221 protein-coding genes, 3 tRNA genes and 2 pseudogenes (2 of these 226 running past the window's edge) are annotated in these 227,269 nt (G+C 60.5%); 98 read left to right on the top strand and 128 right to left on the bottom strand.

Features of this window, described 5'->3' with window-relative positions; genetic code table 11:
- The 4 genes from metX to K5E80_RS12475 all read left to right on the top strand — a co-directional run.
- Nucleotides 1-618, top strand: the 3' portion of a protein-coding gene (gene metX, locus K5E80_RS12490) for a homoserine O-succinyltransferase MetX (RefSeq protein ID WP_220636465.1). Its footprint begins 516 nt before the window's first position; only the last 618 of its 1,134 coding nucleotides appear in the window; its start codon lies off the left edge, out of view; the stop codon is at nt 616-618.
- A 184-nt stretch (nt 619-802) separates the two neighbouring features.
- On the top strand, nt 803-1,393 hold the full coding sequence (gene metW, locus K5E80_RS12485) for a methionine biosynthesis protein MetW (protein WP_220636464.1): 591 nt from the start codon (nt 803-805) through the stop codon (nt 1,391-1,393).
- A 249-nt stretch (nt 1,394-1,642) separates the two neighbouring features.
- On the top strand, nt 1,643-2,857 hold the full coding sequence (locus K5E80_RS12480) for an AmpG family muropeptide MFS transporter (RefSeq protein WP_220636463.1): 1,215 nt from the start codon (nt 1,643-1,645) through the stop codon (nt 2,855-2,857).
- A gap of 103 nt (nt 2,858-2,960) precedes the next feature.
- Nucleotides 2,961-3,164 (top strand): hypothetical protein, encoded by a 204-nt coding sequence (locus K5E80_RS12475; protein ID WP_220636462.1) that lies wholly within the window; start codon nt 2,961-2,963, stop codon nt 3,162-3,164.
- A 59-nt stretch (nt 3,165-3,223) separates the two neighbouring features.
- Here K5E80_RS12475 and K5E80_RS12470 read toward each other — a convergent pair whose 3' ends face one another.
- The 6 genes from K5E80_RS12470 to K5E80_RS12445 all read right to left on the bottom strand — a co-directional run bounded on the left by K5E80_RS12470 (nt 3,224) and on the right by K5E80_RS12445 (nt 7,561).
- The gene (locus tag K5E80_RS12470; RefSeq protein ID WP_220636461.1) at nt 3,224-3,724 is read right to left on the bottom strand and encodes a C40 family peptidase; all 501 of its coding nucleotides are present in this window, start codon (nt 3,722-3,724) and stop codon (nt 3,224-3,226) included.
- A gap of 114 nt (nt 3,725-3,838) precedes the next feature.
- Nucleotides 3,839-4,153: a YqjK-like family protein gene (locus K5E80_RS12465; protein WP_220636460.1), complete on the bottom strand. Its 315-nt coding sequence runs from the start codon at nt 4,151-4,153 to the stop codon at nt 3,839-3,841.
- Nucleotides 4,150-4,536, bottom strand: coding sequence for a phage holin family protein (locus tag K5E80_RS12460; RefSeq protein ID WP_220636459.1), 387 nt, complete (start codon nt 4,534-4,536; stop codon nt 4,150-4,152). The genes K5E80_RS12465 and K5E80_RS12460 overlap by 4 nt, the downstream gene beginning before the upstream one ends.
- 8 nt (nt 4,537-4,544) lie before the next feature.
- Nucleotides 4,545-4,856, bottom strand: coding sequence for an ElaB/YgaM/YqjD family protein (locus K5E80_RS12455; protein WP_220636458.1), 312 nt, complete (start codon nt 4,854-4,856; stop codon nt 4,545-4,547).
- 186 nt (nt 4,857-5,042) lie between these two features.
- The gene (locus K5E80_RS12450; RefSeq protein WP_220636457.1) at nt 5,043-6,719 is read right to left on the bottom strand and encodes an MBL fold metallo-hydrolase; all 1,677 of its coding nucleotides are present in this window, start codon (nt 6,717-6,719) and stop codon (nt 5,043-5,045) included.
- Nucleotides 6,720-6,766: 47 nt separating this feature from the next.
- Nucleotides 6,767-7,561, bottom strand: coding sequence for an exodeoxyribonuclease III (locus K5E80_RS12445; RefSeq protein ID WP_220636456.1), 795 nt, complete (start codon nt 7,559-7,561; stop codon nt 6,767-6,769).
- Nucleotides 7,562-7,718: 157 nt separating this feature from the next.
- Here K5E80_RS12445 and pyrE point away from each other — a divergent pair, with 157 nt between their 5' ends.
- Nucleotides 7,719-8,372 (top strand): orotate phosphoribosyltransferase, encoded by a 654-nt coding sequence (gene pyrE / locus K5E80_RS12440; RefSeq protein ID WP_220636455.1) that lies wholly within the window; start codon nt 7,719-7,721, stop codon nt 8,370-8,372.
- A gap of 14 nt (nt 8,373-8,386) precedes the next feature.
- A complete protein-coding gene (locus tag K5E80_RS12435; protein ID WP_220636454.1) occupies nt 8,387-9,022 on the top strand; it encodes a hypothetical protein in 636 nt (211 codons plus the stop codon).
- On the opposite strand, the gene K5E80_RS12430 is transcribed toward K5E80_RS12435, so the two are convergent.
- The 3 genes from K5E80_RS12430 to K5E80_RS12420 all read right to left on the bottom strand — a co-directional run bounded on the left by K5E80_RS12430 (nt 8,971) and on the right by K5E80_RS12420 (nt 12,810).
- Nucleotides 8,971-9,318: a hypothetical protein gene (locus tag K5E80_RS12430; protein ID WP_220636453.1), complete on the bottom strand. Its 348-nt coding sequence runs from the start codon at nt 9,316-9,318 to the stop codon at nt 8,971-8,973. The two genes, K5E80_RS12435 and K5E80_RS12430, sit on opposite strands and share 52 nt — an antisense overlap.
- 337 nt (nt 9,319-9,655) lie before the next feature.
- Nucleotides 9,656-12,127: an ABC transporter permease gene (locus K5E80_RS12425; protein WP_220636452.1), complete on the bottom strand. Its 2,472-nt coding sequence runs from the start codon at nt 12,125-12,127 to the stop codon at nt 9,656-9,658.
- A gap of 8 nt (nt 12,128-12,135) precedes the next feature.
- Entirely contained in the window at nt 12,136-12,810 is a 675-nt protein-coding gene (locus tag K5E80_RS12420) for an ABC transporter ATP-binding protein (RefSeq protein WP_220636451.1), read from the bottom strand.
- A gap of 28 nt (nt 12,811-12,838) precedes the next feature.
- Here K5E80_RS12420 and K5E80_RS12415 point away from each other — a divergent pair, with 28 nt between their 5' ends.
- On the top strand, nt 12,839-13,468 hold the full coding sequence (locus K5E80_RS12415; protein ID WP_220636450.1) for an arylesterase: 630 nt from the start codon (nt 12,839-12,841) through the stop codon (nt 13,466-13,468).
- A gap of 24 nt (nt 13,469-13,492) precedes the next feature.
- Here the strand turns inward: K5E80_RS12415 and K5E80_RS12410 are convergent, their stop codons facing one another.
- The 7 genes from K5E80_RS12410 to K5E80_RS12380 form a co-directional block, all read right to left on the bottom strand.
- Complete coding sequence (locus K5E80_RS12410) at nt 13,493-13,822, bottom strand: DUF190 domain-containing protein (RefSeq protein WP_220636449.1); 330 nt, start codon at nt 13,820-13,822, stop codon at nt 13,493-13,495.
- A 43-nt stretch (nt 13,823-13,865) separates the two neighbouring features.
- On the bottom strand, nt 13,866-14,339 hold the full coding sequence (locus tag K5E80_RS12405) for a YbhB/YbcL family Raf kinase inhibitor-like protein (RefSeq protein ID WP_220636448.1): 474 nt from the start codon (nt 14,337-14,339) through the stop codon (nt 13,866-13,868).
- A 127-nt stretch (nt 14,340-14,466) separates the two neighbouring features.
- The gene (locus K5E80_RS12400; RefSeq protein WP_220636447.1) at nt 14,467-17,472 is read right to left on the bottom strand and encodes a DUF748 domain-containing protein; all 3,006 of its coding nucleotides are present in this window, start codon (nt 17,470-17,472) and stop codon (nt 14,467-14,469) included.
- Between the two features lie 185 nt (nt 17,473-17,657).
- Nucleotides 17,658-18,716 (bottom strand): OmpA family protein, encoded by a 1,059-nt coding sequence (locus tag K5E80_RS12395; protein ID WP_220636446.1) that lies wholly within the window; start codon nt 18,714-18,716, stop codon nt 17,658-17,660.
- Between the two features lie 769 nt (nt 18,717-19,485).
- Nucleotides 19,486-20,256, bottom strand: a complete 771-nt coding sequence (locus K5E80_RS12390; RefSeq protein WP_246590974.1) for a DUF4197 domain-containing protein — start codon at nt 20,254-20,256, stop codon at nt 19,486-19,488.
- Nucleotides 20,257-20,310: 54 nt separating this feature from the next.
- A complete protein-coding gene (locus K5E80_RS12385) occupies nt 20,311-21,147 on the bottom strand; it encodes a mechanosensitive ion channel family protein (protein ID WP_220636445.1) in 837 nt (278 codons plus the stop codon).
- Between the two features lie 62 nt (nt 21,148-21,209).
- Nucleotides 21,210-22,001, bottom strand: a complete 792-nt coding sequence (locus K5E80_RS12380) for a dienelactone hydrolase family protein (protein ID WP_220636444.1) — start codon at nt 21,999-22,001, stop codon at nt 21,210-21,212.
- 475 nt (nt 22,002-22,476) lie between these two features.
- Here K5E80_RS12380 and K5E80_RS12375 point away from each other — a divergent pair, with 475 nt between their 5' ends.
- From K5E80_RS12375 to K5E80_RS12365, 3 genes are all read left to right on the top strand, one after another.
- Nucleotides 22,477-23,076: a hypothetical protein gene (locus tag K5E80_RS12375; protein WP_220636443.1), complete on the top strand. Its 600-nt coding sequence runs from the start codon at nt 22,477-22,479 to the stop codon at nt 23,074-23,076.
- 338 nt (nt 23,077-23,414) lie between these two features.
- A complete protein-coding gene (locus tag K5E80_RS12370) occupies nt 23,415-23,852 on the top strand; it encodes a CBS domain-containing protein (RefSeq protein WP_220636442.1) in 438 nt (145 codons plus the stop codon).
- Between the two features lie 333 nt (nt 23,853-24,185).
- On the top strand, nt 24,186-26,837 hold the full coding sequence (locus K5E80_RS12365) for a DUF349 domain-containing protein (RefSeq protein ID WP_220636441.1): 2,652 nt from the start codon (nt 24,186-24,188) through the stop codon (nt 26,835-26,837).
- An 18-nt stretch (nt 26,838-26,855) separates the two neighbouring features.
- Here K5E80_RS12365 and K5E80_RS12360 read toward each other — a convergent pair whose 3' ends face one another.
- A complete protein-coding gene (locus K5E80_RS12360; protein ID WP_220636440.1) occupies nt 26,856-29,165 on the bottom strand; it encodes a Tex family protein in 2,310 nt (769 codons plus the stop codon).
- A 199-nt stretch (nt 29,166-29,364) separates the two neighbouring features.
- Nucleotides 29,365-30,264, bottom strand: coding sequence for a recombination-associated protein RdgC (locus K5E80_RS12355; protein ID WP_220636439.1), 900 nt, complete (start codon nt 30,262-30,264; stop codon nt 29,365-29,367).
- A gap of 150 nt (nt 30,265-30,414) precedes the next feature.
- Between K5E80_RS12355 and K5E80_RS12350 the strand changes: the two genes are divergently transcribed.
- Nucleotides 30,415-33,696: a DEAD/DEAH box helicase gene (locus K5E80_RS12350; protein WP_220636438.1), complete on the top strand. Its 3,282-nt coding sequence runs from the start codon at nt 30,415-30,417 to the stop codon at nt 33,694-33,696.
- A gap of 165 nt (nt 33,697-33,861) precedes the next feature.
- Entirely contained in the window at nt 33,862-34,077 is a 216-nt protein-coding gene (locus K5E80_RS12345) for a hypothetical protein (RefSeq protein ID WP_220636437.1), read from the top strand.
- Nucleotides 34,078-34,199: 122 nt separating this feature from the next.
- Here the strand turns inward: K5E80_RS12345 and K5E80_RS12340 are convergent, their stop codons facing one another.
- The 6 genes from K5E80_RS12340 to K5E80_RS12315 all read right to left on the bottom strand — a co-directional run bounded on the left by K5E80_RS12340 (nt 34,200) and on the right by K5E80_RS12315 (nt 39,080).
- Nucleotides 34,200-34,883 carry a peroxiredoxin gene (locus K5E80_RS12340; RefSeq protein ID WP_220636436.1) on the bottom strand — a complete coding sequence of 228 codons (684 nt, stop codon included), beginning with the start codon at nt 34,881-34,883 and terminating at the stop codon, nt 34,200-34,202.
- Nucleotides 34,884-34,895: 12 nt separating this feature from the next.
- Nucleotides 34,896-35,312, bottom strand: a complete 417-nt coding sequence (locus K5E80_RS12335; RefSeq protein ID WP_220636435.1) for an acyl-CoA thioesterase — start codon at nt 35,310-35,312, stop codon at nt 34,896-34,898.
- A gap of 76 nt (nt 35,313-35,388) precedes the next feature.
- Nucleotides 35,389-36,033, bottom strand: a complete 645-nt coding sequence (gene maiA, locus K5E80_RS12330) for a maleylacetoacetate isomerase (protein WP_220636434.1) — start codon at nt 36,031-36,033, stop codon at nt 35,389-35,391.
- A gap of 15 nt (nt 36,034-36,048) precedes the next feature.
- On the bottom strand, nt 36,049-37,242 hold the full coding sequence (locus K5E80_RS12325; RefSeq protein WP_220636433.1) for a 3-hydroxybenzoate 6-monooxygenase: 1,194 nt from the start codon (nt 37,240-37,242) through the stop codon (nt 36,049-36,051).
- Nucleotides 37,243-37,306: 64 nt separating this feature from the next.
- On the bottom strand, nt 37,307-38,017 hold the full coding sequence (locus tag K5E80_RS12320; RefSeq protein WP_220636432.1) for a fumarylacetoacetate hydrolase family protein: 711 nt from the start codon (nt 38,015-38,017) through the stop codon (nt 37,307-37,309).
- 25 nt (nt 38,018-38,042) lie between these two features.
- A complete protein-coding gene (locus tag K5E80_RS12315) occupies nt 38,043-39,080 on the bottom strand; it encodes a cupin domain-containing protein (RefSeq protein ID WP_220636431.1) in 1,038 nt (345 codons plus the stop codon).
- Nucleotides 39,081-39,241: 161 nt separating this feature from the next.
- Between K5E80_RS12315 and K5E80_RS12310 the strand changes: the two genes are divergently transcribed.
- The 3 genes and pseudogenes from K5E80_RS12310 (at nt 39,242) to K5E80_RS16785 (ending at nt 43,477) form a co-directional block, all read left to right on the top strand.
- On the top strand, nt 39,242-40,165 hold the full coding sequence (locus K5E80_RS12310) for a LysR family transcriptional regulator (RefSeq protein ID WP_220636430.1): 924 nt from the start codon (nt 39,242-39,244) through the stop codon (nt 40,163-40,165).
- Nucleotides 40,166-40,732: 567 nt separating this feature from the next.
- Nucleotides 40,733-42,508, top strand: a pseudogene (locus K5E80_RS16790) (DNA methyltransferase); the annotation flags it as partial.
- Nucleotides 42,503-43,477, top strand: a complete 975-nt coding sequence (locus tag K5E80_RS16785; RefSeq protein ID WP_343213263.1) for a type IIL restriction-modification enzyme MmeI — start codon at nt 42,503-42,505, stop codon at nt 43,475-43,477. The pseudogene K5E80_RS16790 and the gene K5E80_RS16785, both read left to right, overlap by 6 nt.
- Nucleotides 43,478-43,729: 252 nt before the next feature.
- Here the strand turns inward: K5E80_RS16785 and K5E80_RS12300 are convergent.
- The 4 genes from K5E80_RS12300 to folD all read right to left on the bottom strand — a co-directional run bounded on the left by K5E80_RS12300 (nt 43,730) and on the right by folD (nt 46,325).
- Nucleotides 43,730-43,805, bottom strand: a tRNA-Ala gene (locus tag K5E80_RS12300).
- A gap of 98 nt (nt 43,806-43,903) precedes the next feature.
- Nucleotides 43,904-44,971, bottom strand: a complete 1,068-nt coding sequence (locus K5E80_RS12295; RefSeq protein ID WP_220636429.1) for an L-threonylcarbamoyladenylate synthase — start codon at nt 44,969-44,971, stop codon at nt 43,904-43,906.
- Between the two features lie 11 nt (nt 44,972-44,982).
- Nucleotides 44,983-45,477, bottom strand: a complete 495-nt coding sequence (purE, locus tag K5E80_RS12290) for a 5-(carboxyamino)imidazole ribonucleotide mutase (protein ID WP_220636428.1) — start codon at nt 45,475-45,477, stop codon at nt 44,983-44,985.
- Complete coding sequence (folD, locus tag K5E80_RS12285; protein ID WP_220636427.1) at nt 45,474-46,325, bottom strand: bifunctional methylenetetrahydrofolate dehydrogenase/methenyltetrahydrofolate cyclohydrolase FolD; 852 nt, start codon at nt 46,323-46,325, stop codon at nt 45,474-45,476. The genes purE and folD overlap by 4 nt, the downstream gene beginning before the upstream one ends.
- 162 nt (nt 46,326-46,487) lie before the next feature.
- Between folD and aceE the strand changes: the two genes are divergently transcribed.
- From aceE to lpdA, 3 genes are read left to right on the top strand one after another with little or no spacing between them, the layout of a single operon-like run.
- Nucleotides 46,488-49,178 (top strand): pyruvate dehydrogenase (acetyl-transferring), homodimeric type, encoded by a 2,691-nt coding sequence (aceE, locus tag K5E80_RS12280; RefSeq protein WP_220636426.1) that lies wholly within the window; start codon nt 46,488-46,490, stop codon nt 49,176-49,178.
- 1 nt (nt 49,179) lies between these two features.
- Entirely contained in the window at nt 49,180-50,574 is a 1,395-nt protein-coding gene (locus K5E80_RS12275; RefSeq protein ID WP_220636425.1) for a dihydrolipoyllysine-residue acetyltransferase, read from the top strand.
- Nucleotides 50,571-52,322, top strand: a complete 1,752-nt coding sequence (gene lpdA / locus K5E80_RS12270; RefSeq protein ID WP_220636424.1) for a dihydrolipoyl dehydrogenase — start codon at nt 50,571-50,573, stop codon at nt 52,320-52,322. The genes K5E80_RS12275 and lpdA overlap by 4 nt, the downstream gene beginning before the upstream one ends.
- Nucleotides 52,323-52,405: 83 nt before the next feature.
- Here lpdA and K5E80_RS12265 read toward each other — a convergent pair whose 3' ends face one another.
- Nucleotides 52,406-54,352, bottom strand: a complete 1,947-nt coding sequence (locus tag K5E80_RS12265; RefSeq protein ID WP_220636423.1) for a diguanylate cyclase domain-containing protein — start codon at nt 54,350-54,352, stop codon at nt 52,406-52,408.
- Nucleotides 54,349-55,344, bottom strand: a complete 996-nt coding sequence (locus tag K5E80_RS12260; RefSeq protein WP_220636422.1) for an ABC transporter substrate-binding protein — start codon at nt 55,342-55,344, stop codon at nt 54,349-54,351. The genes K5E80_RS12265 and K5E80_RS12260 overlap by 4 nt, the downstream gene beginning before the upstream one ends.
- A gap of 254 nt (nt 55,345-55,598) precedes the next feature.
- Between K5E80_RS12260 and rpiA the strand changes: the two genes are divergently transcribed.
- Nucleotides 55,599-56,276, top strand: a complete 678-nt coding sequence (gene rpiA, locus K5E80_RS12255) for a ribose-5-phosphate isomerase RpiA (protein ID WP_220636421.1) — start codon at nt 55,599-55,601, stop codon at nt 56,274-56,276.
- A 43-nt stretch (nt 56,277-56,319) separates the two neighbouring features.
- Here rpiA and fba read toward each other — a convergent pair whose 3' ends face one another.
- The 7 genes from fba to K5E80_RS12220 form a co-directional block, all read right to left on the bottom strand.
- Nucleotides 56,320-57,384 carry a class II fructose-bisphosphate aldolase gene (fba, locus tag K5E80_RS12250; RefSeq protein WP_220636420.1) on the bottom strand — a complete coding sequence of 355 codons (1,065 nt, stop codon included), beginning with the start codon at nt 57,382-57,384 and terminating at the stop codon, nt 56,320-56,322.
- Nucleotides 57,385-57,409: 25 nt separating this feature from the next.
- Nucleotides 57,410-58,846 carry a pyruvate kinase gene (gene pyk, locus K5E80_RS12245; RefSeq protein WP_220636419.1) on the bottom strand — a complete coding sequence of 479 codons (1,437 nt, stop codon included), beginning with the start codon at nt 58,844-58,846 and terminating at the stop codon, nt 57,410-57,412.
- Nucleotides 58,847-58,853: 7 nt separating this feature from the next.
- Nucleotides 58,854-60,035 (bottom strand): phosphoglycerate kinase, encoded by a 1,182-nt coding sequence (locus K5E80_RS12240; protein WP_220636418.1) that lies wholly within the window; start codon nt 60,033-60,035, stop codon nt 58,854-58,856.
- 91 nt (nt 60,036-60,126) lie between these two features.
- The gene (gene gap / locus K5E80_RS12235) at nt 60,127-61,122 is read right to left on the bottom strand and encodes a type I glyceraldehyde-3-phosphate dehydrogenase (RefSeq protein ID WP_220636417.1); all 996 of its coding nucleotides are present in this window, start codon (nt 61,120-61,122) and stop codon (nt 60,127-60,129) included.
- Between the two features lie 29 nt (nt 61,123-61,151).
- On the bottom strand, nt 61,152-63,173 hold the full coding sequence (tkt, locus tag K5E80_RS12230) for a transketolase (protein ID WP_220636416.1): 2,022 nt from the start codon (nt 63,171-63,173) through the stop codon (nt 61,152-61,154).
- A 262-nt stretch (nt 63,174-63,435) separates the two neighbouring features.
- A complete protein-coding gene (locus K5E80_RS12225) occupies nt 63,436-64,902 on the bottom strand; it encodes a glyceraldehyde-3-phosphate dehydrogenase (RefSeq protein ID WP_220636415.1) in 1,467 nt (488 codons plus the stop codon).
- A 72-nt stretch (nt 64,903-64,974) separates the two neighbouring features.
- Nucleotides 64,975-65,133, bottom strand: a complete 159-nt coding sequence (locus tag K5E80_RS12220; protein WP_220636414.1) for a hypothetical protein — start codon at nt 65,131-65,133, stop codon at nt 64,975-64,977.
- Nucleotides 65,134-65,548: 415 nt separating this feature from the next.
- Between K5E80_RS12220 and K5E80_RS12215 the strand changes: the two genes are divergently transcribed.
- From K5E80_RS12215 to K5E80_RS12185, 7 genes are all read left to right on the top strand, one after another.
- Nucleotides 65,549-66,277: a 16S rRNA (uracil(1498)-N(3))-methyltransferase gene (locus K5E80_RS12215; protein WP_220636413.1), complete on the top strand. Its 729-nt coding sequence runs from the start codon at nt 65,549-65,551 to the stop codon at nt 66,275-66,277.
- A 249-nt stretch (nt 66,278-66,526) separates the two neighbouring features.
- The gene (gene pap, locus K5E80_RS12210) at nt 66,527-68,011 is read left to right on the top strand and encodes a polyphosphate:AMP phosphotransferase (protein ID WP_220636412.1); all 1,485 of its coding nucleotides are present in this window, start codon (nt 66,527-66,529) and stop codon (nt 68,009-68,011) included.
- A 35-nt stretch (nt 68,012-68,046) separates the two neighbouring features.
- Nucleotides 68,047-69,387 carry an amino-acid N-acetyltransferase gene (argA, locus tag K5E80_RS12205; RefSeq protein WP_220636411.1) on the top strand — a complete coding sequence of 447 codons (1,341 nt, stop codon included), beginning with the start codon at nt 68,047-68,049 and terminating at the stop codon, nt 69,385-69,387.
- 215 nt (nt 69,388-69,602) lie between these two features.
- Entirely contained in the window at nt 69,603-69,875 is a 273-nt protein-coding gene (locus K5E80_RS12200; RefSeq protein ID WP_220636410.1) for an oxidative damage protection protein, read from the top strand.
- A 26-nt stretch (nt 69,876-69,901) separates the two neighbouring features.
- Entirely contained in the window at nt 69,902-70,297 is a 396-nt protein-coding gene (locus K5E80_RS12195; RefSeq protein WP_220636409.1) for an MAPEG family protein, read from the top strand.
- A 138-nt stretch (nt 70,298-70,435) separates the two neighbouring features.
- Nucleotides 70,436-71,329, top strand: coding sequence for a phosphoribosylaminoimidazolesuccinocarboxamide synthase (locus K5E80_RS12190; protein ID WP_220636408.1), 894 nt, complete (start codon nt 70,436-70,438; stop codon nt 71,327-71,329).
- 94 nt (nt 71,330-71,423) lie between these two features.
- Complete coding sequence (locus K5E80_RS12185; protein ID WP_220636407.1) at nt 71,424-73,466, top strand: M3 family metallopeptidase; 2,043 nt, start codon at nt 71,424-71,426, stop codon at nt 73,464-73,466.
- Between the two features lie 380 nt (nt 73,467-73,846).
- Here K5E80_RS12185 and K5E80_RS12180 read toward each other — a convergent pair whose 3' ends face one another.
- From K5E80_RS12180 to K5E80_RS12115, 14 genes are all read right to left on the bottom strand, one after another.
- Nucleotides 73,847-74,686, bottom strand: coding sequence for a hypothetical protein (locus K5E80_RS12180; protein WP_220636406.1), 840 nt, complete (start codon nt 74,684-74,686; stop codon nt 73,847-73,849).
- A 24-nt stretch (nt 74,687-74,710) separates the two neighbouring features.
- Complete coding sequence (locus K5E80_RS12175) at nt 74,711-74,977, bottom strand: TolC family protein (RefSeq protein WP_220637385.1); 267 nt, start codon at nt 74,975-74,977, stop codon at nt 74,711-74,713.
- Nucleotides 74,978-75,088: 111 nt separating this feature from the next.
- Nucleotides 75,089-76,291, bottom strand: a complete 1,203-nt coding sequence (locus K5E80_RS12170) for an MFS transporter (protein WP_220636405.1) — start codon at nt 76,289-76,291, stop codon at nt 75,089-75,091.
- A gap of 219 nt (nt 76,292-76,510) precedes the next feature.
- The gene (locus tag K5E80_RS16780; RefSeq protein WP_246590971.1) at nt 76,511-77,041 is read right to left on the bottom strand and encodes a type II toxin-antitoxin system HicA family toxin; all 531 of its coding nucleotides are present in this window, start codon (nt 77,039-77,041) and stop codon (nt 76,511-76,513) included.
- A gap of 249 nt (nt 77,042-77,290) precedes the next feature.
- Nucleotides 77,291-78,046, bottom strand: coding sequence for a cell division protein ZapD (gene zapD, locus K5E80_RS12160; protein WP_220636404.1), 756 nt, complete (start codon nt 78,044-78,046; stop codon nt 77,291-77,293).
- Nucleotides 78,047-78,098: 52 nt separating this feature from the next.
- Nucleotides 78,099-78,740, bottom strand: coding sequence for a dephospho-CoA kinase (gene coaE, locus K5E80_RS12155; protein WP_220636403.1), 642 nt, complete (start codon nt 78,738-78,740; stop codon nt 78,099-78,101).
- Nucleotides 78,737-79,375: an SPOR domain-containing protein gene (locus K5E80_RS12150; RefSeq protein ID WP_220636402.1), complete on the bottom strand. Its 639-nt coding sequence runs from the start codon at nt 79,373-79,375 to the stop codon at nt 78,737-78,739. Before K5E80_RS12150 ends, coaE begins: the two co-directional genes overlap by 4 nt.
- A gap of 38 nt (nt 79,376-79,413) precedes the next feature.
- Nucleotides 79,414-80,151 (bottom strand): type III pantothenate kinase, encoded by a 738-nt coding sequence (locus K5E80_RS12145; protein ID WP_220636401.1) that lies wholly within the window; start codon nt 80,149-80,151, stop codon nt 79,414-79,416.
- Nucleotides 80,148-80,933 (bottom strand): biotin--[acetyl-CoA-carboxylase] ligase, encoded by a 786-nt coding sequence (locus K5E80_RS12140; protein WP_220636400.1) that lies wholly within the window; start codon nt 80,931-80,933, stop codon nt 80,148-80,150. Before K5E80_RS12140 ends, K5E80_RS12145 begins: the two co-directional genes overlap by 4 nt.
- Before the next feature lie 29 nt (nt 80,934-80,962).
- Nucleotides 80,963-82,375, bottom strand: coding sequence for a nitrogen regulation protein NR(I) (gene ntrC / locus K5E80_RS12135; RefSeq protein ID WP_220636399.1), 1,413 nt, complete (start codon nt 82,373-82,375; stop codon nt 80,963-80,965).
- Nucleotides 82,372-83,460 (bottom strand): nitrogen regulation protein NR(II), encoded by a 1,089-nt coding sequence (gene glnL, locus K5E80_RS12130; RefSeq protein ID WP_220636398.1) that lies wholly within the window; start codon nt 83,458-83,460, stop codon nt 82,372-82,374. The genes ntrC and glnL overlap by 4 nt, the downstream gene beginning before the upstream one ends.
- A gap of 50 nt (nt 83,461-83,510) precedes the next feature.
- Complete coding sequence (locus tag K5E80_RS12125) at nt 83,511-83,930, bottom strand: hypothetical protein (protein ID WP_220636397.1); 420 nt, start codon at nt 83,928-83,930, stop codon at nt 83,511-83,513.
- A 287-nt stretch (nt 83,931-84,217) separates the two neighbouring features.
- The gene (gene glnA, locus K5E80_RS12120) at nt 84,218-85,630 is read right to left on the bottom strand and encodes a type I glutamate--ammonia ligase (protein ID WP_220636396.1); all 1,413 of its coding nucleotides are present in this window, start codon (nt 85,628-85,630) and stop codon (nt 84,218-84,220) included.
- Nucleotides 85,631-85,806: 176 nt separating this feature from the next.
- Nucleotides 85,807-86,988 (bottom strand): cation diffusion facilitator family transporter, encoded by a 1,182-nt coding sequence (locus K5E80_RS12115; RefSeq protein WP_220636395.1) that lies wholly within the window; start codon nt 86,986-86,988, stop codon nt 85,807-85,809.
- A 64-nt stretch (nt 86,989-87,052) separates the two neighbouring features.
- On the opposite strand from K5E80_RS12115, the gene K5E80_RS12110 reads away from it, so the two are divergent.
- From K5E80_RS12110 to clsB, 4 genes are all read left to right on the top strand, one after another.
- Complete coding sequence (locus tag K5E80_RS12110; RefSeq protein ID WP_220636394.1) at nt 87,053-87,508, top strand: rhodanese-like domain-containing protein; 456 nt, start codon at nt 87,053-87,055, stop codon at nt 87,506-87,508.
- 89 nt (nt 87,509-87,597) lie between these two features.
- Nucleotides 87,598-88,695 carry a quinolinate synthase NadA gene (gene nadA, locus K5E80_RS12105; protein ID WP_220636393.1) on the top strand — a complete coding sequence of 366 codons (1,098 nt, stop codon included), beginning with the start codon at nt 87,598-87,600 and terminating at the stop codon, nt 88,693-88,695.
- Nucleotides 88,692-89,456, top strand: coding sequence for an endonuclease/exonuclease/phosphatase family protein (locus K5E80_RS12100; protein WP_343213247.1), 765 nt, complete (start codon nt 88,692-88,694; stop codon nt 89,454-89,456). Before nadA ends, K5E80_RS12100 begins: the two co-directional genes overlap by 4 nt.
- Nucleotides 89,453-90,622, top strand: coding sequence for a cardiolipin synthase ClsB (clsB, locus tag K5E80_RS12095; RefSeq protein ID WP_220636392.1), 1,170 nt, complete (start codon nt 89,453-89,455; stop codon nt 90,620-90,622). The genes K5E80_RS12100 and clsB overlap by 4 nt, the downstream gene beginning before the upstream one ends.
- On the opposite strand, the gene gluQRS is transcribed toward clsB, so the two are convergent.
- From gluQRS to K5E80_RS12015, 17 genes are all read right to left on the bottom strand, one after another.
- On the bottom strand, nt 90,610-91,533 hold the full coding sequence (gene gluQRS, locus K5E80_RS12090) for a tRNA glutamyl-Q(34) synthetase GluQRS (RefSeq protein WP_220636391.1): 924 nt from the start codon (nt 91,531-91,533) through the stop codon (nt 90,610-90,612). The two genes, clsB and gluQRS, sit on opposite strands and share 13 nt — an antisense overlap.
- Nucleotides 91,534-91,557: 24 nt before the next feature.
- Nucleotides 91,558-91,788 (bottom strand): 3'-5' exonuclease, encoded by a 231-nt coding sequence (locus K5E80_RS16775; RefSeq protein ID WP_246590970.1) that lies wholly within the window; start codon nt 91,786-91,788, stop codon nt 91,558-91,560.
- On the bottom strand, nt 91,746-92,273 hold the full coding sequence (locus K5E80_RS16770; RefSeq protein WP_246590969.1) for a hypothetical protein: 528 nt from the start codon (nt 92,271-92,273) through the stop codon (nt 91,746-91,748). Before K5E80_RS16770 ends, K5E80_RS16775 begins: the two co-directional genes overlap by 43 nt.
- Complete coding sequence (locus K5E80_RS12080) at nt 92,270-92,614, bottom strand: nucleotide pyrophosphohydrolase (RefSeq protein WP_220636389.1); 345 nt, start codon at nt 92,612-92,614, stop codon at nt 92,270-92,272. Before K5E80_RS12080 ends, K5E80_RS16770 begins: the two co-directional genes overlap by 4 nt.
- A gap of 11 nt (nt 92,615-92,625) precedes the next feature.
- Nucleotides 92,626-93,549, bottom strand: a complete 924-nt coding sequence (locus K5E80_RS12075) for an HNH endonuclease (protein ID WP_220636388.1) — start codon at nt 93,547-93,549, stop codon at nt 92,626-92,628.
- Nucleotide 93,550: 1 nt separating this feature from the next.
- Nucleotides 93,551-93,871, bottom strand: coding sequence for a hypothetical protein (locus K5E80_RS12070; RefSeq protein WP_220636387.1), 321 nt, complete (start codon nt 93,869-93,871; stop codon nt 93,551-93,553).
- A gap of 21 nt (nt 93,872-93,892) precedes the next feature.
- Complete coding sequence (locus K5E80_RS12065; RefSeq protein ID WP_220636386.1) at nt 93,893-94,447, bottom strand: ORF6N domain-containing protein; 555 nt, start codon at nt 94,445-94,447, stop codon at nt 93,893-93,895.
- A 202-nt stretch (nt 94,448-94,649) separates the two neighbouring features.
- Nucleotides 94,650-94,994 (bottom strand): hypothetical protein, encoded by a 345-nt coding sequence (locus K5E80_RS12060; protein WP_220636385.1) that lies wholly within the window; start codon nt 94,992-94,994, stop codon nt 94,650-94,652.
- A gap of 216 nt (nt 94,995-95,210) precedes the next feature.
- On the bottom strand, nt 95,211-96,218 hold the full coding sequence (locus K5E80_RS12055; protein ID WP_220636384.1) for a Fic family protein: 1,008 nt from the start codon (nt 96,216-96,218) through the stop codon (nt 95,211-95,213).
- A 129-nt stretch (nt 96,219-96,347) separates the two neighbouring features.
- On the bottom strand, nt 96,348-97,442 hold the full coding sequence (gene ychF / locus K5E80_RS12050; protein ID WP_220636383.1) for a redox-regulated ATPase YchF: 1,095 nt from the start codon (nt 97,440-97,442) through the stop codon (nt 96,348-96,350).
- A gap of 110 nt (nt 97,443-97,552) precedes the next feature.
- Nucleotides 97,553-98,146: an aminoacyl-tRNA hydrolase gene (gene pth / locus K5E80_RS12045; RefSeq protein ID WP_246590968.1), complete on the bottom strand. Its 594-nt coding sequence runs from the start codon at nt 98,144-98,146 to the stop codon at nt 97,553-97,555.
- A 1-nt stretch (nt 98,147) separates the two neighbouring features.
- Nucleotides 98,148-98,837 carry a 50S ribosomal protein L25/general stress protein Ctc gene (locus K5E80_RS12040; protein WP_220636381.1) on the bottom strand — a complete coding sequence of 230 codons (690 nt, stop codon included), beginning with the start codon at nt 98,835-98,837 and terminating at the stop codon, nt 98,148-98,150.
- Between the two features lie 57 nt (nt 98,838-98,894).
- Nucleotides 98,895-99,845 carry a ribose-phosphate pyrophosphokinase gene (locus K5E80_RS12035; protein ID WP_220636380.1) on the bottom strand — a complete coding sequence of 317 codons (951 nt, stop codon included), beginning with the start codon at nt 99,843-99,845 and terminating at the stop codon, nt 98,895-98,897.
- A 113-nt stretch (nt 99,846-99,958) separates the two neighbouring features.
- A tRNA-Gln gene (locus K5E80_RS12030) sits at nt 99,959-100,035 on the bottom strand.
- Between the two features lie 191 nt (nt 100,036-100,226).
- Entirely contained in the window at nt 100,227-101,081 is an 855-nt protein-coding gene (gene ispE / locus K5E80_RS12025) for a 4-(cytidine 5'-diphospho)-2-C-methyl-D-erythritol kinase (RefSeq protein ID WP_220636379.1), read from the bottom strand.
- Nucleotides 101,066-101,626, bottom strand: coding sequence for a lipoprotein insertase outer membrane protein LolB (gene lolB, locus K5E80_RS12020; RefSeq protein ID WP_220636378.1), 561 nt, complete (start codon nt 101,624-101,626; stop codon nt 101,066-101,068). The genes ispE and lolB overlap by 16 nt, the downstream gene beginning before the upstream one ends.
- A 2-nt stretch (nt 101,627-101,628) precedes the next feature.
- Nucleotides 101,629-103,326, bottom strand: a complete 1,698-nt coding sequence (locus K5E80_RS12015) for a tetratricopeptide repeat protein (protein ID WP_220636377.1) — start codon at nt 103,324-103,326, stop codon at nt 101,629-101,631.
- A gap of 62 nt (nt 103,327-103,388) precedes the next feature.
- On the opposite strand from K5E80_RS12015, the gene mutM reads away from it, so the two are divergent.
- Complete coding sequence (mutM, locus tag K5E80_RS12010; RefSeq protein ID WP_220636376.1) at nt 103,389-104,213, top strand: bifunctional DNA-formamidopyrimidine glycosylase/DNA-(apurinic or apyrimidinic site) lyase; 825 nt, start codon at nt 103,389-103,391, stop codon at nt 104,211-104,213.
- 94 nt (nt 104,214-104,307) lie between these two features.
- Here mutM and K5E80_RS12005 read toward each other — a convergent pair whose 3' ends face one another.
- The 8 genes from K5E80_RS12005 to K5E80_RS11970 all read right to left on the bottom strand — a co-directional run bounded on the left by K5E80_RS12005 (nt 104,308) and on the right by K5E80_RS11970 (nt 111,119).
- Nucleotides 104,308-105,336, bottom strand: a complete 1,029-nt coding sequence (locus K5E80_RS12005) for a zinc-binding dehydrogenase (RefSeq protein WP_220636375.1) — start codon at nt 105,334-105,336, stop codon at nt 104,308-104,310.
- Nucleotides 105,333-105,734 carry a RidA family protein gene (locus K5E80_RS12000; RefSeq protein ID WP_220636374.1) on the bottom strand — a complete coding sequence of 134 codons (402 nt, stop codon included), beginning with the start codon at nt 105,732-105,734 and terminating at the stop codon, nt 105,333-105,335. The genes K5E80_RS12005 and K5E80_RS12000 overlap by 4 nt, the downstream gene beginning before the upstream one ends.
- Nucleotides 105,735-106,348: 614 nt before the next feature.
- Complete coding sequence (locus K5E80_RS11995; RefSeq protein ID WP_220636373.1) at nt 106,349-106,537, bottom strand: hypothetical protein; 189 nt, start codon at nt 106,535-106,537, stop codon at nt 106,349-106,351.
- A gap of 629 nt (nt 106,538-107,166) precedes the next feature.
- A complete protein-coding gene (locus tag K5E80_RS11990) occupies nt 107,167-107,415 on the bottom strand; it encodes a YfhL family 4Fe-4S dicluster ferredoxin (protein ID WP_220636372.1) in 249 nt (82 codons plus the stop codon).
- 22 nt (nt 107,416-107,437) lie between these two features.
- A complete protein-coding gene (coaD, locus tag K5E80_RS11985) occupies nt 107,438-107,923 on the bottom strand; it encodes a pantetheine-phosphate adenylyltransferase (RefSeq protein WP_220636371.1) in 486 nt (161 codons plus the stop codon).
- Nucleotides 107,920-108,453, bottom strand: coding sequence for a 16S rRNA (guanine(966)-N(2))-methyltransferase RsmD (rsmD, locus tag K5E80_RS11980; RefSeq protein WP_220636370.1), 534 nt, complete (start codon nt 108,451-108,453; stop codon nt 107,920-107,922). Before rsmD ends, coaD begins: the two co-directional genes overlap by 4 nt.
- Nucleotides 108,454-108,467: 14 nt before the next feature.
- Complete coding sequence (locus K5E80_RS11975; protein ID WP_220636369.1) at nt 108,468-109,766, bottom strand: M16 family metallopeptidase; 1,299 nt, start codon at nt 109,764-109,766, stop codon at nt 108,468-108,470.
- A 12-nt stretch (nt 109,767-109,778) separates the two neighbouring features.
- Nucleotides 109,779-111,119, bottom strand: a complete 1,341-nt coding sequence (locus K5E80_RS11970) for a M16 family metallopeptidase (RefSeq protein ID WP_246590967.1) — start codon at nt 111,117-111,119, stop codon at nt 109,779-109,781.
- Nucleotides 111,120-111,243: 124 nt separating this feature from the next.
- Here K5E80_RS11970 and ftsY point away from each other — a divergent pair, with 124 nt between their 5' ends.
- From ftsY to rpoH, 4 genes are all read left to right on the top strand, one after another.
- Complete coding sequence (gene ftsY / locus K5E80_RS11965) at nt 111,244-112,191, top strand: signal recognition particle-docking protein FtsY (RefSeq protein ID WP_220636367.1); 948 nt, start codon at nt 111,244-111,246, stop codon at nt 112,189-112,191.
- Nucleotides 112,188-112,841 carry a cell division ATP-binding protein FtsE gene (locus K5E80_RS11960; protein WP_220636366.1) on the top strand — a complete coding sequence of 218 codons (654 nt, stop codon included), beginning with the start codon at nt 112,188-112,190 and terminating at the stop codon, nt 112,839-112,841. The genes ftsY and K5E80_RS11960 overlap by 4 nt, the downstream gene beginning before the upstream one ends.
- Complete coding sequence (gene ftsX, locus K5E80_RS11955) at nt 112,838-113,746, top strand: permease-like cell division protein FtsX (RefSeq protein ID WP_220636365.1); 909 nt, start codon at nt 112,838-112,840, stop codon at nt 113,744-113,746. Before K5E80_RS11960 ends, ftsX begins: the two co-directional genes overlap by 4 nt.
- Before the next feature lie 118 nt (nt 113,747-113,864).
- Nucleotides 113,865-114,737: an RNA polymerase sigma factor RpoH gene (gene rpoH / locus K5E80_RS11950; protein ID WP_220636364.1), complete on the top strand. Its 873-nt coding sequence runs from the start codon at nt 113,865-113,867 to the stop codon at nt 114,735-114,737.
- Between the two features lie 62 nt (nt 114,738-114,799).
- Here the strand turns inward: rpoH and K5E80_RS11945 are convergent, their stop codons facing one another.
- Complete coding sequence (locus K5E80_RS11945) at nt 114,800-114,982, bottom strand: CopG family transcriptional regulator (RefSeq protein WP_220636363.1); 183 nt, start codon at nt 114,980-114,982, stop codon at nt 114,800-114,802.
- Nucleotides 114,983-115,126: 144 nt separating this feature from the next.
- On the opposite strand from K5E80_RS11945, the gene hyfB (K5E80_RS11940) reads away from it, so the two are divergent.
- The 6 genes from hyfB (K5E80_RS11940) to K5E80_RS11915 all read left to right on the top strand — a co-directional run bounded on the left by hyfB (K5E80_RS11940) (nt 115,127) and on the right by K5E80_RS11915 (nt 122,465).
- Entirely contained in the window at nt 115,127-117,151 is a 2,025-nt protein-coding gene (gene hyfB / locus K5E80_RS11940; protein WP_246590966.1) for a hydrogenase 4 subunit B, read from the top strand.
- Nucleotides 117,148-118,095: a respiratory chain complex I subunit 1 family protein gene (locus tag K5E80_RS11935; RefSeq protein WP_220636362.1), complete on the top strand. Its 948-nt coding sequence runs from the start codon at nt 117,148-117,150 to the stop codon at nt 118,093-118,095. The genes hyfB (K5E80_RS11940) and K5E80_RS11935 overlap by 4 nt, the downstream gene beginning before the upstream one ends.
- A 2-nt stretch (nt 118,096-118,097) precedes the next feature.
- Nucleotides 118,098-118,757 carry a formate hydrogenlyase gene (locus K5E80_RS11930; RefSeq protein WP_220636361.1) on the top strand — a complete coding sequence of 220 codons (660 nt, stop codon included), beginning with the start codon at nt 118,098-118,100 and terminating at the stop codon, nt 118,755-118,757.
- Between the two features lie 4 nt (nt 118,758-118,761).
- Complete coding sequence (locus K5E80_RS11925; RefSeq protein ID WP_220636360.1) at nt 118,762-120,228, top strand: hydrogenase 4 subunit F; 1,467 nt, start codon at nt 118,762-118,764, stop codon at nt 120,226-120,228.
- A gap of 4 nt (nt 120,229-120,232) precedes the next feature.
- On the top strand, nt 120,233-121,774 hold the full coding sequence (locus K5E80_RS11920) for a hydrogenase large subunit (protein ID WP_220636359.1): 1,542 nt from the start codon (nt 120,233-120,235) through the stop codon (nt 121,772-121,774).
- Nucleotides 121,775-121,952: 178 nt separating this feature from the next.
- On the top strand, nt 121,953-122,465 hold the full coding sequence (locus K5E80_RS11915; RefSeq protein ID WP_220636358.1) for an NADH-quinone oxidoreductase subunit B family protein: 513 nt from the start codon (nt 121,953-121,955) through the stop codon (nt 122,463-122,465).
- An 82-nt stretch (nt 122,466-122,547) separates the two neighbouring features.
- On the opposite strand, the gene K5E80_RS11910 is transcribed toward K5E80_RS11915, so the two are convergent.
- The 7 genes from K5E80_RS11910 to K5E80_RS11880 all read right to left on the bottom strand — a co-directional run bounded on the left by K5E80_RS11910 (nt 122,548) and on the right by K5E80_RS11880 (nt 131,099).
- On the bottom strand, nt 122,548-123,072 hold the full coding sequence (locus K5E80_RS11910) for an NADH-quinone oxidoreductase subunit B family protein (protein WP_220636357.1): 525 nt from the start codon (nt 123,070-123,072) through the stop codon (nt 122,548-122,550).
- 158 nt (nt 123,073-123,230) lie between these two features.
- On the bottom strand, nt 123,231-124,787 hold the full coding sequence (locus tag K5E80_RS11905) for a hydrogenase large subunit (protein WP_220636356.1): 1,557 nt from the start codon (nt 124,785-124,787) through the stop codon (nt 123,231-123,233).
- Between the two features lie 26 nt (nt 124,788-124,813).
- Nucleotides 124,814-126,292 (bottom strand): hydrogenase 4 subunit F, encoded by a 1,479-nt coding sequence (locus K5E80_RS11900; protein ID WP_246590965.1) that lies wholly within the window; start codon nt 126,290-126,292, stop codon nt 124,814-124,816.
- Nucleotides 126,289-127,017, bottom strand: a complete 729-nt coding sequence (locus K5E80_RS11895) for a formate hydrogenlyase (RefSeq protein ID WP_220636355.1) — start codon at nt 127,015-127,017, stop codon at nt 126,289-126,291. The genes K5E80_RS11900 and K5E80_RS11895 overlap by 4 nt, the downstream gene beginning before the upstream one ends.
- Complete coding sequence (locus tag K5E80_RS11890) at nt 127,018-127,974, bottom strand: respiratory chain complex I subunit 1 family protein (RefSeq protein ID WP_246590964.1); 957 nt, start codon at nt 127,972-127,974, stop codon at nt 127,018-127,020.
- Nucleotides 127,959-130,004: a hydrogenase 4 subunit B gene (gene hyfB, locus K5E80_RS11885; protein ID WP_220636354.1), complete on the bottom strand. Its 2,046-nt coding sequence runs from the start codon at nt 130,002-130,004 to the stop codon at nt 127,959-127,961. The genes K5E80_RS11890 and hyfB (K5E80_RS11885) overlap by 16 nt, the downstream gene beginning before the upstream one ends.
- Nucleotides 130,005-130,475: 471 nt before the next feature.
- Complete coding sequence (locus K5E80_RS11880) at nt 130,476-131,099, bottom strand: SCO family protein (RefSeq protein ID WP_220636353.1); 624 nt, start codon at nt 131,097-131,099, stop codon at nt 130,476-130,478.
- A gap of 123 nt (nt 131,100-131,222) precedes the next feature.
- On the opposite strand from K5E80_RS11880, the gene K5E80_RS11875 reads away from it, so the two are divergent.
- Complete coding sequence (locus K5E80_RS11875; protein ID WP_220636352.1) at nt 131,223-131,483, top strand: DUF5062 family protein; 261 nt, start codon at nt 131,223-131,225, stop codon at nt 131,481-131,483.
- Nucleotides 131,484-131,571: 88 nt separating this feature from the next.
- On the opposite strand, the gene K5E80_RS11870 is transcribed toward K5E80_RS11875, so the two are convergent.
- The 6 genes from K5E80_RS11870 to K5E80_RS11845 all read right to left on the bottom strand — a co-directional run bounded on the left by K5E80_RS11870 (nt 131,572) and on the right by K5E80_RS11845 (nt 137,002).
- Nucleotides 131,572-132,171, bottom strand: coding sequence for a CBS domain-containing protein (locus K5E80_RS11870; protein WP_220636351.1), 600 nt, complete (start codon nt 132,169-132,171; stop codon nt 131,572-131,574).
- A gap of 313 nt (nt 132,172-132,484) precedes the next feature.
- Complete coding sequence (locus K5E80_RS11865) at nt 132,485-133,684, bottom strand: acetyl-CoA C-acyltransferase (RefSeq protein ID WP_220636350.1); 1,200 nt, start codon at nt 133,682-133,684, stop codon at nt 132,485-132,487.
- Between the two features lie 20 nt (nt 133,685-133,704).
- Nucleotides 133,705-136,092, bottom strand: coding sequence for a 3-hydroxyacyl-CoA dehydrogenase/enoyl-CoA hydratase family protein (locus K5E80_RS11860; RefSeq protein ID WP_220635629.1), 2,388 nt, complete (start codon nt 136,090-136,092; stop codon nt 133,705-133,707).
- A gap of 35 nt (nt 136,093-136,127) precedes the next feature.
- On the bottom strand, nt 136,128-136,337 hold the full coding sequence (locus K5E80_RS11855; RefSeq protein WP_220636349.1) for a hypothetical protein: 210 nt from the start codon (nt 136,335-136,337) through the stop codon (nt 136,128-136,130).
- A gap of 198 nt (nt 136,338-136,535) precedes the next feature.
- Nucleotides 136,536-136,769, bottom strand: a complete 234-nt coding sequence (locus tag K5E80_RS11850; RefSeq protein ID WP_220636348.1) for a hypothetical protein — start codon at nt 136,767-136,769, stop codon at nt 136,536-136,538.
- A 157-nt stretch (nt 136,770-136,926) separates the two neighbouring features.
- Nucleotides 136,927-137,002: transfer RNA gene (locus tag K5E80_RS11845), tRNA-Arg, on the bottom strand.
- Nucleotides 137,003-137,127: 125 nt separating this feature from the next.
- Between K5E80_RS11845 and K5E80_RS11840 the strand changes: the two genes are divergently transcribed.
- Nucleotides 137,128-137,580 carry a c-type cytochrome gene (locus tag K5E80_RS11840; RefSeq protein WP_220636347.1) on the top strand — a complete coding sequence of 151 codons (453 nt, stop codon included), beginning with the start codon at nt 137,128-137,130 and terminating at the stop codon, nt 137,578-137,580.
- 134 nt (nt 137,581-137,714) lie between these two features.
- On the opposite strand, the gene metK is transcribed toward K5E80_RS11840, so the two are convergent.
- Nucleotides 137,715-138,893 carry a methionine adenosyltransferase gene (metK, locus tag K5E80_RS11835; protein ID WP_220636346.1) on the bottom strand — a complete coding sequence of 393 codons (1,179 nt, stop codon included), beginning with the start codon at nt 138,891-138,893 and terminating at the stop codon, nt 137,715-137,717.
- 356 nt (nt 138,894-139,249) lie between these two features.
- Between metK and K5E80_RS11830 the strand changes: the two genes are divergently transcribed.
- The 5 genes from K5E80_RS11830 (at nt 139,250) to K5E80_RS11810 (ending at nt 143,079) form a co-directional block, all read left to right on the top strand.
- Complete coding sequence (locus K5E80_RS11830) at nt 139,250-140,086, top strand: lysophospholipid acyltransferase family protein (protein ID WP_220636345.1); 837 nt, start codon at nt 139,250-139,252, stop codon at nt 140,084-140,086.
- A complete protein-coding gene (locus K5E80_RS11825; RefSeq protein ID WP_246590962.1) occupies nt 140,083-140,955 on the top strand; it encodes a lysophospholipid acyltransferase family protein in 873 nt (290 codons plus the stop codon). Before K5E80_RS11830 ends, K5E80_RS11825 begins: the two co-directional genes overlap by 4 nt.
- Nucleotides 140,956-140,958: 3 nt before the next feature.
- Nucleotides 140,959-141,414: a CoA-binding protein gene (locus K5E80_RS11820; RefSeq protein WP_343213246.1), complete on the top strand. Its 456-nt coding sequence runs from the start codon at nt 140,959-140,961 to the stop codon at nt 141,412-141,414.
- 160 nt (nt 141,415-141,574) lie between these two features.
- Entirely contained in the window at nt 141,575-142,417 is an 843-nt protein-coding gene (gene dapF, locus K5E80_RS11815) for a diaminopimelate epimerase (RefSeq protein ID WP_220637316.1), read from the top strand.
- A complete protein-coding gene (locus K5E80_RS11810; protein ID WP_220636344.1) occupies nt 142,414-143,079 on the top strand; it encodes a DUF484 family protein in 666 nt (221 codons plus the stop codon). Before dapF ends, K5E80_RS11810 begins: the two co-directional genes overlap by 4 nt.
- Nucleotides 143,080-143,267: 188 nt before the next feature.
- Here K5E80_RS11810 and K5E80_RS11805 read toward each other — a convergent pair whose 3' ends face one another.
- Nucleotides 143,268-143,804 (bottom strand): hypothetical protein, encoded by a 537-nt coding sequence (locus tag K5E80_RS11805; protein WP_220636343.1) that lies wholly within the window; start codon nt 143,802-143,804, stop codon nt 143,268-143,270.
- 122 nt (nt 143,805-143,926) lie between these two features.
- On the bottom strand, nt 143,927-144,271 hold the full coding sequence (locus tag K5E80_RS11800) for a cupin domain-containing protein (RefSeq protein ID WP_220636342.1): 345 nt from the start codon (nt 144,269-144,271) through the stop codon (nt 143,927-143,929).
- Nucleotides 144,272-144,414: 143 nt separating this feature from the next.
- On the opposite strand from K5E80_RS11800, the pseudogene K5E80_RS11795 reads away from it, so the two are divergent.
- Nucleotides 144,415-144,843, top strand: a pseudogene (locus K5E80_RS11795) (IS110 family RNA-guided transposase); the annotation flags it as partial.
- Between the two features lie 81 nt (nt 144,844-144,924).
- Here the strand turns inward: K5E80_RS11795 and K5E80_RS11790 are convergent.
- Entirely contained in the window at nt 144,925-145,722 is a 798-nt protein-coding gene (locus K5E80_RS11790; protein WP_220636341.1) for an arylamine N-acetyltransferase family protein, read from the bottom strand.
- 373 nt (nt 145,723-146,095) lie between these two features.
- Between K5E80_RS11790 and K5E80_RS11785 the strand changes: the two genes are divergently transcribed.
- Nucleotides 146,096-146,254 (top strand): hypothetical protein, encoded by a 159-nt coding sequence (locus K5E80_RS11785; RefSeq protein ID WP_220636340.1) that lies wholly within the window; start codon nt 146,096-146,098, stop codon nt 146,252-146,254.
- Between the two features lie 166 nt (nt 146,255-146,420).
- Here the strand turns inward: K5E80_RS11785 and fusA are convergent, their stop codons facing one another.
- The gene (gene fusA, locus K5E80_RS11780; protein ID WP_220636339.1) at nt 146,421-148,472 is read right to left on the bottom strand and encodes an elongation factor G; all 2,052 of its coding nucleotides are present in this window, start codon (nt 148,470-148,472) and stop codon (nt 146,421-146,423) included.
- Nucleotides 148,473-148,483: 11 nt separating this feature from the next.
- Between fusA and K5E80_RS11775 the strand changes: the two genes are divergently transcribed.
- The 3 genes from K5E80_RS11775 to K5E80_RS16965 all read left to right on the top strand — a co-directional run bounded on the left by K5E80_RS11775 (nt 148,484) and on the right by K5E80_RS16965 (nt 149,743).
- Nucleotides 148,484-149,071 carry a YeeE/YedE family protein gene (locus tag K5E80_RS11775; RefSeq protein WP_220636338.1) on the top strand — a complete coding sequence of 196 codons (588 nt, stop codon included), beginning with the start codon at nt 148,484-148,486 and terminating at the stop codon, nt 149,069-149,071.
- Between the two features lies 1 nt (nt 149,072).
- Nucleotides 149,073-149,543 (top strand): DUF6691 family protein, encoded by a 471-nt coding sequence (locus tag K5E80_RS11770; protein WP_220636337.1) that lies wholly within the window; start codon nt 149,073-149,075, stop codon nt 149,541-149,543.
- A gap of 65 nt (nt 149,544-149,608) precedes the next feature.
- Nucleotides 149,609-149,743, top strand: a complete 135-nt coding sequence (locus K5E80_RS16965) for a hypothetical protein (protein WP_281420251.1) — start codon at nt 149,609-149,611, stop codon at nt 149,741-149,743.
- A gap of 232 nt (nt 149,744-149,975) precedes the next feature.
- Here the strand turns inward: K5E80_RS16965 and K5E80_RS11765 are convergent, their stop codons facing one another.
- The 5 genes from K5E80_RS11765 to dnaA all read right to left on the bottom strand — a co-directional run bounded on the left by K5E80_RS11765 (nt 149,976) and on the right by dnaA (nt 156,492).
- Nucleotides 149,976-150,209 (bottom strand): hypothetical protein, encoded by a 234-nt coding sequence (locus K5E80_RS11765; protein ID WP_220636336.1) that lies wholly within the window; start codon nt 150,207-150,209, stop codon nt 149,976-149,978.
- 189 nt (nt 150,210-150,398) lie between these two features.
- Nucleotides 150,399-151,136, bottom strand: coding sequence for an SDR family NAD(P)-dependent oxidoreductase (locus K5E80_RS11760; protein ID WP_220636335.1), 738 nt, complete (start codon nt 151,134-151,136; stop codon nt 150,399-150,401).
- Nucleotides 151,137-151,154: 18 nt separating this feature from the next.
- Entirely contained in the window at nt 151,155-153,650 is a 2,496-nt protein-coding gene (gyrB, locus tag K5E80_RS11755) for a DNA topoisomerase (ATP-hydrolyzing) subunit B (protein ID WP_220636334.1), read from the bottom strand.
- 134 nt (nt 153,651-153,784) lie between these two features.
- Nucleotides 153,785-154,888: a DNA polymerase III subunit beta gene (dnaN, locus tag K5E80_RS11750; protein ID WP_220636333.1), complete on the bottom strand. Its 1,104-nt coding sequence runs from the start codon at nt 154,886-154,888 to the stop codon at nt 153,785-153,787.
- A gap of 224 nt (nt 154,889-155,112) precedes the next feature.
- Complete coding sequence (dnaA, locus tag K5E80_RS11745; protein ID WP_220636332.1) at nt 155,113-156,492, bottom strand: chromosomal replication initiator protein DnaA; 1,380 nt, start codon at nt 156,490-156,492, stop codon at nt 155,113-155,115.
- 264 nt (nt 156,493-156,756) lie between these two features.
- Between dnaA and rpmH the strand changes: the two genes are divergently transcribed.
- The 18 genes from rpmH (at nt 156,757) to K5E80_RS11655 (ending at nt 172,228) form a co-directional block, all read left to right on the top strand.
- Nucleotides 156,757-156,891, top strand: a complete 135-nt coding sequence (gene rpmH, locus K5E80_RS11740) for a 50S ribosomal protein L34 (RefSeq protein WP_220636331.1) — start codon at nt 156,757-156,759, stop codon at nt 156,889-156,891.
- Nucleotides 156,892-156,914: 23 nt separating this feature from the next.
- The gene (locus K5E80_RS11735; protein WP_220636330.1) at nt 156,915-157,289 is read left to right on the top strand and encodes a ribonuclease P protein component; all 375 of its coding nucleotides are present in this window, start codon (nt 156,915-156,917) and stop codon (nt 157,287-157,289) included.
- Nucleotides 157,286-157,507, top strand: coding sequence for a membrane protein insertion efficiency factor YidD (gene yidD / locus K5E80_RS11730; RefSeq protein ID WP_220636329.1), 222 nt, complete (start codon nt 157,286-157,288; stop codon nt 157,505-157,507). Before K5E80_RS11735 ends, yidD begins: the two co-directional genes overlap by 4 nt.
- Before the next feature lie 20 nt (nt 157,508-157,527).
- Nucleotides 157,528-159,201, top strand: a complete 1,674-nt coding sequence (gene yidC, locus K5E80_RS11725) for a membrane protein insertase YidC (RefSeq protein ID WP_220636328.1) — start codon at nt 157,528-157,530, stop codon at nt 159,199-159,201.
- The gene (gene mnmE / locus K5E80_RS11720; protein ID WP_220636327.1) at nt 159,179-160,528 is read left to right on the top strand and encodes a tRNA uridine-5-carboxymethylaminomethyl(34) synthesis GTPase MnmE; all 1,350 of its coding nucleotides are present in this window, start codon (nt 159,179-159,181) and stop codon (nt 160,526-160,528) included. Before yidC ends, mnmE begins: the two co-directional genes overlap by 23 nt.
- A 133-nt stretch (nt 160,529-160,661) precedes the next feature.
- Nucleotides 160,662-162,545: a tRNA uridine-5-carboxymethylaminomethyl(34) synthesis enzyme MnmG gene (mnmG, locus tag K5E80_RS11715; protein WP_220636326.1), complete on the top strand. Its 1,884-nt coding sequence runs from the start codon at nt 160,662-160,664 to the stop codon at nt 162,543-162,545.
- Nucleotides 162,542-163,168, top strand: a complete 627-nt coding sequence (gene rsmG, locus K5E80_RS11710) for a 16S rRNA (guanine(527)-N(7))-methyltransferase RsmG (RefSeq protein WP_220636325.1) — start codon at nt 162,542-162,544, stop codon at nt 163,166-163,168. Before mnmG ends, rsmG begins: the two co-directional genes overlap by 4 nt.
- A complete protein-coding gene (locus K5E80_RS11705; RefSeq protein WP_220636324.1) occupies nt 163,169-163,936 on the top strand; it encodes a ParA family protein in 768 nt (255 codons plus the stop codon). It begins immediately after the preceding gene.
- 158 nt (nt 163,937-164,094) lie between these two features.
- Complete coding sequence (locus tag K5E80_RS11700) at nt 164,095-164,949, top strand: ParB/RepB/Spo0J family partition protein (RefSeq protein WP_220636323.1); 855 nt, start codon at nt 164,095-164,097, stop codon at nt 164,947-164,949.
- Between the two features lie 132 nt (nt 164,950-165,081).
- Nucleotides 165,082-165,417, top strand: a complete 336-nt coding sequence (locus K5E80_RS11695) for an ATP synthase subunit I (RefSeq protein WP_220636322.1) — start codon at nt 165,082-165,084, stop codon at nt 165,415-165,417.
- Nucleotides 165,418-165,419: 2 nt separating this feature from the next.
- Nucleotides 165,420-166,304: a F0F1 ATP synthase subunit A gene (gene atpB, locus K5E80_RS11690; protein WP_220636321.1), complete on the top strand. Its 885-nt coding sequence runs from the start codon at nt 165,420-165,422 to the stop codon at nt 166,302-166,304.
- A gap of 52 nt (nt 166,305-166,356) precedes the next feature.
- The gene (gene atpE / locus K5E80_RS11685; protein WP_220636320.1) at nt 166,357-166,605 is read left to right on the top strand and encodes a F0F1 ATP synthase subunit C; all 249 of its coding nucleotides are present in this window, start codon (nt 166,357-166,359) and stop codon (nt 166,603-166,605) included.
- 31 nt (nt 166,606-166,636) lie between these two features.
- Nucleotides 166,637-167,107, top strand: a complete 471-nt coding sequence (locus K5E80_RS11680; protein ID WP_220636319.1) for a F0F1 ATP synthase subunit B — start codon at nt 166,637-166,639, stop codon at nt 167,105-167,107.
- 6 nt (nt 167,108-167,113) lie between these two features.
- On the top strand, nt 167,114-167,653 hold the full coding sequence (locus K5E80_RS11675) for a F0F1 ATP synthase subunit delta (RefSeq protein WP_220636318.1): 540 nt from the start codon (nt 167,114-167,116) through the stop codon (nt 167,651-167,653).
- A gap of 163 nt (nt 167,654-167,816) precedes the next feature.
- A complete protein-coding gene (gene atpA / locus K5E80_RS11670; RefSeq protein ID WP_220636317.1) occupies nt 167,817-169,358 on the top strand; it encodes a F0F1 ATP synthase subunit alpha in 1,542 nt (513 codons plus the stop codon).
- A gap of 21 nt (nt 169,359-169,379) precedes the next feature.
- Nucleotides 169,380-170,261, top strand: a complete 882-nt coding sequence (atpG, locus tag K5E80_RS11665) for a F0F1 ATP synthase subunit gamma (RefSeq protein ID WP_220636316.1) — start codon at nt 169,380-169,382, stop codon at nt 170,259-170,261.
- Nucleotides 170,262-170,286: 25 nt separating this feature from the next.
- Nucleotides 170,287-171,705: a F0F1 ATP synthase subunit beta gene (atpD, locus tag K5E80_RS11660; RefSeq protein ID WP_220636315.1), complete on the top strand. Its 1,419-nt coding sequence runs from the start codon at nt 170,287-170,289 to the stop codon at nt 171,703-171,705.
- A gap of 97 nt (nt 171,706-171,802) precedes the next feature.
- Complete coding sequence (locus K5E80_RS11655) at nt 171,803-172,228, top strand: F0F1 ATP synthase subunit epsilon (RefSeq protein WP_220636314.1); 426 nt, start codon at nt 171,803-171,805, stop codon at nt 172,226-172,228.
- Nucleotides 172,229-172,342: 114 nt separating this feature from the next.
- On the opposite strand, the gene K5E80_RS11650 is transcribed toward K5E80_RS11655, so the two are convergent.
- From K5E80_RS11650 to K5E80_RS11595, 12 genes are all read right to left on the bottom strand, one after another.
- Nucleotides 172,343-172,585 (bottom strand): YecH family metal-binding protein, encoded by a 243-nt coding sequence (locus K5E80_RS11650; RefSeq protein WP_220636313.1) that lies wholly within the window; start codon nt 172,583-172,585, stop codon nt 172,343-172,345.
- A 60-nt stretch (nt 172,586-172,645) separates the two neighbouring features.
- On the bottom strand, nt 172,646-173,152 hold the full coding sequence (locus K5E80_RS11645) for a hypothetical protein (protein WP_220636312.1): 507 nt from the start codon (nt 173,150-173,152) through the stop codon (nt 172,646-172,648).
- A gap of 137 nt (nt 173,153-173,289) precedes the next feature.
- Nucleotides 173,290-174,573: a dihydroorotase gene (locus K5E80_RS11640; RefSeq protein WP_220636311.1), complete on the bottom strand. Its 1,284-nt coding sequence runs from the start codon at nt 174,571-174,573 to the stop codon at nt 173,290-173,292.
- Nucleotides 174,574-174,575: 2 nt separating this feature from the next.
- Nucleotides 174,576-175,541, bottom strand: coding sequence for an aspartate carbamoyltransferase catalytic subunit (locus tag K5E80_RS11635; RefSeq protein WP_220636310.1), 966 nt, complete (start codon nt 175,539-175,541; stop codon nt 174,576-174,578).
- Between the two features lie 40 nt (nt 175,542-175,581).
- Nucleotides 175,582-176,055 carry a Holliday junction resolvase RuvX gene (ruvX, locus tag K5E80_RS11630; protein WP_220636309.1) on the bottom strand — a complete coding sequence of 158 codons (474 nt, stop codon included), beginning with the start codon at nt 176,053-176,055 and terminating at the stop codon, nt 175,582-175,584.
- The gene (locus K5E80_RS11625) at nt 176,052-176,612 is read right to left on the bottom strand and encodes a YqgE/AlgH family protein (RefSeq protein WP_220636308.1); all 561 of its coding nucleotides are present in this window, start codon (nt 176,610-176,612) and stop codon (nt 176,052-176,054) included. Before K5E80_RS11625 ends, ruvX begins: the two co-directional genes overlap by 4 nt.
- Nucleotides 176,613-176,866: 254 nt before the next feature.
- Entirely contained in the window at nt 176,867-177,619 is a 753-nt protein-coding gene (locus tag K5E80_RS11620) for an FmdB family zinc ribbon protein (RefSeq protein WP_220636307.1), read from the bottom strand.
- Between the two features lie 9 nt (nt 177,620-177,628).
- The gene (locus K5E80_RS11615) at nt 177,629-178,246 is read right to left on the bottom strand and encodes a DUF374 domain-containing protein (RefSeq protein ID WP_220636306.1); all 618 of its coding nucleotides are present in this window, start codon (nt 178,244-178,246) and stop codon (nt 177,629-177,631) included.
- Between the two features lie 19 nt (nt 178,247-178,265).
- Nucleotides 178,266-182,618: a hybrid sensor histidine kinase/response regulator gene (locus K5E80_RS11610; RefSeq protein WP_220636305.1), complete on the bottom strand. Its 4,353-nt coding sequence runs from the start codon at nt 182,616-182,618 to the stop codon at nt 178,266-178,268.
- Between the two features lie 73 nt (nt 182,619-182,691).
- A complete protein-coding gene (locus K5E80_RS11605; RefSeq protein ID WP_220636304.1) occupies nt 182,692-184,437 on the bottom strand; it encodes a methyl-accepting chemotaxis protein in 1,746 nt (581 codons plus the stop codon).
- Nucleotides 184,438-184,449: 12 nt separating this feature from the next.
- A complete protein-coding gene (locus tag K5E80_RS11600; protein ID WP_220636303.1) occupies nt 184,450-184,956 on the bottom strand; it encodes a chemotaxis protein CheW in 507 nt (168 codons plus the stop codon).
- The gene (locus K5E80_RS11595) at nt 184,953-185,351 is read right to left on the bottom strand and encodes a response regulator (RefSeq protein WP_220636302.1); all 399 of its coding nucleotides are present in this window, start codon (nt 185,349-185,351) and stop codon (nt 184,953-184,955) included. The genes K5E80_RS11600 and K5E80_RS11595 overlap by 4 nt, the downstream gene beginning before the upstream one ends.
- A gap of 114 nt (nt 185,352-185,465) precedes the next feature.
- On the opposite strand from K5E80_RS11595, the gene thiD reads away from it, so the two are divergent.
- The 3 genes from thiD to hemL all read left to right on the top strand — a co-directional run bounded on the left by thiD (nt 185,466) and on the right by hemL (nt 188,523).
- Nucleotides 185,466-186,287 (top strand): bifunctional hydroxymethylpyrimidine kinase/phosphomethylpyrimidine kinase, encoded by an 822-nt coding sequence (gene thiD / locus K5E80_RS11590; protein WP_220636301.1) that lies wholly within the window; start codon nt 185,466-185,468, stop codon nt 186,285-186,287.
- Nucleotides 186,288-186,481: 194 nt separating this feature from the next.
- Complete coding sequence (gene thiE / locus K5E80_RS11585; RefSeq protein WP_220636300.1) at nt 186,482-187,114, top strand: thiamine phosphate synthase; 633 nt, start codon at nt 186,482-186,484, stop codon at nt 187,112-187,114.
- Between the two features lie 131 nt (nt 187,115-187,245).
- Nucleotides 187,246-188,523: a glutamate-1-semialdehyde 2,1-aminomutase gene (gene hemL, locus K5E80_RS11580; protein WP_220636299.1), complete on the top strand. Its 1,278-nt coding sequence runs from the start codon at nt 187,246-187,248 to the stop codon at nt 188,521-188,523.
- On the opposite strand, the gene K5E80_RS11575 is transcribed toward hemL, so the two are convergent.
- A complete protein-coding gene (locus K5E80_RS11575) occupies nt 188,510-189,418 on the bottom strand; it encodes a TIGR01777 family oxidoreductase (protein ID WP_220636298.1) in 909 nt (302 codons plus the stop codon). The two genes, hemL and K5E80_RS11575, sit on opposite strands and share 14 nt — an antisense overlap.
- A 226-nt stretch (nt 189,419-189,644) precedes the next feature.
- On the bottom strand, nt 189,645-190,190 hold the full coding sequence (locus K5E80_RS11570) for a class I SAM-dependent methyltransferase (RefSeq protein ID WP_220636297.1): 546 nt from the start codon (nt 190,188-190,190) through the stop codon (nt 189,645-189,647).
- A gap of 418 nt (nt 190,191-190,608) precedes the next feature.
- On the opposite strand from K5E80_RS11570, the gene K5E80_RS11565 reads away from it, so the two are divergent.
- A complete protein-coding gene (locus tag K5E80_RS11565) occupies nt 190,609-191,574 on the top strand; it encodes a lipid A deacylase LpxR family protein (protein WP_220636296.1) in 966 nt (321 codons plus the stop codon).
- Here K5E80_RS11565 and K5E80_RS11560 read toward each other — a convergent pair.
- The 4 genes from K5E80_RS11560 to K5E80_RS11545 form a co-directional block, all read right to left on the bottom strand.
- On the bottom strand, nt 191,555-191,842 hold the full coding sequence (locus K5E80_RS11560; RefSeq protein WP_246590961.1) for a TMEM175 family protein: 288 nt from the start codon (nt 191,840-191,842) through the stop codon (nt 191,555-191,557). The genes K5E80_RS11565 and K5E80_RS11560 overlap by 20 nt on opposite strands.
- Before the next feature lie 112 nt (nt 191,843-191,954).
- Nucleotides 191,955-192,590 carry a MarC family protein gene (locus K5E80_RS11555; RefSeq protein WP_220636295.1) on the bottom strand — a complete coding sequence of 212 codons (636 nt, stop codon included), beginning with the start codon at nt 192,588-192,590 and terminating at the stop codon, nt 191,955-191,957.
- A 44-nt stretch (nt 192,591-192,634) separates the two neighbouring features.
- The gene (locus tag K5E80_RS11550; protein ID WP_220636294.1) at nt 192,635-195,064 is read right to left on the bottom strand and encodes a Lon protease family protein; all 2,430 of its coding nucleotides are present in this window, start codon (nt 195,062-195,064) and stop codon (nt 192,635-192,637) included.
- 90 nt (nt 195,065-195,154) lie between these two features.
- Nucleotides 195,155-195,553, bottom strand: a complete 399-nt coding sequence (locus K5E80_RS11545; RefSeq protein WP_220636293.1) for a hypothetical protein — start codon at nt 195,551-195,553, stop codon at nt 195,155-195,157.
- A gap of 151 nt (nt 195,554-195,704) precedes the next feature.
- Between K5E80_RS11545 and K5E80_RS11540 the strand changes: the two genes are divergently transcribed.
- The 5 genes from K5E80_RS11540 to K5E80_RS11520 all read left to right on the top strand — a co-directional run bounded on the left by K5E80_RS11540 (nt 195,705) and on the right by K5E80_RS11520 (nt 201,293).
- Nucleotides 195,705-195,950: a CBS domain-containing protein gene (locus K5E80_RS11540; protein ID WP_220636292.1), complete on the top strand. Its 246-nt coding sequence runs from the start codon at nt 195,705-195,707 to the stop codon at nt 195,948-195,950.
- Nucleotides 195,951-196,214: 264 nt separating this feature from the next.
- On the top strand, nt 196,215-196,724 hold the full coding sequence (locus K5E80_RS11535) for a BCAM0308 family protein (protein WP_246590960.1): 510 nt from the start codon (nt 196,215-196,217) through the stop codon (nt 196,722-196,724).
- 142 nt (nt 196,725-196,866) lie between these two features.
- Complete coding sequence (gene dnaK / locus K5E80_RS11530; RefSeq protein WP_220636291.1) at nt 196,867-198,729, top strand: molecular chaperone DnaK; 1,863 nt, start codon at nt 196,867-196,869, stop codon at nt 198,727-198,729.
- A 25-nt stretch (nt 198,730-198,754) separates the two neighbouring features.
- Nucleotides 198,755-199,843, top strand: a complete 1,089-nt coding sequence (locus tag K5E80_RS16765) for a DnaJ C-terminal domain-containing protein (protein ID WP_281420342.1) — start codon at nt 198,755-198,757, stop codon at nt 199,841-199,843.
- A 19-nt stretch (nt 199,844-199,862) separates the two neighbouring features.
- Complete coding sequence (locus K5E80_RS11520) at nt 199,863-201,293, top strand: RtcB family protein (RefSeq protein WP_220636290.1); 1,431 nt, start codon at nt 199,863-199,865, stop codon at nt 201,291-201,293.
- A gap of 321 nt (nt 201,294-201,614) precedes the next feature.
- On the opposite strand, the gene K5E80_RS11515 is transcribed toward K5E80_RS11520, so the two are convergent.
- Complete coding sequence (locus K5E80_RS11515; protein WP_220636289.1) at nt 201,615-202,295, bottom strand: HD-GYP domain-containing protein; 681 nt, start codon at nt 202,293-202,295, stop codon at nt 201,615-201,617.
- Nucleotides 202,296-202,856: 561 nt separating this feature from the next.
- A complete protein-coding gene (locus K5E80_RS17205; RefSeq protein WP_281420244.1) occupies nt 202,857-203,099 on the bottom strand; it encodes a class II glutamine amidotransferase in 243 nt (80 codons plus the stop codon).
- 156 nt (nt 203,100-203,255) lie between these two features.
- Between K5E80_RS17205 and K5E80_RS11505 the strand changes: the two genes are divergently transcribed.
- The 9 genes from K5E80_RS11505 to K5E80_RS11465 all read left to right on the top strand — a co-directional run bounded on the left by K5E80_RS11505 (nt 203,256) and on the right by K5E80_RS11465 (nt 210,693).
- Entirely contained in the window at nt 203,256-203,897 is a 642-nt protein-coding gene (locus K5E80_RS11505; RefSeq protein WP_220636287.1) for a phosphoribosyltransferase, read from the top strand.
- 9 nt (nt 203,898-203,906) lie between these two features.
- Nucleotides 203,907-204,995: an ABC transporter ATP-binding protein gene (locus K5E80_RS11500; RefSeq protein ID WP_220636286.1), complete on the top strand. Its 1,089-nt coding sequence runs from the start codon at nt 203,907-203,909 to the stop codon at nt 204,993-204,995.
- A gap of 4 nt (nt 204,996-204,999) precedes the next feature.
- The gene (locus K5E80_RS11495) at nt 205,000-205,896 is read left to right on the top strand and encodes an ABC transporter permease (RefSeq protein ID WP_246590959.1); all 897 of its coding nucleotides are present in this window, start codon (nt 205,000-205,002) and stop codon (nt 205,894-205,896) included.
- Entirely contained in the window at nt 205,889-206,668 is a 780-nt protein-coding gene (locus K5E80_RS11490; RefSeq protein ID WP_220636284.1) for an ABC transporter permease, read from the top strand. Before K5E80_RS11495 ends, K5E80_RS11490 begins: the two co-directional genes overlap by 8 nt.
- 3 nt (nt 206,669-206,671) lie before the next feature.
- A complete protein-coding gene (locus K5E80_RS11485) occupies nt 206,672-207,751 on the top strand; it encodes an ABC transporter substrate-binding protein (RefSeq protein ID WP_220636283.1) in 1,080 nt (359 codons plus the stop codon).
- 25 nt (nt 207,752-207,776) lie between these two features.
- Entirely contained in the window at nt 207,777-208,376 is a 600-nt protein-coding gene (locus K5E80_RS11480; RefSeq protein ID WP_220636282.1) for an isochorismatase family protein, read from the top strand.
- A gap of 5 nt (nt 208,377-208,381) precedes the next feature.
- The gene (locus K5E80_RS11475) at nt 208,382-209,731 is read left to right on the top strand and encodes a nicotinate phosphoribosyltransferase (RefSeq protein WP_220636281.1); all 1,350 of its coding nucleotides are present in this window, start codon (nt 208,382-208,384) and stop codon (nt 209,729-209,731) included.
- 138 nt (nt 209,732-209,869) lie between these two features.
- Nucleotides 209,870-210,157, top strand: a complete 288-nt coding sequence (locus tag K5E80_RS11470) for a hypothetical protein (RefSeq protein ID WP_220636280.1) — start codon at nt 209,870-209,872, stop codon at nt 210,155-210,157.
- Nucleotides 210,158-210,231: 74 nt separating this feature from the next.
- The gene (locus tag K5E80_RS11465) at nt 210,232-210,693 is read left to right on the top strand and encodes a CBS domain-containing protein (protein ID WP_220636279.1); all 462 of its coding nucleotides are present in this window, start codon (nt 210,232-210,234) and stop codon (nt 210,691-210,693) included.
- 30 nt (nt 210,694-210,723) lie between these two features.
- Here K5E80_RS11465 and K5E80_RS11460 read toward each other — a convergent pair whose 3' ends face one another.
- Complete coding sequence (locus tag K5E80_RS11460) at nt 210,724-211,467, bottom strand: Mut7-C RNAse domain-containing protein (protein ID WP_246590958.1); 744 nt, start codon at nt 211,465-211,467, stop codon at nt 210,724-210,726.
- Between the two features lie 113 nt (nt 211,468-211,580).
- Here K5E80_RS11460 and K5E80_RS11455 point away from each other — a divergent pair, with 113 nt between their 5' ends.
- From K5E80_RS11455 to K5E80_RS11445, 3 genes are all read left to right on the top strand, one after another.
- On the top strand, nt 211,581-212,297 hold the full coding sequence (locus tag K5E80_RS11455; protein WP_220636277.1) for an ATP-binding cassette domain-containing protein: 717 nt from the start codon (nt 211,581-211,583) through the stop codon (nt 212,295-212,297).
- Nucleotides 212,290-213,273, top strand: coding sequence for a SufB/SufD family protein (locus K5E80_RS11450; protein ID WP_246590957.1), 984 nt, complete (start codon nt 212,290-212,292; stop codon nt 213,271-213,273). The genes K5E80_RS11455 and K5E80_RS11450 overlap by 8 nt, the downstream gene beginning before the upstream one ends.
- A 217-nt stretch (nt 213,274-213,490) precedes the next feature.
- On the top strand, nt 213,491-214,807 hold the full coding sequence (locus tag K5E80_RS11445; protein ID WP_220636276.1) for a diguanylate cyclase domain-containing protein: 1,317 nt from the start codon (nt 213,491-213,493) through the stop codon (nt 214,805-214,807).
- 156 nt (nt 214,808-214,963) lie between these two features.
- Here the strand turns inward: K5E80_RS11445 and K5E80_RS11440 are convergent, their stop codons facing one another.
- Together K5E80_RS11440 and K5E80_RS11435 are read right to left on the bottom strand one after the other, a co-directional pair.
- The gene (locus K5E80_RS11440) at nt 214,964-215,326 is read right to left on the bottom strand and encodes a DUF3175 domain-containing protein (RefSeq protein WP_220636275.1); all 363 of its coding nucleotides are present in this window, start codon (nt 215,324-215,326) and stop codon (nt 214,964-214,966) included.
- A complete protein-coding gene (locus tag K5E80_RS11435; protein ID WP_220636274.1) occupies nt 215,316-218,105 on the bottom strand; it encodes an AMP-binding protein in 2,790 nt (929 codons plus the stop codon). The genes K5E80_RS11440 and K5E80_RS11435 overlap by 11 nt, the downstream gene beginning before the upstream one ends.
- Before the next feature lie 396 nt (nt 218,106-218,501).
- Between K5E80_RS11435 and K5E80_RS11430 the strand changes: the two genes are divergently transcribed.
- Complete coding sequence (locus K5E80_RS11430) at nt 218,502-218,642, top strand: hypothetical protein (protein WP_220636273.1); 141 nt, start codon at nt 218,502-218,504, stop codon at nt 218,640-218,642.
- Here K5E80_RS11430 and K5E80_RS11425 read toward each other — a convergent pair.
- The 5 genes from K5E80_RS11425 to K5E80_RS11405 all read right to left on the bottom strand — a co-directional run bounded on the left by K5E80_RS11425 (nt 218,632) and on the right by K5E80_RS11405 (nt 221,934).
- The gene (locus K5E80_RS11425; protein WP_220636272.1) at nt 218,632-219,075 is read right to left on the bottom strand and encodes a universal stress protein; all 444 of its coding nucleotides are present in this window, start codon (nt 219,073-219,075) and stop codon (nt 218,632-218,634) included. The genes K5E80_RS11430 and K5E80_RS11425 overlap by 11 nt on opposite strands.
- An 81-nt stretch (nt 219,076-219,156) precedes the next feature.
- Nucleotides 219,157-219,600: a hypothetical protein gene (locus tag K5E80_RS11420; RefSeq protein WP_220636271.1), complete on the bottom strand. Its 444-nt coding sequence runs from the start codon at nt 219,598-219,600 to the stop codon at nt 219,157-219,159.
- Between the two features lie 54 nt (nt 219,601-219,654).
- A complete protein-coding gene (locus tag K5E80_RS11415; protein ID WP_246590956.1) occupies nt 219,655-220,098 on the bottom strand; it encodes a hypothetical protein in 444 nt (147 codons plus the stop codon).
- Nucleotides 220,099-220,376: 278 nt separating this feature from the next.
- Nucleotides 220,377-221,279 (bottom strand): ribose-phosphate diphosphokinase, encoded by a 903-nt coding sequence (locus tag K5E80_RS11410; RefSeq protein WP_220636269.1) that lies wholly within the window; start codon nt 221,277-221,279, stop codon nt 220,377-220,379.
- Nucleotides 221,272-221,934: a dienelactone hydrolase family protein gene (locus K5E80_RS11405; RefSeq protein WP_220636268.1), complete on the bottom strand. Its 663-nt coding sequence runs from the start codon at nt 221,932-221,934 to the stop codon at nt 221,272-221,274. Before K5E80_RS11405 ends, K5E80_RS11410 begins: the two co-directional genes overlap by 8 nt.
- Before the next feature lie 204 nt (nt 221,935-222,138).
- On the opposite strand from K5E80_RS11405, the gene acsA reads away from it, so the two are divergent.
- The 5 genes from acsA to K5E80_RS11380 form a co-directional block, all read left to right on the top strand.
- Nucleotides 222,139-223,911 carry an acetate--CoA ligase gene (acsA, locus tag K5E80_RS11400; RefSeq protein ID WP_220636267.1) on the top strand — a complete coding sequence of 591 codons (1,773 nt, stop codon included), beginning with the start codon at nt 222,139-222,141 and terminating at the stop codon, nt 223,909-223,911.
- A gap of 115 nt (nt 223,912-224,026) precedes the next feature.
- The gene (gene pdhA, locus K5E80_RS11395; RefSeq protein ID WP_220636266.1) at nt 224,027-225,034 is read left to right on the top strand and encodes a pyruvate dehydrogenase (acetyl-transferring) E1 component subunit alpha; all 1,008 of its coding nucleotides are present in this window, start codon (nt 224,027-224,029) and stop codon (nt 225,032-225,034) included.
- The gene (locus tag K5E80_RS11390) at nt 225,031-226,014 is read left to right on the top strand and encodes an alpha-ketoacid dehydrogenase subunit beta (RefSeq protein WP_246590955.1); all 984 of its coding nucleotides are present in this window, start codon (nt 225,031-225,033) and stop codon (nt 226,012-226,014) included. The genes pdhA and K5E80_RS11390 overlap by 4 nt, the downstream gene beginning before the upstream one ends.
- Entirely contained in the window at nt 226,011-227,198 is a 1,188-nt protein-coding gene (locus K5E80_RS11385) for a dihydrolipoamide acetyltransferase family protein (RefSeq protein WP_220636265.1), read from the top strand. Before K5E80_RS11390 ends, K5E80_RS11385 begins: the two co-directional genes overlap by 4 nt.
- Nucleotides 227,195-227,269: the beginning of an acyl carrier protein gene (locus K5E80_RS11380; RefSeq protein WP_220636264.1), read on the top strand. It continues 168 nt past the right edge of the window; only the first 75 of its 243 coding nucleotides appear in the window; the start codon lies at nt 227,195-227,197; its stop codon lies off the right edge, out of view. The genes K5E80_RS11385 and K5E80_RS11380 overlap by 4 nt, the downstream gene beginning before the upstream one ends.

The following is a 227,269-nucleotide window of genomic DNA, read 5'->3' as shown; positions in this document are numbered from 1 at the left end:
ATTCGTCATGCCCTGGTGATCGCCGCGGCGCCCAGGCTGACGGCGCAGAACATCGCCTTCAATGACGTGGCGCGGCAGGCGATATTGTCCGACCCGGATTTCCATGGCGGCCACTATTACGAGCATGGCGTCAAACCCTGGCGCGGCCTGCGCCTGGCGCGCATGCTCGGCCACATCACCTATCTGTCGGACGACCAGATGGGCGAGCGTTTCGGCCGCGAACTGCGCGGCGGCAGCCTGGGTTTCAGCTACGGCGTCGAGTTCGAGGTCGAGTCCTACCTGCGCTACCAGGGCGACAAGTTCGCCGAGACCTTCGATGCCAATACCTATCTGCTGATGACCAAGGCGCTCGATTACTTCGATCCGGCACGCGAAGGGGCGGGCGACCTGGCCGCCGCGTTGGCGGTGGCACAGGCGAAGTTTCTCGTCGCCTCCTTTTCCACCGACTGGCGCTTCGCGCCGGCGCGCTCGCGTGAAATCGTCGATGCGCTGCTCAAGAACGGGCAGGATGTCTCTTACGCCGAACTGAGTTGCGATTACGGCCACGATTCCTTCCTCATGCCGGACCCGAAGTACCATGCGGTGATCCGCGCTTTTCTCGGGAATGTGAAGATATGAGTGCCGTCCGCCGGGCCGTCCCAAGGACGGTACAGCCATCTCTATGGAACGGGCGCAGCCCGCGAACAATAATCGCCCCCTTCCTTGGGGCGAAGGCAGGAATTCGCCGAGCATTGCTCGGCGCTGCCGAAGCGGGCGAGCTGTGCAAAACGAGCCCTTCGGGGGTTGGGAGGAAGGTACTTCAATGAATGCACCGCTTCGTGCCGACTGGGAAGTCATCGCCGGCTGGGTACAGCCCGGCGAGCGCGTGCTCGACCTTGGCTGCGGCGACGGTTCGCTGCTGCGCCGCCTGATCAAGGAACGCGGCGTGCGCGGCTGGGGCGTCGAGATTGACGATGACAATGTGCTGGCCGCCATCGGCAACGATATCAATGTGATCCAGAGCAATCTCGAAGCCGGCCTGGCCGGCTTCGAGGACGGCGCTTTCGAGCACGTGATCCTGTCGCACACGCTGCAGGCCATGCGCCACACCGAGGCCATCGTGTTCGAGATGTTGCGCGTCGGCCGCGAGGCGGTGGTGAGCTTTCCCAACTTCGGCTACTGGAAGCACCGCCTCGACATTCTCAACGGCCACATGCCGGTGTCGGAAGACCTGCCCTACCAGTGGTACGACACGCCCAACATCCATTTGTGCACCATCGCCGATTTCGACGAGTTCTGCGCCAAGCGTGACATCACGGTGAAGGAACGCAAGGTGTTCGACAACGGCATCGAGATCACCGAGGAGCAGAACTACCTCGGCAGTCTCGCCGTGTATCGCATCACACGGAGATAGGATGCCCAAACCAGCCATATCGGAATCAAAGAGGACGGATTTCGATGGAGGACTTTGATACTTGGCCGGAAAAGCGACAGTAACGTCCGCCCCCTCCCACCCTCCCCCTCACGGGGAAGGCGATTATTCGGCTCGCTACGCTCGACATCACAAGGCACGTCGGCCGCGCCTGACTTGCCAGCGCTCGCTTCCATTTTGTTGCGGCCTCTTGTGACGTCGTCTTCGTTACGCGCATTGTTCTCACGGCGCATGCTGATCTGCGTGCTGACCGGTTTCAGTTCCGGATTGCCGCTCTACCTGCTGCTCAATCTCGTCCCGGCCTGGCTCAAGACAGAAGGCATCGACCTCAAGACAATCGGCCTGTTCGCGCTGATCCAGTTTCCCTACACCTGGAAGTTCCTCTGGTCGCCGCTGCTCGACCGCTATGCGCTGCCCCTATTCGGCCGCCGCCGCGGCTGGATGCTGGCGACTCAGGTATTGCTGCTGGTCACGGTGGCCATGCTCGGCATCTTTTCACCCGCCACGGATCTGCAGCAAATCGCCCTGCTGGCGACGCTGGTCGCCTTCGCCTCGGCAACGCAGGACATCGCGCTCGATGCCTACCGGCGCGAACTGCTACCGGACGAAGAGTTGGGCCTCGGCAACTCGGTGCACGTTAACGCCTACCGCATCGCCGGACTGGTGCCTGGTTCGCTGTCGCTGATCCTCGCCGATCATCTGCCATGGCAAATGGTTTTTGAAGTAACCGCCATGTTCATGTTGCCGGGTATCGCCATGACACTGATGATTCGCGAGCCGGCCCTGGCCATCGCGCCGCGAACGCTGCGCGAGGCAGTGGTGGAGCCGTTCCGTGAGTTCATCGAACGTGCCGGCTGGCGCGATGCGGCGATGATTCTGGCCTTCATCTTCCTCTACAAGCTGGGCGATTCGATGTGTACCGCACTGGCAACGCCTTTCTATCTCGACATGGGTTATTCCAAATCCGAGATCGGGCTGATCGCAAAAAATGCGGGACTGTGGCCGGCTGTGATCGGCGGCCTACTCGGCGGACTGTGGATGGTGCGGATCGGCATCAATCGGGCGTTGTGGCTGTTCGGCCTGGTGCAACTGTTTTCCATCTTCGGCTTCGCCTGGTTGGCGAGCCAGGGACAACAGACTGCCATCGCGGCGCCTCAACTGGGCGCGCTTGCCATCGTGATCGGCATCGAAGCGCTGGGCGTCGGTCTTGGCACGGTGGCTTTCGTCGCCTTCATTGCCCGCACCACGCATCCGCGCCACACGGCGACGCAACTGGCGTTGTTCACCAGCCTCGCGGCCGTGCCGCGTACTTTTCTCAATTCAACCACCGGCTGGTTGGTGGTGGCATTTGGCTGGACCAACTTTTTTTTGCTTTGCGCGCTATTAGCCCTGCCAGGAATGCTGCTATTACTGCATGTAGCACCGTGGCATAAACGCAACACTTGATCTCGTCATGTGAAGTTTTGTTTAAGTTTTTACTCATCGCCTCGATATACTCAATTACGTCCACTTCATTTTTCAATGGGATGAAAAAACAGGGAGAACGGACATGTTGAAGGTGATGAACATGAGCACGGGCAAGATCATCGAAGACGAATTCGGCTCGTTCGAGGACGAGGTGCTGGGTGCCGGCTGGTTGCCGCCGGTGCCTGAGCTGCAGCTTGGTTTGCAGCAAATCAGCCACGACACGAAGAGCGAATCCGATTTCGATGTCGACGCATTTCTGAGCAAGGTCTACCGCAATCAGGCGTAGCCGCTTGCCACATCACGCCGCCAAATACGGAGCGGCGTGGTTCCCCATATCCATAAAATTCAGTTGAAGTAGGTTCGCGCTTCCTCGAAGCGCGCGGCGAACCAGCCGGTTTTCAGGGTATCGATACGCACCTTGCCGTTCTTGCTCGGCGCATGCACGAAGCGCTGATCGCCGATGTAGATGCCGACATGCGAATACGGCCGGTTGGCGGTGTTGAAGAAGACCAGATCGCCTGGCCGCAGTGCCGACACCCCGACAACATGTCCCTTGCGCGCGATGTCGGCGGCCGAGCCGGTGAGCTTTAGACCGACCGCCTTGTCGAAGACGTAGCTGACCATGCCGCTGCAATCGAGGCCAGCTGCGGGATTCTTGCCGCCAAAGCGATAGTCCGTTTCCACCAGTCCCAGTGCGAACACCACGACGTCGTTACCCTGGATGTCGGCGTTCGTCAGCGTAACCGGCTGTGGGGTATTGGCGGGCAGGTTGCCGCACCCGCTCAACAAGGCAGACAGGCAAAGCACGACGGTGGCGGCAGGCCACAGGGTTTGGCGTGGAAGCATGAGTAAATCCTAGTGCCGCCGCGCGGCGACATGAAACGGAGCAGGCAACGTAAACCCGTTCAATTTGCCTTTGCGCATTTTTATCCTCGGGGATGGCGCTGGCGACTGTGCGCATTAACCGGCTTGCGGCGGCCGTTCCTGAGTCGTCACCAACAAGCCAAGCTTGCGCCAGCCTTGCCACGCCAGCCAGGCACGCCGCGCCCAGCGCATGGCAAAACGTGGTTTTGTCACAAAGACCGCAACCAGTACGCCCGCGGAGATTGCCGGATGCTGGCGCACCCAGCGTGCCCCGTTACGAACCGTCTCCGCAAACGTGAAGACCGGCAGCAGTGGCATAAGGCCCCGCACCATTTCGCGCCGCTGTTCGGCACAACGATATTGCAGGCGCTGTTTCTTCAGGGCCAGTTCAAGCCGGCGCTGGCTATTCATGTTTGCTCTTCGCCGCGCAAGGCGGCACGGTCTTTCTTCAATTCTGCCAGCGACGCAGCGAAGAGGCGCTCGCGTTGTCGCACAGTACGGATTGTCAGGAACAACGCGATGCCGCCACCGCCCAGGAAAGCCGCGCTCAGCAAGACGAGAGCCAAAAGGCGGTGATCATCCCAAAGTAAAACGGTAACCGTGATGGCAAGAAAGATTAGCCCAAAGCCCAGCAGTACAAAAGCGGTGGCACCAAACACCAGCGTGCTCAACAGCCGCGTCTTTTCTTCCTCGATCTCGGTGACCAGCAGCTCGACCCGCGTTTGCAGCAGGCCGAGCGCCGTATCGAGCAAGGTTCGCGTCGAATCGAGCAGACTGCGCCGGGGTTCAGACATTCGAGCGATCAGCGGCGGCCAATAAGAATGCCGACCAGAAGCCCGACACCTGCAGCGATACTGACCGATTTCCAGGGATTGTCGTGAACATAGTCATCGGTGGCATTACCGACCTGCTTTGCCTTGTCCACAACGGCATCCTGCGCCTTGGCCAGCGTGACGCGAGCATTGTTCAGTCGGTCCTGCATCTTGCCGCGCAGCTCAGCCACCTTATCTCCAGCCTGTCCGGCTGTGGCACGCAGTAATTCTTCGGCATCGGAAATAACGATCTTCAGATCGGTGGCCAGCTTTTCCTTTGAAATATCGGTAGTGGTGTTCATTTGGGATTCTCCTGATGAGATTTGAATGCTTAGATTACCGCTTCCGAAGGGGTTCCACAATGATGAAAATCACTTGGGGTACCTCTTCCGGCAATTTAGATCGCATTTTGTTCACCCCAAATGGGCATGGCCGAGCCATCCGACGTGTCAAGTGCGGGATTTATAACTGGCAGGAACATGTCCAATTCATTCGATCAGCCGCCAATGCCCATTGTTTTCGAGCGCAACGCCTTCGTTGCCCAGCTTGAGCAAGTGGGCCATCAGCGAGCGTTTCGCAATCGGGTGCTTATAGACGGGGACATCGTCATATACACGATCAAGAAGAGTATCCACATCGGCGGAGGCCAACTCGCCCAGCGCGGCGACAATCTTCTCTTCCCGTGCCATGCGATGCTGGATGGTCTTCTGAATCACCTCGTAGGGATGATCCATCAGATGGCCATGTCCTGGGGCCAGCCATTCAATATCCTCCTGGAGCAGCACCTGCAGCGAAGTCAAGTAAACAGCCATGTCTCCATCACGCGGGCTAATGACGACCGTCGTGCCTTGCATGATATGGTCGCCGGTAAACAGGGTCTTCTCTTCCTCAAGCAGGTAGCACACATGGTTCGATGCGTGACCTGGGGTATGCCCCACCCTCAAGGTGGCGGCTGCGCCAATGTCGAACCTGTCGCCATGCGCGATTATCTGGTCAGGCTGGAATGTGCTGTCCTGCCACTCCGGGTTCTGCGCCAGCCGGCCATGGAGTCGGGCGCCGGTCAGGGACTTGAGCTGCGCCGCAGCCGGGGAGTGATCGCGATGGGTGTGGGTGACGAAAATCCATCGAATCGGCCCCGGGGCGGCGGCGATGATATTTTGCACATGCGCCTCCATGTCCGGACCCGGATCGATGACGGCCCATTCGTTGCGCTTGCCGCCACCCACCAGATAAGTGTTGGTTCCCGGACCGGTCATCATGTTGCCATTGGGCGCCGTGATCCGGATGACGCGCTCCGAAAGGCGGACCGCCCTGCCATGTTCGATCTCGCACGATGTATCGCCACGCCCTTCAGGGTCGAGGCGCGCAACCTCGGCATAGGCCGGATCGTTTGGCAACAGTTTGCAAAGTCCGCTGGCACTGTGCGCGAAGCGCGGCATCGTGACCTGAATGTCTTTCAATCCTAGGGCGTGTTTGCAGCAGGCATCGGTACAGCCAAAGGAGGAAATGGATTCAAGCGTGCGTTGCGTTGCCGTCACCAAATGGAATTCGTCCGGATGGGCCAGCGCCTCGGCCGGGCGCAACCAGCGATGCTGCAATGCTTCGCTTCCGTCGTGCAGTGCCGTCTGTGCCGGAGGAGCAACAACCAGGAAAAAAAACGTATCGAAGCGTTTTGCGATGCCCAGCGGCGTAAGCCAGTGGCTGTACCAAATCAATTTATCGACGGCAAGCCTGAGGTTGAGTTTCCTGCATATCTCACCGAGATCTGTTTCGCCCGTGCGCAGTTTTCGGAGCAATGTTGCCAAATGCACATCGTCGAAACGGTCGAGGTCAACCATATTCCCGTCCGGACCATAGGCCAAGAGAAGTCCGGCTTCCTCGAAACACTCGCGAATCGCCGCAACAAAATACGCTAGGCCGTGCTCTTTCAGGCCGAGGCGACAGCTGGCGGTATTGTCGTCGAGCCCAGCACAGAAAGCGTAAAGGCCGCGATCGTTGTCCTCGACAACGCCGCCGGGAAAAACGTAGGCACCCCGGAAGCGATCCGTCTCGCGTTGCGGCCGCTGCAGCATCAGCACTTCCATGCCGGCCGGTGCATCGCGCACAACAAGCAGCGTGGCAGCGTGGCGCAGAGCTTTTGAGTTGTTACCCGATTTCTGAATCATCTGCAAACCGTGCCATCCTTCAAATTTGATGATAATAATTTCAATGCTTACAAAGCCCAGTTGTAATCGACAATCAGCGGTGCATGGTCGCTGAAGAACCTGTCCTTGTAAACCGAGGCGACACACGCCATAGCGGCAATATCCGACGTGGCAATCTGGTAGTCGATGCGCCAGCCGACATTCTTGGCACGGGCCTGGCCGCGATTCGACCACCAGGTGTAAGCCTCGCCCGTCGTTTCGGGATGCAGGCGGCGATAGACATCGACCCAGCCGACTTCATCGAATACCTGCGTCAGCCATGCACGCTCTTCGGGCAGGAAGCCGGAGTTCTTCAGGTTGCCCTTCCAGTTCTTGAGGTCGATCTCCTGGTGCGCGATGTTCCAGTCGCCGCAGAGAACGATTTCGCGGCCTTCTTCGCGCAATGACTTGAGGATCGGAAAGAACAATTTCATGAAACGGAACTTGGCCTCCTGCCGTTCGGGCGAACTGGAACCGGATGGCAAGTAGAGCGAAATCACGGAAAGCTTTTTTTGTGGCGCATCGAAATCGATGCGCAAATAGCGTCCCTCGGCATCGAACTCGGCGTTGCCGATCCCCTCGCTGACGCGGGCCGGCACATGCCGCGAATAGATGCCGACGCCGCTGTAACCTTTTTTTTCGGCGCAGTGGAACCAGCCTCTATAGCCATCTGGAGCCAGCATCTGCGCGCTCAGATCGGGCAACTGCGCCTTGAGTTCCTGCAGGCAAACGATGTCGGCGCCCGAGGCGGCCAGCCAGTCAAAGACACCCTTGCCGGCGGCGGAACGGATGCCATTGAGATTCAGCGAGACAATTCTGAGCATGCTAAAAAGCCTTCCTCCCAACCTCCTTCCCAAGGAAGGAGGTGACGGTTATTCGCGGGCTTCGTCCGCCCGAAGTCGTGACTGGCTCAGCCTTGTCCCAAGGGGATTTCCTTTGGTCAGGACGGCCCGGCGGCGGAACCTGTAAAATCATCGCCATATGACGAACCCCGATTCTAGCCGCCAGTTCATCGCTTTCGCCTGTGAGCGGAGCGCACTGCGTTTTGGCGAATTCAAGACCAAAGCCGGACGCTTGTCGCCCTATTTTTTCAATGCCGGGCTGTTCAATGATGGAGCCTCGCTCGATCGCCTCTGCGATTTCTATGCGCGGACGATCCTCGCCTCCGGCCTCGAATTCGACATTCTGTTCGGCCCCGCCTACAAGGGCATTCCGCTGGTGGCGGGCATTGCCATTGCATTGGCGCGCCATGGCCGCAATATGCCCTTCTGCTACAACCGCAAGGAAGCCAAGGATCATGGCGAAGGCGGTACGCTGGTCGGCGCGCCCTTGACCGGCCGTGCCCTGATTGTTGACGATGTCATCTCGGCCGGCACGTCTGTGCGTGAATCGGTCGAATTGATCCGTGCCGCGGGCGCAATGCCGGCCGGCGTGGTAATTGCCCTTGACCGCCAGGAAAAGGGCAGCGATGATCTGTCGGCAGTGCAAGAGGTCGAAAGGGGCTACAACATGCCAGTATTGAGCATTGCCACACTGAATGATTTGATCTCCTTCCTGGCCGGCAACAGGGAACTGGAGCGTAATCTGGATGCAATAAGCCGTTATCGCCAACAGTACGGAATACAGGGAGCCTGAAAATGTCGAGGAATATGTCAAACCGCAGCGCTTGTCTTGCCGCTACCACCATGCTCTTGCTGGGCCTCGCCGCACCATCGGCGTATGCCGCGCGAACCTTCTGCTGCACCGACGAGAAAGGACAGCAACGCTGCGGGGACGTATTGCCCGACGCCTGCCGCAGCCGCGCCTACGTCGAGTACAACGAGGCGGGGACTCGCGTGCGCAACGTAGCGGCGCCGCTTACCGAAGCGCAGCAGGCCGCCAAGAATGCCGAGGAAAAGAAGAAACGCGAGATGGCCGAGGCCGCGGAGCAGCAGCGGCGTGCCGATCAGGCCCTGCTCAGCACCTATGCGGATGAAAAGGATCTGGATACGGCACGCGATCGCGCCGTCAACGAGTTGGTACGCTCGATCAAATCCGCCGAGGACAAACTGGCCGACTTGAACAAGGCCAAGGCAAAATTGGCTGCCGACACCGAATTTTTCAAGAACAAGCCGCTGCCAGCCGACCTGAAACAGAAGATTGCGCGCAATCAGACGGCGCTGCAGGAGCAGCAGGCCGCGATTAACCTAAAGAAGAAAGAGATCGAAGAGACCAGGGCCAAGTTCGACGGCTACTACAAACGCCTGCACGAGATGAAGGCAAAAGATAAAGACGTCAAATCCTGAGCAGCGTCTGAATCAAAATAGGTAATCAGGGGAATTGCCGCATTTACTTCAAGTTGTACCAGACACCGCGCCGCTGCCCTGCTGTGGAAGATGGTGGTTCTCCACCAGCGCGCAAAAATGTAGCTTGAGGGCATTGCGGCTGGTCCCGGTAAATTTGACAGCCTCGCCGATGGTAATGCGTCCTGCTCGCTGTAGCGCAGCAGATTGCGGTGTAGTTGCCGGATATGATTCTCGGTCAGGGCGATATCCTGCCACGAGACAAACACCAGTTTCATCACCGCTGCAAAGCTGGCCACCTGTTGCTCATCACTTTGGCGAACGAATCGGTTTGCGGATGGGAGAGCAGGTGTTCCATCTCCCGGTCAGAAAGTTTGCCGCCCTTGATGCGGGTGAAAGCCCCGAAGCTTTCAATGTTGGTCGCGCGATGCAGCACGACAACCGGTCGGGCGCAAGAATCCCCAAGGTTCGCCACATGCCCTTGAACTCATCAATCCCGGCAATCAGGCTCAGGATCTCGGGGCGATGTGAATGGGGTCGGAACGGATCATGGAAACCAACGATATACCCATTTACACTTGGTATAAATGGGTTCTTGACCCGATAACACTCATTTATTACTGTTTCTCCCTTGCTTCAATCCAGCTCGCGAAGCGACTGCATCGGCGGCACGCGCGTGATGTGCCGCGTGGTGAGCCAACCGCTCATGCCGACCAGCAGGGCGCCGGCCAATGGCAGTACCAGCCACAGCCAGGGGTGCAGGCGCAGCGGCAGTTCGAACAGGCGCTGCGCGATCAACGCCATCGCAGTTTCGGCACAGGCGCTGGCGAGCAGGCCGGCGAGCAGGCCGAGGGCGATGAATTCGCTCCACAGTCCCTTGGCCAGCCAAACGCGCTGGGCGCCCAGGGTGCGCATCAATACGGCCTCCTGTTTGCGCGCGTCAAGACTGGCCAGCAGCGTGGCAATCACCACGGCCATGCCGGCGGCAAGCAGAAAGCCGAGCAGCAATTGAATCGCACCGATGATCTGCGCGAAGACGGCTTCGATATTGGCGATAAGTTTGTCGAGGGCAATGACCGTGATGCCGGGGAAGGTTCTGACGAAGCCGGGCAGCGCGCCTGCCAAGGCCGGTGGGACATGAACGCTGGCGATGGCACTGGCGGGCAGGGCATCGAGCTGGCCGGGGGCGAATATGACGAAGAAGTTGGGTTGCAGCGATTCCCACTTCACGCTGCGAATGCTGGTGATGCGCGCGGCGAGCGTCTGGTCGCCGACCCGGAAGCCGAGCTCGTCGCCGAGGACGAGCTTGAGGCGTTCGGCCATGCCGGACTCGACCGAGATTTCGGCGGCATGGCGCTCTCCATGCCAGTGCCCCATCAGCACGATATTGTTGGCGGGCAGCAGGGCGGCCCAGGTGAGGTTGAGTTCGCGCCGCAAGGCGTCGCTGTCGCGCTCTTCCGGCGACAGCGTGGAAGCAATCGGCGCGCCGTTCTTGCTCACCAGCCGGCCGCGTACCATGGGATAAAGCGCGGATGACTTGAGCTGGTGTTGCGACAGATACGCGGCGACAGCTTGCTGCTGGTCTGGCGCGATATTCACCAGGAAATAGTTGGGGGCATCGGCGGGCAGTTGTCGCCGCCAGTCGGCGACAAGATCGCTGCGTACCAGCGCCAGCAGCGCTACCAGGAACAAGGCCAGCGTGAAGGCACCGAGCTGCAGGGTGCTGTCGAAGCGGTGGCGCAGCAGTTGCGCGAGACCGAAGCGCAGCGGGCCGTGCGCCATGCGCTGGACAAAGCGGCCGGCGACCAGTGCCAGGCGGGACAGCAGCGCCAACACCGCGACCAGCGCAATCAGCGCGCCAGCAAAAATGCCAACCAGCTTGGCATCGCCTGCATACCAGACGATCAAGAGCAGCAGTGCCGAGCCGCTGATCGTTGCGGTGATCCAGGCAGCAAGCGACAGCGGCGGCAGATCGCGGCGCAGGACGCGCAGCGGCGGCACGCGGATCAGGCGCATCAGGGCCGGCAGGCTGGCGCCGGCGAGGGCCAAGAGGCCGCTGGCAATGGCAGCTCCGGCCGGCGCAACACCGAGTTCGGGCAAGCGGGTGATGGCCTCGGGCAGGGCCAGGCGTGCCAGCAGCTGCTGCATCAGCGCGCCCAGCGCCACACCAAGTGCGCTGCCCATCAGCCCCAGCGTCAATAGTTGAACGACATAGAGCGTGCGCAGTTGCGCCGTGGTCGCGCCAAAGCAGCGCAGCAGCGCTGCCTGATCGTAATGGCGCAGGGCATGGCGGTGGGCGGCAATGGCGATGGCGACCACTGCCAGCAGCAGGCTGACGAGCGCGGTAAGCTGGATGTAGCTGTCGGTGTTGGCGAAGGCGCCGCGCAGCGTTGTGACGCCCGCGCGCGAACCGATCAGGCGCTGGGTGCCGTCGAGTTTTGGTTTCAATGTGGCGCTGAATGTCGTGAGTGGTTCGGGTTCTCCTGCAAATTGATAGAGATAGGTGACGCGGCTGCCGGGCAGCAGCGCGCGGGTTCGTTCAACTTCATCGGCGCGCAGGAACACGCGCGGGGCGAGGCCGAACACGCCGCCGAGCTGGCCCGGTTCTTCCGCCACCACACCGGCGATGCGGAAAGCGGCTGCGCCGATCCGTACCTCGTCGCCTACCTGCGCGGCGAGCAGCGGCAACAATTGTGGATCGACATATACGGCGCCCGCAGGCGGCTGCGCCGGACGCGGTGCGCTTGCGGCAAGTGGAGCAGACGCGATACGCACCGTGCCGCGCAGGGGATAAGCCGGATCGACCGCGCGCACGGTAGCGAGTTGGAAGGCCTCGCCACGACTGATCATGCTGGTGAATTCGAGCGCGTTGCTGGTTTGCAGCCGGTGCGGCGGCCAGGCATTGATCGGACGCGGGCTGGTGACCAGCAGGTCGGCGCCGAGAAAACTGGCGCCCTGTTCGCTCATGGCGCGCTTGACCCGGTCGCCGAGAAAGCCGGTGGTGCTGACGCTGCCGACACCGATGACCAGTGCCAGCAGCAGCACGCGCCATTCGCCGCTGGCGCGTTCGCGCCGCAGCAGCCACAGGCCCAGGCGCGGCCATTTCATGTGGATATTCATCCGGCAATTCGTCCGGCGACCAGGCGCAGACTGCGCTGGCAGCGCGAGGCTAGCGCAGCGTCGTGGGTGACGAGGATCAGCGTGGTGGCGGCCGCGGCGTTGAGATCAAACAGCATGTCGATGATGCGCGCACCGGTCTCGGCATCGAGGTTGCCGGTGGGTTCGTCGGCGAACACGATCCGCGCATCGGCGGCAAAGGCACGCGCGATGGCAACGCGCTGCTGTTCGCCGCCGGACAACTGGTGCGGGGTATGCGAAGCGCGTTCGGCGAGGCCGACACGATCGAGCCAGTAAGCGGCACGCTCGTTCGCATCGTCGCGGCCGGCCAGTTCCAGCGGCAACAGAATGTTTTCCCGCGCACTGAGTGCAGGCAGCAATTGAAACGACTGAAACACGAAGCCGACGCGGCCGGCGCGCATGCGCGCGCGCGCGTCCTCATCGAGATCATTGAGGCGCTGGCCGAACAGAAAGACTTCTCCCGCGCTGGGCTGGTCGAGTCCCGCCAGCAAAGCCAGCAGCGTGGACTTGCCGGAGCCGGACGCGCCGGTGATGGCGAGCGTTTCGCCGGCTTTGACGGCAAGCTCGATTTGGCTGAGGATGTCGAGCGTGCCGTCGGCGGTGGTGACGCGCTGCGAGAGGGCATGTGCCGTAACAACATCTGTGGACATCATTGAAGTAGGGCCGGATAAAGGTGAGTGGATGAATTATCGCTTGCGGTTGCGTGCTGGGCTGCTATTGTCGCTGTTCTGGCTACCCGTCTGGGCGTTCGCCGGCCAATGTTCCCTGCTGATCGTCGGCGACAGCCTGAGTTCCGGTTTTGGTCTTGCGCCGGGGCAGGGCTGGGTGGATCGGCTCGATGCGCGCCTGAAAAAGGATGCGCCGCAATGGCGCGTGGTCAACGCCAGCGTCAGCGGCGACACCACGCAGAACGGCCTGCAACGCCTGGGGCCGGCCATCAGCCGGCAGCGGCCGCAGGGCGTGCTGATCGAGCTGGGCGGCAACGATGCCATGCGCGGCACCCCGCCCGAAGTCATCAGGAAAAACCTGCAGACGCTGGTGCGCCAGGCCCGGGAGAATGCCGCCTGGGTACTGCTGCTCGAAGCGCCGGTGTTGCCGAATTACGGCAAGGACTATGCCGCTGCGATAGCGAAGCTGTATCGGGAAGTGGCGCGTGCCGAGCATGTCACGCGGGTGCCGTGCTTCGTCTGCGGCGTGGCCGTGCAGCCGGGCATGATGCAGGCCGACGGCATCCACCCCAACGAGAAAGCCCAGGCCGGCATGCTCGATGCCGTGTGGCCCTACCTCAAGCCGAAACTGCGCTGTCCGTAAGCGTGATTTCCCGGCCCGGTCATTTCACGACCCGTTCCCGCCGTTGCCAATGGTTCCAAACTCCACCGCCGTCTTGACGTAGAAGACATGAACGTCTTCGGCCTGCAGACGCTCGAAGAGCCGGAACGATTCATCCTCGGTAACCGCCATCAGCACTTCCTGCGGCTGGTCGGCCAGTTCGAAGAAATGGGCGGAATGAAGGCGGTGGTGGTGGCCGAAACCCTCGCTCCCTGCGATCAGGGTGGCGCCGCGCAAGCCTATTTCCTTGGCGAGATGCACCAGCCAGTCGGCCAGGGGTTTGCCGTGATGTTTATGGTCCTGCTGGGTGAAGAAGGTGATTTGGTAACCGTTCATAAAATTTCCTTATCGAAGTCACCGCCACTGTGCCACGCCATGCCTACTTTTTCTTCTGGTAATGCCCCATCAATTCGCACTGGGCAATGACGTGTCCCTGCATGGCTTTCTCCAGGCTGGCTTTGGTCGCCGGTTGCAGGACCGGAAGAACCACGTCGAGCGCATAAAGCTTGTGGAAGTAGCGATGGCGGCCGATGGGCGGACAGGGACCGCCGTACCCGGTTCGCTTCCAGTCGTTGAGGCCCTCAAGTGTGCCCGGCGGCAACTCGGGCTTCCCCGCGCTTCCTGTTGCGATGCCAGTGGAATGAGGCGCGATGTTGTACAGAACCCAATGCACCCAGGTCATTTTGGGTGCGGCCGGATCGGGCGCGTCAGGATCGTCGACGATGAGCGCCAGGCTTTTTGCCCCTGCCGGCACCTCCGACCAGGTTAACGGCGGCGATTGATCGCTGCCCTCGCAGGTGTACTGTTGCGGAATTTCCGCCAAATGGGCAAATGCACTTGAGCTCAGCTTCATGGTCGTGTTACCTCCTATGGCATGATAGGACATCAGTGCCAAGGCAAGAGCGAACCCGATCCCGCCACGCGGCGTGTTCCTCATGAAAATACACTATTGTTAACCATTCTGACCGCGGCGCGGCTGGCTATTTGCCGACCGCCTTCGCTTCCATTCCCAGCGGAATTTCATTGCCGGTGGCGTCGCTTTTCTCCGGCGTCAGCAAGGTGATGCGCTCCGCCGGCGCGTTCGCTCCCTTCAGTTCCGCCAGCGCCGCTTCGCCGCGCGCCGTGGCCAGCGCTTGCAGGCGCTCGCCGGTGACGGACTCCCTGTCGCGCAATCTCTGGTACAGCATGGCGTGGAAGTCCGTCCCCTTGAGCTGGGCGACTTCGCTTTCCGACAGATCCTGTTTGTCGCGGAACACATTGGTCAGGCGCGACAGCACCTTGCCCGCGCCGCTTTCTTCGAGCTGACCGGGGTTGGCTTTACGAAAGCCCTCCTTCAACGCCGCAAGTTCGCTCTTGCCAACACGCTCGGCATAAAGTGCTTCGAGCGCGGTCTGAACCTTGGCCTGGCCGGTCGAAATGGGGCCGGGGTCATGTTCGTCAACTGACTGGCCGAGCTTCGCGGCTACGGCGCGGCGTAATTGCAAATCCTGCAGCGCAACCCGATCCGCCTCCGACCAGGTGCCATGCAGGGCAAGCGCGAGCCCGGGGCGCTTGCCCAGCGAGGCGGCGAGCTTGACCAGCTTCTCGCGTTCGGGTGGCGCCAGCCGCGCGCGACCGGCCTCGAACGCGATGTTCTCCAGTGTCTCGCCACCACCACCGAACAATGCGCCCAGCGCGCGGAAAGGTGCGGTCGCGACCTTGGTCAGCACGTTGACGATCACTTTCCAGACCAGACCGCCGAAGCTGAACTGCGGATCATCGAGGCTTCCCGACACCGGCAGGCCGAGATCAATACGGCCGTCCGAATCCTGCAACAGCGCGACGGCAAGATCGAGTGGCAGATCCTTGGCTTGCGGACTTTCGACACGTTCGCCCAGGATCAACCGGTCCATGACGACCTTGTTTTCGCCGACGAGTTGGCGCTGCTTGATCTTGTAGTCGAGATCGAGCGAGAGCTTGCCGGATTTGATCTTGCGTCCGGCGAAGGTTGCGGTGTAGGGCGTCAGCCGCGTCATCTCGATATTCCTGAAAATGACCTTGAGGTCCATGTAGTCGGTGGGGTCGGACAGGTTGATCTGACCCGCGGCACGGGCTTGGCCATAGTCGTCGACCTGGCCGTCGAGTTCGATCTGGCCCGGCGCACCGGGCTGCAAGGAAATCCCGTTGATGGTGCCATGCAGGTGGTGTATGCGTGTGCCGAAGGGCAGCGCCAGCGAATAATCGGCGAACTCCATTTCGCTTCTGGCAATGCGCAGGCGATCGATGTCGACACGATAAGGTGGCGGTACGGCGGCGCCCTTTGCGGTGGCTGCGGGTGATGTCGCGGCGACGGGTCGCGGGCGCACCACTCGGGAAAGATTCACCGTCTTGTCCTTGGCGATGATCACCTGGGTATCGAGACCGATCAGGGCGAGGTCGTCTATTTTCAGTGCGGCTGGCGTGACGTCGAGTTTGCGCGCCGTCAGCGATTTCCACGCCATGAAGTCGGTCTTGATCCCCTCCTCGGTCAGGCGCAGATTGTTGACCGCCATGTTGCCGCTGTAACCCGTACCTGCGGGGCCATAGCGGGCGCGCCCGGCGGCGGACAGGGTTCCGCTGGCCAGCGTCAGCGTGGTGGCCGCGCCGAGATAAGGCTGCACCGGTTTGAGCGACAGGTCGGCCAGCTTGATCTGCATGTCGACCGAAGGTTCCGCAACAACCACATTGCCTTGTGCTTCGAATCGCCCTCCTGCGCCGGCATTGAAGGAGGCATGCAGCGGCCAGGGTTGATCGAGCTTGTCGCTGACCTTGTCGATATCGACGGCAATGTCCTGCAGCGCCAGTTGCGCTGCCGGCGACACTTTCTGATCGCGGAAATCCGCGCGCCAGCCGCTCAGCGCAATATGCTCAACCAGGAAGTGCCAGCCCGCTTCGGCGTTCTGCCTGGACGTGGCGTCCTGCTTTGAGGCAGCAGAAGGCGTGGGAGCTTGCGCCGGGGCCGGCAGCAGGTCGAGTACATTCAAACGTCCTGCGGCATCACGCGACAGATTCACACCACCGCCCCTTAACGCGACAGACCCAACCACAATACTGTGTCGGCGCAAATTGAAGCGGCCGCCCTTGAGCGCGATGCTATCGAGGGCAAGCAGCGGCGCCGCATCCTGTTTATTGCGCAATTTGAGTCCGGCGATTTTGGCTTCGATCGGATCGAGCACCAGATCGATCTCTTTGCCGGAGTGGCTGAAGCGGTAGTTGGCCGATAACGCCGCCGTGCCTTCCGGCGGTGCCATGTGCGGCGGCAGCTTGACAAGCGGCGCCAGACGCGCCAGCGACAGCTCGTCAATATCGAAGTGTCCGCTGACCGCCAGCGGATTGAGCGTCATCTCGCCCTGCCACAGGATTTTGGCGCCGAGGTCGGTGCGCGCCACCAGCCGGTATTTGCCTTTGTCATCGGGCAAGGTGGAAAGTTCTTCGAGATGCAGGTCGAGCGGCTCGATGCGGGCCGTAAATTCCGGTTGGATACGGCGGTCCGCCAGTTCGATGTGGCCGTCGGCAATGATCAGGCTGGCGATCTCCAGGCGCGGCAGCGGCTCTGCGGGCTGCGCCGGCGCCTCCTTGCTTTGCAGCGCTTCGAGCAGTGCGCTCCAGTTGAGGCGCTGGCCGGGCAACTCAACGACACTGGCATCGAGCCCATCGAGGCGAATGACATCGAACACCCAGGCGCGGCGAAAAATGCTGGTCGCGGAAAAATCGACCAGCAGTTCCTTAAAGCCCAGCAAGGGCTTGCCATCCGGCTCTGTCAGGTGCAGGTTGTGCAGCTTCAGGCTGAGATTGAAGGGGTTGAATTCAGGCCGATCCATGCTGAGGCGATGACCGGTTTTTTCGGCAATGAATTGCTCGGATTGAGATTGCAGCACACGCGGCAGCAGCAGCCAGCTGCCGAGGAAATAAACCAGCGCCAGAACAACCAGCGCTATGACGGTGAATTTGCGTGAAGGCAAGCGCATAGAATTTTTATCGTCGCGAATCCGTCAGTTACTTCTCATCGCGGTAATGCCGGCCTACTTGCGAAGTGAATCGCGAATCTCGCGCAGCAGGACCACTTCTTCTGGCGTCGGTAGCGCTACTATAACGCCAGCACAGGTACGCCGGCTTCCACGACGGACGCCGGCTTCCCCGTAATGAAAACAAATTACTTGATGCGTTTTTCGTACGTAAACTGCTCGACCTCGATGCGTCGATTGGGCTCCAGGCACTTGATCAGTGCGGTCCGCTTTTTATCTTTACATTGTACGACCGGGTCTGCCTTACCTTTACCCACGGTGATGATACGGTCCGCTTCGACCCCCTTGCCTACCAGATAGGCTTTTACGGCCTCGGCACGGCGCGTCGAGAGCTTGAGGTTGTATTTGTCCGAACCAAGACGGTCCGTGTAGCCTGTGACGGTAACTTTTTCGATCTGCTTGTTGCTGGTCAGCGCTTGGGCTATCTCGTCAAGCTTGGGCTGCGGCTGTGCCAATTTCGCACTGTCAAAGGCAAACAATTCCGTGGCCGAGAGGGTAATCCGTTCTTTCATGGGCGCCGGTGTGGGGGGAGGCGCAGTCACGACAGGTTCCGGCGCAGGTGTCGGCGGAGTATAGGCGGGTGCCGCAGCAATCGGCGCTGCAGCAACCGGCCTCTGGCTGGCGAAGTAATATTTCAAGGAAAAAAGCAGGGAAATGTTGGTCAACTTGGTGTCGCTTGTATCGCTCCTTCCGTTCATGCGAATTGCTTCTTCGCTGAGGCTCCAGTGGTCGGCAAACTTCCATTCGGCGCCCAGGCCCAGGCGCGGACCATTTTCGCTGTATCCGTCTGCGTCGTTCGTACCCTTGATTCGACCATAGCCGAGCTTGAAATACGGCAGAAAATTGCCCATCACGTAACCGATCTTGCCATCTACACCATACGCCTTGTCGCCGAAATCGATCGATCCAACCGTGCTATTTCGGCTCTCGCTTATGGTCTGATCATAGAAGGCGTCCAGACCGAACAGCCAGCGACTGTTACCAATGTCCCAGTTATAACCACCCTCCACTCCGCCAGCAAGTGCGTGTTCGTAGTCAGTAGATACGGAACCGGATGCCCTATCGCTGCCGACTCCTATGCCGGCACCGACGTAAGGCCCGGCAAAATCGCTGGCGATAGAGGGAACGGCATAAGCGCTACAGCCGAGCATTGCAATTGCAATTGCAATCCTATTAAGATTTTTCATTGATCACCTCTTAAAAAAGATTAAATGCATGTATGGAAAATGACAAATTAAAACTGCCGCTCGATATAGATTCATTATTACACTTCAACTCGCAGTCTGACTTGCAAGCATCTACCACACTGCCAGTATATTAATATCTTACTTGAACTACATACAAGATGCAGCATAGACGACAGATCATGTAATGTCGAATGACATTTATCACGAAAAGATTTTTGTTCCATGCATATTCAACAGATTAAGAATCTGGTGCAGCCTGCGCTTTTATGCCTGTCGGTCTGAGACAAAACGAGTAGCTGTTGCGGGCGATTTGAGAGTCTTGAGAATGACTCGTCCGCACATGAATGAAATGCAAATCTTGCAGGCGGATAAATCAAGATAACTCATTCAGAACTTGCGGCGACAGGGCGTTATCCCTGCAATTATCCCGAGAGCCGCACCGATCCGGTGACAGGAACGGCTTACCGTGGCCTGCGGCAATCGGGCTTCACCCGGCCTTTTCCTGTGCCGCGCCGCTCGATGCTTACGCTATCACACACGTACGTGTTCAGGAAACGATGAGCGTCAATAGCCGCCCTGACGCGCATGGTCGCCAGCGTCACCCCCGAGCATGAAAAGGCGCAAAGGCAAATCAAACGCTCCCCCACCCCCATATCCCGCCCCTGGGCGAGGCTACCAGTCGGCTCGCTGCGCTCGATATCACAATGGACACTGTTTCTGCTTTTTACACTATGTAAGGTCGATGCGAAGGCTAAGCTTGCTAACCGGCCTATCTTCCGCCAATTGCGCCAAAGACTTTCTGCAGCAAGGCGCTGCCCGCCTGCATGGGATTGGCGCGCAGCGAACGCTCCTGCTCGCCGATCACTTTATAGAGCCGGTCCAGCGCCTGTTGGGTGACATACTGTTCGACCGTGGCCTGGTTCTTGTCTATGGCGCCAAACTGGGCGGCGGTCCCGGCATACTTGTCATATTGCTGGGCGAGGCCGACACGGTCGGTGGCCTTTTTGACGATGGGGCCGAAGCGTTTGGTCAGCGGCGCTTCGGTCTTCCTGCGAAAGAAATCGGTAGCCGCCGTGTCGCCGCCGGTGAGAATACCCCTAGCGTCTTCGAGCGTCATTTCCCTGACTGATTTGACCAGCAGGGTCTTCGCTTCCGGCACGGCGGCTTCGGCGGCACGATTCATCGACAGGATCAATTCGTCCGCCTGTTTGCCCATGCCCATCGTGCGCATGATCTTCTCGCCTTTTTGCAGTCCCGACGGCAACGGGATTCTGAGCGCGTCATTGCCCATGAAACCGTCCGGCTTGCCGAGCTGAGCCACCGCAGCTTCGGCGCCCCGGGTCAGCGCCTCCTTGATGCCCGAGTTGATCTCCTTGGGTTTGAGTTGGTCCACGCCACCGCCGGCAGACGTCGGCGCGGCGGTTGGCTGGCTGGCGACGCCCTTGTTCAGCGCGTCCTTGAGTGTGCTTTCCAGGTCAAAAGCATGTGCAGCCATGCTGAAGGCCAGGACAGCGACGCCAGTCATTAATCTGTTCATCATGATTTCTCCCTCATTGGATTTGCCATTTATGAATTTCGCCGTGGAGACAGCGCATCACGAAACCCGGGCGCTGCCGTCGAGCATCCTGACTTCACATTGCGGCAGGGCTATGACAATGTTTTGGGCAGAGAACGTCTCCAGTATCGTCTTGTTCACCTCGCTCACCGCCGCAACGTAGTCAGGCACATTGACCCACGGCGCGACGCTGATCGTGACGCTGGATTCAGCGAGCCGTGCCACCCCGAATACTGGCGTCGGATCCCGCAGCACACGTGGATTGGCATGCAGAATTTCCTTTATCACGCTCAAGGCGACATTGACATCGGTTCCATAAGCAACTCCCACCGCAATGTCGAGTTGCCGTATCTGGCCATAATTGTGAAGAATCTCGCCGACAATTTTGCGGTTCGGAATCACCACCTTTGACTGGTCCGTGTGTCCTAGCGTTGTGCTGAAAAGACTGATGTCGAGGACCTCGCCTTCTTCCTTGGCAATGGAAATGTAATCGCCGACATGAAAGGGCCGCGTGAAGATGATGGTCAGGCCGGCGGCGACATTGCCAAGGATCCCCTGCATCGCCAGCGCGATTCCCGCGCCGGCCACGCCGAGGCCGGCAATGAGCGGCAAAAGTTCGATGCCCAGATTTTGCAAAGCCATGATGGCGAAGAGCCCCAGGATCAGGATCTGCGCAATGCGGACCAGTAATGAGCGTACCTGTGCTTCCAGCTTTAATCGCACCAGCAACCGTTCCAGGATGCGGCCCGCCCAGCGTCCGACCAGGTAGCCGGCGACAAGGATGATTATCGCGACCAGCAGCTTCGGCCCGAACCGAACCGTCATATCGAGGGCAGAAGCCTTCACCTGATCGAGTGACTGCAGAGAACTATCCATGGCACATTTCTCCCCGCGGCTACGCCGGCCCACTGCTTGCGTGAAGACAAGCGCATGGAGATCTAAAAGATTTCATTGAAGAAACTTTTCATTTCTTCCCAGGAGCGGCGATCCGCCTCTGCATTGTAGGCAGCGCCTTTGGAATTGTCATTGCCTGCGTCCGGATTGGTGAAGGAATGAACCGCCTTGGAGTATTTCACCAGTTGCCAGTCGACATTTCCACCGCGCATTTCATCCTCGAATGACTTGACCTGCTCGGACGTGACAAACGGATCGTCAGCACCGTGTAGCACCAGCACCTTGGCGCGTATGTTTTTGGCATCCTGCGGGCTGGGCGTGTCGAGTCCTCCGTGGAAACTGACAATGCCTTTTATGTCGGCACCGGAACGCGCCAATTCGAGCACCGTCGTACCGCCAAAGCAGTACCCGATGGCGGCAATCCGTCCCGGATCTGTATTTCCCTGGTGGCGGAGTTCCTCCAGAGCGGCTTTAACCCGCTCCCGCAGCAGATTGCGATCGGTTTTGTAGAGCGTCGCCGTGGCGGCCGCATCCTTCGGATTGTTCGGCCGCACGCCCTTGCCGTATATGTCGGCGGCAAACGCCACGTAGCCGAGCCGCGCCAACTGCTCGGCCCGGTTCTTCACATACGGACCCAGTCCGGTCCATTCGTGCACCACCAGCACGCCAGGTTTGCGCGCCGGGCCTGCTGTATCGTAGGCCAGGAATCCCTGGAGAACGGTATCTCCCTGCCGATATTCAACGATGCGGGTTTTCATTTCCGCCCCGGCCATTGTCGGAAAGAAGAGGACCAATGGAATGAGGCAATAACGAAAATAATCGAGCGGGGTGATCATGGACAACCCTCCTGTTGACTGGAGCAATGGCTCAGCTGCTCAGTTGAATGGCAAGTTGACAGGCTCACCACTGCATTTTTAAGTTAGCACACCCGGCCCTGTTTGCCACCCTGTTTTGCCTGCGAACAGTCACTGCCTGTGAGAATATTTGTCCAGCAACTTATCAACCATTGGCTGTGGATGGGGTTGTGAACAAGAGGTGGAAAAGTCTACCAATAACCATGCCAGCCTTACGGTTGACCAGGTTCTCCACTCCGCCGCTCAATTTGTGGTCAGTACTCGAGTCATGTTAATACCACTATGGGCATCGGCATTGAAATCTACAGTGCGGTTGTATTTTTCATAGCCCCTTCTAAGATGGGCTGTGCTTGCTTATCCGGTCCGGACAGGAGATCAAGGCGCGGGATTTGCGCCGCAGGTTGCCTTAAGCAAGCCGCAGGATTGTTATTCTTTGAAATGAGCAAAGGAGCAAATCATGTCAAAATATGTCAGTGCAATAGGTTTGATAGCCGGTGTCCTGGCTGTCGCATTCTCGCCGACCGCGATCGCCGCCGATATGAAGATGCATGATATGGACGCCAGTGCAGCCGCCCCGACTGCTGCCGACAAGAAGTTGATCAAGAGCGCTATGCAAGCCGCGCCGAAGAAAGTAAGCGAGGGGGCTACCATCGTCGCCATGAACGCGGATGGAACCATGCGGACCCTGCGCGAGGGAACAAATGGATTTACCTGCATGCCGGACAATCCGGCCACCCCTGGCCCCGACCCGATGTGCATGGACAAGGCGGCCATGCAGTGGGCAATGGCATGGATTGGGCATAAAGCACCTGCCGCCGGCATGATCGGCTTCATGTACATGTTGGCGGGAGGAACCGACGCCAGCAATACGGACCCATATGCGACCAAGCCCAGCGCCAATAATCACTGGATCAAGACCGGGCCCCACGTAATGATTGTGGGTGCCGATGCAAGCTTCTATGACATGTATCCAAAGAGCGCGAATCCTGACACCTCGGTACCCTATGTGATGTGGCCAGGGACACCGTATATGCACCTGATGATCCCAATCAGGTAGCCGAAGCGACAACCGATTGGTCAAGTCCCTGAGTTGCAAAAGACGCTGACCAGACCATGATCAGACATACAGTCATGCCCCGCCGGTACGCAGGAGTCAAGTCCGGAATGGGAAACTTTGGCGATCTGACGGTCTATCCACCAAAAACTGTGGATAAACTGTGAGCGACCAGTGGAAAAGTGGTCAAACATACCGCTGGTCGCGAGGTTGATGAAGTTCATTCCATGCTGCTCAATTTGTAGTCAGGATTAAATTTTTTCCTGCCGATTTGCCTTTGCGTTAATCGAAAGTGTGGTCTAGGATAATCACTCCATTCCTATAATAAAGAGGAGACATCCATGCCTACACGTCGTGTCAGTGAGGTTATTCGCAATAAGCCCTTCGTCGCCATATCGTTCCACACCAGCGTTCGCGAAGCCGCGTGCCTGATGGAATCGTATAAAACGAGCGCGGTGATGGTAGTGAACGACAAGAAGATGCTAAGAGGCATCTGTACTGAGCGGGATATCGTGCATGGGCTGGTTGCGAAGGGCCTGGACCCGGATCGAGTCCAGGTGGGGAACATAATGACGGGACACCCGCGTACCATTAGCGCGGACAGGCCCTTTGGCCATGCCTTGCACCTGATGTACGAAGGCGGTTTCCGCCATATGCCGGTGGTCGATATCGCCGGGCGGCCCATAGGCATTCTCTCGGCCCATGACGCTCTGGATTCCGACGCGCTTGAGTTTGGGCGCGAGTTGGAACGGAGGGAAGAAATCACCGTCATTCTCTGACGCCGGACGCCGAAACAAGAGCGTAACCATCCGAAAAGCAGGCCATCAACGTTTCGCCCGACTTAACGACAGCGGGCCGGGATTGGTTTGGCGCTGGCAGCTATTCTTTGGAAGTTGCCGGCGCCCCTGTTCTTCGTCCCCATCATCGCTGATGCGGTGCAGCATGTTTGTTCTAACGCGCATGGCCGTCAGCGCTACCCTTGATGATGAAAATGCGCAAAGGCAAATTGAACGTCTCGGCGGCGCAAAGCGGTGCTTTGCGACTCCATCGCTGATTTTTCATGCTAAGAAATGGCACAATGAGCCATCAAGAACCTCGAATATCGTGTAACCATGTTCAGAAAGCTCATCAGGGCAAAAAAACCTCCCACAGAAGCAGAATCGGCATCCTTACCGGCGCCGATTGCGGAAGCCACATGGGAAACAAGACTACAGACGGCGCTGGGAAACGACTTGGCGTTGCTGGCGCTGGCGAAGGACGCGCCGTCAATCGATATCAAGCTCTCCGCAGTATTGGCGCTGGCGAGTGAAGATGCTTTGCGTCTGGCTGAACAAGAGTTTCGCACCCACGATCGGCGCATCCATCGCGCTGTCAAGGACCGGTATAAGACCGAGGTCGAGCGGCGCGAAACGCGTGCGCGGGCCGGCGAACTGATCCAGTCCGCAGAAACTCTGGTTGAAGAGCCGGCAATTCCGGCCAACCGCCTGGTCGAGCTCGATCATGCCTGGCGCGCACTCGATGCCAGCCTGCTTGAAGATATCCAGAAGACGAGATTTTCCGAGTTGCAACAATGCCTGGCGCAACTGCTGCGCGAACGCAGCGAAGCCAAGCGCTCCGTCAGTCGCTGGATCGCCGATGCCAGGCAGGCGCTGGCGCATTTGGGCATCAACCACGCCAGGCTGGCGAACATCGCCATTCCGCCGCACGAACTGATTACAGCGCTGGCGGCCGCGAGCGCGGCAGCGCGGACAACGCTGGCGGCGCTTCCAGCGTCCGCCAACGTCACGACGGTCGACTCATCCGTCATTGCCACACTCGACCAGGCACTGCGGACTGCCTTGCAGGACTCGGCGCCGATCGAGGCGCGGCTGATGCTGCTCGACGAGTTGCAACGGGGCACACAGCAGCCGGAGCCGCCGCAGGAAGACGGAGAACCCGCCACCCCGGCAGCAATCGTCGCAACACCGCTCCAACGCTGGCAGGCGCTGGCACCCATTGCCGATCCAGGCGTCGAGAAAGCACTCAATGCCCGCTTCGAAGCATGGCAACGCATGTTGCATGACGCGCAGAGGAAACGCCAGACCGACAGTCGCCAGCGCGGCGCCGCAAGCGACAAGGCGGCGCAGCAGGCGCGCCTTGAGGCTTTGATGAAAGCCGTCGGCAGCGCTGAAGAAGCGCTTGCCGCAGGGCGGCTGGCGGCTGCCCTCAAACATATGCCGGCCCTGGATGCCGGGTCTGCAAATGGCGCGACGGCCCCTGCCCTGCAGGCGCGCATCGAAAAACTCCAGGCCGAGATTGCACGGCTCAAGGGCTGGCAACATTGGGGCAGTGAACAAGCGCGCGACGATCTCGTCGCAGAAGCCGAGGCACTCGCTCGTTCCACCATCGTCGTGGACGAATCGAGCCCGGCCAAATTGCCGATCCAACAGATTGAGAAAAGCATCGAGCAGTTGCGCGCGCGCTGGAAGCAGCTGGATCAGATGGGCGGCGCGAACAGCAAGGCGCTATGGCAGCGTTTCGACGGCGCATTGAAAATCGCCTATGTTCCGGTGGCGGCGCACTTCACTCGATTGAACGAGGCAAGGCTGGAAAATCTTGCCAAGCGAGAAAGTCTGCTTGACGCCCTGGATGCGCTGAATATCGTCAGCGACGACAGCGGCGCTGCGCCCGACTGGAAGGAAATTGCCCGGGCGCTCGCCCACTTTCAAATGGAATGGCGCAAGCTCGGACCGCTGCAACATACCGTGCCGCACAAGAGCCAGGCAGCCTTGACGGAGCGCATGAAATCGAGTGTTGCGCGGCTGGAGCAACCCTTGCATGAAGTCCAGCACAGTGCAAAAGCGCAGCGCGAGCAATTCATCGTTCGCGCCAGGGCATTAAGCCAGAACGCACAGGATCGCGACCTGATCGCCAAGGTCCGCGAGCTGCAGACGCAGTGGCAGCAGCATGCCAAATCGCAGCCGCTGCCGCGCGCGGTGGAGAATGCAATGTGGGCAGACTTCAAGGCGGCGATCGGCGCCGTCATGGATCGGCGCGAGGAAGCCCTCAATGCCCGCACTGCCCAATTGGAGGCCAATCGGGCGCAGCGCGAGGCCTTGATCATGCGCCTTCAAGCGGTGGGGCAGGATGAAGCGGAGGCAGAGATCAAGCGCATCCTGGCAGAGGTTGACTCGGAATGGCACCAGGCCGGGGACGTGCCCGGCAATCAGGCGGCCAAGCTGGAGTCCAAGTATCGCGATGCTCGCGACAAAGTGCGGCAATATCTTGCAAACAGCGCTCAGAGAAAATGGAATGTCACGTGCGATGCGCTTGCCGGCAAGCTGGCGCTTTGCGACGAGATTGAGGCGATAACCCCCGCCGCGCCCGCCAACATTCCGGATATCGAAGTGCGTTGGGCCGCCCTGCCCGCCTTGCCGTCACGCTGGGAACAGGCACTGCAAGAACGATTCCAAACTGGCGTCGCGAATGTCGGTGGCGAATCCAAGGCGCCCGGTAATACGCTGAACGATCTGCTGTTACAACTCGAAGCGGCGCTCGACATTCCATCGCCCGCCGCATTCCAGGCGGCAAGACGCTCGCTCAAGCTTCAATTGATGAAAGAGGCGCTGGAAGAAAGGCGGCCAGCCAGTCCGGCCCCGGCAGACATCAATAATTTGACTGCGGCTGTTCTTGCTTGCGCGCATCATGACGCCGAACAGCGTCAGCGCCTCGAAGCCGTTATTGTCATGCTGCGCAAGTCCACACCCGGCAGTTTGGGCCGCTAAGTCCGCCGCCTGGCGGTCCTATCGTTTTAATCTGGCAAATGCCATTGCCATCGCGCCGTTTTGTGGCGCGGCCTCCCGTTTCGGCAGCGTGGCTTTGCTGCCCCGCTGCCGTTCGGGGGCATCCTTCCTGGCCGTGACCTCGTCCGTCAGGCGCAGGGTCAATGCGATGCGCTTGCGTGCGATGTCGACTTCCATCACTTTCACCTTCACCACGTCGCCGGCCTTGACGACGCTGTGCGGGTCCTTGACGAATTTCTCGGCCAGCGCGGAGACGTGCGCGAGACCGTCCTGATGCACGCCGATATCGATGAAGGCGCCGAAGTTGGTGACGTTGGTCACGATGCCTTCGAGCAGCATGCCGGGTTCGAGATCCTTCAGGTCTTCAATACCCTCGCGGAACGCGGCGGCCTTGAACTCGGGGCGCGGATCGCGGCCCGGTTTTTCGAGTTCCTTGAGGACATCCTGCACTGTGAGCAGCCCGAATTTTTCGTCGCTGTATCGGCCTGGATCAAGCGCGCGCACGGTCTTGCCGTCGCCGATGACTTCGCGGATGCCCTTCTTGATGTCGGCGAGGATGCGCTCCACCAGCGGGTAGGACTCGGGGTGCACGGCCGAGGCGTCCAGCGGGTTATCGCCGGCGTTCACGCGCAGGAATCCGGCCGCCTGCTCGAAGGTCTTGTCGCCAAGGCGCGGCACCTGCTGCAAAGCCTTGCGGCTTTTGAAGGCGCCGTGCTGGTCGCGGTAGCTGACGATGTTGGCGGCGAGCGTGGCGTTGAGGCCCGAGATGCGCGTCAGCAGCGGCACCGAGGCGGTGTTCACATCGACCCCGACGGAGTTCACGCAATCCTCGACCACTGCGTCGAGCGATTTGGCCAGCCGGTACTGGTTCACGTCATGCTGGTACTGGCCGACGCCGATGCTCTTGGGATCGATCTTGACCAGTTCCGCCAAGGGGTCTTGCAGGCGGCGGGCGATGGAAACCGCGCCGCGTAATGACACGTCGATGTCCGGAAATTCCTTCGACGCCAATTCGGAAGCCGAGTACACCGAAGCGCCGGCTTCCGATACCACGACCTTGGCGAGCTTGAGTTCTGGATGACGTTTGATTAGATCGGCGGCGAGCTTGTCGGTTTCGCGGCTGGCCGTGCCGTTGCCGATGGCGATGAGTTGCGCGCCGTGCTTTTGCGCCAGGTGGCGCAGCGCGGCGAGCGCGCCTTCCCAATCGCGGCGCGGTTCGTGCGGGTAGATCACCGCCGTATCCACCAGCTTGCCGGTCTGGTCGACGACGGCCACCTTGACGCCGGTGCGCACCCCCGGATCGAGGCCGATGGTAGTGCGCGGGCCGGCCGGCGCGGCGAGCAGCAGGTCGTGCAGGTTGCGGGCAAAAACGCGGATCGCCTCTTCCTCGGCGCGTTCGCGCAACTGGTTCATCAATTCCAGTTCAAGATGCAGCGAGAGCTTGACCATCCAGGCCCAGCGCGCCGAGTCGAGCAGCCACTTGTCGGCGGCGCGGCCTCTGTCGGCGATGCCGAAATGAGTAGCGACCATGGCCTCGCAGGGCGCAGCGCGGGGCGGGTCTTCCAGTTCCGGCGCGGTTTTCAGCGTGAGGCGCAGCACGTCTTCGTTGCGGCCGCGAAACATTGCCAGGGCGCGGTGCGAGGGCATGTCCTTGATTGGCTCGCGGAAGTCGAACCAGTCGCGAAACTTGGCGCCTTCGCTTTCCTTGCCCTCGATCACTCTGGAAACGACCAGAGCATTGGCGAGGAGCGTTTGGCGCAGTCTGTCGAGCAGCGCGGCATCTTCGGAAAAGCGTTCCATCAGAATCTGGCGCGCACCGTCAAGCGCAGCCTTCACATCGGGCACATGCTGCTCGGGAGGCTCCTGCTCCAGGCGTACGTACTTGGCTGCCTCTTCTTCCGGCACCAATGTCGGATCGTCGAACAGGGCGCAGGCCAGCGGCTCCAGCCCTGCCTCGCGCGCGATCTGCGCCTTGGTGCGGCGTTTGGGCTTGTAGGGCAGGTAGAGGTCTTCGAGGCGCTGCTTGGTCTCGGCGTTCTCGATTTCGGTTTTCAGCTCGGGCGTCAGCTTGCCCTGCTCATCGATGGAGGCGAGTACGCCGACGCGGCGCTCTTCGAGTTCGCGCAAATAGGTCAGGCGTTCATCAAGCAGGCGCAACTGAATGTCATCGAGTTCGCCGGTGACTTCCTTGCGATAGCGGGCGATGAAGGGAACCGTGGCGCCTTCGTCGAGCAGTTGCACCGTGGCGGCGACTTGCTGGGGGCGGACGCCGAGTTCGGCGGCGATGCGTTGTTCAATACTGGGGAGCATGGGCGATGTCGGTTGGCTAGTTAGTGCTGCACACAAATAGAGACTTATAAGTCCCTGGTTTGTCGTCTCCGCGCAGGCGGGGACCCAGTGATTTTGCAGTAAAGACGCTGGATTCCCGCCTTCGCGGGAATGACCAAAGGGAATCCCGTGGAATGACGAATGTTTTTATTGAGTGTTCCGTCAAGATTGCAGCCCCTCACTAGTCAGCGGGTTCCAATTCACCGCCCAGGGCAACAAGCAGATCCTGGAACATCAGGCCGAGCTCGCCGGCCATCAAGGCAAAGTCCGTATCGAACTGCTCTTCCGCATCCAGGGCGGATTGCTCGGTGGTTTCTTTCAGGATATCCAGGAAGGCCAGGCGTTTGATCTGGAATTTATCCGTCAGCACGAACGACAGCTTGTCATTCCATGTTACTCCGAGCTTCGTTGCGCTCTTGCCGTTGGCGATATGCTGGCGTATTTCCCTGCCCTCCAGGGCGTGCTTTACATACCGGATGGCGGACTGCGCCAGTGCGGCGGCCCGCAGCTCCAGTTCGTCATCGATGGTAAAGCCGACGGGGGCGTCATCTGAAGCAAGCCATTCGGTCATGGCCGCCATCGGGGATAACCGGGTTTGCAAAGGCCGCAACTGGACTTCCCCTACCAACGGCAGGAATACCTCCAGAAATTCCTCGGCCCTGGCATCCGATCCGGCATCGATCACCAGCCATCCACTGACCGGATCGATCCAGCCCCAGGTCGTGCGCCGACGGGTGAATGCCTTCGGCAACAATTCCAGTGCGACGCGGTCCCGCAGCTCGCGCCGCTCTTTGCGCCCGAGCGTGCGCTCCTGTTCGGCTTCGATGACGGCAGCCCGCTCCTGTGTCTCCTGCCGGATGACTGTCGCCGGCAGCAGTTTTTGTTCAACCCCCAGGGCGACCAGCCATTGGCCATTCACGGCATGGACGAAATCCTCATGTTTCGGATAGACCCAACCCCGACTGATCATGTCGAGGCTACCGCATCGGGTTAATGGCTTTTTGGCCAGCAGGTCATTGAGTTGCCTGGAATCCTTCCAGTTGGACGACAAACGGTAAATACGGAGATTGCGAAACCACATGTTGGACTGAAATCCTGCTCGGGAAAGGGGCGCAAGAATACCTTCATGCTGGCCGGGATGCCAGGGTTTTGCTCTTGTTGGCGTTTCATGCCCCAGTTTCCATGGGAAGGCTTAATACCGCAACGTCTCGCCTCCGAATAAAATCCCTGGATGAATCCAACGGATTGTTTCACCGTCACGGACGTAGCGAACTGGCTTTCTTCTCGCGAAGTGGCAAAAGCGCAAAGTTACCTCGATGCGGTAACCGACCTCGACATTAGTGATAGTCAGATCAACGCCAAGGTGCAAGGAACGGCCGCGAAGCCCTATCGGGTAGCCGTGACGCTGTCGCCTAACGGCCGCAATTTCCCGGCCAGGATTATCTGTACCTGTCCGGTAGGCGGCTATTGCAAGCATGTTGCGGCAGCCTTGCTCAAGACCATCGAAGTGCGTGATCGCGTAGACCGCGTCACGCCCGCCGCATTGGAATGGATCGAGGCATTGCGTCAGATGGCGACAGGGCCGGGCAGCGCCGTCACCAAACCCAAGCAACAACTGTTCTGGTTGATTGCTTACGCCGATGACCTGCGCGAGTTTCGTGTCGGCTGTCTCAAGGGGCGCATCGACGGCAATGGCATGCTGATTGGCAAGCCCGCCCCATGGTACAACTTCGAGCAAGCCTTGTCGCGCCCATTCAGCTTCATTGATGATGACGACGTGGGCATCCTGCGTCTTTTGCTCGCGCAAAATCGCAGCCGGGTGCCATATCGTGGCGATTTATCGATCATGGGCCGGCACGGCGCCGACATTCTTTCCAGAATGGTGGAGACGGGCAGGCTCTACGCCAACGGTTTCGCCATGAGACCGCTCAGGCCGGGCCCCGCGCGGCCGGCCAGCATTTTCTGGCGGCACGATGCGCTTGGCCGCTTCTGCGCCCAAGCCAAGGCCGAGCCGGCCGCAAGCTGGGCCTTGCCGCTGAATCCTCCCTGGTATGTGGACGGCGAACGGCACGAAGTCGGCGAGCTGGTCTTTGATAGCCCATCCGCAGTGATCGCCCGCATTCTTGCCGCGCCGCCATTGAATGAAGCCGAAGCACGACTTGCCACGGATGTATTGGCGGCGACGGCACCCGGCGTGTCGCCGCCCGTTATGGAGGCGGCGCGGACCATCGATGTTGCGCCCATACCGCAACTGAAGTTGAACACCCTGGAGGCGTCCACGCTCCACATGCTGCGCCAATACCCCGCCCATGCCTGGGGCATGGCGCTGGATGTGGCACAAGTCGGCTTTCGCTATGAGGAAACCGTGTTCGATGCCAACGACAAACACGAGATCGTCGTCCTGGCGAGCGGCGAACCCGTGCACATCAAGCGCCAGCCCGGCGCAGAAGCGCAATGGCTGGCGCAATTGAAGGCACTGGGATTTGAGTCCATTCCAAAGAATGCCGTGTCAATATTCCCGCCACAAGACGTGTCCGCCTTCATGGTGCTGCAAAATGAAGCGGCCTGGCCCGCTTTCATGAGCGAAACCCTGCCGCGCCTGCGCGCCGAGGGATGGGAAATCGCAATGCCGGAATACTTTCGCCATCACTTCCTGAACGTGGCGGCGTGGGAAGCGGAGATCACGGAAACGGAAAGCGGCTGGTTCGATATCGACATGGGCATCGTGGTCGAGGACCGGCGCCTGTCTTTGGCGCCGCTGTTGGCCGAGCTGTTCCGCAACGATCCGCGCTGGCTGGATGCGAAACAACTTGAAAAGATCAGCGGCAGCGACGCTGTCGAATTATTCACACCGCAGGGACAGCGCATCCGGGTCAAGGCCGAACGGATCAAGCCCCTGGCGCAAACCCTGATCGATCTGTTTGATGGGGTAACGGGAAAGACGCCAGGGCCGCTGCGGATTTCGCAATTCGATGCGCAGCGGCTCACCGCTTTGGACGCCGGCTGGCGAGTGGAAGGGCTGGAAGCGATCCAGCGCATGATGCAAAAAATCGCCGGGTTGGACTCGGTAAAAGCCATAGCGGCACCCGCAGGTTTTGCGCTGACGCTGCGCCACTATCAACTGGAAGGTCTGGCCTGGCTGCAATACCTGCGCGAACACGATCTGGCCGGCATCCTCGCCGACGATATGGGCTTGGGCAAGACGGCGCAGGCACTGGCCCATCTGCTGCTCGAAAAAGAGGCCGGACGGCTGGATCGCCCGGCCCTGATCGTGTTGCCGACTTCACTGATTTTCAACTGGAAGCTGGAAACGGCCCGCTTCGCACCGGGCCTGTCAGTCCTTTCTTTGCAAGGCAAGGCGCGCCACGAGCGCTTTGCCGACATCGCCCATCACGATCTGGTGCTGACCACCTACCCGCTGCTGTGGCGCGATGCGGAGGAACTGGCCAAACACGAGTATGCATTCCTCATCCTAGACGAAGCGCAGACCGTCAAGAATGCCTCTAGCCAGGGCGCCGCCGTGGTGCGCCAGATCAAGGCTCGCCATCGCCTCTGCCTCACCGGCACACCGCTGGAAAATCACTTGGGCGAACTCTGGTCCCAGTTTGACTTTTTGCTGCCGGGTTTTCTCGGCGACGCCAAGGCCTTCACCAAAACCTGGCGCACGCCTATTGAAAAACAGGGCAACAACCTGCGCGGACAACTGCTGGCGCAACGCATTCGCCCCTTCATCCTGCGCCGCCGCAAGGAAGATGTGGCCAAGGAGTTGCCGGCCAAGACCATCATTCTACGCAGCGTGGAGTTGCAAGCCGGGCAGCGCGACCTTTACGAAACCGTGCGTAGCGCCATGGACAAGCAGGTACGCGACGCAATTGCGGCAAAGGGTTTCGCCCGCAGCCAGATCATCCTGCTCGATGCCCTGCTCAAGTTGCGCCAGGTCTGCTGCGATCCGCGCCTGGTCAAATCCGGAGCGGCGCAAAAGGTCAAGGAACGGGCCAAGCTGGATCAGCTCATGGGTATGCTGCCAGAATTAGTGGACGAAGGCCGCAAGGTACTCGTCTTCTCCCAATTCACCACCATGCTGGCGCTGATCGAGGATGAGCTCAAACAGGCCGGCCTCGACTATGCGCTGCTCACCGGTCAGACACAGGATCGCGAAACGCAAATCCGCCGCTTCCAGGAAGGCACGGTGCCGGTCTTCCTGATCAGCCTCAAGGCGGGCGGCGTCGGCCTCAACCTCACCGCCGCCGACACCGTTATCCACTACGATCCGTGGTGGAACCCGGCGGTGGAAAACCAGGCCACCGACCGCGCCCATCGCCTCGGCCAGACCAAGCCGGTGTTTGTGTACAAGCTGATCGTCGCCGGCAGCATAGAAGAAAAGATCCTCGCCCTGCAGGAAAGAAAAGCGGCGCTGGCAGATAGCGTTCTGTCCAGCGATGGCGCCGGCGAAGTGAAATTCTCCGAAGCGGATATTCAGGCACTGCTGGCGCCCTTGCCGGCATTGAAGTGACCCGGCAGCATAAAAATGGGGCAACCCTGGAACGGCAACAATCTGCCTGTCATTGCCGCGTTACCCGCGGCGCCGTGAAAACGCCAACCCTACAACAAGCTGTTACACAAACCCTGTGCTCCAAACGCGTTCTGAAACGTCTAATCACTCAGAGAGGACGTGATCATGAAAACCATTAAAGCAATGTCTGCATTATCGATGCTGATGATTTTGGGTGGATGCGTTGTCGTACCTGCTGCACCTGGTTATTACCCAAGGTCGCAGGGCTATTACGAATACGAAGCGCCGCCTGTCTATTACGCACCTCCCGCCTATTACTATCCATCTATTGAGTTCGGAATCTATCGCGGTTGGGGCGGCAGGCATGGGGAGAGGCGTTGATCAAATCTCTTGCTGAACGCTACAATTTGGCATCGGCGGAACCTCGTTAATTTCCGTCCTGAACACCTGTATTAACGCGCCTTACGGCGGTTCCACCGACCTCGCCTCATGAAATATCCGGGCTAACGCTTTTTCGCACGAGTCGGCTTGGGACGCGCCTTTGGCAGCTCGGTCTTGGAAAAATACCAATCCACGTATTCATAGCCAGCCTTGGCGCGCGCGTCCGCATCGGCGATAGTCGTCGGCGGTGGTACCACCACCTTCTCGCCCGGCTGCCAGCCTTCGGGCGTGGCAACACAGTACCGGTCTGCGGTCTGCATTGCCGCCAGCATGCGCAGGAACTCATCCACCGAACGGCCATTGCTCATCGGGTAATACACCATCGCCTGTACTTTGGATTCCGGATCAATGAAAAATGCCGCACGCACCGTCGACGTATCACTGGCGCCGGACTGGATCATGCCGTAGTCTTGCGCGACACGCATCGACAGATCCTCGATGATGGGGAAAGGGACGTCGACGTCAAAGTTGTCGCGGATATTGCGGATCCAGGCCAGGTGGGCGAAGTTGCTGTCGATCGACAGCCCCAATAGCTCGCAACCAAGCGCCTTGAATCGGGCATGGGCGCGGGAAAAGGCGACGATCTCGGAGGTGCACACCGGGGTGAAATCCGCCGGGTGGGAGAACAGGATCAGCCATTTGCCGCGATAGTCCTCCAGCTTGCGCGGTCCCTGGGTGGTCTTGACCGAAAAGTCGGGTGCCTGTTCGTTAAGCCGTGGCAGGCTGTTTTTCCAAACGTTTTCCATGCGGTTCTCCTCTCATTCCTCGAAACGTGCGCGAATTTCCATAGGTATCGGGCCAGCCTTCATGCCTTCAGGATTGACTGGATCGCGCAAGGCCCAGACGCGCAACTCGTGTCCCTCTACTACAGTCTGATCAGCGTTGATCACGCGATGTTGCACCTGAAACAGCTTGTTGCGCCACTCGCCGATCCAACTCTCGATGATGATGTGATCGCCAAAACGCGACGGCCCAAGAAACTTCGCCGCCGCGTCCACGATCGGAAACCCCGCTAGCCGATATTGCGCCCACAGTTCCGGCCACGCCAAGCCGCGCTCTCGAAACAGGCGCTCGGTGGCACGGTCGAACCATTCGAAATACCGCGGATAGTAGACAATGCGCGCCGGATCGCAATCGGCGAAATCGACGACGAATTCGAGGCGCGATGGTTTCATGTCTGATGGGCGCGCCAAAACGCGTCGAGGGCGGCGCACATGCAGGAGACAAAGCCCGGGTCGAAGTAATAAAGACTCATTGGGCCTTATAGTCCGGTTGTCGATTGGGCGCTGCATCGGCAAATGCGGGTAATGCCAGACAGTGCTGCTCAGCTTGAAGAATCTCCGGATAGAGAGAGAGGTCGACGCCGAAACGCCGAGCGCTGGCGATCTGTGGAATTAGGTATACATCTGCGAGAGACGGCTGCGACCCGTAGCAAAAACCGCCGCGCGCCCGATCCTGACTCAACAGCCGCTCGGTCGCCTGGAAGCCTTCGTCTATCCAGCGTCGGCACCAGGCATTGACGCGCGTTTCGTCGCAGCCAAACTCCTGGCGCAGGTAGATCAGTACGCGGCGATTGTTGAGCGGGTGGATGTCGCAGCCAACAATTGCCGCCAGTGCCCGCACGCGCGCTCTGGCGTTCGCATCGGCGGGAAGCAGCGCTGGCGTCGGATAACGCTCTTCCAGCCATTCGATGATCGCCGGCGACTGCGTCAGGATTAGGTCATCGTCCACCAGAGCCGGCACCAGGCCCTGCGGATTAAGTTCCTTGAAGGCGGCGCCGAGATGCTCTTCGCTGCGCAGGTCGACCGCGACATAATCGTAGTCGAGGCCCTTCAGGTTTAGCGCAATGCGCAACCGGTGCGAGGTGCCACTGGCAAAGAAGTTGTAAAGCTGCATCGTTGATCTCCAGGCTCAGGCGGCGGCCAGACAGTTGCCGACATTCCATCCGTACAGCCACTCCATCGCATCGTAGAAGCGCTCGGGTGTACGCCCCTTCCACAGGTCGTTGCGTACCAGTCGCTCGACCCCCTTGGCGTGGTAGATACGTCCCATCTCACGCGACGACAGCACGATCCGTGCGGTCCGGGCAACCCGCGACCGCTGGTAGAGATCGAAGGCCTTGATGAAGTCGTTGCTGTTGAGGCGCAGCGCTTCGCCCAGCGTCACGCCATCTTCCAGCGCCATGCAAGCACCTTGTGCCAGGTATTGCAGCGCTGGATGCGCGGCATCGCCGAGCAGTGTCACACGTCCAAAAGACCACTGTGCGATGGGTTCACGATCGGCGGTAGCCCAACGTTTCCAGCTCTTGGGCAGGTCAATCAATCGGCGCGCCCGCGGGCAGGTATCAGTGAAGTAAGACTGCACTTCTTCGTGGCTGCCTTCGGTGACTCCCCACTCCTCCTTGTTACGGCTGTGAAAGGTCACTACGACGTTGTACTGCTCACCGCCACGCAGCGGATAGTGCACCAGATGGTAATTGGGGCCGACCCAGATGCTCGCCGCGTTCCACTGCAGATCGGCCGGGAAATCCTTTTTGTCGACGACTGCCCGATACACCACGTGGCCCGAAACGCGCGGCGGATCGCCGATGTATTGCTGGCGCACCACCGACTTGACGCCGTCGGCACCAATCAGCGCAATGCCCCGATGGATCTTACCGTGCTGGTCATAGACGGTTACGCTCTCAGCGTTTTGCTCGATACGATCCACCCGGGTCGAGGTCAGGATTTCGACACGACCGGTTTCCTGCGCACCCTCCAGCAGAGAATGGTGCACATCGACACGGTGGATCACCGCGTAGGGGTTACCGAAGCGCTTGCGGAACGCCTCGCCGGTCGGGATGCGGCCGACGAGAGTCTCATCCAGGGCATCATGCATCACCATCTCATCGGTAAACACCGAGCGGCTGCGTGCCTTATCGCCGACGCCCAGGGCATCGAAGGCGTGAAATGCGTTGGGGCCGAGCTGGATGCCGGCCCCGATTTCACCAATTTCGGGGGACTGCTCCAGCACTTTGACCGAGAAACCTTGGCGCACCAGCGCCAGCGCGGCGGCTAGGCCGCCAATGCCGCCACCGGCGACGATTACGGGAGCTTGCTGTGTCATGTATTGTCTCCTCATTGGATTGGGATAATTTGTCGTGGCCACTTCCATGACTGGTCCATGAAAATCACTCGGGCTGGCCGATGTTCAATGACACGTCTCCGACACCCTCGATATAGCCGATGATCCTGTCGCCGGATTTGACCGCGCCTACACCTTCTGGCGTACCGCTATAGATCAGATCGCCGGGTTGCAGGTGGTAAAACTTCGAGAGATCGGCAATCAGTTCGGGGATACTCCAAATCAGCTGCGAGAGATCAGCGGACTGGCGTTGCCGTCCATTGACTGCGAGTGTGATCGCGCCGGTGCCAAGCACCCCGGGTTTACCGATCGGGACAATCTCGGAGCACACAGCCGACAGTTCGAAATCCTTGCCGAGATCCCAGGGCCGGCCCTGTTCACGGGCAACCTGTTGCAGGTCGCGACGAGTCATGTCCAGGCCGGCGGCATAACCATAGATCAGGCCAGCGGCATCGGCTTCGGCAACGCGGAACCCGGCTGCGCCAATCGCCACGACGAGTTCCATCTCATATTGATAGTTGCTGGTACCGCAGGGATAGGGTACGGTGGCGCCAGATTCGACCAGGGTTGAAGCTGATTTGGTGAAGTAAAAGGGCCGGGCATTGGTCTTGTCCACCGGCACACCCATTTCGACAGCGTGGGAGTGGTAGTTTCGGCCAACGCAGAATATTCGTGACACAGGATAGCGAGCGTCGTTGCCGCGCACTGCCAGCGAATAGACGGGTGGCGGATTCCACAGGTAGTTGGGCAGATTCATCGTTGTTAAGTCTCCGAATGGTGTATCAATTGCGCACTTCGTAGATACCGAGTTTCTTGTGCAAGGGCGACTCGTCAGCAAGAAAGGCGTAGGCGGGTTGATCAGCAGAGCGGTTCTTCAGCGTCACTGGCAAGTAACCGGGGGCACAACAGGTGTCGGCTTCAGCCAGCACGAAGCGATGGTCCCCGATGACGACCTCGCTGCAACCTTCGATCTGATGCATGACCATAGCCGGCGAGCGGGCGGGGAGTGTTAGCGTTTCGCCGGGGCGCAGCATCAGTGCCGAGAATCCGAGAATGTTCTGGCAGTCGGCGCCAGTCTCCGGGTTGACATAGGCGACCTGAACCGCGTCGATTTTGGGCTGGCTGTCGGCGAGTGCTTGCAGCGCCGCACGGACTTCGGCCCAGGGATAGCGCATCATTGGGCAGGGGCTGTTGGTGCGAGCGAAAACCGGCGAAGGGACAACGCCACCCCGCAGATAGGCACGCTCGCTGGCTTCGTGGGTGACCAACTGCGCCTTGCCTTCGGTGATGTAGGAGGTTTCCAGGTAATAAACCAGCGGTAGGTCCAACACGTCGAGCCAGACCACCGGCTCCTCGCCATCATGGCCGTGTTCGTGCCAAAAGCCGGTCGGCGTCAGGATTAGGTCGCCGCGGTTCATCAGACACTTTTGGCCATCGACCGTAGTGTAAGCACCTTCTCCCTCGACGATCATCCGAACCGCGTTGGGCGTGTGGCGATGAGCCGGGGCCCATTCGCCGGGCAACAGCAACTGCATGCCGAGGTAGATAGAGGAGCTGGCTTGCATCTTCTCCAAGCCGTGACCAGGGTTCGCCAGCACCAGGACGCGTCGCTCGGCCTTTTCGATTGGGGTCAGTTCGCCGGCCTGCATCAACAGGGGGCGCAGTTCGGCGTAAGACCAGCAGATCGGTTGCGTACGGCGCGCCGGTTTGCCGGGGGGCAGCACGGCGCGGAGACTGGGCCACAGGGGAACCAGATTCTGCGCGGTCAGAGCTGCGCGGTAGCTTTCCGGCAGGTCCTCAAGCCGACCAAGTTCTTGCATTTGACCCTCCATTGCATGCCCCAATGCCTATTGTCGAAAATTGGGTTTCGATTAGGCGATCAGTAGTTTCATATCATGTTGGAACTGTATCGATGCGATATCATTCCGTCTATGCAATAAATTAAATATAAAGTATTCGAAATTCGAATAGACAGGTGGCCATGATGACTCCCGACATTCGTCAACTGAGCATCTTTGACGAGATCTACAAGACCCGCAGTGTCAGCCGCACCGCCGACTCACTCGGTCTCGGTCAGCCGGCAGTGAGCATTGCGCTGTCCAAACTGCGCCAGCATTTCGGTGATCCGCTGTTTGTCCGCACCAGCACTGGAATGGACCCGACGCCGCTCGGCGAGGAACTCGTGCAGCCGATTCGCGCTGCGCTCGCTGCGCTCGACACAGCGCTAGGGCATCGCAGTACCTTTGCGCCGGCAGAGTCGGAGCGCTGCTTTCGCATTTGCATGGCCGACATCAGCCAGCTCGTTTTGTTGCCGAAGCTATGGAGCCGGCTACGTGCTACGGCGCCCAACGTACGAATCGAGGTTGTCCCGCTGAAAGATGCCAATACGAGTGCGCAGTTGCTGGAGACTGGTACGGCCGACCTGGCGATCGGCTTCATGCCACATCTGGAGGCGGGTTTCTATCAGCAGGTGCTGTTTCGTCAACATTACGTCGTGCTGGCCAGTGCCGATCATCCGCGCATCCGCAACGGCCTCAGCCGCAAGCGGTTCGAGAGCGAGGATCACGTGGTTTTCACCACTGCCGGCACCGGCCACCAGATGATCGACCAGGAACTTGCCAAGCAAGGCATCCACCGGCGAATCGCGCTGACCATTCCGAATTTCGTCGGTGCCGCCTTCGTCATTGAGCATACTGACCTGTTGATGATCATCCCACGGCGCCTTGCAGAACTTCTGCGCGGACGAGGCGAATTCAGCATCTTCCCATTGCCATTCCAGATGCCCGATTATGCGGTCAAGCAACACTGGCATGAGCGGTATCACCACGATCCTGGCAACCGTTGGTTACGAGGGCTGATATTGGAACTGGTATCGGCAGCAGTCGGAGTGCCCCCACTAAAATGAGCAGTTTGTGAGTTGAGGCGTTAGGGCCACAATGACAATTAATTGGTAGCACGATTGCGTAATGGCTGACTGTCTGCCTCTTAACGGAACTTTTGTTTCCTTAGATGTCTGCAAATTGCCGGGAACAGCAGTTCGCTAATGTCCGGTATCGAGCAAGCAAGATAATCGGTGCGGAGTTCCATCGAACGGCTGTGGCTGAATCCAGCATGGTTACCTGGTGAAGAAGAGGAGGTTGTGTCGGTTTTGCCTTTGGGCGATTCCGACGTCCTGCGCGATGGCGTCCGTACCGACCAACTGCCGACCTTCGCGCTCCGAACAAAGCCGCCATCCGAATGACCGGTGTACTTCGGAACCTGACAGAAGGTCAATTAAAACTCGTCGGCCATTGCTGCCGGTGGCGTCGGGTCACTTTAATGGCCGGTGTCGTGGCGGTCGCCGCCATTGCCAGCGCCCTTTGTTGGAATGTGGTCACTACTCGGCCTTCTGGCATCGAGAACAACAAATGGAAATATACTTGATGAGCCGTGGCCGCGAGGCTACCCACCTTTCGGCTGCTACAATCGCTAAATGCCGCTATCGTGGAACGAGATAAGAGACCGCGCGCTTGCCTTCTCTAAAGAATGGGCGGACGAGTCGTCAGAGGACGCCGAGGCTAAGTCATTTTGGGATGCATTCTTCAATGTCTTCGGCATTACCCGTCGCCGCGTCGCCTCGTTCGAGACGCCGGTCAAAAAAGGTGACGGCAAAGGCGGCTTCATCGATCTGCTTTGGCGCGGCACTCTGCTTGTGGAGCACAAGTCTCGCGGCAAGGACCTCGACCGCGCGGAACACCAGGCGTTTGAGTATTTCTCCGGGCTCAAGGAACGCGACTTGCCACGGTTCGTCGTCGTCTCTGATTTCGCCCGAATGCGGCTCTACGACCTCGAAGAGGACAAAGAGCACGAGTTCCCGCTAAAAGACCTTCATAAGCAGATCCGCCGCTTCGGTTTCATCGCAGGCTATCAGACACGCAGCTTCGGCCAAGAGGATCCAGTCAACGTGCAAGCCGCCGAGAAGCTCGGCAAGCTGCACGACCAACTAAAGGCGTCGGGCTACGAGGGGCATGCCCTTGAAGTCTTCCTTGTCCGTTTGCTCTTCTGTGTATTCGCGGAAGACACCGCGATCTTCGAGCAACGCCAATTCACCGATTGGATAGAGCAGCGGACGGCGGACGACGGCAGCGACCTCGGCCCGCTTCTCGCCCAGCTTTTCCAAGTGCTCGACACGCCGCATGAGAAGCGACACAAGAACCTCGATGAATCTCTGGCCGCGTTCAAGTATGTCAATGGCAAGCTCTTCGCTGAGCAACTGCCGCTGACGAGCTTCGATTCTGCGATGCGCAACACCTTGCTCGAATGTGGAGCCCTGAATTGGAGCCGCATTTCTCCGGCCATATTCGGCTCACTCTTCCAGTCCATTATGGACGAGGAGGCCCGGCGCGAGCTCGGCGCGCACTACACGAACGAGACGAACATCCTCAAGGCCCTGCGGCCCTTGTTCCTCGACGCTCTCCATGAGGAGTTCGAGCGCATCCGCTACAACCCGAAGGCGCTGCCAGCTTTCCATAAGAAGCTGGCGACTACGCGCATCTTCGATCCCGCCTGCGGATGCGGAAACTTCCTTGTGATCGCCTACCGTGAGCTGCGCCTGCTTGAACTTGAATTGCTGCGGACGATAGAGCATCTGCGGCAAACGCAGCATTTGGACTTCGACCTGTCCAGCCTCGTCCAGGTGGACGTTGACCAGCTCTATGGGATAGAGATAGAGGAATTCCCCTCGCAGATTGCCCAAGTTGCCCTTTGGCTTACCGACCACCAGATGAACTTGCGCGTATCCGAGACGTTCGGCAATTACTTTGCTCGCTTACCGCTGAAGAAGGCGCCGAACATCCTCAACAAGAACGCCCTGTCCCTCGACTGGATGAATGTCATCGCCCCGGCTGATTGCTCCTACATAGTCGGCAATCCGCCGTTCGCTGGGAAGCAATAGCAAACCTCGCAACAAAAGGCGGAAGTTGCGCGCGTGTTCGCAGGCGTCAAGGGCAATGGCGTGCTCGACTACGTCTCCTGCTGGCACCGCAAAGCAATCAGCCACATGACCGCGAACCCCGCGATCAGGACGGCGTTTGTGTCCACCAACTCGATCACACAAGGCGAGCAAGTAGGCGTTCTTTGGAGCGAGCTTTACAGGCTCGGCGCCAAGATACATTTCGCGCACCGGACCTTCCAGTGGTCCTCGGAAGCCCGCGGCAAGGCGGCAGTCCATTGCGTCATCATCGGCTTCGCCCTCCATGACGGGGTGGCGAAGACTCTTTTCGATTACGAGACCCTGCAGGGAGAGCCCCACGCGCTCAAAGTCAGCAATATCAACCCATATCTCGTAGAAGGCGACGACAACTTCCTCACGAAGCGCCGCAGCCACTTTAAACCTAGCGTCCCTGCGATCGCTTTTGGCAGCATGCCGAACGATGGGGGGCATCTTCTGCTCGACCCCGAGCAGAAGAAGTCCCTGGTGGCTGAAGAGCGGAAGGCAGAACCATGGCTGCGCCTCATCCTTGGCAGCGAAGAGTTCATCAACGGAATTGAGCGCTGGTGTCTTTGGCTCAATGGAATATCGCCAGCTGAGTTGCGATCCCTTCCCCTTGTCAAAGGCCGTTTAGAGAAGGTCAGGGAGCATCGGGCGGCGAGCCCTAGAGAGGCGACTCAGGCCCTAGCTGCCACGCCGACCTTGTTTGGTGAGATCCGCCAGCCATCGGGAACCTATCTAGCGATTCCCAAGACATCCTCGGAGCGCCGCGCCTATATCCCGATAGGATTTCTGCCGCAGGCCATCATCGCGAATACGGAACTGTTCACGATCGCGGATGCCGGGTTGTTTCACTTCGGCGTTTTGACTTCCCTGATGCATATGGCTTGGGTTCGGGCTGTCTGCGGGCGCCTCAAGAGCGACTACCGTTACTCCGCCGGTATTGTTTACAACAACTTTCCGTGGCCGGAGCCGGACGAGAAGCAAACCGTGGCTGTGGAGAAAGCCGCCCAAGAGGTTCTCAATGCGAGGTCAAGATATCCAGCGTCGACTTTCGCCGATCTATACGACCCCTTGGCGATGCCTCCGGACCTCAGCGCCGCCCATCGATCGCTCGACAAAGCGGTGGACGCAGCCTATGGGAAGAAATCATTCGCAAGCGAAGCAGAACGCGTCGCTTTCTTGTTTAAGCGATACGAGTCGTTGACTTCGCTTTTGTCTGCCGCGGCGAAGAAAAAGAAGAAATAGCGCCTACGGCTGCTGATTGAATCGTTGCTGCCGTTGGCAATAACATATCCCAATGACCGTAGCGGCCGAGTTCCGGACTTATTGCTTGCCAGCGACTCGGCACACTTAGAGTTACTCATTTCGAGCTTGAAAAAGAAAGGGCCGGAAATGTTCCGGCCCTTTGGTTCTATTGCATTCCTACTTATTAGCTACAAGACCCGCTTGGTCATGACCTTTTTTTCTATGTAGTAAGCGGAAACCCGCATGGTTACTTGGTGGAGAAGAGGAGGATCGAACTCCCGACCTTCGCATTGCGAACGCGACGCTCTCCCAGCTGAGCTACTTCCCCGAAAAGAGGCGCGCAGTATAGCAAAACGACCACGGGGTCGCCGCCCGAACTTTTGTCCCCTTCGGCTTTGCTCAGGACAGGCTCGGGGCAAATGACGTTTATTGACCACTCGACCCGAACGCTGCTCGTCCCAGCCGGTCATTGACCGCGGTCCATTCCGACCCCTGCGGTGGCGCTTCGACGAGGATGAGATCGACGCCCGCCTGATCGAGCGTACGCAGATTAAGGTAGAGGTCGTGCGCGTACTGGCCGGCCGCGCTGGATGCTTGCCGCCACAGCAGACGCTCATGCGCGGCGAATGGGTGCACGGAGAGCACGGCGATGCGCCGGCCGGCATGCATACAGCGTTCGACTTCGGCTGCCAGCGTGGCGGCGGGTACAAGACGCATAGGGGTGGCAGGGGCGTAGTGCGCGGCGAGTGAACCGGGGGCACGGGGGGCTGAAGTCGCTGGATTCCCGCCTGCGCGGGAATGACGGTTTTGTTCAGGACGAACGGTTATCCCCTCTCCCGCCGCTTCATGGCACCCTCTCCCGCCAGGTGCGAGGGGAAAACTTCGATGCAGCGCCTGCGCGATCTGTTCCGCGCTGATGATGCCGGGGCGCAGGATGACGGGTTCGTCGCGCGAGAGATCGACGATGGTCGATTCGATGCCGACCGTGCACGGCCCGCCGTCGAGCACCAGCGCCACCGCAGCGCCGAGTTCATCGCGCACATGCTGCGCGCTGGTGGGACTGATGCGGCCGAAGCGATTGGCCGAGGGTGCGGCCAATCCGCTGCCGCCCGCGCCGTTGAACATCGTGAGCAGTTGCAAGGCGAGCGGATGGTTGGGGATGCGCAAACCCACGGTATCCTGGCCGCCGGTAACGAGATCGGGTACGTTGGGCTGGCGCTTGAGAATCAGGGTCAGCGGGCCGGGCCAGAAGGCCTTGGCCAATAGATGCGCCGCGTCCGGGATTTCGCGCGCCCATTGGCCGAGATGCGAGATATCGGCGATATGCACGATGAGCGGGTGGTCGGCGGGGCGGCCCTTCGCGGCAAAAATTTTCGCCAGCGCCACGGGGTTACCGGCATCGGCGCCGAGGCCGTACACCGTCTCGGTCGGGAAGGCGACGAGTTCGCCGGCGCGCAGCAGTTCCACCGCGCGCAGCAATTCAGTCTCGCGCATGGCGGTCGCGATCAGGGCAGGTCGGTCAGTTTTTTCGCCAGCACTTTCTCGGTCTGCGCGCGGCGGAATTTATCCAGCTTTGCTGCGAGTTTGGCATCGCCCAGCGCCAGCATGGCGACGGCGAACAACGCGGCATTGATGGCGCCGGCTTCGCCGATGGCGAAAGTGGCGACGGGAATGCCGGCGGGCATCTGCACCATGGCCAGCAGGGAATCGAGGCCCTGCAAATGCTTGGAGGGCATCGGCACTGCCAGCACCGGCAGTTGGGTTTTCGCGGCCAGCACGCCGGCCAGATGCGCGGCGCCGCCGGCGGCGCCGATCAGCACCTTGAGGCCGCGTTCGGCGGCACCGCTGGCGTAGTCGAGTGCCTCGTCCGGCGTGCGGTGCGCCGAGAGCACCTTGGCTTCGTAAGGAACACCGAACTGCTTGAGGGTCGCGGCGGCGGCACGCAACAGCGGCCAATCGTTATCCGAACCCATGACAATGCCAATGAGGGGGTGGCTCATTTCAGTGTCCTTTCAGCCGATTCGAGGGTATTGGTGAGCAGCATGGTAATGGTCATCGGGCCGACGCCGCCCGGCACCGGCGTGATCAGGCCGGCCACTTCCTTGGCCGATTCGAAATCGACGTCGCCGCAGAGCTTGCCTTCGGGCGTGCGGTTGATGCCGACGTCAATCACGGTGGCGCCGGGCTTGATCATGTCGCCGGTGATCATTCTCGCGCGACCGACCGCGGCGACCAGTATGTCGGCGCGGCGCGTGTGAAAGGCGAGATCCTTCGATTGCGAGTGGCAGACGGTGACGGTGCAGCTCTTGGCCAGCAACAGCATGGCCATCGGCTTGCCGACGATGTTGCTGCGACCGACGATGACGGCTTCGGCGCCTTTCAACACGACTTTCCCGCGCTCGAGCATTTTTATGACGCCGTAGGGGGTGCAGGGAATGAAGCGCGGATTGCCCTGCATCAGCGCGCCGACGTTCTCGGCATGAAAACCGTCGACATCCTTTTCCGGCGCGATGGCTTCGAGCACGACATCGGCATCAAACTGTTTCGGCAGCGGCAACTGCACCAGGATGCCATGCACGGTGGGATCGGCATTGAGTTCGGCGATGCGCGCCAGCACCACGGCCGGATCGACAGCAGCGGGATAGACATCCTTGATCGAACGCAGGCCGGTCTTTTCGCAACCCGCGACCTTGTTGCGCACATAGACGGCCGAGGCGGGATCTTCGCCGACCAGGATCACCGCCAGACAGGGAGTGATGCCGCGCGCCTTGAGTGCCGCCGCGCGCACTGCCAGTTCCTCACGCAACAGGGCGGAGATGGCATTGCCATCGAGAATTCGTGCGGTCATGATAAGTGAATATTTAAAAAAAATTAACCCATGCGGAAAACCATTCCAGGCACAGGGTTAGTTGCCCAATTATCTCGTTTCGCGGGCTGCTCGTCCAGCATTATCGGCAGACCAAGAATAGGTTAAGCTCGGCCCTGCAATAGCCCACAAGGAGATTTGCGAATGGCCGCATTATTTGACCCCGCGTTGCCGTCTACCGATGGTGACGCGGAAGAAACGCGTGAATGGATCGACGCTCTGGAAGCCGTCATTGAACATGAAGGACCCGAGCGCGCGCATTACCTGATCGAGCAACTGATCCAGACCGGCCACCGTGCCGGCATCAACATCGCCTACTCGGCGACTACCGATTACATCAACACCATCCCCGTTGACCAGCAGGCCACGATGCCGGGCGACTACGAGATCGAGCACAGGATCCGCTCCTATGTGCGCTGGAACGCGTTGGCCATGGTGCTGCGCGCGAACCGCAACCATTCGGGGCTGGGCGGGCATATCGCCAGTTTTGCTTCCGCCGCCACGCTGTTCGATGTCGGCTACAACCATTTCTGGCATGCGCCTTCCGCGAATCACGGCGGCGACTTGGTGTTCTTCCAGGGACACTCGTCGCCCGGCGTTTACTCCCGCGCCTTCATGCTCGGCGGCGTTTCCGAAGAACAGTTGGACAACTTCCGCCGCGAAGTGGATGGCAAGGGTCTCTCGTCTTACCCGCATCCGTGGCTGATGCCGTACTTCTGGCAATTCCCCACCGTGTCAATGGGACTGGGGCCGCTGCAGGCTATCTACCAGGCGCGTTTCATGAAGTACCTGCAGGACCGCGGCCTGACGCAAACGGAAGGCCGCAAGGTGTGGGCCTTCATGGGCGACGGGGAAATGGACGAGCCCGAGTCGTTGGGCGCCATCGGCATGGCCGGGCGCGAGAAACTCGACAATTTGATCTTCGTGGTGAACTGCAATCTGCAACGCCTCGACGGCCCGGTGCGCGGCAACGGCAAGATCATCCAGGAACTCGAATCGGATTTTCGCGGTGCCGGCTGGAACGTCATCAAGGTCATCTGGGGCGGCGACTGGGACTCATTGCTGGCGCAGGACAAGAACGGCCTGCTGCGACAGCTCATGATGGAATGCATCGACGGCGACTACCAGAACTTCAAGGCGCGCGACGGCGCTTATGTGCGCGAGCACTTTTTCGGCAGATACCCGGAGCTGGCAAAAATGGTCGCCAACTGGACCGACCAGGACATCAGGCGGCTTAACCGCGGCGGCCACGATCCGCGCAAGGTGTACGCGGCCTATCACGCTGCGGTGAACCACCGCAGCCAACCCACGGTGATTCTGGCCAAGACCATCAAGGGTTATGGCATGGGTGATTCGGGCGAAGCGCAGAACATCACGCATCAGCAGAAAAAAATGGGGCCCGATGCGTTGCGTGGATTCCGCGATCGCTTCAAGTTGCCGATCAAGGATGAAGATATCGAGAAACTGCCCTATCTGAAGTTTGCCGAAGACTCGCCCGAGTTCCGCTACATGAAGGAACGGCGTGAGGCCCTGGGTGGCATTCTCGCCAGGCGCAAGCGCCGCGTCGATCCGTTGCCGGTGCCGCCGCTCAGCGCCTTCGATACCATGCTCAAGGCCTCGGGCGAGGGCCGCGAATTCTCCAGCACCATGGCCTTCGTCCGCATCCTGCAAGTCATGCTGCGCGACAAGGCCATCGGCAAGCGCGTGGTGCCCATCGTGGCGGATGAATCGCGCACTTTCGGCATGGAGGGAATGTTCCGCCAGATCGGCATCTGGAATCAGGAAGGCCAGAAATATGTGCCGCAGGATGCCGACCTGTTGATGTTCTACAGGGAATCGAAAGACGGCCAGATTTTGCAGGAAGGCATCAACGAACCCGGTGCCATGGCCAGCTGGATCGCCGCCGCCACCGCTTATTCGACCCACGGCGTGCAGATGATTCCGGTCTACATCTTCTATTCGATGTTCGGCATGCAGCGCACCATGGATCTGGTGTGGGCGGCCGGCGACCAGCGTTCGCGCGGCTTCCTCATCGGCGGCACCTCGGGCCGCACCACGCTCAACGGCGAAGGCCTGCAGCACGAGGACGGCCACAGCCACGTGCTGGCCGGCGTGGTTCCCAACTGCATTGCCTACGACCCTACCTTCGCTTACGAGGTCGCGGTCATCGTGCAGGACGGCCTGCGCCGCATGGTGGCGGAACAGGAGGATGTGTTCTATTACATCACGGTGATGAACGAGAACTACGAACATCCGGCGCTGCCGGAGGGCGCGGAAGCGGACATTCTCAAGGGCATGTATTCATTCCGCAAGGGCGTCGCGGCCAAGGGGCCCAAGAGTCCACAGGTGCAACTGCTCGGCAGCGGCAGCATTTTCCGCGAGGCCGTTGCCGCCGCCGACCTGCTGAAACAGGATTGGGGCGTCGCGGCTGATCTCTGGTCCTGCCCCAGCTTCACCGAACTGGCGCGCGATGGCCACGACGTGGAACGCTGGAACCGCCTGCATCCCGACAGCAAACAGCGCGTCGCTCATGTCACTCATTGCCTCGCGTCAACGCAGGGTCCGGTGATTGCCGCCACCGATTATGTGCACCTGTTCGCCGACCAGATTCGCGCTTTTGTGCCGCGCCGCTATGTGGTACTCGGTACCGATGGTTTCGGCCGTTCCGATACGCGCGAAAAGCTGCGCCATTTTTTCGAGGTCGACCGTTACTGGATTACGCTCGCCGCACTAAAGGCACTGGTCGAGGAAGGTGCGCTCAAGTCGCAGGTGGTGAAGGAAGCCATCAAGAAATACGGTCTCAACGCCGAGAAGCCGAATCCGGTGGGAGTCTGACATGGGCGCAACCATCGAAATCAAGGTACCGGACATCGGTGACTTCAAGGATGTCCCCGTCATCGACATTCTGGTCAAAGCGGGAGATACGGTCGCCGCCGAGCAATCGCTGATCACGCTGGAATCGGACAAGGCGACCGTCGATGTGCCAACGCCGTTGGCCGGTACGGTGAAGGAGCTAAAAGTGAACCTCGGCGACAAGCTGTCCGAGGGCAGTCTGGTGTTGCTGCTTGAACCAGGCGAGGGGGCCGCTAAAACTCCTGCACCTCCTGCACCAGCGGAGGTTGCTGCTCCGCAAGCCGTCAAGACGCCGCCGCCAAAGCAACCGGTACCGCAGACCGCGCCGGCGGTTGCCGCCCCAGCGGCAATACCTGCGGCGGCAGCCAGTGGCCCAAGCGGCCTCAAGCCCCATGCCAGCCCATCGGTGCGCGCTTTGGCACGCGAACTCGGCGTCAACCTTGCGCTGCTGACCGGCAACGGGCCCAAGGGGCGTATTACTGCCGACGATGTCAAGGGCTATGTCAAGCGCACGCTAAGTTCGGCTGCTGCGGCCGTGCCCGCAACAGCCGGCGGCGGACTTGACCTGTTGCCATGGCCGAAGATCGACTTCAGCAAGTTTGGCCCGGTCGAGGCGCAGCCGCTGTCGCGCATCCAGAAACTTTCCGGCGCCAATCTCGCGCGCAACTGGGTATTGATTCCCCACGTCACGCAGTTCGATGCCGCTGACATCACCGAACTCGAAGCGTTTCGCATGGAATCGAACAAGCTCACAAGTCAATCGCCGGGCCGCCCCAGGATTGACTTGGCCCCCACGGGGGGCGGCTCAGACCAAAAATCTGAGCCGGGGGCACAGCCAACCGAGGCCGGCGGCGCGAAGCTGACCATGCTCGCCTTCCTGATCAAGGCCAGCGTGCTGATGCTGAAGCAGTTTCCCAATTTCAATGCCTCGCTTGACGGCGACACCCTGGTATTGAAGCGCTATTACCACATCGGCTTCGCCGCCGACACGCCGCAGGGACTGGTGGTGCCGGTGATCCGCGACGCCGACCGGAAGAGCGTGTTCGAGATCGCGGGGGAAGCCGCCGCGCTGGCGAAGAAGGCACGCGACGGCAAACTGAGTGGAGCCGAGATGCAGGGTGGCTGCTTCAGCATATCGAGCCTCGGCGGCATCGGCGGCACCAGCTTCACGCCTATCATCAACGCGCCCGAAGTGGCGATTCTCGGTGTCTCGAAAAGCGAAATGCAGCCACGCTGGAATGGCAGGGAGTTCGTGCCGCGCCTGATGCTGCCGCTCTCGCTATCCTATGACCACCGCGTTATTGACGGCGCCGCTGCCGCGCGCTTTTGCAAAAAACTGGCCGCATTGCTGGCCGAAACCGGAAAGCTGCTGGCATGAGCACGACAGAAGTCAAGGTACCCCACATCGGCGATTTCGCCGATGTGCCGGTGATCGAGGTTTTGGTCAAGGTTGGCGACAGGGTCAACGCCGAGGACAGCCTGATCACGCTGGAATCGGACAAGGCAACGCTGGACATTCCGGCGCCCGCGGCCGGCACGATAAAGGAAATCAGGGTCAAGCCCGGCGACAAGGTCAAGGAAGGCAGTTTGATTATGCTGCTCGATACCGAGGCTGCAAGCGCGACAAAAACGGAAGCGCGGCAAGCCGCTCCCGCGGCTGTGCCCGTGACACCGGCTGCCATTCCTTCTGCTGCTGCCAGCTTTGCTGGCAAGGCCGATATTGAGATCGACCTCGTCGTGCTTGGCGCCGGACCTGGCGGTTATTCCGCCGCCTTTCGCGCCGCCGATCTCGGCCTTAAGGTGGTGCTGGTCGAACGTTATCCGACGTTGGGCGGCGTCTGTCTCAATGTCGGTTGCATTCCCTCGAAGGCGCTGCTGCATGTGGCGGCCGTGATGGAAGAAGCCGCGCATTTCGCCGCCCTTGGCGTCGATTTCAACACGCCGAAAGTTGATCTGGACAAGCTGCGCGCACACAAGGACAAGGTCGTTGAGAAATTGACTTCCGGACTTTCCGGCATGGCCAAGGCGCGCAAGGTGCAGGTGCTAGAGGGTGTCGGCAAGTTCGCCGATCCGCATCATCTGGCCGTGGCGACCGATGCCGGCGTCAAGGTGGTGAAGTTCGCGCAAGCCATCATCGCCGCCGGTTCGCAGGCGGTGAAGCTGCCCTTCATCCCGGGCGATCCGCGCATCGTCGATTCCACCGGCGCGCTCGAACTCGCGGCCGTGCCGAAACAGATGCTGGTGATCGGCGGCGGCATCATCGGCCTTGAAATGGCGACGGTGTACTCGACCCTGGGTGCGCGTATTTCGGTGGTGGAAATGCTCGATGGCCTGATGACGGGTGTCGATCGCGACCTGGTCAAGGTCTGGGAAAAGCGCAATGCACCGCGTTTCGACAAGGTCATGCTGAAAACGAAAACAACGAAGGTCGAAGCAAAGACCGGCGGCATCTGGGTAACCTTCGAGGGCGAACAGGCACCCGCCGCGCCGCAATGCTACGACCTGGTGCTGGTCGCCGCCGGGCGCAGCCCGAATGGCAAAAAGCTCGATGCCGATAAAGCTGGCGTCAATGTCGACGCACGCGGCTTCATCGCCGTCGATTCGCAACTGCGCACCAATGTGCCGCACATTTTCGCCATCGGCGATATCGTCGGCCAACCCATGCTGGCGCACAAAGCCGTGCATGAAGGCCATGTCGCGGCCGAAGCAGCAGCCGGACACAAGAGTCACTTCGATGCTGTCGTGATTCCGTCGGTGGCCTACACCGACCCCGAGGTCGCCTGGGTTGGCGTCACTGAAGACCAAGCCAGGGCCGAAGGCCGCAGCATCAGCAAGGGTTTGTTCCCCTGGGCCGCCTCGGGCCGCGCCATCGCCAACGGCGCCGACTACGGCTTCACCAAACTGCTGTTCGATGCCGAGACCAAACGCATTATCGGCGGCGGCATCGTCGGCCCCAGCGCGGGCGACATCATCGGCGAGATCGCGCTGGCGATCGAGATGGGCGCCGATGCCGAAGACATCGGCAAGACCATTCACCCGCACCCGACGCTGGGCGAAACCGTCGGCCTTGCCGCTGAAGTCGCGCACGGCAGCTGCACCGACCTGCCGCCGCCGCGCAGAAAATAGCTTTTCTCAGGGACTGCAATTTGTTGCCCGCACAGGAGCTTGCCTCCTGTGCGGGCAGGCAGGACCTGCCTTTGCCGTCTTGGCTAAATGACGGAAGAAAAGAAGTGGAAACGGTTTCGTCCCAGACGTTTGGCTTCGTACATCGCAAAGTCGGCGCACTTGATCAGGATCGCAACATCCCGCGCATCGTTTGGATGGACAGCAATGCCGATGCTGCCCGAGACAAGAGCCGTCGCTTCGCCGAGCCGGAACGGTTCGGCCAGTTTGAGCAGCAGTTCGCCGGCAACGCGTTCCGCACTGCCGATGTCCTCCAGACTGCCCAGGATGATGACGAATTCATCGCCGCCATAGCGGCCCACCGTGTCTGACTCGCGCACGCAGTTCACCAGGCGCTGGGCGGCTTCCTTGAGCAGATCATCGCCCGCCTGATGACCAAGGGTGTCGTTCACCTCCTTGAAATGATCCAGGTCGATGAAAAGCAGCGCCAAGGGGATGCCTTCTCGGTTCGATACCTTGATCTCGTGCTCCAGGCGGTCGAATACCATGCGCCGGTTGGGTAGCCCGGTCAAGGTGTCGAAGCTGGCCTGTCGCCAGATGAGTTCCTCGGATTTCTTTTTCTCGGTAATGTCACGTGCGATACAGAACAGGGCGGTAACGTTGCCTATTTCATCAAACAAGGGACCCTTGGTGATATGAAGGGTGACCACTTCTCCAGTTGCTGCCGTTATTTTTTGCTCATAAGTCCTGACCTTGCCGGAGGCCATGACGAGTTGATCGGCAGCCATCACCTCCCTGGCTTCTTCATGGGACAACAAAAAAGTGTCATCCTTGCCGATAACCTCGTTGATGCTCTTTCCCGCAAGTTTGGCACCTGCCGAATTGAATAGCGTATAGCGGCCATTTGCGTCCTTGACATATATGACATCGGAAGTCCCCTCGATGACCGAGTGAATCAGGTCTTTGCTTTTCTTGAGCTCCGCGGCCTGACTCTGCACCAGGGCCTTTTCGGTTTTCAGGCGGTGGTTAACCCGCAGCAGGCGTAGCCAGAGCAGCAGGAAAACCCCCGCCGCGGTCAATCCCGCCACAATTAACCAGAAGTATTTTTTCCAGACATCTTGCGGAGTAAAGACCGGCGTTCCGCCAAAGGGCGGCATGCGCAGTTCTTGCAACATGCCCTCCACGGGAGAGTAGTTCGCGGAAACATTGAACCCGTAAATATGCAAATCCCGGGTGAGAGCGGCATTCTCATCAAGACTGAGCAGGAAAGCCGCGACTTTGCGCATCAAATTCCGGTCAGTATGGGCCAGGGCGGCAACGGGCCATTCGGGGTAGAGCCGCGTCGACGTTTGGAAGGGAAAATCTGTACCCCATCTGTTAAGGACAGTAATCCCGGCAAGATCCAGTTTGCCTTTTTTGGCAAGACTTTCGAGTACGCCGGTGCGCACAAAGCCGGCATCCGCCTGGCCCAGGAGGATGGCATCGACCACATTGTCATGGGACAGGTCGGTCAGCGCAAACTGGACATCCTGCGGCATGCGCAAGCCTTTTTGGGCAAGCTCATAGGCCTGGATCTGGTAGCCATCCCAGGATTCGGTGGAGACGATCGCCACGGTCTTGCCGCGCAAATCCTCCAGCTTGCGGATATCGGTCCTGGAGGCGGGGGTAAAGATGACACCGCCAGTTGCGGTAACCGGCTTGTCCTGCTCCCGGCTGATCAATGTGGCGAGCGGTGCGGAGAGGCCATTGCGGTGCTGCATCAGTACATAGTCGCCGGGATTGGTGAGAACGAAATCCACATTCCGCGCCGTGACAGCGGCGCGCATTTGTTCGTGATCGTAGGCATCAATGGCAAATGCATACCCTGGAATGGCCTGGCTGAGCGCCGTTGCCAACGGAGCCCACTGCGCCTGCACCTTCGGCTTGGACTGGTAAGCGAGGATGCCGATCCTGATCTGTTGCTGAGCGCAAGCCAGCCCTGCCATCAGGAGCAGACAGCAGGCGGCAAGCCAGCTTCGAACCATCGCGTTCATGAAGTCTCTGGTTCGGGCAGATATTCCGGCCGCAACAGCCCATCCACATTAGCCTGCCTGTGCAGGAGGCCGGCCTGGCACAGCGTAGCGCAAATTACCTTGACGCTCTTCAACAACTCAGGGGGAGATGCCGCGAGCAAGCGGATATTGTCGTTGAGACCGGGCAGCACCAGTCCCCTGAATGCCGCCATTACCTGTTCGTGCGGCAGCTTCAGATGTTGCGCCATGCGGTAGGACGCGTCATCCGGATCGGTGTTGATATGGCGCAGGGCGCGCAGATGCGTCGCCACCAGATGATGCAGTGCGTCGGCATGGGCGCGGTCCAGCAGCGGGGTTCGCACCTCCAGCACATCGAGAATCAAGTCAGGAGTCCTGCGGCTGTCAAACAACCGGTTCGCTCCCATTGCCAGGATTCTGGTGGCGGCAGGCTCAGAGGTTACCGCCACATCAATGTCGCCGTGTTCCCAAGCGTCCACATGATGGTCACCCGGGAGCGAAACCGGCCGGATATCTCCCATCCCGAGTCCGGCCACTCGCAGCACTTCATAGAGCATCAGCGCCCCCAGTGCCCCGTCCTCGACACCTATCCTGCGCCCCTTGATGCCGGCGAGGGTTTTGATTTCGGGGCGTACCAGCAACATGTCGGCCCCGGCAGAGATATCGCAGACCAGCAGCACCGAAAGCGGAATGCCGTTTTCCCGGGCGCGCAATACCTTGTCCAGCGTTAAATAGGCGCCGTCGATCCTGCCCGCTGCAAGCAGTTTCAGGGAATCGCTGGCAGAGCCGGTTTCAACCAGCCTGACCTGCTTCTCGTCCAGCCAACCCAATGTGCGCGCCAAGGGAAGGGGCTCATAGCCAGGCCAGACATACAGGCCAATCGTAACTGGTTCGACATTAAATTCGCACGACGACAACAGCGGGCCGCAAGCCAGCGTCCCCAGATGGGCTATGAATTTGCGGCGCGGCAACAACGCCTTATTCAGGACATCCATGCCATGATTATAGCCAGATTATAATTAGGGCATATTCAATGCAAATATGGACCGGACTGGGCGGATAAGTAACCCTGATTCATTCTGTAGAATCGCCCCAACGCGCATCGTCGCCAGCGTCACGCCAAGACAGAAAAAGGCGCAAGGGCATGAAGTCTTGCCCCCTCGCGGTGGAGGTGACAACCGGTTCGCTGCGCTCGATTAAAACAAGTCACTTCGTTTTACGTTCTTTCACGCGAACACCAGGAGCCGATATGACCCAGGACGAACTCAAGCAAGCCGTCGCGCGCGCCGCACGGGATTATGTCGCCGATCACATTCCCGCCGGCGCCATCATCGGTGTCGGTACCGGCTCGACGGCGAACTTCTTCATTGACGAACTAGCCGCCATCAAGAGCCGCCTCGAGGGCGCGGTCGCCAGTTCGGAAGCGACCCGGCAGCGGCTGGAAAAATACGGCATCCCGGTCTTCGATCTCAACGACGTGTCGGAGATGCCGGTGTATGTCGATGGCGCCGATGAGATCAACGACAAACTGGAAATGATCAAGGGCGGCGGCGGCGCACTCACGCGCGAGAAAATCGTGGCCGCCGTGGCCACGACTTTTGTCTGTGTCTGCGATCAGAGCAAACTGGTCAGGACGTTGGGAAAATTCCCGCTCCCCGTGGAAGTGATCCCGATGGCGCGCTCCCAGGTCGCGCGCGCTCTCACCAAACTCGGCGGCCAACCCCGGCTGCGCCAAGGCTTCGTCACCGACAACGGCAATGTCATTATCGACGTGCATGGACTCAGCATCGGAAACGCGGTAGCCCTGGAGACCGAACTGAATCAAATCGCCGGCGTGGTCTGCAACGGATTATTCGCCCGGCAGGGTGCGGATGTGTTGCTGCTTGCGGCGGCCGAAGGCGTTAAAACGCTGACGCGCGGGCGCTGAAGCGAGGGCAGCGATTGCTGCCCTCGGCGCTTCAGGCGCGAACTTATTTGACGATCTGGTTCAGTTCGCCCTTCTTGTAGCGCTCGGCCATTTTGTCCAGCGGCACCGCCTTGATCTTGCTCGCCTGGCCGGCGCAGCCGAACTGCTGGTAACGCGCGAGACAGATTTTCTTCGCCGCTTCGCGGGCCGGCTTGAGGTAATCGCGCGGATCGAACTTGGAAGGGTTCTCGACGAAGTAGCGGCGAATGGCGCCGGTCATGGCGAGCCGGATGTCGGTGTCGATATTGATCTTGCGTACGCCGTGCTTGATGCCTTCCTGGATTTCCTCCACCGGCACGCCGTAGGTCTCCTTCATGTCGCCGCCGAACTGGCGAATCTCGGCCAGCAGTTCCTGCGGCACCGAGGATGACCCATGCATGACGAGGTGGGTGTTCGGGATGCGGGCGTGGATTTCCTTGATGCGGCTGATGGCGAGGATGTCGCCAGTGGGCTTCTTGGTGAACTTGTAGGCGCCGTGCGAGGTGCCGATGGCGATGGCGAGCGCGTCGCATTGCGTCTTCTTGACGAAGTCGGCAGCCTGTTCCGGATCGGTCAGCAGCATCTCCTTGGTCATGGTGCCTTCGGCGCCGTGACCATCTTCCTTGTCGCCCTTCATGGTTTCGAGCGAGCCGAGGCAGCCCAGTTCGGCTTCGACGGTGACGCCGATGGCATGGGCGATATCGACCACCTTGCGCGAGGTGTCGACGTTGTATTCGTAGCTGGAGACGCTCTTGCCGTCTTCCATCAGCGAGCCGTCCATCATCACGCTGGTGAAGCCGGAGCGGATGGCGGCGAGGCATACCGCAGGCGACTGGCCGTGATCCTGGTGCATGACGATGGGGATGTTGGGATAGGCCTCCAGCGCGGCCAGGATCTGGTGACGCAGAAAGGGCTCGCCGGCATATTTGCGCGCGCCGGCGCTGGCCTGCATGATGACCGGTGCATCGAGTTCACTGGCGGCCTCCATGATGGCCCACACCTGTTCCATGTTGTTGACGTTGAAGGCAGGCAGGCCGTAATTGTTTTCAGCAGCGTGGTCGAGCAGTTGGCGCATGGAAACGAAAGGCATGATGTTCTCCTAAAAAAGTGTGGAGCTAATGAACCGGTCGGGACTCGCCGACCTTGACGATTTTAAGGCTGTTGGTGCCACCGGCCTGGCCGATCGGTTCGCCGATGGTGAGCACGATCAGGTCGCCGGGCTTGACCGCGCCGGCCCCGATCAGCGCCGCCTCCGCCAGTTGCAGCAGCTCTTCGCGATCCTTGTCGGCATATTCGAGCAGGATCGGCGTGACATCGCGAAACAGGCTGACCCGGTAGCGCGTGCGCGCCTGGGTGGTCAGCGCGTAGATCGGCACGCCGCAGTTGAGGCGCGACATCCACAGCGCCGTCGCGCCGGACTCGGTGAGTGCGGCGATGGCCTTGATGTCGAGATGATAGGCGGTAAACAGCGCGGCCATGGCGATCGACTGGTCGATGCGGGTAAATATGCGATTGAGAAAGTCCTTGTCGAGCGAGACCTCCCTCGACTTTTCCGCCGCGACGCAAACGCGCGCCATGGCTTCGACGGTCTGCACCGGATAGTCGCCGGAAGCAGTTTCGGCCGAGAGCATCACCGCATCGGTGCCGTCGAGCACGGCATTGGCGACATCGGAGACCTCGGCCCGCGTCGGCACCGGACTGTGGATCATCGACTCCATCATCTGCGTTGCGGTGATGACGAACTTGTTGTGTTCGCGCGCACTGCGAATGATGCGTTTTTGCAGGGCGGGGACTGCCGCGTCTCCGACTTCGACCGCGAGATCGCCGCGTGCCACCATCACGCCGTCGGTGGCGTCAAGAATGTCTTCCAGATTGGCAATCGCCTCCACTCTTTCAATCTTCGCAACCACCAGCGCATCGGAACCGGCGGCGGTGAGGAATTCGTGCGCCTGACGCATGTCGCTGCCCGTCTTGGGGAAGGAAACGGCGACAAAATCAACGTTCAGTTCAGCAGCGGTCTTGATGTCCTCGATGTCCTTTGCTGTCAGTGCCGGCGCCGAGAGGCCGCCACCCTGCTTGTTGATGCCCTTGTTGTTCGACAGTTCGCCAGCATGGCGATTGCGGCAGAAGATTTGCCCGCCTTCGATGCGCTCGATGTCCATTACCACGCGACCGTCGTCGAACAGCAGCACGTCACCGACGGCGACATCCCTGATCAACTCGGGGTAGTCGAGGCCGACACGTTCCGCATTTCCCATTTTGCATGACGTGTCGAGAATGAAGATCTGCCCGGCCGCGATCTGGATCGGCCCGTTGGCGAACTTTCCGATGCGGATCTTCGGCCCCTGCAGGTCGGCCATCACGCCGACCGTGCGATTCCGCTCCTTGCAAATATCGCGCAGAAATTCGATGCGACGTCGATGATCGTCCACCGTGCCGTGGGAAAAATTCAGCCGTACCACGTTGACGCCTGCCGCCACCAACGCCGCCAGCGATTCACGGTCCGAGGAAGCGGGGCCGAGCGTGGCGACGATTTTGGTGGCGCGTTGCATGGTCTATCTACTTGGCGGCACGCTGCTCAAGTATTTCTACCGCAGGCAATGTCTTGCCTTCGAGGAATTCGAGGAAGGCGCCGCCGGCAGTCGAAATGTAGGACACCTTGTCGTAGATGCCATATTTCTGGATGGCGGCGATGGTGTCGCCACCGCCGGCCAGGGTGAAGGCCCTGGTCTCGGCAATCGCCTTGGCGATCTTCTTCGTTCCCTCGCCGAACTGGTCAAACTCGAACACGCCGACCGGGCCGTTCCACACAACCGTGCCGGCCTGCATGATGATATCGGCCAGCTCCTGCGCGCTCTTCGGGCCGATGTCGAGAATCATCTCGTCAGCAACGACGGCGCCGGCATCCTTCAGCACCGCCGGCTCGGTAGCGGCGAAATTCTTGCCCACCACCACGTCGACGGCGATGGGGATGGTGGCGCCGCGCTTGGTCATCTTTTCCATCAGGGCCTGGGCGGTTGGCACCAGATCGGTTTCGCAGAGCGACTTGCCGATGACTTTGCCGCAAGCCAGCAAAAAGGTATTGGCAATGCCGCCGCCCACGACCAGTTGGTCCACTTTCTCGGACAGCGATTCAAGCACGGTGAGTTTGGTCGACACCTTCGAGCCGCCGACGATCGCCACCATCGGCCGCGCGGGATTGAGCAGGGCCTTGGTCAGGGCGTCGAGTTCTTCCGCGACGAGCAGGCCGGCACAGGCGACCGGCGCGAACTTGGCGATGCCGTGGGTCGAGGCCTCGGCCCGGTGCGCGGTACCGAAAGCGTCCATGACAAAGATGTCGCACAGTGCCGCGTACTTCCGGGCCAACTCATCGACATTCTTTTTCTCGCCCTTGTTGATGCGGCAGTTCTCGAGCAGAACCATTTCCCCTGCCGCGACATCGAAGCCGCCGTCGACCCAGTCGCGAATCAGGCGCACCGGACGGCCGAGCCTGGCGGACAACACGTCGGCCACCGGCTTGAGCGAATTTTCCTCGGTGAATACGCCTTCCTCGGGGCGACCGAGATGGGAAGTGACCATTACCTTCGCGCCTGCCTTAAGGCAGTGCAGGATGGTCGGCATGGAAGCGGTGATGCGGGCGTCGGACGTTATCTTGCCATCCTTGACCGGCACATTGAGGTCGGAACGAATGAATACGCGCTTGTTCCTGAGATCGAGATCGGTAAGTTTGATGAATTTCATAGCTTCGCAGCGAGGAGTTAGTGGTAAGGAGTAAGGAGCGAAAAACGAGGGGTTTTACTCCTCACCCCTCACTCATCTCTCCTCACGATTTTTAGGCCATGACGCGAACCATTTCCAGCACCTTGTTGGAGTAGCCCCATTCGTTGTCGTACCAGGCGACGACCTTGACGAAGGTGCTGTCCAGCGCGATGCCGGCTGCGGCATCGAACACCGCAGTGCAGGACTCGCCGCGGAAATCGGTGGCAACAACCATCTCCTCCGTATAGCCGAGAATGCCCTTCATGGCGCCCTCGGAAGCTGCCTTCATGGCGGCGCAGATGTCCGGGTACAAGGCTTCCTTGTTGAGCTCGACGGTCAGATCGACGACCGACACGTCGGAGGTTGGCACGCGAAACGACATACCGGTGAGCTTGTGGTTGAGCTCGGGAATGACCCTACCGATCGCCTTTGCGGCGCCGGTGGAGGAGGGAATGATGTTTTCAAGAATGCCGCGCCCGCCACGCCAGTCCTTGTTGGACGGGCCGTCAACCGTCCTTTGCGTGGCGGTGGCGGCGTGCACCGTGGTCATCAGGCCGCGCTTGATGCCCCAGATGTCGTTGAGCACCTTGGTCACGGGAGCGAGACAGTTCGTGGTGCACGATGCGTTTGAAATAATCGGCTGGCCGGCATAGATATTGTCGTTCACGCCGAACACGAACACCGGCGTGTCGTCCTTGGAAAGCGCCGACATGATGACTTTTTTGGCGCCGGCGGCAATGTGCCGGGCAGCCTGTTCCCTGGTCAGGAACAGGCCGGTGGATTCGACGACGATATCGGTGCCGATCTCGTTCCACTTCAGTTCGGCGGGGTCCTTGGCGGCCGTCAGGCGGACCTTCTTGCCATTGACGATCAGGGTATTGCCGTCGACCGCAATCTCGCCCTTGAAGCGGCCATTGACCGAATCGTATTTCAGCATATAGGCCAGGTAATCCGGCTCGAACAGATCATTGATGCCGACGATTTCGATGTCGGGGAAATTCTGCAGCGCCGCGCGGAACACCATGCGGCCGATGCGGCCGAAGCCATTGATACCCACCTTGATAGTCATGATAAATCTCCTTGGGAGAAGTGACTACGCTAAACCAGCACCGACGCCACCGCCTGAACGACATGCTCCACGGTGAAGCCGAATTCCTTGAACAGCACGCCGGCCGGGGCCGACTCGCCGAAACGGTCGAGGCCGATGACGGCGCCGTCGAGCCCGACGTACTTGTACCAGCCGGCAGTTACGCCGGCTTCAATGGCGACACGCGCGATACCTTGCGGCAGCACGCTGTCACGATACGCCTTATCCTGCGCATCGAACAGACTGGTACAGGGCATCGAGACCACGCGCGCGGGAATGCCTTGCGCTTGGAGCGCAGCCTGCGCCTTCAGCGCCAGTTCGACTTCCGACCCGGTGGCGATCAGCACGGCGCGGGCCGTGCCCTGGCTTTCGGAAATGATGTAGCCGCCGCGCGCGATGTTGGCTATGGTTTGCGCATCGCGCTTGACGAAAGACAAGTTCTGGCGCGATAGCGCGAGCGCGGTCGGGCCGTCATGTCTTTCAACGGCGCTGATCCAGGCCACCATGGTTTCGGCAGTATCGCAGGGACGCCACACCGCCATGTTGGGGATCATGCGCAGCGTGGCGATTTGCTCGACCGGCTGGTGCGTCGGCCCGTCTTCGCCGAGACCGATGGAATCGTGGGTAAATACATGAATGACGCGCTGCTTCATCAGCGCCGCCATGCGCAGGGCATTGCGGGCGTATTCCGAAAACATCAGGAAAGTGCCACCGAAGGGCAGGATGCCGCCATGCAGCGCCATGCCGTTCATGATTGCCGCCATGCCGAATTCGCGCACGCCGTAGGAAATGTAGTTGCCGGGCGTCTTGCCGGCGACGTGGCGGCAACCGGCCCAGTTGGTGAGATTGGAGCCGGTCAGGTCGGCCGAACCGCCGACAAACTCGGGCAGTGCCGGCGCCAGGGCATTGATGGCGATTTGCGAGGCCTTGCGGGTGGCAACGGTTTCGGCTTTCGCGTTGATCTCGGCAAGGGCTTTCCTGGCATGTTCGGGCCAGGCGGCGGGCAGTTCATTGGCCATGCGGCGCTTGAATTCGGCGGCGAGATCAGGATGATCCTTGGCGTAAAGGTCAAGTCTCTGGCACCAGTCGGACTCCAGCTTGGCGCCCTTCTTCTTTGCATTCCATATGTCGTAGACATCCTGGGGAATCTCGAAGGGGGCAAAATTCCAGCCGATATGCGGGCGTACTGCAGCGATTTCGGCCTCGCCCAGTGGCGAGCCATGCACGTCGTGGGTACCCGCCTTGTTGGGACTGCCGGCGCCGATCACGGTTTTGCAGCAGATCAGCGAGGGCTTGTCGGTGACAGCCTTGGCGGCGCTGATGGCGGCGTGCAGGGCTTCGGGATCGTGGCCGTCGACATTGGCAAGCACATGCCAGCCATAGGCCTCGAAGCGCTGTGGCGTGTTGTCGGTAAACCAGCCCTCGACATGGCCATCGATGGAAATCCCGTTGTCATCCCAGAAGGCGGTCAGCTTGCCCAGCCCCCAGGTGCCGGCCAGCGCACAGGCCTCGTGCGAAATGCCTTCCATCAGGCAACCATCGCCGAGAAAGACCCAGGTGCGATGATCGACGATCTCGTGCCCGGGACGGTTGAATTCGTTGGCCAGCAGTTTCTCGGCCATTGCCATGCCGACGGCGTTGGCAATGCCCTGACCAAGTGGGCCGGTGGTGGTCTCGACGCCCGGGGTGTAGCCATATTCCGGGTGGCCGGGGGTTTTGCTGTGCAACTGGCGGAACTGCTTGATGTCGTCGATTGACAGATCGTAGCCGGTCAGGTGCAGCAGGGCATAGAGCAGCATCGAGCCGTGGCCGTTGGAAAGCACGAAACGGTCGCGTCCCGGCCATTTGGGGTTGGCCGGATTGTGCCGCAAATGGTGGTTCCACAGCACTTCGGCAATTTCCGCCATGCCCATCGGCGCGCCGGGATGGCCGGAGTTGGCCTTTTGCACGGCATCCATGGCGAGCGCGCGAATCGCGCTGGTAAGATTATTGAACACGGGCGGCTCGAAGTCGCTGAAAGTGGAGGATGACATCTGTTTCCCTTGGTCGGTGGGGCGGAACAAGTCGTGATTATCGGTGAAATCGGCGGGTGGATAAGTGATTTTTCTTTTTGGCGGCGCGAAGCAAAAGCCTTCTTCCCTTGCCTCGCAAAGCGGGCGAGGAGCCAGGGAGAGGGCGGCTGCGTGAGCACGCTTATGTACCCACGCGAACCATCAGGAAGTTCTTGACAAACGAGGGGGGTTGCCGGCCCGGCGGCGCCGGCTTCCCTCCCGTGGCACCCGCGCAACGAAGCCGCTATTGATCGTCCTTGGGGTACACGTCGTATTTGACGCCGGCAAGCCTTTCGACAATGCGGTGCACCTGCATCGAATAACCGAATTCGTTGTCGTACCAGCAATACAGCACCGCGTTCTTGCCATCGACGATGGTCGCCTGGGAGTCGAAGATGCAGGCATGGCGGGAACCGATAAAGTCGGAAGAGACCACTTCCGGCGAATTGGTGTAATCGATCTGCTTGCGCAGTGGCGAATGCAGCGCGGCCTGCCGCATCACCTCATTTACCTCATCGACAGTGGACTCTTTTTCCAACAGCAAATTAAGGATGGCCATCGAGACATTCGGCGTGGGTACCCGTATCGCATTGCCGGTTATCCTGCCCGTCAGCTCGGGCAGCGCGCCGGCCACGGCCTTGGCGGCGCCGGTCTCGGTGATCACCATATTGAGCACAGCGCTGCGGCCGCGGCGTTCCTTCTTGTGGTAGTTGTCGATCAGGTTCTGGTCATTGGTATAGGAATGCACGGTTTCAACGTGACCGTGCACGATGCCGAAGTGATCATGCATGACGCGCAACACCGGCACGATGGCGTTGGTGGTGCAGGACGCGGCGGTAACAATCCTGTCATCCGGCGTGATGATGTTGTCGTTGACGCCGAATACGACATTCTTCAGCTTGCCTTTCCCTGGCGCGGTCAGAACAACCTTGGCCACACCCGGACATTTCAGGTGCTGTGACAGATCTTCTTCGCTGCGCCACATCCCGGTATTGTCGATGACAATCGCATCATGAATGCCATATTTGGTGTAATCGATTTCGGCCGGCGAGGAGGCGTAAATCATTTTCACCTCGTTGCCGTTGGCGATGAAGGTGTCGGTGTCTTCGTCGATACGGATGGTGCCGTGGAATGATCCATGCACGGAATCGCGGCGCAGCAGGCTGGCGCGCTTGACAATGTCGCTGCCCTTGCCTTTGCGGACCACGACCGCCCTTAAACGAAGCACGTCACCGCCGCCCGCCTTTTCAATCATGATTCTGGCCAATAGCCTGCCGATTCGGCCAAAGCCGTAAAGCACAACGTCAACCGGTTTGGGAATGGGTTTATAGGAGCTGCCGATGGCGCCGCTGACCTCATTCTTGACGAATTCGGTGAGTGACAGCGGCCCCTTGTATTTCTTGTACTTGGCCGCTATCTGGCCAACGTCAACATGACTGGAACCCAGTTCCAGTTCGGACAACACCTCAAATACGGGATAACTGTCAAATTCGGAAAGTTCGTTTTGCTCGACCTGTCTTACAAAACGGTGAGCTTTCATGATGTCGATCACAGACCGGTTGACGAGCAGTCTGCCGTACATATAGCAAGCGACGTTTTTCCGATACAGCTTGCCGATAATCGGAATCATCGCTTCCGCCAAGGCCTCCCGCTTTTTCCAATCGCTGAAATAGTCGTCTGGTTTGGGCCGGGCTGGTGCTTGCGTAGTCATGGGTTGCACTCCATAGAGTTGAACGAAAATACGGGAAAAGTGATGCGGCAGTGTTGCGCGATAAGGGGATTTTCAGAAGGCCCGCGGGGGCGCAGGAAACTCGGCCAAGTCTGGCGGCGCGCCGGGGTGGCGCGACGTGGCCTTCGCCACGGCATCCCTGTCCTGCGCGCGTATCGCGCCAACACGTTCATGTGGGGCGATTAACGCGGCGGCAGTGATCGATGCGGACATGGCGATGCAGCAAGAACATGAGGAAGTCGCCAATTATCGGCGATTTCGCCTTCTTTTCCAAATCCGGGCCTGTTTTGGGCGACAAAACGGCAAGCTGCCGCCGCGCTTGCCAAAATGCCGAATGTATTGTTTGATCCCATTAGCATAAATTTTCCCGCTGCGCAAGCCGTAATGTTTGCGGCAGCGAGGCAGTGGTGCCTTTGCAGGAATGATTGAGGGAGCGTGGCACGTAATAGCATACGTAATAGGGGGCAGACCACGATTTCCCGGCTGTGGCGTGACGCTGGCCCACAGCCAAAAGTTCATGTGATTCGACTTGCCGCGGCAGTATTCGTTTTGCATTACCGGCCAGCTCCGCCGCGCGGAACGGGCGCGATCGGGAAACCGCGCCGCCCTCCCGCCCTATAATCGGCCAATGTCTCCCCGCTTCTTCACCCCCAGTCTGCTCGCCCCCGGCGCTTCGGTCGATCTGCCGCCCGAAGCAGCCCATCATGCAGCGAACGTGCTGCGCCTGAAGCCGGACGACGAGGTGCGCCTGTTCGATGGGCGCGGCGGGGAATGGACGGCGCATATCGTGCGCATGAAGCCAACTGTGCATGTCGCGCTGGATCGTTTCGATCCGGCCAGCCATGCGCCCGAGTTGCGGGTAACCCTGGTGCAGGCGCTGCCGGCCGCCGACAAGATGGACTGGGTGATGCAAAAGGCGGTGGAGCTCGGCGTTGCCGTGATCCAGCCGGTCGTCGCCAGACGCAGCGTGGTGCGCCTGTCCGGCGAGAAACTGGCGCGGCGCCAGCTTCACTGGCGCAATGTGGTGGTCGCCGCCTGCGAACAATGCAACGCCAATATGCTGCCCAATATCTCGCCCTTGCATGATCTTCCTCAATATCTGGCACAGCCTGCGGCGGAGAATGAGTTACGCTTGTTGCTGCTGCCGGGCGCAGGCGAGCGTCTGCGCGATCTGCCCAGGCCGAAAGGTTCGGTCACGATTCTGGTCGGGCCCGAAGGGGGTTTTGAAGAGGGCGAAATCGAGATTGCGCTGCTGTCCGGCTTCAAGCCTTTGGGGTTCGGCCCGCGTGTGCTGCGCACCGAGACGGCCGGGCTGGCGATGCTGGCGGCATTGATGGCGATATGGGGTGATTGCTAGTGTGGTGCTTTGAAATTCTTGTACCAACAGTCAAATGTCGTCCTCCCCGCGAATGGCCAAGGGCCACACCGGGCGGGGATCCATGGGTTTTTCGCGATAACACCTCTGGATTCCCGCCTTCGCGGGAATGACAAATAGTTTTATTGCATGGTACCGTCAATTCGCAAGCACTACACCAGTAATTCCTCTGAAGATGGTCGCGGGCTTTGCCCGCCCATCGAGTTGTTTGACTAAGGGAGGGAGCAAGACATGTTTGAGTCTGCTGAACTGGGTCACAAGCTCGACAAGAAAACCTATGCCAGGGAGGCCGCCCGACTGCGTGCCGATCTGCTCGACATGCAGTACGACATCAAGCAGGCGGCGCAGCTTCCGGTGATCATCCTCATCAATGGCGTCGAAGGCGCCGGCAAGGGCGAAACGGCGAACCTGCTCAACGCCTGGATGGACCCGCGCCACATCGAAACCCATGCCTTCCCGGCGCCTTCCGACGAAGAGCGCGAACGCCCGCCGATGTGGCGCTTCTGGCGCGCGCTGCCGCCCAAGGGCAAGATCGGCATCTTCGTCGGCAACTGGTATACCGACCCGGTCGTCGCCCGCGTCAGCGGCCGCATCAAGCATGCAGAACTGACCGTCGCCATCGACGACATCCTGCGCTTCGAGAAGATGATCACCGACGAAGGCGCGCTGGTGATCAAGTTCTGGTTCCACCTGTCCAAGGACGGACAGAAAAAACGCCTCAAGGCGCTCGAAAAGGATCCCAAGACGCGCTGGCGCGTGTCCAAGCGCGACTGGAAGCTGTTCGACGATTACGACCATTATGTCAATGTCTCGGAACACGTGCTGCGCGAAACCAGCAGCGGCTATGCGCCCTGGACGGTGATCGACGGCAGCGACGAGAACTATCGCACCATCGCCGTGGCCCGGCATGTGCTCGACACCGTGCGCCGGCGCCTGACGCAGAAGGACGGCAAGAAGAAGGTCAGCAGCCGGATCGCACCCTTCGAGCGCGCGCTCGATGGCCGCGACCTGATCAACTCGCTCGACATGACGCAGAAACTGAGCGTGAAGAAATATGCCAGCGAGCTGGAGAAGTGGCAGGGCCGGCTCAACCTGCTGGCGCGCGATCCGCGCTTCCGGGAGCATGCGGTGATCGCCGTGTTCGAGGGCAACGATGCCGCCGGCAAGGGCGGCACCATCCGCCGCATCACCGGCGCGCTCGATGCGCGCTGGTACGACATCGTGCCGGTCGCCGCGCCGACCGAGGAAGAGCGCGCCCATCCTTATCAATGGCGTTTTTGGCGCAACCTGCCGCGCCACGGCCGCATCGTCATCTTCGACCGTTCCTGGTACGGTCGCGTGCTGGTCGAGCGGGTTGAAGGTTTTTGTTCCGAGGCGGACTGGATGCGCGCCTATGCCGAAATCAACGATTTCGAGAATCAGCTGAATCGCAACGGCACCATCGTCGTCAAGTTCTGGTTGACGATTTCGGCCGAGGAACAGCTCAAGCGCTTCAAGGAGCGCGAAAAGACGCGTTTCAAGCGCTTCAAGATCACCGAAGAGGATTGGCGCAACCGCGACAAATGGGATGCCTACGAGATGGCCGTGTGCGACATGGTGGACCGCACCTCGACCGAGATCGCGCCGTGGACCCTGGTCGAGGCCAACGACAAGTATTTCGCCCGCATCAAGGTGTTGAAGACGCTGTGCGAGCGGCTGGAGGCGGCGCTTAAGTAGGCTATCATTGGCGGCACTCGCTTATGGAGCCGTCCATGAATAAGGAAGCCACGCCCGAACCGCCCGATTCCAACGCCCGTCTCGTGGCGTGGGTGCGTCAGGCGGCGCCCTATATTCATGCCTTCCGCGGCAAGACCTTCGTCATCGCCTTTGGCGGCGAGGTACTGGAGGGCGAACGGGCCCAGGCCATCACCCACGACATCGCCCTGCTCGACAGCATGGGCATCCACCTCGTGCTGGTGCACGGCGCGCGACCGCAGATCGACGCCGAGATGCGCGCGCGCGGCCTCAAGCCGCATTTCCACAACGGTCAGCGCGTCACCGACGCCGCCGCGCTCGAATGCGTCAAGCGCGCGATGGGCGTGACGCGCATCGAAATCGAGGCGCTGCTCTCGCAGGGCCTGCCCAACACGCCGATGGCGGGCGCCTTCCTGCGCGTCACCGGCGGCAACTTCATCACCGCGCGGCCGGTGGGTGTGGTGGGCGGCATCGACTTCCAATATACCGGGGCGGTGCGCAAGATCATCGCCGAGGAAATCCAGGCCGACCTGGCCCAGGAAAACGTGGTGCTGATTACCCCGATCGGCGCCTCGCCCTCGGGCGAGATTTTCAACCTGGCCTGGGAAGAGGTGGCCGAGGCCGTCGCCGTGGCGGTGAAGGCGGATAAGCTGATTTATCTTTGCGACGCGCCAGGGTTGATGGACAAGAAGGGCAAGCTGGTCGAGGCGCTTACCGCCGACGAGGCCGAAATGCTGCTGACCAGAAAAGTGCCGCAATCGACCGAAGCAGTGCGCGCGCTGCCCGGCGCGGTGCGCGCCTGCCGCAATGGCGTCGGCCGCGTGCACTTCCTTGACCGGCGCGCCGACGGAGCGATGCTGATGGAATTTTTCACGCGTGACGGCTGCGGTACCGTCGTCACGCGGGCGCCGCTGGCGCGGCTGCGCGAAGCCACGCACGAAGATGTCGGCGCCATCCTTGCCCTGATTGCGCCGCTCGAAGCCGACGGCACGCTGGTGCGGCGCGGGCGCGAACGGCTGGAAATGGAAATCCCGCAGTTCTCCGTGGTCGAGCACGATGGCGTCATTGTCGGCTGCGCCGCGCTGTATCCCTTCGCCAGGGAAAAGGCGGCGGAGCTGGCCTGCCTTGCCGTGATGCCGGAATTCCGCCGCGCCGGTTATGGTGAGCAGTTGCTGCACCATATCGAAACCCGCGCGAAAAAGTTGAAGTTGAAGCGCCTGCTCGTGCTTACCACGCGCACCGCACACTGGTTTGTCGAGCGCGATTTCAATGATGTCGGCGTAGAAATGCTGCCGGCACCGCGACGCGAAATGTACAACTTCCAGCGCCGTTCCAAGGTACTGATGAAAACGATTTGATTTTTGAAAAATCGATTAGCCACAGAGATCACAGAGGACACAGAAAAAAGACCGGAGTCATTTATTTGTTCCAGGGAAACACCGACCAAGTACCCACCGTTCAGGCCGGTACTTCCTGGTTTTGCTTCTCCCCTGCGAACTCTGTCCCACGGGGATTTCCTTCGGTCATGTCCTCTGTGGCTTTATTTGTTTTTTTGATTTGAAAGGAAACCGACATGGCACGTACCGTCAAATGCATCAAGCTCGGCGTCGAAGCCGAGGGCCTCGATTTTCCCCCGATGCCGGGCGAACTTGGCAAGCGGATTTACGAGAGCGTCTCGAAGGAAGCCTGGCAGCAGTGGATCAGGTTGCAGACCATGCTCATCAACGAGAACCGTCTCAGCCTCATGGATCCGGCGGCGCGCAAGTATCTGGCCGAGCAGGTGCAAAAGCATTTCTTTGGTGAAGGCGCGGATACCGCCAGCGGCTACAAGCCATCGAATACCTAGATGTAATATCGGCCAGGACGGCCCAAATGACGCCAACCCTGTATTACATCATCTACTCGGCGGCGTTGACGCTGCTGGCCCTGCTCTTGGGCAGCTTTTTCCGCAATCGCCTGTGGACCCTGCAGGGCTTGAAGATTGGATTGGGCAACCGGGACCATGTTCCGCCGCCCACCCCGCTGTCGGGTCGCGCCGATCGCGCGGCCATGAACACGCTGGAAAACTTTGTGCTGTTCGCTGCGCTCGCCCTCACCGCACATGTGGCCGGAATCGACAACGCGCAGGTAGCGCTCGGCGCCGGCATGTTTTTTTGGGCGCGCGTTGCGTACCTTCTGGCATACCTGCTGGGTATCGTTTATCTGCGTACGCTTGTTTGGCTGATCGGTCTGGCCGGACTCGTCATGATTGCGGCGGCCCTGTTCTAAGCGACCACACCATCGACGTGGCTACTGGTGCTTGCCTGGTCTTTGCGCCAGGGATCAGGCAGCCCGGCGCCACCGTCGACGGAACTGACTTGGGACTATAATCTGCCCCCTTTCCGCAACATTGGACGAGGTCTCATCGTGAGCGCTCCCCTCTTTGAATCCAGCATCGCCAGCCTGCCTCTGCTCGGCCGCGGCAAGGTACGCGACATCTACGCCGTTGGTGACGACAAGCTGCTGGTGATCGTCACCGACCGCCTTTCGGCCTTTGACGTGATCCTGCCTGACCCGATTCCGGGCAAGGGCAACGTGCTCACCGCCGTCGCCGCTTTCTGGTTCGGCAAACTTGCTCATGTCATACCCAGCCAGCTTACCGGCATCGACCCGGAAACGGTCGTCGCGACGGAAGCGGAGCGCGAACAGGTGCGCGGCCGCTCCATGGTGGTGAAGCGTCTCAAGCCGCTCCCCATCGAAGCCGTCGCGCGCGGCTACCTGATCGGCTCGGGCTGGAAGGACTACCAGACCAGCGGCAAGGTGTGCGGCATCGAATTGCCGGGCGGCCTGCAATTGGCGCAGCAACTGCCGCAGCCGATATTCACGCCGGCGACCAAGGCCGAGATGGGCGCCCATGACGAAAACATCGACTTCGCCGCGGTGGAAAAAATGATCGGTGCGGAACTCGCGGCCAAGGTGCGCGACACCACGCTGCGCCTGTATCGCGAGGCCGCCGCTTACGCTCGAATCAAGGGCATCATCATCGCCGACACCAAGTTCGAATTCGGCCTCGACGACAATGGCCGCCTCTATCTGATCGACGAAGTGCTGACGCCGGACTCGTCGCGTTTCTGGCCCGCCGCCGAATACCGCGTCGGCACCAGCCCGGCGAGTTTCGACAAGCAGTTCGTGCGCGACTATCTGGAAACGCTGGACTGGGACAAAAAAGCCCCCGGTCCGCATCTGCCGCAGGACATCATCGACAAGACCGCCGCCAAGTATCGCGAAGCGCTGGAGCGCCTTACCGGCGCAGCGGAGTAAGAATTCCATTCACCCCGGCGAAAAGACAAGCCTATATCGCCTTTGAATTTCGCCGTGCTCACCATGTCGCCGTGGTTCAAACAAGATTTTGAACATGAATCCATTGCTTGACTTCACCGGGCTGCCGCGCTTCGACGCAGTACTGCCCGAACACGTCGCGCCCGCCCTGCGCGAACTGCTGGCGGAGAATCGCGACCTGATCGCAAAACTCACGGCGCCCGCAGTGCCGGCAAGCTGGGACGGCTTCATCCAGCCGCTGACCGACGCCGGCGAACGCCTGTCGCGTGCCTGGGGCGTGGTCGGCCACCTGCATGCAGTCAACGACATGCCTGAATGGCGCAATGCCTACAATGAAATGCTGCCCGAGGTGTCCGGCTTCTTTGCCGAGATGGGACAGAACCTGGCGCTGTTCGCCAAGTACAAGGCGCTGCGCGACGGCGCCGAATACGCCACGCTGAGCCCGGCGCGGCGCCGCATCCTCGACAACGACGTGCGCGACTTCCGTCTCGCCGGCGCCGAATTGCCCGAGGAACAGAAACCGCGCTTCAAGCAGATCCAGGAAGAACTCTCGGCGCTGGCGGCAAAGTTTTCCGAAAACGTGCTCGACGCCACCAATGCGCATGGCGAGTGGATCGAGGACGAAGCGCTGCTCACCGGCATTCCGGATGATGCCAAAGTCGCCGCCCGCGCCGCCTCCGAGAAAGAAGGCAAACCGGGCTGGAAATTCACCCTGCATGCACCCTCCTACATCCCGGTCATGCAATACGCCGCCAACCGCGAGTTGCGCGCGCGCCTGTACAGCGCCTATGCGACGCGCGCTTCCGAGTTTGGCAAGCCCGAGTGGGACAACACCCCGCTGATCGACAAGATGCTTGCCCTGCGCGCTGAAGAGGCGAAGCTGCTCGGCTATGCCAACTTCGCCGAAGTTTCGCTGGTGCCAAAAATGGCGCAATCACCGGCACAAGTGGCCGCCTTCCTGCGCGACATCGCAGCCAAGGCAAGGCCGTTCGCCGAGAAGGATGTCGCCGAGCTGCGCAAATTCGCGCGCACGGAACTCGGCCTCGACCCACTCGAAGCCTGGGACATGGCCTACGCTTCCGAGAAGCTGCGTCAGCAACGCTACGCCTTCTCCGACGAGGAAGTGAAACAGTATTTCCCCGAACCCAAGGTGCTCGAAGGCTTGTTCCGCGTCATCGAATCAGTGTTTTCGGTCCAGCTAGAAGCCGACAGCGCGCCGGTGTGGCACCCCGCGGTGCGCTTCTTCCGCATCGTCAGGAACGGCGAACTGATCGGACAGTTCTATCTCGACCTTTATGCGCGCGAGACCAAGCGCGGTGGCGCCTGGATGGACGAGGCCATCACCCGGCGCAAACTCGCAGGATCCATTCAAACGCCGGTGGCCTACCTGAACTGCAACTTCCCCGCGCCGGTGAATGGCAAGCCGGCCACCTTCAGCCACGACGATGTCATCACACTGTTCCATGAATGCGGCCACGGCCTGCACCACCTGCTGACGCGCATCGACGAACTCGCCGTTTCCGGCATTCACGGCGTCGAATGGGACGCAGTCGAATTACCCAGCCAGTTCATGGAAAATTTCTGCTGGGAATGGGATGTGCTGCAAGGCATGACTTCACATTCCGAAACGGGCGCGCCGCTGCCGCGCGCGCTCTATGACAAGATGATCGCGGCGAAGAATTTCCAGAGCGGCATGCAGACCCTGCGCCAGATCGAATTCGGCCTCTTTGACCTGCTGCTGCATAGCGAATTCGAACCGATGCCGGGCAAGCCCTTCAAGCCCCTGCTCGACGCCGTGCGCAAGGAAGTCGCCGTGGTGTTCCCGCCCGAATGGAACCGCTTCCCGCAGAGCTTCTCGCACATTTTCGGCGGCGGCTACGCGGCGGGTTATTACAGCTACAAATGGGCCGAAGTGCTCTCCGCCGACGCCTACGAAGCCTTCGAGGAAGCCGCTAAAACCAGTGGCACCACGCTCGACGCCCAAACCGGGGAGCGCTACTGGCGCGAAATCCTCTCGGTTGGCGGCTCGCGTCCAGCGCTCGAATCGTTCAAGGCCTTCCGCGGCCGCGAACCCAAACCCGATGCGCTGCTGCGCCATAACGGCATGGCGCTGGGGTAGGGACGGCACCCCAGCGTGAGATTCATCGCGATCAGCAACCGCTCAAGTAGCGGCGGTTCCGGTTCCGCACTGATATTGGATCAGCATGTCAGCAACGCACTGAATCTGCCGGACCGCCATGCTGTCGCGGATCCGTGTTGAATGTTGGATTGGGCGTGATTTGGCCTTCGATGTTTTTCGCAGATTCACTTTTGCCAGTGGCACCGCCAGGTAATCGACAACGATCGAACCAGTTAAGTTGAAACACGAGGCCTCGGTTTGGTTAATAAGGATTGAATTTTGCATTGCGAAGGTCGTTGCAGCCACGCGACGCCCAGGCTAGGTCAGTCCGTGAGCACACTATTGAAGGTTGCATGCTGGAGAGAGATTTCAGTGATCTTCTAGCGCGCCCGGCAGGACTGGCCTTGTGACATGCGTGTAAAGGTAGCCCCGCCACCACCGCCATCGCTGTTAGGCACGATGCATATCTGTAAAACAATCGAATCGGTAGCATTACGAATATCCTGGGGAAACACCGGAAACGGCGCAGCCAGATCCACCACTGCTTTGATGTACGCAATCTCCATCTGCTGGTCAGCAGCCCAAAGTACCTTGAAGCTTTTCACCGAGCCATCCTGATTGACCACAACTCTCACAGCCGCGACATGCCTACCCTTGGTTCTCTGCTCATTCGGGATCATCGTTGCGCTGTGGTTCATTTTGCGAAACAAGGCATCGAAATACATTTCTATACTAAACGGCTCGACCCTGGCATTGACGAACTTCTGGGCCATCTCTTTCATCTCATTATCTGGTTGTTCAGGAACCGCCATGATTCTGGCCATCGCAAGCGCTCTTTGCGCCAATTCCCGGCCCGTGCGCGGCTTGGACTGCGCGGCCAGTCCGTTGAGAAACTGATCCATCTCGTCCTTCTCTGCCACAGTCCAGGACGGTGACGACTCGGTCGCGGCAGCTATTCGATTATTTGGCCGTGCTGTTAGTATTTTGGAGCGATGTTCTTTCGGGCTGGCCGGAAGGTGCAGCGGTAGAGGAATGGCTGTTGTTGGGCTCTCCTGTTTTGACAACGTCACATCTAGCCGCGAGTCGCCAGGGTTCATTTGCAGACGCACAGCACTGACGGGTGAAGTCAGCTTGATACATAGCACTAACGCATGCAATGCCAGAGAAACTGCAAGCGCCAGTCCGAAGCTATGATCTTCGTGGTGGACGAGATATTCCATTGCGGTATGTATACGTGTTACCTATTATCCGACCTGCTTGAGATGATATCCCCACTGTTTTGCAATAAGAAACCATCTGGCTGCGCTTCTTGGGCGATCAACACTGAATAATTCCTGTCGCGCGTTAACCGTGAGCCATTGGGAGAAGCCGCTGCTGGCGGAGTTGTCGGCGGCGCCAAGCATCAGGTCCGGGAAGTAGGTGGGCTGAGCCACTCCGATGCTGGCATTGGCGGCGACGCGGCGTTCAGCCGCTGCGATGTCGGACCGCCGTTCGAGTAGCTGCGGTGGCAAACCAGCCGCTTCTGGCCGAACAAGGCCATGATGGTAACCACCCCAGGCAATCAAACGAATCGGTGCTGGATATTGGACATTCCTCCATGGTTAATTTTGACAGACTTCGTGTCATTTCATATCAGGGCGGGCTGTCACCGACCAAATGAGGCCCCCACTGCCCAGTGTGCCGAAAGCCAGTATCCAGGCCCATGAAGAGTTGCTGCCTCCGGCGAAATCCAGGGTCATGCCAAACACAAGAGGCGACAAGCAACCGGCGCCAAAGCCGAATAGCGAATACACCGCCATTGCTGCTCCACGTTGCGCCAAAGGTGACGCTTGAACCAAGCCAGTGGTCAGCGCGGCAGAATCCGCCATCACAACCATGAAATAGAGAGCGAGTACGGCCAGCATCAGCCACCAGGTCCAGGACGAAGCCATCCCTGCCAGCCAACACATCACGCTGGCAGTGGCCAAAATTCCTGCGATCCACTTGGTGCGGCCGATTCGTCCCGCCGCTTCGTTGCCGAGGATGCTTGCTGCGAGGCCAAACAAGTTAATCAGTGCCGCGGCTTCTGTGGCACTAAGCGCTGGCGCATCATGGGCCATCGCATAGGAGAAGACGATAAATGCAACCATCCATGAACGCAGGCCGAAGAGTTCCCAGCAATGCACGGCATAGCCGAGAATAAAGCGGCGTATTTCACGCTGTAGCAAGACCGCACCTATAGGAGGAAACCAGGGCCTATGGTGGACGCCATGCGGGGCTTTGGCATGCAGGCCCAGCAAGACCACCAACGATGCCAGCAACGGCCCTGACGCCAGGTGCGCAAAGGACCAGCGCCACGATAGAGTTCCACTGAGCATGCCGGCTGCAAGCAGCGAAACGCTGGTGCCGACCCCAAAAGTCGCGGTGTAAAAAGCGATGTAACGCGCTTGGCGCGGGCCTTCGACGCGATCAGTAAGCACCTTTAGCCCGGGCATGTAGGTGCCGGCCAGTCCGGCTCCGGTCAGGGCCTGGAACAATGCTCCGCTCATCACGCCACTGGCCATCAATGCAAATCCGGCGGTTCCGGATGCCGTCAGGCAACACGACGCGGCAAACACGCCACGTGCATCAATCCTGTCGGTGAGACTAGAGAGGAACGGCACCGCGAGCATGTAACCGAAAAAGATTGAGCCACCGACGAAGCCGGCCTCAGCGTTGCTGAACCCCCAATCATCATGCAGCTTGGGTAGCATGGCCGGGTAAGCGGCGAAGCCGGTCATGCTTAGCACTTCGGCGATGCAGAGCAGCGCAATAACGCGTGCGGCGTACTTGGATTCGGTAGTCATTCGCAGACAGGGATAATTGCCGCCAGTTTAGCGGTTTTCCTGGCTGCTTGAACCCGAGCTGGGGTCGGACGGGATGCGGCATCCGCCCATGGCGGGAAGCCCTGACTATTCTGCGTCAACTACATCACTTCAATGGACATCCTGCCAATGCGCGAGAGGAATATCACTTTTGGCCGGCGGTCGTGCCATGACCGATGAAACCCTGTGAGTACCGCGACATCATTCTTTCCCATTCTCATAGCTCGACAGGCTTACGCCGGCATGAGCCAAGAACTCCTTTAGCAGCTTGATAGTCTGCTTGTCGCAGACGTTATTGTGATGGGGATGATGCAAGAACCCTTCCACTCCGTTCAGCACAATCCGGAAACGGGCGCCGTGAGTTGGTTCAACTGTAGCGCCGAGATGATGCAATAAAGACTCGACCTCACGCCAGTGGATATTACTGTTGAGAGGGGCCTCAAAGATCGTGCGCAGCAGGTTGAGATGCTTATGACTCACAATGATTCTTGCCGTTAATCGAATGGCAACATCGTGCCACTGGTCGACTGGAATGACAACTCTGACTTCCGCTTCTGGCCAGGACTTTCCGTCATGCTCCGGGTCAAGCTTGCTGCCACAGCGGAACGCTTGGGCCGAGGCTTGCGCCGCGGCAGTTGTACAAAAAATATATTTGTCGCATATATCCGCCAGAGCCCTTGGTAGCAGCGGTGTTCGACAATGCCGCCGCTGCCTGACGCACCACGGCGACACCGCGAGTCATGACCAAAGGAAATGACCACCGGAAATCCCTGTGGGACGGCGGAAAATCAAAAGCTTGCCAATAGACTTCGTTTCATCAGATGGGTGAGGCACCGCATGCCTGCCATGCCTTGTGTTTTCGCCGTGTCGCCGTGGTCGTCATGGTGAACTGCTTTTTCTAGGGTTATCTGAATGTCCGTTTCCGTGGCGAATTGGAATTGCAGGGAATTTGTGATCAGGGTTAATACTTCTGAACCAGCATTACAGGTTGCAGAAGGTTAGCTCGAATCTCACATCCTCATTGACTTGCTTGGGTCGTTGATCTACCTCTGCCGCAAGAAAACGAATGTTAAGCGCATACTTGCTGGCGCTGATTTCGGGCACGCAGGCATCGGCAAGACCGAGACGGAGCCGCACCATCTGCGCCGTACGGCCGGCCAGCATCAGTTGGTAAGCGCCATGGCTCGCGACCTGATTCTCCGGCCGGCCCGAAGCCCGCAACAGGCGCAGCACAATGGCGATGGCCTGGTTGACGGCCAGTATGGGCGCCGTCCAGTGCTGCAAATTCCGCTGCCGGTGCGAGATTTCGCGATGCAGCCAGAAATGGTAGGAGGGAAGATCAAACTCGCAGACTCCGCCTGGAATCACCGAGCGATTCTTGATTGCCATCAGCCATTCATTGTCGCGCAGGTGCTGCCCAAGACGGCCTTGTATGGCAAGCAGCGCCGCAGCGGCCTGTTCGATTTCGTAGAGCGCGCCGGATAACGCATCCTCCGAAATATCAGGGTTGTTGCGGAAGGAAAGCAGGATCTGGCGTTGCCGTTCGAGTTCCTGCATCAAGTCGAACTTGAGATCGGCGCGGCCGGCGACTTCGAGAATCTCGAACAGCGTCACCAGTGCCATATGATGATCTTCGGGATCCGGAGCGGAAACGAAGTGATCCATCTTGCCGAACAGATCCTCCAATCGCAGCAGTGTGCGAATGCGCTCGTTAAGAGGATATTCGTAGGTAATCACAATCCCGCCCGGTGGAAAACCCGGCAGATTCTGACCGATTCGGGACCGAATCTCAACCGCTTTTCCTCATTTTGTCCCTCATTTTGTCGGCCAATGCGCAATACTTCGCGTGAAGAACCCCGACCTGCGTTCGCAATGTCTCCAGATCGGCATCATTGTGGATGACGTCGTCGGCGATCGCCAATCGTGCCTGGCGGCTGGCCTGCGCCGCCAGGATGGCTGCCACCTCGGCGGCAGCAAGGCCGCTGCGCGCCATGACGCGCTTGACCTGCAAGGCCTCGGAGCAATCGACGATAGCAATCCGGTCGAAGCGATCCCGATGGTTGCCCGACTCGATCAGGAGGGGGATCACCATCACGGCATAGGGCGCTCCGGCAATGATGGCGGCATCACGCCGCGCATCGCTGACGGCGCGGATCATCGGATGCAGGATTGCCTCAAGCTGCGCGCGACGCGACGCATCAGCAAACACAAGGCGGCGCATCGCGGCACGATCCAGCGAACCGTCGGCCGCCATCGCTTCCGCGCCGAAGGCCTGCTCTATGGCAGGCATTGCCGCACCGCCGGGGCCAGTCAACTCATGGGAGATGACATCGGCATCGATGACGGCGGCACCCAGTTCGGCAAACCTGTCCGCAGCAGCGCTCTTGCCGCTGCCGATACCTCCGCCCAGACCGACGCTGAAGCCCCTCACGGCGCACCTCTTGCGGCATCGCACTGCGCTGCGGTGAGGCCCCGGTGTAATGAAGCCAGTTCGGCCAGCGGTTTCAGGATGGCATCGCCGCCGCGGACTTCGATGGCCGGTTGTGCCAGCGCGGCTTGCCTCTGGATGATTACGGCAGAGCGGACGCCTTTTTGGGCGACGTTCTTCAACGCCTCGTCGGCCGCGCCGCGCTCTGTGAAGGTGGCCATCAACACCGAAAAACGCTTGCCATCTTCTGTCTTGACCTGGAGGGCTTCGCTGATACCGAGGCTTTTCAATTGGACCAGCTTGGCTTCCGCAACGGCGCGGGAAGCAAGCCCGGCAATGACCATATCGAAAACCGGGTGCGGCATGACGGAGTTAACCGTGATGTGTGCCGCGGGCAGTTTTTCCGACCAGGCCTTGGCAATCTCCTGTGCCTCCACAACCGTGGCGCCCACAAAAGCACGACAGCTTTCCGGCACACTGTCCACTGGAGTCAGCAGGCGAATCTTGTCGACAGCCAGCTCCGACTTGGCGCGTTGCGGCTCGCGGCCGGCGTTGATGCGATCGTCCCCCTTCAGGTAAACCCAGGCGAACGCCAGCAGGTTAAGCAAAACCAGAAGCAGGAAAACAGTTCTTGCCATGTTGTTTGTTGCGTGTCGATTCGATGGCGAAGGCCGGATTATGCAGTATTGGAAGACGGCTCTGTGGCGATGCGAACCAGACCTTCCAGCACCAGCTTGTCGATGCGCCGACTGGGTACGCCCAGATGCCCCTGCAAACTATCGGCGCCGCCGCCCGCGAGCAGGCAAACCGCTTCCTGTCCCGAAGGCAGAACGGCGTACATGCGGGATATGGCGCCCAGCGTCGCCTGTATCGCGCCACTGATGATCGCGTCATGGGTATTGCGCGGCAACGGTTGATATTCGCCGCAGGCCAATGGCAGCTGTGCCGTGCCTGTCGCCAGCGCGCTGGTCATCAGCTTGAGCCCGGGCAGGATCAAGCCGCCTTGATGCCGGCCGCCAGCGTCGAGTACATCGATGGTGGTCGCCGTGCCGGCCAGTACCACCAGCACCGCACCGTGCTGCAATGCCCGCGCGCCGATCAGCGCCGCCCAACGATCCGCGCCGAGGCTGGCGGGAACCTCGTAGCCGTTGACGACGCCGCATTGCGCCTCCTGCGCCGTGATCCAGTTGATCGTCAAATCAGCAATCGAACTGAGCGCCGTTTCGATTTGTCCGGCCCGCTCAATCCCTGCGACATTGCAGCCGATGACCCGTTGCGGCACACAGTCCGCCGGCAGTTGTTCGGCCAGCCGTGCCATCTCGTCATAAGGCAACGCGCCGCTTGCCAGCCAATCGCCATCGTGACGCAGGCCCCATTTAAGCCGGCTGTTGCCGCAGTCAAGACAAAGAATCATGTCGGCCTCAAACTGACATCGCCAGTGATGACACGCTGTGTTCCTTTTTCCGTTTTGATCAGAAGCTCGCCGCGATCGGTAACGCCGCTACAAATGCCTTCGATATCTTCGCCGCCGCCCATAATTCGAACATTGCTGCCCTGGAACACGTGCCGGGCCTGCCATTCGTCGCGCAGGCCGGCAAAGCCTTCGCTTTGATAACGGTGCAGTGTTGCTGCGAGCTCGCTGAGCAGGACTGCCAGCAAGCGCTCGCGCGTGGGTGACTGCGGCAGCACTTCATCGAGTGCAATCGCGTTGTCGGCAATTGCAGCAGGCATATCGGGCGGCAGGCGCAGATTGATGCCGATGCCAATGATCGCGGATTTAATGTCGCCGGGCTGGACCTCGATCAGCACCCCGGCAAGCTTCCTGCCCCGGCACAAAATATCGTTCGGCCACTTGACCGCTGCCGTCGCTCCCGCTGCTGCCAGGGCACGCTGCAAGCCCAGCCCGACGGCGAGCGACAGCGCCTCCGGTGCAGATGATCCGGCGGCAAAACGCCACAAGAGGGAAAACGTCAGGCTATGCAGGGGCGATGAAAGCCACACGCGTTCGCGCCGCCCGCGTCCCGCGCTCTGGCGGTCGGCAACGATCACTGTGGCCGAGGGCGCACCGGCTTCGGCCTGCCGCATCAATTGCGTATTGGTGGAATCGCATTCGGCCACCGCATTCAGGGAAAACGCGGCGGCCTCCGCGCCGAGGGCGGCGGCACAGGCGGCAACATCGAAGGTCGGGGACGGCATGGGCCGATTATGCGGGAAACCCGCGACGGCTAGGGTGTCGAATCGTTGCCCTTGTTTTCATCCAGTCCCAGTTCCTGGATCTTGCGCGTAATGGTATTGCGGCCGATGCCGAGCAGTTGCGCCGCTTCGATGCGGCGCCCGCCGGTCGCGGTCAGCGCGCGGCGAATCAGCAGTCCCTCGAAGGCGCGGGTCAGCAACTCGAAAACTTCGCCCGGCTTTGCGGCGATCAACGCGTCGGCTTCGGCCGCCAGTGCGTCGAGCCAGTTGCCCGGTGCATTGCCGATGCTCTGCTCGCGCAATTCAGCGGGCAAATCGACAATATCCACGATTTGTCCGGGCGCCATCACGGTTAACCAGTGACAGAGGTTTTCCAGTTGGCGCACGTTGCCGGGAAATTCGAGTCCGGTCATGTATTTGATCGCAGCGGCGGACAAGCGTTTGGGCTCGACGCCGAGATCCTGCGCACTGCGGGCGAGGAAGTGACGTGCCAGCACCGGAATGTCCTCGCGCCGTTCGCGCAAGGCCGGCAGGCGCAGGCGAATGACATTCAGGCGATGAAACAGGTCTTCGCGGAACTGGCCCTGCTTGACGCGCTCTTCGAGATTCTGGTGCGTGGCGGTGATGACGCGGACATTGGCCTTGACCGGCGAGTGGCCGCCGACACGATAGAAGTTTCCGTCCGAAAGCACGCGCAGCAAGCGCGTTTGCAGTTCAGCGGGCATGTCGCCGATTTCATCGAGAAACAGCGTGCCGCCCTCGGCCTGCTCAAAACGCCCGCGCCGTTGCGCCGTGGCGCCGGTGAAGGCGCCTTTTTCATGGCCGAACAATTCGGATTCGAGCAGGTCGCGTGGAATCGCCGCAGTGTTGATGGCGATGAAGGGGGCATCGCGGCGCGGACTGTGGCGGTGCAGTGCGTGCGCCACCAGCTCCTTGCCGGTACCCGATTCGCCATTGATGAGTACAGTGGCATGCGACTGCGACAGGCGGCCGATGGCGCGAAATACTTCCTGCATCGACGGCGCCTGGCCGAGGATTTCCGGCGCCACGGCAGTTGCTTCGGAAGCACCGGGATGGTGCTCGATTTCGGCTATTGCCCGCTTGACCAGATCCAGCGCCTGATCGACATCGAAGGGCTTGGGCAGGTATTCATAGGCGCCGCCCTGGAACGCGGCGACGGCGGAATCGAGGTCGGAATAGGCCGTCATGATGATGACGGGCAAATCGGGCCACGAGGCTTTCACATGACGCAGCAGATCGAGGCCGGAATCGCCCGGCATGCGGACATCCGACACCAGCACCTGCGGTACTTCGCCGTCTTCAAGCGTGCGCTTCGCTTCGCTTGCCGAGGCGAAGCTCTTGTACTTGATGTCTTCCCGCGCCAAAGCCTTTTCGAGCACCCAGCGAATCGAACGATCGTCGTCAACTATCCAGACCGGATTCATGATTTATTCCTGTTTCCCTGTTCGCTCATCAGCGGCAGCATGATGCGAAAAGAGGTACGGCCGGGCCGCGACTCGACCTCGATGGTGCCATGATGCTGATGAATGAAGCTCTGCGTCAATGTCAGTCCCAGCCCGCTGCCGTTCTCGCGCCCCGATACCAAGGGATAGAAGATCTTGTCGCGAATGTTCTCCGCGATACCGGGGCCGTTGTCTATCACTTGCAATTCCAGTGCCAGCGCATAGTGTTTTTTCGCCAACGTCACTTTGCGCAGGGATCGCGTCCTGAACACGATCTCGCCTTGTCCATTCATTGCCTGTGCCGCATTGCGCGCGATGTTCAGGATGGCCTGAATCAGTTGTTCGCGATCGCCGGTCAGCTCCGGCAGCGAAGTATCGTAATCGCGGCGCACCCGCACGCCGGAGAACTCGGCGTGAATCAGGCGCAGTACGCGCTCGAGAATTTCATGGATATTGATCTGTGCCGGCTGCATGGTCCGGTGCGAAGACAGAAGGCGCTGCATGAGATCCTGCAGGCGATCCACCTCGCTGATGATGACCTGCGTGTATTCGCGCAACGCGGGTACCGATAATTCGCGTTCCAGCAGTTGCGCCGAGCCGCGGATGCCGCCCAGCGGATTCTTGATTTCGTGCGCGAGATTGCGGATCAGTTCGCGGTTGGCCTGCTGCTGCACCGCCTCGCGTTCTTCGCGCACGGCACGCAATTGTTGATCGATCGGGCGAAACTCCAGCAACAATCCGGCCCCTTCCGCCTCAATGGGCGTTACCGTGCAGTCGACATGCAGGGCCGGCTGGTCGCCACGCGCTACCTCGATGTTGTGGCCGGTATAGCTCCAGTTGTTTTTCAGCACATTTTCCAGCGCCGCCACCAGCACTTTCGACGATCCCAGCAACTGGGCCAGCGGATGCCCCAGCCAGGCGCGCTGCGCCACGGCGAAGAGATTTTCGGCGGCCGGATTCATATGCCTGATGAGTTCGCGCTCATCGAGCACGACGACGGCGGAAGACAGTAGGTCGAGTCCGCTGAATGCCAGCTGCTGGGGCGAGTGTCTCTCGGAAGAGTTCATGGCGCCTTGATCAGCAAAAAGCGAGCCATTTATGTTGCTCGCACGCGCGGTTATTTATTTGAGATTGGAAATCTCGCGCCGCAAGGCATCCAGGTTGCGTTCATGCAGTGCGATACGATCACGGATGGGTTGTGCCTGTTCAACCCCGCCCCGGAAGGCTGTTCGGTAAGCGACTTGCGCGCTTCCTCAAGGTGTTTCTGCTCAGCCGCCAATTCCTGTTCGAGGATGTAGCGGCGATCGCTATCCCGGTTTTTTTGCGTCTCCCCCGCCACCTTGGGAAAGTCTGCGGGAGAGGCCTTGCCGTTGGTGTTGCCGCCCGACTTTGAAGCAGATCTGCTGCTGCGTGTTTCGTCGTGCGACAACACCGTGCATTTGCGATTGTCGGCCTTGTAATTCGTATAAGTGGCATGCCCGAACTCATCCTTGCAGCGATAGAGCGTGCTTGCGCTCGCCCCGATTGGGCTCGTCAACGAAATCATCACCAAGATCTGCAGAGTTGCTTTGAGCATGGGTCGCATGATGCCTGAGGAAGGTGAAGTGTAGGCGAAAAAAAAAGACGGGGCAAACGCCAGGTTTGCCCCGCTTTGAGAAGTGCGAAGTTAGGTTCTAGTGTGAAAAAGTAAAAACGGCGCGCATTGTGACTATCGAGCGCAGCGAGCAAATCGGTAACCCCGCCCCGGGGCGGGATTGGGTGAGGGGCTTCGATTTGTCTTTCGCGCATTTTCATCACCAAGGATGGCGCTGGCGACCATGCGCGTTAGATGCTGTAGTACATCTCGTATTCGAGCGGGTGAGTGGTCATGCGGAAGCGGGTAACCTCTTCCATTCGGAGCTCAATGTAAGCATCGATCATTTCCTTGCTGAACACACCGCCACGGGTCAGGAACTCGTGGTCGTTGGCGAGATAATCGAGCGCCTGCTCGAGGCTGGAGCAGACGGTCGGGATCTTCGCGTCTTCTTCGGGCGGCAGGTCGTACAGGTTCTTGTCGGCGGGATCGCCTGGGTGGATTTTGTTCTGGATGCCATCAAGGCCGGCCATCATCATCGCGGTGAAGGCAAGATAGGGGTTGGCGCCCGGATCAGGGAAGCGCACCTCAATGCGGCGCGCCTTGTCGGACGTGACGTAGGGCACGCGGATCGAAGCGGAGCGGTTGCGGGCCGAGTAAGCCAGCTTGACCGGAGCTTCGAAACCGGGCACCAGACGCTTGTAGGAGTTGGTGAGCGGATTGGTAATGGCGTTCAGGGCGCGGGCGTGCTTGATGATGCCGCCGATGTAATAGAGCGCCATTTCCGACAGGCCGGCGTAGCCGTTGCCCGCAAACAGGTTCTTGCCGCCTTTCCAGATCGACTGGTGCACATGCATGCCGGAACCGTTGTCACCAACGATGGGCTTGGGCATGAAGGTCGCAGTCTTGCCATAGCTGTGGGCCACGTTATGGATGATGTACTTGAGCACCTGAGTGTGGTCGGCGCGTTGCACCAGGGGGCCGAACTTGGTGCCGATTTCGCATTGGCCCGCAGTCGCAACTTCATGGTGGTGCACTTCCACTTCAACGCCGCAGGCTTCCAGCGCCAGACACATCTGGGCACGGATGTCATTCAGGCTGTCGACCGGGGGCACCGGGAAATAGCCACCCTTGACGCCGGGACGGTGACCGACGTTGCCGCCTTCGATCTTCTCGGCCGAAGCCCAGGCGGCTTCTTCCGAGAATACCTTGCAGTAGGAACCGGACATGTCGATCTTCCACTCGACCGAGTCGAAGATGAAGAATTCGGGTTCGGGACCAAAGTAGGCGGTGTCGCCGATGCCGGAAGATTTCAGGTATGCCTCGGCACGCTTGGCGATGGAGCGCGGATCGCGATCATAGCCCTTGCCGTCGGAGGGTTCGACCACGTCACAGGTCAGCACCAGCGTAGTCTCATCCATGAAGGGATCGATGTAAGCGGTGGCGGCATCCGGCATCAGCAGCATGTCCGACGCCTGGATCCCCTTCCAGCCGGCAATCGACGAGCCGTCGAAAGCATGGCCCTCTTCGAATTTCTCCAAGCCGAAAGCCTTGATCGGCACGCCAACGTGCTGTTCCTTGCCGCGGGTGTCGGTAAAGCGAAAGTCGACAAACTTGACTTCCTGTTCCTTGACCAGTTTGAGTACGTCTTGAGGCGTCGTCATTGCGTGTTCTCCTGAACGTGTTTTCGGTTAAGCCGTGAATGGAATGAAAATGCTACGGCTTTTTAGCAGATTTTGTGCCAGAGCACGACAGGCCGCAGGTAATTGTGCCACAAGACGATTTCGCGCGTCATGCCTGCATCAAAGCACCAAAGCAGGGCACATTGGTGTTGTCGGCACTATTTTGGTGCAATTGTATGGTTCAGCGTGATGCTGTGGAACCATTCGTTCTCAGGCAAACATTTGGCGAGACGAGCTTCCAGTTTGCCCAAGTATTCCAGATCGTGCGCCATCCGCACCGATAGAAAAACCTCTGCTTCCACCTGCTGGCCAAGAAAATGGAGCACGATTTTTTCGAATTGTGCGAGATCTTCGCCGAGCATCGACTCCAACTGACCCACCAGCACTTCGCGGCCGGGGAATTTGCCGCCGCGCAGGGACGGATCGAAATCGTTCTCGGCGTCAATGTGCACCATGACGTCAAGTACTTCGGGATGATGGTCGAGCACGCGCTGGCGTGCCGATTCGGCGATGTGATGTCCTTCTGAGACGCTGATGCGCGGCGATACCTGGATATGGGCATCGACCAGGGACTGGTGCCCCATGCGCCGCGTGCGCAACTCATGCAAGCCGCGTACGCCGGGCGTAGCCCTGATGGAGGCGCGAATGCCATCGACTTCGTCCGCGCTGAGGCTGGTGTCGATCAGTTCCAGGATCGCGCTCCAGGCAAAGCCGAGTCCGGACTTGATGACCATGGCACCGACGACGACCGCCGCCAGGGCATCGGCAAAGCGGAACCCCGCCAGCGCTCCGCCGACCCCTGCCGCCACGACCAATGACGACAGCGCATCGGCGCGCGCATGCCAGGCATTCGCCACCAGCATTGGCGAGCGCAGCCGCTGCGCGGCGCGCAGCATGTAGCGGAAAAGCAGTTCCTTGCCGATCAGGGTAACGATGGCCGCCCACATTGCCGCAACACCGACCATAGGCACATTGCCCAGATTCTGCAATCGGCTTGCGGCAGAAAGCAGGATGCCGGCGCCGGTGGCAAACAGAACCAGCCCCAGCATCAGCGATGCCGCCGTTTCGACCCGGCCATGGCCATAGGGATGATCGGCATCGGCCGCCTTGGAACCGCTGCGAATCGCGAACAACACAAATCCGTCGGAGACCACATCCGCCAATGTGTGCATGGCATCCGCCATCAGGCTTTGCGAATGCGCGATAAAGCCGATCACCAACTGCATCGCGGTCAGCACGATGTTAACCACCACGCTGGTCCAGGTAATACGTCGCCCGACGGCAGAACGATCATCGTCGCTGCTGCGCGTGTGATGAAAGTGGGCGTGGTCGTCGCTCATAATGGCAGCTATACTGGAAACCTTGATTTTAGCCTTGCCAACTCTTGTACCGGAGACAAATTCCATGAGCCGACTCGATGACCTACTTGCCGTCGCCAAGAAGCGCGCCAGCGATCTGGGGTTGCCTTATGCGGGCGCATTGACGCCGAAGGAAGTCGCCGAAATTCTGCAACTCGACGAGAGTGCACGCCTGGTTGATGTGCGGACTGCGGCGGAACTGGCCTGGGTTGGACGCGTGCCTGACGCGATCGAGGTCGAGTGGCAGCGTTATCCCGGCGGCGTGCCGAATGCCAGTTTCATCGCCGACCTGCAGCGGGCCACGGGCAGCAACCACGGGGCGCTGTTCTTCATTTGCCGCTCCGGGGCACGTTCCAGCGCCGCCGCCAAGGCCGCCACCGAAGCCGGCATCACGCCATGCTTCAATGTCCTCGAAGGCTTCGAGGGCGACAAGAATGCCGAAGGGCATCGCGGCCGCATCAACGGCTGGCGCTTTCACGGCCTGCCCTGGGTGCAAACTTAGCAGAGAGTCAAGAGTGGAGGGCCGAGAGTAAAACCGGCCTCTTGCGAACTTCACTCCAATTTCCGACTCTAATTTTTTGATTGATTCCCATGCAAACCGCCACCATTTCCTTCGACCGTTTCAACGAACTCGCCGACCGCGAAGCGGATGAGCGCATTCGCGCCGCGAAAGCCAAACTCGGCAAGCATGTCGTCATCCTCGGCCATCACTACCAGCGCGCCGACGTGTTCAAGCATGCCGACCTGTCCGGCGACTCGCTCAAGCTGTCACGGCTTGCCTCTCAGACCGATGCCGAATACATCGTGTTTTGCGGCGTGCATTTCATGGCGGAGGTCGCCGACATCATGTCGCGGCCGGAACAGATTTCGATTCTTCCCGATCTCGCCGCCGGCTGTTCCATGGCCGACATGGCGAACCTGGCCAAGGTCGAGCGCTGCTGGCGCGAATTGGCCGAAGTGCTGCATCCGGATGAACAGGTCACGCCCGTCACCTACATCAATTCCGCCGCCGACCTGAAGGCCTTCTGCGGCACGCATGGCGGCATCGTGTGCACCTCGTCGAACGCGCCGAAGATCCTGCACTGGTCGTTCGGGCAACGCGAAAAAGTGCTGTTCTTCCCCGATCAGCATCTCGGACGCTGGAGCGGCCACCAGATGGATATTCCGCTCGACGAGATGCTGGTGTGGGATCCCGATCTCGAAATGGGCGGGCTCACGGCCGAACAGATTCGCCGCGCAAAAATCCTGTTGTGGAAGGGTCACTGCTCGGTGCACCAGATGTTCCAGCCCGCGCACATCCTCAAATTCCGCAACCAGCATCCGGATGGCATCGTCATTTCACACCCCGAATGCGCTTTTGAAATCTGCCGCCAGTCGGACTATGTCGGTTCCACCGAATACATCCTCAAGACCGTCAAGCAGGCGGCGTCCCATACGCATTGGCTGGTCGGCACCGAACTCAACCTGGTGAACCGGCTAGCCGAAGAAGTAAAGGCCGAAGGCAAAACCGTGCAGTTCATGTCACCCACCGTCTGCATGTGCTCCACCATGCAACGCATCGACCCGCAGCACCTGGCCTGGACGCTGGAAAATCTTGTCGACGGCAAGGTGGTCAACCAGATCAAGGTACCGCAGCATGAAGCCGTGCTGGCCAAGGTTGCGCTCGATCGTATGCTGTCAGTGTCTTGAACACTGACGGTATGATTCACATCGCGACATGCAATATCCATAAGGGCTTCTCTCAGTTCAACCGCAATCTGGCGATTCACGATCTGCGCGAGCAGTTGCGCAAACTGACGCCGGACATCGTTTTCCTGCAGGAAGTGCAGGGCCTGCATGTTCAACATTCGCAACGCTACGCCAATTGGCCTGATCAGCCGCAGCACGAATTCATCGCTGAGGACATCTGGGCGGACACAGCCTACGGCCGCAACGTGGTGCGCGACCATCGCCATCACGGCAATGCGATCCTGTCGCGCTTTCCGATACTCAGCAGCCACAATCAGGACGTGACGCACCTGCGCTTCGAACGGCGCGGACTGCTGCACAGCATGATCGAGGTGCCCGGTCTGGCGCAACCGTTGCACTGCGTCTGTGTGCATCTTTCCCTGCTCGGCCGCTCGCGGCAACTGCAGCTCGATGCGCTGGCGAACCACATTGAAACCGTGGTGCCGCGGCAAGCGCCGCTGATCATCGCGGGCGACTTCAACGACTGGCGCAATCGGGCCCACGACGAATTGGCCGGGCGGCTCGGCATGATCGAAGCATTCAGCGGCCATCAGCGCCGCCCCCCGCGCAGTTTCCCGGCCGTGCTGCCCATGTTTCGACTGGATCGCATTTATGTGCGCGGCTTTCTGGTTCGAACAGTGATGGTGCATAGCGGCCGCGTCTGGTCGCGCATCACCGACCATGCCGCGCTCTCGGCCCGGCTGGGCATAGTCAGGAAATGAAACCGCGCTTCGTCGAAGGCAACGCGGTGCGCTTGCTGGAGAACGGCGTCGAGTATTTCCCGGCCCTGGTTGAAGCCATCGATTCAGCAACCAGCGAAGTGCATCTCGAATCCTATATCTTCGCCAACGACGAAGCCGCCAAGGCCGTCGTCGCTGCACTGATCCGCGCGCGGCAGCGCGGCACCGAGATACGTGTGCTGGTGGACGGCTTCGGTGCCCGCGACTTTCCCCATGAACTCGGCGCCGACCTGATCGCCGCTGACTGCGAAGTATTGATCTATCGCGCAGAAGTGGCCAAGCAGCGCTTCCGCCGCAATCGCTTGCGCCGCCTGCATCGCAAGCTGGTGGTGATCGATGGCCGCATCGCCTTCGTCGGCGGTCTCAACATCGTCGCTGACACGACCGATACCGACCCGGGTTTCCCGCGTCATGACTATGCAATTGTCGTTGAAGGGCCGCTGGTCGCGGACATCCATGATGCCGTGCGCCATTTGTGGCGTCTGGTGCGCTGGGCCACTTTTGGACAGCGGCCGGAGCGACCGGCCAATTTGCCCATCAGCCGCAGACTATGCGGTCCGGTACACGCCGCCTTCCTGATCCGCGACAACCTGCGCCATCGGCGCGACATCGAAAACGCCTACCTTGAAGCGATAGAAACTTCCGCACAGGAAGTTCTCATCGCCTGCGCCTATTTCCTGCCCGGCAAGCGCTTCCGCGAAACGCTGATGGACGCAGCGCGGCGCGGGGTGAAGGTAACCATGCTGCTGCAAAGTCGCGGCGATCATGCCGTGATTCGCCATGCAGAACGCATGCTTTATCACGAACTGCTGCCGGCCGGCATCCGCATTTTCGAATACCACGCCGGGTTTCTCCATGCCAAGGTCGGCGTTGTCGACCGGCAATGGGCGACGGTCGGCTCATCCAACATCGACCCCTTCAGCCTGCTGCTGTCGCGCGAGGCCAATGTCGTCATCGACGATGCCGGGTTCGCGGCAACATTACGCGAACGCCTGCAGCGCGCCATCGCATCCGGCGGCAGGGAAGTGCGGATTAAAGACATGAACAATCGCTCGTGGTGGTCGCGACTGGTCAACCGCGCCGCCTATGCCTTCGTACGCTTCGCCGTCAGCGTCTCGCGCTATGGCGGCAAGGATTACCGGGAATAAAGCGGCGAGTAATCCGGCGCCGCCTGGGCGCGGCGTTGCGGTACCTTGCTCAGGCGCCAATGCGTGATCGCATATTCCCAGAATTCATTGACGCGCGCCGGCGGCGCTTCCGGCATCTGGCCCAGAAACCGCCATGCGGCCAGCAATGCCGGCAGCGGCTGCGCTACATCTACCGGCGCCGCCAACGTCTGCTTCGACAGCTTCTCGCCATTGGCATCGACGGCGACCGGCAGATGCGCATAAACCGGTTGCGGATAGCCCAGCAACTGCTGCAAGAAAATCTGCCGCGGCGTTGAATCGAGCAGATCGGCGCCGCGCACGACATGCGTGATGCCTTGCTCATCATCATCCGCAATCACCGCCAGTTGATACGCAAACAGGCCATCCGCGCGCAGCACGACGAAGTCGCCGACGTCGCGCCGCAATTGTTGCGACATCCGGCCTTGAATCGCGTCATCGAATGAGGTCTCGCCTGCGTCGGGCACGCGCAACCGCCAGGCGCGCGGCCTGGCCCCAGGCGGCAAACCGTTACGGCAGCGACCGTCGTAAAGCTGCCCGCCATCGATAGCCGGCGCGCCGCCCGCGAGCTGCTTGCGCGTGCAGGCGCAGGGGAAAAGACAACCGCTTGAATTCAGCCGATCAAAGGCGGCACGATACAAATCGCTGCGCCGACTCTGATACACCACCTCGCCATCCCACTCGAAACCGGAGGCTTCCAGCGTCTTGAGGATTTGCCTATCCGCGCCCGCCACGCAACGCGGAGAATCGACATCTTCCATGCGCACCAGCCATTCGCCGCGATTGGCGCGGGCATCGAGACAACTGCCCAGCGCCGCGACCAGCGACCCGAAATGCAAAGGCCCGGTCGGACTCGGCGCGAAACGGCCGCGATAGGAAAGCGTCGGTGTCATGTTTAACTTAGAAACTGTGCAAGGCTACTGTCGCAGATCGTCCAGAAACTCGGACACCGGAGTAACTCCTGTCACCAGCAAATGGTCGCGCGCCCGCGTACAGGCAACGTAAAGCAAGTGGCGCTCGGTGTCATAGACTTCCTGTAGGTTGGCGTCATCGCCGACCGCCTCGATACGAACTTGCAAGGGGATCACCTCATCGTCACAGGCCATCACGACCACGGCACGGAACTCCAGCCCCTTGGCCAGCGGCATGATGCAGATCGACACATGACCGCTCGCCGTCTCGATATGCTCATCGAGAATCTTGCAAGGTAAGCCAGCCACCTTGACCGCGGCCTCGGCACGCGGAAGCTGCCCCGCGGAGCACACAAAAACACCGAACTCGTGCGGCAGAACACCGTTCTGCGCCTGTTCCGCGACCAGAAGCTCTTGTCCTTCGCTTTGTCCAGTTTGTGGAAGTGATGTCCCGGATTGGCCGGATTCAGTTGCAGATCGAAGGCAGTGGTCTTGACTTGTTTTTGTTCTTCGCCGGTAAGCCGCACGAGGCTGTCGGTGAAGGTGTCGGCGATACGGGGAGTCCATTTGCTGGCAGTAATGCGGCTGAGCTTGCTGGAGTCGGTGGTATGGGCGTCGTAGTTGAAGGCGCAGGCGATCAGTACGTCGAAGCTGGCGTCATTCGCTTCGCGTGTCTCCGATACCATATCGGTGACGATCGTCTTGGACTGGGGCGCACTCAAAGATCGGAATATTTCTTGTTTGATCCACGAGCCTTTTCCACTGGATATTTTTCTGCATTGATCTGAATTTTATTCTTGACGGCAACATCGATATCGATAGAGAGATCGTGCGCAAGATACGTAAGCAATATAGCGATATCCGCTATTTCATCGCTGATTTCGGTGTGGCGAGTACCTGCGATCTCGGCCACCTGATTATCCGATGCCCATATGAACGATTCGAGTAATTCTGCTGCTTCGACTGAGATGGCCGAAGCCAAGTTGCGAGCCGAATGAAATTGTTCCCAATCTCTAACACTTCTGAACTTTAGTAACTCGGCAATCAACGTTTTTGACAGCAATCGTATCTCCTCTAGCCTTGATAGCAGTGTTCATTATGCCAGCGCAAAAAAGCTGCATCGGGACGTTGAGACGCGGTCTCTGGAAGATTCGCAAGTTCTTTTCCGTGGAGACGATAGTAGGCTTTCCCGTTGAACCACTCTTCGCGGATTCGCTGGCTTACTTCTACTCGGAAGTCCTCCGTGACTGTAACGAATCCGAGATCAAAAAGTTTGTGAAAATCGGAGCGTAACAACATCCCGTTAGAAACCTCGTTTGGACCGCATTCGGCAAATGGCAAGATATGGGCAGCCTCTAGCACTGGAAGGGTACTTTCCCCCGTAATTGCGCACCGACGGGAGTAGGCATCGGTTACAAGAACCCGAAATGCTCCCTGACCAAGCCGAGGTTTAACTAGGATCGAATCACCATACCTTGCAACGGGTTGATTTGCTACACGACCAAAATCAGGCAAGACTTGCTTGTCAAGTCTTGCCTGAACCTGGTTCCACAGCTGAGTACCATTTGATTCGGTGGTGTCGTAATAGCGACCACGGACAATATTTCCGGCGAAAGCCACGGGATCGGCGATCCAAGTTTCTCTTGGCCAGAAAAACGGCGCCGCAAGAACCGTACATCCAATCTCCGGATCCCTCGCTTGTGGATTCGGGGCAAGCCTTCGGATCATCGTCTCGAACCCTTCGCGAGAGGACGCACCGTTTTTATACCCGAAAGTCTCCCATACGATTGACAGAGGAAGAACGGAAAACTTGACAAAAAATCCGCCCCCCGCAACGTGATTGAATGGACGTTTGAGTTTGAATAGAAACGGAGCCCCCTGCTCTAACCCCACGAAAGGAGCTCGGCCACTCGGTTGCCAGAAGTTGACCTCGTCAACGTTGGCTTGACTGAGAAACTCGAACCACCCGTTGTCCGTCACACCAAGCCAATACTTCATTTCAAATCTCCGTCAAATAGAAAAGGTGTATTCGCGTTTTAATCTCGCGCAGCAGGTCGTCGATCAGCGCCTTGGGGTGCACCTTTTCCTGGATGTAGAGCGGCGGGGCATGGACGACGAGGTCGGACCAATCCTGCTCGTCCTTGCCGCGCCAGACCAGCTGCGGGTCGAGGTCGGTGTTGCGCGAGTAGCGCAACTGCTTCGGGTTCTTCTGCTCCTCCTCGACCACGGACTGGTATTCCGCAGTGGGGATGTTCTTGCGCTTGGCCTCGTCGTGCTTGATGGTGTCGACGGACTTCGGGGTGGCGGGTTTTTTGGCCATGGTGTCGGTGGCAGTTGGTGTTTAGAGGAAGCCGATGCGGCGTTTCGGCTTGGCCTTGCGGTCCTGGTCGTCGGCGATCAACTGCTTGATGGCATCGAAGACGATGGTGAACTGTTCGTCATACTTCATTCCCAGCGCCTCGATCTTGCGCGCGAGGTTGCGGTTCGAGTCCATGAGGCGGCGCAACTGGACGAAGGTGCGCATGATGGCGATATTCACTTCCACCGCGCGCGGCGAACGCAGCACGCTGGAGAGCATGGCGATACCCTGCTCGGTGAAGGCATAGGGCAAGGCGCTGAGCTTGCGCCGCGATGCGGTCACGGATTGTGACCGCATGGGGCTTGCCTTCGGGGATGATGTCACAGATTGTGACCTCATCCGTTCCCATTCTGCGGCCGTGAGTTGGAACATGAAGTCGTCCGGAAAACGATCCAGGTTTCTTTTCACTGCCTGGTTGAGCGCTTTTGTTTCCACACCATAGAGTTCCGCGAGGTCGGCATCCAGAAGCACCTTTTCGCCACGAATCGCCAAAACGAGGGGCACAAGGTTTTCAGGTTTCGGAATGAGCTTGGTCATTGGAGGTCAGCCCCTATTGGCAACGGCAAGCGTAATCATCTTGCATCAGCTCGGGATTGGCGTCCCGGTTCGCGGCGGCGAGGTGGTCGAGGATGCGCTTGCCATGCTTCGATTGAGGTGCGACCTCAATAAGCCAGATGGCCGTTTCGACCGCTTCCACTTGACAGAAGAACGGGCGAATGCCTGCGAACTTGTGGTGGCGTCAGTGTTGCAGCAGGCGGGCGGTTTCCGGCGTGACTTGCCATTGGTTGGGGTTGGGCAGTGCGCGCCAGGATTCCACATGACCACGCACTTCATTGATGATTGAGGTGGGGTCGTATTGCTGTTCCTTGCTTGATAGCCCCTGGCCGTTGTCGAAAACGAAGCTTTCCTGCTTGGGGGCGCTTTTGCGCTTCTTGGGCTTCGGGATCGGGGTGATGAACTGCGCCGGGCGGCGAATATCAACAAGCTTTTGCGTCGGCTGCCCGGTTTCGTCAAGCTCCCAGTGCCGCGATGGACGCTCGTAGGGAGAATTGAGGATCGGGTGGTCAAAGAAGGGGTTGGACATTTCGCGCCGTCGAGCCTGACGTGTTAAATGTCAAACTGTACTCGAATGGACTTCGCCGAGCAACGGCAAAATTGCGACTGTCATTGAGGCCCGGTCGGACTCGGCGCGAAACGACCGCGATAGGCTGGTGTCGAGGTCACACGTTGAACAGGAAACTCATGACGCCGCCATCCTTGACGACATACTCCTTGCCTTCGGCACGGGTTTCGGCTTCGTTCATGTGTTTTTCAAAACGTAGCGTCCAGTCTTGTTGCCGCCGACCTTTTCCACCACACCCGCATCCAGCAAGGGCCGCAGCAAATCCATCGCCCCCTGCCTGGACACTCCCAGCGCTGCCCATATCTCGGCAGGCGCCATGCCGCCGTGATCGCGCAGCAGATGCAGCAGTTGTTCCTGCCTTGGGCGCAATACCAACTTTTCCGCAGACTTCACCTGCAAAGTTTGTATGCGCAGCCATGCCCGCTCCAAAGTTTGCCGCAGACCTGCCGCACAGTATTCCAGCCATGCGCTCATATCTTCTCCGGCCGCGCGCACGCTTTGCAGCGCGGCGTAGTAGGCGGGCCGGTCTTCCCAGTAATACTCATCCACCGAAAAAATATGGTGCGTGTCGAAGCCGCGCCGGTACAGCTCCCACAAAGCCAGCGCCCGCCCCGTGCGGCCATTGCCGTCGGCGAACGGATGGATGGCCTCAAAGCGGTAATGCAGGATGGCCGAACTCAGCACCGGCGAAAGTTTTTTTGCCGCTGTGTTCCACCATTCCAGCAACTCGAACATCAACCCTGAAATGGCATCGGGTGGAGGAGGCAGATATGTCCCGACCCGCACGGCGATCATCCGGTATTTCCCCGCCTCGCCTTGATCCATTACTTCGCCGGCCAGTATCCAGTGTAGTTCCAGAATATCTACATGACCTATTTTCTTTTTGGCTGCGTTTTTTTCCACATAGCGCAGCCCGGCAAAATAATTGATGACCTCCCGCTTCGACCGTCCACTGGAAGCGGAAAGCTCGCGCCCCTCTTCCAGGGCGCGCACCTGCTCCAGGGTCAGCGGATTGCCTTCGATGGCCGTCGAAGCATGCACGTTGCGCGTGCGAGTGTCTTTCTGCAGTGCGGGTATCCACGCAAGATCCACCACCGCACTTTGAATCCGCTCGCGCAATGCAGCCACCTGCTCCACTTCGGCAAGCAGGATTGGACTGATAATGAATTGGGGAACGTAGGCCATGCACAGAGGCTAAATCAAGAGTCAAGTATAAGTCAAGCTTTGTGTCAAGCAGACCCAAAGCCGCCCACAGTCATGCCTATCCCGCTCCCCGATAAAAGCATTCGAGGACCAGCTTCCCGGAATGACGGCTTATACGTTGAAGAGGAAGTTCATCACGTCGCCATCCTTGACGACATAGTCCTTGCCTTCGGCGCGCATCTTGCCGGCTTCCTTGGCGCCTGCCTCGCCCTTGTAGGCAATGAAGTCATCATAGGCGATGGTCTGGGCGCGGATGAAGCCTTTCTCGAAATCGGTGTGGATCACGCCCGCCGCCTGCGGTGCGGTGTCGCCGACGTGGATGGTCCAGGCGCGCACTTCCTTGACGCCGGCGGTGAAATAAGTCTGCAGGCCGAGCAGCGTGAAGGCGGCGCGGATCAGGCGATTGAGGCCGGGTTCGTCGAGGTCCATGTCGGCGAGGAACATCTGCTTCTCGTCATCGGCGAGGTCTGCAATCTCGGCTTCGATGGCGGCGCACAGCGCGACCACTTCGGCGCCTTCCTGCGCAGCATGGGCGCGCACGGCGTCGAGGTGCGGGTTGTTCTTGAAGCCGTCTTCCTTGACGTTGGCGAGGTAGAGCACAGGCTTGGCGGTGATGAGAAAGAACTGGCGCAGGTTGGCCTTTTCTTCCTTGGAGAGATCGAGCGCACGCACCGGCCTGCCTTCATTCAGTTGCGCCAGGCATTTCTCCAGCACGCTCACCAGCAGCTTCGCTTCCTTGTCGCCGCCGGCCTTGGCCTGCTTGGAATAGCGTGCCAGCGCCTTTTCCACGGTCGCCATGTCGGCCAGTGCCAGTTCGGTGTCGATCACTTCGATGTCATGCAGCGGATCGATCTTGCCGGCCACATGCACCACGTTGTCGTCGGCGAAGCAGCGCACCACATGCACGATGGCGTCGGTCTCGCGGATGTTGGCGAGGAACTGGTTGCCGAGTCCTTCGCCCTTGCTCGCCCCGGCGACCAGACCGGCGATGTCGACAAACTCGACGATGGCATGCTGGATCTTCTGCGGCTTGACGATCTTGGCCAGTTCGTCGAGGCGCGGATCGGGCACTTCGACGATGCCGACGTTCGGCTCGATGGTGCAGAAGGGATAGTTCTCCGCCGCGATGCCGGACTTGGTCAGCGCGTTGAACAGTGTGGACTTGCCGACGTTGGGCAGGCCGACGGTGCCGCATTTCAAACTCATAACTTCTCCATCCTGCCATCGGTGATGGCAACAAAAACTTTTCGAGCGAAGCGAGCCGACTCCGTCACCCCTTCCTCGGGAAGGGGGCGGGGGAAGGCTGTTGTATTTGCCTAAGCCTCCCGCTCGGGAGGCTTGGCGTTGATCTTTCTCATGGCGGCCTCAAAGTCGCCATGAGAAAGATCACGCCACGCCAGCAACGCACGATCCAGCGCCGCATCAATGTCGGCCTGCTCTTCCTTGCGCGCCGGTTTCAATACGTAATTGACGACTTCGTTGCGGTCGCCGGGATGGCCGATGCCGATGCGCAGGCGCCAGAAATCCTGGGTACCAAGATGGCTGGTGATGTCCTTGAGGCCGTTATGACCGCCGAGACCGCCGCCGAACTTGAGCCGCATCTGGCCCGGCGGCAGGTCGAGTTCGTCATGCACCACCAGCATTTCCGCCGGTTCGATGCGATAGAACTGTGCCAGCGCACGTACCGCCTGCCCGGAGTGGTTCATGAAGGTAGCGGGCATCAGCAGCCATACCCCGGCCTCGCGCGCATTTGCCGCCCAGCCATGAAAGCGGCTTTCCTTGTTGAGGGACACGCCAAGTTCATGCGCCAGCCGCTCACAAAACCAAAACCCGGCGTTGTGCCGGGTTTCGATGTATTCGGCCCCGGGGTTACCAAGGCCGACGACGAGACGAAGCTTCGTCTGCGTCACATTACTTCTTCTCGGTCTTCTCGGCCGGAGCGGCTGGAGCGGCCTTCTTCTCAAGTGAAGCCGCAGTAGCTGCTGCCGAAGCTTCGGCAGCGGCAGCGGCTTCTGTGGCTTCCGCTGCATCCGCCTTGCCACGGATAATGACCGTCGCGACAACCGGATCGCCTTCGCCGTGATGCGCGATTTCAACGCCGGCCGGAATCGCCAGTTGCGAAATATGGACCGACTGGCCGATATCCAGATCCTTGAGGTCGACTTCGATGAAGCTCGGCAGATCCTTGGGCAGGCAACTCACATCGAGTTCGGTGAGGACATGCTGCACCATGCCGCCCTGCGTCTTTACGCCCGGCGCAATGTCGGCATTGACGAAGTGGAGCGGCACCTTCTGATGGATCTTGTGCGCGGCGTCGATGCGCTGGAAGTCGACATGCAGAATGATCTGGCGATAGGCGTGCCACTGCACGTCGCGCAGCAGGCACATCTGTTTCGCGCCCTCGACATTGGCGGTCAGCACGGAAGAGTGAAAGGCCTCCTTGCGCAGATGCTGATACAACTCGTTGTGATCGATGTCGATCGGCTGCGGCTTGTCGGGGCCGCCATAAAGAATGCCGGGTACCCGGTTGGCGCGACGCAGGCGGCGGCTCGCACTCGTGCCCTGCAGTTCACGCTTCTTTGCGTTGAATTCAATTTGCATGATTAACTCCTGGATAACCTGTCCGCGACCAGACAGGGGGTTGATGAAAACGAAAAACTACTCCATGAACAACGAGGACACCGACTCCTCGTTGCTGATACGCATGATGGTTTCGGCCAGCAGCGGCGCGATCGGCACGGTGCGAATACGTCCACTGGCACGGGCGGCATCGCTAAGCGGGATCGTATCCGTCACGACCAGTTCGTCCAGCTCCGATTCTGCGATGCGCGCCACCGCCGTGCCCGACAGCACCGGATGGGTACAGTAGGACATGACGCGCTTGGCGCCATTCTCCTTGAGCGCCTGCGCCGCCTTGCACAAAGTGCCGGCGGTATCGACGATGTCGTCCATGATCACGCAGGTGCGGCCGTTGACATCGCCAATGATATTCATCACTTCCGAGACGTTGGCCTTGGGACGGCGTTTGTCGATGATGGCGAGGTCGGTTTCAAGCTGCTTGGCAAAGGCGCGCGCGCGCACCACGCCGCCGACATCGGGCGACACCACCATCAGGTCTTCGTAATTCTGCTTCCAGACATCGTTCAACAGCACCGGCGCGGCGAAGATGTTGTCCACCGGGATGTCGAAGAAGCCCTGAATCTGTTCGGCATGCAGGTCAACCACCAGCAGGCGATCGACGCCCACCGCCTGCAACATGTTGGCGATGACCTTGGCCGTGATGGCGACACGCGCCGAGCGCGGACGGCGATCCTGGCGCGCATAGCCGAAATACGGGATCGCGGCGGTAATGCGCGCAGCCGAGGCGCGCTTGAACGCATCGACCATCACGATCAGCTCCATCAGATTGTCGTTAGTCGGCGCGCAGGTCGGCTGCAGGATGAAGACATCGCGGCCGCGCACGTGTTCGAGAATCTCGACATTCACCTCGCCGTCGGAAAAACGGCTGACGGTGGCGCGGCCCAGCGAGATGTTGAGGCGCTTGACGACATCGCCCGCCAGCTTGGGATTGGCGTTGCCGGTAAATACCATCAAACTGTCATAGGCCATTCGAGTTTCCTGCGCTAGCGAAATGGGACTGAATTACACATAATGAGCAAACAATGTGCTAACGATACGGGCAAGCTGCCGGTGATCCATGGGCCTGCCCGGCGGGGAATTTCTGGCAGGGGAGGAAGGATTCGAACCTTCGCATGCTGGAATCAAAATCCAGTGCCTTAACCAACTTGGCGACTCCCCTATTCGGCGCGAACGACAACCAGTAGCTGCTGCCCGCCCCTAAGGGACGCGCATTTTCGTGGTTTTCCACGCGCAAGTCAATCGCCGGGCCACCCCAAGATTGACTTGGCCCCCATGGGGGGCGGTTCGGGCCTTGGCCCGAGCCGGGGGCGAAGTTGGTGTCAATGCGAAAGCGCTTGGCGGGCGTCTCGCTCACATCTGCGCGAGCGGATGTACATCGACGCCGCGCGCGACAAAGCCCCGCATGTCATAAGGCAATCGCGCCAGGGCCGTGCGGGCAGCGGATTCGGTACCAAACTCGGCGAAACAGCAGGCGCCGGAGCCGCTCATGGCAACGCGGCTGGCGCCATCAAGTGTGCGCAGCCAGGCCAGATGGCGCGCAACTTCCGGATAACGCCGGCAGGTCACGGCTTCGAGGTCGTTAACGCCGAAATCGGACTGCCAGGCGCCGGGCACTATGGCGGAGGTATCGCGCCTGAGATCGGCGGCATTGAAAATCTCTGCCGTACTGACTGCTACGGGCGGCGCAAGCAGCAGATACCAGGCGGGCGGCGGACTGACATCAGTCAGTCGCTCGCCGACGCCTTCGCCAAACGCGCTGTGGCCGTGAATGAAGACCGGTACATCGGCGCCGAGCCTGAGACCGATCACGCTCAGATCGGTACGCGAGAGTCCGCACTGCCACAAATGATTCAGCGCCAGCAGGGTCGTCGCGGCATCCGAACTGCCACCACCGAGTCCGCCACCGAGCGGCAGATGCTTGGCAAGGGTAATCGACACACCTTGTCGAACCCCGCTCGCTGCCTGCAGGGCGCGTGCGGCGCGCACGGTCAGGTCCTGCTCGGGGGCGACCCCCGGCAACGGCGAGTTCTGTGCGATTACCCCGTCGTCGCGCGGCGCAAAACGCAAGTGGTCGCCCACATCGAGAAAACGGAATACCGTTTGCAGCAAGTGATAACCATCGGCACGGCGGCCGATAACATGCAGGAACAGATTGATTTTGGCCGGTGCCGGCCAGTCGCTGTCCCAATTCAGTCGAGCTGCCATGTGTCGATCTTCAGCCGCACATCGATATCGTCACGGTGCAACTCAATCAATGTCGGCAACGCGTCCGGCGCTGCCGATTCATAGGTTAGGTAGTTGATCTGCCAGCCGCTATCCCAGACGCGCAGGGGGCGGCCGACAGGGTCACGCTGTGTGTCTCGTTCTGCCTCTATTGTTGTGGCCGTTACCCAATGTGCCAGATTGTCGAGCGGCAAGGCAACGCCCAGCACTCGCTCGGCGAGACTACTCCAGTCGTTCGCTACAACCGTTTCGCGCGACGCCGTTTCGAGGCGGGCACCGCCGGCATCACGCGACAGGCGGGCGGCTTTCTGACCCAGCGGCCCGCTCAATTCAATCTCATCCCGTTCGGCATTGTGCTGCCAGACCAGTGCGGCCTGTCGCGCGGTAGCGCCGCGTTTTACCGATATCCGGCCTTCCAGCGTATAGCTGACGATTGTCGCGCGCGCCGGGCGCAACGGCGATTCCAGGCGCGGTTGCTGGGCACAAGCCGCAAGCAGCATGACAAGCAAGGGGAGGAGAAACTTCACGCTCAATGACGGAAGCGCTTGATGGTTCTATTCAGCACTTCGTTATCGGGCGCAATCCCGAGCGCAGCGTCCCAGATTTTATTGGCCTCGCCCTGGCGGCCCATTTGCCACAGCACTTCACCCAGATGCGCCGAGATTTCCGGGTCAGGATGAAGCACCAGCGCCTTTTGCAACATCGCGGCTGCCGCCGGCAGATCGCCGCGCCGGTAATTGAGCCAGCCCTTGCTGTCGAGAATTGCGGGATCCTCGGGCGCCATGGCGAGCGCCTTGTCGATCAATGCGCTCGCTTCGTCGAGACGCTGGTTGCGATCGGCCAGCGAATAACCCAGCGCGTTGTAGGCATGGGCGTTATCGGGTTTGAGCTTGATCAGCTTGCGCAGATTGCGCTCCAGCACATCCATTTTGTCCAGCCGCTCCGCCAGCAGCGCGGATTCATACAACAGGACAGTGTCATCGGGACTCTTCTGCAGGGCATCCGCCAGCAACTGGTAGGCATCGGCAGGATGTCCGCTGTCGGCGAGGAACTGTGCCTCTATCACCAGCAGATTGATGCGTTCCGTCGGGGCCGCGGCCTGTGCCGCATGCAGGCGGTCAATGGCCTGTTGCAACTGGCCCGCTCGCGCCAGTAGCACTGCGGCGCGAACCTGACCCTGGATGTGGTGCTGACTGCCCGGGGTAATGGCATCGTAATGCCCGATCGCCTCCTGCACCCGATCGGACTCATCGGCAATCTGCCCGAGATAGTAATGCACGCTGTCCATCTCGGAAAAATCCTTGTCGAGCAGCGACTTCAGGGTGCTCTCGGCTTTGTCCACCTCGCCCAATTGCAGGGAAAGCAATCCCATCGAATAGAGCAGATCGGGACGGTCGGGTTCCTCCTGCAGCAGCACGGCGAACTCGGCACGCGCCGCGTCGTAACGCTTGCCCTCGATCAAGGCACGGGCATAGGCCAGCCGTGCATCGCGCGCCTTGGGATATTTCCCGACGAAGGCCGCCAGCGAATCGATCGATGCCTCCAGATTCGTGGCAAATAATTGTGCCCTCAATATCGCTGCCGGTTCCCAGTCCGGCTTCAACGCCAGGGCCTGATCAAGTTCATTGCTGGCGCGGACTTTGTCTTCGGCGCCATAGGCGATCTGGGCACGCACGAAATGCGCCTCGGGCAGGACAAGGTAAGGCGCCGTTAGCCGGTCTGCGATGCGCACTGCCATTTTTTTGTCCGTCAGGCGCGCAAGCTGGCGGCCCACCTCCATCAGCGCTTCGCCGCGCCTGCCCGTCTCGGCGGCCACAGCACGCGACAAGGCATCGGCCAGTTGATCGAGCCGGCCCATATTGCCAAGCAAAGTCCAATAGGCCTGCCGGGCCTGAACCGAGTCCGGATCGGTCTCCGACCATATGCGCGCGGCATCGAGCGAAAGCTGCGGCTGACGGGCGAAGTAGGCGACTTCGGAGGCGCGGCGCGCGATGCGCGGATCGCGTGTGCTTCTGGCCAGATCGGCATAAACGGCAGCGGCAACCGGCAACTGGCCGCGCCCGATGGCGATTTCCGCGAGCAGGACTTGGTACAGAATCTGCGGCGTCAGCGCTTGTACCGGCGCCGCTTCCGGAATTGCAACCGGCGTCAACACAGGCGGTACGGCCAGCGCCAGCATGGGTAACGGCGCAATCAACGCGGCGAGGAGCAGACGCTTTAACTTCATCGGTGCAAAGGCCAATTAGAATGGATGGATGTTAGCAGTTTCATTCATGCCCCGACGCCAGAATGCCCGAACTACCCGAGGTTGAAGTCACGCGCCGCGGCCTGCTGCCGGATCTGGCGGGCGCGAAAGCCAGTGCGGTGACCTTTCGCACGGAGTCGTTGCGTTATCCGTTACCGCGCCAGTTGAACAAAAAATTGCAGGATGAAGTGTTGCGCGAAATCCGTCGCCGTGGAAAGTATTTGTTGTTTCAGTTTGATACCGGCGTGCTGCTGCTGCATCTCGGCATGTCGGGCAGCCTGCGCCTGGTCGACAAATCCTGCGCACCGCAAAAGCACGATCATGTCGACATCGCGTTTAGCAACAAAACAGGCAACAAGATCCTGCGCCTGCGCGATCCGCGCCGCTTCGGCGCCCTGCTCTGGATCGAGGGCGACCCGGCGCAGCATCCGCTCATCGCGCCATTGGGCATCGAGCCGCTCGACGATGGCTTCACGCCACAATGGTTGTTTCAGCAGACGCGCGGGCTCAAGGCCGCGATCAAGGTCACGCTGATGGACAGCCACCGCATCGTCGGCATCGGCAACATCTACGCCTCGGAAAGCCTGTTCCGCGCCGGCATCGACCCGCGCCGCGCCGCCGGCAAAATCTCCTGGCGACGCATCGAGCGCCTCGTGCCCGCAATCAGGGAAACGCTGAATCAGGCAATCAGGGCGGGGGGCAGCAGCCTGCGCGACTTCGCTCACTCCGACGGTGGCTCGGGTTACTTCCAGCTCGAAGCGTTTGTCTATGGTCGCGAAGGCGAAGCGTGCCGCGTTTGTGGCACGACGATCAAGTCACTCCGGCAGGGACAGCGGGCGACGTTTTACTGCCCCAAATGCCAGCGGTAATTTTTAAAACTGCGCTTAGAAGGTTAAATGTCTCTGACCCCAATGGCATTGATGAGCAGAGTTTTCTTCATGGCACCAGACCGCTATGACAGAATCAACCCGCCGTGACGACCACCTTGCCAATGACCTCCCCTGCCTCCATCAGGCGATGTGCCTCGGCCAACTCCTCGAACGGAATCGTCGCGCCGACGAGGGGCTTGAAGCGTCCGGCATTCAACTGCTTGCCGGCGGCGAAAGCGTCTTCCATCGTTCCGAGCCGGGAGCCCAATATCTGCACCTGCTTCACGAACATCTGGGTGATGTTCATGCGCGCATCGTCGCCACTGGTGGCGCCGGCGCTGACGATGCGGGCGCCAGGCGCGGCCAGCGCCAAACTGCGCTCCCATGTCGCCTGGCCGATGTGCTCGAAGACGACCGTCGCCCCCTCTCCGCCCGTGAACTCAAGCACGCGCTCGACAAGGTCGGGGCAGCTGTGATCGAGCATGAGGTCGGGACCGAGGCGACGCAGCACATCGAGCTTGCTCGCGCTGCCCGCGCTGGCGATCACCGTGGCGCCGGCGAGATGCGCGATCTCGATCGCCGCGCTGCCGAGGCCGCTGGTGCCGGCCCAGACGAACACGACATCGTCCGCCATGAGCCGCGCCTTGCCCATCAGCATTTGCCAGGCCGTGATGTAGGTGTTCGGGAAGCAGGCGGCATCAACGTCGGAAACCAGCGGCGAAAGCTTCACCGCCTGTATGGCAGGAATCGCCACCAGCTCGGCATAGGCACCATTGAAGACCGTAAAGTGCGGGCAGTACTGGGGCCGGCCGCGCACGCAGTAGCGGCAGCGGCCGCACGGAATATACGGATTGGCGGTGACGCGCTCGCCGATGGCGAATCCTTCAACCGCGCCGCCCATTCCGACAATTTCACCGGAGATGTCGATGCCGAGGATCGCCGGCAACTCGACGCGATAGGCCGGATGGGGGTGCCCTTTGCGAATCCAGACATCGCGATGATTGACCGTCGTCGCGCGCATGCGCACGAGGATGTCGCCTGGCCCCGGTGTCGGCTCGGCAACTTCCTCGACGCGCAGGACGTCCGGGCCGCCGTGCTGGTGCATACGTACGGCCCGCATCATGCCTCTTCGGCCACGACTGCCGTGCACTCGATCTCGATCAGCAACCCTGTCACCGCCAGGCCGGTGACGCCCAGGATGGTCTGCGGCGGATTGGCGCCGCCGCCGGTTACGGTGTCGATCGCGCGGGCGATGGTTTCGTAGGCAGTCGGCTGGAGGGTGTAAATCGTGCGGCGGACGATGTCGTCCCAACCGACGCCCGCCGCATCCATCGCAATCTTAACGTTGTTCATGGCGGCGACGGTCTGCGCATAAAGATCATTACCCCCGACCAAGCCGAACTGCGGATCGAGCGCCACTTGGCCGGCCAGGAAGACCAGGCGATCGCCGCGTGCCACGGCAATATGACTGAATCCCGGTGCCGGATGCAAGGCGGCTGGATTGTATAGCTCACGAACCATGGCAATTCTCCTCGAACGGCGAAATCCCAATGTAATCGCTGGTGCACGGAATCAGCATGTTTGAGTATGTATTGATGGATGACTGGCGGCGCAATGCGGGTCGTACATGCCAACCGCTGCCCTCGCCGACGACTATGGCAGCCCCGTCAAGCCCGAGCCCCAACCCCGCAAGCGCCGGCAAGATCAAGATCGTGGGCGCGCTTTACGGCACCAGCAACGGCGAGGTGATCGGTACTGAGCGGCTCAGAACACTCCCAGTGTCACTCCGGCAGCGGGCGACCTTTTATTGTCCGAAGTGCCAGCGGCAGCTATTACAGGCACTAGGAAAGCCATTTGAGGCTAATCCTTGTGCCATCTTGCAACAAAGCTCGGGAAAAACTCCGCCGCCGTCCTGCGCCAAGCCAGCAAATATCTGGCATGGGCACTCGGCGTCTAGCGTCGCAAAGTCTGGGCGGGAAACGCTAAAAACAATCGTTGCCTGCCCCGGATTATTTCGCAAACACGGATGTAGAAGCGTTTCTTCAGTGGGGATATTGTTGGCGACTGTCGACATTTCGGCAGTCACGGTGAAACAACCGGTATTGAATATACTTGCTCCGACATCCCTAAAATAGCTATTTTGAGATGAGTGTTATTTTCTTGTTCTGGCTGATCGATTGCACATTGCTAATGATCCCCGCATCCGCCTTGGCTTGGGCAGCTTGCTTTTCGCGCTCAATGCGGCGAATTCTTGCGAAAGTTTTCTTTATGTCAGTTTTTGCGCTGGACGTGTAATGGAATGAGCGATCTAGGATGGATTTCATGGAACCCCCTACACTAGTTAGTGAATTGTCGGATAAGTCGATCAGTTTGCCGGACATTGTTATCGCGTGGCATGGCGGTGATATTTGCCGCCGTAATGACAGCATGCCCTTGGAAAATTCAAAGTGCGAAGAAACACCATACGGATATATATAGTCCGTTCGGACTATATGGGGGTCCTTCGTCACCAAAGTAAGCAATTAAAAATTAAAGGGACCGCGTTCGAATTTAATTCCACAAACGTACTATTACGGCATGGGCATCGCGATTGCACGGATATGTCCCTTCTGCGCCGCCGAGTGAGGAAGGTTCGCCGGGAGAAGTCCGCCGTCGCTGTCCGAAGCCGAAGACGAGTTTGCGACGCCGGCCCGGTGAACCTTTCTCAGCGAGGCAGACTAATTGCCTCCCTCGCCAGGCGAGGGAGGATAAGAGAGAGTGCTCATTCTGTGCCCATGGGCGGAGACGCAGCCTTCGCCTGCCGGGACGTGTCCCGGCAATCTCAAGTCAAGCAGGAATGCCGTTCCCCTTCGACAGGCTCAGGGCGAACGGCTACATGGAAGACGCTGGATTCCCGCCTGCGCGGGAATGACCGAAGGAATCCCCGTGGGATGACTACGGAATAACGGAAGCTTTATTTCCCAGTAAGCTTCTGATACTTCTGCATCAACTGGTCCTTGCTCTCGACATTATTCGGATCGTTGGGAATGCAATCCACCGGGCATACCTCGCGGCATTGCGGCGTATCGAAATGGCCGACGCATTCCGTGCATTTGTTGGGGTCGATGACATAGATGCTGTCGCCCTGAGAAATCGCCTTGTTGGGGCATTCAGACACGCAGGCGTCGCAGTTGATGCAGTCGTCAGTAATCATTAAAGACATTGCTGTAGTTCCTTTCAGGTCGTTACTTGATCTTGGCCGCCAGTTTAACCAGTACTGGCGGATTAACAAAGGCCGAAACATCGCCGCCGAAGCTGGCGATCTCGCGCACCATGGTTGCCGATATATAAGTGTACTGCTCGGCCGGGGTCATGAATACGGTCTCGATATCGGGATGCAACTTGCGGTTCATGCCCGCCATCTGGAATTCGTATTCGAAATCGGATACCGCACGCAGGCCGCGCAGCACGATGTTGGCGCCGAGACCGTGCACAAAATCGATCAACAGGGTGTTAAAGCCCATTACTTCCACATTGGGATACGCGGCGAGCACTTCGCGCGCCATTGTCAGCCGCTCTTCAAGCGTAAACATGGGATTCTTGCGCTCGCTCGCGGCGATCGCAATCACCACTCGGTCGAACAGCTTGGCGGCGCGGCGCACCAGATCCTCATGCCCGCGGGTGAGCGGGTCGAAAGTGCCGGGATAAACCGCTATGGTTTTTGAACTCACACGTGCTCCAGAAGATGAAAGAAAACCTGCCCTGCCGTTCCCTGCTTCACTGTACACCAATCGCCAAGATGCTCAAGTGAATGCTCTGCCTCGACGTATAACCGCGCCCCAGGTTTTGCCAGCCGCGACAGCAGCGGTTCCACTTTTTCCAGCCAGCCGTGGCGATAGGGCGGGTCGAGGAAAATCAGATCGTATCCCGCATTGCCCGGGGCGGCGAATTCTAATGCATCGGCGCGAATCGGTTGCAGACGGGGATCATCGAACATGGCGGCGTTGCGTTGCAGTTGCAAAAACGCACGGCGCTCTTTTTCCACCAATGTCACATGCGCCGCGCCGCGCGATGCCGCCTCGAAGCCGAGAATGCCGCTGCCGGCAAAAAGATCGAGGCAGCGCAGCCCGCGCAAATCCTGCCCGAGCCAGTTGAACAGGGTTTCGCGCACGCGATCCGGCGTCGGCCGCAAGCCCGACCCATCGATCACCTGGATCATGCGGCTGCGCCATTCGCCGCCAGTGACGCGGATTCGGCTCATGACCGCGGCCTGATTCAGTCGCCCGCGACGATCACGGTGACAAGATTTTCCGGCTTCACATGTCGCGTAAAGGCGGCCTTGACCTGTTCCGCCGTCACCGCGTTCACCTTGGCGGCAAAGGTGTCGAGATAATCCAGCGGCAAACCGTAGAAGCCGATCAGCGACAGGTAGCCGAGCAGTTTGGCATTGCTGTCAAGACGCAGGGCCAATCCGTCGACGAGATTCTGCTTGGCAGCCTTGAGTTCGGCCGCTGTCGGCCCGCTCTTGAGGAAACCGTTGAGCGTGTCGTTGGCGACCTTCAATGCTTCCGCCGCCTGTTCGCGTTTGGTTTGCAGGCCAATCTGGAATGGGCCTTCGAGTTTGCGCAGCATGAAATAAGAGTGGACGTCGTAGGCATAACCGTGTTTTTCACGCACTTCGTTCATCAGCCGCGACACGAAGCCGCCGCCGCCGAGCGTGTAGTTGCCGACCAGCAGGGCAAAATAATCCGGGTCGCCGCGGCGGATGCCGGGCATGCCGATGGCGATGTGGCTTTGCGCCGCCGGATGGGCGATGCGAATGGTTTCGGCTTTAGGCAGCGTGACCGGAGGCAGATCGAGTGACGGCGAAGTGGCCGGCAAGGCTTCCGTCAGGCGCAGGGCAATTGCCTCGGCCTCGCCGCGCGTTACGTCGCCGATGATCGACACGACGGCACGGGTGGCGACGTAATGGGTGCGATGAAAGGCGAGCAGATCGTCGCGCGTGATTGCGGCAATGGAGCTCACTTCAGGCGAAACACCATAAGGGTGATTCGGGTAGATCGCCGCCGCGAAGCGCTTCGCGGTAATCGCGTCGGGCCGCGTTTCTGCTTCCTGCAAGGCAGCGATGCTGCGCGCCTTTTCGCGCGTCAAGGCGGCTTCCGGATAAGCAGGTTTCACGAGTATGGTTTGCAACAACGCCAGCGCGGAATCGCGTTCCTGCCTTGAGCTCAACATCCGCATCGACAATCCGGCGCGGTCATTGTCGACGCTGCCCGCCAGCTGCGCGCCGAGATCGGCAATGCGTTCGGCGAGCCGCTCTTCATCGAGATCGCCGGCGCCGCTATCGAGCATGCCTTGCGCGAGCGAGGCGGTCCCAGCCTTGCCGGACGGATCGAAGGCCGAACCAGCGGGGAAGTCGATCTGCACGTCGAGCATGGGCAGGTCGTGGGTCTCGACGAAATAGACATTCGCGCCGGAAGGCGCAACCCAATGCGCGATCTTGACGCCGGCCTGTGCGGTCGCAGTGGTCAAAGCGGCGGCCAGAGCCAGCACCATGAATACGATTTTTTTCATTGCGGCCTCGGCTCAGTGATGATGGATGACGGGCTTCTTGGGCGCCGCATTTTCGGCTATGGGTTGCGGATCGAGCGTCGCCACCGTCAGCGTGTCATCGCCGAAATATTTTTTCGCCACGACCTGCACTTCGTCGGCAGTGACGCTGCGCACCTTGTCCTGCATCTTGTCGATGTCGCGCCAGTCCATGCCGATCGCTTCAAGCATGCCGATTTCCATGGCCTGACCCATCACCGAGTCGCGTTTGAAAACCTGGCTGGCGATGGTCTGGGTCTTGATGCGGGCGAGTTCCTCGGCGGAAACCCCCTCGTCCTGGATGCGCTTGATCTCGCCGCGCAAGGCGGCTTCCAGTTCGGCGACAGTATGGCCTTCCGCCGGCTGGCCGTCGAGCACGAACAGCGTCTCGCCGCGTACGGTGCTGTCGTAGCCTGCACCCGCCGATTGGGCGATCTTCTGTCCCCGCACCAGGTTTTTGGCCAGGCGCGAGGCCTCATTGCCATCGAGCACCGCCGCAAGTACCTGAAGGGCATAAGGCTCGCGGTCCTTGTCGACATCCTTGAGCTTGGGCACTTTCCACGCCAGCGCGACATAGGGCAGCCTGGCCGGCGCCTTGACCACGACGCAGCGCTTGCCCTTCTGCTCCGGCTCGTTCTGCGGCTTGCGCTCCGGCAGCGCATGCGGCTTTATGCTACCGTAGTATTTGGCGGCAAGATGAAATACTGCTTCGTGGCTGACATCGCCTGCGATCACCAGCAGCGCGTTGTTGGGCGCATACCAGGTCTTGTACCACTGCTCGGCGTCGGCACGATTCATGTGTTCAAGGTCATCCATCCAGCCGATCACCGGACGGCGATAGGGATGGGCCTGGAAGGCCATCGAGTTCAGGGCTTCGTGCACCAGTGAGGTGGGATCGTCCTCCGTGCGCAAGCGCCGCTCTTCCATCACCACCTTGATTTCAGGATCGTATTCCTTCTGCGGTATTTGCAGGTTCGCCATGCGGTCGGCTTCGAGCATCATCATCTCGGGCAGCGCCCGTGCCGGTACCTGCTCGAAATAAGCGGTGTAGTCGCGGCTGGTGAAGGCGTTGTCGCGCCCGCCCGCGGCGGCGACCAGCTTCGAGAATTCGCCGGGCTTCACTTTCTTCGTGCCCTTGAACATCAAATGTTCAAGGGCGTGGGCGAGGCCGGAACTGCCATCCTTCTCGTCGATGCTGCCGGCGCGATACCAGACTATCTGCACTGCCGTCGGCGCGCGGTGGTCTTCCTTGACAATGACATGGAAGCCGTTGGGCAGGGTAGTCTCGAAGGGATTGGCGTGAACGGCGCCTGCCGCGAACATTGCGCCGAGTAGCATCAATGCCGCCATTTTTGCAAATCTTGGGTTTTTCATAGGATCGAAAAATCGCTTTGTTAGAATGCGGATGACTGCAAATGAGCGCGCATGATAGCGTGTCCCTCCGCCTACGATTCTTCGGATCATGTTTGGTTTCAAAAAACCCAAAGAAGCCTCCAACGCACCTCCCGCACAGCTTTCCTGGGCGGAACGGCTCAAGGCCGGACTGGCGAAGACGCGCGGACAGATCGGCAGCCTGTTCTCGCGGCGCAAGATCGATGCGGAACTGCTGGAAGAGCTCGAATCCACGCTGCTGATGGCCGACTGCGGCATCGACGCCACGGCGTGGCTGCTGGAGCAGTTGAAGCTTGCGGTCAAGCGCGACAAGCTGGAGACAAGCGATCAATTGCGTGCCGCGCTGGCCACATTGCTGCTGCAATTGCTGGCACCGCTTGAAGAGCCGCTCGATGCGGGTCGCGGCAAACCCTTCATCATGATGATCGCGGGCGTCAATGGCGCGGGCAAGACCACTTCCATCGGCAAGCTCGCCAAACACTTTCAAGGCCAGGGCCTGAGCGTATTGCTGGCCGCCGGCGATACCTTTCGCGCCGCGGCGCGCGAGCAATTGAAGGCCTGGGGCGAGCGCAACGACGTCACGGTCATCGCACAGGAATCGGGCGATTCCGCGGCGGTGATCTTCGATGCCATCCACGCCGCGAAAGCGCGCGGCATCGATGTCGTACTCGCCGATACCGCCGGACGCTTGCCGACACAGTTGCACCTGATGGAAGAGATCGCCAAGGTAAAGCGCGTGATCCAGAAGACCGATCCCGGCGCACCGCACGAAGTACTGCTGGTGCTCGATGCCAATATCGGCCAGAACGCCATCCAGCAGGTAAAAGCCTTCGACAAGGCCATCGGCGTCAGCGGCCTTGCCGTCACCAAACTCGACGGCAGCGCCAAGGGCGGCGTGCTCGCCGCAATCGCCCGGCAATGCCCGAAGCCGGTGCGCTTCATCGGCGTCGGCGAGGGCATTGACGACTTGCGCCCGTTCTCGGCAGAGGAATTTGTCGAAGCGCTGCTGGAGCCATGATCCAGTTTGATCGTGTCTTCAAGCGTTATCCTCCCGGCATCGATGCGCTGAGCGATGTCAGTTTTGAGGTGGGCGATGGCGAACTGGTGGTGCTCGGCGGACATTCCGGTGCGGGGAAAAGCACCCTGCTGAAACTCATCGCCGCCATCGAGCGACCTACTACGGGCAGCGTGCTGGTGAATGGCCAGAATGTCGGCGCCTTGAAGCGCCGGGCGCTGCCCTTTATGCGCCGCAATCTCGGCCTCATCTTCCAGGATCAGAAACTGCTGTTCGACCGCTCGGTCTTCGGCAATGTGATGCTGCCGCTGTCGATTGCGGGTTTCCCTCCCGGCGAAGCGGCAAAACGCGTGCGCGCCGCGCTCGACAAGGTCGGCCTCCTGGCGCGTGAAAAAGCCATGCCGATCGCGCTGTCGGGAGGCGAGCAGCAACGACTGGCAATTGCGCGCGCGGTAGTCAATCGCCCCAAGCTGCTGCTGGCCGACGAACCGACCGCGCATCTGGACTCTGAGACCGCGGCTGATGTCGCGCGCATTTTCATGGAATTCCATCGCGTCGGGGTCAGTGTGCTGGTCGCCACCTGCGACGCCGGTCTGTTTGCCGATCTGGCGCCGAGACGGATCCTGCTCGACCACGGGAGGCTGGCCGCATGACTATCTGGTTGCGCCAACACCGCGACGCCCTGCTTCTGGCGCTGCGCCGTCTGGCAGCGGCGCCAATGAATACCCTGTTGTCACTGCTGGCTATCGGCGTGGCACTGGCCCTGCCTGCAGGTGGCCTGATGATTTTTGCCAATGCGCAACAATTGGTAAAAGGCACCAGCTCGCTGCCGCAAATTTCGGTATTCATGAAACTTGACGCCGACCGCGCGGCGGTGAACGAAACCGCTGCGAAACTGAAACAAACCACCGCAATCGCTTCAGTCCGCTTTCTCGACCGCGAAGCCACGATGGAACAAATGCGCAAGTCGGAAGGACTGGCCGAAGTGATCGAGGCATTGCCACGCAACCCTTTTCCCGATGCTTTCGTGATCACTCCGAAAAACACCGAGGCAAGTGAAATGGAACGGCTGGCGACAGAGTTGCGCAAATTGCCGCAGATCGAGCATGTACAGATCGACTCGGCCTGGGTACGGCGCCTGAATGCGATGTTGCGCGTGGCCCGGGTTGGTCTCGGCATCCTGTCGCTGCTGCTCGGCATCGGCCTGATGGCAATCACTTTCAACACCATACGTTTGCAGGTGCTCACACTGCGCAATGAGATTGAGGTGAGCCGATTATTGGGCGCAACCGACGCTTTCATCAGTCGTCCGTTTTTCTATTTTGGTACCTTGCAGGGAATGCTGGGTGGCGTTGTGGCGTGGCTGATTGTCGTCGCCACCATTCTGGCCCTGCGTTCACCCGTGGCCGATTTGACTGTTCTTTACGGCCTCGATATCGCGCTTGCCCTACCCGACACGGGCGTCACCGCCTGCCTGCTTGCGGCTGCCGCCGGACTCGGCTGGCTTGGAACTTCACTTTCCTTGAAACAGCATCTAAGTGCTTGGCGGCGCTTTTAAGCCGACCCGAATGGTTTTTTGACTTTAATGGCTTAGAACCGGCCATTCGGGAACTTTCCCTCTTATTAGCACTCTCTTGTCGGGAGTGCTAATATTCAGCCTGAAGGAGGAATGATCAATGAGCCAAGCTTTGACAATAGCCGGTTTCCCGCTGCCCTCGAGTGCAGGGAGCATTAACGCCTATATCTCGGCCGCGAATCGCATTCCTGTGTTGTCCGCGGCAGAAGAGTTGGGGTTGGCGCGCAAGTTTCGCGACGAAGAGGATATTGATGCAGCGCGTCAGTTGGTGTTGTCGCACCTGCGGCTGGTGATAGCGGTGGCGCGCGGTTACCTCGGTTACGGCCTGCCCCACGCCGACCTGATTCAGGAAGGCAACATCGGCCTGATGAAGGCCGTCAAACGCTACGATCCGGAACGGGGCGTGCGCTTGGTGTCGTTCGCGATCCACTGGATCAAGGCCGAGATTCACGAGTACATCCTGAAAAACTGGCGCCTGGTCAAGATCGCCACCACCAAGGCGCAGCGCAAGCTGTTCTTCAATCTGCGCAGCATGAAGCAGGGCTTTGCCGCGCTCGGCGTCGACGAAGTGAATTCAGTGGCCGCCAAACTCGGCGTTAAGCCCGAGGAAGTGGTCGAGATGGAAACCCGATTCTCAGGCGGCGATATTGCGCTCGATCCGCTTGTCGAAGACGATGATGACAGCTTCGCCCCGGTCGCCTATCTTGCCGCCGATGCCGGCAGCGAACCGACGGCGCAGATCGAACGCAAGGAAATCGAGCATCTGCACAATGAAGGGCTGCAAGACGCGTTGGCTACTTTGGACGACCGTAGCCGCGTCATCATTCAGCGCCGCTGGCTGGCTGGGGATGGCGCGGAAGCTGCAACCCTGCATGAACTTGCCGACGAATACGGCGTATCGGCCGAGCGTATCCGCCAGATCGAAGTCAAGGCGCTGCAAAAAATGAAGGGTGTGCTCAGCACTGCAATGTGACGGTTTTTTCTTTTCGCCAAAACGGGCAGCTTGGGCTGCCCGTTTTGTTTGGGCCTTTTTATTTACTTGGGCATTTTCAGCCACGTCGGCAATTGCCGGCTCCCCGCATTGTCGAAAATGTATTGACTGATCGCCTTGCGCACCACTTGGGAAGGCGTGATGTCATGTTCGGCGCAAATGTCCTCAAACAGTTTTTTCTTGCGCGGATCAATCAGGATGGTCAGGCGGGCCGTCTTGTTTTCCATAGAAGTCCTGTTTCCGAGTAGTTTCCGGCTAGTTAGGTTGTCATGTACTGCGTATGTTAATAAAATTAATATTGTATTGCTATACAATAGCAATACAATGATGACGTTGCAACATCAACATTAACTCGCGGCAGCACCGGGAAAGTGATTAACCAAAGCGCACTTGGCCTATTGCCCCTCGATTGGGCATTGGTTGCGGTCGCCTTGTGGTTGGCCATAGGGTTGCTCGGTTTGCCGGCATTGCGGCGGTTCCGTCTGGTCGCCTGGGGGCTTTTCCCGCTGGGCGGTGCGGCCGGTCTGCTCCTGGCCGGCGCGGCACTTGCCGGTTTGATGGGTAGCGCTGAAACCGCGGTGCTGCCGATCGGCTTGCCCGGTCTGCCTTTCCACCTGCGACTGGATGGCCTCGCCGCTTACTTCCTGTTCGTCATCGGCGCCACATCGGCCGGTGTTTCGGCCTTTGCCGCCGGCTACTTCAGGAAAGGTGAAGGTACTCCACCCGGACTGCTGTGCCTGCAATACCACGTCTTCCTGGCCAGCATGGCGCTCGTGGTCCTGGCTGATGACGCCTACGCCTTCATGGTGTGCTGGGAAACGATGGCCTTGTCCTCTTTCTTTCTCGTCACCTCCAACCACCGCGTCCCTGAGATACGGCAAGCGGGCTATCTTTATCTGCTGATTGCCCACATCGGCGCCATCGCCATATTGCTCTGCTTCGGGGTCTTGCAAGCCAATACCGGCGATTACACCTTTGGCAACATGCGGCTTCAGCACCTGTCGCCCTTCCTGGCTTCCGTGGCGTTTCTGCTGGCCATATTGGGCTTCGGCGCAAAAGCAGGAATTCTTCCGGTGCATATATGGCTGCCCGAGGCCCACCCGGCCGCGCCTTCCCCGGTATCCGCCCTGATGAGCGGCGTCATGTTGAAGACGGCCGTCTATGGCGTGCTGCGCGTCACATTCGATCTGATGCATGTCCATATCTGGTGGTGGGGCGTGGTTCTGCTGGCATTGGGCCTCGTCACCGCCCTGTTCGGCGTAGTGTTCGCCGCGGTGCAGACCGATATGAAACGTCTGCTGGCCTACTCATCCATCGAAAACATCGGCCTGATTTTCGTCGGTATCGGGCTGGGCATTCTGTTCAATGCCTACGGCATGGAGCAATTGTCGGCACTGGCGCTGACCGCCACTTTGTATCATGTGGCGGCCCATGCCTTCTTCAAAAGCCTGTTGTTCGTAGCCACCGGATCGGTATTGCACGCCACCGGGGAGCGCAATCTCGGGCATCTGGGCGGATTGATGCGCTTCATGCCCTGGGTCGCATGGCTAACCCTAATCGGCGTATTTGCCAGTTCCGGCCTGCCACCGCTGTCGGGTTTTGTTTCTGAATGGCTGCTGCTGCAAAGCTTCCTGTTCACGCCCGGACTACCGGACCCCTTCCTGAATATGCTGATTCCCGTGGTAGCAGCAGGAATTGTCCTGGTGACGGCGCTAGCCGGGTATACGATGGTCAAATTCTTCGGCATCATCTTTCTCGGACAGCCGCGCGAGGAAAAGCTTCACAACGCCCATGACGCCGGATCGTGGGAACGGCTCGGGATGCTGTGGCTGGCGGCGGGATGCATCGGTCTGGGCCTGATGCCTACCATCGTGATCCAATTCATTGACCCGGTGACGCACCTTTTGGTGGGCACCGGGCTGGGTACCGCCGCCAGCGCCAACGGATGGCTGCTGCTGGCGCCGACCAGCATCGATCGGGCCAGTTATGGTCCGGTGTATTTCCTGCTCGGCATAATCGCCGGTTGCCTGCTGGCCTTCATGCTGCTGCGTGCGCTCTACCATGGCCGGCTGCGGCGTGCGGCACCCTGGGGTTGCGGCTATCCCCGGCAGACGCCACGCATGCAGGATACCGCTGAAGGTTTCGGGCAGCCCATCCGCCAGATATTCGAACCCTTCTTTCGCACGCAGCGGGAATTGCCCTCCCCTTTCGATACGGCGCCGCGCTACAAGGTCGTGGTCGAAGACCACTTCTGGTACTGGCTCTACGTGCCCATCGCACGCGTCATCGAATTTCTGGAGCGCCAGGTGGGGCGACTGCAGCAGGGCCGGATTTCGGTCTATCTGCTCTACAGCTTCCTGACCCTTCTGGTCATGCTGTTTGTGGTGACGCGATGAACCTTTCCGGAGTGATCTCCCAACTGTTGGCGATCCTGGCGGCCCTGTCCCTGGCACCGCTGCTGACCGGCTGGGTCAATCAATGGCGGGCCTGGCTGCAGAACAAATCGGGGCCTGGCCTGTTGCGGCCTTACCAACTGCTGCACAAATTATTCAACAAGGAATCGGTGGTGGCGGAAAACGCGTCGCCGCTGTTCCGCGGTGCCCCTTATGTAGTGTTCGGCTGCATGACGCTGGCGTGCGCCATCATTCCGACGCTGTCCACCGATCTGCCGCTGTCTCCCGCCGCCGATGCCATCGCCCTGGTGGGTCTGTTTGCCGTCGCGCGGGTTTTTATTTCGCTGGCCGCGATGGACATCGGCACCGCTTTCGGCAGCCTCGGCGCCCGGCGCGAAATGCTGATCGGGTTCCTGGCCGAGCCGGCGCTGTTGATGGTGTTGTTCTCCGCCTCGCTCATTAGTCAATCCACTGCGCTGCCCAACATCGTGGAAACAATCGCCCGGCGTGAATTCGCGATTTACCCGAGTCTGGCCTTTGCCGGCCTCGCCTTTACCTTCGTTTCGTTCGCCGAGAACGCCCGCGTGCCGGTGGATAACCCGGCCACGCATCTGGAACTGACCATGATCCACGAGGCGCTGATTCTGGAATATTCGGGACGGCACCTGGCCCTGCTTGAGTGGGCGGCGAGCCTCAAACTTTTTGCCTACTCCTCTATCGGCCTCGCCCTGTTTTTCCCCTGGGGAATCGCCGAGGCAAAAGCGCCATTGGCACTCTTGCTGGCGCTGCCGGTACTGGTGTTCAAACTTGCCATCGGCGGTTTCCTGCTGGCCCTGATCGAAACTCTCTCCGCCAAGATGCGTATCTTCCGCGTCCCCGAATTCCTTGCCACGGCCTTTATGCTGGCGGTGATCGGGATGCTGGTGCATGTCCTGCTGGGCGCATAGCGATGAATACGCTCATCGCACAATTGATCAATCTGTTCGCCTCAGCGATGCTGATCCTGGCCTTCGCCATGCTCTCGCAGCGGCGCATCCTCAGTCTCATTCACCTGTTTACGCTGCAAGGACTGACCGTGGTCGGCGCCACGACCGTCGTCGCCTATGTCACCCATCAGCACCACCTCTATTACTCCGCGGCACTGACGCTGATGCTGAAGGTTTTCCTGATTCCCTTCCTGCTGCATCGCCTGATTGACCGGCTCAATGTCAGGTGGGATGTGGAGACGCTGATCAATATTCCGACCACGATGCTGATCGGCATTTTCATGGTTATCTTCGCCTTCGCCATTGCACCCCCCATCGCCCAGTTGTCACCTTCTATCGCCCGCGGCACGCTGGGGATCGCACTGGCCTGTGTGCTGCTCTCTTTTCTGATGATGATCACCCGATCCAAGGCGGTGCCGCAAGTCATCGGTTTCCTGGCGATGGAAAACGGCCTGTTCTTCGCCGCCACATCGGCCACCTACGGCATGCCGATGGTCGTCGAACTGGGTATCGCGCTGGACGTACTGGTGGGCGCCCTGATTCTCGGCGTGTTCATGTTCCAGATCCGCGAGCAGTTTGACAGTCTGGATATACGCCACCTCGAGAAGATGAAGGAAGACTAGAGGGATGAACACGATACCCATCGTCATACCCGTCGTGTTTGGTGTCCCGCTCTTCGGTGCTCTGGTGCTGGCTCTGGTCGGGCATCGCAATTACGCGCCTGAACTGAATGTCATTTTCAGTCTCGGCACCCTGCTCGCCGCTGCCGCACTGACGACCCAGGTCATCAACTATGGCCCCGTCTTCGCCTGGGACCGGCAATTCTTTATTGACCCGCTGAATGTATTCCTGGTCACGCTGACCGCGTTTGTCGGCTTCACGACTTCACTGTTCTCGCGGCCTTATATGCGGGTGGAGCGCGACCACGGCAGGATGACACCGCGCCGTCTTCGCCTCTATCACAGCATGTACCAGTTATTCAGTTTCACGATGCTGGTGGCACTGATGACCAACAACATGGGCATTCTGTGGGTGGCGATGGAGGCGGCGACGCTCACGACCGTGATGCTGGTAAGCGTCTACAGGACTGCCGCCAGTCTCGAAGCGGCGTGGAAGTACTTTATCCTCTGCGGCGTCGGCATCGCCCTGGCGCTGTTCGGGACGGTGCTGCTCTACATGGCGTCGGCAAAGGTGCTTACCACAGGGGGCGGAGCTTTGCTGTGGACCAGTCTCTACACGGTCAAGACACAGCTGGATCCGAACATCATCACGCTCGCCTTCGCCTTTCTGTTCATCGGCTACGGCACCAAGGTGGGCCTGGTCCCCATGCACAACTGGTTGCCGGATGCACACGCCGAAGGACCTACGCCGGTCTCGGCCGTGCTCTCGGGCCTGCTGCTCAACGTGGCGCTGTATGCCGTCCTGCGCTGCAAGATGCTGGCCGACGGGGCCTTGCACCGACCGCTCGCGGGCCAGTTGATGATCGGCTTCGGTCTCGTCTCGGTGGTAGTGGCAGCATTCCTCCTTTCGCGCCAGAAAGACGTGAAACGCATGTTCGGCTATTCATCCATTGAGCATATGGGTATCATCACTTTCGCTTTCGGTCTCGGCGGACCGGTCGCCAACTTTGCCGGGTTGCTGCACATGACTGTGCACTCGCTGATCAAGTCCGCCATCTTCTTCGCCGTGGGCCATGCAACGCAGAAGGCGGGAACGCAGATCATGGACGAGATCCGCGGCTTGATCAAAGTCAGCCCCACGGTCGGATGGGGATTGCTGCTGGGAACGTTTGCCATCCTCGGCATGCCGCCGTTCGGCGTTTTTGCCAGCGAGTTCCTGATTCTCACCACCGCCATGCGCGAACTGCCCTGGGCAACGCCATTTCTACTGCTCGCACTGGGCGTCGCCTTCGCCTCCATTTTCGGACGTGTCCAGCCCATGGTCTTCGGCGATACCACGGCCCGCCCTCTTGCACATTCTCCGGCCTTGCTGCCGGTCTTTGTCCACCTCGGACTGGGGCTGATGCTGGGTCTCTACATTCCCCCCTATCTGGACACCTGGTATCGCCAGGCGGCCAGCATGATCACCGGTTGAAACCATGTCGATTCCCGGTTTGAATCTGGAAAGTCTCTTCACGCCGTCACCGGTCCGTTTCGGCGTACTGGATGCCGGGTCGTGGCTGGCTGCGGCGCAGGCGGTGGCTGACAACGGCGGCCGACTGGTGTCGTTGTGGGGCACGGAGCGGCACAGCAGCGCATCCGGATTTGCCGTTTCGGCCGCCTACGCAACACAGGACGGCCTGGCCTGGCTCGACCTGCACTTGCCGGCGGGTGAGGTTTCCTATCCGGACTTGTCGCAAATATTTCCCGCTGCAAACCGGATGCAAAGGGCTATGGCGGATTTGCTCGGCATCGCTGCCGCCGGCCTGGAAGATCAACGCCCGTGGCTCAATCATGGCGCCTGGCCGGCGGACTATTTTCCATTAAGGCAGGCCGCCGCCGGCAACACCGGCTTTTCGCATTGCGCGCCGGGCAACTATCCATTTGTCAACGTCGAAGGCGAGGGCGTGCACGAAATTGCCGTCGGGCCTGTCCATGCGGGCATCATCGAGCCGGGGCATTTCCGCTTTTCGGTGGTCGGTGAGAAAGTGCTGCGCCTGGAACAGCGACTGGGTTACAAACACAAGGGTATCGACCAGCGCTTCGAAAGTTTCTCGCCGCTGCAAGGCCATCGCCTGGCGGGTCGCGTCTCGGGCGATTCCACGGTGGCTTACGCCTGGGCCTACTGCATGGCGCTGGAGTCGGCATGGAAGCTGCAAGCGCCAGAGCGGGGCCAATGGTTGCGCGCATTGATGCTGGAGCGGGAGCGTGTGGCCAATCATCTGGGTGATCTCGGGGCGCTCGGCAACGACGCCGCATTTTCCTTCGGCCTCGCCCAGTTCATGCGCCTCAAGGAAGACTGGCTGCGCCTGAACAAGACGATCTTCGGACATCGCTTCATGATGGATCGCATTGTTCCGGGCGGCGTTGCCGGCGATCTCACGGCCGCGGCCGGACAACTCATCCGCGCCCAGTGCGCTGCTGTCGAGGATGAAGTTCGCATTCTGCGCGGCATCTACGATGAACACGCAGGACTGCAGGATCGTTTCATCGGTGCAGGGCATGTCGATCCGAAGCTCGCCGCCCAACTTGGGTTGTGCGGCCTGGCCGGACGCGCCAGCGGCATCGCCTGCGATCTGCGCAACGATTTCCCGCTCGCTCCCTACGCCGCGGCCGACTTCAACATGGCCACGCATCGCAATGGCGATGTCGCGGCACGAGTGACGGTGCGCTTTGAGGAAACGCTGGAATCGCTGCGTCTGATCCGATTTTTCATCGATCACCTTCCGGACGGCCCGGTGGCGATCGATGCGGATACCGATTCGCTGACGGGCTTCGGCGCCGGCTGGATCGAGGGCTGGCGCGGCGAAATACTGGTCGCGCTCGACATCGGCGGTGGCCGTATCCGGCGTTGCCACTGTCATGACCCTTCCTGGCACAACTGGCCGGTGCTGGAACACGCCGTGATTGGCAACATCGTTCCCGACTTTCCGCTCATCAACAAGTCCTTCAACCTCAGTTATGCGGGGCACGACCGGTAATGCCCAGGCAATGATTGTTGCACCACTGAAGATGAAAAAACGCAAAGGCAAATTGAACACCCCCCGCCCCCGTCCCCGCCACACGGCGGAGCTACTCATTAGCTCGCTGCGCTCGATCGGTACGAGGATCGACGTTCCCCGCTGCTGCTATTTTTCACGTTAATGGGTGCAACTTGACATGTGGAATATCCTGAAACAAATCGTCCGCAACGGCATACGGACTGAACCAGCCCCCATGGTTGGCCATGCGCCAGACGCGGAAGCGTCGCGCATTCAACGGGAGATTCTGGATATTCTTGGCCAGGCGCTCGCCATCCGCGTAGTCGACGCGGGTTCGTGCAACGGCTGTGAACTGGAAATCAATGCGCTCGGCAATCCCTATTACAACCTGGAGGGGCTGGGCATCAAATTCGTGGCCAGTCCGCGCCACGCCGACATGCTGCTGGTCACCGGGCCGGTGTCGCGCAACATGGCACCCGCGCTCAAGCTGACTTACGACGCCACGCCTGATCCTAAGCTGGTGATCGCCATCGGCGACTGTGCCTGCGGCGAGGGGATATTCGGCGAAAACTATGCTTCCTGTGGCCGGGTCGCCAATGTCATACCCGTTGACGTCACCGTTGCCGGCTGCCCCCCGGAACCTATCGAAATTCTGCGCGGCATTCTGCAGGCGGTTACTGCCGCCAAGTAGGGCGTTTTGTTATGCCGGCGCTCCGGGAGGACCAAGCGTGCGGCGATCCATGGCCTTGGAACTACCGGGTCGGGCCATACACTCAGGAGACGGAAGTACGCTTGCCAATGGCTTCGAGGATGCCGCGCATCAGGGCGAGCGGCGGCGGCGGGCAGCCGCGGATGACGGCATCGACCGGGATCACGTTCGCTACGGCGCCGCACGAAGCGTAGCTGGTGCCGAACTCGCCGCCGTTGGCGCCGCACTCGCCGACCGCGATGACGAGCCTCGGTTCGGGCATGGCGTCGTAAGTGCGGCGCAATGCCATCTCCATGTGGCGCGAAACGGGGCCGGTGACCAGCAGCATGTCGGCGTGGCGCGGGCTGGCGACGAAATGCACGCCAAAGCGCTCGATACCGTAAAGGGGATTGTTGAGCGCGTGGATTTCGAGTTCGCAACCGTTGCACGAACCCGCATCCACTTCGCGGATGGCAAGGCTGCCGCCGAACAGTTGGCCGATGCCTGCCTTCAGTTGCTCGCCGATTTCGGTCAGCGCGGGTTCGTCGACCCTTGAAATCGGCTCGGTGACAATGCCCAGACGCTGGATTTTTCCGAGAATGCGCAGCATGACTTAACGTGAAACTACTCTTTCGGAGCGACTGGTGATAGTCGAGCGAAGCGAGCTGACTAGAAGCCTCCCCGCGAGGGGAGGATGGGAGGGGCGGGTCTTTAATTTGCCTTTCGCGTGTTTCATCATCAGAGGGTAGTTTTCAGCGATCATGAGCGTTACAGGTCGTGCCCTGAATAGGAACCGTTCACCGACTTGTTGCAGACGGGGAAGTCGGGGACGATGTTGTCATGGATCAACAGTTCGAGCGCTGGCCAGGTGGTCCACGACGGATCACGCGGGAAGAAGCGCGCAACCCGGCCGTCCGCGCCGAAACGCACGAAGCTCAGGATTTCTCCACGCCAGCCTTCGACCAGAGCGAGACCTTCGGCGCCTGCCGCAGGAGGTTTCCAGTCGATGCGGATCGGCCCCGCAGGCAGTCCGGCCAACAATGCCTCGATCAATTCGAAGGAGGCGGTAATTTCTTCAAGACGCACGCGCGCACGCGCATTGACGTCGCCATAATGATGCAGCGGCACCTTGACTGTCAGGCTATCGTAGGGCGGGTAGGGCGCATCGCGGCGAATATCGAAATCCATTCCCGAGGCGCGCCCGACATAGCCGACGCAGCCGAGCGCTTTCGCATATTCAGGCTTGAGCACACCGGCGCCGCGCACCCGGTCCGCCACCGAGGGCAGATCGTTGATGATGGCCATCAGCTTGCCGATCTGTTTGCGCAGGGTGCGGGCTTCATCGCGCATGGTCGCGATGAAGCGCTGCTCCAGATCCGTCGCCACGCCGCCGGGGACGACGCAATCCATCATGAAGCGGTGGCCGAAGGCCTCGCGCGAGACACGCTGCCATTCCTCGCGCAGCCGTGCGAACTGGTAGAAACCGAAGGCGAAGGCGATGTCGTTGAGCATCGCGCCGATGTCGCCGACATGATTGGCGACGCGCTCGCGCTCGCACATCAGGGCGCGCAGCCAGAGAGCGCGCGGCGGCAGATCGAGGCCGACCGCCTTCTCCATCGCCATGCACGCCGCCCAGGTGTGCGCAACGGTGGAGTCGCCCGAGACACGCCCGGCGAGCCGTGCCAGACCCTCGGCATCGCGACCCTCGGCGATCTTCTCGATGCCCTTGTGCGTGTAGCCGAGGCGTTCTTCGAGCTTGAGCACGGTCTCGCCCACCGCCTGAAAACGGAAGTGCCCCGGCTCTATGATTCCTGCATGTACCGGCCCGACCGGTATTTCGTAGACGCCACTGCCCTGGGCAAGCAGAAAGTTGTACTGGTGATCGGCCGGAGTCTGCGCTGGCGGTCGGCCGGCCACAGGGAAATCCCGGCGTAGCGGAAACTCGAAATCCTGCCACGCCTGATGGCGGGTCCAGCGGCGCGCGTCCGGGTGGTCGGGAAAAGCGACGCCCAGCATGTCGCGGATGTGGCGTTCGGGACGGTCGGCGCCGGGATGGGAGGTCGCGTGCGATGACAGGACGGGCGCAGCGCGGGGTACCTCCGTCCGTGCGAGCAGGTAGGCGCCGGCGTTCTCGAAACAGGCGTTGATGCGAATCGTCTCGCCCCTGTCCTCGCCCCAGCCAGCAACCCAGCGCCAGGCCCAAACCTTGGCCTCCTTGCCGAGCTGGCCCCAATCCTCGGCCTGAACCAGGATGAGTTGCGCCGGTGCGAGTCCCGGCGCCACTGGTGCCTCGATGCGCAAGCCGGCATTCGCGAGGCGGTCCAAAAATGACGCGAGGTTATCCTGCGGTGTCATAGAGGCGAAGCCCCGGAGATAAGCACGGTGGCTTGCTCGAACCAGCGCGAGAGAAAGCCGGGGATCGTCAGTCCGAGCCAAAGCACGAAGAACAAATGCACCACCACCGGCAGCATGTTGGCCTCAACCGGCTTCTGTCCCGGTGGCGGCTCGCCGAAGACCATTCTTTGCAGGTGACGGAACAGCCCCGCGAAGGCGACGCCGAAGCCGACCAGCAGCGGAATCGTCAGCCACGGCCAGGTCTTCATGGTAGCCATCAGCAGCAGGAACTCGCTGATGAACACGCCGAACGGCGGAAAACCGGCGATCGCCACCGTGCCGAGCAGCAGCCCCCAGCCGATTGCGGGCTGGGTGCGGATCAGGCCGCGGATCTGGTCGATACGCTGCGTGCCCGCCAGTTGGCAGGCATGGCCGACGGTGATGAAGATGGCGGACTTGGTGAGCGAGTGCACGGTCATGTGCAGCAGCGCGCCGAAGGTGGCGAGCGGCGCGCCGATGCCGAAACCGAAGGTGATCAACCCCATGTGCTCGATGGAGGAATAGCTGAACATGCGCTTGACATCGTGCTGGCGGTGCAGGAACAGGCCGGCGACGGTGAACGACAGCAGGCCGAAGCCCATCATCAGATGGCCGGCGAGGTGAGTGTGCAGCGAGGCATCCACCAGCATCTTGACGCGCACCAGGGCATACAGCGCGACATTGAGCAGCAGGCCGGAGAGCACGGCGGACATCGGCGTCGGGCCTTCGGAGTGGGCATCCGGCAGCCAGTTATGCAGCGGCACCAGACCGACCTTGGTGCCGTAGCCGACCAGCAGGAAGACGAAGGCCAGCGTGATCACCGCCGGGTCCAGGCCGCTGCTTGCCGCGCTATGCAGCACAGTCCATAGCAGTGTGTCATCGCGCGCGCCGCCAAGTTTGCTTTCGGCGGCGAAATAAATCAGCACGGTTCCGAACAGGGCCTGGGCGATGCCGACGCCACAAAGAATGAAATACTTCCACGCGGCCTCGATCGCCTCCGGCGTGCGGTACAGGGAAACCAGCAGAACAGTGGTCAGGGTGGCCAACTCCATGGACACCCACAGCACGCCGAGATTGTTGGTCGACAGCGCGAGCAGCATCGAGAACAGGAAACACTGGTACATCGCGTGATACAGACGCAAGCGCTTGTCGGTGACGCGCCCGCGCTCGACTTCGTGGCGCATGTAGGGGCGTGAAAAAATCGATGTCGTCAGGCCGACAAATGCGGTCAGTACCACCAGGTAAACATTGAAGGCATCTACGTAAAACATGCGGCTGGGGGACAGTTGCGGCCCGTTTTCGAAGACTTCCAGCGCCATGGTGAGCGCGGCGCCGAAAGTCACCACGCCGACCGCCACGTTGATCCAGCCGGCGATCGGACGGTGGCCGACGATTGCCAGCAGCAGACCGCCAAGGAGCGGGACCAGCAGGGTGACTTCGAGCAGCGTCAGCGTCACGAGGGATCTCCCGAAGAAGACTCAGCGGCCGCGTCACGCAGCGGCATGGGCTGATTCGCCTCCGACAGGCGGTTGAACTGGCCGACGTTGAGTGATCCAAACGAGTCTTTCAAATGGAAGAAAAAGACGCCGAACAGGATCGCCGCGACGAGGATGTCGAAGGCCACGCCCAGTTCAACGATCAGCGGCATGCCGTAGGTGGATACCACAGCAGCAAAGAATATCCCGCTTTCCATCGACATGAAGCCGATCACCTGCGCCACCGCAGACTTGCGCACGCACATCAGCAGCATGCCGAGCAGCTCGATGGCGATGCTCACGGCAATGGTATTCCGCGTCGCCAACCCCGACAGATGGATGATCGACTGCGCCACGAAATAGCTGAAGATCACCAGAACCACGCCGCCGAGCAGCAGCAGTGTCGGGTGCTCGATCGCCTCGGCATCGTATTGCATGTTGAGCTTGATGCTGAGGCGGTAGAGCAACCATGGGATCAGCACCACCTTGAGGATGAACGTGAGCGCCGCTGAAACGTAGAGTTCGGGATGTTTGGACGCAATGGCCGTTAGCACCGACACCATTGCGAGCAACAAGCCCTGCCAGGCGAAGGTAAAAATCAGCGGCATCATGCGTGCCTGGGCAAGCATGATGAACGAGGTGAACAAGGCCAGCGCTGCGAACAGAATAATCGCCTGGCTGTAGAGACCAAGAGAGGCAAATTCCATTTAGCCGGTCTCCAGCACCACGTGGGTGAGCATGGCGAGCAACGAGAGCATGAAGGCGAAGCCGAGAAACTGCGGCACGCGAAACAGGCGCATCTTGGCAAGCACGGTCTCCCACACCACCAACAACACGGCCAGCAGCATCAGTTTCGCCATCACGGCAACGACGCCTGCCGCCAGGGCCATGGCGCTGAAGTCGGTCGCGATGCCCAAAGGGACGAAGAAATCAATGATCAGCACCGCGTAGATCATCAGCTTGATTTGCGAAGCCCACTCGATCAGCGCCAGGTGGCGCCCGCCATACTCGAGGATCATGGCCTCGTGCAGCATGGTGAGTTCGAGATGGGTGGCGGGGTTGTCCACCGGAATGCGGCTGGTCTCGGCTACTGCCACCATGGCCAGCGCCAGCAGCGCGAACAGGAACGATGGCCGCAGCACCAGTCCGGCTTGCAGAATGTACCCCGTCGCTACGGACAGGTTGGTTGTGGTCGCGGTCATCGATAACGTAAACACCGCCATGAGCATGGCCGGTTCGGCCAGCGCAGATACCATCATTTCGCGCGAGGCACCCATGCCGCCGAAGGCAGTGCCGATGTCAAGGCCGGCCAGCGCGGTGAAGAAACGCGCCAGGGCAAAAAAACCGACCAGCACGATCATGTCGGCAATCGCGGCCGTCGGCAGGTGCACGGCAACGAGTGGAACCACGGCAGCGGCGAGCAACATCGCGCTGAAGACGATGTAGGGAACGACGCGGAACAGCCAGGAGGCGTTCTCGGCAATGACCATGTTCTTGCGCAGCAGCTTGGCCAGGTTGCGGTAGGGCTGCCAGAGTGGCGGCGCGGCGCGGTTCTGCATATGACATTTGACGCGTTGCAACCAGCCGGCGAGCAGTGGCGCGACGGCGATGAACAGCAGTGTCTGCCCTGCGGCAAGCATCCAGGCCGTCAGCTCACGATCCATAGGAACACCAGCAGCGTGACGAAGGAGAATTTCAGATAGGTATGGATGTTGCCGGTCTGGATGAAACCGATGCGATTCGCCGCGGCGAGCACCATGCGTCCGATCGGAACGTAGCACTTGAGCCACGCCCAGTCGTGGGTGTGCACGCTGTAATGCAGGCTCGTCACGCGTGGAATCTGCCCCTCGCCGGCGAGGCTGTCGATGTGCTCCTCGACCTTCCATACCCCGACGAAAACGCGCCGGATCGGCTGGCTGAAAGCGGTCGAGGTGTATTGCATGCGCTGCGTCAGATGGCCGAAGCCGCAGTCCCAGGCGTCGGTTCTGCGCGCCGGAACGGCGCCACGCTTGAGGAACAGAAAGCCGAAGACGAACACCACGACGATGGCGACCACCACAAAGGGCGCGGAGTACGAGGCCACCTGGGGCGAAATCGGGGTCAGCCACAACCAGCCTTGCGCCGCCGCGGAAGGCAGCGCGTCACGCACCAGGAGCTGGGTGATGGGCGCCATGGTTTCGATCACCGTGGTCGGAAACACGCCGAGCAGCAGGCACAATGTCGCCAGCAGCCCCATCCCAACCAGCATGCCAGGCGGAACCTCGCGTGCGCGGCCGACGCGGCGCGTGCGTGGTTTGCCGAGGAAGGCAATGCCGAAGGCCTTGACGAAACAGGCCGCCGCCAGCGCCCCGGTGAGCGCCAGCAGCGCCGCCGCGATGGGAATCATGGTGCGCAACAGACCATCCTGCAGCACGGGGGCCTGCAACGCCGTCTGGAAGGTCAGCCACTCGGATACGAAGCCATTGAAAGGCGGCAGCGCCGAGATCGCAACGCAGCCGACGAGAAAGAAGAGCGCGGTGACCGGCATGCGATGGATGAGTCCGCCCATGCGATCAAGGTCGCGCTCGTGCGTACGGTGCAGCACCGCGCCGGCACCGAGGAACAGCAAGGCCTTGAACAGCGCGTGGTTTAGCGTATGGTAGAGCGCCGCCACCAGCCCGAGCGTGCCGAGCATGCGATACCCGCTGCCGAAAAAAATCATCGACAGCCCGAGGCCCATCAGGATGATGCCGATGTTCTCGATCGAGTGGTAGGCGAGCAGGCGCTTGAGATCGTGCTGCATCAGCGCGTAGAGCACACCGAGCAAAGACGAGGCGGTGCCGACGATGAGCACGACCATCCCCCATTCCCAGCGCACGTCGCCGATCAGATCGTAGCTCACGCGCACAATGCCGTAGATGCCCATCTTGATCATGGCTCCGCTCATCAGGGCCGAGATGTGCGACGGCGCAACGGGATGCGCATCCGGCAGCCACACATGCAGCGGCACCATGCCCGACTTGATGCCGAAGCCGAGGAAAGCGCAGCCGAAAGCGAGCGTCGCCCACAGTGGCGTCAGATTGGCTGCGCGCATCTGGTCGAAGGTGAGACCACCGCCAAAGGCTGCGAGCACGCCGAAGGAAAGCAGGATGACCAGCGCGCCTACGTGTGCGAGCAACAGGTATAGGAAAGCGGCCTGACGGTTGGCAGCATGCTGGTGCTGATAGACCACGAGAAAATAGCCGCTCAGCGACATCATTTCCCAGAAGATCATGAACACCAGGGCATCATCGGCGAGCAGCAGCATCTGCATGCCGAGCACGAAGAGCGCGGTGAACACGCCAAGCGGGGGCAGGGGCTGCGCTGCCTCGCCCCGCGCGAACTCGCGCGTGTAGCCGGGGCCATAGAACGAAACCGCGACCACCAGCGTGCCGAGCAGCACCAGGAAAAGACCGGAAAGTGGATCGATCCGTACATGCCAGTCGAGCCACGGCAAGCCGAGCGCGAATCGGTCGATGACGGTGAGCTTGGCGAGGAGCGTCCATATCCCGGCTCCGATGCTGGTGGCGCCGGAGAGGAAAAGAAACAGGAAGGAACCGAAATGCAGGAAGCCCGGATGGCGGCGCACGGCCAGCAGGGAAACGGCGCCTGACAACAAGGTGCACATCACCGCTGCATAAGCGAGCAGTAGCGGGGTTCCGATCGTCGCGCTCATCGCGAGAACTCCAACGACAGGAATCTTGCCCGCACCCCTGAACCTCCGTTTTCAAACGCCGACACGCTTCGATCTCGAAGCCCGACAAACCGCCACGCGTTGATGCAACGGTTCGGGTACAACAACTTCAGCGGTCATCAATGACATAGACCGATGAAATTTTTCCAATCATGACACTTCCTGACGGTCTCGACAAGTGTTATGCCATTCGTATTTACGGTTCGGCTAGCCCGGCTGGCAAGATTCATCCTGGAAAAAGCAGTTCACCACGGCAAACACGGCGAAAACACGGAGCATGGGAGGCGTGCGGCCCTCGCCCATTGGGTGAAATGAAGTCCATTGGCAAACTCTTGATTTTTCGCCGTCCCACGGGGATACCACAGGGATTCCCGCTGGTTATTTCCTTTGGTCATGCCCGCCGTGTCGCCGTGGTTCAAATGAGGCTTTCAGGTTCATCAGTTGCGAGCAGAGTCAGCGTCCCGCCAAAAGCTGCCTGAGGTCGGCGGCGATCTTCGCCGCCTCTTCGTCGCTGGCCACGAACAATCGCAGGCGGCCCTGCGGATCATAGATATAAAGTCCCGCCGTGTGATCGATCGTATAGCGGCCGGGTTTTGATCCCGCCTGCTTCTGATAGAAAACCCTGAAGTCTTTCGCCATCGCGGCCGTCTTGTCGGGATCGCCGTAAAGGCCGAGAAACCGCGCGTCGAAGGCGGACACGTATTGCGCCAGCAGTTCTGGCGTATCGCGCTCGGGATCAAGCGTGACGAACAGCACCTGGACGCGATCCGCTTCGCCGCCCAAAGCCTCCATCACTTCGCGCAGCTTGTTCATGGTGGTCGGGCAAACGTCGGGGCACTGCACATAGCCGAAGAAAATCACCACCGCCTTGCCCTTGAAATCGGCCAGCTGGCGCGTCTTGCCGCTTGCATCGGCAAGACGAAAATCACGGCCCCAGTCGCCACCGGTGACATCGGTGGCATTGAAGTGCGCGGATTCCGGACTGCAAGCCGCCAGCAGAATGGCCAGCGCGAGCAGCAGCGCGCGAACAGCAGCTTCGCCTCGGGTGCTGTGAAGAGCAGGCTCTTGGAATCTCATGCCGGACAAACGCGCGAGGAATGCAGTCTCAGGAAAAGTGACTCTACCATGTAGCCTATACTTTCCTCATTCTTTTGCCGTGGAACCTTTCGGTACCGGCGGTCTGAAACTGGAGGTGTTGCAATGAAGAAAATGAAACATGAAAACGAGCTGTTCAAGGCCGCCCTGCTCGCGGGTGTAGAGTATGCCGAAGGACGGGGTGTCGTCGAGTTTGAGCCGACGGACTCGGCAAGCGAGAAGCTGCTTTACATCTACAGATTGCTGGTCCATGACAAAGTCATCCAGCCCCTGCCTGAAGATCAGGTTGCCGAAAAAACCCTGCGCCACAAGCTTGCCATCTGGTATTCAAAACAGCTTCCGGCAAATCACCCGCTTTTGAAATAGGAAGGGTGACGCGCACGATTCAGCCTGAAATTGCATCCATGCCAGCGCAGCGGTGCCGGCGGAGGTGCGAAGCGGGCCTGAAGCGGATTCAAATTCCCGCAATCAGTGCTTCGATTTCAGCGAAGGTTCTTGCCACTTCATAGGTTTGGATTTGCACGCCTAACTGACGGGCGATCTGCGAGGCCGAGAAAATACCCAGCAGAGACTGCTTGCCATCTTCGCGCTGCCCTACGACGAGTGCGTGGGCGCGGCCAACGGCCTTCAGGGTGGCCACGATGTTGCCGACGGAAGCCTTCGTTACGTCCTCGATGCGCAATGCCTCCATGCTTTTCACCGGCACCATGACATCGGCAACGCATAGGTCGCTTCGCCTGCAATGGCGATTTTGGGCCACCAGCACAGGTTTTTCCCCAAGTATGTCGTTGGACGTGATCACCCCGACAATCTTGCTTGCCTCCCCTACCACCAGCAGCAGGCGTACGCTGCGCAAGATCATGGACTGGTTGGCCAGATCAAGAGTGGCATCGCCTGCAATAGTCGCGGAAGGCACCCGGGAAAGGTCCGTCATGACCTGAACCGCCGCAGAATCAGCATTGACTGGGGGCGGATTAAAAGCTTCCAGAACGTAGCAGCCAATGGAGGAAATGATGGTTTGCGGTATAGGTCGATAGGCGATGGAGGCATTCATTTGTTGTATCTCTCATATTGTCGCGTATCAGGGGTAGCCGAGACGCCAGAGCATCCAGCCGTTATCGGAGTTCTAAGGAAATCATAGCAGCCGCGGTACTTATGTAAAGCGGCGTCAATGTCATATCGCATCTTGCTCGGGCGGGTAATCGGCGTCAGGCATATACAATTCTTCGACAGTAAAGCTCCACTGAACTCATGCAACGGGATGCCATCCGCAAACGATAACTCATTGGAATGTCAGCCTCAGGATAATCAAATGACGGAAAAGTAGCCGGGCCAGCGCTCGCCGGCCTGGATGGGAATCCCTGGACTCAGGTGCGCTCGAACACGCCCGCGGCGCCCATGCCGGTGCCGATGCACATCGTCACCATGCCGTACTTGAGCTTCTCGCGTTGCAGCGCATGGACGACGGTGGCGGTGCGTATCGCGCCGGTGGCGCCGAGCGGGTGGCCCAGCGCAATGGCGCCACCAAGCGGATTGACCTTGGCCGGGTCGAGTTCGAGCGTCTTGATCACCGCCAGCGCCTGCGCGGCGAAGGCTTCGTTCAACTCGATCCAGTCGAGGTCCGACTTGGCAATGCCGGCCTGCTTGAGCGCACGCGGAATCGCCTCGATCGGGCCGATGCCCATGATCTCGGGCGGCACGCCGGCCACCACGTAGCCGGCGAAGCGTGCCAGCGGCGCCAGGTTGAACTGCTTCAACATCTTTTCGCTGACCAGCAAGACCGCCGCCGCGCCGTCCGACATCTGCGAGCTGTTGCCCGCCGTCACCGAGCCCCTGGCCGCAAACACTGGGCGCAGCTTGGCGAGATCGGCCAGGCTGCTCTCCGGGCGCGGGCCTTCGTCGGTGTCGGCGCTGCGCTGCTTGAGTTTCACCGCGCCGCTCTTCAAGTCGGGCAGGTGCTCGGCAAACGCGTAAGGCGAAATCTCGGCCTTGAATTTGCCGGCGGCAATCGCGGCCACCGCCTTCTGGTGGCTGTGCACGGCGAAGGCATCCTGCTCGTCGCGCGTCACTTTCCATTGCTGCGCCACCTTCTCGGCGGTAAGGCCCATGCCGTAGGCGATGGCAAGGTTCTCGTCCTTCTCGAAGAAGGCCGGATTGATGGCGATCTTGTTGCCCATCATCTGCGGCATCACCGTCATCGACTCGGTACCGGCGGCGATCATGACATCGGCTTCACCGAGGCGGATGCGCGCCGCCGCGTCGGCCACGGCCTGCACGCCCGAGGAGCAAAAGCGGTTGATGGTCATGCCCGGCACGGTATTGGGCAGGCCCGCCAGCAAGAGACCGATGCGGGCGACGTTCATGCCCTGCTCGGCTTCCGGCATGGCGCAGCCGACGATGACATCGCCGATCAGCGCCGGATCGAGTCCCGGCGCCTGCGCCATGACGGAGCGGATGGCGTGGGCCAGCATGTCGTCGGGACGCACGTTCCTGAACATGCCGCGGCGCTTGGCCACCGGCAGGCGCGTGGCGGCGACGATGTAGGCGTCTTGAATCTGTTTGCTCATTTCGATGTCCTTTGCGTTTCTCAGTTGCGCAGCGGCTTTCCCGTTTCCAGCATGTGGACGATGCGGGCTTGGGTCTTTTCATTCTTCAGCAGCTCGATGAAGAGCTTGCGCTCCACGGTCAGCAGCCAGTTCTCGTCGACCAGGCTGCCGGCCTCGATGTCGCCGCCGCACAGCGCCGTGGCGGCAGCCTTGGCGACGACATAGTCGTGCGCGGAGATCATGCCGCCCTCCTTCATGTTGACCAACATCATCTCCAGCGTGGCGATGCCGGTGCGGCCGCAGACCGGGATGTTGCGCGCCGGCAGCGGCGGCTGGTAACCGGTCTCCGCCAGTCCGCGCGCCTGATGCAACGCGACGTAGAGCAGCTCGTCCGGGTTGAAGATCACGACGTCGGCCTCATCGGCGAAGCCCAGTTCGCGGGCATTCAACGCGCTCTTCGAGACGTTGGCCATGGCGATGGTAGTGAACACCGGCTGGATGAAATCGAAGGGCACGTTGTTCGCGGTCCTGGCGGCATTGCGCGCGGCGCGCAGGGCGAATTCCTTGCAGCCGCCTCCCGCCGGGATCAGGCCGACACCGGCCTCGACCAGGCCGATGTAAGACTCCAGCGCCAGCACGCGGCGGGCGCAATGCATCGGGAACTCGCAGCCGCCGCCCAGCGCCATGCCGCTGACGGCAGCGACGACCGGCACTTTGGCATATTTTAATGTCATCGACGCCTGCTGGAATTCGGCGACGAACTTGTCGAGCAGATCGAACTGGCCGGCCTCGACGGCCTGGGCGATTTCCTGCAGGTTGGCGCCGACGGCGAACGGAGCCTCGTGCCAGATGACGACACCCTGGCAGTGCTGCTCGGCGTAGGCGATGGCTTGGCGCAGGCCGACGATGACGTCGCGTCCCAGCGTATGCATCCTGGTTTTAAAGGAAAGAATGGCGATGCCGGCATCGACCACGGGCAGGCACCACAGGCGCACGCCGGCGTTCTCGAACAGCGTCTCGCCGGCCTTGGCGGGTGCGATCTGCGCGGCGCCAAAAACCTGCTCGGGGAAAATCTGGCGTTGATAGACGGGTAGCTGGGAGCGGCCCTTCAGCACCTTGTCGGCCGCCGAGTACGAACCCGTTGCGGCATGCACGCCCTCAAGCTCGAACACCCAGTCCGGCAGCGGCGCGTTGCACATGGCCTTGCCGGCGTCAATGTCAGCTTTGACCGCTGCGGCGACGGCTTTCCAACCAGCCGACTGCCAGGTCTCGAACGGCCCCTGGCTCCAGCCGAAGCCCCAGCGCATGGCGAAGTCGATATCGCGCGCGTTGTCGGCGATGTCGGCCAGATGGTAGGCACAGTAATGGAACACATCGCGGAAGATCGCCCACATGAACTGCGCCTGAGGATGCGGCGAGGCGCGCAGCGCAGCGAACTTCTCGGCCGGGTTTTTGATCTTCAGGATGGCGTCGACTTCGGGGGCGACGGCGCCCGTCGCAGCGCGATAGTCCTGCACCGCAAGGTCGAGCACCTGAATCTCCTTGCCCGCCTTGCGAAAAATGCCGCACCTGGTCTTCTGGCCCAGCGCGCCCTTGCCGATCAAGGCCGCCAGCCACACCGGCGCGGCGTAGTAGCCGTGCCAGGGATCGTTCGGCAGCGTGTCCTGCATGGTCTTGATCACGTGCGCCATGGTGTCCAAACCGACCACATCGGCGGTGCGATAGGTGGCGCTCTTGGGGCGACCGATCTTCGGGCCGGTCAACGCATCGACCTCGTCGAAGCCCAGGCCCAGGCGCTGCGTGTGATGCATCACGGCCAGAATCGAGAACACGCCGACGCGGTTGGCGACGAAGTTGGGCGTGTCCTTGGCGCGCACGATGCCTTTGCCGAGGCGCGTCACCAGCCAGGATTCGAGGTTGTCGAGCAACGCCGCTCCCGTCTGCCTGGTCGCGATGAGTTCGACCAGATGCATGTAGCGCGGCGGGTTGAAAAAGTGGATGCCGCAGAAGCGCGTGCGCAAAGCTTCGGGCAGCACCGAGGCCAGATGGTTGATCGACAGACCCGAGGTGTTGGATGCGATGATCGCGTGCGGCGCGACGTGCGGCGCGATCTTGCGGTACAGGTCTTCCTTCCACTCCATCTTTTCGGCGATGGCCTCGATGATGAGGTCGCAGCCCTTGAGCTGATCGAGGTGCTGGTCGTAGTTGGCAGCGTCAATGTAGGCGACGCGGTCCTTCGCCGCCAGCGGCGAAGGCTCCAGCTTCTTGAGGCCGTCGAGCGCCTTCCTGACAATGCCGTTGGGCTCGTCCTTGCCGGCGAGGTCGAACAGCAGCACCGGCACGTCGGCATTCGCGCAATGAGCGGCGATCTGCGCGCCCATGACGCCGGCGCCGAGTACCGCCACTTTACTAACGATGAAGTTGCTCATTGGTATATCCATATTCGAAAAGAGAAAATGTAGGGTCATCCCCCCAGGCGCTGGATGGCAGTGATGGTCGGGTATTTCTCATAGATCCCCGAATCGTTGACTTTCATGCTGTATCCACCCGCCACCTCGCGTACCCGCTTGATACGCGTCTTGCGGTTCGTCTGTACATTGTAGGCGTGTACAGTCCCCCATGACCAGTACGGATGTTTGCCATCCATGATGCGATTGCAGCAGTCGTCATACACGACCTAGTCGCCGTCGAAGAAACGAAACGGCTGGCCGCGGCGATCACAGGATGTCATCGCCAGCGGCAGCGGCGTGCACACCTCAAGCCACACTTTTTATGCTCACCGGCGAGCGCGGTTAGGACAGCGGTTCGGCTTCGACGACGATGACCTCGGGTACAAGCCCACGCTCGTGTTCCAGAAGTGGGTACCTTCGCCTCATTGGATCGGGCTTTCTGTAACTTCCCTTGCGCCTCCGATTTCTCCTTCTGCCTTCTGTAGTTTTTCAAGCGAGGCAGTGTCCACGCCACGTGTCTTCAATGCCGAGTCCAACTCCTGATTCAGAGCGCCGATATCCTGATTGCAGGATGATTTTGCTGATGCAATGACCTGATCGATCTCGCCGATGTCGGCTTGAACCTGAGCTTCAATTGCCGCCAAGCGTTTTTTCAACTCGTTTTCGTAAATTTGCCTGCGGACGTTTCGTGTCGACCTGAGTGTATTCAGAGCCTGCTGCTTGATCCTTCTTTTCTCGCTCCAGAAAATCCTGAATCTGCGTCACGGACCCGGGTTTCAACAAGTCCCGTAATGTCTTGCGGGACAAGGGATTTGGCGCGCTCGGCGGGGATCGAACCCACAACCCCTGGCTTCGGAGGCCAGTACTCTATCCATTGAGCTACGAGCGCGAGGGCGCGAAGAATAGCGCTTTTCCCGTGGTCCGTCCATCAAGCAAGCAAAGTGGAGCAAGGCAGATTCGCTACTATAATCACCCGCTTCCGCTACCGCCTTTCCTGCTTGCAGAGGAAACACCATGTCCGACGAACACAAATTCAAACTAGTTCCCCTCATCGCCGGCACCGTTGTCGTCGTCGCCATTCTCGTCACATTGGCCGTCGTGATCAGTCGCGATTCGAAACAGGTCGACGAGGAAGAAGTAAATGCCCGGATCCAGCCAGTGGCCAAAGTTGAACTGGCGGCGGCAGGCGCCACCAGCGGCAGCCGTAGCGGCGAACAGATAGTGCAGGCAGTTTGTGGCGCCTGCCACATGACTGGCGCCGGCGGTGCGCCGAAGATCGGTGACAGCGCCGCCTGGGGGCCGCGCATCGCACTAGGTCTCGATGGCTTGTTGAAGTCGGCGCTGGCCGGCAAGAACGCCATGCCCCCGCGCGGCGGTTCCGATGCCACCGATACCGAATTGGCCCGGGCGATTGTTTACATGGCCAACAAGTCCGGGGCAAGTTTCAAGGAACCCAAGGCTCCATAAGAAAGCAAGGCGCAGCCGCGTTACATGCGGCTGCCATGCAGCTTTGTCTCCGGCCGTGGGGCTGACGCCCCGCTTAACCTTGCTGCGCAAGGTGAGCCTACGACGAAATACCGACAAGGCGCTACGCGCTGGCCTTACAGACCAGCGTCGGCACGTAGTGCCGACGCCTTGTCGGTATTTTCCCAAGTGAAATCCGCGTCCTCGCGGCCAAAGTGGCCGTAGGCGGCGGTCTTCTGGTAGATCGGGCGCAGCAGGTCGAGCATGTTGACGATGCTCTTCGGGCGCAGGTCGAAATGCTTCTTCACCAGTTCGGCGATCTTCTCGTCGGAAACCTTGCCGGTACCTTGCGTGGTCACCCACACGCTGGTCGGCTGCGAAACGCCAATGGCATAGGAAATCTGTACCTGGCACTTGCTGGCGAGTCCGGCCGCGACGATGTTCTTGGCCACATAACGCGCCGCATAGGCGGCGGAACGGTCCACCTTGGACGGGTCCTTGCCCGAGAACGCGCCGCCGCCGTGCGGTGCTGCGCCGCCGTAGGTATCGACGATGATCTTGCGCCCGGTGAGGCCGCAATCGCCCTGCGGGCCGCCGACCACGAAGCGGCCGGTGGGATTGACCAGATACTTGATACCGTTCTTGATGAGTTCCTTGGGCAGCACCGGCTTGATGATTTCCTCGATCACGGCGTCGATTGCCGCTTGCTTCATTTTCGGGCCGTCGGACATTTCCGGTGCATGCTGCGTGGATACTACTACGGTATCGATGGCGACCGCCTTGCCGTCCTGATAGCGAATGGTGACCTGCGATTTGGCGTCGGGACGCAGCCAGGGCAGTACGCCGTTCTTGCGCAGTTGCGACTGTCGCTCCATCAGACGGTGCGACAGATAGATCGGCAGCGGCATCAGCACCGGGGTTTCGTCGCAGGCATAGCCGAACATCAGGCCCTGGTCGCCGGCGCCCTGATCAAGATTGTCGTCATAGGCCTTGTTGACGCCCTGTGCGATGTCGGGCGACTGCTTGTCATAGGCCACCAGCACGGCGCAACCCTTGTAGTCGATGCCGTATTCGGTGTTGTCGTAGCCGATGCCCCTGATGGTCTCGCGCGCGACGTGGATGTAATCGACGTTGGCGCCGGTGGTGATTTCACCGGCGAGCACGACAAGACCGGTATTGCACAGCGTTTCGGCGGCAACACGCGAATGTTTGTCCTGCGCCAGGATGGCGTCGAGAATGGCGTCGGAAATCTGGTCGGCGACCTTGTCAGGATGGCCTTCGGATACCGATTCGGAGGTAAAAAAATATTCAGACATGGAGACTGCTCCTTAAATGTTCCCCAACAATAATCTGGCCCGCGTGACAGGCTCCTGGGGAATCGAGCAGCCGACGCTTTAGCGATATTTGTTTTCCGACGGCATATTTGCGGTCTTCTCCGCCTCGCAAGTTGTCTATTTAACTCGGCGGAAGGCGATAATCTACACTTCCGCTCTATTCGATGCAAGACGACGTCCCCCTAACGCGTATGGTCGCCAGCTCCACACCCGAGGATGAAAATGCGTAAAGGCAAATTGAACGCCCCCCACCCCCATTCCCCGCCCCAGGGCGGGGCTGCCAATCAGCTCGCTGCGCTCGATATCACAACAAGCGCTGTTTCTACTTTTTCACGTTAATGGAGCTCCTGTTCAGGTTGTTGGGTTATCTGCCGCTGCGCGTGTTGCATGCGTTCGGTACCGCACTCGGCGTCGTGGCCTACGTCCTTTCGGAGCGCAGCCGTCGCTACATCCGGCAGAACCTCGCCATCGCCGGCCTGGCGCAACAGGTTTCACCATGGCGCGTGATGATCGAGGCGGGCCGCACGATGATGGAACTGCCCTGGCTGTGGTTGCGTCCGCAGCAGGAAATCGTCGCCAAGGTGGTCACAGTCAGCGGATGGCACCATGTCGACAATGCGCTTGAGCGCAAAAAGGGCATTGTGTTTTTCACGCCACACCTGGGCTGTTTCGAAATCACCGCGCAATACTATGCCGTGAAAGAACCGCTCACCGTGATGTACCGCCGGCCGAAACAGGACTGGCTGATGCCATTGCTTGAAAAAGGGCGCGGTGCGAATTTCCGCCTGGCCACGGCGGACATATCGGGAGTACGTGCGCTGATGAGGACTTTGCGCGCACGCGAAGCGATCGGCATCCTGCCCGACCAGGTGCCGGGCAACGGCGAAGGCGTCTGGGCGCCGTTCTTTGGCAAGCCGGCCTATACCATGACGCTCGCCGCGCGGCTGGCCGCCAGCGACACCACAGTGCTGCTGATTTACGCCGAGCGCCTGCCGCGGGGAGCCGGCTTTCACATCAAGGTGCGACCGTTTACGGAGTTGCTTACCGGCACGCTGCAAGAAAACGCTGCCGCAATCAACCGCGCCATTGAAACCCTAGTCCGCGAATGTCCGCAGCAATACGCGTGGAACTACAACCGCTACAAGGTACCGGCCGGAGCCGAGCCTCCGCCATGACCGCCTTGTTGAGCTACCTGGCGCTGGCATTGATGTGGCTGCTGCACTGGCTACCGCTGCGCGTGACGCGGGCTTGCGGCACCGCGCTCGGCCTCGCGCTCTATTTCGCCATTCCACAGCGGCGGCGGATTGTGATGACCAATCTGCGCCTGTGCTTTCCGCAGCGGAACGAGTCCTGGCGCCGTTCCATCGCGCGCCGCCATTTCATTGCCTTCGCCTGTTCGACGCTTGATCGCGCTTATTTCTGGTGGTCGTCCCGGCAACGCCTTGAACGCCTGATCCGGCTGAATGGCCGGGAACATCTCAAGGACGCATCAGGCAAACCGACCATTATGCTGGTGCCGCACTTCATCGGTCTCGATGCCGCCGGCGTAGTAGTGTCGATGGCAACGCCGGCGATCAGCGTCTATTCACGCCTGAAAAATCCCTACTTCGACGCGCAGTTTCACGCCGGACGGATGCGCTTCAACCAGCCCCTGCTGCTCTCGCGCCAGGACGGCATGCGCCGCGTGCTCAAGGCGCTCAGGGAGGGTTTCCCGTTTTTCTATCTGCCGGACCTGGATTTCGGCGCCAAGGATGCCGTTTTCGTGCCTTTCTTCGGCGTACCCACGGCCACGATTACCGGCGTATCGCGGCTGGCACGGTTGTCCCGCGCCAGGGTCGTGCCCTGCATCGCGCGCATGACGCAAGATGGCTATGACATCACGCTGCTGCCGCCCTGGGAAAACTATCCGGGCGAAAGCCTGGAAGCCGATACAAGCCGCATGAGCGCTTTCATCGAAGCCGAGGTAATGAAAATGCCCGAGCAGTATTTGTGGTCGCACAAGCGTTTCAAGACGCGGCCGCCCGGAGAAAAAGGGGTTTATTGAGCCGTGTCTCGCGCCATTGTCCGGGGCGTCAGCGGTTACCATGATCCGATGTTTACCAATCCTCCTCTCACCGAAATCCGCAGCCTGTTGCAAAAGGTGAAGACCATCGCCATCGTCGGCTATTCGCCCAGGCCGGAGCGGCCGAGCCATCGTGTCGCGGCGGCCCTGCAGGCGCGCGGTTATCGCATCATTCCGGTACGGCCGGCAATCAGCGAAGGCCTCGGCGAAACAGCCTATGCCCGCGTCGCCGATTTGCCCGAGGTGCCCGATCTCGTCGACGTATTCCGCCAGCCCGCGGCGGTCGATGCCATCGTCGACGATTGCATCGCGCTAGGCGTGAAGAACCTCTGGCTGCAGGACGGTGTGATCAATGAAGCGGCCGCGCTGCGCGCACAAGCGGTGGGCATGACGGTGGTCATGGATCGCTGCACGCTGCGTGACCAGGGATTGCTGGCATGAACAAGTTCAGGCCAGCAATCCCTAAGGGAATAAGTGGGCCCACCCCCTATCCCCCGCCCCAAGGGCGGGGGCAATTAGTCACCTCCCCCTCTTGGAGGGGGAGGAAGGGAGGGGAAGCTCAACAATGTGGCTTTTTCCGCGCCACACCGGCGAGGGTGTAATGAAGATCCGCTTCACCAAAATGCACGGCCTGGGCAACGACTTCGTCGTGCTCGACGCCATCAGCCAGCGCTTCGTGCCGAACCCGGCACAGGCGCGCTATCTTGCCGACCGCCATTTCGGCGTCGGCTGCGATCAGATCCTCGTCGTCGAGAAAGCGACTTTGCCCGGCATCGATTTCCGCTACCGGATTTTCAATGCCGACGGCGGCGAGGTCGAACAGTGCGGCAACGGCGCGCGCTGTTTCGTGCGCTACGTGGTCGATCATGGGCTGACGAACAAGCGTGAAATAAAGGTGGAAACGCGCTCCGGCATCATTGCGCCACGCCTCGAAGACAATGGCGAGGTCACGGTCGACATGGGCGTACCGCGCTTTGCGCCGAACGAGATCCCTTTCATCAGCGACTCGGATGCCGCGGTGCAGCCGCTACGGCTGGGCGCGCATGATATCGACATCAGCGTGGTGTCGATGGGCAACCCGCATGCGGTGCAGGTGGTGAGTGATGTCAATACCGCGCCGGTCGCGGTCGAGGGGGCGATGATCGAGTCGCACGAGTACTTTCCGCAACGCGTGAATGCCGGCTTCATGCAGGTGGTCGACCGCCATGCCATTCGTCTGCGCGTGTATGAGCGCGGCGCCGGCGAAACCCTAGCCTGCGGCACGGGCGCCTGCGCCGCCGTGGTAGCAGGCATCCGGCGCGGCCTGCTCGACTCGCCGGTGCGCGTCAGCATGCGCGGCGGCGCATTGTCCATCGCCTGGAACGGGCCGGGCCAGCCGGTATTGATGACTGGCCCCGCCACTAACGTATTTGAAGGTGAAATCGAACTCCCGGAGGAACTATGAACGCCGACGAAGTTGCCAGCTTTTTGCATGCCCATCCCGATTTCTTCATCGACCATGCCGAACTGCTGGCCGAGATGAATTTTTCCAACACGCATGGCGCCAGCGCGGTATCGCTGGTCGAACGCCAGGTCGGCCTGCTGCGCGACAAGGCGAAGCTGCTCGAAGGCAAGCTCGGCGAGTTGATCGGTTTCGGCGAGGAAAACGACATCATCGCCGAGAAGGTGCACCGCCTTGCGGTTGACCTGCAAGGCGCCAACGACATGTCGCGTGCGGTCGGCGCCCTGTATACCCACTTGACGGGCGCCTTTACCGTGCCTTGCGTCGCGGTGCGCCTGTGGGGCATCGCCGCGGGCGATGCGGAAACGGCGGAAGAGTTTCAGCCCGTATCCGACGCCATCAAGCTGGTCGTAAACAGTCTGCAACATCCCTACTGCGGCCCGGTGGAGGGCCAGGAGGCCGCGTTGTGGTTCGGCGAACGCAGCACACCGATCCGTTCCCTGACGCAAATTCCGCTGCGCGAGCAGGGCTTCGGCGGCGCCTGTTTCGGCTTGCTCGTACTTGCCAGCGAAGACCCCTATCGCTTCTACTCCGACATGGGCACGCTGTACCTGTCGCGCATCGGCGATCTTGCTGCCGCCGCTCTGCTGCGCGTGGTCGGCTGAACGACAGAACGGGTTCGCCGTTATTCGAACAATGCAAACATATGCAAAGAGCAACCGGAAAATTTGGCGCGAGCCTGGCCCCTTTAGCTGCTAACGCCTCGGCTCAGCAGCGCGCGAAAACCGCGTCAGCAAAGCACAATACCGCTGTTTCTCGCGTCCGCTGCAGCCGAATGTTGGCATAAACTCATCTACTCCGTGCATGGTCTCGTGACGCGGTCGGAAAGCTCTAACGGCTCGACGTACTCATGCCCTGACTTCATCCTGACCCATAGTTCGGATTCGGTAAAATCTAAATGGCAGGCAGGTATGCCAGACTTGATGCCGGCGCTCTCGCCGGTGATGAGTGTGACTTCGACCTTCCAGCATCGTCCGGACCTTCCATGCGGTTGTTCGGTGACCGTCGTAACTTTGAACTTTGTCTCCTTCGCGACATTTGCGACCGGGACCCAGATACACTTCGGATACTTCAAACCACTGAGCTTGTAGCGCGCCTCATCTTTGGTCGTGGGTGTAACGTCTTGCGGGATGCAATCGTTGGCACCGGACAAGTTGAGCATGTAAGCAGTGAAGTAACTGAAGTGCTCCGCGAGAATCGCATTCTCGCGGAGCGCAAAACACCTGCCGGCGATGTTTGATGCGATCGGTCTGTTCGAGGCCTCGTAGACGTACCACGAGCAGCCATGTAATGCGGCGCTGGCGAGTAGGGCGACGGCGGAACGTAACATGGTAAGATCATTCAGGTGCCTTACGTTGTGGCCAACCGGCGCGGAAAGGAGGTGAAGCCGACTGAAGCGCGTCCGGTTGAGCCGCGTGTTAGGCCCGACCGTGTTAGAAGCGGGGCCTGAGCTTACTCTTGCCTGACTATATCGACCGAGATCTCCACCGCCGGAATCGTTCCTCTGTTCTCAAGCCAGTGTGTGGTGTTCCTATCCTCGGGCCAACCCACTCCCGGCCCATAGTCCGTAGCGACTCCATTCCGATGGTCAGTGATCGTTCCTTGCAGTATGTAGACCGTGCCTGGTCTGTCTTTATGGTCGTGAATCGGGCCGAAGACGCCCCCAGGCTCGATGGTCACCATACGCATTCGAAGTTTGCGCCCTGCCATGCCCTCGATCTCAGGACCAAGGTCAACCGTTGCAAGTAACTTCACCGTAATACCTTTCGTCTCAGGTGCCACCTGTTCGTTGCTCATCGTGCTCTCCTTTCTGTACTTCCTGGGCCTGACGAATGAAAGGGACTTCCCCGTCCCGCGGGTGCGGCGTTAGCTGCAGTCGGCAACAAGTGCCATGATGAAGTTTGCAGTCCACATCATTCAGACCACGAAAGGGGAAGTCCATGAGCATTATCATCGTGGGAATCGATCTCGCCAAGAACGTTTTTGCCGTGCATGGTATTGATGATAACGGCAAGCCGGCATTGGTCAAGCCGAAAGTGGCGCGCGCCGATCTGGCGCCATTGATCGCTCAGTTGGCGCCTTGTGTGATCGGCATGGAAGCCTGCTCCGGCGCGCACCACTGGGCACGGCGCTTCCGCCAGCACGGCCACGCCGCCAAGCTGATGGCACCCAAGTTTGTTGCCCCCTACCGCATGAGCGGCAAACGTGGCAAGAACGACGCGGCCGACGCGGCCGCGATTTGCGAAGCCGTGACCCGGCCCCACATGCGCTTCGTCCCGATCAAGGAAGAACACCAGCAGGTCATCCTGTGTCTGCACCGCACCCGGCAAGGATTCCTCGAAGAAAGAACGGCCACCTACAACCGGCTGATGGAGCGCCCCGGCATCGGCCCGGTGACGGCCAGCGCATTGCCGGCCAGTATCGGCGGCAAGGCCCGCTTGAGCGTAGGGTTAGAATTTGTGGGGAGTTGAGCAATTTTCGGCATTTAGCGTAAGTCCGAACTTATCGGACAGGATGGACACGATATCTTCCGGGGCGATGGTTTGTTTTTCCACTCTCCCATTTTTTACGGTTTTTAGCATATCGCCGAAGAGAATTTTTCTTCCTGCAGAGTCATGCAGCACAATCAATAGTTTTTGCACAAAAATTGCATCCGGGTGCGTGGAGTTGAGGTAATTGGCTGGCACAAAATCAATCCAGTCTTGCGGAGATAGATCAAACGCATACTGATTCGCCCATTCCCCATCAACAAGCGCTTTCAACAAATACTCGTGGTCGTTGATCTTGTTCAGCACGAACGTATCTGCGTCTTGTTTTACTTCAACATCAACCAGGCTCAGCCGCATGGGCGCTCTGATGCCATAACTGCCAAAGCCCAAATCACACAGCCATTCCTCGCCATTTACTCTCAACACAATTGCCATATGCGTTTTCGGTCTTTTGACCGGGTAGAACATAGGCCGAGCCGCCACAAACTGGTAAGGAATGCCAAGCGACTGAAGTGCCATGGCAAAGAGGCCATTGACCTCGTAGCAGTATCCGCCACGATTTCGATTGAGTATCTTTTCGACAATTTCCTCTGGGACCAATGAAATGACTTTTCCGGCCTGAACATCAAGGTTTTCAAATGGTACTGTGAATAACTGGCATCTCATCATTTCAGTTACGGTGGCAATATCCGCTTTGGCACCGCCGTGGTAACCAATTCTGCTGAGATAGCTTTGAAGTGCAAAATTGTCAGCTTTCATGCTTGCGGGCCTTACTGGTTCAATTGTCGTAGAAAAAATTCTAACGTAATGCAGACGTCATCAAAAATATCCACATATGGATACAAATAGCCATATGTGGGAATAATTGCCATATCTAGGCATCTTGCAACCAACGCGCTTGCGGCAGTAGCTGCGATGGGTTGTGCATCGACGATGAGTTCTATGGTCGCGAGTGCTGTCGGTGGCATGACGTCATCACGTGATGTGAATGACAGGACAATAACAGCACGCTAATGAAATGGCAAGACTTGCACTTTTGCGAGCACTCCCCGCTAGCGAAAAAAGGCGTCCTTCATTAGGATAACGGATTAAATGGGCCTATCCTCAGACACTTCCAGGTCAACATGACTTTATGAAACCGCCGCGCAGCAAAGCGCCCCTCCCGATCCCGAAGCAACCCGGCGCCGCCAGGAATCCGGCGCTCAAACAACTCGCGCCATCGAAAGGCGATCAGAAGAAAGCGGTCGCCGCCAAGATGGGGCGCATCGTGCAGCGCTATCAGGGGAAATAACGTTCGTATAAGTCCCGAGTTTGTCGTCCCCGCGCAGGCGGGGACCCAGTGGCTTTGCATTAAAAAAGCTGGTTTCCCGCCTTCGCGGGAATGACCGAAGAGAATCCCCGTGCGGATGACGGGTGCTTTTATTGAGGGTTCCGTCAAGAATGCAATACCACACCCGCTACTCTTCGACTTCCTGCGGCCGGAAGCTGTCGCTGAGTTTCTTCTGCGTCTGCGGCGGCACGGCAGCATAGCGCGCCAGGTCGATGCTGTAGCTGCCCTTGCCGCCGGTGAGCGACTTGAGCCGCGAGGCGTAGTCGGCGATTTCGGCCAGCGGCACTTCGCCGCTCAGCGCCACATTGCCGTAGCCGCGTGGTTGCGTGCCGGTGACATGGCCGCGCCGGCTCGACAGGTCGCCGGCAATGTCGCCCATTGCGGATTCCGGCGTTGCCACCTCGATGGCGACGATCGGCTCCAGGACAATGGGATGGGCGGCGCGGATCGCGGCGAGCGCCGCCTTGCGTCCGGCGGAGAAGAAGGCCACGTCCTTGCCGTCCACCGGATGGCTCTTGCCGTCATACACAATGACGCGCAGATCGGTCACCGGGAACCCGGCGATGACGCCGTCGGCCAGTGCCTGACGCACGCCCTTTTCCACCGAGGGGATGAAGACGCCGGGGATGACGCCGCCCTTCACCTGATCGACGAATTCGAAACCGGCGCCGCGCGCCAGCGGTTCGAGGCGCAGGTACACCTCGCCGAACTGGCCGGCACCGCCCGATTGTTTTTTGTGGCGGTGGTGGCCTTCGGCCGGCGCCGTCACCGTTTCGCGGTAGGGAATCTGCGGCGGCCGCGTATCCAGCTCCAGCTTGTATTGGCTTGCCAAACGTTCCAGCTTGTAGCGCAAATGCATTTCGCCGAGGCCGCGAATCACGGTCTCGTGCGTGGTGGGGTGGCGCTCGATCTCGAAGCAGGGATCTTCCAGCACCAGCTTGTTCAGGGTGTCGAACAGGCGCTGCTCGTCGCCCTTGCGCCGGGTTTCCACCGCGAGGCCCTGCATCGGCTGCGGAAATTCCAGCGGCTTCAAGTGGATGTGGTCCTCGTCGTGCGAATCGTGCAGCACGCAGTCGAACACGATGTCCTCCACCTTGGCGATGGCGCCGAGGTCGCCCGGCAGCAGCTCATCCACTTCAACATAGTCCTTGCCCTGCAACTGGTAGAGGTGGCCAATGCGGAAGGGCTTCCTGCCATCGCCGGCGAAGAGCTGGCTGTCGCGCCGCAGCGTGCCCTGATGCACGCGGAAGATGGCGACGTTGCCCATGTAGGGATCGGCCACCATCTTGAAGACATGCGCCAGCACATGACGATCGGGTTGCGGCACGGCGCTGAAGGGTTCGCCCGCAGTACCGGGTTCGCCGCGGTAAAAGGGCGGCGGATTGCCTTCCGCCGGATTGGGCGCCAGCGCGGCCAGGGCGTGCAGCAATTGCGGCAGGCCGGCGCCGGTCTTGGCCGAGACGAACAGGATTGGCACCAGATGGCCTTCGCGCAGGGCCTTTTCAAAAGGGGCATGCAGTTCGCCGGCATTGGGGTCGGCGCCCTCTTCCAGATAGCGCGCCAGCAGGTCTTCATCTTCTTCCACCAGTTGATCGATGAGGGCGCGGTGCGCCTGCTGCACCGAATCGAAATCCGCATCGCCGCTGTCGTGCTCCAGTACTTCCACCACGTCGTGGCGATCATGCGCGGGCAGGTCGAGCAGCATGCACTGCCTGCCGAAGCGCTCGCGCAATTCGGCGACGAGGCCGGGCAGGTCGAGATTATCGGCATCGATCTTGTTGATCACGATCATGCGCGCCAGATTGCGCGCCGCGGCGGCGCGCATCATGCGCTCGGTGGCGAGCTCGATGCCGGTCTGCGCATTCACCACCACCAGCGCCGTATCCACCCCGGCCAGGGCGGCCAGGGCGGGGCCGGAAAAATCGGGATAGCCCGGCGTGTCGATCAGGTGCAGATGCACATCTTCCCAGGCGAAATTCACCAGGGCCGAATTCAGCGAATGCCCGGCGCTTTTTTCCTGCGCATCGAAATCGCAGACCGTGTTGCCCTTTTCCACCGCGCCGCGCGCCGCAATGGCGCCGACGGCATGGAGCAGCGCTTCCGCGAGCGTGGTCTTGCCGGCTCCGCCGTGGCCGACGAGGGCAATGCTGCGAATCGCTTCAGTGGCATAGCGGTCCATGGCGTTCTCCCGTGCAATTATTTGCCGGAGATTTTACCCCGCGTACCGTAGCCGGCAGGTGCGGCGGCGAGATGGCATTGCCATCGATCCGGCAGCAATGCGACAATCCTCACTCACAACACTCCACCCGGCCAGACATGATCGCGCAATTCTTTCCCTATGGCGTGCAGCAGTACCTGATCGGCGGCCTCTTGATCGGCGCCGGCATCGCGCTGCTGTTCGTCACCACCGGACGCCAGGGCGGCGCCAGCACTTTTTTCAGCGCGGCCTGGTCGTATGTGTCGAACACGCCCTTCTTCCAGCAGCCGCTGCTGCGCAACACGCGACAATGGCGTTCGATCTATGCGCTGGGTCTGCTGCTGGGCGGCGTGCTGTATGCCGTGCTTGGCCTGCCCATCCTGCCCAGCGCCATGCCAGCCTGGAAGCTCGCGCTGGGCGGCGTGTGCATCGGCTTCGGCGCACGCCTCGGCGGCGGCTGCACCTCCGGCCACGGCATCTGTGGCATGGCCTCGCTCTCGGCCGGCTCGCTGGCCATCGTGTGCACCTTCCTTGGCACCGGCATCATCACCGCGATGGTCATCGCAAGGCTCGGCGGCTGACATGACAAAGACATCCACAACACTCAGTCAAATCGCCACCTCATTTGCCACCCTGTTGAGCGGCGTGATCTTCGGCTTCGGTCTCTCGTGGGCCACCATGATCCGGCCTGAATCGGTGATCAACTTCCTTACCTGGCGCGACCTCGGCCTGCTGCTGGTGCTGGGCAGCGCCACCGGCCTCAACCTGATCGTGTTCCAGCTCGTGCCGCGCCTGCGCGCACGCTCCCTGCTCGGCGCAGAATTCGAAAAGCGGCCCTTCACGCTCGATCGGCAAAGCCTGCTCGGCGGCGCGCTGTTCGGCGTGGGCTGGGGCATCTGCGGCGTCTGCCCGGGGCCGGCGCTGACCGGTATCGGCGCGGGCAACTTCGATCTGCTCATCGCCCTGGCCGGCATTTTCGCCGGGGCCTGGTTGCACGGGCTGTGGGCCAACCGGCAGTCAGGCAAGACCAACGACGCACAGCAGCTCGTCTGATTCGGCAACACCAGCCGGCCCGGGCGAAAAGACCGGCACACAACAGGAAAAGGGGAGGCCCCCGCATGACAATCCACTTCCAGCGCTCGATGCAACGTCCGCTGGTACTGCTCGCCAGCCTGCCGCTCACCATCGTCTGGCTGGGCCTGCTCTACATGTTCGGCATGGAGTTTCTCGAAAACTCGCCGCGCGGCTTCTGACAAAACATCGAGTGGGCCGCCGAGACCCTCACCACCACCAGCTATGGTTACGACTTGCACTGGCAGCACCCGCTGACGAACCTGCTGGTGATCGCCACCGAACTGCTCGGCAAGTTCTTCGTCGTGCTGTTTTTCCCGATCTGCGTGCTGCCCTACACGGAAGAGCGCTTCGAAGCGCGCCTGCAGCGCCACCTGCCGCCGATGGCCGGGCGCGGGCGCTGCGCGATCTCGGCTACGACGTGGCGGCGGGCTCGCCTACCGCCTGTTCGAAGAAGGCAGCGACGTGGTCGAGCAAAATCTCAAGTTCACGCGCATGACTGCCGGCAGCCTGATCGGTGCCCACCCATGGCGCGCCGGCACCGGCAGGAAAAGCGGCGCCGCGATCATCGCCATCGAGCGCGGCACGGAAGTATTCACCGAGTTCGACGATGCATCCATCATCGTCGCGGGCAGATACGCTGTTCATCTGCGGTACGGCGAACAGTCTGGAAAAGTATGCGAAGGCCTACGGCGCGATGGTGGCGGAGAAAACCTCACCCAAGTCCGCTTGACGCAAGCGGAACGCCAGTTACCGAAGAGATCCTGAGCGACTTGAGCCTCGTGTCCTCAACGGGATTCGCTCTTCAGCGAACCGGAAAACGCGCCTACCGGCGTATCAACCATAGCGCCCGCCCGTGACGTGCAGTACCTCGCCGCTAATGAAGCCGGCGCGTTCGCTGGCCAAAAAAGCCACAGCATCAGCGATGTCATCGGGCTGCCCCACACGTTTGATTGACTGCATCTTCACGGCTTGTTCCTTGATGGTCTCGTAGGTGGGCAGCGTCTGCACCATCTCCGTTTCTATAACCCCGGGCGCGATGCAGTTAACCGTAACGCCGAAACGGCCTTCCTCCTTCGCCAGCGCCTTCGCCATACCAATCAGGCCAGCTTTGGCGGCCGAGTAATTGGCCTGCGTCGGGCTGCCAAGATGCCCGCGCGAACTGATGTTGATCACGCGCCCCCAGCCCTGCTTGATCATGTGCGGCATCACTGCTTTAGTCATCAGGAATGCACCCTTGAGTATCACATGGATCACCATATCCCAGTCTTCCTCGCTCATCTTCACGAGGTAATTGTCACGCGGGAAACCGGCGTTATTGACCAGGATATGCACACCACCGAAGGTGGCAACGGTTTCGTCGACCAGCCGCTGTACGTCGCCGGCCTTGGTAATATCCCCAATCACGCAGTGCTCCAAGAGGCCCTCGGCACGCAGCTTCGCTGCGGTTGCTTCGGCATGTTCGCGCAAGATGTCGGTGACGACCACCTTCGCTCCTTCCTGGGCCAGCCGCCTCACAGTGGCAGCCCCAAGGCCGCGGCCCGAACCCGTAACGATCGCAACCTTGTCCTTCAATCCCAAATCCATACCAGCTTATACGTCGATGTTGCGCGCATACAGCGCATTGCCCTCGATGAAGGCGCGGCGCGGTTCGACGTCGTCGCCCATCAATGTGGTGAAGATTTCGTCGGCGGCGATGGCGTCGTCGACTTGCACCTTGAGCAGGCGGCGCACGGCGGGGTCCATGGTGGTTTCCCACAACTGTTCGGGGTTCATTTCGCCGAGACCTTTGTAGCGCTGTTTGCTGAGACCGCGATCGACTTCGGCGAGCAGCCAGGTGATGGCATCGGCAAAGCTGGCAATCGCGGATGATTTTTCGCCGCGGCGGATGACGGCGCCCTGATTGATGAGGCCAGCGATCATCTTCGTGGTCTGGCTGATCTGCTGCCAGTCGCCGGAGATCAGGAAGCCTTCGTCAATGTTCGAGACGCGCAGGTTGCCGTGGCGCATGCGTTCGATGCCGATCGACCAGCTCTCGATCTTGTCGTCATATTCGGCCTTGATGGCGAGATGCGGCAGGTGCGCCTTGAGCGCGGCGGCGCTGGCGCTGGCCTTTTGTTCGCCGCCGAGTTCGAGCACCACCCCGCGCGCGAGCACGGTGTGCAGCACTTCGCTATCGACGAAGTCGGCGAGGCGATTGATGATGGCTTGCGAGGTGATGTAGCTCTTCGCCAGCTCGTTCAATGCATCACCGGTGATTTCAGCGGCGCCGCTTCTCGGCAACAGCGATGCGCCTTCGATGGCAAGCGCGAGCAGATGCTGGTTGAGGGCGGCCTCGTCCTTGATGTAGAGCTCGCTCTTGCCGTGCTTGATCTTGTACAGTGGCGGCTGCGCGATGTAGATGTAGCCGCGCTCGACCAGCATCGGCAGCTGGCGGTAGAAGAAGGTAAGCAGCAGGGTGCGGATGTGGGCGCCATCCACGTCGGCATCGGTCATGATGATGATGCGGTGGTAGCGCAGCTTGTCGATGTTGAAGTCGTCGGCGCCGATGCCGCAGCCGAGCGCGGTGAGCAGGGTGACGATCTGCTCCGAGGAGAGCACCTTGTCGAAGCGCGCCTTCTCGACGTTGAGCACCTTGCCGCGCAACGGCAGGATCGCCTGGAACTTGCGGTCGCGGCCCTGCTTGGCGGAACCGCCGGCGGAATCGCCCTCGACCAGATACAGTTCGGAAAGTGCCGGATCCTTTTCCTGGCAGTCGGCGAGTTTGCCGGGCAGACCGACGCCGTCGAGCACGCCCTTGCGCCGCGTCATGTCGCGCGCCTTGCGCGCCGCTTCACGCGCACGGGCGGCTTCGACGATCTTGCCGCAAATGATCTTGGCATCGGCCGGGCGTTCCAGCAGGAACTCGGCAAGCTTGGCGGCAACCACATCTTCGACGGCGGGACGCGCCTCGGAAGAGACCAGCTTCATCTTGGTCTGCGAGGAAAATTTTGGGTCGGGCATTTTCACCGAAAGCACGCAGACGAGGCCTTCGCGCATGTCGTCGCCGCTGATTTCGACCTTGGCCTTCTTGGCGATTTCGTGTTCGTCGATGTACTTGTTGATCACCCGCGTCATCGCGGCGCGCAGGCCGGTGAGGTGGGTGCCGCCGTCAGACTGCGGAATGTTGTTGGTGAAGCAGAGCACCTGTTCCTGGTAGCTGTCGTTCCACTGCATCGCCACTTCGGCGGTAATGGTGACGCCACTGTCGCCGACTTTTGATTCGCCCGAGGAGAAGAATACGTTGGGGTGCAGCACGGTCTTGCTGCGATTGATGTAGTCGACAAAGCCCTTGACGCCGCCGGAGAAGGCGAAGTCTTCTTCCTTGTTGTTGCGCTGATCGACCAGCTTGATCTTGACGCCATTATTGAGGAAGGAGAGCTCGCGCAGGCGCTTGGCGATGATGTCGTAGTGGAATTCGACGGCGCCGAAAATTTCTTCGTCGGCCAAGAAATGCACTTCGGTACCATGGTTTTGCGTATCGCCGAGCAGCTTCATCGGGCTGACTTCGACGCCGCCGACTTTCTCGATGATACGGTCGGTGACGTGGCCGCGATTGAATTCGAGGAAGTGTTTCTTGCCGTCGCGGCGAATGACTAGGCGCAGCCATTTCGACAACGCATTGACGCAGGAGACGCCGACGCCGTGCAGGCCGCCCGAGACCTTGTAGGAGTTCTGGTTGAACTTGCCGCCGGCATGCAGCACGCACATGACGATTTCGGCCGCCGAGCGTTTGGGCTCGTGCTTGTCGTCCATCTTGACGCCGACCGGAATGCCGCGGCCGTTGTCGGCGACGGAGATGGAATTGTCGGCGTGAATGGTGACCGTGATGTCGTCGCAATAACCGGCCAGCGCTTCATCGATGGCGTTGTCGACGGTCTCGAACACCATGTGGTGCAGGCCGGTGCCGTCCGACGTGTCGCCGATGTACATGCCGGGGCGCTTGCGCACGGCCTCCAGCCCTTCGAGTTGCTGAATCGATGATTCGTCGTAGCCGCCATTGCCCTGCGACAATGTTGCGGGTTGCTGCTCGAGATTCTGCTCAGTCATGGTTTTCCAGTATCTACTGCGGGTTGCTACCGTTCGTGGCGAGCCTGTCGAACCATGAACGAACTGCGTACTTGCAAATGCCCATCATCCTTCGTCTGGCTCAGGACTTCAGGGCGAACAGATTACGTTGTTTCTCAAATTCGCATCGGCATGACGACGTACTTGAAGTTCTGCTGTCCGGGCAGCATGAACAGCGCGCTTGAATTGGAATCGGCGAGATGACACTCGATGGTTTCGCAATTCAGGTTGTTGAGCACGTCGAGCAGGTAGGTGACGTTGAAGCCGATATCGAGGGCTTCGGCGGAATACTCGACTTCGATTTCTTCCTGCGCTTCTTCCTGCTCGGCATTGTTGGAAATAATCTTCAGGCTGCCGGCGCCGAGGACGAGGCGCACGCCGCGGAATTTTTCATTGGTGAGAATTGCCACGCGCTGCAGCGAATGCAGCAGGCCGTCGCGTGAGAGCTTGATGATCTTGGTGTGATTCTGTGGGATGACACGCTCATAGTCGGGGAACTTGCCGTCGATCAGCTTAGAGACGAATTCGATGTTGCCGAAGCGGAACTGCACCTGGGTCGGGGCGAGCACGATTTCCAGCGGGTCGTCGTTGTCGGCGAGCTGGCGCGATAGTTCGAGCACGGTCTTGCGCGGCAGGATGACTTCCTGGCGCTGATGCGAATCGGGCAGGGTTTCGGCAGCGTAGGCGAGACGATGGCCGTCGGTGGCGATGACCCGCATCTCGTTGTCCTGCACCACCACCAGCAGACCATTGAGGTAGTAGCGGATATCCTGCTGGGCCATGGCGTACTGCACCAGGGCAAGCAGGCGCTTGAACTGTTTCTGCGTGATGTTGATTTTGGTTTTTGCGCCGTCCGCTCCCGCCATGCGCGGGAAATCTTCCGCCGGCAGGGTTTGCAGGTTGAAGCGGCTCTTGCCGGCCTTAAGCTGCAGGCGTCGGTCTTCATAATTCAGGCTGATCTCGGCAGTCTCTGGCAGTGAACGCAGGATGTCCTGCAGTTTGCGCGCGGCGACGGTCAGCGCAGCCTTGTCACTGCCGCCGGTGACTGCCGCGGTGCGAATCTGGATTTCAATATCGGTGGCAAGCAGGGTGAGCTGATCGCCGTCTTTTTCCATCAGCACGTTGGAGAGAATCGGCAGGGTATGCCGCTTCTCGACAATGCCGCAAACGGATTGCAACGGAGACAGAAGTTGGTCGCGGGGGCCTTTAAATAAAAGCATCTTTATATAACTCCTGTTAACAATAGGACATTGGTCCGTTCTGTGGAAAATACGATATTGTATTTTGTAATCATCGACTTAGTTACTGTATAAAGTTCTGGGCAACTTGCATTCGACACTGTGGATGATTGTGGGCAGTTTGGCACTTGGCTGGGTTATGGTCTTTTGTCCACAATCTATACAATGTTCGCCAAGGGGTTATACATAGTGATCATTTGCCTTGATTACCCTTTTAACGTTTGCGTGAGGACGAGCAAATCGTTGTTGAGAACGCCGTCCTTGGCGCGCAGACCGATGATGGTACGGTAGGCATGCAGTACGGTAGTGTGATCACGTCCGCCGAATGCCTCGCCAATCTCGGGTAGACTGTGGGCAGTGAGCTCTCGTGACAGCCACATGGCAACCTGGCGCGGGCGCGCAATGGCGCGCGTGCGTTTGTGTGAATACATGTCGGCAACCTTGATGTTGTAGTAGTCGGCAACGGTCTTCTGGATCAGGTCGAGCGTGAGCTGGCGGTTGGTGGCCCCGATCACATCCTTCAGGGCTTCCTTGGCGACTTCAATGTTGATGTCACGGCCATGAAAGTGGGCGAAGGCAAGGACCCGGTTCAGGGCGCCTTCGAGTTCGCGCACATTGGAGCGCAGGTTTTTGGCGATCAGAAAGGCGACATCGTCGCTGATGTCGATGCGCGAGGCTTCAGCCTTTTTCTTGATGATGGCGACGCGCATTTCCAGCTCGGGTGGTTCAATCTGAACCGTGAGGCCCCAGTCGAAGCGGGAAATAAGGCGGTCTTCAAGGCCCTGGATATCTTTCGGATAGGTATCGCAGGTAATGATGATCTGTTTCTTGGCTTCGACCAGCGCATTGAAGGCGTAGAAGAATTCTTCCTGGGTGCGGTCCTTGCCGTTGAAAAACTGGATGTCATCGATCAGCAGCAGGTCGAGATTGCGATAAAGACGCTTGAAAGTATCGAATGCGCGTTGCTGGTAAGCGCGCACGACATCGGAGACGAAGTCTTCGGCGTGGCTGTAGCGCACTACTGCCTTGGGGTTTGCCATCAGCACCGCATTGCCGATGGCATGAATAAGGTGTGTCTTGCCAAGACCGACGCCGCCGTACACAAACAGCGGGTTGTACGACGTGCCGGGATTCATGGCGACCTGTTGTGCGGCGGCGCGAGCCAGATCGTTGGCGCGCCCGGTGACCAGGGTATCGAAAGTGAAATCGGCGTTGAGGCGGGTTCTGTCGTAGGACGGGTCGCCAATATGATTGCGCGATGAAGAAATCGGCAACAGAGAAGCAGCAGGTACCGGAGCAGCGGCATCATTAGCTGCTTCAGCTGCGGGTTCCGATTTGAGGGCTTCACACAGGCTGAGACTGACGTTGACTGGCTCGCCATAGAACTCACGGCTCAAGGTTTCTATCTTGCTCATGTAGCGCTCACGCACCCACTGCAGGATAAAGCGGTTGGGGGCAAGAACTCGCAGGCGGCGCGGTTTTTCGTCCGCATCTTCAAAGCGCAGGGACTTGATCCACGTGTTGAACTGTTGCGCGGGCAACTCACGCTCAAACTGGCTCAAACACGCCGACCAGAATTCACTCATGTTCTCGTTATCCCCTGAAAACAGCCAAGATCAAAAGATCTTTTGTATGCGTGTGGTCTTTTTTGTAAAGGATTTTCGCGGGAGCAGGTCCCAAATGCGAGAGGGGATTCTAGCCGTTTATCGGAAAGTTATCCACAACCCAAGAATGATTTTTTAAGTCCCCGATTGCCGTTGGTTATCTGAAAGCGATCTTTTCTTTTGGCTTGGCAGAGTGGTGCGGAAACTATACAATTGCGCGTTTCTCTTCTGCCGGAAGGCACCCCCATGAAACGTACCTATCAACCTTCCGTCGTGCGTCGCAAGCGTACTCACGGCTTTCTCGTTCGTATGCGCACCAAAGGCGGTCGTGCGGTGATCCGCGCACGTCGTGCCAAGGGCCGTCATCGCCTGTCTGTCTAATTGCAGGTGGCCCGAGTTGGCCAATGAGCGTGGCTGGTGAATTCTGTTTTCGTCCGCGACACCGCTTGCTGCAGGCTGCTGAATACACCGGTGTTTTTGGGCAACGTCGAGTCTTGCGTGGGGTTTTGCTTGATTTGCATTTCAAGCCTGGCGCCACAGAGTCGGCTCGTCTGGGTCTGGTGATTCCCAAACGCAATGCCGCGCTTTCGGTGACACGCAATTATTGCAAGCGGGTGACTCGCGAGTTTTTTCGGCAACGTCGTGCCGGGTTGCCTGCACTGGATCTGGTGTTGCGCTTGGCGCGACCCATCAAATCGACAAGTCGCGAGTTCCATGACTCGTTGGGGCCTGCCTTGCGCGAGGATTTCGACAAGCTGCTGAAACGATTGCCGCGATGAAACATCTACTGTTGGCTTTCCTTGTTCTGCTGATTCGCGCTTACCGGCTGCTGGTGAGTCCTTTATTGGGCCGTCATTGCCGCTTTCATCCCAGTTGTTCCGAATACGCCCTCGAAGCGCTGCGGCGCCATGGCTTGTGGCAGGGCTCGCGGCTGGCGCTGCGCCGTATCGGCAGCTGCCACCCCTGGCATGCCGGCGGCTTCGATCCTGTCCCCTGACTTTTTGCTGCCCAGACCCTATGGATAACCGTCGTTTGATGTTGCTTGCCATCTTCGGCTTTTCGCTGCTGATGCTCTGGGAGGCCTGGCAAAAGGAACATCAGGCCCCGTTACCCGCCACCGTCGCCAGTATTGCCCGGCCGGTGGCGTCCTCTGCGGGTGTTCCAGTGCCGACTACGTCGGTGCCGAATGCTGCCGTGCCGACCGCGAGTGCGGTACCGGAAGCGGTTGGTACTGCCGGCGCCGCAACAGCGAAAGCGACGGTGAAAACCGATGTGCTGGTCGCGGAGATATCGGCGCAAGGCGGCGATCTGGTGCGACTTGAGTTGCTCAAGCACAAGGCAACCGACGATACAGACAAAAATTTCCTGCTTTTCGACTCCGGCGAAAAAAACATTTACGAGGGTCAGAGCGGGCTGATTGGGAGGGGCTTGCCCAACCACAAGACACTCTGGCAACTGGTGCCCGGCAGCCTTGAATTGAAGCAGAGTGAAGACGTCGTACGTGTTGCGCTTCAGGCGCCATTGGAGAGCGGCGGCAAGGTAGTAAAGACTTACACCTTCCGGCGTGGTAGCTATCTGATCGACGTCGATTATCAGTTGTTCAATCAAGGTATCGCACCTCTGCAAACAAGCGCTTACTTCCAGATAACGCGTGACGGGAAGCCGGCCGAGAGCGCCAGCCCGAGCGTAATGGGAATGGGTGCGGTGACATTTACCGGTCCTGCGATCTACACCGATAAGGAGAAGTTCCAGAAGGTTACCTTCGCCGATATCGACAAGGACAAAGCCAAGTACGCCACCAGTGCTAATGATGGATGGATAGCCCTGGTACAGCATTATTTCGTCAGCGCCTGGCTGCCGAAGGAAGGCGTTGCGCGCGAGTTCTATATTCGCAAGCTTGGCGACAATCTCTACTCGGCCGGCGTGATCGTGCCTTTCCCTGCCGTGGCGCCAGGCGCCAGCGCCAATCTCGGAGTGCGGCTCTACGCCGGACCGCAGGAGCAGAACAAGCTTAAACAGATCGCGCCGGGCCTCGACCTGGTGGTCGACTACGGCTGGCTGGCGGTAATTGCTCAACCGATCTTCTGGGTAATGGAACTGATCCACCGTATGGTCGGCAACTGGGGTTGGTCGATCATCCTGCTGACGGTGCTGATCAAGGCGGTGTTTTTCCCGCTTTCGGCCGCGAGCTACAAGTCGATGGCGAAGATGCGTTTGGTCATGCCGAAAATGACCAAGCTCAAGGAAATGTACGGTGACGACCGCGCCCGGCTCAACCAGGAAATGATGGAACTATACAAGAAGGAAAAGATCAATCCACTGGGCGGTTGCCTGCCGATCGTGGTGCAGATTCCGGTCTTCATCGCGCTCTATTGGGTGTTGCTGGGCGCCGTGGAAATGCGCAATGCGCCCTGGTTGGGCTGGATCACCGATCTTTCGGTGAAGGATCCTTATTACATTCTGCCGCTAATCATGGGCGCAACGATGCTGATCCAGACCAAGCTTAATCCAACGCCACCGGATCCGATGCAGGCCAAGGTGATGATGATCATGCCCATCGTCTTCACCGCCATGTTCCTCTTCTTTCCGTCCGGCCTCGTCCTTTACTGGGTGGTCAACAACGTGCTGTCGATCGCCCAGCAGTGGCAGATCACGCGCATGATCGAAGGTGGAAAGAAAACAACAACCTGACACCATTGCCGCCATTGCCACGCCACCGGGCCGTGGCGGCATCGGCGTTGTGCGTGTGTCCGGCCCTGCGCTAGCCGAATTCGCTGAGCGCCTCTCCGGCAAGAAGCCGCAAGCGCGGCGCGCAGTTCTAACCACATTCAAGACTGACGACGGGCAGGCCATCGATCAAGGCATCCAATTGTATTTCCCCGCGCCGCATTCCTTCACCGGGGAAGATGTGCTCGAATTGCAGGGGCATGGCGGGCCGGTGGTGATGCAGCTGCTTTTGCAGCGCTGCATCGAACTCGGCGCACGGCTCGCGGAACCGGGTGAATTCTCGCGCCGCGCCTTCCTCAATGACAAGCTCGATCTGGCGCAGGCGGAGGCGGTTGCGGACCTGATCGAGGCTTCCACCGCGGCGGCGGCGCGTTCCGCGCTGCGTTCGCTGTCAGGCGCTTTTTCGCGCGAGATCGATGTACTGCAGAAAGGGCTGATCGAGTTACGCATGCTGATTGAAGCCACGCTGGATTTTCCCGATGAGGAAGTCGACGTGCTGCGCGACACCGATGCTGTGCAGCGCTTGCAGAAATTGCGAACCGAAGTTGCGGGCCTGTGTGATCGCGCGCAGCAGGGCAGCCTGCTGCGGAATGGCCTGCATGTGGTGATCGCCGGTCAGCCCAATGTCGGCAAGTCGTCGCTGCTCAATCGCCTGGCGGGCTTTGAGCGCGCCATCGTTACCGATGTCGCCGGCACCACACGTGACGCTCTCCATGAAACCATCCAGATCGAAGGCATTCCGCTCCATGTGGTCGACACGGCGGGCCTGCGCGAGAGCGAGGACGTTGTCGAGCGTATCGGCATCGAACGTAGCTGGAGGGAGATCGAGCGCGCCGACCTGATCCTGCAAGTGGTCGATGCGCGCCATGGAATTACCGTCGACGATGCCGCGCTCGCGGCCCGCTTCCCGGCGGCGCTGCCGCAGCTTGTCGTGGAGAACAAGTGCGACCTGACCGGCAAGGCGGCGGCCAGCCGCACTGAAGGTGGCTTGACTCATCTGCGCTTATCGGCCAAGACCGGGGAGGGTGTCGATCTACTGCGCCGCGAATTGCTGCGCGTTGCGGGATGGCACGAGCATGGCGAGGATGTGGTGCTGGCGCGGGTGCGGCATCTCGATGCACTGGCCGAAGTCGCGAAACGACTTGATACTGCATCAGCGCAGCTCTCTGGGATTGAGTTTTGCGCCGAAGAATTGCGCCTTGCCCAGGCGGCATTGTCGCGTATCACCGGCGAATTTTTGGCTGACGACCTGCTCGGCGAGATATTTTCACGTTTCTGCATCGGCAAATAGCCACAAACCTTGTTTCACGTGAAACAAGGTCAACCCGCCGGTCTTGTGTTTCACGTGAAACTTTGTCAGTTCTGAATTGCAAGCTAGAGGCGTATCATTGCGCCTCTTTTCGGTTTGCGGATTTCCCATTTCGATGCTTTTCCCGGCTCGCTTTGATGTGATTGTCGTCGGTGGCGGCCACGCCGGTACCGAAGCGGCGCTCGCCTCGGCGCGCGCGGGGGCGAAAACACTACTGCTCACGCACAATATCGAAACCCTGGGCCAGATGTCCTGCAATCCTTCCATTGGCGGCATCGGCAAGGGGCATCTGGTCAAGGAGGTTGATGCCTTGGGCGGGGCGATGGCCGCCGCCACGGACGAAGCCGGCATCCAGTTCCGTATCCTGAATGCCTCGAAAGGCCCTGCAGTGCGCGCCACTCGCGCCCAGGCCGACCGGATGCTCTACAAGCAGGCAATCCGGCATCGACTGGAGAATCACCCTAACCTGACGCTGTTCCAGCAGGCGGCTGACGACCTGATGCTGCACGGCGACCGTGTTGCCGGTGTCGTTACCCAGCTTGGTATCCGCTTCGAAGCTGCTGCCGTGGTGTTGACGGCCGGTACCTTTCTCAACGGGATGGTGCATGTCGGGCTGGAGAACTATCGTGCCGGGCGTTTCGGCGATCCGGCTTCGATTTCGCTGGCACAGCGCCTGCGCGAAATGCGGTTGCCGGTGGGACGGCTCAAGACCGGGACCCCACCGCGTCTCGACGGTCGCACCATCGATTACTCCAGGACGCAAATCCAGCCCGGCGATGATCCTGCCCCCGTGTTTTCCTTCCTCGGCCGCCGCGAACAACATCCGCGCCAGGTGCCGTGCTGGATTACGCAGACCAACGCACGCACGCACGACATCATCCGCGGCGGACTCGACCGCTCGCCGATGTTTACCGGTGTCATTGAAGGCATCGGGCCGCGCTACTGCCCCTCGATCGAAGACAAGATTCATCGTTTCGCCGGCAAGGACAGCCATCAGATTTTTCTGGAACCGGAAGGCCTCACTACGCATGAGATCTACCCGCAAGGGGTTTCGACCAGTCTGCCGTTCGATGTGCAACTGGCGCTGGTGCGCAGTATTGCCGGACTGGAGAATGTGCATATCCTGCGCCCCGGTTATGCGATCGAATACGACTACTTTGATCCACGCAACCTGAAGGCATCACTGGAAACCAAGTCGATCGCCGGACTGTTCTTTGCCGGCCAGATCAATGGCACCACGGGTTACGAAGAAGCGGCAGCACAAGGCCTGCTGGTCGGGGTCAATGCCGCCCGGCAGGTGCAGGGCAAGGAAGCCTGGAGCCCGCGCCGCGACCAGGCCTATCTGGGTGTGCTGGTCGACGATCTGGTCACGCGTGGCGTCTCCGAGCCTTATCGCATGTTTACCAGTCGCGCCGAATACCGGCTCTCGCTGCGCGAAGACAACGCCGACTGGCGCCTGACTGAAATCGGCCGCGAACTGGGTATTGTCAACGATGCGCGCTGGGACGCTTTCAACCGCAAACGCGATGCCGTGGCGCGTGAGACCGAGCGGCTTCACAGCACCTGGGTCAACCCGAAACTGGTGCCCGAAGCCGACGCCGTGCGGGTTCTGGGCAAGCCGCTGGAACGCGAATACCGCCTGCTCGATTTGTTGCGCCGGCCCGATGTGAGCTATCAAAGCCTGCTTACCCTGCCCGGTTCAGGCGCGGGAGAGACCGATCCGCAGGTGGCCGAGCAGACTGAAATCCAGGCCAAGTATCGTGGCTATATCGAGCGCCAGCGCGATGAGATCGAGAGGGCTCACAACAACGAAACCCTGGCGTTGCCAACCGACCTCGACTATGCCGAGGTGCGCGGTCTGTCGATCGAGGTGCGGCAGCGACTTAACCAATATCGCCCGGAAACCCTGGGGCAGGCCTCGCGCGTCCAGGGAGTTACTCCGGCGGCGATTTCGTTGCTGTTGGTGCACCTCAAGCGCCGCGAGAAGAAACGCGCATGAATCGGAACGAGATATTGCGCGCGGGGTTGAATGCTCTGGGGCTTGACTTGCCGGAAACGGCCACCCAGCGATTGCTGGCCTATGTCGATCTGCTGGTCAAATGGAACCGCACCTATAATCTGACGGCGATACGGGATGGCGATGAGATGGTGACGCAGCACCTGCTTGATTCGCTCTCGATCCTGCCCTTTCTGCAAGACGTGCAGAGCCTGGCGGATATCGGTAGCGGGGCGGGACTGCCGGGCATTCCCTTGGCCATTGCACAACCTCAACTGGCAGTGACCTTGATTGATTCAGTGCAGAAAAAATCGGCCTTTCAGCAGCAAGCGAAAATCGATCTGGCGCTGACGAATGTGAGCATTTACTCCGGGCGTATTGAAGATTACCGGAAATATGATGAATTCGATGCGGTGACCGCGCGGGCGTTTTCCGATTTGCCGCTACTGGCAAAAGCCGCCGGGCCGCTATTGCGGCCCGGCGGCCGTATTTACGCCATGAAAGGCGTGTTGCCGCAGGACGAGATGGCGGCCTTGCCTGCACCTTGGCATGTTGCGGCAACCCCCAGGTTGCTGGTGCCGGGCTTGAGCGCCGAGAGACATTTGTTGATTCTGGAAAGAAACTGAATGCACATTTTTGCGGTGGCCAATCAAAAGGGCGGGGTCGGCAAGACCACCACCAGCGTCAATCTCGCGGCGGCGCTGGCGCAGCAGGGACAGCGCACCCTGCTGGTCGATCTCGATCCGCAGGGCAATGCTACGATGGGCAGCGGCATCGACAAGCGCGGGCTGACGCGTTCGGTGTACCAGTTGCTGCTCGGCATGGCCGAACTGGCCGAGGTGCGTGCCGCGTCACCTTCCGGGGGATTCGACGTGCTGCCGGCCAACCGTGAACTGGCTGGCGCCGAGGTGGAAATGGTCGATCTGGAACGGCGCGAGGCGCGGCTCAAGGAGGCGCTGGACAAGCATCGCGACGACTATGATTTCGTTCTGATCGATTGTCCGCCCTCGCTATCGATGCTGACCCTCAACGGACTCTGCGCCGCTCATGGCGTTGTCATACCCATGCAATGCGAATACTACGCGCTGGAGGGCCTGTCCGATCTGGTGAATACCATCAAGAAGGTACATGCCAATCTCAATCGCGAGCTCAAGGTCATCGGTCTGCTGCGCGTGATGTTCGATCCGCGCAGCACCTTGTCGAACCAGGTTTCGGCTCAGCTCGAAGAACATTTCGGCGACAAGGTCTTCAGGACCATGGTGCCGCGCAACGTGCGGCTGGCCGAGGCGCCGAGCTACGGGGTGCCCGGCGTGATTTTCGACAAGTCATCGAAAGGCGCGCAGGCCTATCTTGCATTCGCGGCGGAAATGATCGAACGCGTCAAAAGCATTTAGCGGCAAAGAAAGTTGAATGTGGCGTCCGGTCTCTTTCGAGTGCAGCGAGCTGCTGATCGCCTCCCCCGGGAGGGCCGGGCCTATTTGTATGCTGTTACGTGCTATTGCAGGTGTCATTCGATGCCAGCGCTAGCGTGAGTTAGGGAGAACAAGGAAAAATGAGTCCACCCAAATTGAAAGGGCTTGGCCGCGGTCTCGACGCGCTGCTGGCGGCCAACAATGCGCCGGACAGCCAGCGCCAGGAAGTGCTCCCGGTCGGCATGCTGCAGCCCGGCAAGTACCAGCCGCGTACGCACATGGATCCCGGTTCGCTCGAGGAACTCGCGGCGTCGATCAAGGCCCAGGGGCTGATTCAGCCGATTTCCGTGCGCCCCGTCGGCAAGGGCCGCTACGAGATCATCGCCGGCGAGCGGCGCTGGCGTGCGGCGCAGATTGCGGATCTCGCCGAAGTGCCGGTGCTGGTCCGCGAAATTTCCGACGACGCGGCGCTGGCCATGTCGCTGATCGAAAACATCCAGCGCGAAGACCTCAACCCGCTCGAAGAGGCTGCCGGCCTGCAGCGCCTGATCGATGAATTCGGCATGACCCATCAGCGGGCCGCCGATGCCGTTGGCCGCTCGCGCCCGGCGGCATCGAACCTGCTGCGCCTGCTGCAATTGGCCAAGCCGGCGCAGGACATGTTGATGGCGGGCGATATCGAAATGGGGCACGCCCGCGCCCTGCTGCCGCTGGCGAAAGCGGAACAGGGCCGGGTTGCCGCGCTGGTGGTCGAGAAAGGTTATTCGGTGCGCGAGACCGAGCGCATCGTGGCGCGCGAAATCAATCCACCGGCCAGAAAAGCCCCGCATCGGGAGACGGATCGTGACCTTGCCCGGCTGGAGGAGGATTTGTCGGACAGCCTTGGCGCTACCGTGAAAATCTCCGCCAATCGCAAGGGTGCGGGCAGCGTCAGCATTCGTTTTGGCAGCCTCGATCAGCTCGATGGATTGATCGAGCGCATGCGGCGCAGTTGAGGCTTAAAGCGATCCTGCCATGCCTGAAATTGGCGCAGCATATCCATTGACTTCGTATCGCAAAAAACATACACTGCGCGCGCTCTTGACGCAGGGGTGTCCCTGGCGGTTTGCAGGGAGCGTCAGACGGCCATGCTAAAAGTGATTTCCCTGCAGGTGGCGGCGCTGATTCTGGCAGCGCTTATCGCGGGGTTCTGGGTAGGGGAACGCGGCGTTGTCTCAGCCCTGATCGGCGGCAGCGCCTATCTGATACCAAATCTGCTTTTTGTCCTGCGCCTCGAATTTGCGGCCGCTGCTGGCCGCGCCAACGTGGTGACTTTTGCAGTCGGCGAATTGTTCAAGGTCACCGCCACGATCGTAACGCTGGTCGTTGTACAGCGATGGGTCGACCTGCATTGGCTTGCCATGCTGGGTGGACTGTTTGCCGTACTGCAGACCAATTTGTTTGCTTTTTTGCTGAAAACCTGATCATGACGACCGGTCTCGAAGAAGCCGCATCCCAAGCCCCCACCGCGGGCGAGTACATCGTCCACCACCTGACGCACCTGAACAATACCGGCCACAAGCAGGACGCCATCATCGACTGGTCGGTCATCAATTACGACACGCTGTTCTATTCCATCACCCTTGGCCTTATTACCGTCGGCATCATGGCGTTAGCCGCGCGCAAGGCGACTTCGGGCGTGCCGGGCCGCTTTCAGGGCATGGTCGAAATACTCTTTGAATTCGTCCGCGACCAGGCCAAGTCCATCATCCATTCCGAAGAGTCGCGCAAATTTGTCGCGCCGCTGGCGCTGACCGTGTTTGTCTGGACCTTGCTGATGAATGCGATGGATTTCCTTCCTGTCGACCTGCTGCCGGATGCATGGCAAACAGCGACGGGCAACCACCATGCTTTCATGCGCGTGGTGCCAACCGCGGACCTTAACGCAACGCTCGGCATGTCGATGGGCGTGCTGCTGCTCTGCATCTATTACAACATCAAGATCAAGGGTCTCGGCGGCTGGCTGCATGAATTGGTGACGGCGCCGTTCGGCACCAGCAAAAATCCATTGCTGGCGCTGCTGCTGGGCGTGGTCAATGTCGCCATGCAGATCATCGAGTTTGCCGCCAAGACCATTTCCCACGGCATGCGGCTGTTCGGCAACATGTATGCGGGCGAACTGCTGTTCATGCTGATCGCCCTGATGGGCGCCGCCTGGGCCGGTACCGGTACCAGTGTTGCCCTCTTCGTCGGTCATGTTCTGGCCGGTTCAGCCTGGTCAATTTTCCACATCCTGATTGTCGTGCTTCAGGCTTTCATTTTCATGATGCTGGCGTTGGTGTACATCGGTCAGGCACACGAAGGGCATTGATCGCAAGTTTTGTTTTTTGTTTCGTATTTTTAATTAATCAAAAGGAGTTGTCATGGAACATGTTCTTGGTTTCGTTGCCCTGGCCGCAGGCCTGATCATCGGTCTCGGCGCGGTCGGCGCGTGTATCGGCATCGGCATCATGGGTTCAAAATATCTCGAAGCTTCCGCGCGTCAGCCCGAACTGATGAATGCACTGCAGACCAAGATGTTCCTGCTCGCCGGTCTGATCGATGCCGCGTTCCTGATCGGCGTCGGTATCGCGATGATGTTCGCCTTCGCCAACCCGTTCGTTCTCCACTAATCGTCTCCCGCCTACTTAAAGGAGCGAAACCGTGAATCTGAACGCAACCCTGTTCGCGCAGCTCGTTGTGTTTTTCGTACTGGCGTGGGTCACGATGAAATTCGTGTGGCCGCCGCTGATGAAGGCCATCGATGAACGCGCGCAAAAGATCACCGACGGGCTTGCGGCAGCGGACAAAGCGAAGAACGACCTCGTCCTCGTCGAGAAACGCGTGGGCGAGGAACTGCGCCATGCGCGCGAAGCCGCCACTGAATTGCGCGGCGGCGCCGAGAAGCAGGCCAGCCAGTTGGTGGATGAAGGCCGCGCCGAAGCCGCCCGCATCATCGCTGCCGCGCGCGTTGCCGCCGAAGCCGAAGCCGGTGCCGCTGCCCAGCGCGCCAAGGAAGCGTTGCGCGACCACGTTGCCCAGCTCGCCGTTGCCGGTGCCGAGAAGATTCTGCGCAGGGAAATCGATGCCAAGGCCCACGCCGATCTGCTGGCGCAATTGAAGTCGGAGCTGTAATTCACCATGGCCGAGAACGTCACCCTGGCGCGTCCCTACGCCGAAGCCGCTTTCCAACTGGCCAAGGCAGACCCGGCTGCACTGTCCGCCTGGTCGCAGACGCTCGGCCGCATGGCTGCGGTTGCCAGCGACGCCGAGATGCAGGAATGCATCGCCAATCCGCAACTTGATTCCGGGCAATTGGAAAAGCTGTTTGCGGGCGTGGTTGGAGACAATCTCTCGGCCGAGCAGCAGAACTTTGTCCGCGTGCTGATCGACAACGACCGGCTTGGTGCTCTGCCCGAGATCGCGCAGCTATTCAACGAGTTGAAGAACGGCCACGACGGCGTCAAGGTCGCCGCCGTGGAATCCGCCTTCCCGATGGACGATGCTGCGGTGAAGGCGCTCGTTGTCGATATCGAGCGCAAATTCCAGTGCAAGATCAACGCAACAGTCCGTGTCGTGCCCGAATTGATCGGCGGTGTTCGTATCGCTGTCGGCGACGAAGTGATCGACGCATCCGTACGCGGCAAGCTCGCTGCGATGGCCAGCGCGCTAAAGAGCTAACGAACCCAGGCACAAGACACCGTGATTTGTATTAATCGAGCGCAGCGAGCCAGTAGTCACCTTCCCCGCGAGGGGGAGGATGGGAGAGGGTGGGCGTCTATGCCTTTGCGCCTTCTTCCGTCCACAGGTGGCACTGATCGTCACGCGCATTAGGAGCAATTCCATGAGCAACCTCAATCCCTCCGAAATCAGCGACCTGATCAAGAGCCGGATCCAGAACCTGCAGCTCGCCGCCACGGCGAAGAACGAAGGCACCGTGGTTTCGGTGACCGACGGCATCTGCCGCGTGCATGGCCTGGCCGACGTGATGCAGGGCGAAATGCTGGAGTTCCCCGGCAACACCTTCGGCCTCGCGCTCAATCTCGAACGCGACTCCGTCGGCGCCGTCGTGCTCGGCGAGTACGAACACATCTCCGAAGGCGATACTGTCAAGTGCACCGGCCGCATTCTCGAAGTGCCGGTCGGCCGCGAGCTGCTCGGCCGCGTCGTCAATGCGCTGGGCGAGCCGATCGACGGCAAGGGTCCGATCAACGCCAAGGAGAGCGACAAGATCGAAAAAGTCGCGCCGGGCGTGATCTGGCGCCAGTCGGTATCGCAGCCGGTGCAATCTGGCTTGAAGGCGATCGATGCCATGGTGCCGGTCGGCCGCGGCCAGCGCGAGCTGATCATCGGCGACCGCCAGACCGGCAAGACCGCGGTGGCTGTCGATACCATCATCAACCAGAAGGGGCAGAACCTGTTCTGCATCTACGTGGCGATCGGGCAGAAGGCTTCGACCATCGCCAACGTGGTGCGCAAGCTCGAAGAACATGGCGCGCTCGAATACACCATCGTGGTTGCCGCCACCGCTTCCGAATCGGCTGCGATGCAGTACATCGCGCCGTATGCCGGTTGCACCATGGGTGAATATTTCCGCGACCGCGGCATGGATGCTCTCATCATTTATGACGACCTCACCAAGCAGGCTTGGGCCTATCGCCAGATCTCGCTGCTGCTGCGCCGGCCGCCTGGCCGGGAAGCCTATCCCGGCGACGTGTTCTACATCCACTCGCGCCTGCTCGAACGCGCCGCGCGCGTCTCCGAGGAATGGGTCGAGAAGTTCACCAAAGGTGAAGTCAAGGGCAAAACCGGTTCGCTCACGGCGCTGCCGGTGATCGAAACCCAGGCCGGCGACGTCTCCGCCTTCGTGCCAACCAATGTGATTTCGATTACCGACGGCCAGATCTTCCTTGAAACCGACTTGTTCAACGCCGGTATCCGCCCCGCCATGAACGCCGGTATCTCGGTGTCCCGCGTCGGTGGCGCCGCCCAGACCAAGGTCATCAAGAAGCTCGGCGGCGGCGTGCGTCTGGCGCTGGCGCAGTACCGCGAACTCGCCGCGTTTGCGCAGTTTGCTTCCGACCTCGACGAAGCCACGCGCAAGCAGCTCGAACGCGGCCGCCGCGTCACCGAACTGATGAAGCAGCCGCAATACGCGCCGCTGTCGGTGGCCGATATGGCGGTGTCGCTGTATGCCTCCAATGAAGGCTTCATGGATGATATCGATGTCGCGCGCATCCTGCCGTTCGAATCCGCGCTGCACCAGTACATCAAGCAAAAGCATGCCGCGCTGATGGAAAAGATCATGGGCAGTAAAGATCTCGACAAGGACGCCGAAGCCGAACTCAAGGCTGCGGTTACCACGTTCAAGAAGTCCTGGGCGTAATCCCTTTCAAGGAGAAAGATCATGGCCGCCGGGAAAGAAATCCGCACCAAGATCAATAGCGTCCAGAACACCAAGAAGATCACCAAGGCGATGGAGATGGTGGCCGCGTCGAAAATGCGCAAGGCGCAGGAGCGCATGCGTGCCGCCCGTCCCTACAGCGAGAAAATCCGTCAGTTGGCAGCCAATCTGTCGCATGCCAATCTTTCGGAATATCGCCATCCCTTTCTCGCCAAACGCGCCGATGGCAAGCCTGGGCGCGTCGGTGTGATTCTGGTGACGACGGACAAGGGTCTGTGCGGCGGCCTCAACACCAACGTGCTGCGCCTGCTCGTCAGCAACATGAAACAGTGGGGAGAGGGCGGCACAGATGACATCCGCGTCACCGCGATCGGCAACAAGGGGCTGGGTTTTGTGCAGCGCCTGGGTGCCAATATCGTGTCGAGCGCCACACAGCTCGGCGATACGCCGCACATCGACAAGCTGATCGGGCCGATGAAAGCCATGATCGACGTGTTTCAGGCCGGCGAACTCGATACCGTGTATATCGCCTATACGCGCTTCATCAATACCATGAAGCAGGAGCCGATAGTCGAGCAGTTGCTGCCGCTGACCGGCGAGCGCCTCGGCACGCCGAAGGGATCGTGGGACTACCTCTACGAACCCGACGCACAGGTGGTGATCGATGAAATGCTGGTGCGCTATGTCGAAGCGCTGATCTATCAGGCGGTGGCCGAGAACATGGCCTCCGAGCAAAGCGCGCGCATGGTGGCCATGAAGGCCGCCACTGACAACGCCGGTACCGTCATCAAGGAGCTGCAACTGGTCTACAACAAGGCCCGTCAGGCAGCAATTACCAAGGAAATTTCGGAAATCGTCGGCGGGGCCGCCGCGATTGCCGGTTAACGATTACTGTATTAAGGAAACGACCATGAGCAACGGAAATATCGTCCAATGCATCGGCGCCGTGGTGGACATCAAGTTCCCCCGCGAAGCCATGCCCAAGGTCTATGACGCCCTCCTCCTCGATGAGAGCACTGCGTTTAGCGAAGCCGGCCTGACCTTCGAAGTGCAGCAGCAACTCGGCGACGGCATCGTGCGTACCATCGCCATGGGCTCCTCCGACGGCCTGCGTCGCGGCATGAAGGTCAAGAACACCGGCGCGGCGATCTCGGTCCCGGTCGGTGGCGGTACGCTCGGCCGCGTGATGGACGTGCTGGGCCGTCCCATCGACGAACGCGGCCCGGTGCAATACGAAGAGCTGCGCGAGATTCACCAGCCCGCACCGAAGTTCGACGAACTCTCCGCCTCGATCGACCTGCTCGAAACCGGCATCAAGGTGATCGACCTCATGTGTCCGTTCGCCAAGGGCGGCAAGGTCGGCCTGTTCGGCGGCGCCGGCGTCGGCAAGACCGTGAACATGCTGGAGCTGATCAACAACATCGCCAAGCAGCACTCGGGCCTCTCCGTGTTCGCCGGCGTCGGCGAGCGCACCCGCGAGGGCAACGACTTCTACCATGAAATGTCTGATGCCAAAGTCATCGACCAGGAAAACCTCGCCAACTCCAAGGTGGCGATGGTGTTCGGCCAGATGAACGAGCCGCCGGGCAACCGCCTGCGCGTGGCGCTGACCGGCCTCACCATGGCCGAGAAGTTCCGCGACGAAGGCCGCGACATCCTGTTCTTCGTCGACAACATCTACCGCTACACCCTGGCCGGTACCGAAGTGTCCGCGCTGCTCGGGCGCATGCCATCCGCCGTGGGCTATCAGCCGACGCTGGCCGAGGAAATGGGCCGTCTGCAGGAGCGCATCACCTCGACCAAGGTCGGCTCGATCACCTCGATCCAGGCCGTGTATGTGCCGGCCGATGACTTGACTGATCCCTCTCCCGCGACCACCTTCGGCCACCTCGACTCCACCGTCGTGTTGTCGCGCGACATCGCCTCGCTCGGCATTTATCCCGCGGTCGACCCGCTCGACTCCACCTCGCGCCAGCTCGATCCGCTGGTGGTCGGCGAAGAGCACTACACTGTCGCGCGCCGCGTCCAATCCACGCTGCAGCGCTACAAGGAACTGCGCGACATCATCGCCATTCTCGGCATGGACGAGCTCGCGCCCGAAGACAAGCTGGCCGTGGGCCGCGCGCGCAAGATTCAGCGCTTCCTGTCGCAGCCTTTCCACGTTGCCGAAGTGTTCACCGGTTCGCCCGGCAAGTACGTTTCGCTGAAGGACACCATCAAGGGCTTCAAGATGATCGTCGACGGCGAATGCGATGCGTTGCCCGAACAGGCCTTCTACATGGTTGGCGGCATCGAAGAAGCCTTCGAGAAAGCCAAGACATTGCAGTGAGGAGAGAAGAGATGGGAGCGCTGAGTCAGCATTTGCGGCCGACGCAGTCGGCCGGTGACTTTAACTCCTCACTCCTCACCCCTAACGGAGTTAACATATGGCAATGACTATTCATGTAGACGTCGTCAGCGCGGAAGAGTCCATCTTCTCCGGCTTGGCCGAATTCGTGGTTCTGCCCGGCGAAGCTGGCGAGCTGGGCATCCTGCCCGGCCACATGCCGCTGATGACGCGCATCCGTCCCGGCGCCGTGCGCATCAAGCCGCCGCAATCCGATCACGAAGAATTGATCTTCGTTGCCGGCGGCCTGCTTGAAGTGCAGCCGGGCTTGGTGACCGTGCTCGCCGACACCGCGATTCGCGGCAAGGATCTCGACGAAGCAAAGGCGCTCGAAGCCAAGCAGAAGGCCGAAGAGGCGATGAAGAACGCCGGCAGCGACCTCGATCTGGCCCGCGCCCAGTCCGAGTTTGCGATGATGGCGGCGCAACTCGCCGCGATCCAGAAACTGCGCAAACGCGGGCATTGAGTGCTTTTGCAGCACCCAGCAAAAAGGCAGCCACGGCTGCCTTTTTGTTGATCGCAGATTGGTTTGCCCGCGTAGCGTTATGCCGAACTCAGGCCCCTTGTAAGTGCCTACTCTTCAGTGCTGACATATCCTGTCCAGTTCGGTTCTGAACCCTTCACCCTTATCGATGAATTTGCTGCGGCACTCCAGAAACCCAATCAATTCCTCTGTCTTCATGTTTGCGACGGAGCAGGTGAAGAACCTGGCTTCCGCGCCAAAACGCTCGACGGTGACAGCGCGCAGTGCGGCCTTGGTATAAACCCGGCCCTCCTCCATCATCATGTGCATGACTTCGTGGCCATGGATTTGTTCTGGCATGATATTGACTCCTAATCGTAACGGTGTTTGTTGGGCATAAGTTCTCACGTGATTTGGCAATCAGCGCGGGGATGTCGCTTCAAACGTGACAGGAGCCTTTATAAGCGCGGCTTGGCAACTCCCGCTCTGAATGACGTCCACCCGTATTAGCGTATTCGCATCCAGCGCACGAAAAACGGCCTCACGTGCATCACCACGCCACGGACCACGGAAGTAGGAGCCCAAGTAAGACCGTCCCATAGGCGCAACCCCATTAGCATTCACATACAGAAGCTTACGGATTCGCTCGACCGTTTGGGCACAGGCAGTGCGAAATGACTCGGCGCGGACTTTCCGTATGGCGACAACTATTTCGATTTGGTCCGGATCAATTTTGTAGGAAACGCTGGCATCTTCGATTGGGAAGGGCCAATCCTTGATTCCGGCCAGAGCAACCTCCAGTCTGAAACTACCGAACTCGAGCTTGGATACCGGTGCGTCGCGAATGTCATTCAACGGTGTCGCCAGGACAGTGCTGCTGAAAGCGGCCGCCGACGCCAAAAGCAGAGCAGCAATGTGTCTGTTCATTGTTACCTGTTATGTCAAACAGCTATTGGTCGGACGGCTTTGTCCGCTTATTGATAATCATCCGGACAGAGATGGAAGGGATAAAGGGGCGCCCCTCAGGCCGGGCCAAACCGAGACGAGTATTGATCATTCCATTCCTATGCCCAGCTTCCATCATAAGCAAGGTGTCCGTCAATCAGGGTGTAGCGCACGCGGCCTTGCAGTTCCTGGCCGAGGAAGGGCGTGTTCTTGCCCTGGCTCTTGAGTGATTCGCGCGTGATGCGATAACTCGCCTCGGGATCGAAAATGCAGATGTCCGCCGCGGCGCCGACTTTCAACGTCCCGGCGTCGATGCCGAGAATGCGCGCCGGATCGGCACTGATGCGTGCCAGCGTCTTGGCCAGCGGCAGCTTGAGTTCGCGCCCCCAGCGCAGCGCGAGCGGCAGCAGCAGTTCCAGTCCCGTGGCGCCGGGTTCGGCTTCGGCGAACGGTACCTGCTTGCCGTCGTCATCGACCGGGGTGTGATCCGAGCACAGCGCATTGATCGCTCCGCTGGCGAGACCGTGGCGCAGTGCCTGCATGTCGCCCTGCGCGCGCAGCGGCGGATCGAAGCGCGCCAGCGGGTCGAAATAGCCGATAGCGTCCTCGCACAAATGCAGGTGATGCACCGACACGTCGCAGGTCACGGCGATGCCGGCCGCACGCGCGCCCTCGATCATCTCCAGCCCGGCGGCCGAGGAAATGCGCCGCACATGCAGGCGCGCGCCGGTCTCGCGTGCCAGTTGCAGCATGGTCGACAGAGCCACGGTTTCGGCGACCACAGGGATGCCGGCGAGGCCGAGGCGGGCGGCGACTTCGCCGTCGTGTGCGACGCCGCCCTGCGCCAGATGCGGATCGACCGGCGGCAACCACACCGCGAAACCGAAAGTTGCGGCGTACTGCATCGCGCGCAGCAGTACCTGGGTATCGACGATGGCAGTTCCGGTCTGACTGAAGGCGACGCAGCCGGCCTCGGCCAGCTCGGCCATTTCGGTAATGCGTTCGCCACTGAGGCCAAGCGTCAATGCGCCCACCGGATAGACATGAGCGAACTCGGGCAGCCGCGCCCGGTGTTTCAACATTTCGACCAAACCCGGCTCGTCGAGCGGCGGGTCGGTGTCGGGTGGGCAGGCCAGCGAAGTCACGCCGCCCGCGGCGGCCGCCGCCATTTCCGATTCCAGCGTGGCCTTGTATTCATAGCCCGGCTCGCGCAGCCGCACGGCGAGATCGACCAGGCCCGGCGCTACCACGCAGCCGCCGGCGTCGATGACCGCGGCCGACTCGAAACCCTTGGGCGCTTGGCCGATCGCGGCAATGTGGCCGGCAACGACGAAGACGTCGGCCTGTTTGTCGAGGTCGTTCGCGGGATCGACGACGCGGCCGTTCTTGATCAGTAATTTCATTGTTATTTCTCCGCCAGCATGCTCATCACCGCCATGCGCACGGCGATGCCGAAAGTGACCTGCGGCAGAATCACGGCCTGCCGGCTGTCGGCCACCGCCGAATCGATTTCAACGCCGCGGTTGAGCGGCCCCGGATGCATCACGATGGCATCGGGCTTGGCCAGCGCCAGCCGTTCCGGCGTCAGACCGTAGACCTTAAAGAACTCCTGCGGGCTCGGCAGCAATGCGCCCTGCATGCGTTCGTTCTGCAGGCGCAGGGTCATCACCACATCGACGCCGCGCAGCCCTTCGTTCATGTCGTTGCAGATGCGCACGCCCATGCGCTCGATGCCGGTCGGCAGCAGTGTCTTCGGTGCGATGACGCGTATTTCCGGCACGCCGAGCGCGGTCAGCGCGAGGATCTGCGAGCGCGCCACGCGCGAGTGCAGGATGTCGCCGATGATCGCCACCGTGAGATTGCTGAAATCCTTCTTGTAGTGGCGGATGGTGTACATGTCGAGCAGGCCCTGCGTCGGGTGCGCATGGCGCCCGTCACCGGCATTGACGACATGGATGTGGTTGCCGCCGGTCGCCGCCAGGTGCTGCGCGATCAGGTGCGGCGCGCCGCTCTCGGCATGGCGCACGACGAACATGTCGGCCTGCATCGCGGTCAGGTTGTCGACGGTGTCGAGCAGGGTCTCGCCCTTGGCGGTCGAGGAAGAGTTGATATTGAGATTGATCACGTCGGCGGAAAGGCGCTTGGCCGCGATCTCGAAGGTGGTGCGCGTGCGCGTCGAGTTCTCGAAGAACAGGTTGAACACGCTCTTGCCGCGCATCAGCGGCAGCTTCTTCGCCTCGCCCCTGACCGGCTTGGCGAAGGGTATGGCGCGGTCGATGATCGCCATGATGATCTCGCGCGGCAGGCCGTCGATGGTGAGCAGATGCTGCAGCTCGCCGTTCTTGTTCAGCTGCGGATTGGAGGCGTTCATGGCTAGCCTCCGACCGCGCGATATGAGCGATAAGTGTTCATCATTGTTTTTCCCCGAAAACCCCTTGTTGCGAAAAGTAATCGTGCAGGATGGTTGCCGCCGCCTCGGCATCCAGCGTCTGCTTGCGCTGCTTCCAGTTCTGTCCTTGCGCCGCCAGCCGCGATTCGGCGTCGACCGAACTGAGGCGCTCATCGACCAGCGTCACCGGCAGCCGAAAACGGCCTTCGAGCTGGTGCGCGAAACGGCGGCAGCGCAATGTCATTTCGTGTTCGCCCCCGTCCAGGTCGAGCGCGAGGCCGACCACGAGTAGCCGCGGCTCCCACTCGGCGATCAGTTTGGCGATGGCGGCGAAACGGCTGGCGTTGTCTTCCGCATCGATCGTGGCCAGTGCGCGCGCGCTGCCGAGCATCGGTGCACCGACGGCGACGCCGATGCGGCAGAGGCCGAAATCAAAAGCCAGTACGGAAGCGCCTGCGGCGCTGTTTGGCGCGGAAGTGGAGCGGGCAGCCGTCACGCGTGCCCCGCCACCTCGGACAGGTTGGAGAAGTCGACGCCGAGCAGATGCAGCGCGGCGTCAAGGCGCACCTCGGGCGGCAGGTCGAAAATGATGTGCGGGTCGGCCTGTACCGTCAGCCAGGCGTTTTGCGCCAGTTCCCACTCAAGCTGTCCCGCTGCCCAGCCGGAATAGCCGAGCATGACCAGCGCCTTCGACGGTTCGCCGGTCTGGCCGATGGACTGCAGGATGTCGCGCGAACTGGTGAGGGCGATATTGTTGTCGACGCGCAGTTGCGATTGCCATTGCTGCGCCGGTTGATGCAGCACGAAACCACGGTCGGTCTGCACCGGGCCGCCGAAATAGATCGGCGCCGTGGCCGGCGCCTTTTCCTCATAGGCGATGTCGACGCGTTCCAGCAATGTGCCAAGCGTCATATCTGTCGGCCGGTTGATGATGACGCCGAGCGCGCCTTCGGCATTGTGTTCGCAGATGTAGGTGAGGGAGCGCGAAAAATTCGGGTCAGCCATGGCGGGCATGGCGATCAGGAAGTGGTTGGCAAGGCTGACCGTGTCCATCAGGATTGCATTGTAACGCTATCCCGCGCGGTAGATTCCCTCGCTTAGCGTGAAAAGCAGCGCCGGAGCGCCTTGTGATATCGAGCGTAGCGAGCTGATCGGTAGCCCCGCCCTGGGGCGGGGGCGTAGGCGGGGTTTCGCAGAGCAAGGCGCTGCGCCGCCGAAGCGGGCGAGCTGTGCAAAGCGAGCCCTCCGGGGGTGGGAGCGTTCAATTTGCCTTTGCGCATTTTTATCCTCTAGGGTGGCACTGGCGATTATGCGCGTTTATGCCAGTGCCACAACGCCCAGGCCGCCGCCGCGAGCGACAGCAGCATCAGCGCAAAGCCGAGATGATGCGCCCAGGCGCCATAGGCTTGCGAGCGCTGCACCTTGCCGAATTCGCCGAGCAGGTAGATCCAGTCGTGCGGCCCGTCATCGCCGGTATGACCGCCAAGCAGGATCAGTTGCGGTTCCCTCGCGTCATAGATATAGGGCGCCAGATCCATCAGGCTGACGCTCGCCCACCAGGCGCCGACCGCGCCGCCGAAGGCATCGCGGTTCTGCCACAGCAGCGCGCCGCCGATGATGAGCGGAAACAGCAATTGGAACAGGCTGCCGCCGAGGATGGTCATCAACTCGCCGAACGGAATAAACAGAATGTGCCCGGCTTCGTGGATCGGCAGCAGGATGTTGTGCATGAACGATTGCCCCATCTCGCCATTGCGGTAATTCATCATCCCGAGGCGAACGCCCCACACCAGCAGGAATAACAGGATCGCGGCGCGGCCCCAGATCTGCGCGCCGCTCACGTTCTGCGGCACGTGCAGGATGCGCTCAAGAATGCAGTCGCGCCAGTTTGCCGCCTCGGCATCCGGCTCCGTCTCCTCCTTGCGCAGCGCGGGCGGCACAAAGCTGTCGCGCGCCAGCCACTTGGCGAAATAAATGCCGCAGGCCGGGCATTGCTCTGGCGGCGACGTGTCGCCGGACTGCCGCAGATGGCCGCATTTCGGGCATTGTTTCAAGCGCATCGTCATGAATCAGAGTAGCGGCGTCAACTTCTTCAATAAACTTTCCGCATAGGTATTAAGGCGATCCAGCTTTTTTCGGTCTGCATCGGCGGGGATGACGAGCGTGACGAATTCCAGCTCTATCGACGCGAATGGCAGCGGGATCAGGAAGCGATCCCAATTGCTGCCATGGACTGAACTGCCGGCGCTGACGCGGCACAATACCAGCGGCACGCCGGCGCGGTGTGCCGCGATTACCGCGCCCGGCTTCATGCTGTGCTGCGGGCCGCGCGGTCCGTCGGGCGTGATCAGAACACGCTTCCCCAAATTCAGCGCGCTGACCATATTGGCAAGCGCCTCGCTGCCGCCCTTCGACGATGAGCCGCGCACGGTTTCGAAACCCCAGCGCCCGACCAGATCCGCCAGCAGGCCACCATCGCGGCTGAGGCTGATCAGCGCCATCGCTTGCGTATCGGCGAAATGCTTCCATACCGGCAGCATATCGCCGTGCCAGAAAGCGATGACCGCCGCACCCTCGGGCAGTTCGCCTGACACGCGAATGCGCCAACTGCGCGCCAACTGGTAAAAGAGCCACGGCGCGAGGCGGGCCGTTTGCCGGCGCAGCTTCTTCAGCATGGCAAAAGGCATGGAAAGGGTTTCTTCTGGATCATCTGGCGATGAATCCCGCGATCATCGCCAGCAACTCCGCTTCGTCGTAGGGCTTGCCGAGATAATTATTCACGCCGAGTTCCAGCGCGTAGTTGCGGTGCTTGTCGGCGATGCGCGAGGTGATCATGATGACGGGCAGCGACTTGAAGCGCGCATCGGCGCGCAGGCGGCGCAGCAGTTCGAACCCGTCCATGCGCGGCATTTCTATATCGAGCAGCATCACAGCGGGTACCGCCTCGGCCAACTGTTCCAGCGTATCGACGCCATCCTTCGCCGTCATCACGCGATAGCCGGCACGGTCGAGCAGGCGGCCGGTGATCTTGCGCACCGTGAGCGAATCATCGACCACCATCACCAGCGGCGGCAATGCGGCTGGCGCCGGTTCAGCTACCGGCACCGGAGCGCGCGGTTGTGTTTGCGCCAATTGTGCGTTGACCAGGAGCAGCGGATTGACGATCAACACCACCTCGCCATGGCTGAGAACGGTGGCTCCGCTGATGCCCGGCACGTGCGCCAGCTGCGGGCCGATGTTCTTGATTACCACTTCCTCGTTGCCGACCAGCGCATCCACTTCCAGCGCAATCTGCTGCACGCCACCGCGTAGTACCAAGACCCAATGGCGGTGCTGCAACAGCGGCTGGGTCGCACTGTCTCCCAGCAGGCGCGGCAGGTAATGCAAGGCGAGGCGCTGACCCTGCCACTCCAGCTCGGCAGCGGAGCGCAATTGCACCATCGCCTCGGCTTTCATGTCGCTGGCCTGCACTACCATCGATGCCGGAATGGCAAAGGTGCGCCTGCCGGATTTCACCAGCACGACAGGAAGCACCGCCTGCGTCAGCGGCAGATGCAGCGAGAAAGTGGTGCCGCGGCCCGCTTGCGCCCTGACGTCGACATGGCCGCCCATTGCCGCGATCTCACTTTTGACCACATCCAGGCCGACACCGCGTCCGGCACTTTCCGAGAGGCGGGTCACGGTGGTGAAACCGGGCCGGTATATCAGCTGCTCCAGTTGCGCTTCGCTGGTTTCCTGATCCGCGCCGAGCAGGCCGCGCTTGACCGCTTCGTCCCGAATGCACGGGTAATCGAGGCCGCGACCGTCATCGCCGACACTGATCTGCACCTCGTTACCGGCCTGCAGCAGCGCCAGCCGCACTTCGCCCTGCGCCGGCTTGCCGGCCGCGGCGCGCTGGTCGCCCGTCTCGATGCCATGCACGACGGCGTTGCGCAGCAGATGTTCGAGCGGCCCCGTCACTCGCTCCAGCACCGAGCGGTCGAGTTCGACCGCGCCACCTTCAATGACCAGCCCGATCTTTTTGCCGGCTTCACCGGCGGTCATCCGCAGCACCCGCCGCAGGCGTTCTGCAATCGTGCTGAATGGCACCATGCGCACGCCCATCAGCTGCTGTGCCAGTTCGCGCGCAAGGCGGGCCTGCTGCGTCAGCGCGGCATCCACCTGATCCAGGTCATGCAGCAGGCCGTGCTCGACGGTGGCGACGTCGTTCACGTCCTCGGCGAGGATGCGCGTCAGTTCCTGCATGCGCGTGAAACGATCCATTTCGAGCGGATCGAATTCCTGAATACTCTCCTCGCTGCCATGTGACTGCGCATTCGACTGTATGCGCGACTCGGCCTGAATCTCCAGTTCGCGCAAATGCGTGCGCAGGCGCGCCACGTTTTCCGTCAGGTCACCGAGCGAAGCCCGCAACGATTTTGCGCTGCCCTCGATGTGCGCGCGCGCGATCGCAATCTCGCCCGCCTCGTTCACCATGGTGTCGACCAGCCCAGCCGGCACGCGCAGCATCGGCTGCGGTGCTTCCGCGCCTGCCTCCGGCGCCGCGCGCAAGGCGCCGATCCGGTTGACGATGCGATCGAACCCCGTTTCCAGTTCATCGATCAGCTCCGGCGTTACAACTGCCGTGGCCTGCGCAGCGGCGATACGGGTCTCGATGTTGTGTATGGTCTCGCCGATATCGACCGCGCCGGCCATGCGTGCGCTGCCCTTGATCGTATGCAGAATGCGTTGCAGTGACTCGGCTCCGCTTTTGCCTTCGTTGCGCCAGCAGCTGAAGCCGGCGGCGACGGCCGGAATCAGATCTGCGCACTCTTCAAGGAACACGGGCAGCAGAGTCTGGGATTTTGCTCGGGTCTGCTCCATATCCGCGACTGCCGGCGGTTTGGTGCGAACTGCCTCGGCATGCTGCGCCGGCTGTTGCCGGATGGCTTCGCACTGACGCAACAAAGACGTGGTATCCGGTGTGCCCGCACCGCGTTGCAAATTCCCTATCCAGTCGGAGACGACATGCCGCGCCGTATCCACCATTTCGTGCAGCTCCGGTGTGGCCGGCCCCCCGCTTTGCAGATGGCGCTCAAGCACGGTCTCGACGGCGTGCGCGGTTTCGCCGAAATCCATCAGGCCAACCATGCTGCTGCTGCCTTTCAAAGTGTGAAAGCAGCGGCGCAGGATGGACAGGGGTTCGGGGTTGGCCGGGCTGGTCATCGAGCCACCGAGCTGTATGCCAATGGTGTCGAGTGCCTGCGCTGCTTCTTCGATGAAAACGGCGAGCAGTTCGTTATCCACTTCCTCGGCGTTGGCATGCGCGAGCCGGGCGGCTTCGTTTGTCACCGACTCGGCGGCGACAGCACCGCCTGGAATCCCCGCCGCCGCTGGTGCGGGTGCAGTTTCGCTGCCGGATGTGGACAGCGGCGGCGGCGCAAGCAGGGCATCGAGGTCGGTCGGGCCGCGCTGCAATTGTTCGACAAAGAAATCGAGCGCCGAAATTTTTCTTGCCACTTCCTCGAACTCGCCGGGCTGGCGCTCGTGACCGGGAACAAGGAATGTTCCGATGCGCCGGGCGCACTCCTGTGTCACTTGCACCGCGCGCGGCTGGCCAAGCTGCTCGAACACGCCGGCAATTTGTTGCAGGGTTTGGGCGACGCCGGCCAGTGCTTCGGCTTTGGCGCTGTCACGGAAGAAGACGTCGAGCGCCCGTTCGACCTGGCGCAGGTCGTCGCGCAGGTCGCGTCCTCGCTGCCGCAGGACGCTGCGGTTGCCGGCGCGCTGCGCGAGCGCCTGCAACGCGGGCAATTCGTGGGACGGCAGCGTTTCCCCGCGCTGCAATGCATTCAGGCGTCCGGTCAGCGCATCCACCTGCGCAACGAAGCCGCCATCGAGCGCATCGAATCGATTGACTGCGTTCTCGGTGAGCAACAACGCCGTTGCCACCTCGCCGGCCAGTGCATCGCTGTGTAGCAGCGGGTTCTTGCGCAGCAGATTGGCGGCATTGGCCAGCGCCGCCACCAGCCGCGCCAGATCGACATGCCCCAATTGTTGCGCCAGCGTCAGCAGTTGCGCGCTTTGTTCGTGGAAACGCGGCAGGGCAATCGCCGCCCCGGCGCAGAACTGATCCCAGTCGTCGACGCTGCTGCCAAGACGCTCGCGCATCTCGCGCAGGGCCGCTTCGCGCGGATCGCCCGCCGTGGCCTCGACCGGCACCAACTCACGCAAACGATAGGCGGCGCGCACCAGATCGATGCGCTCATTGCTGACGGCGGCCATGGCAACGTCGTAGAGCACATCGCGCATCAGGCGCTCGGGCACCGCCTGAGCGCCATCGCGCAGCAGGCGCACCTGCTCGTCAATGTGCCCGCACAGACGCCGCGCCGCATCGTCATCGGCAATGCCACCCAAGGCCAGGGCATCGAACCAGGCCAGCGTTACCCACCAGAAAGCGCGCGCCGCCGGCTGCTCCTGCAGCGTCTCGATCATGGCGGTCGAGTTGCGCATGTCGCGTATTCCGCTTGCATCCTGCTTCAACCACTTCGCCCGGCCGCGTTCGAAGCCGAGCCGCGCCGCCCGGAGCCGTGCCTGTCGTGCCTGCTCGTCGAGCTGCGTTGAACCGGCTGCGCGTTTCGGCGGACGCTGCGTGAGATCGGGGAAGAACAGATCGGCGGCGGCCGTTTCCTGCGTGCCGGACGCCGCGTTCAGGCGGCGATAGACAGGCAACAGGCGCAGCGCTTGATCGGGTAGCCCGGCAATCAGCTCGTCGAGATACTGGCGCAAGCTGGCGATGCCTTCCTGCGCCGCTTCGCCAAGGGCGGGTGACCAGGACGCCGCGCCTTGCGCCAGCGCATCGAGCAGGCGCTCGATGGCGCGCGCGAACTCGGTAATGCCGTCCAGTCCGACCACCGCCAAAGCGCCATGCGCCTGATGCAGGTGGGTGCGCACCCCGGCGAGCAGCGCCGCATCCTGGTGAGTGGCGTATTTCTGCAGCAGCTCGGCGGCACGGCCCAGCGCGAGTTCGATTTCTTCCTTGACCCAGGACAGCGGGCCAATGTCGAGTTCAAGGTTCATAGGTTCAAGATGCAAGGCGTAAGATGCAAGTGGGGTTCCGTGACCCTTGAGCCTTGAATCTTGAACCTGCTTTTCATACCTTGAATCCCGCAACGGAGTTCTTCAATTCCACCGCCAGCTCCGCCAGTTCGCCGATCGAGAGCGCCGTGCTGCGCGTACCGTTGCCGGTCTGCTCGGTGATGCGCAGGATTTCGCGCATGGCTCGCGCCACCTGCGTCGCCACTTCGGCTTGTTGCCGCGTGTCATTCGAAATGCCTTCGATCAGTTCAGTCAACTGGCGCGACACGATCGAAATGTCGGCCAGCGCATCACCTGCCGCATTCGACAGGCGTGCGCCTTCGATCACGCCCTGCGTGGAATTTTCCATGGCCGCTACCGCACCCTGCGTGTCTGACTGAATTGTCTTCACCAGCACTGCGATGCGGCGCGTCGCGGCGGCGGAACGCTCTGCCAGGCGCTGCACTTCTTCCGCCACCACGCTGAAGCCGCGCCCGGCTTCACCGGCCGAAGCGGCCTGGATGGCGGCATTCAAGGCCAGCACATTGGTCTGTTCGGTGATATCGGAAATCAGTTCGACGATTTCGCCGATCTCCTGCGATGATTCACCGAGGCGCTTGATGCGCTTCGAGGTTTCCTGGATCTGGCCGCGGATGCCATCCATGCCGCTGATCGAAGCGGCCACCGCCGTCGCGCCCTTGCTGGCGGCATCGAGCGATTGGCGCGCGACGCCGGCCGACTGCTCGGCCTTGCCCGACGCCTCTCGCATCGACTGCGCCACCATCAGCACCTGGCCGCCGGCGCGGCGAATTTCCTGCGACTGGGCTTCGCTCGCGGCGAGCAATTCTTCCGAAGTGCGCGCCGCCACGCCGGTAGCGGTGGCGACGCGGTGTGCCGTGTCGTTGATGCGCCTGACCAGCACCGAGAGTTCCGCGATGGCGTAATTCATCGCTTCGGCAATCGTGCCGGTGATGTCCTGGCCGATGCTGGCGCGCGCGGTGAGGTCGCCATCGGCAAGATGCCTGATCTCGTCCATCAAGCGGTGGATCGCGGCCTGCGTTGCGGCATTGGCTTCTTCCGCCGAGCGCCGCTGCTGCGCCAGCAAGGCCTGGCGCGCCGTGACATCGGCATTGAAGACGCGGAAGAACAGCACCAGCATCAGCATCGCCAGCGAACCCAGTCCGGCAATCAGGGCGCGATTGCGCGCGGGCTGGTTGAGGGCATCGTCCGCACCCAGCCGCAACTGCATCACGGCTTCGCTCAGCCGGGCATATTTCTGGTTCGCTTCCAGCATTCCGTCGGGCGGGTTTGTTCCCGGCGTTGCCGCCACGCCCGGCAAAGTCTTGTCATACGCCGCCCAGCAGGTTTGTACGGCGGCCAGCGTGGTGCGCAGCGTTTCGACGGCGGGCGCAACCGTCTTGCCATCGAGTTCACCGCCGCCGTCGAGCAGCGCCAGCAGTTTCGCTTCGCGCGCGCGCGCCGCCTTCAATTCCTGCTGGGCGGATGCCATTCCTTGCGCCGCCGGTGGGGCGAGGCGCGCCATGCGTTCAGTCAGCACGCCGATTTCGCCGGCAAGGCTCAGGTGCGCCGCCCGGTTGGCCGCAGCACGGCTGTCGGTGACGGCAAAATAAGCGGCACAGGCCAGGAACATCAGGAATAGCGCTGCCAGCACCTGCAATTGAAAACTCAGCGGCAGACGCAAACGTTTCGCCGGCGCTGCGGCGGGTTCTGCTTGCGCCTTGGGTGACGGCTTCGGTGCTTCAGGCAAGCCGCCATCAGGAGGAGCATCAATAGGTTCGTCGAGATTGAGGTCGATTTCCATGAGCAGATTCCGTCAATTCGCGATATTGAGAAATTCACTGGCGCCCAGCAGCACGGGCAGCAGCAAATGCATCCAGGTTCGGCCCGCGCTGTCGCGATAGCGTTCGCCGCGCCAGGGTTGCACGGGTGCATGCCCATTGGGGAGGAGTAAAACTTCCAGTGTCGCCAGCGCCTTGAGCCCCTGTGTGCTGGACACGAGCAACGCCACGTTGCCGCTGCGCGGGCCGGCCAGCAGCAATCTCGTTTGCATAGTGGCCGGCGTCGGATCGGCGCCATGAAAGGCGGCAAGATCGGTCACGCTGTAGAGTGTGCCGCGAATGTTGGCAATGCCACGGAACCAGGACTTGGTCAGCGGTACCTCGGCGAGGGCCGGCACCGGCAACACTTCGCCTACTGCGGTGAGATCGACCAGCCAGTGCTCGCCGCCGGATTCGAAACCGAGCAGCGATCGCGACCCAGTCTCCGCGCCGACACGCTGCGTTTTTTCCGCCTCGATTTGCTGGAAATCGGGCTGCGTCATGCTGGCTTGCCGGGGTGGGTTTGCGCGGTGACTGCTGCAATCAGGCTGGCTGCGGTAAACGGCTTGGTAAGGTATTCGTCGGAACCGGCCATGCTGCCGCGCGCGCGGTCGAACAGGCCGTCGCGCGAAGATAGCATGATCACCGGAGTCGCGGCGAAACGCGGGTTTTTCTTGATCAGGGCACAGGTCTGGTAGCCGTCGAGACGCGGCATCAGGATGTCGCAGAAAATCACGTCCGGCTGGTGGTCGGCGATCTTGGCCAGCGCATCGAAACCGTCCTCGGCCAGCACTACGCGGCAACCGGTCTGGAGCAGGAAAATTTCCGCACTCCTCCTGATGGTGTTCGAATCGTCGATCACCATGATTTTCATGCCATCAAGCGGACGTTGGCTCATTTCATATTTCCATCATCTCGTCGCATTGTCGCCAAACATCCCTTGTTGAAACGCGGCACCATCCCGACTGCGCCTCTAATATAGAATTGCAACATCTTACCGCAGGCACCCGCCATGGCTTCCGACGACTTCCAACCTCCGCTGGTCCTCACCTTCGCGGCGTCGGATCCGACTGGCGGCGCCGGCATTCAGGCTGATCTGATGACCCTGTCGAGCATGGGCTGTCATCCGCTCTCGGTCATTACCGCCATCACCGTGCAGGACACCGCCGGCGTCGAAGCCGCTTTCGCGGTGGATGCCGACTGGGTCGCCGATCAGGCCCGCGCCCTGCTCGAAGACATGCCGGTCGCCGCTTTCAAGATCGGTATGCTGGGCAGCGTCGAGACCATCGCCGCGATTGCCGAAATCATCTCGGATTACCCGGACATTCCGCTTGTCTTCGACCCGGTGCTCGCCTCGGGGCGCGGCGACCAGTTGTCGGACGAGGAAATGGTCGAGGCCATGATCGAACTGCTGCTGCCGCAGACCACCATCCTCACCCCGAATAGCCTGGAAGCGCGGCGCCTGGCCCAGGACGACGACGACGATAGCCAGCCGCTCCTGGCGGCCTGTGCGCACCAGTTGCTCAAGAGCGGCTGCGAATATGTGCTGATCACCGGCACGCACGAGAACACGCCGCAGGTTGTCAATACTCTCTACGGCGCGAGCGGCCAGGTGCGCGAGGACAAATGGGATCGGTTGCCCGGCAGTTATCACGGCTCGGGCTGCACCCTGGCCTCGGCCATCGCCGCCAATCTGGCCTGCGGCATCGAAATCGGCGAAGCCGTTTTCGAAGCGCAGGAATACACCTGGCATACGCTCGCCAACGGCTTTCGTCCCGGCATGGGGCAGTACATCCCCGACCGCTTTTTCTGGGCAAGGGAGGATGATGAATAAATCATCTTCCTCCCTTGCCCAGACGGGCCCGTTGGGCCCTTGGGCAAAAAAATGTGCCCACCCCCCTGCCCTGCTCCAGGGCTCGCCCTGCATGGCTCGCCCGTCTCGACGGCGCAAAGCGGTGCTTTGCGAAACCACGCCTCGACCCCCGTGGGCGGGGGTGACTATTTGCTCGCTGCGCTCACGGGATTTTTATGCCGGCTGAGATGCGCGATCGCGATCAACTGCGCGGCCTGTATGCCGTAACGCCCGACGACTATTTGCTGCCGCGGCTTTCCGCCATGGTGGGCGCGGCGTTGAAGGGCGGCGTCAAGCTGGTGCAATATCGCAACAAGACTGCTGCGCCACCACTGCGCCGGGCGCAGGCCGCCGAGCTGCTGCGCATCTGCCGCGCCGCCGGCGCCAGGCTGATCGTCAACGACGATCTCGCCCTGGCGCTGGAGATCGGCGCCGACGGCGTGCATATCGGCCGTGATGATGGCAATCCTGTCGCGACGCGCAGTTTGCTGGGGCCGGACAAGATTCTCGGCGTTTCCTGTTACAACGAGCTTTCCCGCGCCGCAGCCGCGGCCCAGGCAGGCGCCGATTACCTCGCCTTTGGCGCGGTATTCGCTTCGCGAACGCGGCCTGATGCGGTGAATGCGCCACTCTCGCTGTTGGCGGAGGCGAAGCGTTTCGGTCTTCCCATTGCCGCCATCGGCGGCATTACACTCGGTAGCGCTGGCAGCGTGATCGAGGCCGGCGCCGACATGCTGGCCGTGATCACCGATCTGTTCGATACCATGAACATCGCTGCGCGAGCGGCGGAATATCAAGACTTGTTTTGAAACAAAACCCATTAGCCACAGAGTTCACAGAGAACACAGAGGAAAACCAAAAACCAATCTGCGTGATTTTTTGAAGTGGTTTTCTCTGTGGACTCTGTGTCCTCTGTAGCCGAAGTCTTTAAGGTTTTAATATGACCAAAAACGAACAACTCTTTGCCCGCGCCCAGGCCACCACGCCGGGCGGCGTCAATTCTCCCGTGCGCGCCTTCCGTTCCGTCGGCGGCGCGCCGCGTTTCTTTGCCAGGGGCGCCGGCGCCTATGCCTGGGATGCCGATGGCAAGCGCTACATCGACTACGTCGGCTCGTGGGGCCCGCTGATCCTCGGCCATGCCGATCCCGACGTGGTGCGGGCAGTGCAGGAAGCGGCGGCCAATGGTTTGTCATTTGGCGCGCCGACCGAAGCTGAAATCGAACTCGCCGAGCTGCTCGTCAAACTGGTGCCGAGCATGGAACTGGTGCGTCTGGTTTCATCGGGCACCGAAGCCACGATGAGCGCGATCCGCCTCGCCCGCGGCTTCACCGGCCGCGATGCCATTGTCAAATTCGAAGGTTGCTATCACGGCCACGCCGACAGCCTGCTGGTCAAGGCCGGCTCGGGCATGCTGACTTTCGGCAACCCCTCTTCTTCCGGCGTGCCGGCCGATCTCGCCCAGCACACGCTGGTGCTCGATTACAACAATGCGCAGCAATTACGCGACGCCTTTGCCACCCACGGTGGCAAGATCGCCTGCGTCATCGTCGAGGCGGTCGCGGGCAACATGAACCTGATCGCACCAAAGCCGGAATTTTTGCAGGCGATGCGCGAGTTATGCACACAACATGGCGCGCTGCTGATCTTCGACGAAGTAATGACCGGCTTTCGCGTCGGCCCGCAATCGGCGCAGGGCCTGTACGGCATCAAACCCGACCTGTCGACCTTTGGCAAGGTGATCGGCGGCGGCATGCCGCTCGGCGCCTTCGGCGGACGGCGCGACATCATGGAAAAGATCGCCCCGCTCGGCCCCGTATATCAGGCCGGCACGCTTTCCGGCAATCCGCTCTCGGTTGCCGCCGGTCTTGCCACACTCAGAAAGATTCAGGCGTCCGGCTTCTACGAAAATCTCGCCAGGCGCACAACATCACTGGTCACAGGACTTACCGCCGCCGCCAAAAAACATGGTGTGAAATTCTGCGCGCAATCGGTCGGCGGCATGTTCGGGCTCTACTTCGCCGCGACACCGCCCGCGTCCTACGCCGAGGTCATGACCTGCGACAAGGAAGCCTTCAACCGCTTCTATCACGCCATGCTCGAAGCCGGCATCTACTACGCCCCCTCGGCCTACGAAGCGGGCTTTGTTTCTGCCGTGCACAGTGATGCCGACATCGTCGCCACTGTCGCGGCGGCGGAGCATTATTTCAGCAGCCTGTAGTCCCAAACAGGGCTTCGAGCGCATCCGCCAGCGTTGGATAAGCGAAGCGATAGCCCAGCGCTTCGGCCTTGCGCGGCAGCACCTTCTGCCCGCCGAACAGCAGCACCGAGCGTTCGCCCAGCAGCGGCTTGAGCAGCGCTGCGGGTGCGGCGAGAAACGCCGGCCGATGCAGCGCATGCGCCAGCGCGGCGGTGAATTCGGCATTCGTCACCGGCCTCGGCGCCGTCATATTCACCGCGCCTTCGGCAGCGGTATGGAGTAGCAGCAGACGCACGATGGCAACGTAATCGTCGATGTGAATCCAGCTCATCCACTGCCGGCCATTACCGAGCCGGGCACCGAGACCGAGCGCAAATGGCAGCCGCATTTTTGCCAGCATACCGCCGTCCGCGCTGAACACCAGGCCCGTGCGCAACAGGCACAGCCGCACACCGGCCGGACAAGCTTTCTGCGCGGCGGCCTCCCAAGCCAGACAAAGTTTCGCGGCGAAGTCGGTTCCGGCATGACCTGTCTCATCCTGCTCGGTATCGCCGCTGTCGCCGTAGTAACCGATCGCCGAACCGCTCAACAACACGGCCGGCTTCTGCCGTGCCGCCGCGATGCGCTGCACCAGTTGTTCGGTCAGGCTGACGCGGCTGTCCCATAAGCGCTGTTTGCGCGCGGCGGTCCATGCCGCATCGACGATGGGTTCGCCGGCGAGATTGATGATGGCATCGAAATGCTGTTCCGGCGGCCACTCGGCGAGCGAACCGAGGGCGAGCACAGCCGGCCCGCACTTCGCCGCCACCGTTTGCGGCCTGCGGCTCAACACCGTCAGCGCATGGCCGTCGCGCAGCAGGGCCGCGCAAAGCGCGCGGCCGATCAAGCCGGTACCGCCGGTGATGAGGATGTTCATTGAGTGAATGAGGGCTTCGCTCGGATGGACAGCCGCTATATTGAACCTTTTAGTCTCTTACCACTCAAGTCTTGGCAGAATTGGCGAAGAATATCGAGCGAAGCGGGCCAATCAGTAGCCGCCCCTTGAGGGGCGGATGGGTGGGGTGGGCCTTCAATTCGCTTTTCCGGCCAAGAGACCAAGTGCATGATCGGAGGCGGCCCTGTTGGGTTCCGGCTCGGCCAGCTTAGGTTGCCTGTGGCAGCAAGGCGGGGGCAGCGCCGGTAATGGCGCAGATGCGTTGCACGACGGCGGGTCTGGGGCTGTCGATGCGGCCCTGTTCGAAGGCTACCACGGTCAGCGCCGGCTGCACCAGGTCCAGCAATTCCCCCGGTCGCAACAGGAATTCCGGATTCGCGGGCCGGCCGACCAATTCGTTGCCAATCATGAAGGTTTCATAGATCAGCACCCCGCCCGGCTTGAGCGCGCCGATCAGGGCGTCGAACAATGGCCGGAACAGGTAGTTGGTGACGACAACTCCGTCAAAATAACCGCTGGCATAGGGCCACGGGCCGCCTTCCAGATCTGCAATGCGGGCCGTGATCCCCGCTACGCCGGCCAGACTCGCCAACGCTTCCGCATCCCTGTCCACCGCTTCGACGCGAAAGCCCTTCGCTGCCAGCAGACGCGCATGGCGGCCGCGGCCGCAGGCCAGGTCGAGCACGATGCCGCCTTGCGAGATCAGCGGCGCGAAACGGCGTACCCAGTGAGAAGGTGACAGGCTGTCATGCATGTGCAAGTTGATTCCTGATGGCAGGCTGCAATGCGATAAGTTTTACGGGTGTTTGCTCCGTGCATTTAACCATCCATGCTTCAATTATGCCCTTATGTAAAGCTTTGCATAAGTGCCCTGCGCTGCCCTTCATGCTGCCGACCTTGGATGGCCGCTTTCGGAGATGAATCAGACGGCTTCAAATCTGCAAATTGCGCTTTCAAGAGCATGCGATCCGTCATTAAAGAATCGCGCGGAAATATTTGGAACACAGCAGGTGCTCTGCCAAGGGGTGCGACGTTGTTTGACTGACATAAAATTTTGGCTACGTGATCCAATACACCCTCGAAATGCGCAGAATTGCTAAAATCCAATTTGGCTGATTTATTCGGAACTGAATCATAAGATGACGTCAATTCGATTTAGGCAATTCGGCTACATGAATTTGTTGGTTGCAGCCATAACCGCCTTGGGCAATGCGGACAATGCCATTGCAGAAGAGAGCCTAAATGCGGTAACAGTCCAGAATCACAACTTCGCGGGCAGTAAGGCGGACGGCTATACGAACGGAATCTTCCTTTCGCGCGTTCGAATGCCATCCCCGAACGAAAATGCTGTGGATTCGTCTTTGTTGCTCGATCCGACGGTGACTTGGCTTGGCATGCCAAAGCCTACTTTGGCTTCCTCTTCATTAGGCCAGATAATGATCACCCCGCATGCGATTGAACAGCGCATTCCGGATCCGAACGATGTGCCTTATGTCGGCGGATTGATATTCCGCTCAGCCAATGTATACGTACATGATGACGTTGCTGACCTGCTGGCGCTTGATCTTGGTGTACTTGGCCCCGCCTCGGGGGCAGCCCAGATGCAACGTTTTATACACCGCATGTTGAATACTACTCGGCCGAAAGGTTGGAGTAGCCAAGGGAGAAACAAGCCGCTCGTAGCAATCGATGCATATAGAGCATGGCGCTACCACTGGCCCGATTCAGGAAATGGACGCACAGGCGGGGATGTCGTGGCACTCGGCGGTGGGGCATTGGGAAATCGAGAATCCTCCGTTGGCGTTACCTTGATTGCACGCTACGGTACTGATTTAGGCAGGAGTTTTCCAACAGTCGCCCGACTCAATGGGCGCCGCGGCGATCCGATCGCGATCAACAACAGCTGGTTTGCCTATGCGGGTTTTTCGGCCGACCGCATCGTCGGTGATACGGGCATCGGGAGCGATGCGCCGGGCAACAATACGCAGCTGCGAAAAACTCAAGTCGTTCCAGTGGTGGGTATTGCCTATGGCTGGTCACGGTCTTCGCTAACGTTTTCCCTGCAATCCGCAACCCCGATGGTCGAGTCTGTTAGCCACCGGCAATCCTACGGATCGATCACATACATCTGGCACTGACGCCGGCCCCTGCGCGGAGATGATGGCCTGCTGCAGAAAACGGGAACAGCGATAGCCGGAACGGCAAATACAGATTCGGCCACAGCACTGCGCCGGTCACCTTCTCGGTTGCATGCAGCAAGTGGTGATGGTTGTTCCAGTAGATGCCGACGTGGATGAAGCTCAGAACATAGCTCAGGAACACGGGAACAATTTGCAGCAGCGCTTCAATGCCCTCGCCGTGAGGCACTTTTATTTCAAGCACCATGATGGTGATGATGAGTGGCACCGGACGACCAACGAGGCCGAGGCGCAGGCACTACTCGCCTGGTATGAAGGGGCAAGGGTTGGGGAACGCCTGACGCGGTGACGTTCCGCTGAAATGGCAAAAGGGACAGGTGTCAACCGGGCGCGAGAACGGGAAACAGGGCGCGCAAACCGGTGGCTATCATTTCGACGGCTATTGCCGCAAGGATGAAACCGCTGACGCGTTCCACGATATCCAGGGTCGACTGCCGGATTTCATTTTCCGCTTGGCATGCAATATGAAAGGTGATCCAGCAGGCGATGCCGACGATGAAAATCGGCGCTACGACGTGGATCAGGTCGGCGTAGTCATGCCATTCGCTGTTGCTCATGACGTAGCTGAATGCGGCAGGTCCCGCCAAGAGGGGTATCGCCAAGGGAACAATCGAGGCTTCCTTTACGCGCCCCTGGTTCGTGGCGATGGGCAAACCCTTGAAGCTGGTTTCCTGACCCAGCACCATCGCAATCGCCAGCAGCAGGACAATGATTCCGCCACCTATCTGCATGGCGCCGAGCGATACGCCGAGCAGCCCCAGCAGTGGCATGCCCAGAAAGGCTGCGATCAATAATGCAACCGTCACACTGAGCCCTATCGTCCGCGCGAAACGGGCTTTCCCGGGCGAATCCAGCCCTTCCGCCGCGGCAAGGAAAATCGGGATCATGGTTACGGGTCCGGCCAATGCAAAAAGTGTGATCGTTTTTTTGAGGGTGAGCGCGGCAAGCGTCAGCATGGTTTGTCTTTCATTGGTGCGAGGCAATCGCGGTTACTGCTAAATCATGCTGCATCCGGTTTCGCGCGCTTGCGCGGCGATCGCTTTGCATTGGCCGAGAAGTCGCGGCGCTGCCTGGCGAATTCGGCGAGCCGCGTGGCGACCCGATGGTTGATGCTGCCTTCGGGCGCTACGCCATTTTTGTCCAGGGCGCCTGCCGGCATCCCGGTCAGCAGCTCCATGGCCTGATCGACGTCGGTCACGGCATAGATGTGGAATTCCCCCGCACTACAGGCAGTGACTACGTCTTCGCGCAGCATCAGGTGCTTGACATTGGATTGCGGGATCAGCACGCCTTGTTCCCCGTTGAGCCCGCGCGCCTTGCAGACGTCGAAAAAGCCTTCGATTTTCTCGTTCACGCCGCCGATGGCTTGCACCTGCCCGAACTGGTTCACCGAACCGGTGAGCGCCAGCGTTTGCCTGATCGGCGCGGCGGCGAGCACCGAGAGCAGCGCGCAGAGCTCGGCCAGCGAAGCGGAATCGCCTTCCACAGGGCCGTAGGATTGCTCGAACACCAGGGTTGCGCTGAGCGATAACGGCGCATTGCCGGTGTAGCGCTGCCCCAGGAATGATGACAAAATCATGACGCCCTTGGAGTGGATCGAGCGGCCAAGCTGGGCTTCGCGTTCAATGTCGATGATCTTGCCGTCGCCCAGGCGCGCCGTTGCCGTGATGCGCATCGGGTGGCCGAACAGGGTTTCGCCGATATCCATCACGGCCAGGCCATTCACCTGGCCGGCTTGGCTGCCCTCGACCGAGATCAGCAGGATGTCGCGCTGAATCGCTTCCTGCACTTTTCCCGGGATCCGGTCGATACGGCGGCGCTGGGCGGCCAGCGCCTGCTCGATATCCTCTTTCTGGATGGCGGCGTGTCCGGCCTTGGCCGCGAAATGATCCGCCTCATGCAGGATGTCGGTGATGCGCCGCGTACTCGATGAGAGGCGTTCCGCGTCCTCGGCGATGCGCGCGCAATGCTCGATCAGGCGCGCCACGGCGTCCCGTGTCAGGGCGTGAACCTGGTTGTTGCGCGCCAGGGTATTGATCAGGCGGGCGTAGAGGCGGACATTGTCCGCGCTGCGCAGGACGGCGTCCTCGAAATCCGCCGCGACCTTGAATAGTTCCTCGAATTCGGGGTCGTATTCCTTGAGCAGGTAGTACAACAGGCGTTCGCCGACCAGCACCACCTTGATCGAGAGCGGCATGGCTTCCGGTTCCAGGGACTGGGTACCGGCCCAGCCGATCATTTGGCCCAGAGACTCGATGCTCACCCGGCCGGAATTCAACGCGCGCTTGAGTCCGGCCCAGGCATAGGGCTGGCTCAGCACTTTCTCGATATCCAGGATGAGATAGCCGCCATTGGCGCGATGCAGCGCGCCGGGCTTGATCATGGTGAAGTTGGTGACGAGGGTGCCGAGGTGGGCGACCTGTTCGACCCGCCCCACCAGATTGGGGTAGGTCGGGTTGTCCTCGTAAATGATTGGCGCAGCACGCGCATTGCCATGATCCACGAGCAGGTTGGCGAGATAACGCTGCGCCGAGATGCCGCCGGTCGCTTCGGCGCCGCCCGTTTCGCCTTCGGCGCCATCCTCGCGCATCTTGGCCCCGATATCCAGCACGTCGTGCCAGACCTGATCGAAGAATTCGAGCACGTTGGGCAGGTCGGTGTAGTGCTCCTTCAGGTCGTCAATCAAATGTCCTACCGCGAGACTCATGGTGTCGCGCGAAAGTTTCCTGATCTGCCCCTGCATTTCGCGCCGCCAGCGCGGGAACTGCTGCATCAGTTTATGCAAACGCGCGCCATATTGCCTGATCAGCTCGCCAAAACGCTCCTGCTCCTCCTCGGGCAAGCCGGAAAACTCATCGGGCTGTATGGTCCGCTCATCTTTCATCGGCATGAAGGCAAAACCTTGAGGTGTGCCGAGCAGGGCGATTCCGTGCTTGCCCGAGTCTTCGCCCAGTTCACGCAGCGCGGTTTCTTCGCGCTTCTTGAATTCGTCGTGGATTGCCTCGACGTGGCTGCGATAGTCGTCGCTTTCAAAGGCGGCGGAGATGGCGGTCGGCAGTTCGCTGACGAACTGCTGCATGTCCTGTTTCAGTTGCACGCCCCGCCCCGCCGGCAACTTGAGCAGGCGCGGCTTGTCGGGCTCGGCAAAATTGTTGACATAGCACCAGTCGTCGGGCACCGGTTCGGCGGCCGCCTTGGTTTCCAGCAAGCGCCGCACCAGCGCATGGCGGCCGCTGCCCGGCGCGCCGAGCACGAACAGGTTGTAGCCGGGGCGCTTGATGTCGATGCCGAACTGCACGGCATCGGCAGCGCGCGACTGGCCAACCATGTCGGTACCGTCATCCAGTTGCCCGGTGGTTTCGAAATCGAGCAGACCGGGGTCGCAGCGGCGATAGAGCTGCTGCGCTTCAAGGGGTTTGATTTCAGTCATGTCATTTGCCACGGATACCTGTTTGACGGCATCATCTTATGCAGCCGTCTGACGACGGTCAATGGCATCGACTTCGCATCCCTTGGCCATTCAACTTTTTTTGGCGGGCGCAGCCCTGAATTCCCCAGGTTTGGCCTCATAGTCAGCAGCATCTCCATAGTCGAGAAAACCGGCATAGCGCGAATGGATGCCGAGCATCCTGCGTGCGTGCTTGATCGGACAAAAATACTGCTCGGTTCTCGCCACGATCTCGCCGATATAGGCGATCAGCCCGGTGCCATAGGCGCAACAGGTACAGTGGAATTTCTCGATGAAGTTCAGGTATTCGAGTTGCTGCCGGTCAAACACGATGGAGTCGGCGCGCCGGACCTTGTCGATCCGATAGATCGGGAAACAGGTCGCGTGGAAATACGAGCGAGCCCAAGCTTTCGCCCAAGTCTTTGCATGGCGGAATTCGGCGATGAAAAACGGCAATTTAATGATATTCATCAACTGACCTGCAACGAGTTGTTGCCGCAGCAGAAGAACAGTAATAAATAGAACATATAGAGTTGCCAGCTGGATGCCTCAAGCTTTGTGCAGGGAATGTTTTTTGCGCGTTTATGGCGTAACTGCTGATAAATCGCGATTGGAAGGTCGAATGATTACGATCCTGCAAACCACCGTGACCGGTGACGAAATCATCAATCACAAACTGACGCATGTACATCGGGAAGCCAGCTTGTTCGAGGTAAGCAGAGTCATGCGCAAATCAGGCAGGATGGAGCTTCTTGTCACCGATGAGGTCGATGGCAAGCTTGTCCCTCTGGGCCTTGTTAGTGCGAACGATATTGTTATGCATGTCATTGCCGCAGGGCTTGATCCCACCCGTGTTGACCGCAGGTGATATTTCATGGCCGGGAATACCCACTGCAAATGCGGAAGAAAGTGATGCCGAGAGGTTGCGGCGCCTTCAGGCAGACAAGGACGAGGCGATTGCGGTATTGGATGGCGATGGTCGCCTCGTCGGTACTGTGAGGCTCGATGAATTTGCGGGAAATCTCTGTTAACAAGCGGGAGCAGTCTGAGGCAACCCGCCAGCAATCCCTCCCGAGAGGGCGCAATTACTGTTATCAGACCGTAGCTTTGTTGCTGATAAGGAGTCACGAAAATGTCCAAGGAAATCGCCAAGATCGCAATACCGGGTGTTCAGCCGGTTTACCAAAGTAAACCGCTCCAGGAGCATGTCAACGATAGCTACAAGTCGCGCGGCAAGCTGCCTGAACCTGCAATATGTTCGGAGTGCGGCGCTGTTTATCAGGAAGGCAGGTGGCGCTGGTTGCCGAAGCCGGCCCAGGCGCACGAAGTGGTTTGCCCGGCCTGCCATCGTATCCGGGACGCGATCGCTGCCGGGTATGTCAGGCTTGAAGGCGAGTTCCTCGCGCAACACCGCGAAGAAATCCTCAATCTCGTGCGTCATGTTGAGCAGCAGGAGAAAGCCAGTCATCCGCTGCAAAGGATCATGGCGATCTCCGACGAGGAGGGCGCGGTATTGGTCACCACCACCGACGTCCATCTGGCGCGCGGCATCGGCGAAGCCGTCCGTCATGCTTATCAGGGCAACCTTGAACTCAAGTATGGCCACGATGAGAATTTGGTTCAGGTGCATTGGAAGCGCTGAGGTTCCTTGAGTCCCGATGGCCAACCGATAATAGAGCTCATTTCATGAATAGCCACATGCGCGACGGGATAAGGCTCGTATGGGGCAGCCATACCGGCCTGCCGGGTCAGTCGATGGCAAGATCAGATAAGGAGATGCGATCATGACAATCATCGGCATCGACTTGGGGACCTCCAACTCTGCGGCGGCAGTATTGCGCGGCGGCCGGCCGGTGCTGATCCCCAGTGCCGAAGGTGTAAGTTCAGGCGGCAAGGCATTTCCCAGCCATGTCGCGATCACGGAAGATGGCCAGATGCTGGTTGGCGAGCCGGCGCGGCGCCAGGCCGCTGCCAATCCCGAGGGAACGGCGACCGCCTTCAAGCGCAGGATGGGCGCGCGCGAGCATATCCGGCTGCGTGGCCGCGAGTTTTCGCCGGAGCAGCTTTCCGCCTTCCTGCTGCAAAAGATCAAGCGTGACGCCGAAGCCTTTCTCGGCGAAACCGTGACCAAGGCCGTGGTGACCGTGCCAGCCTATTTCGACGACAACCAGCGCAGCGCCACCAAGGATGCCGCCGGGATTGCCGGCCTGGAGGTGGTGCGCCTGGTGAATGAGCCCACCGCCGCATCGCTGGCCTACGGGCTGGACCGTGCCGGCCAGGAGCTGCGCATCGCCGTCATCGACCTTGGCGGCGGCACGCTCGATGTCACCATCATGGAATTCGGCAAGGGCGTGTTCGAGGTCAAGGCCACCAGCGGCGACACGCGCCTGGGCGGCACCGACATGAACCAGACGTTGTTCGACGCGCTGGCGCACCGCTTCTCCGAGCAGAGCGGGATCAACGTGCGGGACGATCCCAAAGCGGCGGCGCGGCTCATGGAAGCCACAGAGATCGCGAAGATCGAACTGTCGACAAGCGTCACCACGCATTTGAGCCTGCCCTATATCGGCGTCGTTGGCGGCGAACTGAGGCACCTGGAAATGGACCTCGGACGCGCCGAACTCGAACGGCTGGTGCGGCCCGTCATCGAACGCTGCCGCAAGCCGCTGGAACAGGCGCTGCACGATGCCGGCATCAGTGCGCAGCAGGTCGACCGCATCGTCTTCGTCGGCGGACCGACGCGCATGCCGTCGGTGCGCGCCTTCTTCGAGGAAATGTTCGGCCGCAAGGCCGAGATGGGCGTCGATCCGATGGAGTGCGTCGCCTGCGGCGCCGCCATCCAGGCCGGCGTGCTGACCGGCGAGGTAGGCGACATCGTGCTGGTGGACGTGACGCCGCTGACCCTTGGGGTGGAGACGCTGGGCGGCGTGGCAACGGCGCTGATCGCGCGCAACACGCCGGTGCCGGTGAAGAAGACCGAAACATTCACGACCGCGGCCGACCTGCAAACCGCAGTTACCATCCATGTCTACCAGGGCGAGCGGGCCATGGCCGCCGACAACACCAGCCTTGGCGAATTCAATCTCGACGGCATACCGCCGGCGCCGCGCGGGATTCCAAAGATCGAGGTGAGCTTCGACATCGATGCCAACGGGATTCTGAACGTCACAGCCAGGGATACCGCGACGGGCAAGAGCCAGTCGGTGCGCATCAGCGGCTCGACGCGGCTCTCCCGGGACGTCAAGGAACACATGGTGCAGGAAGCCGAGAAATATGCTGCGGCCGACAAGAAGCGACGTGAGGATGCGGAAATACTCAATGATGCCGACAGCCTGTGCTACCAGGTCGAAAAGCTGGTGGCGGATTTCTCCGACAAACTGACCGCCGACCTCAAGGAAAAACTGGAACAGGCCCGGCGCGAGACCAGGGAGGTCTGTGGCAAGCACAATGTGGCGCTGGTGAAAGAGAAGGCCGAATTGCTGCGCCGCCTGCTCAAGGAAGCTGGTACGGCGATTTACGCCCAGAACCAGCCGTCGGGCTCTGACGACAATGCGCCGAACGCTGCGCCCAACGTCTCCGCAGGAGGGGAGGCGCGGCCCACTGGCGCTGGCCCCGGTGGCCGTGTCGTCGATGCTGATTTCCACTGATTGATGCCAGAACACGAGGGCCGCCATCAACGCCGCCGCCAAGCGCGACTACTACGAAGTTCTCGGCGTACCCCGTGAAGCCGATGCCAAAGTCATCAGGGACGCCTTTCGCAAACTCGCCCTCAAATACCATCCTGACCGCAACAAGGAACCGGGGGCCGACGAGCGTTTCAAGGAAATTGCCGAGGCCTACGCGGTGCTCTCCGACCCGAAGAAGCGCGCCGACTACGACGCCGGCGGTTTTGAAGGCATCAAGGGCATGCGGCCGGAGGATCTGTTCGGCGGCATCGACTTCGACAACCTGTTCGGCGGACTCGGCTTCGATTTCGGCGGCGGCATTTTTGATCACTTCTTTGGCGGCCGCCGGCGTGCCGCGGGGCCGCCGCATGGCGAGAATCTCGAAACCCTGCTGCGCATTCCGCTCGAACGCGTCGTCAGCGGCGGCGACGAACCGGTGCGCATCGACCGCCCGGTACAGTGCCCGGCTTGCAAGGGCAGCGGCGCCGCGGCGGGGACGTCGCCGCGTCCCTGTGCAAGCTGCCACGGCAGCGGCCAGGAGGTAAAAAGCAGCCGCGAAGGCGGCGTCATGTTCCAGCGCGTGACGATTTGCCCGGCCTGCGGCGGGCGCGGCTTGTTCATCGACGAGCCCTGCCATGAATGCCATGGTCATGGTCAGGTGCAGCGCGCCGAGACGCTCACGGTGAAGGTTCCGGTCGGCGTCGAGGAGGGCATGGTATTGCGCATTCCCGGCCACGGCCTGGCGCCACCCGGAGCGAATGGAATTCCGGGCGACCTCTTCGTAGTGGTTCATGCCCTGCCCGATCCACGCTTCGAGCGGGTGGGCGCCGATCTGTGGCGGCAGGAAGAACTGCCTCTGTCCGATGCCGTTCTCGGCACCGAACTGAATGTGCCGACGCTGGATGGCCTGGCAAAGGTCAAGGTGCCGCCGGGGACGCAGCCCGAAACGATACTGAAGCTGAAGGACAAGGGGCTGCCGCACTTCGGCGGCGGCAGACGCGGCGATCTGCTGCTGCGGCTCCGCGTTTTAGTTCCCGAGCACCTGTCCACCGCCCAGCGCAAGCTCTATGAGCAGCTGCGGCAATTGAATCGCTGATGCGATAGCCGGCCCGGCCATGGACATCTCAAAGCTGCAGCGACGCTCGGAGTTCGAATGGGTTGTCGCGCCGTATGGCCGCATGCGCGTCCCTGCCGTCATCTACGCATCGGTCGAACTCGTTGCCGCGATGGACGAGAAGGTTTACCAGCAGGCGACCCAGGTCGCGATGCTGCCCGGCATTGTCCAGGCGAGCTACGCCATGCCAGACGCGCACTGGGGCTATGGATTCCCGATCGGCGGCGTTGCGGCATTCGATGCCGAACAGGGCGGCGTCGTTTCCGCCGGCGGCGTCGGCTTCGACATTTCCTGCGGCGTGCGCACGTTGCGGACCGGCCTGACGTGGCACGACATCGAGCCGGTCAAGACCAGACTGGCCGATTCGCTGTTTGCGCGCATTCCCGCCGGGGTCTACAGCACGGGGCAGTACCCGCTGGCGCCGCCGGAAATGGATGCCATGCTGCGCGGCGGCGCGCAGTGGGCACTGCAGCGCGGCTTCGGCGAAGCCGCGGATCTCGACTGCACCGAGGAACATGGCTGCATGGCCGGCGCCGATCCGGCACAGGTGTCCGAGCGCGCCAAGCGCCGCCAGCGCGACGAGATGGGAACACTGGGATCGGGGAACCATTATCTCGAAGTCCAGCATGTGACCGAAATTCTCGACCGGCATATCGCCGAGGCATTCGGCTTGCGCGCGGGCGACATCCTGGTCAGCATTCATTGCGGCTCGCGCGGGCTTGGCCACCAGATCGGCACCGACTACCTGAAGGAGATGTTGCAGGGCGCGCGCCAGGCGGGGATCGGTCTTCCCGACCGCGAGCTGGCCTGCGCGCATCTCGACTCGCTCCTGGGACGACGTTATCTGGGCGCCATGCGCGCCGCCGCCAACTGCGCCCTTGCCAACCGGCAGATCCTGACCCACCTGACGCGCGAAACATTTCGCGAATTATTCCCCGACAGCCGATTGACGCTGCTCTACGATGTGTCCCACAACACCTGCAAGGAAGAGACGCATGCTGTCGACGGCTTGAAACGCCGCCTGTTCGTGCATCGCAAGGGCGCCACGCGCGCTTTCGGGCCGGGCCATCCTGATCTGCCGCCGCAGTTTCGCGACACCGGGCAGCCGGTGCTGATCGGTGGCAGCATGGGCACCGCTTCCTACATTCTGGCCGGCGCCGCGGGCGACAAGGAAAATGCCTTCGGTTCCGCCTGCCACGGCGCCGGTCGCAGCCTGAGCCGACACGAAGCGTCAAGGCGCTGGAATGGACGGACCGTGGTTGACGAACTGAGGGCGAAGGGCATCCTGATCCGCAGCCCGAGCATGCGCGGCGTGGCCGAGGAGGCGCCGCTCGCCTACAAGGATGTCGGCGCCGTCGTCGCAGCGGCCGAGCATGCCGGCCTGGCGCGGATCGCGGCACGTCTGGAGCCGCTGATCAGCATCAAGGGTTGAGACTGAGGCTGACCCAGAAATCAGAACCGTCTTGAACTGCAATTCCGACCCAATTTTCGCAATGACGAAAGGATGTTGTGCTGCGAAGAAGGCGAGATATATGGAGGGGCAGATCGCGTTTGCGCTCAAGCAAGCGGAATCAGGAACGATTGCCGAGTAGGTCCGGAGTTCGACCGGAGCGGCTGTTGGTGGCCCGCGCACACAAAATATCGGAGCGGGAATGAAAATCATCTAACCGGTCTCCCCCTACCGCGGCAGGAGTGAAGTTAAAGTGAGTTTGCGAGCTTTCTTTAACGAACGGGAGATCGCTTTTCAAAAGACTCAATCGGTGTTGCCGACCCAAGCGGAAGTTCGGCTATCTCGCGAGCAGCCATTAACGTTGGTTTTTCGCATGTCGAAGTAGTTGGCAAGCGAAGGGCTTTTATCAATGAGCCCGGCAAACTCCAGCAGAATATCAGGATCGAATTTCCTGCCATTCTCCGAATCCAGAATTTCCATCACTTCGGAATGCGTTCTAACCTTATGATAGGGGCGCCATGTGCGCATGGCATCATAGGCATCGACTACCAGCAAAAGTCGCGATAGCAGCGGTATGTTCTCGCCGCAAAGGCCATCCGGGTAACCGCCACCATCGAACGATTCATGATGATGACGAATTATTGGTGCCAGATCTTTGACGAACTCTGTGCCAGCGAAACTGACGATTTGCTCTCCTTTCTCGGAATGTGTCTTCATCACCGACCATTCTTCGCCATTGAGGGCCGATGACTTTAGTAGAATCTCGTCAGGAATATCAATCTTCCCGATGTCATGAAGAAGGGCGCTTAGGTGGAGCAATTCCAATTCATTGCATGATAATTCGCATGCCTCGCCAAGTTCTTTTGCAAGGACCGCTACACGGTTACAGTGGCTCCGCGTATAAGTATCACGCTCGTCCAGAGCAATGATAAGAGCGTCAGCGAACAAATGGAGTTTCGCAACTGCATTGATCTTGATTCCCAAAATGGCTCCCTAGAATTGAAGTGCGTCGGCATTCAAAATGCCTAACGCGATCTTTATGATGGAGCGACACTCGCGACATAATTCCGTTGCACGACAGCAGTATCAGCTTCAGACGTTAGGTACGGCGCAATATGCCCAGACCGCTAAGCGGTCCGTTGTTGCAATTCTCATGCCGGACCGATCATGGAAATAAGTTACGCCATTCATTCAGTTGGTTAGTTGCCATACAGCGCATGTAACCATGATGTCTATGACAAGAGTTTGTCGCCATACTCCGACACAATGACAGCCATTCACTTGCAACCAGTTGTTTTTCTGCTTTATTCTTTGTCGGTATTGGACGACAACAGAATGCGTTCGCTTTGTGATCACTCCGCTCTGCATCTGTGCAAACTAAACGGGAGCTTTCATTCACCTGAACTCTGAGCGCCCACCTCGGAGCAATCGCATGTCCGCAACAGTCGAAAGTATGCATTCGCAAAATTTGCAAGCGGCCGTTCCAGATCGATAAATTGGCCAGCTGATTACAGGTCGCTTAGGCCGAGGAGCGGTATCCACCAACTACGGTTCACGATAAGCGCCGTCGACAAACATGACTATGCGGTCTACAGGCAACGGCGAAGGGAGACTGCGGATCAAGGAAGACAGGCACCCCGCGACCTTCGGAAATGCGATGCTCCAGCCGTCACGATGGACGTTGGTGGCGCCGCCGCGAGCCTGGAAGCCGGTGAAGGAAAAGCAGATGTCGGCAGGAACATTGCAGTTCATTCCCGGGAGTTGGCACAGCGAAGGACTCCGCTGCAAATGACCAAATTATTCTCCAGATCAGACCCCGGTGGTGACGGGGCAGGGAACATTGTTGTGATTTTCGACAAGTTCCAGGGAGCCAAAAACGAGCATACTGAAAAAATAATTGGCAAATCTTTCGTATCTTGCACACAAGTCAAGCAGGAGATGAAGATGATATTTGATGATCGTGCCGCTGCTGCAAGACTTCTGGCCAGGGCGCTGGACAGCTACCTCGGCCGGAATCCCCTGATATTGGCCATTCCGCGCGGTGCAGTGCCGATGGGGGAAATTCTGGCGAAACAGCTGCAGGGCGAGTTGGACGTGGTGTTGGTGCGCAAGCTTCGCGCGCCGGGAAACCCGGAGTTTGCCATCGGCGCAGTTGCGGAATCGGGCTGGAGGGAGGTCGAGGACTACGCCGCCAGCACGGGTGCCGACGAGGGCTACCTGCGCCGGGAAATCGAGACCCAACGCGCCAATATCCGCGAGCGCCGCGAGATGCTGAAAGACGTGGCACCGTCCCTGGATCCGGCCGGGCGAATCGCAATTGTCGTCGATGATGGCCTGGCAACGGGTGCCACCATGGTTACCGCGTTGCAGGCGGTGCGCGACCGCAAGCCGGCCCGCCTCGTCTGCGCCGTACCGGTCGCGTCGGGCGAGGCGCTGGCGCGGGTGACCGCGCTGGCCGACGAGGTGGTCTGTCTGCATCGGCCGCTGGCATTTTATGCCGTTGGCCAGTTCTACGCAAGTTTCAAACAGGTGGAAGATGCAGAAGTCATCGAGTGCCTGCGCCGGGCACGGATGGCGCCTGGATGAATTACGCCAATGACATCTCTCGATATCCGGAACGTTACCCGGAACTTCGGTTCCTTAAGTGCCGTAAATGACGTCAGCCTGCAGATAGACTCCGGCGAGTTCTTTACGCTGCTGGGCCCCTCCGGCTGCGGCAAGACCACCCTGCTGCGGCTGATCGCCGGCTTGGAGCCGCTGGATCGCGGCCGAATATTCCTCGATGGGAATGACATATCCGGGGTTGCCCCCGAGGCGCGGCCGGTCCATACGGTGTTCCAGAACTATGCCCTGTTTCCCCACATGAACGTGTCAGAGAACATTGCCTTCCCGCTGCTCATGCGTGGCGTGCCGCGCGCGGAAATCCGGGCACGGGTTCAGGAGGCGCTCGATCAAGTGCGGCTGCCGGAAATCGCGGCGCGCTATACCGACGAATTGTCGGGAGGCCAGCGCCAGCGTGTGGCCATCGCCAGGGCGCTGGTCGACAAGCCTCAAATCCTCCTGCTCGATGAGCCGCTCGCCGCGCTCGACCTCAAGTTGCGCGAACAGATGCGGATGGAACTCATCAAATTGCAGCAGGAAGTGAAGATCACCTTTATCTATGTCACGCACGACCAGGGCGAGGCGCTCGCGCTGTCGCACCGCATCGCCGTGATGGACAAGGGCAAAATCATCCAGCTCGCCGCGCCCGCCCGGCTCTATGAGTTTCCGACGAATCGTTTCGTCGCCGCCTTCATCGGCTCCTGCAACCTGATCGAGGCGACCATCGTTGCGGTCGACGGCGCGACGGCCCAGCTTGCCGCACAGAAGGTGGGCAATATCGACGCACATATCGCCGACGCGGCGATCCGCCGTGGTCAGAGCGGCGCCCTCGCGCTGCGCCCGGAGAAGCTGCATCTCGATTCCGAACAGGCGGCGCCGCATTACAAGAACTGTTTTTCGGGCGTGGTGCGGCAACAGCTGTATCTGGGCGACATGACCCGTTACGTGGTCGAACTGACAGCCGGGGCGGAACTGGAAATCCTGCTGCCGAACTTTACCGCCAGCGGCGGACAATCATTCAAGATCGGGCAGAGCGTCCGCGTCTCCTGGCCGGCGGGAGCAGGGAGATTCCTCGATGGATAGCTCAGTGAACAGGAATGCGCGCCTGACGGCCTGGCTGATCGGCGGCCCGCCGTGGCTGTACCTGCTGCTGCTTTTCGCCATGCCGACCTTGATCATGGTGGCCGCCTCGTTTGCCTGGCCCGGCCCAGAGGGGGGGCTGTCTCCGCTCTGGATCCGCGATGCTGGAGGAATCCGATTCGACCTGACCTGGGACAATTACACCGATCTTGTCACTCCGATCTACGGTTTCCTGATCCTGAAATCGTTCGGCTACGCGGTGGCGGTGACCCTGCTCTGCCTCGTCCTCGCCTACCCGCTGGCGCTCACCATCGCCCGCAGCCCCAAGCGCTGGCGCAACACGCTGTTCCTGCTGGTCATCGTGCCGTTCTGGAGCAATTTCCTGGTGCGGATCTACGCCTGGATGATCATCCTCGGCCCGCAGGCGGCATTGACGCGGCTGGTCAACGACGCGTTGGGGCTGCTGCATCTGGAGCCGGTAGCGCTGCTGTTTTCTCCCTTTGCCGTGATCGTCGGCCTGGTCTATGTGCATCTGCCCTTCATGATCCTGCCCTTGTACGCGAATCTGGAAAAACACGATCCGGCCCTGCTCGATGCGGCCAGCGATCTGGGCGCGAATGCCTGGGAATGTTTCCGGCGCGTGACGTTTCCCTTGTCGTTGCCGGGAGTCATCGCCGGCGCCATTCTCGTGTTCATTCCCGCGCTGGGCGCGTTTGCGGTGCCCGACATTCTCGGCGGCACGCGCGGCATCATGATCGGCAACGTGATCAAGATGCAGTTCCTCGAAGCGCGCGACTGGCCGTTCGGCAGTTCGCTCTCCATCGTGGTGACGCTGATCGTGCTGCTGTTTGTCGCCGTTGCCGCGCTGGCGGCGCGGCGTGGCGGAGGACGGCTCTATGCGTAGCAGACACTCCGCATGGATCTGGTTATATACCGTTGGCGTATATGCCTTCCTCTATGTGCCGCTCTTGATCGTCATCGTCTATTCATTCAACGAGTCCCGGCTCGGCTTTCAATGGACGGGCTTTACCCTGCACTGGTATCGGGTGCTGGCCGGCGATGGCGAGATGCTGCGTGCCGCCTGGCATTCGCTGCTGATCGCGCTGACGGCAAGCGCGGTGTCCACCGTGCTCGGCACCATGGCCGGTTTCGCTCTGCACCGCTACCGGCTGCCCCTGCTGCCGTTCTTCATTGTGGCGCCGCTGGCGATTCCCGAGCTGCTCTCCGGCGTCAGCCTGCTCATCTTCTTCGTCCTGATCAACCTCACGCTCGGTTTTACCTCGATCATTCTGGCCCACATTGCCTTTTGTATTTCCTTCGTCGCCATCGTGGTGCGCACGCGCCTGGCGGGAATGGACGCCTCACTGGTGGAAGCGGCGCGCGATCTGAATGCGACGCCTTGGCAAAGCTTCCGCTTTGTCACCTTGCCGCTCCTCCTGCCCGGCGTGGTGGCCGGCGCGCTGCTGGCCTTTACGCTGTCCATTGACGATTTCGTGATTACTTTTTTCACGGCCGGGGTGGATGCGACAACCCTGCCGCTGAAGATCTACACCATGATCAAGATCACCGTGACGCCGGAGGTGAATGCCGTTTCCACGGCGCTGGTGCTGTTGACGCTGGCGCTGGTGTCGCTTGCTTCGCGCCTTTCCCCACATGTGCTGCGCAGCGGAGTGTGATCCATGAGCCGATGCGCGAAGGCGGTCTGCAAATGGCTTGTCGCCGCGGCTTTCCTTGCCGCGTTTGGCTGCCATGCCGCAGACTCCCTGCACATCTACAACTGGAACAACTACATCGGTCCGCAGACCCTGGAGCGCTTCAGGCGCGAATGCGAATGCAATGTTTCCTACGACACCTACGGTTCCAACGACGAGCTTCTCGCCAAGCTGGCCGCCGGTGCCAGGGGCTATGACATCCTGGTGCCGACCGGGAACGCGGTCGAATCGCTGGTTCGGCAGCAGGCCTTGCGCCCCATCGACAAAGGCGAGCTGGACAATTTCAGGAATATCGATCCTGCCTATCTCAACCCGCACTTCGATCCCGGCAACATCTATTCCATTCCCTATGCCTACACGATCACCCTGATCGGCTACAACGCAGAGCGCATGAAGGCGCTGGGCGTGCCCACCGATACCTGGGCGGCGATCTTCGAGCCGCGCTACCTGATGCGCATGCAGGGCAAGGTGACGGTGCTCGACGATCAGCGCGAACTGATGGCGGCCGCCCTCAAATACCTCGGCCTTTCCGTCAACGACCCGGACGAAACGCATTGGCGCCGTGCGGCGCAAGTCATCATGGACGCCAAGCCTTATTGGGCCGCGTTTAACAACACCAGCTATATCCGCCTGCTCGCCTCGGGCGACATCTGGCTCGCCCATGGCTATTCCAACGACATGTTTCAGGCCGCGGCCGGCGCCCGAGAGGCAAAGCGGGGGATAAAGATCGGATATACCGTCCCGCGCGAAGGCGCCGTGCTGGCGCTGGACAGCATGGTGATTCCGCACGATGCGCCAAGGCCGGACCTCGCCCTGCGCTTCATCGATTTCATGCTGAATGGCCGCAACTCGGCCGAACTGACCAATCTGACCGGTTCCGGCAATCCGAACCAGGCGGCCTTGCCCTACGTCCAACCGGAAATTGCCGCCAACCCGGGAATTTTTCCCGACCGGCGCATATTGACGCGGCTGGAACAGCTAAAGGACATGGATCGCCGCAAACGCCGCCTGCTGAGCCGGCTGTGGACGGAAATCAAGCTCAAGTAGTTTCACCGAGTGACGGAGAGCCATCATGCAAGGACAAGAGTCCGCAATTCACCTTCAGACCGGAGATGTGCTGCTGGTGACGGACATACAGAACGACTTTCTACCGGGAGGCAGCCTGGCGGTGGCGCATGGCGACGAAGTCGTGCAAATTCTCAACGCTTGCATCGTGGACTTCACGCGGCATGGATTGATGGTCGTCGCCACCCGCGACTGGCATCCGATCGACCATTGCTCGTTCCATGCGCAAGGCGGGCCGTGGCCGCAGCACTGTGTGGCCGGCACCGATGGCGCGCGTTTTTCCGCAAGCCTTGTTCTGCCCGACAGCGTTGTCATCGTCTCCAAGGCCACGCTGCGCGACAAGGAGGCCTATTCAAGTTTCGAGGGCACCGAACTGGACCGGCTGCTGCGCAAGGCAGGCGTAAGGCGCTTCTTCATCGGTGGCCTGACCACCGATTATTGCGTGCTCAACACGGTACGCGATGGCATGCGCCTCGGCTATGCCGCCGTGGTACTTACCGATACGATCCGTGCCGTGGACGTAACGCCGGACGATGGAGAGCGGGCTCTCGTCGAGATGGTGCGGCTGGGCGCTGTTTGCATAGAGCGCCAACAGATCATGGAGTGATCCACATGACCGACCGCACCAGCGCGCTGCTCACCGATCTCTACCAGCTCACCATGCTGCAGGCCTATTTCGACCAGGGGATGAATGACATTGCCGTATTCGAGTTCTTTGTGCGCAAGATGCCGGAGCAGCGCAATTTCTTCGTCGCGGCCGGGTTGGAACAGGTGGTCGATTTCCTGGAAAACCTGGCGTTCACCGACGAGGAGATCGACTGGCTTGCCGGTTGCGGAAGATTCCATCAACGCTTCGTCGATTCGCTTGCAACGATGCGATTCACCGGCAGCGTGCAGGCCATGCCGGAAGGAACGATTTTCTTCCCTGATGAACCGATCCTGCGCGTCATTGCGCCGATACCCCAGGCGCAGCTGGCCGAAACGCGCATCATCAACCTGCTGCAGTTCCAGACCATGGTGGCATCGAAGGCGGTCAGAATGCGGCTGGTGGCGCCGCAAAAACTGCTGGTGGACTTCGGCCTGCGCCGCGCCCATGGCGCCGAGGCCGGCCTGCTCTCGGCACGGGCCAGCTACATTGTCGGCTTCGATGGAACCGCCACGGTGCTGGCCGGCATGCGCTGGAACATTCCCCTTTACGGAACCATGGCGCATTCGTTCATCCAGGCCCATGAACGCGAGACCGAGGCTTTCGAACATTTCGCCCGCTCGCATCCCCATGCATCGACCCTGCTGATCGATACTTACGATACCGAGGCGGCGGCGCGCAACCTGATTCCGCTGTCGCGGAAGCTCGCGCGGGAGGGCGTCTCGATCCAGGGCGTGCGCCTCGACAGCGGCGATCTGGCCGAGCATGGGCGGCGCGTGCGCCGCATCCTCGATGCAGGCGGCTTGAACGACGCAAGGATATTCGCCAGCAGCAATCTGGACGAATACAAGCTGAAGCAGCTCGTCGATGCCGGAGCTCCCATCGACGGATTTGGTGTCGGCACGCGCATGAATACTTCCGCCGATGCGCCCTACCTCGATTGCGCCTACAAGCTGCAGGAATACGCCGGGCTGGCGCGGCGCAAGCGCTCCGAGGGCAAGGCGACCTGGCCCGGGCGCAAACAGGTGTATCGCAGCCATGACGCAAACGGCCAGATATGTGGGGATATCCTGACGACGGAAGACGATATTCAGCCGGGGATGCCGCTGCTCGTACCGGTGATGGAGGCAGGCCGGCGGCTCGCCGTCGTGCGGCCATTGGAATCGATCCGGGAGCATGCCCTGGCCGGCTTGTCAAAGCTGCCGGAGGAGTTGCGCGAACTGGCACACGCGCCGCCCTACAGCGTTATCGTGAGCGAAAAGCTCAGGGCTCTGGCGGCGGCAGTGGACCAGCGCACCGATAGCGCTCTTGCTTGAAGCTGGCCATGCACGGCATGCCGCTTTGCGCAGGGCTTTTTCACCTCTGTATCAAGACGGTTAGTGATATTCATCAAGCCGTTTGGCCCCGTATATTGTTGTAATGTCGATTCCGGCAACTTTCGCGCGTGGTGAGCCATGACACAAATCATTCCCCAAACTCCCGCTGACTACGACCAGACCAGGATCGTCGAACGTCCCGACGGATTTTACTGGCAGGAAATGGAAACGTTGAAGGAATACGGGCCGTTCCCGACGCTGCTCGAGGCGGTGCTGGACATGCAATCCAGCGAAGCGGAAACCGAATTCGAGCCCGGCGAATCGCTCGAGCAGGCGGAAGCGGAGATTGGCATCTCGGACTGGGTCGATCCCGATACCGGCGTGCCCGCCGAGGAAGAACGGGCGCGGATCCAGGATGATCATTGAAGTGGCATAACGTGGCGGGACGGAAACGCTGCATTGATGCAGCCCTTGCCGCGCCACATTAACAGGAGGTTGTCATGGCTATTGGAGAAATTTGCAGCCGCGTAGTGACCTTTGTCAAAACGAATGACAGTATCGTTACTTCAACGGAACTGATGCGCAAACAGCACATTGGAAGTCTCGTCGTCATTGACGGGCGGGACGGGAAGAATATTCCGGTCGGCATGTTCACCGACCGCGATGTTGCCGTCGGCGTCGTGGCGATCGGCCTCGACCCCGCGCTGACAACGGTCGGCGACGTGATGAGTCCCGAACTCGTCTGTGTGCGCGAAGACGCGGGAGTTGCCGAAGTCATGGCCCTCATGCGGCAAAAGGGCATGCGCCGCCTGCCTGTCGTCAATGCCGCGGGCGAACTCGTGGGACTGATCGCAGCGGACGATCTGATTCGGCTGCTGGGTGAAGAGATGTCCGATCTCGCCAAAATGATCAGCGGCGGGGAACATCGCGAGAAGCAATTGCGGCGCGCTGCAGGATCGTGAACAGGCACAGCGGGGAACTCGTTGGGCGCTTCAATCGCCTTTGCGCAGCGACTCGGCCAGCAGTGCCCGCATCTTTTTCCAGTGCGACCCTTCCCAGAAAACTCGCCCGCAAACATCGCAGGTGGTGAAGCGCTCGTAATTCGCCTGTACCGAGGGCGGCAGGCGCTCGAGCACCCGCGCCTTGTCGACAGGATGCAGCGGCGCGTTGCACTCCATGCAGAGCTTGAACGGGCGAACGCTGCGCGCCAGATCCAGCCGGGCCACGATCTCCTGGAATTGCTGCGCCGGCTTCAGGGCATGAACGTAGCAGCCATGCGTGATGCTGCGCAGCTTGAGCAACTCGCGGTCGCGCGTGAGCACGATGCGCCCGTCGCGGACGGCGATGTCCGCGATCTCGCTATCGTGGAAGTCGTTGCGATAAAGAGTATCGAAACCGGCCATGCGCAGCAGGTGGGCAAGTCCGCCCAGATGGGCATCGGCGACGAAACGCGTCACGCGCAGCGGCCACTCGCGCACGCGCAGCAGCGGCGTGATGTCGAGCGCCTCGAACCTCGGATAGATGGCGACTCGGTCGCCGTCCTGCAGCAAATGATCGAATCCCGTCGATTCCCCATTGACGAGAATCAGTTCGACCTCGGTGTGCGGCACGCCGAGGGCTTCGATCATGTGCTTGGTGGTGGCCGCGCGCGCGCAAGGCACACTGAACTCGCTCCGGCGCCGCTCGGGCGCCAGAAAGTCATTGAGCTCCTCGTAGAAGCGAAATGTCGCCGTCACCACTGTTTTTGACCTATGCTGTTTACATCATGCAACGTGTGCCGCATCATCCATCGATGTTCCAGTTTCATATTATCGCCTTGATGACCAAGCTGCCGGAGTTGAGATAAGCAATGGCACTTCTCGAAATCGATGGCCTGAGTTTTAGCGTGCCGGCGCGGGCAGTGCTGGAGGGTCTGGATTTATCGGTGGCGGCGGGCGAAATTCATGCGCTGGTCGGCACCAACGGCACCGGCAAGAGTACGCTGGCCTATCTCATCATGGGCTGCGAGGGTTATCGTGCCGGTAGTGGAGAGATTCGTTTCGATGGCCGACGCATCGATGCCCTGCCCCTTCACGAACGCGCCCGCCTCGGCATCACCCTCGCCTGGCAGGAACCGGCGCGCTTCGAAGGTCTTTCGGTGGGGGATTATTTACGCCTCGGCAAAGGCAGGATGGGTGCGGAGGAGTGCCTGCATCGCGTTGGCCTGGCGCCGCCGGATTATCTAACGCGCATGGTGGACAAGACCCTGAGCGGCGGCGAACGCAAGCGCATTGAACTGGCCTCGGTACTGGCCCTGGATCCGCGCCTGGTAATCCTCGATGAGCCCACGGCGGGAATCGACCTGTTGTCGATCCACGAGGTCATGGAGTTGATTCGCACCTTCAAGGCAGGCGGTGCTGCGGTGTTGCTGATCACCCACCGCGAGGAGCTTGCCCGCATGGCCGATCGCGCCTCGCAACTCTGCGGCGGGCGCATCGTCTGCAGCGGCGATCCGGACACGGTGGCGATCAGTTACCGGGGCCGGGCGTGCCTGAAATGCAACGGGAAGGACTGTCACGATGACTGAACTGGATAGATGGTTGACAGTGCTGGACAGCCAGGGCGTCGATCGCGCCATACTCGCCAATAACCAGACGGCGCATCTGATGGCGAGCGGCCACCAGCTGCTGAGTCAGCGCCAGGTGCCTGGACTGGAAGTCGCCGCCAGGGAAACTGCGGACGGCATCGTGGCCAGCATCCGTGTCGCCCGGGATGTGCATCTGGCGCACCCGTTGCATCTCTGTTTCGGCGTCCTGCCTGCCGAGGGCCGGCAACACATCGATATGCATCTGGTGCTGGAGGATGGTGCCGCGGTCGACATTGTCGCCCATTGTTTTTTCCCTAACGCTACGCGGGTGGAACATCTCATGGACGCCGCGATAGAGGTCGGTGACGGCGCCCATCTCAGTTACGCAGAAGGTCATTACCACGGTCCCTACGGCGGCGTGACCGTGGTGCCCAAGGCGACAGTGAAAGTGGGCAAGCACGGCCTCTACCGTTCCGATTTCTCTCTCACCACGGGGCGGGTGGGCAAACTGGACATCGACTACGAGGTCGAAGCCGACGAAGAGGCCGTGGTGGAACTCACGGCCCGGGTGTTCGGCCACGGCACGGATGCCATTCGCATCCGCGAACGATTGGTGCTGGCGGGCCGGGCGGCACGCGGTCTGATCAAGACCCGCGTCGCAATCGAGCATGACGCGACAGCCGAGATCGTGGGCATTACCGAGGGCAATGCGGCGCAGGCCCGCGGTCACGTGGACTGCATGGAGATCGTCAAGGATCGGGCGGTGGCCAGTGCCCAGCCATTGGTGAAAGTGACCCATCCCCAAGCCAAGGTCACCCACGAGGCCGCCATCGGCAGCGTCGACCACCAGCAGATGGAAACCCTGATGGCCCACGGCCTTTCTCCGGAACAGGCGGTGGATCTGATCGTCGGCGGCTTGCTGGGCAAGCGGGAAACGGAGAGTGCCGGCATTGTGCAGTTCAAAAGCAGGCGTTGAGACCACGATACACCAGCAGCATTTTTCAGCTGCCTGTATTTTGTGATTGATAATCTTGGGTGTGGCACTAATTGCCATTTGGGTAGCGCTTGCAGCGAAACCAGTCGTCTCCGTTCGGCTGTCAGCGATCGATTGGATGACCGCATAATTTGCTGGTCAAAGGCATCCAGCTTCGCTAGAGTATCTTCATAATTCAAACGCGGAACTACTTATTCCAATGCTGAGCTTTCCAGAGAAACTAATTAGGGCGCCATTTTATATTCGCTACTCTCTTGCAGTAGTTCTATTTTCTCTCGCATTACTTTTACGTTTTTTGATGGCGCCAGTCGAGGGCGGCCTCGCCTTTGTTACCTTCTATCCCATAATACTTATTACATTTTATTATTGTGGTTCAGGCCCCGGAATTCTGGTATCGGTTCTCTCGGGGCTGGCAGGCGAGTATTTCTTCATTCCGCCATATCGAGCATTCTCCACGGATATTGCCACCTATACGCCACTGGCTTTTTTTTGCGTCACGGCCGTCTTGATCAGTCTGGTCATTATCAGACTGCATAAAGGTACTCAACAGCTTGAGATATCTCTGGAAGCGTTACGGGAAAGTGAAGAGCGTTTTCGCCAAGCTATGGAGGCAAGCACTGATGGCCTGTGGGATTGGAATATCACGGACGATACTGGCTTCTTCAGCCCTGCCTACTATCGAATGCTCGGTTATGAAGTCAACGAGTTCCCCATGACAGGTCATAGTTGGAGTGAATTAATCCATCCTGACGACTATCAACAAGCCCTCACGGTCAACCAGGAATGCATAGATAATCGCCGCCAGAGTTTTGAGGTCGAGTACCGCATGAAATGCAAGGATGGCTCATGGAAATGGATACTGGGTCGTGGCAAGGCGTTGCAACGTGATGCCCAAGGGCACGCGATACGCATGATCGGTACCCATGTGGATATAACCGAGCGGAAACGGAATGAAGAGCAAGTGCGGCAACTAGCTTTTTATGACCTTCTTACCAGGCTCCCCAATCGCCGATTGCTTAATGACCACTTGAATCAGGCCATGGCTGCCAGCAAGCGCAGCGGCCGCTATGGTGCAGTAATGTTCATTGATCTGGACAACTTCAAGCCGCTTAATGACACTCATGGGCATGACGTTGGAGATTTATTGTTGATTGAGGCGGCAGATCGGCTTATGGGCTGCGTACGCGAAACGGATACAGTTGCACGTTTTGGCGGTGATGAGTTTGTGGTTGTGCTCATCGAGTTGGATGTTGATAAAGCCAAGTCCACCACAGAAGCTCGTCACGTTTCGGAAAAAATTCGTGCCGCCATGGCTGCCCCTTACTTGCTGGCTATCAGAAGCAATAAGAATGCAGCGACAATCATTGAACATCGTTGCACGGCGAGCATCGGCGTCGCGTTGTTTATCAATCATGAAGCCAGCCCGGATGACACTCTTAGAAATGCTGATAATGCAATGTATCAAGTCAAAGAGGCTGGGCGAAATTCGATTCGATTTTATGATGTGAAAACCTGAATGGCTGTCTCCCAGGAGAAAACGGGATGATTGATCTGATCCGCGCTGGGTGGCAGCACTGGGTTAGCCTGAGAAGCTCATCTCGCAGGAACTGAAATAGTCCAGTATCCATTAGATTCATCTGGTTAGGCGATTCGATTGGAATACGAACCAGTGTCAGTCTTGGCCTGAACCGAGCCGTTCGCGGCGATGGCATGGCTTACCGAAAAGCAGCCGAAGTTCGTCCTTTGCGGCTTCGAGGCATGCACGCTGGCCAGCGGGAAGTTGCCACCCGGCGCGATTGATGTAGAAGCTGAGCATCGACATGGCGGAACGGAAGGGATCGGCCTTGCGGCGCCGGCTCTGTTCGGCGGATGTTTTCAGCGACAGCGCGATTTGCCGTGGATCGCGTAACGTGAACACGCCGGGCTCCAGATCCAGCGCATTGCTGGTCTCGGTCACTCGCTGCGACCAGCATTCACGCCTGTTCGGCGTCGTGCGCGGCTTCAGGACCCGCGCCGGTTTCTCTTTAGCCGGCATCGGGCTCTCCGCAGTGATCGAGAATCACGCGCCGCGTCTCGTTTCGCAGGCGGACCGCTTCAGCCCAGTCGTGGCCGTGCGGTTGCAGCGGTGCATGAACGCGTACCTCCAGCGGATGGCGCCGCGGGAACCACGATTCGTCGCGCAGCACCGAGCGCGTGCCGCGCAGCGTGACCGGAATTATCGGGCGACCGCTTTCCGCCGCTGCGACGAAGGCCCCCATGTGAAACGGCAGCAGGCCCGGGGCGCGGGTAAAGGTACCTTCCGGAAAAAGAGCGACCGCTTCCCCCGTGGCGACTGCCCGCGCAATCTCGTGTGCATCCTCGACCGCCTGCCGGGTGTCAAAACGCTCGACGAAGATGACGCCGAGGCGGCGCAGAATGGGACCCATGAACGGATGCGGCGCGAATTCGCGTTTCGCGGCAAATGTGGCTTCCGCCGGCTGCAGCGCGGCGAGCAAAAGGAAATCGCAGTAGCTCGAATGGTTGGCGACGATGACCGCTGGCAGGGCTCCCCTGAGTCGCTCTTCACCCCCGACCCGCACCGGAATGGTGGAAAGCGCGATGAACAGACGCGCCAGCTTGCGGACCGTGCCCCTTCGTGCGGACCGTGGCAGCAGCAGGCTTGCCACTGCGACAACCGAGAGCAGCGCGAACAAGCCCCACAGGTAGGCCGCCAGTAGCCACGCTGCAACCGTGCGGCCGAGCCGACGACTACCTGCGATCATTCCGCTCAAGACAAGCCGACCCAACTGCAGGGTGACCGGGCGCTGCGCTGCACCGAGCAAGCCGCGCTCGTAGAGTTCGCGACAGGCGGCACGACGAATCTTTCCGCTCGAAGTCTTGAGGATCACGCGCTCGCCGACCAGTACGATGTCATCAGCCGGCACACCGAGCTGGGCATTCGCCAGTTCGGCAATCCTGCGCCGCAGGGCAAGCCGGGCCTCGTCTCCGACCGCGCGTGTTTCGGCGACCACGACGACGCGCTCGCCGCCGCTTGCCCTGTCCGTGGCGCCGAAGACCGCGACGCAGCCCTTGCGTACGCCCGGCAGGGCGCCGACTGATTCCTCCAGGTCGTAGGGATGAATGTGCTGGCCGCCGCGGATGATGAGGTCCTTGACCCGACTGGTGATGTAGAGCTCGCCCGCCGCGAGGTAACCGACATCGCCTGTGTCGAGCCAGCCTTCGTGGATCAGCTTCGCGGTTGCCTCGGGGTTGTCGAAATAGCCCGCCGTGGCCGCGGGTCCGCGGAACTCGATGCGTCCTTCAACGCGCTCCGGCGCCTCACCTCCAAGCGCGTCCACAATGCGCACCTGATGAGCGCGCAATGGCCGTCCGCAACTCACCACATCCATTGCCGGAAGCGCGTCGGCGGCAACGAATTGCGCGCGCCCCTCGCGTGCAAGCGATGCGGTGTCGATGCGATCGACCAGCGGCGCGCGCCCGAGCGGCGAGAAAGTCAGCCCGAGTCCGGATTCGGCCAGCCCGTACACCGGCGCCAGCGCGCGGGCGTCGAAGCCATGCGAGGCGAAGCGCCCCGCGAATTTGTCGAGCGTCGCGGCGCGCACCGGCTCGGCGCCGTTGAAAGCGAGACGCCAGCTCGACAGATCGAGTCCGCGCAATTCATCGTCGGGAACCTTCGCTGCGAGCATTTCATAGGCGAAGTTGGGGCCGGCGGAAATCGTGCCGCGATGATGGTGGATGGCCCACAGCCAGCGTGCCGGACGACCGAGGAAACTCTGCGGCGGCATCAGCACCAGGGGAATGCCGTAATACAGACTGCCGAGCCAGGCACCGATGAGACCCATGTCGTGGTAGAGCGGCAGCCAGCTCACGAAGACATCGTGTGAACTGGCCTGCGCCGCCTCTCCCATCGCCCGGATGTTGGCAAGCAGGTTGACATGCGTGAGCACCACGCCCTTCGGCTGCCCGGTGCTGCCCGAAGTGTACTGGATGAGCGCGGTGGCGCTGGCGGCGACATGCCCTGCGTGGTGTCTTGATGACACCAGATCAGCGACATCCAACACGTGGCGCAGGGACGGCACCTGTGCCTGCAGCAGCCGCGCGACGGGTTGCGCGCTCGCCAGCGTGACCAGCAACGGTGCGGCGCAGTTGGCAAGGATGGCGGCCTGCCGCCGCAAATGCTCTTCGATCTGCGTCCAGCGGAACGGCGGATAGATCGGCACCGGTACGCCGCCCGCGAGCAGCGTTCCGATGAAAGCGAGAAAGAAATCGCGGCTCGTCGGCAGCATGATTACGACCGTCTGACCGGACTCGATCCCATGCGCTGCCAGCCCGTTCGCGACGGCCCGCGACTCATCGGCCAGTGCGCCATAGGTGAGCGGCTCGGCATGTTCGTCCTGCTCCAGCAGGCTGATGTGCAGGCGATCAGGATGGCGCGCGACATGCCATTCGAGTACGTCGGGCAGCGTCCCGGCTTCGCGCGGCTCCCCGGCTTCATCGATGCGCGGCGTCAGCTCGCGCGCCTGCGCCAGGTCGAACGCCACGCGCGGGGATGCGGCGGCCAGCGCGCGCAGCAGATCGCGCGGCGTGCGCGCATCGGCGACGAGCGTTTCGGGCAGGCGTACTTCGAAGGTACTCTCGATGCGCAGGACCAGCTCCACGCGCGCCAGGCTGTCGATGCCCAGTTCGTGTTCCAGGTTGTCGTCGAGCGATACGCGCGGCACGAGCTGGCCACGCAACTCGGCCAGCATCTCGCCGATGATGCGGGTCAGGCGCGCCTCGGACGTTTCAGGACAGGGGGCTTGAATTCTGTTCATGTGAAGCACAACTTGGCCGGCGGCGTTGGTAGCAGCATCAACTGCCCTTTCTTCCCCATTCGAACCTGATTATGCTCTTCGGTTACGGCAAGACAATGATGGAAGTCACCAATTGCTCTGAAAATGCGGAGGCTGACGATGGCAGGCAGAAAATGAATTCTTATCGGGCCGCGGGTATCTTCTTGAGTGCGTCGTTCGTGTCCGGCCAGCGCAGTGAGGTTTAGTGACGATAATCAATATACGCGATGCCTGCCAGACTATGATTCAAGTGAAAGACCCGATTGGACAGTCCCCCGAGCTTGACCTGACCCTTCGGGATCGCGATGAGCGTCGTTTGTTCCCTGGTAACAGGGAGATTCAAACGGGGGACTGTCCGATCGGATTTTTCCACGTCCCATGAAGTACTGCCTACTGTTCCTGAATGGCGTATTTCTACTTGCCCAGATGCTGATGCTGGAGATGCTGTATTACCGGCTGCGGGACGTTCTACAAGAAACCCGAACTCCGACCGGAGCTCATCTTCCCGTCAGCGACTGACCAGCACCGGGATAGTGGCATGTGCCAGCACCTTGCTGGTTTCCGATCCCAGCAGCAAGGCGTTGAGGCCATGGCGGCCGTGCGATGCCATGAAGATCAGGTCGCAGCCATTGGATGCAGCGGCATCGATGATGCCCCGGTAGGGAGAATCGCTGACCGTACTTGCCCTGGCACAGGTCACGCCGGCATCCCGCGCCAATTTTTCGCATGCAGCGAGTATCTGTTCCGCCTGTTGTTCCGTCATATTGGCAAGACTTTCCAGGGTCAACGGATCAATAGTATCCATTCCCGCATAAAAGGCGACCGGACAATCCGGCTTGGCAAAGTAGAAAGTAATTTTGGCCCCGGCATCCTTGGCAAATCCAACAGCTTGGTTGACTATCTTTGTCGAAAGCCCGGAGCCATCGGTGGGTACGAGAATATGTCTGAACATTTAACCTCCCACAAAATCGAATGGTGAAATCAACTGCACCAGCATCGAAGGACAGGCGCCGTGCTGCGTTTGGTCGCCCTGCTACTGGCTGGGTGGCGTCGCCGGGACCGTCTTCCAGCCTTCAGGGCACGCCGCCGTATAGGGATAGTATTTGCCGCTTGATTGACAGAAATACCAGACTGACGGCGCCGCGGGCTCAGCCAGCAGCGGGGCTTGCTGAATCATCTGGGTTGGCGCCGGCACAACGACCATCGGTGCCGGCACATAAGGGTCGGGATAGGGATAGACCGGTGCCGGATAGGAATACCACAAAGCGGTAGCGACAGCCGGGCCGACCACCCACCACCAGCCGAGTCGGCCGTCATGGTGGCCGTGATACCAGTGACCGGTCGCCCAGCGATGAACGTCGCGGTCCTGAAAATGACGAATGTCCTTATTCTGCCAATGGGGGCCGGCCGCGATGGCGGGAGGAACCGCGATGAGCGCAGCGGACAAAATTGCGGGAATGAAGATCTTGGCATTCATGGCATCTCCTTTTTTGGAATGAGAGGAAATTCCTGCCCGCTGAACGCATGGCGCTCAACGGGGCGGCGGGGGTGGAACTCCTGATGGCTGTGGCGGCGGCACATTCGACGACTGGGGCATTCTTGCGGAAAATCCAGCCGGAACCGGAACCTGCTCACCCTTGGCATACATGCACTGGATGTAGGCAATGTCGTAGCGACGCTGAATCCCGTATGCCGAACCCTCGGCAGCACCGGCACCGGCCATGCTGCCGACCAGCAGGCCGGCGGCCGCGCCTTCTCCCGCACTATCGCGGCCACCCAATGCGGCTCCGGCGGCGGCGCCCACGGCTGTCCCCACCACCGCGCTGCGAATTCCTGCGTCCGTGGCGGCCTGATTTGCCGTGGCTCCTCCGACTTGGGCCTGGGCGTATTGCCGGCAATCGAAGTCATCCAGCCGAAACTGATCGAAGGTTTTACCTGAGCCGGGCAACGCCATGACGCTCGGTCCGGCAGGCATGGTTGTACACCCAGCCAACAGTATCATTCCCACTATGAGGGGCATGCCAAATTCTTGGCGCATTTCGCGGACTCCTTTTCATGTCTCCGGCACTGGTCGCAAGGCCGCTCCTGCAAAGACCCGCACGGCCTTGGGGTCACCCGCTGCCATATATCTGAATAATAGATTTCAGTCTGCCGCATTGGGGTTGACGAAACGCAATGAAGTATCGTTGCCCAACAAAAAAACGTGGGCATCATGCACCTGATTGCCCATGGCGCCCATGCTGCGGGCGGCCATCACGGCAAGCGGTCCGACATCATGGCTTGCGCCAGGAACCGGGCGATCGGCACGACTTCGACACGCGGATCGGCATCGCAGCACACGCTGTCGGTGGTAACAATCCGTCGTACCGAGGCGGCGCAAATTCTGTCCAGCGCGCCCGTCGCCATGACGGCATGGATGAAGAGTGCGCTGACCTCTTTGGCGCCGGCAGCGAACAATGCGCAGGCGGCGCCGGCAATGGTGCCGCCGGTACTCGCCATGTCATCCACGATGAGGCAAGTGCATCCGCGCACCTCGCCCAGGATTTGCAGCGTGACGGCAACGTCCGCGCAGGGACGGGTCTTGGCGACCACTGCCAAGGGCTTTGTCAGCGCCGTCGCATAGCGCTGCGCGCGCTTGAAGCCACCGGCATCCGGCGAAACGATTGCCAGATCGGCAATGTTCCAACTGCGGATCACGGGCAGCATCAGGTTGTCGGCGCTGAGGTGTAGCAGCGGCATGTCGAAGGCATTTTCCAGCGCCGGCGAGTGCAATTCCAGCGCGACGACCCGGCCAATGCCGGCGCAATGCAGGATATGCGCCGCCAGCCGTGCCGAAAGCGGTTCGCCGGGGTTCTTGCGCGCGTCCTGCCGCGCATAACCGAAGTAAGGCACCACCGCCGTCACCCGCGCAGCCCCCGCAGCGCGCGCCGCGTCGGCGATCAGCGCCAGCGTCATCAGGCGCTCGCTGGTCGGCGTGGAAGTCGGCTGCACGATGTACAGATCGGTATTGCGAACCGAGGCCTCGATGCGGATTCGCGTCTCGCCGTCGGCGAATACCGAGATCGAGACGGGGATCAAGGTCGCCCCCATCGAATCCGCAATGCCGCGTCCCAGTTCGGGATGCGCATCGCCGGCAATCAGCGCGATTTCACGCATCGCCGATCGCCTTTGCAGCGAGATGGCGGACGAACCAGCGGCAGGCATGCCGCGCCACTTCCTCCAGCGTCCCCGGCTCTTCAAACAAATGAGTCGCGTTCGGCACCACGATCAACTCCTTTTCGACGCTCAGGCACCGATATGCATCGCGGTTCCATTGCAGCACCGGCGCGTCGTTGCCGCCGACAATCAGCAGCGTCGGTGCTTTCACTTGCGGCAACCAGTGCTTCGCCAGGTCGGGACGGCCGCTTCTGGACACGACTGCAGACACATCGTCGGTGTTGCAAGCTGCGGCGACGAGCGCCACCGCCGCTCCAGTGCTGGCGCCGAAATATCCCCGCACAAGCGAAGCGGTGGCCGGGTTGTCGCCGATCCAGCGCGTTGCCGCCAGCAGCCGTTCGGCGAGCATGCCGAGATCAATGACCTTATCAGGGTCCGCCGTCTCCTCTTCTTCAAGTAGATCGAGCAGCAGCGTCGCCACTCCTGCCCGCTGCAATTCGCGGGCAACGAATTGGTTGCGTGGACTGTGCCGGTTGCTGCCGCTGCCGTGCGCGAACGCAACGATACCGCTTGCGTTGCGCGGCACGGTCAACTCGCCCTGCAATTTCCGGCCATCGGCCGGTATGCAGATATCGACATGCGATGATACTTGCATAGCAAACCTGGATTGGTGGCACCCAGATGGAGGATGGGTACACGTTATCAGCTGGTGCAGCCATTGTTGTTGACAATGGTCACACTATTCCATGACGGATCGGAATAAGATTTCAGGCAAACAGTCCAATCCAAAGGATCATGCATCGAGCAGAATCCGAATGGCAGGCGGCGTTGGAGCAACTCCGGAAAGGAGAGCCAGTGCATGGATGTGTCGTTGATTATCCGCAAGACGACTGCCGGCCTGCGGGTCGTGCCGAATCTGGTCGATTACGACAAGGAACGCAGGACGTTCACTTGGGAGGCGGCGCGCCGCGAACTCGCGGGCCTTTCCGGCGGCGGCCTCAACATTGCCTGGGAGGCTGTGGATCGGCATGCTTGCGGAACATTGCGCGACAAGACCAGCTTTCGCTTTCTCAGTAGCTCCGCCGCGCCGCGCAACATCACTTACGACGATCTGTCGCGCCTGACCAATCGCTTCGCCAACGTCTTGCGCGAGCTCGGTGTAAGCAGGGACGAGCGCCTGTTCATTATCGCCGGACGAATCCCCGAGCTCTACATCGCGCTGTTGGGTAGCCTCAAGAACGGCACGGTGGTTTCGCCGTTGTTCTCCGCCTTCGGTCCCGAGCCCATTGCCACGCGCATGAATCTCGGACAGGGCAAGGTACTGGTCACCACGGATGCGCTCTATCAACGCAAAGTGGCAAAGTGGCGCGACAAAATGCCTTCGCTGCAGCATGTGCTGCTGGTGGCGGAAGAGGGCGGCAGCACGAATATTCCCGGCACGCTCGACCTCGCCGGACTGATGGCGCAAGCGAGCGACGAATTCGAGATCGAGCGCACCACGGCAGATGACATGGCACTGCTGCATTTCACCAGCGGCACCACCGGCATGCCCAAGGGGGCAATCCATGTGCACGGCGCGGTGATCACCCACCATGCCACTGGCAAGTATGCCCTCGATCTGCATGCGGACGACATCTTCTGGTGCACCGCCGATCCGGGCTGGGTGACCGGCACCTCCTACGGCATCATTGCGCCGCTGCTGCATGGCGTGACTTCCATCGTCGATCGCGAGGAATTCGATGTCGAACGCTGGTACGGCATCCTGCAGGAGCAGAAGGTCAGCGTCTGGTACACGGCGCCGACGGCGGTACGCATGCTGATGAAGGCCGGCGCCGAAGCCGCGCGCAAATACAGGTTTCCCAACCTGCGCTTCATCGCCAGCGTCGGCGAACCGCTCAATCCGGAGGCGGTCCGCTGGGGCAAGGAAGTGCTGGGGCTGCCAATCCACGACAATTGGTGGCAAACCGAAACCGGCGGCATCATGATTGCGAACACGCCGGCCTTCGACATCAAACCCGGCTCGATGGGACGGCCGCTGCCCGGCGTCGACGCCTGCATCGTGCGACACGATGCGGAGACCGGCGTGGTTACCGTCGTCGACAAACCCGATGTTGAAGGTGAACTGGCCTTGCGCCGCGGCTGGCCCTCGATGTTTCGCGGCTACCTCAACAACGAGGAACGCTACCGCAAATGCTTTTCCGGCGAGCTGTATCTCACCGGCGACCTGGCCCGGTGCGATGCGGACGGCTACTATTGGTTCGTCGGCCGTGCTGATGACATCATCAAGTCGGCGGGGCACCTGATCGGCCCTTTCGAAGTCGAGAGTGCGTTGATGGAACATCCTGCCGTCGCGGAGGCCGGCGTCATCGGCAAGCCGGACCCGTTGATCGGCGAAATGGTCAAGGCTTTTGTTTCGCTCAACCAGGGCTACAGTGAGAGTGAGGCGTTGCGCATGGAGTTGCTGGGCCATGCAAGGAAGCGCCTCGGCGCCGCAGTGGCGCCCAAGGAGATTGCCTTCCTGCCCACGCTGCCGCGCACGCGCAGCGGCAAGATTATGCGTCGGCTGCTGAAGGCGCGCGAATTGGGCCTGCCTGAAGGTGACACCAGCACTCTGGAAAGCGGAGGAACATGAACGCTCCCCACCCCCCACCCCCCGCCCAGGCGGAGGCGACTATGGTTCAACCACGCTGGGCGCGGCTCCCGGTTCATGTATCGCCGCTCTCTTGGGACAGCCCGGCGGGGGCAGCATGACGATCCCGGCGCCACCCAGCGGCCCGGTGCCCTACGACAAGGCATTTGCGCTCAAGCTGCTCGCCGACATGCTGCGCATCCGCCGCATGGAAGAAAAATCGGCGGAACTCTACGGCGCCGGCAAGATTCGCGGTTTTTTGCACTTGTACATAGGCGAGGAGGCGGTGGCTGTCGGCGCATTGCATGCCTTGCAGGCCGAGGACAATCTTGTCACCACCTACCGCGAGCATGGCCATGCGCTGGTGCGCGGCATGGACATGGGTGTGATCATGGCCGAGATGTATGGCAAGCGCGAGGGTTGCGCGCGTGGCCGCGGCGGTTCGATGCACCTGTTCGACAAGCGCACGCGGCTGTTCGGCGGCAACGCCATCGTCGCCGGCGGTCTGCCGCTGGCCGCAGGGCTGGCCTTGGCCGACAAGATGAGGGAAACCGGACGCATTACCGCCTGCTTCTTCGGCGACGGCGCGGTGGCCGAGGGCGCCTTCCACGAGGCGATGAACCTCGCCGCATTGTGGAAGCTGCCGGTGCTGTTCTGCTGCGAGAACAATCTGTATGCCATGGGCACCGCGCTGGCGCGCTCGGAATCGCAAACCGACCTGTGCGCCAAGGCGGCCTCCTACAAGGTTCCCACCATCAGGGCGGACGGCATGGACGTGGTCGCGGTGCACGAAGCGACGAAACAGGCCGTGGCAAAAGTGAGGACGGGCGAGGCGCCGCTCTTCATCGAGTACCAGACCTACCGCTTTCGCGCCCACTCGATGTTCGACGCCGAGCTCTATCGCAGCAAGGCCGAGGTGGAGGAATGGAAAACGCGCGGACCGATCCACACCTATACCGCGCGCCTGAAGCAGGAAGGAAAACTCAGCGAAGACGAGTTCCTCGCGCTCGATGCGAAAGTGAACGACGAAGTCGCCACCGCCGTGGCATACGCCGAGGCGGGCCAGTGGGAGACGGTGGAAGAAATGCTCGCCGGCGTCTGCACGCAGCGGGGGCAGCCATCGTGAGCCGGCGCATCAGCTATCGCGAAGCGCTGCGCGAAGGCTTGCGTGAAGCCCTGCAAAATGATCCGCGCGTATTTCTCATGGGCGAGGATGTCGGCATGTACGGCGGCACCTATGCCGTGTCGAAGGATCTGCTGGCGGAATTCGGCCCCGAGCGCATCCGCGATACCCCGCTCTCCGAGCTGGCCTTCGTCGGCGCCGGGGTCGGCGCCGCGCTGGGCGGCATGCGTCCCGTCGTGGAGGTGATGACAGTCAATTTCAGTCTGCTGGCGCTTGACCCGATCATCAACAGCGCCGCCCTGTATCACCACATGTCGGGCGGGCAGTTCTCGGTGCCGCTGGTGATCCGCACGGCGACCGGCGCCGGGCGCCAGGTCGCGGCACAGCATTCGCACAGTTTCGAAGGATGGTATGCGCATATTCCCGGCATCACCATCCTCGCTCCGGCGACCATCGAGGATGCGCGCCACATGCTTGCTGCCGCGCTGAAGGAGCCGGACCCGGTGCTGATCTTCGAACATGCCGCGCTGTACAACATGGAAGGAGAGCTGCCCGACACCGGATCGGTGGACATCCGCTCGGCGAAGGTACGACGCGAAGGCAAGGACGTGGCGCTGATCACATACGGCGGAACCTTGTTCAAGACACTGGCGGCAGCGGAGCAGCTTGCCGCCGCCGGCATCAGCGCCGAAGTGCTTGACCTGCGCGTGCTGCGTCCGCTTGATACCGAAAGCATCGTCACCACGGTACGCAAATGTCACCGCGCCGTCGTCGTCGACGAAGGATGGAGGAGCGGCAGCCTGGCCGCCGAAGTGATGGCGCGCATCGTCGAAAACACGTTTTACGATCTCGACGCGCCGCTGGCCCGGGTTTGTTCCGAAGAAGTTCCGATTCCCTATGCGCGGCACCTGGAAGAGGCTGCCTTGCCACAGCCGGAAAAAATCGTCGCCGCCGTGAGATCAATGTTCGGAGAAGAAACGTGATCGAATTCAGGCTGCCTTCGCTGGGCGCGGACATGGACGAAGGCACGCTGCTGGAATGGCAGGTGCATCCCGGCGACAAGATCAAAAAGGGGCAGGTGGTCGCGGTGGTGGACACCTCGAAGGCTGCGGTGGATGTCGAGTGCTGGCAGGAGGGCACGGTCGCCGATCTGCTTGTGCAACCCCAGGAAAAAATACCAGTCGGTACCGTGCTCGCGCTGCTGCTCGAAGCCGGCGAAACGCCTGCCGATGCGGAGAAGTACAAGCGCGAGAAGTTGGCCAAACCCGAGCCAATGCCGCCTGTCGTAACGGCTCCTGCGGTCGTCATTCCGCCACCGCAGCCTTCGACCGCTGCCGCCAGACCTCATCTCGTGTCGCCGGTTGCTCGCCGTCGCGCGCAGGAACTTGGCGTCGATCTCGACAAGGTGAAGGGCACCGGTCCACATGGTGCCGTCACGCTGGAGGACGTAGAGCGCGCCGCAGCGCCCAGGGACCGGCAGGCCGAGATGCGCCAGGCCATCGCGGCGGCCATGAGCCGCTCCAAGCGCGAGATTCCGCACTACTACCTGGCCGAATCGATTCCCATGGCCCGTGCCCTCGACTGGCTGACGCAGGCGAATGCGGACCGCGTTATGGCGGATCGGCTGCTGCCCGCAGCGCTGCTGCTGAAGGCCGTGGCGCTGACACTTAAGAAATATCCCGACCTCAACGGCTTCTTTCGTGATGGTGCCTTCCATCGCGCCGAGCGTTTCAATCTGGGCGTCGCCATCTCGTTGCGCCAGAGCGGACTGATGGCCCCCGCGCTGCTCGACACCGACAAGAAAAATCTGACCACGCTGATGCGCGAACTCTCCGACCTGGTCAAACGCACACGCGCCGGATCGCTGAGGAGCTCGGAACTCTCGGAAGCCAGCATCACCGTCACCAACCTCGGCGACCAGGGCGTCGAATCTGTGTTCGGCGTCATCTATCCGCCGCAAGTGGCGCTGGTCGGCTTCGGCCAAATCACCGAGCGGCCTTGGGCCGATGCTGGACAGGTCAAGGCGCTGCCCGTCGTGACCGTCAGCCTCAGCGCCGATCACCGTGTGTCGGACGGCCATCGCGGTGCGCTGTTCCTCACCGAGTTGCGCGAACAATTGCAGCAGCCGGAAGCGCTGGATGTCGACGAAGAAAGCAAACCATCATGAACGTGGAAGAGGCAAAACGAATCGCAATGGCGATGCTGCTGTCCATCGCGCCCGAAGTCGAGGCCGCGGAA

It is taken from the genome of Georgfuchsia toluolica (assembly GCF_907163265.1).
Lineage (GTDB): Bacteria > Pseudomonadota > Gammaproteobacteria > Burkholderiales > Rhodocyclaceae > Georgfuchsia > Georgfuchsia toluolica.
This window is presented reverse-complemented; position numbering and strand designations above follow the sequence as displayed.

What these genes read in the sequence shown, in the direction of transcription:
- metW (WP_220636464.1), top strand. Translation starts at nt 803, where the DNA reads ATGAATGCACCGCTTCGTGCCGACTGGGAAGTCATCGCCGGCTGGGTA.
- K5E80_RS12480 (WP_220636463.1), top strand. Translation starts at nt 1,643, where the DNA reads ATGCTGATCTGCGTGCTGACCGGTTTCAGTTCCGGATTGCCGCTCTAC.
- K5E80_RS12475 (WP_220636462.1), top strand. Translation starts at nt 2,961, where the DNA reads ATGTTGAAGGTGATGAACATGAGCACGGGCAAGATCATCGAAGACGAA.
- K5E80_RS12470 (WP_220636461.1), bottom strand. Translation starts at nt 3,724, where the DNA reads ATGCTTCCACGCCAAACCCTGTGGCCTGCCGCCACCGTCGTGCTTTGC.
- K5E80_RS12465 (WP_220636460.1), bottom strand. Translation starts at nt 4,153, where the DNA reads ATGAATAGCCAGCGCCGGCTTGAACTGGCCCTGAAGAAACAGCGCCTG.
- K5E80_RS12460 (WP_220636459.1), bottom strand. Translation starts at nt 4,536, where the DNA reads ATGTCTGAACCCCGGCGCAGTCTGCTCGATTCGACGCGAACCTTGCTC.
- K5E80_RS12455 (WP_220636458.1), bottom strand. Translation starts at nt 4,856, where the DNA reads ATGAACACCACTACCGATATTTCAAAGGAAAAGCTGGCCACCGATCTG.
- K5E80_RS12450 (WP_220636457.1), bottom strand. Translation starts at nt 6,719, where the DNA reads ATGATTCAGAAATCGGGTAACAACTCAAAAGCTCTGCGCCACGCTGCC.
- K5E80_RS12445 (WP_220636456.1), bottom strand. Translation starts at nt 7,561, where the DNA reads ATGCTCAGAATTGTCTCGCTGAATCTCAATGGCATCCGTTCCGCCGCC.
- pyrE (WP_220636455.1), top strand. Translation starts at nt 7,719, where the DNA reads ATGACGAACCCCGATTCTAGCCGCCAGTTCATCGCTTTCGCCTGTGAG.
- K5E80_RS12435 (WP_220636454.1), top strand. Translation starts at nt 8,387, where the DNA reads ATGTCAAACCGCAGCGCTTGTCTTGCCGCTACCACCATGCTCTTGCTG.
- K5E80_RS12425 (WP_220636452.1), bottom strand. Translation starts at nt 12,127, where the DNA reads ATGAAATGGCCGCGCCTGGGCCTGTGGCTGCTGCGGCGCGAACGCGCC.
- K5E80_RS12420 (WP_220636451.1), bottom strand. Translation starts at nt 12,810, where the DNA reads ATGATGTCCACAGATGTTGTTACGGCACATGCCCTCTCGCAGCGCGTC.
- K5E80_RS12415 (WP_220636450.1), top strand. Translation starts at nt 12,839, where the DNA reads ATGAATTATCGCTTGCGGTTGCGTGCTGGGCTGCTATTGTCGCTGTTC.
- K5E80_RS12410 (WP_220636449.1), bottom strand. Translation starts at nt 13,822, where the DNA reads ATGAACGGTTACCAAATCACCTTCTTCACCCAGCAGGACCATAAACAT.
- K5E80_RS12405 (WP_220636448.1), bottom strand. Translation starts at nt 14,339, where the DNA reads ATGAAGCTGAGCTCAAGTGCATTTGCCCATTTGGCGGAAATTCCGCAA.
- K5E80_RS12400 (WP_220636447.1), bottom strand. Translation starts at nt 17,472, where the DNA reads ATGCGCTTGCCTTCACGCAAATTCACCGTCATAGCGCTGGTTGTTCTG.
- K5E80_RS12395 (WP_220636446.1), bottom strand. Translation starts at nt 18,716, where the DNA reads ATGAAAAATCTTAATAGGATTGCAATTGCAATTGCAATGCTCGGCTGT.
- K5E80_RS12390 (WP_246590974.1), bottom strand. Translation starts at nt 20,256, where the DNA reads ATGATGAACAGATTAATGACTGGCGTCGCTGTCCTGGCCTTCAGCATG.
- K5E80_RS12385 (WP_220636445.1), bottom strand. Translation starts at nt 21,147, where the DNA reads ATGGATAGTTCTCTGCAGTCACTCGATCAGGTGAAGGCTTCTGCCCTC.
- K5E80_RS12380 (WP_220636444.1), bottom strand. Translation starts at nt 22,001, where the DNA reads ATGATCACCCCGCTCGATTATTTTCGTTATTGCCTCATTCCATTGGTC.
- K5E80_RS12375 (WP_220636443.1), top strand. Translation starts at nt 22,477, where the DNA reads ATGTCAAAATATGTCAGTGCAATAGGTTTGATAGCCGGTGTCCTGGCT.
- K5E80_RS12370 (WP_220636442.1), top strand. Translation starts at nt 23,415, where the DNA reads ATGCCTACACGTCGTGTCAGTGAGGTTATTCGCAATAAGCCCTTCGTC.
- K5E80_RS12365 (WP_220636441.1), top strand. Translation starts at nt 24,186, where the DNA reads ATGTTCAGAAAGCTCATCAGGGCAAAAAAACCTCCCACAGAAGCAGAA.
- K5E80_RS12360 (WP_220636440.1), bottom strand. Translation starts at nt 29,165, where the DNA reads ATGCTCCCCAGTATTGAACAACGCATCGCCGCCGAACTCGGCGTCCGC.
- K5E80_RS12355 (WP_220636439.1), bottom strand. Translation starts at nt 30,264, where the DNA reads ATGTGGTTTCGCAATCTCCGTATTTACCGTTTGTCGTCCAACTGGAAG.
- K5E80_RS12350 (WP_220636438.1), top strand. Translation starts at nt 30,415, where the DNA reads ATGAATCCAACGGATTGTTTCACCGTCACGGACGTAGCGAACTGGCTT.
- K5E80_RS12345 (WP_220636437.1), top strand. Translation starts at nt 33,862, where the DNA reads ATGAAAACCATTAAAGCAATGTCTGCATTATCGATGCTGATGATTTTG.
- K5E80_RS12340 (WP_220636436.1), bottom strand. Translation starts at nt 34,883, where the DNA reads ATGGAAAACGTTTGGAAAAACAGCCTGCCACGGCTTAACGAACAGGCA.
- K5E80_RS12335 (WP_220636435.1), bottom strand. Translation starts at nt 35,312, where the DNA reads ATGAAACCATCGCGCCTCGAATTCGTCGTCGATTTCGCCGATTGCGAT.
- maiA (WP_220636434.1), bottom strand. Translation starts at nt 36,033, where the DNA reads ATGCAGCTTTACAACTTCTTTGCCAGTGGCACCTCGCACCGGTTGCGC.
- K5E80_RS12325 (WP_220636433.1), bottom strand. Translation starts at nt 37,242, where the DNA reads ATGACACAGCAAGCTCCCGTAATCGTCGCCGGTGGCGGCATTGGCGGC.
- K5E80_RS12320 (WP_220636432.1), bottom strand. Translation starts at nt 38,017, where the DNA reads ATGAATCTGCCCAACTACCTGTGGAATCCGCCACCCGTCTATTCGCTG.
- K5E80_RS12315 (WP_220636431.1), bottom strand. Translation starts at nt 39,080, where the DNA reads ATGCAAGAACTTGGTCGGCTTGAGGACCTGCCGGAAAGCTACCGCGCA.
- K5E80_RS12310 (WP_220636430.1), top strand. Translation starts at nt 39,242, where the DNA reads ATGATGACTCCCGACATTCGTCAACTGAGCATCTTTGACGAGATCTAC.
- K5E80_RS12295 (WP_220636429.1), bottom strand. Translation starts at nt 44,971, where the DNA reads ATGCGCGAGACTGAATTGCTGCGCGCGGTGGAACTGCTGCGCGCCGGC.
- purE (WP_220636428.1), bottom strand. Translation starts at nt 45,477, where the DNA reads ATGAGCCACCCCCTCATTGGCATTGTCATGGGTTCGGATAACGATTGG.
- folD (WP_220636427.1), bottom strand. Translation starts at nt 46,325, where the DNA reads ATGACCGCACGAATTCTCGATGGCAATGCCATCTCCGCCCTGTTGCGT.
- aceE (WP_220636426.1), top strand. Translation starts at nt 46,488, where the DNA reads ATGGCCGCATTATTTGACCCCGCGTTGCCGTCTACCGATGGTGACGCG.
- K5E80_RS12275 (WP_220636425.1), top strand. Translation starts at nt 49,180, where the DNA reads ATGGGCGCAACCATCGAAATCAAGGTACCGGACATCGGTGACTTCAAG.
- lpdA (WP_220636424.1), top strand. Translation starts at nt 50,571, where the DNA reads ATGAGCACGACAGAAGTCAAGGTACCCCACATCGGCGATTTCGCCGAT.
- K5E80_RS12265 (WP_220636423.1), bottom strand. Translation starts at nt 54,352, where the DNA reads ATGAACGCGATGGTTCGAAGCTGGCTTGCCGCCTGCTGTCTGCTCCTG.
- K5E80_RS12260 (WP_220636422.1), bottom strand. Translation starts at nt 55,344, where the DNA reads ATGGATGTCCTGAATAAGGCGTTGTTGCCGCGCCGCAAATTCATAGCC.
- rpiA (WP_220636421.1), top strand. Translation starts at nt 55,599, where the DNA reads ATGACCCAGGACGAACTCAAGCAAGCCGTCGCGCGCGCCGCACGGGAT.
- fba (WP_220636420.1), bottom strand. Translation starts at nt 57,384, where the DNA reads ATGCCTTTCGTTTCCATGCGCCAACTGCTCGACCACGCTGCTGAAAAC.
- pyk (WP_220636419.1), bottom strand. Translation starts at nt 58,846, where the DNA reads ATGCAACGCGCCACCAAAATCGTCGCCACGCTCGGCCCCGCTTCCTCG.
- K5E80_RS12240 (WP_220636418.1), bottom strand. Translation starts at nt 60,035, where the DNA reads ATGAAATTCATCAAACTTACCGATCTCGATCTCAGGAACAAGCGCGTA.
- gap (WP_220636417.1), bottom strand. Translation starts at nt 61,122, where the DNA reads ATGACTATCAAGGTGGGTATCAATGGCTTCGGCCGCATCGGCCGCATG.
- tkt (WP_220636416.1), bottom strand. Translation starts at nt 63,173, where the DNA reads ATGTCATCCTCCACTTTCAGCGACTTCGAGCCGCCCGTGTTCAATAAT.
- K5E80_RS12225 (WP_220636415.1), bottom strand. Translation starts at nt 64,902, where the DNA reads ATGACTACGCAAGCACCAGCCCGGCCCAAACCAGACGACTATTTCAGC.
- K5E80_RS12220 (WP_220636414.1), bottom strand. Translation starts at nt 65,133, where the DNA reads ATGTCCGCATCGATCACTGCCGCCGCGTTAATCGCCCCACATGAACGT.
- K5E80_RS12215 (WP_220636413.1), top strand. Translation starts at nt 65,549, where the DNA reads ATGTCTCCCCGCTTCTTCACCCCCAGTCTGCTCGCCCCCGGCGCTTCG.
- pap (WP_220636412.1), top strand. Translation starts at nt 66,527, where the DNA reads ATGTTTGAGTCTGCTGAACTGGGTCACAAGCTCGACAAGAAAACCTAT.
- argA (WP_220636411.1), top strand. Translation starts at nt 68,047, where the DNA reads ATGAATAAGGAAGCCACGCCCGAACCGCCCGATTCCAACGCCCGTCTC.
- K5E80_RS12200 (WP_220636410.1), top strand. Translation starts at nt 69,603, where the DNA reads ATGGCACGTACCGTCAAATGCATCAAGCTCGGCGTCGAAGCCGAGGGC.
- K5E80_RS12195 (WP_220636409.1), top strand. Translation starts at nt 69,902, where the DNA reads ATGACGCCAACCCTGTATTACATCATCTACTCGGCGGCGTTGACGCTG.
- K5E80_RS12185 (WP_220636407.1), top strand. Translation starts at nt 71,424, where the DNA reads ATGAATCCATTGCTTGACTTCACCGGGCTGCCGCGCTTCGACGCAGTA.
- K5E80_RS12180 (WP_220636406.1), bottom strand. Translation starts at nt 74,686, where the DNA reads ATGGAATATCTCGTCCACCACGAAGATCATAGCTTCGGACTGGCGCTT.
- K5E80_RS12170 (WP_220636405.1), bottom strand. Translation starts at nt 76,291, where the DNA reads ATGACTACCGAATCCAAGTACGCCGCACGCGTTATTGCGCTGCTCTGC.
- K5E80_RS12150 (WP_220636402.1), bottom strand. Translation starts at nt 79,375, where the DNA reads ATGGCAAGAACTGTTTTCCTGCTTCTGGTTTTGCTTAACCTGCTGGCG.
- K5E80_RS12145 (WP_220636401.1), bottom strand. Translation starts at nt 80,151, where the DNA reads ATGATTCTTTGTCTTGACTGCGGCAACAGCCGGCTTAAATGGGGCCTG.
- K5E80_RS12140 (WP_220636400.1), bottom strand. Translation starts at nt 80,933, where the DNA reads ATGCCGTCCCCGACCTTCGATGTTGCCGCCTGTGCCGCCGCCCTCGGC.
- ntrC (WP_220636399.1), bottom strand. Translation starts at nt 82,375, where the DNA reads ATGAATCCGGTCTGGATAGTTGACGACGATCGTTCGATTCGCTGGGTG.
- glnL (WP_220636398.1), bottom strand. Translation starts at nt 83,460, where the DNA reads ATGAACTCTTCCGAGAGACACTCGCCCCAGCAGCTGGCATTCAGCGGA.
- glnA (WP_220636396.1), bottom strand. Translation starts at nt 85,630, where the DNA reads ATGACGACGCCTCAAGACGTACTCAAACTGGTCAAGGAACAGGAAGTC.
- K5E80_RS12115 (WP_220636395.1), bottom strand. Translation starts at nt 86,988, where the DNA reads ATGAGCGACGACCACGCCCACTTTCATCACACGCGCAGCAGCGACGAT.
- K5E80_RS12110 (WP_220636394.1), top strand. Translation starts at nt 87,053, where the DNA reads ATGAGCCGACTCGATGACCTACTTGCCGTCGCCAAGAAGCGCGCCAGC.
- nadA (WP_220636393.1), top strand. Translation starts at nt 87,598, where the DNA reads ATGCAAACCGCCACCATTTCCTTCGACCGTTTCAACGAACTCGCCGAC.
- clsB (WP_220636392.1), top strand. Translation starts at nt 89,453, where the DNA reads ATGAAACCGCGCTTCGTCGAAGGCAACGCGGTGCGCTTGCTGGAGAAC.
- gluQRS (WP_220636391.1), bottom strand. Translation starts at nt 91,533, where the DNA reads ATGACACCGACGCTTTCCTATCGCGGCCGTTTCGCGCCGAGTCCGACC.
- K5E80_RS16775 (WP_246590970.1), bottom strand. Translation starts at nt 91,788, where the DNA reads ATGCCGCTGGCCAAGGGGCTGGAGTTCCGTGCCGTGGTCGTGATGGCC.
- K5E80_RS12075 (WP_220636388.1), bottom strand. Translation starts at nt 93,549, where the DNA reads ATGAAGTATTGGCTTGGTGTGACGGACAACGGGTGGTTCGAGTTTCTC.
- K5E80_RS12070 (WP_220636387.1), bottom strand. Translation starts at nt 93,871, where the DNA reads ATGGCCAAAAAACCCGCCACCCCGAAGTCCGTCGACACCATCAAGCAC.
- K5E80_RS12065 (WP_220636386.1), bottom strand. Translation starts at nt 94,447, where the DNA reads ATGACCAAGCTCATTCCGAAACCTGAAAACCTTGTGCCCCTCGTTTTG.
- K5E80_RS12060 (WP_220636385.1), bottom strand. Translation starts at nt 94,994, where the DNA reads ATGTCCAACCCCTTCTTTGACCACCCGATCCTCAATTCTCCCTACGAG.
- K5E80_RS12055 (WP_220636384.1), bottom strand. Translation starts at nt 96,218, where the DNA reads ATGGCCTACGTTCCCCAATTCATTATCAGTCCAATCCTGCTTGCCGAA.
- ychF (WP_220636383.1), bottom strand. Translation starts at nt 97,442, where the DNA reads ATGAGTTTGAAATGCGGCACCGTCGGCCTGCCCAACGTCGGCAAGTCC.
- K5E80_RS12040 (WP_220636381.1), bottom strand. Translation starts at nt 98,837, where the DNA reads ATGCAAATTGAATTCAACGCAAAGAAGCGTGAACTGCAGGGCACGAGT.
- K5E80_RS12035 (WP_220636380.1), bottom strand. Translation starts at nt 99,845, where the DNA reads ATGGCCTATGACAGTTTGATGGTATTTACCGGCAACGCCAATCCCAAG.
- ispE (WP_220636379.1), bottom strand. Translation starts at nt 101,081, where the DNA reads ATGGCAGCTCGACTGAATTGGGACAGCGACTGGCCGGCACCGGCCAAA.
- K5E80_RS12015 (WP_220636377.1), bottom strand. Translation starts at nt 103,326, where the DNA reads ATGAAGTTAAAGCGTCTGCTCCTCGCCGCGTTGATTGCGCCGTTACCC.
- mutM (WP_220636376.1), top strand. Translation starts at nt 103,389, where the DNA reads ATGCCCGAACTACCCGAGGTTGAAGTCACGCGCCGCGGCCTGCTGCCG.
- K5E80_RS12005 (WP_220636375.1), bottom strand. Translation starts at nt 105,336, where the DNA reads ATGATGCGGGCCGTACGTATGCACCAGCACGGCGGCCCGGACGTCCTG.
- K5E80_RS12000 (WP_220636374.1), bottom strand. Translation starts at nt 105,734, where the DNA reads ATGGTTCGTGAGCTATACAATCCAGCCGCCTTGCATCCGGCACCGGGA.
- K5E80_RS11995 (WP_220636373.1), bottom strand. Translation starts at nt 106,537, where the DNA reads ATGAAATCCATCCTAGATCGCTCATTCCATTACACGTCCAGCGCAAAA.
- K5E80_RS11990 (WP_220636372.1), bottom strand. Translation starts at nt 107,415, where the DNA reads ATGTCTTTAATGATTACTGACGACTGCATCAACTGCGACGCCTGCGTG.
- rsmD (WP_220636370.1), bottom strand. Translation starts at nt 108,453, where the DNA reads ATGAGCCGAATCCGCGTCACTGGCGGCGAATGGCGCAGCCGCATGATC.
- K5E80_RS11975 (WP_220636369.1), bottom strand. Translation starts at nt 109,766, where the DNA reads ATGAAAAAAATCGTATTCATGGTGCTGGCTCTGGCCGCCGCTTTGACC.
- K5E80_RS11970 (WP_246590967.1), bottom strand. Translation starts at nt 111,119, where the DNA reads ATGCTACTCGGCGCAATGTTCGCGGCAGGCGCCGTTCACGCCAATCCC.
- ftsY (WP_220636367.1), top strand. Translation starts at nt 111,244, where the DNA reads ATGTTTGGTTTCAAAAAACCCAAAGAAGCCTCCAACGCACCTCCCGCA.
- K5E80_RS11960 (WP_220636366.1), top strand. Translation starts at nt 112,188, where the DNA reads ATGATCCAGTTTGATCGTGTCTTCAAGCGTTATCCTCCCGGCATCGAT.
- ftsX (WP_220636365.1), top strand. Translation starts at nt 112,838, where the DNA reads ATGACTATCTGGTTGCGCCAACACCGCGACGCCCTGCTTCTGGCGCTG.
- rpoH (WP_220636364.1), top strand. Translation starts at nt 113,865, where the DNA reads ATGAGCCAAGCTTTGACAATAGCCGGTTTCCCGCTGCCCTCGAGTGCA.
- K5E80_RS11945 (WP_220636363.1), bottom strand. Translation starts at nt 114,982, where the DNA reads ATGGAAAACAAGACGGCCCGCCTGACCATCCTGATTGATCCGCGCAAG.
- K5E80_RS11935 (WP_220636362.1), top strand. Translation starts at nt 117,148, where the DNA reads ATGAACCTTTCCGGAGTGATCTCCCAACTGTTGGCGATCCTGGCGGCC.
- K5E80_RS11930 (WP_220636361.1), top strand. Translation starts at nt 118,098, where the DNA reads ATGAATACGCTCATCGCACAATTGATCAATCTGTTCGCCTCAGCGATG.
- K5E80_RS11925 (WP_220636360.1), top strand. Translation starts at nt 118,762, where the DNA reads ATGAACACGATACCCATCGTCATACCCGTCGTGTTTGGTGTCCCGCTC.
- K5E80_RS11920 (WP_220636359.1), top strand. Translation starts at nt 120,233, where the DNA reads ATGTCGATTCCCGGTTTGAATCTGGAAAGTCTCTTCACGCCGTCACCG.
- K5E80_RS11915 (WP_220636358.1), top strand. Translation starts at nt 121,953, where the DNA reads ATGTGGAATATCCTGAAACAAATCGTCCGCAACGGCATACGGACTGAA.
- K5E80_RS11910 (WP_220636357.1), bottom strand. Translation starts at nt 123,072, where the DNA reads ATGCTGCGCATTCTCGGAAAAATCCAGCGTCTGGGCATTGTCACCGAG.
- K5E80_RS11895 (WP_220636355.1), bottom strand. Translation starts at nt 127,017, where the DNA reads ATGGAATTTGCCTCTCTTGGTCTCTACAGCCAGGCGATTATTCTGTTC.
- K5E80_RS11890 (WP_246590964.1), bottom strand. Translation starts at nt 127,974, where the DNA reads ATGGATCGTGAGCTGACGGCCTGGATGCTTGCCGCAGGGCAGACACTG.
- hyfB (WP_220636354.1), bottom strand. Translation starts at nt 130,004, where the DNA reads ATGAGCGCGACGATCGGAACCCCGCTACTGCTCGCTTATGCAGCGGTG.
- K5E80_RS11880 (WP_220636353.1), bottom strand. Translation starts at nt 131,099, where the DNA reads ATGAGATTCCAAGAGCCTGCTCTTCACAGCACCCGAGGCGAAGCTGCT.
- K5E80_RS11875 (WP_220636352.1), top strand. Translation starts at nt 131,223, where the DNA reads ATGAAGAAAATGAAACATGAAAACGAGCTGTTCAAGGCCGCCCTGCTC.
- K5E80_RS11870 (WP_220636351.1), bottom strand. Translation starts at nt 132,171, where the DNA reads ATGAATGCCTCCATCGCCTATCGACCTATACCGCAAACCATCATTTCC.
- K5E80_RS11865 (WP_220636350.1), bottom strand. Translation starts at nt 133,684, where the DNA reads ATGAGCAAACAGATTCAAGACGCCTACATCGTCGCCGCCACGCGCCTG.
- K5E80_RS11860 (WP_220635629.1), bottom strand. Translation starts at nt 136,092, where the DNA reads ATGAGCAACTTCATCGTTAGTAAAGTGGCGGTACTCGGCGCCGGCGTC.
- K5E80_RS11840 (WP_220636347.1), top strand. Translation starts at nt 137,128, where the DNA reads ATGTCCGACGAACACAAATTCAAACTAGTTCCCCTCATCGCCGGCACC.
- metK (WP_220636346.1), bottom strand. Translation starts at nt 138,893, where the DNA reads ATGTCTGAATATTTTTTTACCTCCGAATCGGTATCCGAAGGCCATCCT.
- K5E80_RS11830 (WP_220636345.1), top strand. Translation starts at nt 139,250, where the DNA reads ATGGAGCTCCTGTTCAGGTTGTTGGGTTATCTGCCGCTGCGCGTGTTG.
- K5E80_RS11825 (WP_246590962.1), top strand. Translation starts at nt 140,083, where the DNA reads ATGACCGCCTTGTTGAGCTACCTGGCGCTGGCATTGATGTGGCTGCTG.
- dapF (WP_220637316.1), top strand. Translation starts at nt 141,575, where the DNA reads ATGAAGATCCGCTTCACCAAAATGCACGGCCTGGGCAACGACTTCGTC.
- K5E80_RS11810 (WP_220636344.1), top strand. Translation starts at nt 142,414, where the DNA reads ATGAACGCCGACGAAGTTGCCAGCTTTTTGCATGCCCATCCCGATTTC.
- K5E80_RS11805 (WP_220636343.1), bottom strand. Translation starts at nt 143,804, where the DNA reads ATGTTACGTTCCGCCGTCGCCCTACTCGCCAGCGCCGCATTACATGGC.
- K5E80_RS11800 (WP_220636342.1), bottom strand. Translation starts at nt 144,271, where the DNA reads ATGAGCAACGAACAGGTGGCACCTGAGACGAAAGGTATTACGGTGAAG.
- K5E80_RS11790 (WP_220636341.1), bottom strand. Translation starts at nt 145,722, where the DNA reads ATGAAAGCTGACAATTTTGCACTTCAAAGCTATCTCAGCAGAATTGGT.
- K5E80_RS11785 (WP_220636340.1), top strand. Translation starts at nt 146,096, where the DNA reads ATGAAACCGCCGCGCAGCAAAGCGCCCCTCCCGATCCCGAAGCAACCC.
- fusA (WP_220636339.1), bottom strand. Translation starts at nt 148,472, where the DNA reads ATGGACCGCTATGCCACTGAAGCGATTCGCAGCATTGCCCTCGTCGGC.
- K5E80_RS11770 (WP_220636337.1), top strand. Translation starts at nt 149,073, where the DNA reads ATGACAAAGACATCCACAACACTCAGTCAAATCGCCACCTCATTTGCC.
- K5E80_RS16965 (WP_281420251.1), top strand. Translation starts at nt 149,609, where the DNA reads ATGACAATCCACTTCCAGCGCTCGATGCAACGTCCGCTGGTACTGCTC.
- K5E80_RS11765 (WP_220636336.1), bottom strand. Translation starts at nt 150,209, where the DNA reads ATGAACAGCGTATCTGCCCGCGACGATGATGGATGCATCGTCGAACTC.
- gyrB (WP_220636334.1), bottom strand. Translation starts at nt 153,650, where the DNA reads ATGACTGAGCAGAATCTCGAGCAGCAACCCGCAACATTGTCGCAGGGC.
- dnaN (WP_220636333.1), bottom strand. Translation starts at nt 154,888, where the DNA reads ATGCTTTTATTTAAAGGCCCCCGCGACCAACTTCTGTCTCCGTTGCAA.
- dnaA (WP_220636332.1), bottom strand. Translation starts at nt 156,492, where the DNA reads ATGAGTGAATTCTGGTCGGCGTGTTTGAGCCAGTTTGAGCGTGAGTTG.
- rpmH (WP_220636331.1), top strand. Translation starts at nt 156,757, where the DNA reads ATGAAACGTACCTATCAACCTTCCGTCGTGCGTCGCAAGCGTACTCAC.
- K5E80_RS11735 (WP_220636330.1), top strand. Translation starts at nt 156,915, where the DNA reads ATGAGCGTGGCTGGTGAATTCTGTTTTCGTCCGCGACACCGCTTGCTG.
- yidD (WP_220636329.1), top strand. Translation starts at nt 157,286, where the DNA reads ATGAAACATCTACTGTTGGCTTTCCTTGTTCTGCTGATTCGCGCTTAC.
- yidC (WP_220636328.1), top strand. Translation starts at nt 157,528, where the DNA reads ATGGATAACCGTCGTTTGATGTTGCTTGCCATCTTCGGCTTTTCGCTG.
- mnmG (WP_220636326.1), top strand. Translation starts at nt 160,662, where the DNA reads ATGCTTTTCCCGGCTCGCTTTGATGTGATTGTCGTCGGTGGCGGCCAC.
- rsmG (WP_220636325.1), top strand. Translation starts at nt 162,542, where the DNA reads ATGAATCGGAACGAGATATTGCGCGCGGGGTTGAATGCTCTGGGGCTT.
- K5E80_RS11705 (WP_220636324.1), top strand. Translation starts at nt 163,169, where the DNA reads ATGCACATTTTTGCGGTGGCCAATCAAAAGGGCGGGGTCGGCAAGACC.
- K5E80_RS11700 (WP_220636323.1), top strand. Translation starts at nt 164,095, where the DNA reads ATGAGTCCACCCAAATTGAAAGGGCTTGGCCGCGGTCTCGACGCGCTG.
- K5E80_RS11695 (WP_220636322.1), top strand. Translation starts at nt 165,082, where the DNA reads ATGCTAAAAGTGATTTCCCTGCAGGTGGCGGCGCTGATTCTGGCAGCG.
- atpB (WP_220636321.1), top strand. Translation starts at nt 165,420, where the DNA reads ATGACGACCGGTCTCGAAGAAGCCGCATCCCAAGCCCCCACCGCGGGC.
- atpE (WP_220636320.1), top strand. Translation starts at nt 166,357, where the DNA reads ATGGAACATGTTCTTGGTTTCGTTGCCCTGGCCGCAGGCCTGATCATC.
- K5E80_RS11675 (WP_220636318.1), top strand. Translation starts at nt 167,114, where the DNA reads ATGGCCGAGAACGTCACCCTGGCGCGTCCCTACGCCGAAGCCGCTTTC.
- atpA (WP_220636317.1), top strand. Translation starts at nt 167,817, where the DNA reads ATGAGCAACCTCAATCCCTCCGAAATCAGCGACCTGATCAAGAGCCGG.
- atpG (WP_220636316.1), top strand. Translation starts at nt 169,380, where the DNA reads ATGGCCGCCGGGAAAGAAATCCGCACCAAGATCAATAGCGTCCAGAAC.
- atpD (WP_220636315.1), top strand. Translation starts at nt 170,287, where the DNA reads ATGAGCAACGGAAATATCGTCCAATGCATCGGCGCCGTGGTGGACATC.
- K5E80_RS11655 (WP_220636314.1), top strand. Translation starts at nt 171,803, where the DNA reads ATGGCAATGACTATTCATGTAGACGTCGTCAGCGCGGAAGAGTCCATC.
- K5E80_RS11650 (WP_220636313.1), bottom strand. Translation starts at nt 172,585, where the DNA reads ATGCCAGAACAAATCCATGGCCACGAAGTCATGCACATGATGATGGAG.
- K5E80_RS11645 (WP_220636312.1), bottom strand. Translation starts at nt 173,152, where the DNA reads ATGAACAGACACATTGCTGCTCTGCTTTTGGCGTCGGCGGCCGCTTTC.
- K5E80_RS11640 (WP_220636311.1), bottom strand. Translation starts at nt 174,573, where the DNA reads ATGAAATTACTGATCAAGAACGGCCGCGTCGTCGATCCCGCGAACGAC.
- K5E80_RS11635 (WP_220636310.1), bottom strand. Translation starts at nt 175,541, where the DNA reads ATGAACGCCTCCAATCCGCAGCTGAACAAGAACGGCGAGCTGCAGCAT.
- K5E80_RS11625 (WP_220636308.1), bottom strand. Translation starts at nt 176,612, where the DNA reads ATGGACACGGTCAGCCTTGCCAACCACTTCCTGATCGCCATGCCCGCC.
- K5E80_RS11620 (WP_220636307.1), bottom strand. Translation starts at nt 177,619, where the DNA reads ATGCGCTTGAAACAATGCCCGAAATGCGGCCATCTGCGGCAGTCCGGC.
- K5E80_RS11615 (WP_220636306.1), bottom strand. Translation starts at nt 178,246, where the DNA reads ATGCCTTTTGCCATGCTGAAGAAGCTGCGCCGGCAAACGGCCCGCCTC.
- K5E80_RS11610 (WP_220636305.1), bottom strand. Translation starts at nt 182,618, where the DNA reads ATGAACCTTGAACTCGACATTGGCCCGCTGTCCTGGGTCAAGGAAGAA.
- K5E80_RS11605 (WP_220636304.1), bottom strand. Translation starts at nt 184,437, where the DNA reads ATGGAAATCGACCTCAATCTCGACGAACCTATTGATGCTCCTCCTGAT.
- K5E80_RS11600 (WP_220636303.1), bottom strand. Translation starts at nt 184,956, where the DNA reads ATGACGCAGCCCGATTTCCAGCAAATCGAGGCGGAAAAAACGCAGCGT.
- K5E80_RS11595 (WP_220636302.1), bottom strand. Translation starts at nt 185,351, where the DNA reads ATGAGCCAACGTCCGCTTGATGGCATGAAAATCATGGTGATCGACGAT.
- thiD (WP_220636301.1), top strand. Translation starts at nt 185,466, where the DNA reads ATGGCTTCCGACGACTTCCAACCTCCGCTGGTCCTCACCTTCGCGGCG.
- thiE (WP_220636300.1), top strand. Translation starts at nt 186,482, where the DNA reads ATGCCGGCTGAGATGCGCGATCGCGATCAACTGCGCGGCCTGTATGCC.
- hemL (WP_220636299.1), top strand. Translation starts at nt 187,246, where the DNA reads ATGACCAAAAACGAACAACTCTTTGCCCGCGCCCAGGCCACCACGCCG.
- K5E80_RS11575 (WP_220636298.1), bottom strand. Translation starts at nt 189,418, where the DNA reads ATGAACATCCTCATCACCGGCGGTACCGGCTTGATCGGCCGCGCGCTT.
- K5E80_RS11570 (WP_220636297.1), bottom strand. Translation starts at nt 190,190, where the DNA reads ATGCATGACAGCCTGTCACCTTCTCACTGGGTACGCCGTTTCGCGCCG.
- K5E80_RS11565 (WP_220636296.1), top strand. Translation starts at nt 190,609, where the DNA reads ATGAATTTGTTGGTTGCAGCCATAACCGCCTTGGGCAATGCGGACAAT.
- K5E80_RS11555 (WP_220636295.1), bottom strand. Translation starts at nt 192,590, where the DNA reads ATGCTGACGCTTGCCGCGCTCACCCTCAAAAAAACGATCACACTTTTT.
- K5E80_RS11550 (WP_220636294.1), bottom strand. Translation starts at nt 195,064, where the DNA reads ATGACTGAAATCAAACCCCTTGAAGCGCAGCAGCTCTATCGCCGCTGC.
- K5E80_RS11545 (WP_220636293.1), bottom strand. Translation starts at nt 195,553, where the DNA reads ATGAATATCATTAAATTGCCGTTTTTCATCGCCGAATTCCGCCATGCA.
- K5E80_RS11540 (WP_220636292.1), top strand. Translation starts at nt 195,705, where the DNA reads ATGATTACGATCCTGCAAACCACCGTGACCGGTGACGAAATCATCAAT.
- K5E80_RS11535 (WP_246590960.1), top strand. Translation starts at nt 196,215, where the DNA reads ATGTCCAAGGAAATCGCCAAGATCGCAATACCGGGTGTTCAGCCGGTT.
- dnaK (WP_220636291.1), top strand. Translation starts at nt 196,867, where the DNA reads ATGACAATCATCGGCATCGACTTGGGGACCTCCAACTCTGCGGCGGCA.
- K5E80_RS11520 (WP_220636290.1), top strand. Translation starts at nt 199,863, where the DNA reads ATGGACATCTCAAAGCTGCAGCGACGCTCGGAGTTCGAATGGGTTGTC.
- K5E80_RS11505 (WP_220636287.1), top strand. Translation starts at nt 203,256, where the DNA reads ATGATATTTGATGATCGTGCCGCTGCTGCAAGACTTCTGGCCAGGGCG.
- K5E80_RS11500 (WP_220636286.1), top strand. Translation starts at nt 203,907, where the DNA reads ATGACATCTCTCGATATCCGGAACGTTACCCGGAACTTCGGTTCCTTA.
- K5E80_RS11490 (WP_220636284.1), top strand. Translation starts at nt 205,889, where the DNA reads ATGCGTAGCAGACACTCCGCATGGATCTGGTTATATACCGTTGGCGTA.
- K5E80_RS11485 (WP_220636283.1), top strand. Translation starts at nt 206,672, where the DNA reads ATGAGCCGATGCGCGAAGGCGGTCTGCAAATGGCTTGTCGCCGCGGCT.
- K5E80_RS11480 (WP_220636282.1), top strand. Translation starts at nt 207,777, where the DNA reads ATGCAAGGACAAGAGTCCGCAATTCACCTTCAGACCGGAGATGTGCTG.
- K5E80_RS11475 (WP_220636281.1), top strand. Translation starts at nt 208,382, where the DNA reads ATGACCGACCGCACCAGCGCGCTGCTCACCGATCTCTACCAGCTCACC.
- K5E80_RS11470 (WP_220636280.1), top strand. Translation starts at nt 209,870, where the DNA reads ATGACACAAATCATTCCCCAAACTCCCGCTGACTACGACCAGACCAGG.
- K5E80_RS11465 (WP_220636279.1), top strand. Translation starts at nt 210,232, where the DNA reads ATGGCTATTGGAGAAATTTGCAGCCGCGTAGTGACCTTTGTCAAAACG.
- K5E80_RS11455 (WP_220636277.1), top strand. Translation starts at nt 211,581, where the DNA reads ATGGCACTTCTCGAAATCGATGGCCTGAGTTTTAGCGTGCCGGCGCGG.
- K5E80_RS11450 (WP_246590957.1), top strand. Translation starts at nt 212,290, where the DNA reads ATGACTGAACTGGATAGATGGTTGACAGTGCTGGACAGCCAGGGCGTC.
- K5E80_RS11445 (WP_220636276.1), top strand. Translation starts at nt 213,491, where the DNA reads ATGCTGAGCTTTCCAGAGAAACTAATTAGGGCGCCATTTTATATTCGC.
- K5E80_RS11440 (WP_220636275.1), bottom strand. Translation starts at nt 215,326, where the DNA reads ATGCCGGCTAAAGAGAAACCGGCGCGGGTCCTGAAGCCGCGCACGACG.
- K5E80_RS11435 (WP_220636274.1), bottom strand. Translation starts at nt 218,105, where the DNA reads ATGAACAGAATTCAAGCCCCCTGTCCTGAAACGTCCGAGGCGCGCCTG.
- K5E80_RS11430 (WP_220636273.1), top strand. Translation starts at nt 218,502, where the DNA reads ATGAAGTACTGCCTACTGTTCCTGAATGGCGTATTTCTACTTGCCCAG.
- K5E80_RS11425 (WP_220636272.1), bottom strand. Translation starts at nt 219,075, where the DNA reads ATGTTCAGACATATTCTCGTACCCACCGATGGCTCCGGGCTTTCGACA.
- K5E80_RS11420 (WP_220636271.1), bottom strand. Translation starts at nt 219,600, where the DNA reads ATGAATGCCAAGATCTTCATTCCCGCAATTTTGTCCGCTGCGCTCATC.
- K5E80_RS11415 (WP_246590956.1), bottom strand. Translation starts at nt 220,098, where the DNA reads ATGCCTGCCGGACCGAGCGTCATGGCGTTGCCCGGCTCAGGTAAAACC.
- K5E80_RS11410 (WP_220636269.1), bottom strand. Translation starts at nt 221,279, where the DNA reads ATGCGTGAAATCGCGCTGATTGCCGGCGATGCGCATCCCGAACTGGGA.
- K5E80_RS11405 (WP_220636268.1), bottom strand. Translation starts at nt 221,934, where the DNA reads ATGCAAGTATCATCGCATGTCGATATCTGCATACCGGCCGATGGCCGG.
- acsA (WP_220636267.1), top strand. Translation starts at nt 222,139, where the DNA reads ATGGATGTGTCGTTGATTATCCGCAAGACGACTGCCGGCCTGCGGGTC.
- pdhA (WP_220636266.1), top strand. Translation starts at nt 224,027, where the DNA reads ATGACGATCCCGGCGCCACCCAGCGGCCCGGTGCCCTACGACAAGGCA.